The sequence below is a fragment of the Spongiactinospora sp. 9N601 genome, assembly GCF_044326295.1.
GTDB lineage: Bacteria > Actinomycetota > Actinomycetes > Streptosporangiales > Streptosporangiaceae > Spongiactinospora > Spongiactinospora gelatinilytica.
This window is the reverse complement of sequence record NZ_JBIRBB010000006.1, coordinates 336,091-514,502: the sequence shown is the minus strand read 5'-3', so window position 1 is coordinate 514,502 and position 178,412 is coordinate 336,091. Positions and strand designations below refer to the sequence as shown.

Below are 178,412 nucleotides of genomic sequence, written 5' to 3'. Positions count from 1 at the left end.
AGCCTGCGGACCCTGACCGGTTGCGTCACCTGACCTCCCGAGCGCCAATCGAACGTGATCAGCACCATCCAACCGGCAGCAGCGTCCTACGCGCCAACCCGGTGATCGTTTCCGGTCACAGCACTAGCTGCGGGTGAGCGCGGTGGCCCGCCGGCACGCCAACGATGACGTCCCGCTGCCGGCACCACCACTGCAACAGCACCTGCCACGCGGCGAGATACCCCATGAACGTGGAGGCGCGTTCGGCGGTGCAGACGCCCTTGAAGTCGGCGGCCACGGCGGGGTCGATCGCGAGGGCGACACGAGCCCCCTCGATCACGTCGGAGCCGTCGAGCTGCCCATCGGTGGGAAGGTCCAGAACCGGCAGCGGTGCGGCGAGCCGGCGGCGCCAGAAGTCGATCTGGGGCTTGAAGTTGCCCGCGCCGGCCTGCTCGGCCTCCCACACCGCGACGTCGGCGTAGCCGACGCCGGGGGCGGGAAGGGCGGACCGGCTCCTGCTCCCGTAGAGCGCGCTGATCTCGCGGACCATGATCGAGGTCGACCAGCCGTCCCAGACGATGTGGTGCACGGAGACGATCAGGACATGCTCCTCGGGGGCGGCCCGCAGCAGCCGGACACGGAAGTGCGGACCGTTCGGCAGGTCGAAGGGGATGCGCGCCTCTTCGGCGATCACCTGCTCCACCGAGTCGCCGTCCAGGTCGGCGACCTGGAAGTCCAGCGGCTTGCCGCCGCCTGGGACCTGGCGGGGACCCTTCCCGTCCGCCTCGAAGGACAACGACAGCACCTCATGCCGCTCGACGAATGCCTCGAAGGCGCCGCGCAGGGCGGCGACGTCGAGCGGTCCGGAGAGCCGGAACGGCTGCACGAGGTTGTAGGTGGTATTGCCCGGCACGAGCTGGTCGTGAAACCAGAGGCGGGCCTGGGCGGCCGTCAGCGGCACCGGCCCCTCCCGATCCTCCCTGGCGACCGGCCCTGATACCCCGGGAGACTCGCCGTCGTGCCGCAGATCCTCGATCACGGCGGCGATGCCCGCCAACGTCGGGCTGTCGAAGAGCACCCGGATGGGGATCTCCAGGTCGAGTGCCTTGCGCAGGTGCACGACCGTGCGCATGGCCATCAGGGAGTCGCCGCCGAGCTCGAAGAAGTGGTCGTGTCGGCCGACCCGCTCGACCTGCAACATCCCCGCCCACACCGAGGCGATGGTCTCCTCGATCGGGGTCGAGGGCGCTTCGTATGCGACCGTGTCCTCGAACACGCGCTCGGTCACGACGAGCGCCTTGCGGTCGACCTTGCCGTTCGCGGTGAGCGGCAGGGCCTCGATCTCGACGAAGGCACTCGGCACCATGTACTCGGGAAGCCGCTCGCCGAGAAAGGCACGCAGGTCGGCCGGGAGCGGACGCCCGTCCTCCGGGACGACGAAGGCGACGATCCGCTTGGCGCCGCGAGGTTCGCCGTGGACGGTGGCCACGGCGCTGCGGAGGTCCGGATGCCGCATCAGCGACGTCTCGATCTCGCCCAGCTCGATCCGGTACCCCTGCACCTTGACCTGGAAGTCCTCACGGCCGAGAAACTCGATGTCGCCGCTGGGCAGGAACCGGCCCAGGTCGCCCGTGCGGTAGAGGCGTTCGCCGGTCGCGGGGTGGTGGATGAAACCGGCGGCCGTGCGCTCCTCGTCGCGCAGGTACCCTTCGGCCAGGCCGATGCCGCCGATGTAGAGGTCACCGGGCACACCGACCGGGCGGGGCCTGAGCGAATCGTCAAGGACGTGGAACGTCTGGTTACGCATCGGACGGCCGTATGGGATGCTCGGCCAGCCGGCGGGCACGTCGCCGACCGGGTAAAGGATCGACCAGATCGACGCCTCCGTCGCACCGCCGAGGCTGACGATCTCCGGCTCGCCGAGAACCCGCCTGATCCGCTCCGGCAGGGTGACGGGGAACCAGTCACCGCTCAGCATCACCAGGCGGAGCGCTCGGCTACTCTCCTCCTTCACGATCATGTGCTCGACGAGCAGCTCCATCAGCGCGGGCACCGAGTTCCACACGGTGACGCCGGCCCGTTCCGCCAGGCGGAGCCAGGCCGCGGGGTCGCGGTGCGAGCCCGCGTCCGGCACCACCACGGCACCGCCAACGGACAGAGGGCCGAAGATGTCGAAGACCGACAGGTCGAAGCTCAGTGACGACAACGCCAGCGTCCGATCCCCCTCGCCGATGGCGAAGCGGTCGTTGACATCGACGACGGTGTTCAGGGCGCCGCGGTGGCTGATCATCACACCCTTGGGCACACCGGTCGAGCCCGATGTGAAGATCACGTAGGCGAGGTCACCCGGTTCGGTGACGATCGGCCCGTCCGGGGGCGGGGTCGGGCCGGACGGCAGCGCGTCCACGCGGAGCACCATGCCGTCCGCTCCCAGCGCGGCGTCCATGCGCTCGGCCACGTGGGACTGGGTCAGGACCGCCCGCACCCGCCCGTGGTCGAGCAGGAACCGGATCCGTTCCTCGGGGAACTCGGCGTCCACGGGAAGGTAGGCCGCGCCTGAGGCCATGATTCCGAGGACCGCGGCGGACTGCTCCCAGCCTTTGTCCATGACCACGGCGACCAGGTCGTTCGGCCGGACGTCCAGGGCCCTGAGCCGCGCGGCGATCACCTGGGCCCGGCCGGCCAGCTCGCCATAGCTCAGCGTGCGGGTCCGGGTGATGACGGCCGGGCGGTCGGGCGTGCGCTCGGCAATGGCGAAGAACGGCTCGTGCAGCAGGCCCGCGGGCCGGTGGCCCGCGGTCTGGTTGTAGTTCTCCTGTAGGGCCCGGTCCTCGGCAGGCAGCAGGGACGGCAGCGCTTGGTCCCACCGCCTCTCGTCCGCGGCCAGCCAGCGCAACATGTCCAGGGTGGCGCCGTGGATGGCGGCGACCAGCCCTTCCGGGAAGAGGTCGTCCACCGCGTCGATGTCCAGGACCAGGCGGCCCTCGGACTCGAAGACCTGGGCGTCGATCCACACCTGCGGCGTCTGGGAGATGCTGAAGATCTCCTCGCCCATCCCAGTGTCCTGCCCGTGGTCGAGGAAAAGGCTGGTGAACACCGCCGGCATCGCCGTGTCAGGGCGTACCCTCTTCAGCTCGCGCAGCACGCGAACACCGCTGAAGAGCCGGTGGTCGATGTCGGTGAGGAGCTGGTCCCGCACCGCGCGGGCACGCTCGGCGAACGTGCCGCCGCCCGAGGCGATGACTTCGAGCAGCGTCACCGAGGTGAAGTCGCCGACCAAGGCGTCCACGCCGGGGTGCAGCGGGAGCCGGTTCACCATCGGCAGGTTGAGGGTGAACCGACGGCTCTTGGACCAGGTCGCCATCGCCTCGCTGTAGGCCGCGATGCACAGCGCCGTGGGAGTGATCCCGCGCCGCGAGGCGGCCGCTTTGACCGGCTCCCAGTAGCGCTCATCCAGCGTCCCGTTCACCCGGCTGAAGCGGGGGGTGTCGATGTCGCCGGGGTCACGGGCCAGCGGCAGTTCGGGTGCCGGGGCGAAGTCCGGCACGCGTTCGCGCCAGTACGCCTCCGCACGGCGGTACAGCTCGCTCTGCTCCAGGCTCTTCTCGGCCAGGACGTAGTCCCGGAAGGAGAGCTCCGGCTGGGGCGGCTCCCGATCCGGGGCCTGATAGAGGCCGGAAAGCTCGCGAAGCAGGAGATTCGAGCTCCTGGCATCGGTGATCAGGCCGTCGATGCTGTAGTGCAGGCGGGTCCTGCCGCCGTCCATGACCGTGGCGCGCAGCTCGAACAACGGCCACTGCTCGGGCGTGAACACCTGATGGGACATGGACTCGCGGGTGGAGTCGAGTGCCGCGCGTACCGCCTCGTCCGGCAGTCCGCGCACGTCCTGCGCGGCGATGACGTAGTCGGGGACCTCGGGGAGGACTCGCTGTTCGCCGTGCGGCAGCACGATCGCGCGGAGCATGCCGTGGCGGCGGATCAGCCGGCGGAACGCGCGTTCCAGACGGTGCAGGTCGAGGTCGGCGACCTCGAACTCCTCATAGCCGTGCATGCCGACGTTGCCGATGTCGAAGACACCCGTGCGGCCGATCCAGTACGCCTGCTGGACGTCGGTGAGCGGGAAGGGCTCGGCCGCGTTGCCAGGGTCGGGGACGATGGCCGGCAGTGCCGCCAGGTCGGCGCCCTTCTCCGCGCCACGGATCGCACCCGCCAGGCCACGGATCGTCGGGCGCTCGACAAAGGTACGCAGCGGGATCTCCACACCGAGCAGCGCGCGTACACGGGAGACGAGCTGAGTGGCCAGCAGTGAATGCCCGCCCAACTCGAAGAACCCGTCATCCGGGCCGATGTCCTCGGCACCGAGGAGGTCGGAGAAGATCGCCGCGATCTCCTGTTCCGCCGGATCGTCGTACACCGCCGCGCCCGCGTGCGGCTCCTCCGCGACGGGCTCCGCGGCATGCGAGGGTTCCGCGGCGCCGCGCTCAGGCGTCACCGTCCGCCTGGACGGACGCGGCGGGTCGATCCAGCAGCGCTCGCGCTCGAAAGGGTAGACGGGCAGGACGGTGCGGCGGGGCGTGATCCCGCCGGTCAGCGCGTCCCAATCGATCGCGACGCCCCGGCACCACAGCTCGCCCGCCGTTGTCAGCAGATCCGTCCCGCCCGTAGGCAGGCAGGCCACCGCGTCCGCCCCGGCCGCGCGGGCCAGCTTCGTCAGGACCTGGCCGGGACCCAGCTCGACGAGCGCGGCACCGGTGCCGAGCGCGGTGCGCAGGCAGTCGCCGAAGCGCACCGTGGCGTGGATCTGCCGCGCCCAGTACCCGGGGCTCGTGGCATCCTCGTCCGTGATCCAGGCACCGGTGACATTCGACACGAACGGGATGGCCGGCGGCGAGAGCCGGATCCGCTCGACCGCCTCCTCGAAAGCGGCCGCGGCGCCGTCCATCAGCCGCGAATGGAAGGCGTGTGAGGTGCGCAGGCGCTTGGAGACCACACCCCGTTCGGTGAGCCGGGCCTCGAAGTCCGCGATCGCGTCGAAGTGGCCGGCCACCACGCACTCGTGGGGGCCGTTGACGGCGGCGAGGTCCAGGCCGCCGTTCAGCAGTGACACGACCTCGCCCTCCGGCAGCGGGACGGCGGTCATCGCACCGGCCGGCGCGCCCTGCATGAGCCGGCCGCGCGTGGCGACCAGGCCCAGCGCGTCCTCCAGCGACATCACCCCGCCGACGCAGGCCGCCACCAGCTCGCCGAGGCTGTGCCCGACCATGCCCGCGGGCCGCATGCCCCAGGACTCCCCGAGCCGGGCGAGCGCGTACTCCATGACGAACAGGGCCGGCTGCGCGAGAGCGGTCCGGTCGATCGCCCCTTCGTCGGCGGGCGGCGGTGCGCCGAAGCCCAGTACCGCCCGGACGTCGATGCCGGTCAGCGACAGCAGCATGGACGCGGCCCGATCGGCCTCCGCCCGGAACACCGGCTCCTGCTCATAAGCCACCCGGCCCATGCCCATGCTCTGGGTGCCCTGACCGGGGAAGGCGAAGAGCACTTGGCGGTCGCGGTCCGTGGCATGCCGTGCCTGGATGCCCATGCTCAGCGCCTCGGCGGCCTCGCCCACACCGCCGGCGACCACGAAACCGCGATGCGGGAGTGCCCAGCGGCCGCGCTGCAGGGTGTACGCGACCTCTTCGATGCGTTCGTCCGGGTTCGCCATAAGGTGGCCGGCGATATTGGCGGTGCTCTTCTCCAGCGCGGTCGGTGTCGCAGCGGAGATTGGCAGGATATGCCTGGTACGTTTCCCCTCCGCGGCCGCCGCGCGCGGGGGAGCCTCTTCGAGGACGACGTGCGCGTTGGTGCCGCCGATGCCGAACGAGCTGACGCCCGCGCGCAGCCGCTCCCCGCGCCACGGCGTCAGGGCCGTGTTGACGTAGAAGGGGCTGTCCTCCAGGCCGAGCCGCGGGTTCGGCTCGCGGAAGTGCAACGAGGGCGGGAGCTGTCTGGCCTCCAGCGCGAGCACCGTCTTGATCAGCCCGGCCAGGCCAGCCGCCGTGTCAAGGTGCCCGATGTTCGTCTTCACCGAGCCGATCGCGCACCGGCCCGCCGGGCCCTCGCCGAAGACGCTCTTGAGCGCGGCGATCTCGACGGGATCGCCCAGCGGCGTGCCAGTGCCGTGGGCCTCTACATAAGAGACCGTGGACGGGTCCACGCCGGCGACGGCGAGCGCTTCGGCGATCACGTCGGCCTGCCCCTCGACGCTCGGGGCGGTGAAGCCGACCTTCCTGGCTCCGTCGTTGTTGACGGCCGAGCCGCGGATGACCGCGTGGATCACATCACCGTCGACCAGCGCCGCATCGAGACGCTTGAGCACCACGACGGCGGCGCCGCTCCCCGCCACGGTGCCGTCCGCGGCGGCGTCGAACGCGCGGCAGTGGCCGTCGGACGACCTGATGCCGCCCTCCTCATGGAGATGACCCCGCCGCTGCGGGATGACGGTCGCGCCTCCCGCGAGCGCCACATCGCACTCGCCGTTGTTCAGGGCCTGGCAAGCCATGTGCACGGCGACGAGGGACGTCGAACACCCGGTCTGGACACTCATGCTCGGCCCGCGCAGGTCCAGCTTGTAGGAGATGCGCGTCGGCACGAAATCCTTGTCGTTGCCGATGGAGGTCTGGAACGCTCCGACGCGGGCCACCAGATCATCGTTGGGCAGCAGGTTGCGGTGGAGATAGGCGCTCTCCCCCACACCCGCGTACACACCCGTGACCGTGTCCGTCCCCGAGGGGCGGCCGGCGTGTTCCAGTGCCTCCCACGCGCACTCCAGCAGCAGGCGATGCTGGGGGTCGAGGAGCTGGGCCTCGCGGCGGGAGAAATCGAAGAAGGCCGCGTCGAAGCCCGCCATGTCGGCCAGAACGCCGAGCCTGGGCACGTAGTCGGGCCGTGCGGACTCTTCCGGCGGGACGCCGTCGGCCAGCAGTTCCTCATCGGTGAGGGTGGTGATCGACTCGACGCCGTCCCGCAGGTTCCGCCAGAAGCCGTCCAAGGTGTCCGCCCCGGGGAACCGCAGCGCCATCCCCACGATGGCCACCGCGCCCTCCGGCGCTCCGCTGTCGTCCGTGATCTCTTGTGTCATTCCTGTCTCCAAGGTTTCCGGCCTCATCGGGGAGACCTCCGCGGCGCCCCGGTACGCGATCGCGCCTTCCGTGCGTCGGCCCGGCGACGCCCCGCGTCGCCGGCGAAGGAGCGCGCCTCATCGGCGGCGAGATGTCGTGCCAGGCTGCGGACGGTGGTGAACTGGAACAGGTCCGCCACGGGGATCGTCCGTCCGAGCAGTTCGGTCAGCCGGGCCTGCACCCGCAGGATGAGCAGCGAGTGCCCGCCGGCCTCGAAGAAGTTCTCTTCGGCGCCCACTCGATCGACCGCGAGCACCTCGGTCCAGACGGTCGCGACCAGGCGTTCCAGCTCACCGGCCGGCGGGGTCCTGCGCCGGCTCCCGGCGTCCGCCGGGGCGGGGAGCGCACGCCGCTCGATCTTGCCGCGGTCGCCGCGCGGCAGGCCGTCCACCAGGACGATCGCGGCCGGCACCATGTAGCCGGGCAGCCTCGCCTCGAGGTGCTCGCGCAGCTCGGCGGTCGTGATCGACGCGGGCTCCGGCCTCTCGGGCCGGCTTCCGGAGCCGGTGCCGGCGGGCGCGACATAGCCGACCAGCATCGGGCTGCCGGGAACGTCCTCGCGCAGGATCGCCGCAGCCTCGCCGACTTGTGGATGCGCGGCCAGCGCCGCCTCGACCTCGCCGAGCTCGATGCGGAAGCCGCGCAGCTTGATCTGGTCGTCGTCGCGGCCGAGGAAGTGGAGCGTTCGCCCCGCGCCCGCCCGGACACGGTCGCCGGTGGCGTACATGCGCTCGCCCGGGCGCCCCCACGGATCGGGCAGGAAGCTCTCGGCCGTGCGCACGGGGTCTCCGAGATAGCCCTGGGCGACACCGGCGCCGGCGAGGTAGAGGTGGCCGGGGACGCCCTGGGGCACCGGCCTGAGCAGCTCGTCCAGCACATACGCGCGGACGCCGGGCAGCGGCCTGCCGATCGGCACTGTCGGCCCGCCGGACGTGTGCGCTTCGTCCGGCTCATGGACGGTGGCGGTGATGGTCGCCTCGGTCGGCCCGTACGCGTTCAGCCAGCGCACCCCCGGCGGCGAGGCGGCCCGCCATTCGGCCAGCCGGCCCGCGTCCACCCGTTCGCTGCCCACCACCACGAGCCGCAGGTCCGGGCAGTCGGCCGCCGGGTACCGGTCGAGCACCGCCACCCACTCGTGCCAATACGACGCGGGAAGGTTGAGGACGGTGAGCCGCTCCCGGCGGGTCAGTTCGGTCAGCTCGGCGATGCCGGGTACCGGCCCTTCGGGGAGCATGACCACGCATCCTCCCCGGATCAGCGTGGCGAACAGCTCTTCCGCCGCCACGTCGAAGGTGACGGAGGCGAACTGCAGCGCTCGGTCTTCCAGGCGTATCCGGTAGCGATCCGCGACGGCCTGGAGTGTGTGGGCCAGGTTGGCCTGACTGACGCAGACGCCCTTGGGGGTGCCGGTCGTACCCGAGGTGTAGAGCGCGTAGGCCGTCGCCATCTCGGAAACCTCGGGCCAGAGGTCCGCGTCCGGCTCGCCGGCGCCCGGTTCGTCCGTGGCCGATGCGTCCTCGACGGCGACGACGGGCACCTCGCCGGTCGCGAGCCCGGCACTCGCCCGGGAGACCAGCACCAGCGCCGCCCCCGAGTCGGCGAGCACCCGCTCCAGCCTTGCCTGCGGCGTGGCGGCATCGACCGGCACGTAGAAGGCTCCGGCCTTCATGACACCGATCAACGCGACGGGCCACTCAGGGGAACGCTCCATCCGCACCACGACCGCATCCCCTGCCCTGACACCACGGGCGCGCAGGTAAGCGCAGACCCGGTCCGAGCGGGCGGCCAGCTCGGCGTAACTCAGCGACCGGCCTCCCTGGCTGACCGCCGTCCGCTCGCTCCAGCGGGCGACCGCCGAGGCGAGGAGCCGCAGCAGTGTGGCCGGACCCGCGGCGGACGCCGGCGGGCGGCCACCCACAAGGGACTCGGTCTCGGCCTCGCCGAGCATCGAAAGAGCGGCCAGTGGAGCCTGCGGCGCGGCCAGAGCGGACTCCAGCAGGGCCACGAAATGCCCGGCGAGCCGCTCCACGGTCGCCCGCTCGAAGAGATCGACGTCGTACTCGATCGCGCCGCGCAGAGCCCCCGACGCAAGCGACGCCTCATCCCAGACGAGGGTGAGATCGAACTTCGCCACCGGACTGACCAGCTCACGCACCGACAACGACAGGCCGGGTGCGACGGCCGCCCTCTCGGGTATGTCCTGCATCGACATCATCACTTGGAACAGGGGCGTCCGGCCCGGCTCGCGAGGGGGCCGCACGGCTTCCACGACCTGCTCGAACGGGACGTCCTGGTGCGCGAAGGCATCCAGCGTGCCGTCTTTGACGCCCGCGAGGAACTCGGCGAAGGTCAGGTGCTCGTCCCAGCGTGAGCGCAGCACCAGCGTGTTCACGAAGAACCCGACCAGTTCCTCCAGTTCCGGGCGACCCCTGCCCGACACCGGCGTGCCGACGCTGACGTCCCTGACCCCCGCGTAGCGGCCGAGCACCAGCTTGAAGACCGCGAGAAGGACCATGAAACGGGTCGCGCCGAGCCGGCGGCTCGTCTCGCCCAGCCGGGCCGTCAGCTCGGCCGGCAGCCGCACGGGGACGGTGTCCCCCGCATGCCGGGGCGTGGCCGGGCGCGGATGGTCGGCGGGCAGGTCCAGGGCGGGCGGCGCACCGGCCAGGCGGTCCAGCCAGTACGCGAGCTGCTCGTCCCGTACGGGCCCGTCGAGGAGCGTCCGTTGCCATACGGCGTAGTCCGCGTACTGGACCGGTAGCGGTGGCGGCGGTTCGGCCGCATCGCCGATCGCCTCCCGGTAGAGCGCCCCGAGATCACGGACGAGCACCCCGACCGACCACCCGTCGGAGACGGCGTGGTGCATCGTCAGCAGCAGGACGGAGCGCCGCTCACCTAGACGGAGCAGGCGGGTGCGGAAGAGCGGCCCGGCGGACAGGTCGAACGGCAGTGCCGCCTCTTCCCGCGCCCGCCGCGCGGCCGTGCGCGCCCGCTCGGCCTCCGGCAGGCCACAGAGGTCTTCGACCTCCAGCTCGACGACGGCACCCGGCTCGACCACCTGGCGCGGCTCTCCGCCACCGAGATCCACCAGGCGCGTACGCAGCGAGGAGTGTCGCAGCACCAAACCCCGTAGCGCGGTGTGCAGAGCCTTCACATCAAGCTCGCCCTCCAGCGTCAGCGCCAGCGGCACGCTGTACAGCGGACTGCCGGGGATGAGCCGGTCCAGGAACCAGAGGCGCTGCTGGGCGAAGGACAGCGGCTGCGGCCCCGCCCCCGCGGGCACGATCGGCAGCCTGGCCCGCGCGGAGCCGGCCGCCGCGGCCCGGCGCGCGAACGCCGACACCGTGGGCGCCTCGAACAGGTCCCGGACGCCGAGTTCGGCACCGAGCCGCTCCGCTATGCGGGTCACCGCCTGCGCCGCGAGCAGGGAGTTGCCGCCCAGCGCGAAGAAGTCGTCACCCGCGGAGATGTCCGACAGCCGCAGCAGTTCCCTCCAGGCGCCGGCGACCAGCTCCTCGACCGGCCCCCGTGGCGGGAGCTGGGCCTCGGCGCGGACGGCGTCCCGTTCCGACGGGGAGGGAAGCGACCTCAGGTCGGTCTTGCCGTTCGGCGTCACCGGCAGCTCGCGGAGAAACACGTACCAGGTGGGCACCATCGCCGCCAGTAGCCGGTCGGCGAGGAACGAGCGCAGCTCACGCGGCTCGGGGCGCGCTCCGTCCCGCATGACGACGTAGGCGGCCAGGGCCGCCTGGTCACCCTCCCCCTGGACGGTGACGACCGCCTCGTTGACGCCGGGGTAGGAGCCGAGCACACCGGCGACCTCGTCCGGCTCTATGCGGACGCCGCGGATCTTCACCTGGGCGTCGGTACGGCCGAGGCACTCCAGGAGGCCGTCCTCCCGCCAGCGGGCCACATCCCCGGTCCGGTAGAGCCGTTCCCCCGTCCCGAACCTGCTCGGCACGAAACGCTCGGCGGTCAGGCCGGGACGGCCCACGTATCCGCGCGACAGACCGGCGCCGCCCAGGTACAGCTCGCCGGGCACCCCGATGCCGGTCGGCCTGCCGTGGCCGTCGAGCACGTACATGGTGGTGCCGTCGATGGGCCGGCCGATCGGGACCCGGATGGCGTCACCGGGCAGGTCGGCGATGTCGTGACAGCTCGCGAACGTCGTACACTCCGTCGGGCCGTATCCGTTCACCAGCCGGACACCGGGTGCGGCTTTGCGTACGGCGCTCACCCGCCGCGCGTCGGCGGGTTCACCGCCGAAGAAGAGCGTGCGCAGCGGCGCGAACATGGCAGGGTCCGCGTCCGCGCATTTGTGGAAGACGGTCGTGGTGAGCATCATCGCGGTGATGCCGTCGGTCTCGATGCGCCGGCGCAGCGCGGCCGGTGAGAGCACCTCGTGCTTGGGGACGCCGACCAGTTGGGCACCGTTCAGCAGCGCCCCCCAGATCTCGAAGGTGGCCGCGTCGAACGAGGTGTTCGCCGCCTGGCTCACCACGTCCGAGGGGCCCCAGCCGAGATAGCCGGCGTCGCGGACCAGGCGCACGATCCCCCGGTGAGTGATCGCGACCCCCTTCGGCCGGCCGGTCGAACCGGACGTGTAGAGCACACATACCTGCTGCTCCGGATGCGGCGGCGCAAGCCGCGCGGGCTCCGGCGAGGGTGCCGGCGGCCCGCCGACCCGCATGATCGGCACCTCGGTGCGGAACGAGAGCTCGCGGTCGGTGAGGATCAGGCGGGCCCCGCTGTCCTCGACCATGTACGCCAGCCGCGCGTCGGGATGGCCGGAGTCGAGCGGCAGGTAGGCCGCCCCGGCCAGCAGCACCCCGAGCATGGCGACGACCAGCGACGACGACCGTTCCATGGCCAGCCCGACGACGCTCTCCGCCGTCACGCCGCGCGCCTGGAGCAGGCCCGCGAGGTGCCGGGCCCGCGCGTGGAGCTCGCCGTAGGTCAGCGTTCCGTCCTCGAACCTCAGGGCCACGGCATCCGGCGTGGCCCGGACGCGTTCGAGGTAGGCTTCGCCCACGCCGATGGCAGAGGCCTGCTCGGGCTCGGTTCCCCAGGCCCGTAGGAGGTCCAGTTCCTCGGCGGTCGTGTGGACGAGGTCGCGCAGGTGGGCCCTGGGCGCGCCGAGGGCGGACTCCAACAGGGTCAGAAGATGGCCGACGAAACGTTCCACGGTCGCCCGGTCGAAGAGGCCGGCGTCGTACGCGACGGCGCCGCGCAGAGCGCCGTCCTGAGACGGCGGCTCCCAAGTCACGCGCAGGGCGGGGTGCGCGTCCCGCTGCGCCGTCGTCGCCACCTGGAATGCCGGCATGTTCCGAGGCTCGAACGTGCCCGGCGTGGCCCCCTCTACCAGCGCGAGGAGCTCCGCGAAAGTCAGATCATCATCCCAGCGGGTACGCACGACCTGGGAACCGTCCAGCAGGGTGACACTAACGTCGGTGACCCGCGCGTAGCGTCCAAGCAACAACATGAACGCCGCGAGCAAGGTCGTGGACCGGGCCGCCCCATGTGCGGCGGCGACCTCGTCGAGCCGCCGTATGGTCGCGCCGCCGAGTGTGACCGGCACCCCGTCACCAAGGGAGCGGAACGTTCCCGGCCGCATCCGGTCGATGGGAAGCCCGAGGGCCGAAGGTGTGTCCTGGAGCCGATCCCGCCGCTCTGCGAGGTCCGCCAAATCCGTTTCTCCTTCGAGGGAATGGCTCGCCGGCCGACGGATACAGAGAGACTGATCAGCCGGCTCGCCGGGGTGAGATTTCAGTGGGAGCCGACGGGACTCGATTCGGCCGGCCCTTCCGCGTGGTCTGCCAGATGACGCATCCGGCGTACAGGGGACAGCGACAGAAGGACCGCGGGGACGAAGAGGCCGATCGCCGACCACATGATCGTCTCTCCCAGGCCGAGAGCGCCGCCCAGAGCGCCGCCCATCAAGGAGCCGAGGGACAAGGTGCCCCATGAGAGCGAGCGTTGGGTGGCATTCACCCGGCCCTGCAAGTGCTCGGGGGTGATCGACTGGCGGAAGCTGATGACGGTGATGTCGAAGATCGGGATGCCGAGGAACCCGACAAAGGTGGCGGCACCGGCGAGCACGGTCGCGCCGAGGGAGTTGCCGTCCACATAGGAGAGAAGCAAGAAGCCGATGCCTGGCAGAGCCAAGGCGGTGACCAGGGTACGGCCGATACCCAGCCAGGCGTTCATCCGTTCGGCCAGCAGCGCGCCGACGAGCCCGCCGACACTGCCGACCGCGACGATCAGGCCGACCGCCGCCGAGGCCATCCCCGCCTCCCTGATCAAAAAGAGGAAATAGACGGCCATGATCGAACTGAAGAACAGGCTGAGAAAGAAGACCGCGATGGTGCACCAGCGCAGCAACGTGTTGCGGGCGACGACGGCGAATCCCGCACGCAGCGACGCCCAGATCGACGGCTTGGCCTCGTCCTCGGGCCCCTGCGGGGCCGCGTCCCTGGGCAGCTTGAACAGGGCGACGGCAGAGATCAGATAACTCGCGGAATCGATCGCGATCACGATGGGAGCGCCGATCAGGCCGATGAGCCCGCCGGCCAGGCCGGGGCCCGCGACCTCGGCGACCGAGGAGGATGCCTGCAGCTTGCTGTTGGCGTCGATGAGCCGATCACGATCGACCAGGCTCGGCAGATACGACATGTAGGCGATCTCAAAGAAGACCGTCATGACTCCCACCACGAATGTCACAACGAGAAGCTGCTCGATCGTCAGTACGTCCAGGACGAAGGCCACGGGTATCCAGGCGAGCGCGACGAACCTGATGGCGTTCGCCCACACCAGGATCGGCCGCCTGGCCCACCGGTCCACCATGACACCGACGAAGAGACCGAACAACAGAAAGGGAAGCGTTTCGAGTGCATTCAGTAAGCCCGCCTCCATGGGTGTCGCATTCAGCACGGCAACGGCGGTCAAGGGTAACGCCACAAAAGTGAGCTGCGTTCCCATGAACGAGATCGACTGACTGGACCAAAGCAGAGCGAACGCCTTGTTCCGAAAAATCGATCCAGGCTGGCTGTTCGCACCCATAGAAATCTCCGGATTCAACGAGAGGTGATCACGGCGTCCGAAGGCGTGGCGAAACCGTGCTCCAATAGGGCAGTGGTGCCCGAAATTCAGGATATGTTCAACAGGAGGAAAGATTTGCGCGTTGGCCGGCTCATCCTTCGGCGGCCGCCGCCGCCTCGTCGGCGAGCCAAGTCACGAGTCCGAGAGGCCGCATGTCGGTCCAGTGCTCCTCGACGTAGGCCAGGCACTGGGCGCGACCGGCCGGGCCGTACACCGGCGTCCAGCCGGCCGGTGGCGCCGTGACCTGCGGCCATAGCGAGTGCTGGCCTTCCTCGTTCACCACGACGAGGCAGCTCTCACCCGCCTGCCCGAGCAGACTTGACATTCCGCTTTCCTCCGCCTTGCCGTCAGGGTCCCTACACGGCCGCGCCACATCACCGGGCACGCGCGTCCGCCTCCACGCGACAGCAGGCCGCCGGTGGGCGGCGGACTGTGAGCACTAAAGGCAGGCCATGAAACGCGCCGAGTGCATACCGAGCGGTCATTTCGGACTGACTATGACATCCCTTGAAGCGTTCTGGCAACCGTATTGTCATTCCTGCAGGTAGAGCGGTCTGTCTAGCCCTGCCCGCCCCGAGTAAGGGACCGCATCGGGTGGGTTTCGGTGCGAGGTGCGTGCGAGTTCAAATTTAAACAGGCATTTCCTATCGGTCAACAATGTTTAAAATTGAAAGGAGGCCCCGCCATTCCGATGGTAAGCGCCTCTGTTACTACAGTAATGTTTCGTGATCTATAGTCGGATGTGTGTCGGATTGGTGACATCTGAGGATCTCCAGTCATGGGCGGCCGGGCTGGATGAACTGTTCGCGCGAGTCGCCGCTCGTTTCGGCCGGGTGGAACCGCGCCGGCAGGCGCGGGCCTACCTGGTCGGGCTGCTGGCGCCGGTAGAGCGGAAGAACGGCTGGCAACTGGCCGAGGCCGCAGGCGAAGCCAAGCCTCACCGGATGCAGCGGCTGCTGAACGGCGTGCGGTGGGATCCGCGGGATGTCCGCGCCGACCTGCGTGATTACGTGGTCGAACATCTCGGGGACCCGGGCGGGGTCTTGATCGTGGACGAGACCGGGTTCGTCAAGAAGGGCACCGCCTCGGCCGGGGTACAGCGGCAGTACTCGGGAACCGTGGGACGGGTGGAGAACTGCCAGCTCGGGGTGTTCCTCGCCTACGCCACCCCGCGCGGGCGCGCGCTGATCGACGCCGAGTTGTACCTGCCGAAATCCTGGACCGGCGATCGGGCCCGGTGCGCGCAGGCTGGCATCCCCGATGACGTGCCGTTCGCCACCGAACCGGCGCTGGCGGCGGCGATGCTGGGCCGGGCGCTGGACGGCGGAGTACCGGCCTCATGGGTGAGCGCGGACGAGGCGTACGGCCAGGATCACAAGTTCCGGCTCTACCTGGAGAAACGCAAGGTCGGGTATGTGATGGCCGTACCCAGGAGCCAGTCGCTGGGCGCCGGTATCGGCCACGATGACACCGGTTCACGGGCTGATGCGGTGACCGCTGATGCCCCCCGGCAGGCGTGGAAACGTCTGTCGGCGGGTGGTGGGGCCAAAGGCCCGCGGTTGTATGACTGGGCGATGGCGACCCTGCCACCTCATCCTGATGAGGAGTCAGGCCGGCCTGGGGGATTCCAGCGGTGGCTGCTGGTGCGCCGCGGCCTCACACCTGACGACCTGGGTGAGCTGGAAGTGGCCTACTACCTGTGTTTCGGCCCTGCGGGGACCGGTATCGAGCAACTTGTTCGCATCGCCGGTTCCCACTGGGCCATCGAGGAATGCTTCCAGTCCGCCAGGAACGCGGTCGGCCTGGACCAGTACCAGGTCCGCCGCTACGACGGCTGGCACCGGCACATCACCCTGGCGATGCTCGCCCATGCCTACCTCGCCGTCACCGCCGCGCACGCCCCAAAAGCACGTGCGGCTTGGTCCCCCTCACCCCGGCCGAGATCCGCCGTCTCCTGGTACATCTGACCCGCGCCGTCACTCACCCCTTCGGCCAGGACCTCCAATACGCGGGGGCATGGTCACGCCGGCGACGCGCTCACCAGGCCCACAGCAGCCATTACTGGAACCGATGGCTACGCCACAACGAGATCCAGCTCTAGATCACGAAACATGACTGTAGTACCAGGGCCTGTACGGAGTTGAGGCCAGTGGGATTCGCCTGCGCTAGGGTCGGTGCTCCTGGTAAGCCATCGCCGTGTGCAGCCGGTCTCTCACGGCGGTGCCCAACGCCTTGACATCCGGTCGGCCTGTGTCCGTTGCCAACGTCCCTTGAACTTGTGACATCGAGGCTTCAGCGGCTCATGGTGTCCCTTCGTCCCGGGTCTCGCCGTGATCAGCGTCCGATGCCGTGATCTGGGAGCGCGCCTCCGTGATCTGCCTCATGATGCGGTGCGCCCCGCAGGCTTCGGCGGTGGCGTACGCCTCCTCGGCCAGTGCCAGCGCCTCCTCACGCCGGCCTTGTGCAACGGCGATGTAGATCAGTCCGACCTGGTCTGCCGCGACACCGGCCAGGAGCCCGATCTCCCGGCGCAGTCGCGCTGATTCCTCCAGACGCTCCCGGGCTGCATCCAACCGACCCGCAAAGTGGTCGGCGATCCCCAGATGCCGCAGCGCCTCCGACTGGGTGTACCGGTCTCCCGCCAGCCTGGCCAGGTCGTATGACCGCTCAAGAAGAGGTAAGGCGCTATCAACATCATTCCGGACGACCTGGTGAAAACAGCCCAGCCAGAACACCGACTCCGCTTCACCCGCCGAATCACCGAGCATCCGATACAACCGCGCCGCATGCTCGAACAGCCCCAGCTCACGCGAATCCTCATGCCGATCCTCCAGAAACCACGCATGCAGGATCCGTCCACGAGCCAGCGCCAGATCGGCCTCGACCTTGTCCAGACCCTGCTCCGCTTCTGTCAGCCCGCTGAGGTCGCCGGCGAAAACAGCGCGCTCATAGGACAGCTTGGCCCGCTCGATACCGCTCTCCATGCCCATCCCGCCTCCCTGGTTCTCGTCCTCCGCGCTCATGGAGGCCCTTTGTACGGGGTCGACGACACCGTATGCCAGTTGCCTCATGACGGAGAGGAGCGGATGCGGGTGAGATAGCCGGTCCGCAGTCCGCGTCGTGGCCTTGACCTTGTGCCCTGCCGTAGGAGCGCACTCCATACGGTGTTGCCGTTGTATGCGGCGGCGAGCCGGGGTTGTGGCGAAGCGGTGACTTCAGACGATCAGCCGCACCGGCTTCTCGATGCTGTCGCGCAGGGCGGCGAACCACCGGGCGGCCAGTGCGCCGTCCACGGGGCGATGGTCGGCGGAGAGGGTCAGGGTCATCACATCCGCCGCCTCCAGGCCGCCGTCCTCGGTGACGACCGGTGTCCGGGTGGCCGAGCCGACGGCCAGGATGGCGGCCTGTGGCGGATTGATGATCGCGCTGAACTCCTCGACCCCGTACATACCGAGGTTGCTGATGGTGATCGAACCTCCCTCCAGGTCGCCCTGGCGCAAAGCGCCGCTGCGGGCCTGCTCACTGAAGGCACGGACCTGGGCGGAGACGGCTGACACGGACAGCGACTCGACGTTCCGCAGCACAGGTGTGACCAGCCCGGCGCCCGTGGCGATGGCGACCGATACGTCCACGGCGCGGAAACGGCGCACCGCGTCAGCCGTCCAGACCACGTTCATCTCGGGGACCTGGACGTGCGCCACGGCAATGGCCTTGATGAGCAGGTCATTGACAGAGATCTTCACCCCGCCGTCCGCGTTGATCCGCTGCCGGAGAGTGAGAAGCTCGCCTACGCGGACCTGTCCCCTGAGGTAGAAGTGGGGAGCGTTCTGCTTGCTCTGCGTCAGCCTGCCGGCGATGGCCTGCCGGATCCGCGAGTGCGGAATCGCGTCGTATGCGGGAGCGGCAGGACGCGGCGCGGCAGAGAGGTCAGGGGTCGGAGCGGGGCCGGGGCGAGGTATACGGGCGGCGATCGCGGCGTTGACGTCGTCCCGCACGATCCGCCCTCCTGGCCCGGTGCCGGTGATGGCGCCGAGGTCGATACCCGCGTCGCGGGCCAGCCGGCGCGCCAGCGGACTGGAGAAGATCCGCCCGTTGGCAGGCTGGTCGGTGAGGTCCGCTGGTGTGGGGACCTCGGGGGTCCGCTCGGTCCCGGGAATCTCCCGCCGGACGGCCGGACTGGTCTTCGCCGGTTCCGCGACACCGAGATCGGCGAGAAGGGCGTCGAGGTCACCAACCTTCTCTCCCGGCGCGGCGATGACCGCGACCGGGCTGCCCACCTCGACCTCGGTGCCGCTGGGGGCCAGCGCTTTGATCAGGGTGCCGTCCGCGTGGGCCTCGACGTCCACCTCGGCCTTGTCGGTCTCGACGATCATGATCGTGTCACCGGCGTGGAACGCGGTGCCCTCGGGTACGGGCCAGTCGGACAGGACCGCTGTTGTCGAACCCGCCGCGACCTCCGGCATGCGGAGCAGCTCGGCCATGGTCTTCCTCCGTGGTGCGTTGATGTCGGCGGTTCAGCGATCGGTGATTCTCTTCAGCTCTGCGGCGACCTCGTCGGCCTGGGCTATGGCGGCCCGCTCCAGCACCTTGCTGATGCTCGGGGACGCCTCGCCTCCGGTGACCCGCTGGACGGGCTGGTCCAGCCAGTCGAAGAAGCGGCGCTGGATCTCGTCCGCCAGCCAGCCGCCGTAGGAGGTGCCGAGCGCGCCCTGCTCGGCGATCAGGACGTTGCCGGTCTTGCGGATGCTCCCGCCGATGGTGTCCCAGTCGATGCTCGCCCGGTCCAGCCAGCGCAGATCGATGACCTCGACGTCGATGTCGCTGTTCGCCACGGCCTCGAGGACGTGGTTCGTCATGGCGAGGTAGGTCAGCACGGTGAGGTCCGAACCCGTCCGCCTGACGACGGCCTTCCCCACGGGCAGGCAGAAGTCCAGGTCCTGCGCTGGGACTTGTCCGGTGGTCGGGTAGAGGTCCACATGTTCCAGTACGACGACGGGGTCGTTGCAGCGCAGCGCGCTGTTCATCAGGCCGATGTAGTCGAAAGGGGTGGAAGGCGCGGCGATGCGCCAGCCGGGGGCGGTGGCGAGGATTCCGGCGGGATCCATCGAGTGCTGGGAGCCGTAACCGGTGCCCATGGCGACCTTGCTGCGCAGGACGAGCGGAACGTCGCCGCTGCCCCCGAACATGTGCCGGGCCTTGCCGATCTGGTTGAACAACTGGTCGGCGGCGACCCACATGAAGTCCGCGTACATGAACTCCACCACCGGCCGGTAACGCCCCTCGATCGCGATGCCGCCGGCCAGACCTGCGAACGCGTTCTCACTGATGGGCGTGCCGAGTACGCGATCGGGGAACGCCTCGGCGAGACCGCGGGTGGCGCCGTTCGTGCCTCCCTTGAGGCGGTGGACGTCCTCGCCGAGTACGACGATGCGTTCGTCCTCGGCCATGCGCCGGCCCATGACCTCGGCCACCACGTCGATGAACTTGCGCTCCTCCAGCTTGCCCGGGAAGGAGCTGAGTTCGGCGGTCCGTGCCCCGTCGAACTCGCTGAGGTCTCCACGGACACCCACATCCCGGAAATCCGGGTCCGGCCACAGTCGCCGCCTGATCTGCCGCTGGCCGGGCTTTCCGCCGGGCACCGGTTCGAGGAGTTCGCTCGCGACGGCTTCCATCTCGGCCTTGGCGCGTTCGGTACTCCGGGTCACCTCCGTCTCGGTGAGGATGCCGCGCCGCAGCAGGTGGGACGTGACGAGCGCGAGCGGGTCGCGCTTCCGCCACTCCTTTTCTTCTTCCTTGCTGCGATAGCCGAACGCGCTGCCCGGGAAGGGGCCGTTCTGGTGGAAGTAGCGGTAGACGTCGGCCTCGACGACCGTGGGTCCGCTGCCTGCCCGCATGTGGGCGACGGCTTCGCCGGTCGCCAGGTACACGGCGAGGGGATCCATGCCATCGACGCGCCAGCTCGGGATGTTGAAGCCCGGCCCGCGTGCGGACAGCCGCGGTTCGGCGGTGACCTCGTTGACGTGTGTGGAGACCGCGTACTGGTTGTTCTCGATGAAGAAGCACACCGGAAGACGCCACGCACCGGCGAGGTTGAGGGTCTCCAGGACGGAGCCGATGTTGACCGCGCCGTCACCGAAGTAGGAAACGGAGACCGCGTCGGTGCCGGCATGCCGGGCCGACCAGGCGAATCCGGCGGCCTGAGGGACGCCACCGCCCACGATGGCGTTGGTCCCCATGGCGCCGGCCTCGCGCCACCGCAGGTGCATGGATCCACCGCGCCCACGGCAGAACCCGTCGGCGAGGCCGCAGATCTCCGACAGGCTGCGGGAGAGCACCGTGCGAACCGCGTCGGGTAGCGGGGCCCTCGGGTCGAGGCCGTCGGGAGCCACATAGCCGAGTGCCTTGGCGAGGAACTGGTGGTGCCCACGGTGCGAGCCGTTGACGTAGTCGCCGGCGGTGAGTGTGAGCACCGAGCCGACGGCGCCGCCTTCCTGGCCGATGCTGGAGTGGGCGGGGCCGTGCACCAGCCCTTGTGACGCGAGGGCGAGGACGTACTCCTCGAAGGTCCTGATGAGAAGCGTCTGGGTGAACATCGAGACGAGCAGTGCCGGATCGGCGGCGTCCCAGTCCTTCTTCGTCGTGACGACCTCGACCCAGGGCGCACTTGGGCTGAGTCTTCTATGTGTGGGCACGGACGCCTCCAAGACGTGAGCACACGGCTCGGCCGGGCTTTGCACGCCCAGCTCTTGCGGTTGTCCCACAGTCCCCGTAGATGGATCCACACACAAGACTGCGTTATCTATTTGTTACGAAAGTTGTCCGATACCAGGCGTTGACTAGCGGTGTTGATGGCGCGAAGGTCTACATCTAAGAAGCATGGATCCATGGAGGATGGTCATCGTGAAAACGCCGAGCGGCCCCAGTGACCTCAAGGAGTTCGAGCAGGAGTCCTGGTGGAAGGCGGTCCAAGCCGAACTCAACGGAGACTCCGAGTGGGCGGACGCGGCCAGGTACTTCCCCGCCCGCATCGAGTTCCGCAGTGACCACGCCTCCTGGACGATGGACACGCGGGACGGACGGGTCGTCTCCGTGCGGCAGGGACCCCACCCGCAGGGGGCCGACATCACCATCGTCGCCCCCGATGCGGAGTGGCGCCGCGTGATCGACGGTCAGGTCGACTGGTTTCAGGGCACCTCACCGGGGCTGGGCCACATCACGGTGGAGGGCGACGGGATCGCCGCCATGCGCAACGTCAAGGCCATGTGGCGTCTACTCGGCGCGCTGTCCACGGCGGGCGGGCCCGCGGCCCAGCCCGGGCCCTACTCCCCCGGCCCCGAGACGGACCGCCACACCGCCATCACCGGACGCTACGTGATGGTCAACGGCCTGCGGACATACTACGAGGAGGCCGGCGAGGGCATCCCGATCGTCTGTATCCATGCGGCGGGCCAGGACACGCTGATGTACCGCCACGTCGTCGCAGGACTGTCCGACGAATTCCGCGTCATCTCCATCGACGCGCCCGGCCACGGCAAGACCCTCGAACCGGCCGGCGGCGCTTTTCGCGCCATCGCCGACCACGCCGACTTCAACGAGGCGTTCATCGAAGCGCTCGGCCTGGAGAACCCGGTCATCGTGGGGTGCTCGATGGGCGGCAACATGGTTCTCGAACTGGCCTCCCGGCGGCCGGGCTTCTACCGCGCCGTCATCTCGGCCGAAGGCTCCGACTACACCCCGACCGTCAGCGACACGCTGCTGGAGATGCTGCTCCTGAACGGGCCGCAGATCCTGGAAGGCTGGTCCCGCTCCATGACCGGTCACCGCACCCCGCCCGACCGCGCCCGCGAGGTGGTGTGGCAGTTGCGCAGGGTGTGCCCGGAAGTGATCGCCGCGGATCTGACCGGCTACGCCGGCTTCGACCGCCGCGACCAGGTCGGCCGGATCGAGAGCCCGGTGCTGCTGCTGCGCGGCGACGCGGACTGGCTGGTTCCGCAGGAAATGGTCGAGCAGGTCGCAAGCCGCATACCCGGCAGCCGGATCGCGGTCCTTGCGGGAACCGGCCACTATCCGATGATCGAGAACCCGGTCGAGTTCAACCAGACGGTGCGCGCCTTCGTGCGGGAGACCCTGTGATGAACGGCCTCCCGGATCCCGTCGTGCTGCCGCCGCCCCTGGCGGGGCTGCCGGTGGCCCAGGTCGGCATCCTCGTACCCGACCTGGCGGCAGGCATCGCCACCTGGTCGGCCCTGCTGGGCGCGGACGACTGGCTCATCTACACCTATGGGCCCGGCACTGTCCCCCGGCTGACCTACCGGGGCGAGCCGGGGACGTTCCGGATGCGGGTCGCTCTCACCGGGAACGCCCCGCAGATCGAACTGATCGAGTCGCTCGATGGGCCGAGCAGCTACACGGAGTGGATCAACAGGCACGGCTACGGCCTTCACCACCTGGGCTTCCGGGTTCCGTCCGTGGAGCAGGCCATCCGCGAGGTGACCGCGAGCGGTGTCGGCCTGCTGCAGTCCGGCAGCGGATACGGACAGGACGGCGACGGGGGGTTCGCCTACTTCGACACCGAGGACGGCGTTGGTCTGATCGTCGAGGCCATCGAGGTCCCCAAGCGCCGCAGGCCGTCCGAGCCGCTGCCCCGGGGGCGGCGGTGAGTCCGGCCGGCGTCCGCGGCCTGCCGGGACTGGCGGGGGTCGAACACATCGGTTTCACCGTGCCCGACCTGGAGGAGGCCACCCGGTTTCTCACCGAGGTCATCGGCTGCGAACTGGTCTACACCCTGGGTCCCTTCCAGTCCGACGGCACGTGGATGGCCGACAGGCTCAACGTCCACCCGCGAACGGTGATGCGTCGCCTGGCCTTCTTCCGCTGCGCCAACGGTCCCAACTTCGAGGTGTTCCAGTACGAGTCCCCGGACCAGCGCCCGCTCCCGCCCCGCAACAGCGACGTAGGCGGCCATCACCTGGCCTTCTACGTCCAGGACCTGGACGCTGCCGTGGCGCACCTGCGGGCCTGCGATGTGACGGTCCTGGGCGAGCCGACCATCAGCAGGGGCCCGAGCGAGGGGCAGCGCTGGGTGTACTTCCTCGCCCCCTGGGGCATGCAGTTCGAGCTCGTCTCCTTCCCGCGCGGCAAGGCCTACGAAAGGGCGCTTGATCTGGATGGGGGCCGGGGACCGAGGCTGTGGCAACCTGTCATTCCGGATCACCTGCCACGTTAGGGAGACCATGCCGCCAGGTCTGGACGGACAATCCTCTGTCGCCAGTCAGAGGGTCGCCGACACACTGCGCAAGCAGATCCTCTCCGGGGATCTCGCCCCCGGCGCGAGGATCATGCAGGAGGACGTCGCCGCGTCCCTCGGCTCCAGCCGGCTGCCGGTCCGTGAGGCCCTGCGGATTCTGGAGGCCGAAGGCCTGGTCGTGCTCAAGCCGAACAGCGGGGCGTGGGTCTCCAAGCTGGACCTGGTCGAGTGCCAGGCGATCTACAAGCTGAGGGAGCGGGTGGAGCCCCTCGCCCTCAGCGAGTCGATGCCGAACCTCACTTCAGACGACATGGCGCGGCTGGACGAGATCCAGCATGAGATCGAGACCAACCACGACGTCGACCGTTTCCTCAGCCTCGACAGAGAACTCCATCTGATCACTTATTCGGGCTGCCGCATCGATCAGCTCCTGACGATGGTCCGTCGCTTCTGGAACACCACTCAGCATTACCGGCGGGCCTACGCCAACCTCGTTGATCCGACCGGCTATGAACTGGTCAACTTCGAGCACCGGCTGATCATAGAGGCGATCAAACGAGGCGATCCCACCGACGCCGAGCGCTTCCTGGCCGGGCACATCCGCCGGACCCGGCTCGCGCTGTCACGCCACCCCGAAGTGTTCACCGACTGAACGAGCAGACCCTTGGGCAACGATCGCCTATGGATCCATAAAGTGGATCACTTTATCTAATCGCAATCCAGTTCACCGCCCCTATTACATTGACGTGCCGAAATCCGGGATGGAGTATCGGATCCGTCAATGACTCCTCACAGATGGATCCATTGTCAGCGACCTAGGTAGCGAAGGATCTCCTCCGCCGATGTGGTCGCCCCCGCCCCTTCACGAAGACGAAGGAGTGCGCAGTGAAACGCCGCACAACCGTCATCCGTACCCTCGCCGCCCTGAGCGGCCTGACCGCCGTCCTGGCCGGCTGCAGCGCCGGAACGACCGAAGCCGGTGGAGCAGGCGGCAAGACCGTGGGACTGATCCGCTTCTCCGGATCGGACGTCTACGCCAACAGCGCCCTTGACGCCATCGCCGCCTATGGAAAGGGCAAGGGCTGGACGATCACGGAGGTGGACGCCAACGGCAGTGTCGACTCTGCCAACACGGCGTTGACCAACCTGGCCACCAAGGGCGTCGACGCGATCGCCATCTCCGTGTTCCCCACCGCCGCGCTGGCCTCGGGAGTCGCCTCGGCGCAGGCCGCGGGAATTCCGGTGGCCAACTGGGGAGGCGGCCTCGGACCGGGCGTCCCCATCGCGGCGGACGTGTCGATCGGTGCGCCGATGGCCGAGCGGGTGGTGAAGGACCTGGCGGGCACGGGAGCATTGCTGGCCCTCGGCTATCGCCCGGGCCTGCCCTGCCAGCGCCGCGAAAAGGCGCTTGAGGAGGCCGTGGCGAAGACGAACATCCAGATGGACGCCCAGCAGATCACCATCCCCGGGCAGGTGGAATCGGCGGACAAGGCGACGCAGGCGTGGGCGCAGGCCCACCCCAAGGGCGGCAAACTCGCCGTGTGGGCCTGTTTCGACGACCCGGCCACCGGCGCCGTCGCGGCCCTGCAGCAACTCGGCCGCACCGACGTCCAGTCCTATGGCCTGAACGGCACCGCCGAGGCGCTGTCCCTGGTCAAGGCGGGGAAGCTGACCGCGACCCAGTGGATCGACGGGCCGTCCCAGGGACGTGAGATCGCCGGGCTGCTGGAGAAGTACTGGGCGGCCCCCAAGGACTTCGAACCGGTCGAGATCGACGGCGATCACAAGGTCATCGACAAGTCCAACGTCGACGCCTTCCTGGCGGACCATCCCGAGCTGAGGAAGTAGTCATGACGACAGCGGCGACGGCGCCCGGCCAGGCGGCCCCCCTGATCCAGGTACGGGGATTGGCGAAGACCTACGGCGCCATCCGTGCGCTGCGCGGCGTCGATGTCTCCTTCCGGCGCGGCGAGATTCACGGGCTCGTCGGAGCCAACGGCGCCGGCAAGTCCACGCTGATCCGCTGCCTGGCCGGTCTGGAGCGGCCCGACGCGGGCGACATCCTGGTCGATGGCGAGATCACCCAGGTGTCCGGCCCGGCCGGCGCGGCCCGCCTCGGGTTCGCGTTCATCCACCAGGAGCTGAACCTGGTGAACTCCTTCACCGGAGCGCAGAACATCATGCTCAGCAGCCACCGCGGCTCGATGGTGACACCGCGCCGGTTCGGCGGCGTGCCCCGCGCGGTGCTCGATGCCGCCCGTCGAGTCGGGATCGACTTCCCGCTCGACGTCCCCGTCGCCGACCTGACCGTCCATCAGCAATGGCTCATCACCATCGCGCGAGCGCTGGTCGAGGACCGTGCCCTCATCGCCATGGACGAGCCGACCGCGTCCCTGGACGCCCAGGAGGCGGCCACGCTGCTGAACGTGGCGCGCGAGCTGGCCGCCTCCGGCGTGGCCGTGGTGTTCATCAGTCATCGGCTCGACGAGGTGACGGCCGTCTGTGACCGGGTCACCGCCTTCAAGGACGGATCGATATCCCTGGCGCTGCCCCGGGCGGAGATCACCCGGGAAGCCGTGGTGCGTGCCATCGTGGGCCACGACGTCACCCCGGGTGCCGGGGCCACGGCCTTCGAGGCGACCGAGCACACCCGCGTCGTCCTGAACCTGCGGGACGTGGGACGCGGGCGGAGCGTGCGCGAGGTGTCCCTCGCGCTTCACGAGGGCGAGGTGGTCGGCATCGCCGGCCTGGTCGGCTCCGGGCGTACGGAGCTGGCGCGGCTGATCTTCGGCGCCGATCGCCCCGACAGCGGCACGATGGTCCTGGACGGCAAGCCGTACCTGCCCCGTTCCATTCCGCATGCCATCGCCCGGGGCGTCGCCTATGTTCCCGAGGAGCGGCGCTCCGAGGCGTTGTTCCTCCCGCATTCGGTGGAGGACAACCTCCACATCACGGTGTGGGATCGGTGGCGGATCGGCAGGTGGCTGCCGCTCATCCGGTCCCGCTCGTCCCGTGCCGCGGCGAACCGCACCTGCCGCGCTCTCGGGATCAAGACGGCCGATGCCCGCCGGCCGGTCGTGGGTCTCAGCGGCGGAAACCAGCAGAAGGTCGTCATGGGCCGCTGGCTGGCCACCGACCCGAAGATCCTCATCCTGGACGAGCCGACTCGTGGCGTGGACGTGGGCGCGCGCGCCGACATCTACCACCGGATCCGCGAGGCCAACCGGTCCGGATCCGCCATTCTCGTGATCTCCTCGGAGTTCGAGGAACTCCTTGAGTGCAACCGCGTGCTCGTCATGGCCGAAGGCCGCATCGTCGGCGAGCTGACCGGCGACGAGATCACCGTCCCCAACATGCTGCACCTCTGCTACGCGTGATCGACGCCGCGCGGTAAGAAACTGGAGTACCCCGCAATGGAAGGCACCATCGAACAAGCCACGAAGCCGGCGGCCGGGCCTGGGGCCGCACCGGGCAGAGCACAGCGCATGCTGGTTCTCACCGGCAGGTACGGAACGCCCGCCGTCCTCGCCCTGCTCGTGATCGGCTTCACCGCCGCCAGCCCGCAGACGTTCATGACCGGCCAGAACCTGCTGAACATCCTCAACCAGAGCGCCACACTGGCCATCGTCGCCGGCGGCCTGACCCTCCCCCTGGTGGCGGGCAAGTTCGACCTCAGCTTCGCCGCGGTGGTGAGCCTGTCCGGCATCCTCGCGGTCGGCTTCCTGGAGCGCAGCGGTCTTCCGTGGTTCGCCGCCATACTGCTCGCCCTGGCGGCTGCCGCGATCATCGGGCTGGTCAACGGGCTGCTCGTGGCGCATCTGCGCATCAATCCGATCGTCGCCACCCTGGGCACCAGCACCATGCTGCTGGGCGTCAACTACGCCTACTCCAACGGCACGCCCATCACGATTGAGCCCGGCCCCTTCACCGACATCGCGCGTGCGTCGGTGCTGGGCGTCCCCGCCCCCATCATCCTCACGGCGATCGTTCTGGGCGGTCTGTGGGTCGCGCTGAACTTCACGCTGCTGGGACATCACATGCAGGCGGTGGGCACCAACCAGGTGGCCGCCCGGATGGCCGGCGTCCGGGTCGCCCGCATCACCGTGATCGCCTTCGCGGTCTGCGGGGTGTGCGCGGGCCTGGCGGGCATCGTGCTGGCGGCGCGCATCGGCAGCGGGCAGGTCACGGCCGGCGACGGCTACCTGCTGAACGCGTTCGCGGCCGTCTTCCTCGGCGCGTCCGTGCTCCGGGACGGCGATTTCCACATCATGGGCACACTCGTGGGCGTTCTCATCGTCACGGTCACCTTCAACGGACTGTCCCTGCTGGGTGCCCAGTCCTACGTTCAGTTCCTCTTCCAGGGCGGGATCCTGGTGGCCGCCACGGCCTTGAGCAGTACCAGCCGTCGCATGCTGCTCGCCTCGGTACGGCGCTGATGGTTCGCCCCGCCCTAAAGAATCCGCCGTCGCCTTCCTCGACGCCCGCCTGGCCCGGGCATGAGCACCCGTTTGCATCCCACAGTTGTGAAAGGCACCACTATGAGCAGCATCGAAACCGAGAAGCGGATCAAGGTCAACGGAACGGAGCTCTTCGTTCGCGACACCGGAGAGGAGAATCTTCCCGTCGTCCTGGCTCTCCACTCGCTGTTCCTCGACGGCCGCATGTTCGAGGGCTTCAAGGACGCCGCCGCCGGCAAGTACCGGGTCATCCGCCCCGACTTCCGGGGCCAGGGTAAGAGCGCGGCGGCCGAGGGCGACCTCATCCATCTGGACACGGTCACCGCCGACGTCATCGCACTGGCCGAAGCCCTGAATCTGGAGCAGGTGCACCTGCTGGTGCAGTCCATGGGCGGCGACGTGGGCTTCCGGCTGGCGGTGGCCCGGCCCGCACTGGTCAAGTCGATGATCGTCCTCGGCTCGTCCGCCTGCTCCGAGCCCGCCGATCAACTGGTGGTCTTCCGGGAGTGGGTCGACAACGTCGGCCGGCAGGGGTTCGTCGGTGACGTGCTCCAGGAGACCATGGAGATCATGTTCGGTGTAACGACCCGTAACGACCCCGCCAGGCAGGACATCGTCAAGCGGTGGGAGTCACGGATCGCTGAGGTCCCGAAGACCCTGCGCCCCGCCATGGCGGGTGTCATCGAACGCGGCACCGCCGTTCATCTGCTTCCGCAGATCAGCGTCCCCGTCTTCATCGTCTCCGGCGAGGAGGACAAGCCGCGTCCGGTCCCGTGGCAGAACGAAATGGCCGAGCACCTGCCGAACGCCACCTTGTGGCGCCTTGAGAAGATCGGTCACAGCCCCATTCTGGAAGCGCCGGACGTCGTCCTGCCCCGCCTGCTCGACTTCCTCGGCCAGGTGGAGAAGTCCGATGGCAAGTGATCAGGATCACCCGTCTGAAGGGATCACCATGAGCAGGCCGGAGTTCTTCGCCACTCCCGGGTACGGCGAGACACAGCTCGCCAACATGCACTACTACCAGGCGGTTCGCATCGGCGACCGCGCACCCATCTGGACCGAGACCGGTGTTCCCGCCCTCGGCGCCCCGAAGATGCGCGTCGAGATCCGCGTCACCGCCATCATCGGGCGCGACGACTGACGTACACACCGCCTGAGCGGCCGGCCCCGCTCAAAGCCTCCGGTTGACATAGGCGATCCGCCAGCCGCTCGGTGTCGCGGTGAGCCCGGTGATGGACAGCGGAGCGAGGTCGATGCGGGCGGTGCTGAGCGGATCCGCCCCCAGGGCGTGGCCGAGCGCCGCTCTGATGGTGCCGGCGTCACAGATGGCGACCTGTTCCGGCTCCTCTCGTACGGAGTCGAGCCAGCCGGCCACCCGCGACGCGTGCACGGCCAGGGACTCGCCGCCGTGCGGAGCGGCGGCGGGGTCGGTGAGCCAGCTCATCAGCGCCTGCGGCTCCTCCTGCGCGACCTGGTCATAGGCAAGGCCGCGCCATCGGCCGTAGTCGGCCTCCCTGAGGGCGGCAGCGGGGAGCGCCTGCAGTCCCATGGCACGGGCGGTCTGCCGGGCGGCTTTGCCGGGCGCCGACCACACCAGGGAGGTCGTCGTGAAGCGCAGCGAGGCGGCCTTGGCCAGACCGGCCGCGTCCGCGTCCTCATCACCGGGGAAGCGGGCCGCCCGCATCCCCGGCGTCGTGGCGTGCCGGACGAAGAGCACCCCAGGGTTCAGCTCGGTGCCGCGGCGGCCGGAGCGGGCGCGATGGTACGCCTCGCCGCCCGGTCGCTCAGCCAGCCGAACAGCACGCCGAACGCCGTCCAGAAGACGAGCTGGGTGCCGATCGAGGCGAGCCGGAACTCCCACAGCAGCGTGGCCGGGAAGCCCTCGGGCACCTCGTCGACCGTGGGCAGCAACCACCATGCGGCCACCACCGGCACGAGGAACGCGACGAGCGCCGCCACCCGACGAGCCCACGGATCCCCGGTGACCCGGCGGGCGGTGACCACGGCGATCACGGTGGCCGCCAGGCCGACGAGGATCATCACCACATAGAGCAGGGTGCGGCTGTTGATGGTCGCCGGATCACCCACGGCGGGGGGATTTGCGGGATATTTCACGAACGGCACGAGGATGATCGCGGCGAACGCCGTCCCGGCCATGACCAGTGCGAGCCGTCCATCGGACGTCGGCCCGACCGGCCCGCCCCGACCAGCTCGCCCAGCTCGCCCGACTCGTCCGCGAAGACCCGCGAACACCAGCGCGAAGATGCCGCCCACGGCGAGCCCGTAGAGGCCGGTGGCCAGGAAGAGACCGGCCTTCTGCGCGGGCCTGCCGACCACGGCCTCCTCGCCGTGGCCGTGTTCGGCCTCCTCGGCGTGCTCAGGAACCGCGGCCCGCGCGGCGGCCTCCTCCAGGGCGATGGCGTCGTCCACCCGCGGTTCCCCGAATGCGAAGGCGAAGCCGCCCGTGACAAGTCCGGCCAGCAGCCCCACGAGCAGGCCCCTGACCAGCAAAGTGCGTACCACACTCGGCCCCTAGTGGCAGGGCACGCCGAGCAGGTGCCGCCCGTCGTGCATGAGTTCGTGCAGGAACGCGCCGGTCTGGGAGACCGCGCCGTTGTCCATCAGGACCAGGTACGCGACGAGCAGGAGCACAGGTACGGCCGCCAGCCAGGGGCGCAGCCGGGGAAAGGGAATGCTGGACGGGGTGGACAAGCCACTCATTTAGCGCCTCCTCAGGGTCACGCGTCCCATCTCACGAGGTCACGATCGTCAAGCGACCTGGCTCCCGGGATCTGCGTCCCGGATACAGTGGCGCGTCCGCACCGGCATCTCACCGGATTTCCCTTGAACAATCGTGAAGTCAACCGGAACGTATCCCGCCTCCCCGGTCGCGTCAACACGGATCAAGGAAGTGCATGCTGCTCGCCGTCGTGCATTTTCGCTATAACGCTCGGTCACCACCGGTTGGGGCACTTCTACGTGGGGTGCGAAAGGGCGCAACGACGGCTCCGCTGATCGTGTCGTTACCCTGGCCGCCGAGTTGAAGGGCCATTAGCCTGTGCGGTGATGAGTGTTGATGGGCTGCTTCCAGGCGATCCGCGACACATTGGGCGTTATGTGGTTAAGGGGCGGCTGGGCGCGGGCGGCCAGGGTGTCGTCTACCTGGCCGACGCGCCGGACGGCGCCCAGGTGGCCTTGAAGGTCATCAAGGCGGAGGTCGGCTCCGATGCCCGCCGTCTGTTCGAGCGGGAGTTCGCCGTTCTGCGGCGCGTCTCCAGCTTTTGCACTGCGCAGGTGCTCGATGCCGATGTGACGGCCGACCCCCCTTACATCGTCAGCGAGTATGTCGCCGGCCGTTCGCTTTATGCATTCGTCGCCGAAAACGGGCCTCTCGTGGGAGCCGATCTGGACCGTCTCGCGGTGGCGACGGCCACGGCCCTCATCGCGATCCACCGCGCGGGTATCGTCCATCGCGATTTCAAACCGCAGAACGTCCTGTTGGGGCATGACGGCCCACGCGTCATCGACTTCGGCATCGCCCGTGTCCTCAATGACGGTGCCGCCCTGGCCAGCGCGCTCGTGGGCACCCCCCGGTACATGGCCCCCGAGCAGATCAGGGGCGAGGCGTTCGGCCCCGCCGCCGACATCTTCGCCTGGGGGGCGACCATCGTCTACGCCGCCACCGGCCGCTCCCCGTTCGAGGCCGGCACGCTTCCGGCGGTTTTGCACCGTGTGCTGCACGAGCAGCCCGACCTCGGCTCTCTTCCCGATCATCTCCGCTCTCTGGTAGGACGCTGTCTTTCCAAGCAGGCCGCCGATCGTCCCACGGCGTCCGAACTCCCGCTGGCCATCATGGACCTGGGCGCCGGGCCCCGGACCGAGCCGGCGGCGGACGTACCGATGGCCCCGGCGGAGCGGGCGAGACCGCGCAGGAGATGGCGGCGGCGGGCGATGCTCGGGGGAGGCGCGATCGTCACGGCGGTCGCTCTGGCGGCGGGCGCGGTCTGGTGGGCGCGAGTGCCGGAGCGAACGACGAACACGAACGCCGCGACCGCCACCAAGCCGGCCACGGCCAACGAGCCCCCGGGATACTCCCTGGTAGCGCTGGGCGCGGCGCGCACGGCCTTCGAGGCGTGGTACAGCCTCGACCACACCGACTACGACGCAGGAGCGCGGCGTACGCTGACCCTCCTGTCCGGGGTGGCCGCGCAGGACTACTGGCATCTGATCGGCAATTCCAAGAGCGCGGTGGTGGCCGCGAAGGCGAAGCAGACCGCACGGGCGACCGCCGCGGGAATCTTGTGGGCGTCGCCGCAGCGGGTGTCGATCATCGTGATCGGTCTCAGCTACATCACCCAGAACGAAACCGTGGTGAAGTCGGAGGACCCGCTGCTGTTCGCGGAGATGGTCCCCTCCGGCGGAGGCTGGAAGATGGATTACGCGCGGAGCACCCCGTCCGGCACCACGGTCCCGGCCGGCGCCTGGCCGTCCACCGAGATCCGGACCATGGTCGCCGATGCCGCCGGCTGCCAGAGCGAGGCCTTCATCAACGGGCCCCGCCTGGAAGAGCGTCCCACCTTCTTCGGACGCTGCACGACTGGGCGGGCCGAGCAGTGGTGGCGGGAGTTGGCCGCGATCCCCGACGCGCAGGTGCCCGACTGGTGGAGCTGGCAGTACCGGGAGATCGGCACGGCCTTCGAACGGTTCAACGGCCCTGACTCCGCGACCCTCATCCACCTCGGAGACTCGGCCAAGGCCCCCGATCACAAGGTCGTGAGCTATCGGTTGCACCTGCGCCGGGTCGACGGGCGCTGGAAGCTGGAGGACGTGACGTCGCCGAAGGACAACCGCTCCCTGTTCCAGCGACGCCTGAAATGAGCGTTTCCATTGGCTTACGTCCGGGCGATCCGGAAAGGATCGGCCGCTACCGGGTGCTCGGCCGGCTCGGCGCGGGCGGCCAGGGTGTCGTCTTTCTGGCCGTGGGGGGCGAGGGACGGCAGGTCGCCCTGAAAGCGCTGCCCCCGATCGCCGACGAGGCCGCCCGCCACCGCCTGGCGGCCGAGCTGGTCCTGGTGCGCAGGGTCTCCGGATTCTGTACCGCCCAGGTGCTCGACGCCGATCTGACGGCCGACCCGCCGCACATCGTCACCGAGTACGTACCCGGTCCGTCCCTGGCCGAGCTCGTCCGGCGCGAGGGTCCCCATCGCGGCGCGGCGTTGGAACGGCTGGCGGTCGCCACCGCCACCGCGTTGACGGCGATCCACCGCGCGGGCGTCGCCCACCTCGACCTGACCCCCCGCAACGTGATCATCGGCCCGGACGGTCCACGTGTCGTCGACTTCGGCCTTGCGCACGCCGTCGGCGGCCCCGCCGCGAGCGACCTCGTGATCGGCACACCGGCGTTCATGGCCCCCGAGCAGTTGGCCGGACACCCACCGGGTACCGCCGCTGACGTCTTCTCCTGGGCCGCGACGATCGCCTATGCCGCGACCGGCCGGCATCCGTTCGGCGACGACACGGTGCAGGCCGTCGTCTACCGGGTGCTCCATCAGGAACCCGACCTGGGCACGGACGTCGAGCCGCCCGGCTTCCTGCGGGAGATCCTCCAGGCCTGCCTGGCCAAAGACCCGGCGCGGCGCCCATCGGCCCAAGACCTCCTCTACCGGCTGGTCGACCGCACCCCGCTGACATCTCCCGGGACACCGGCGCGTACGCCCGGCCGGAAGCGGAGCCGGATCGCCGCGGTGGTGGCGGCCGTCGTCGTCATCGCGGCCGGGGGCGGCGGCATCGCGCTGTGGCGAGGCTCGGCCGACCCCGGAAGCCGGCAGGCGACCACGGAGACGGGGGCCCTGCTTCCGCCACCCCTGTACGTCCAGGAAGCCGACCGGGCGGCGCGGAACGCCTACCGCGTCGTTAGCAGCTTCGGCCACAGGACGCTTGACCGAGATCTCCAGGCGGTGGACGGCGTGACCACCGGGCGTGCGAACGCGGAATACACCGGTCGGCTCCAGGAGCAGGCGCGACGGATCCGCGAGGGGAAGGTGGTGCAGCAGGCCGTGGCGGCCGAGAGCGGCATCGTCGCCGCCAAGGCCGATCGGGTCGCCGTTCTGGTCTGGGGCCAGACGGTCAGGAGCGAGGATTCCACCCACGGCTATCGTCGCGGCGGTGTGGTGATGGAGATGCGCAAGGTCGGGACCACGTGGAAGCTGGACCACGTCTGGCCGCCGACCCCGCGGCCGGACTCGGCCGAGATGACCGGCGGGGACTGGCCGTCCGGCAGAGCGGCGGCCCTGCTGTCGGCCGCGTCGGGCGATGGTGCCCGCGCCATCGCGTTCGACGCCATCACACCCGCAGGCGCGCGGGTGTTCCGCCTCGGCGCGGACGCGACCGTGCGCAGGCTCGACATGGTCCCCGACGGCAAGTCGTTCAAGGTCGAGAGCAGCCGGGAGCTTGGGGCGTCCTGAGCGGGGATGTCATGAGGTCAGCCAGGTGGTGAGGGCGATGGCCGCCTCGCGCAGGGCGTCGTCGCGGCGTTCTTCGCTCATCTGATCGACGGTCAACCGGAACTGCGGCGCGATGACCACGAACACCTGGTTGTACAGGGCCCGATCGCCGACCCCGATCTCGGTGCCGCCGGACTGTACTTTGACGCCGAGAGCGGCCAGTTCGGGAACCTCGACCTCGGGGAAGTCCTTGTACTTGGGCTGCGCTGACGGCAGGCCGATGGTCACGGCGGCCGTCGGCACGTCCTTCCCCCACGAACAGGTCACCCTGTCGGGGGAATCGTACCGCTTGTTGAACTTCTTGCCCTTGATCAGCACACCCATGGCCGAGACCAGCCGGGGATCGTCACATTCCTCTGGCAGAGCGAAGGAAGGTGTCGGGGTGGGCGACACGGCCGGCGCCTTCGACGCTGCCGACGTAGGGGAATTCGAGGGCGAGGCGGTCGTGGCGGGGGTACCGGCGCCACACCCGGCGAGCAGGCTACCGAGGAGCATCGTGCCTGACGCGGCTAATACGGCCCTGACAGTCATGGACATGGCCACAGTATCCAAGATCGCTGATCGTCCCACCAGGAGGCGTCCACATGTGGATGCCACCCGAGCGCCGCCTCTTCCTTGCCCGTGTAGGCGGCACGGTTGCAGGATCCTGCTGCTGATTCGACACTCGGCTAATTTGACAGCTATCTAACCAGTGGCTCATGATGGCTACTGATTCGACCATCTTCTAAGCAGAAGAGCGGGGAAGCAATGCGTGCCTTCGCCGAACTCACCCGGATCAAGGAGACACCGTCATGAGCGATGGCTGTTGCGGTACCACCACCTCCCTGGAACTCGAGGAGATCGTCTACGGCCCCGGCGCCGGGAAGCCGCCGGTGGTGGTGATCGGTGCTGGGCCGGTCGGGCTGGCCGCCGCCGCCCACCTGGCCGAACGCGGCATCGACTTCCTCGTCCTGGAGGCCGGCGAGCAGGTCGCCGCCTCCGTGGCCCGGTGGGGGCACGTACGGGTGTTCAGCCCGTGGAAGTACGACATCGACGCCGCCGCCCGCCGCCTCCTTGAGGCCGCCGGCTGGGACGCGCCCGATCCCGAGTGGCTGCCCACCGGGGCCGAACTGATCGACGGCTACCTCGCCCCGCTGGCCAGGCTGCTGGGCGACCGGGTCCGGCTCGGCGCCACGGTGGCCGCGATCGGACGCCTCGGCTATGACCGCGTCCGCACCCACGGCCGGGAAGGCGTCCCCTTCCTGATCCGCCTGGCCGACGGCGAAGAGCTGCAGGCCCGCGCCATCATCGACGCCTCCGGCACCTACACCACCCCCAACGTGCTCGGTGCCGGCGGCCTGCCCGCCCACGGTGAGGCCCAGGCCATCGCGGACGGACTGGTCGACCACGCGCTGCCCGACGTGCTCGGCGCCGACCGCGACCGGTATCAGGGCAGGCACGTGCTGGTCGTCGGCGCAGGGCATTCGGCCGCCACCACCCTGCTCGCGCTGGCCGGACTCCCCGCCGACACCCGGATCACCTGGGCGATCCGCGCGAGCGGCGCCGCCCGCACCTACGGCGGCGGCACGGCCGACGCACTGCCCGCGCGCGGTGCGCTCGGCACCCGTCTGCGCGCGCACGTCGATTCCGGCCGCATCCGGTTGCTGACCGGGTTCTTCACCCACACGCTCCGCCGGGACGGCGAACGGATCATCGTGATCAGCCGTGACCCGTCCGGGTTCGAGCAGTCCGTCGTCGTCGACCGGGTCATCGCGGCGACCGGCTACCGCCCCGACCACTCCATCGCCGCCGAACTGCGGCTGGATCTGGACCCGATCCTGGGGTCCACCCGCGCCCTGGCACCGCTGATCGACCCCAACGCCCATTCCTGCGGCACCGTCCCCGCCCACGGCGTCGAGGAGCTCACCCACCCCGAGCCCGGCTACTACGCCGTCGGCGTCAAGTCCTACGGCCGCGCCCCGACGTTCCTCATGGCCACCGGATATGAGCAGGTCCGCTCGGTGGTCGCGGCGCTCGCCGGAGACTGGCAGGCCGCCCGGCAGGTGCGGCTGGATCTACCCGAGACCGGGGTGTGCTCCTCCTCGGCGGCCGAGGCCCAAGAGCAGCGGGTGGGCCTGGCCACCGGCATCAGCGGCGGCCTGTCGGCCACCCCGCTTCCGCTCGCCACCGCGAATGCCACGGGGGCCGAGGGCGGCTGCTGCGGGTGACCGTTCTCGGCGGGAGAAAGATGATCGACATGCTTCTCGCATGGCAGTTCGGCGGGCCCTTGTGAGCACCGCCACTCCGGCCACCGGCTCGTCCGCCGCCCCCCGAGGCACCGGCGGCGGACGCTCCCGGCCGCGGTCCCGGCACGGCCGGCGCATCGTCGCCGCCCTGGCCATCACGCAGACCATCGGCTACGGCGTGCTCTACTACGCCTTCTCGGTGTTCCTGACGCCGATGGCCGCCGACCTCGACGCCTCCCCCACCCAGGTCGCCGCCGCGCTCACCGCGTCCGTGCTGATCGCCGCGCTGTGCGCCCCGGCCGTGGGCCGATGGCTGGACGCGCGCGGCGGTCGCGGGCTGATGAGCACCGGCTCGGTCCTCGGTACGGCGGCGGTGCTGGCCTGGTCGCGAGTGGAAGAGCTGTGGCAGCTGTACGCCGTGTTCGCCGCGGTCGGCATCGCTTGCGCCATGGTGTTGTACGAGGCCGCCTTCGCCGTCATCGTCGGCTGGTACGACGGGGATGCGAAGGGACGCGCGGGCGGCCTGCTGGCGCTGACCATCGTGGCCGGGTTCGCGTCCTCGATCTTCATTCCGCTCACCGGGCTGCTGGTCGACTCCTATGGCTGGCGCCAGGCCCTGCTGGTCCTCGCCGTCCTGTACGGGGCCGCGGCGATCCCGCTGCACGCGCTCGTCATCCGCCGCCGTCCCGCGGCGACCCGCACGACCACGGCGGCCGGGCACAGAACCGAGATCGTCAAGGCCGCGACCCGCCGCCGCCCGTTCTGGCTGCTGGTGCTCGCCTTCACCGCCAGCGGCGGCGCGGTGGCCACCATGGCGGTCCTGCTGGTCACCTACCTCATCCACCTCGGCCACAGCCCGGTCCTGGCGGCCACGCTGGCGGGTCTGCTGGGAGTGCTGTCGGTCACCGGCCGCCTGATCACCACCGGTCTGCAACGACGGCTGCCCACCGCCCTCATCGCCGCCGCGATCTTCGCTCTCCAGGGCGTCGCCGCCCTGCTTCTGCCGCTCGCCGGGCGCAGCGTGGCCGGTGCGATCGGCTGCGTTCTGGGCTTCGGGCTCGGCTTCGGCATCGCCTCCATCGCCCTGCCGCACCTGCTCGTCAGCCGGTACGGCACCGCCGCCTACGCCACGTTGTCCGGCCGGATCGCCGTGTTCTCCGTCACCGACAAGGCCCTGGCCCCGCTCGGCGCCGTCGCTCTGGCCCAGAGCGTCGGCTACGCCTGGGTGATGGCGGCGGTGGCGGTCGCCTCCGGAATCGCCTCGGTGGCCCTGATCGCCTACCACCGCGTATAATTTCGACGAACATCGAAATACGAGGAGGTGGGGGCCGTGGGGGCTGCTGTGGCCGCCGTCACGATCGAGTGCTGCCCGCCGATCGCGCGCCAGCGGCTCAACGAGTCCGAGGCGGCTGAGCTTGCCGTCCTGCTGAAAGCGGTGGCCGACCCGGTCCGGCTGCGGCTGTTGTCGATGATCGGCTCCCACACCGGCGGCGAGATCTGCGTGTGCGACCTGACCGGCGCCTTCGACCTGACCGCCCCCACCATCAGCCATCACCTGAAGGTGCTGCGCACCGCCGGGCTGATCGACGGCGAACGCCGCGGCACCTGGGTGTACTACCGGATCATCCCGCAGCAGGTGGCCAGGCTCGGCGCGCTGTTCACCCCGCTCGCCGAGACCGCCTCCCCGTGAGCGGACGTCTGGGCTCGTCTACTGCGGCAGCAGTTCGCCGATCAGCTTCTCGATCCGCCCGCGGATCTCATCCCGGATGATCCGCACGGCCTCGATGTCCTGCCCGGCGGGATCCGCCAGAGCCCAGTCCTCATAGCGTTTGCCAGGGAAGATCGGGCAGGCGTCGCCGCAACCCATGGTGATCACCACGTCCGAGCCCTCGACGGCGTCAACAGTGAGGATCTTGGGCTGGTGGCCGGTGATGTCGATGCCCACCTCGCGCATGGCCTGCACCGCGACCGGGTTGATCTCCGCCGCGGGCTGCGATCCGGCCGAGCGGACCTCGATGCGATCACCGGCCAGATGTGACAGCCATCCGGCGGCCATCTGGGAGCGTCCGGCGTTGTGGACACAGACGAACAGCACGCTAGGCACGGGCTGCCTCCTTGCCGAACAGGCGCCGACCGGCCAGGCCGACGTAGACCAGGGCGACCAGGACGGGCACCTCGATGAGCGGGCCGACCACCCCGGCCAGCGCCTGGCCGGAGGTGACGCCGAAGACCCCGACCGCGACCGCGATGGCCAGCTCGAAGTTGTTGCCCGCGGCGGTGAAGGCGAGCGTGGTGGTGCGCTCATAGTTCAGGCCGATGACCTTGCCGAGGGCGAAGCCGCCGCCCCACATCAGCGCGAAGTAGGCGAGCAGCGGCAGCGCGATGCGGGCCACGTCCAGCGGGCGCTCGCTGATCGTGTGGCCCTGCAGGGCGAACAGGATGACGATGGTGAACAACAGCCCGTACAGCGCGATCGGGCCGATGCGGGGCAGGAACCGGCTCTCGTACCAGTCCCGGCCGCGGACGCGCTCGCCCAGCCTGCGCGAGGCGTATCCGGCGGCCAGCGGAATGCCGAGGAAGATCAGCACGTAGAAGGCGATGTCCCATGCCGAGACCTGTAGCGCCGCCTGCGGCAGTCCGAGCCATCCGGGGAGCACCTGTAGGTAGAACCAGCCGAGCGCGCCGAAGGCGACCACCTGGAAGATCGAGTTGATCGCGACCAGGACGGCGGCGGCCTCGCGGTCGCCGCAGGCCAGGTCGTTCCAGATGAGGACCATGGCGATGCAGCGCGCCAGGCCGACGATGATCAGCCCGGTGCGGTATTCGGGGAGGTCGGGCAGGAGGATCCAGGCCAGGGCGAACATCAGCGCCGGTCCGGCGATCCAGTTCAGTGCCAGCGAGGAGATCAGCAGGCGGCGGTCGCCGGTCACGGTGGACAGGCGGTCATAGCGGACCTTGGCCAGCACCGGGTACATCATCAGCAGCAGGCCGAGCGCGATGGGCAGCGAGATCTGGCCGATCTTCACCGTGTCCAGCGCGGTGTTCAGGCCGGGCAGCAGGCGGCCCAGCAGCAGCCCGGCGGCCATGGCCAGGCCGATCCACAGGGGCAGCAGCCGGTCCAGGGCCGAAAGGGCGCCGATCACTGCGGCCTGGCGTGCCGGGGCGTGCGCGGAGGTGGAGGTCATGGGGTTCCTGTGGTGGTGGCGGGTAGGTTCAGCAGGCTCGACAGTTCGCCGAGGGTTTCGGGGACCAGGCGGTAGTACACCCACGAGGCCCGGCGTTCGCTGACCAGCAGGCCGACCTCCTTGAGCACCTTGAGGTGGTGGGAGATGGTGGGCTGGGAGACCTCGAAGGCGCCGGTGATGTCGCACACGCAGACCTCGCCGCCCTCGCGACTGGCCACGATGGACAAGATGCGCAGCCGTACCGGGTCACCCAGCGCCTTGAACACGCGGGCGATCGCGGCGGCCTGGCCGGCGTTCAGCGGCTCGCGTGCCAGCGGGGGGCTGCACTCCAGGAGTTGCAGCAGGTCCATCGCATCCTCCAGCTCGGCTCGGATCGAACGCGACTGGCATCGATCGGCGTCGAATCCACTATATGTCCATATTGATACTCGTCTATTCACGGCCGCGGCAAGGGTACCTCCAGCTCGGCCAGCAGCCCCCGGACCCGGCGCTCGATCTCATCGCGGATCGGCCGGACCTCATCGGTCGTGCGGCCGTCGGGGTCGTCCAGCTCCCAGTCCAGGTAGCGCTTGCCGGGGTAGACGGGGCAGGCGTCGCCGCAGCCCATGGTGACCACCACGTCGGCGGCCTGGACGATCTCGGCGGTCCACGGCTTGGGGAACTCGCGGGAGATGTCGATGCCCCGCTCGGCCATCGAGGCCACGGCGGCCGGGTTGATCTCACCGGCGAACTCCGAACCGCCCGACCAGCCGACCGCGTGCTCACCGGCCAGGTGGGTGAAGAACCCCAGCGCCATCTGCGAGCGCCCGGCGTTGTGCACGCACAAGAACAGCACGATCGGCCGTCCGTCGCCCTTGCCCTCGACCCGGGCCAGGGCGTGCAACCGCTGTCGGGCGAACCGTTCGGCCAGCAGCGGCAGGAAGTTCGCCACGGCCGCCTTGGTGGCGAACTGCTCGTAGCTGCTGTGCAGGAAGCGTTCGATCGTCTCGGTGCCGAACACGCCGGTGAACGCCTCGCGTAGCCGCCGTGCCGCGGTGGTCAGGGCGAGCTGCTGGTCGATGGACAGGTCCTCGCGCTTGTAGGTGCTGGTCATGAGCACTCCCGCCACAGCATATCGATGTCCGACTATTTCGGCCCTTATCGATATTGACAGGTATCTATCGGAGGTGGGCGAACGCCAGGTGAACACTCGCACCTCCCCACGCACCGGCCTGCCGGTGTCGCCAAAGGCACGATCTACCTGCACCGGAAGACCCACGACGAGCCGTTCGCCGCGCTGCCCGTGCCGCGAGCGGGTCCATGTGATGTCTCCACGGGCCGCCGCCGTCGTGACCGGCCTTGGCGCGCCACTGTCACACGCCTCGATCGTGGCCCGCGGACTGGGCATTCCGGCCGTGGCCGGCACCGGGTGGACGGCGACCATCATGGAGGATCACGCGCCGGCTGTTTCGTCGTCGCTAGGAGCGATCGTTCGCGGGACCGCCGTTCTGCCCGCGTGTCGAAGTGCCGGTCGCGGCCGGTACGCGCGAGCCGGGCAGTGCGCCGCGCAGCCGGGCGGCGGCGGAGACGGCCGGCCACACCCGGATGGCCAGGTTCCGCATGAGGATGCCGCGCCGGGTCGAGGGTACGAGGAGGCCCGCGGCCAGGCCGACGCCGCGCTGCCTGGAATCGGCCAGACGCCGGTGCCGGCTCTCGTAGCGGCGGAACGCCGACGGCGGGTCGTCCGGGCCGGCGGCCAGTTCCCCGGCCAGCGTGTACGCCCCCGCCATGGCCAGGGTCGAGCCGTCACCGAACAGTGACGCGCAGGACGCCGCATCGCCGAGCAGCGCCACCCGGCCCTGCCACCAGCGGGGCAGGGCCACCCGGCTCACCGCGTCGAAGTACAGGTCCTCGGCGGCGCGGACCCGCTCCAGCAGCTCTGGAGCGCGCCAGGACACCCCGGCGAACGCGCGCGCCAGCATCCGCTTGTGCCGGCCGGTTTCGCGGGGGTCGAAGCCGGGTTCGGCCGGGGCGCGGTAGAGGAAGAACGCCCCCTCGCCACCCGGGACGGGGCAGACGGCGACGGCCTTGCCCGGCACGTTGTGCATGACGATGTCCCTGATGCCTTGGCCGGGACCGGGCTCACCGCCGAGCGGCATCGTGGCGACGTACAGGCCCATGTGGTGGACGAGGCCGGTGCCGAACGTCAGCCGCCGGGTCACCGAGTGCAGCCCGTCGGCCCCGATCACCAGGTCGAAGCGGCGTGCCGTACCGCGCTCGAAGGTGACCTCGACCCCGCGCTCGTCCTGGGCGAGCGAGGCGATGGAGTCGTCGAAGACGTACTCGGCGTGCTCGCGGCCGGCCTGGAACAGGATGGCGGACAGGTCGGCGCGGGGCAGTTCGATCTCGCCCGGCCGGTGGACGGCGCGCATGTCCAGCCGGCCGGTGCGCCTGCCGTTCGCGTCGACGAAGGTGAGCCCGGTGTTGCCGGTGGCGGCCTGACGCAGTTGAGGCAGTATGCCCATCCGCTGGGCGATGCCGACGGCCGGCCCTTTGACGTCCACCGGGTTCCCGCTGGAGCGCGGCTCCCGGGCCCGTTCGACGACGGTGACCCGGAAGCCGTTCCTGGCCAGCCAGTACGCCAGCGTCGGGCCGCCGACGCCCGCTCCGGAGATCAGTACGGTCCGCTCGCTCATGACACACCCCATAACCGGATGAAATTGCTCCGCTTTGTTGACTGTAACCTAAGCGGAGAAGAAACGTCCAGTTCGAGAGGCGGCCGAGAAGTGGCAGGTACGACACCGCGGCTGCGCGCGGACGCCCGCCGCAACCGGGACCTGATCGTCACGGCCGCTCAGCGGCTGTTCCTGGAGCAGGGCATCGACGTTCCGCTGGATGAGGTGGCCCGCCGGGCGGGCGTGGGCATCGGCACGCTGTACCGCCGCTTCCCCGACCGCGACGCCCTGCTGCGCGCCGTGGCGGAGGACACCCTGCGCCGCCTGGCCGACCTCGTCGAGACCGCCCGCCGTGAGGAGCCCGACGCCTGGCACGCGCTGTGCCGCTTCCTGCGCTCCTGCGCGGAGCTACGGCTCGGCGAGCTGGCGGCCAGGCTCGATCCCCGCCTGCAGCGGGAGATGCGCACCGGTCAGGACCTGGACGAGATCCGGCAACGAGTGATCGCCGCGGTCCTGGAGCTGACCGCGCGCGCCCAGGCGGACGGGACGCTGCGCGCGGACGCCGGGCCCTTGGACATCGCCATGGTCATGACCCTGCACGTCTACGCTCCGGCCAACGTGTCCGGCGACCAGGCCGTGCGCCGGATGGTGGAGATCATGCTGGACGGCCTGCGCGCCGGCGGCGGAACCGCCCTGCCCGGGGCCCCGTCCACCGACGCCGACCTGCGTCGCTACACGGCCGTGGAACCCTGACACGTGTCACAGGCCGTAGGCGGTCAGGACGCCCCCGGCGTAGGCGGCGATCGGCGCCGCAACGTGTTCGGCGTCGCGGTGAACGCCGCGCAGGGTGTTGGAGGCGAAGGAACGCTGGAACTCCAGCCCGACGTAGCCGAGCCCGAGGTGGGTGGTGGACAGGCCGCCGGCGTGCAGGGGCAGCCCCGCCTCGTCGAGGGCGCCGAGCGGAGCCAGGTAATCCAGGTGCGGCAGGTAGCCGGTCGCGTAGATCACCGTATCGACGCGCTCGCGCTCGCCGTCGGCCCAGATGAGCCGGTCGCCGTCGAAGGCGGTGAACATCGCACGGCGCCGCAGACGGCCGTCGCCCAGGGCGGCGGCGTAGTCGCCGGTGTCCATGACCAGGGTGCCGCTCGCGACGCGGGCCAGCCAGGCGGGCGGGAGCCGGTCGAAGCCGGTGGTGGTGTGCCAGTAGTGCACGTCCTGGCCGCCGACGATCTGCGGCATGAGCCGCAGCGGCCGACGTGAGGCGATGGTGACGTCGGCCACCGCGGCCAGTTCGTAGGCGACCTGGACGGCGGAGTTGCCGCCGCCGACCACCACGACGCGCCGCCCGGCGTAGTGCTTGGGGTTGCGGTAGGCGGCCACGTGCAGGGCTTGCCCGGTATAGCCGTCCTGGCCGGGCAGGGCGGGGGTGTAGGGGTTGCCGAAGGAGCCGCTGGCCGCGATCACGCCCATGGCGCGCAGGGTCTCCCCGGCGGCGGTGTGGACGAGGAAGCCGCCCGCGCCGTCGGCTTCCACCGCGGTGACACGGGTGCTGGTACGGATCTCGACGTCCAGGCCATCGGCGTAGCGCCGCAGGTAGGCGACGACCTCATCGCGGGTGGGGTAGCGGTCGCCGTCGCCGGGGAAGTCCTGGCCGGGCATGGCGCTGTAGCGGGCGGGCGAGAACAGGGTGAGGCTGTCGTAGTAGCCGCCCCAGGAGCCGGTGGGCGTCGGGCCGGCCTCGACGATGACGGGGGTACGGCCGGCGGCGCGCAGCGCGCGGGCGGCGGCGAGGCCGGACTGGCCGGCGCCGATGACGATGGTGTCCATGCCACAGAATCATATCTTCATATCCGGAAATGACAATACGATAGAATCGTGCCATGCAGACGACAGGCGGCGGCCTCCAGCTCACCGACGCGGCGCGCGGCTTCCTCAAGGCCCTGGCCAGCGACACCCGCCAGGAGATCCTGTTCCTGTTCGAGGGCGGGGTGGAGCTGACCGTGGGCGAGGTGGCCGAGCGCTTGTCGCTGGCCCAGTCGGCCACCTCCACACACCTGGCGACGCTGCGTGAGGGCGGGGTGCTCACCTCCCGGCGCGAGTGGAAGACCGTCTACTACCGCGCCGACCCCGACGGGGTGCGGCGGGCGCTGGCCGATCTGCAGGTGGCCTTGGCCGCGTGCTGCCCGCCGGGCGATGGCGCCTCTGTCGGTGGTTGCGGCTGACCGGGCCGGAGACCGTCGCAGCCCGGCCCGTACCGCGACCGGCACGCCCAGGCTCCTGACGGACATCGGCTCACGCGAGGTCAGCGAACGCGCGTTCCGGCTGCTGCGGTGGATCTCCGGCCGCCAGGAACATGGTCGGCGTCTGGGATGTCACCGCCGGGCGGTTGCCTCGCTTCAGCCACTGTGACCTGGGAAAACTCCCCTAAGCGGGAGGGCGGCCCTCACCCCCGGGGTCTTGGCGGCCGAAGTACGACCCAAGTGACCCGGGGGGTGCGATGAAGCCAGGGACAGCGGGGACTTCCAGATGAAGACGATAAGAGAGTACGTGGAGACGGGGATCCTCTCGGCAGAGGATCTCAAGGGCGCGTTGCAACTGGCGATGCGATTGGAGTTCGCCACGATCCCGCCGTACCTCTGCGCGGAATGGTCGGTCAAGGACTTCTCCCACCATGCCAGGCGCGCCCTGCATCGGATCGTCGTCCAGGAGATGTACCACTTCGCCCTGGCCGGGAACCTGCTCACGGCGGTCGGCGGCACGCCGTCACTGGCCCACTCCGATTTCCTGCCCGTCTACCCGGCCGACGAACTGCCCGGCGGCATCCCGCAGGAGCTGCCGGTCGGCATCAGGCCGCTGGTCAAGGACCAGCTCGCGGTGTTCATGCAGATCGAGCACCCGGACTTTCCGCCGGTAGGCCGCCTGGTGGAGCAGCCCCCGCCAACGATCGGCGCCTTCTACGACTCGATCCAGATGACGTTCCAGACGTCCCCTCCCGAGATCGATCCGGACGCCCACGCGGTGAGAGTCCCCCACGCCCGGCCGATCCGGACCGTCGCCGACGCGATCGAGGCGATCGACCGGATCAAGATCGAGGGAGAGGGTGTGCCCGACTCGCCCACCGCGCCCACCGGCGGGAGCACGAGCCACGCACACTACTACTTGTTCAAGGAGCTGTACGTACAGCGGCGACTGATCAAGGTCGACGGCCAGTGGTCATACAGCGGCGAGTCCATCACCTTGCCCGAAGTGCACCACTTCGAGCCCTCTACGGCTGAGCCGAACCCGTCGCTGGGGTTCCGCCGCGTCTTGACCCGGCTTCTGATGGAGCTGGAGTCCTGCTGGACGACGGGGGCGGATGTGAACGATGCGGCGATGTCCACGATGTTCGAGTTGCAGAGCGCAGGCGAGGCGCTCATCGAGCGCGGCATCCGTCCGGAATTCGTGTGGATGCAACCGCCGGGGTAGGGTGCCGTCGACTGGCCGCGCTGGAGCGCTGGGCTCACGACCGTGGCGGCAGCCTGGGCCTGGGCGGGATGATGGCCACGGTCATCGGCCCCCCAAAGCGCGCTCACCTCAATGCCGATCACTCAGGGTGGACCACGCCCATTGCCGGGCCCGTGGCAATGCAATCGCAATGACTATGCCGTGTACTTCAAAAAGACTTAGAGCTGCCGCCTTAATAAGGACATGTCGTACTATCGGGCGCAATGCATTAAGCGGGCGGTCAAAACACATCAGGCGGTGACCCACTCGGACCCCCCTGTGATGTGCTGGAAATACGGCCGGACATCGAGGCCTTTCCCACAACCCGAGGAGGGAATCCCAAATGACGGCACCACCGTTCCAGGAGGAACTGGAGTACCCGCCGACCATGACGGGCCAAGCGGTCGATCAATGGCAGCGGCAGATGCGGAAACGCGGCTGGCACATCGCCACGGACGGTGAGTTCGGGCACGAGGACAGGCGCCTGTGCGCCAACTTCCAGATGGAGCACGGCCTGGAGGCCACCGGCACAGTCGACAAGAAGACGTGGAAGGCCACCTGGGAGGCCACCAGCACGGACGCTCCGCCACCGCCGAGCGACCTTCCCCTGGAGCAGGGAGACTCCGGTCCCAGCGTCCGTAGGTGGCAGCGGCAAGTGAACAACCGCGGCTGGCCCGACCTGGAGGTCGACAGTCAGTTCGGCCCGAAGACCAAGCAGGCGACCAAGGAACTGCAGAAGTTCAGGGGCCTGGAGGTGACCGGCATAGTCGACCATGAAACGTGGAAGGCCGCATGGGAGGAGAACGCGCCCGTGCATGCGGGCGTGTGAGCGCAACCAGACCAGGCCGACATCCCTCTGGGATGTCGGCCTTGGTCATTTCCCATCGAGCGGAAGGAAGGACGAAAGATGACTCATCGTCCACGGCAACCTATGGGATCATCTTCCTCCGAGCCTGCGGACGACGTGACGAAAGGCAGCAGATGCGTCCCCCGAACATCACGGCGAAGGAATTGGCCGACCACTACGGCCTCGAACCGTTGCCCCTCGAAGGAGGGGTCTTCCTAAGCACCTGGGCCGGGCCCGAGCTTCCCGGCGGGCGTCCAGCGGGAACGGCCATCATCGTGCTGCTCTCCCGCGAGGAGGGCCAGTTCTCCGCGATGCATCGCCTGCCGATTGACGAGGTCTGGCATTTCTACCTCGGCGATCCCCTCGAAATGCTGTTGCTCGATCCGGACGGCGGCGTCCGCACCGTCCTGCTCGGGCAGGATGTACTGGGCGGGCAGCAGGTGCAGGTGACCGTGCCCGGCGGCACCTGGATGGGCGCACGGGTCGTCCCGGACGGTGAGTGGGCGCTGTTCGGCTGCACCATGGCACCCGGTTTCGCCTGGGCGGACTACGAAGGCGGAGACGCCGACGACCTGTGCGCGCGCTACCCGCGGGCGGCGGAGCGAATCCGCGCCTTGTGTCGTCCCGGCGTCCCCCTGCGCCACCCGGCGGAGTCCGAGGAACTGCACGGCGTGCGAGGGGAAGGCGTTGAGCGTTCCTGAGTTGCCCGACCTGAGCGGGCAGAGCGTCCTGGTCACCGGTGCCAGCGGCACCGTGGGCCGGGGCGTCGCCTGGCGGTTCGCCCTTGCCGGTGCGGCCGTGATCGTCCATTACCACAAGGGGGCCGAGCGGGCGGAAGAACTGGTGGAGCGAGTGCGGGGACACGGCGGCAAGGCGGTCGCGCTGGGCGCGGACGTCCGCGACGAGGACGAGTGTCACCGCCTCATCCGCCGGTCGGCCGAATGGGCCGGACGACTGACGGCCCTGGTGAACAACGCCGGCGTGCAGCCCGTACAGCCACTCGACGGCATGACCGCCGCGGAGTGGCGGCAGGTGGTGGACACCAATCTGCTCAGCGTGTTCGCCTGCACGCAGGCCGCGGTGGAGGTGATGCGCTCGACGGACGGCGGGTCGATCACCCACATCGCCTCCATCGAGGGAAGCCACCCCGCCCGGCAGCACGCGCACTACTGCTCGTCCAAGGCGGCCGTCATCATGCACGCCCGTAGCGCGGCCATCGAGTACGCGCCGCTGGGCATCCGCGTCAACGTCGTCTCCCCGGGACTGATCGACAAGCCCGGCCTGGAGGAGGAGTGGCCCGACGGGGTCCGCCGCTGGGAGTCCGCCGCCCCGCTGCGGCGCAGAGGCCGGCCCCAGGACATCGGCGATGCCTGCGTCTTCCTCGCCTCGCCGATGGCCGAATGGGTGACCGGTCACAACCTGGTGGTGGACGGCGGCGTCTCCTCCGCGCCCACCTGGTAGCCACGAATCGCGTCGGCCCGGCCTTCTCATCACAGGCCGCATCACCGTGATGTGACCGCATCGGTCGAGAGACCAGAGGGACGGCACCGAGCCGCGCGGTCCCGGCCCGAGCTGTTCCACGTGAGCGCCATCCGCTTCAACGAGGCAGCGGGCGCGCCACGTCGCTACCGGCAGGCGGACTGATCCTGTTACCTTCTCCCGTTGGTACTCGTCATGGGTGCGACGACCGAGAACGAGCGGTCATCGCACCGACGAGTGAATCGAGAACAGGATGCTGACCAACGTCATGTACGTGACGATCTACGTCACCGACCAGGATCGCGCGCTGGATTTCTACACCGAGGGGCTCGGCCTGGAAAAGCGGATCGACTTCTCGGGGCCCGACGGCCGGTTCCTGACCGTAGGCGTTCCCGACAGCCCGCTGCAGATCCTCCTGTGGTCGCATGCGGGGGCGGCGGGTCAGCCAGGCGATGTGGGCGAGGAGGGCGCGCCCGGCCCGCTGATCATCGAATCCGACGATCTGCGGAGGGATTTCGAGATCCTACGCCGGCGCGGCGTCACCTTCGCAGAGCGGGAACCCGCGGACTATCCGTTCGGAGTACGAATCGAGGCGGTGGACCCGGACGGTAACCGGGTCTCGCTCCGTCAGCAGCGAAAGCCGCCAAAGCCGTGACCGCTGATCCGTCCTGCCTCCTGGCCGAGGCCTTTGAAGCACAGCGCGATCGGCTGCGCGCCCTCGCGTACCGTGTGGTGGGCTCGCACGCCGACGCCGAAGATGTGGTCCAGGAAGCCTGGATGCGTCTCGCCCGCCAGGACGAGGCGACCATCGGCAACCTGGCGGGGTGGCTGACCATCGTGGTCGGCCGGATCAGCCTGGACCTCCTGAGATCCCGGCGAGCCCATCCGGAAAGCGCCTACGGGCACGAGTTCGCGGGCCTCGTCGTGACACCCGCCGACGACCCCGCCCCGGATGAGCAGGTCGCGCTGGCCGATTCGGTGGGCTTCGCGCTGCTCGTCGTACTCGACTCGCTCACTCCGAGCGAGCGCCTGGCGTTCGTCCTGCACGACATCTTCGCGGTCCCGTTCCGCGACATCGGCAAGATCCTTGGCAAGTCCCCCGATGCCACCAAGATGATCGCCAGCCGCGCCCGCCGCAAGGTCCAGGCCGTGGACCGGCCGGCGGGCTCCGGCCGCGAGCACCAAGAGGTCGTCCGGGCATTCCGAACGGCGGCCCTCAGCGGCGACTTCGAAGCGCTCCTGCGTGTCCTCGACCCGAACGTGAAGCTCACCGTCGACACCCCCGCCGGCATGGTCGTCACCATCGGCGCCACCGAGGTCGCCACCGGCGCCCGCATGTTCTCCGGCGAGGTCGCCCGCCAGCGACCCGTGCTGGTCAACGGCATCCCGGGCCACATGTCGTGGCGTCTCGACGGAACCCCTCTGTCCGTCATCGCTTTCACCGTCACCGAAGGCCGGATCACCAGCATCCATGTCCTTGTCGACCCGGCCAGACTCGCCGCGATCGATATGGCCGCTCCGGCCTGAGCCGGTGTGGTAGGGGCGTGTCCGCCGCGCGCTCCCCGGTGCTCGCTTCGGTGCCCGGCCGGTGGAGGGACAGAGGGGCTTCCATGGCATGGCGTTGATGGCCTGGAGTTCCTTGCCGGTGGTCGTCGGGCGCAGGTGGATGGGGCGGACCGAACAGCCGGTCACCTGCGCCTGGAAGACGCGGTCGAGGTCGGCGTCGGTGGAGATCAGGTTTCCTCGGGTGGAAGGGCACTCCTGACCTCGGGGCGGCGACAGGCGGGGATGGCCGGCGGGCAAGCCCCTCTCGGGGACCAAGCGGGCCATCTCTCTCGAACACGATCAGATGCTTCGGGCACGGGCGGCGGCGCGGTACTCGCTGGGGGACAGACCTGTCTCGCGGCGGAACGCACGGCTGAAATCCGCGGGTTGGGCGAAGCCCCAGCGCGCGGCGATGGCCGCGATGGGCACATGCTCCAGGGCGAGGTCGGCCAGGTCGCGCTTGCAGTGGTCCAGACGCCGGGTGCGGAGGTGGGCGCCGACGGACGTGTCGTGGTGCTGCTGGAAGATCCGGTGCAGGTAGCGCACGGAGATGTGGTGGGCGGCGGCGATGGCCGCGGGGTCCAGGTCCGGGCGGTGCAGGTTCTCCTCGATGAACGACAAGATGCGCAACACCAGCAGGTCGGCCCGGGATGCCGGCGATGGGGCGTCGTCGTCGAGGTGGTGGGCCAGCACCGCGGCGGTGAGGTCGACCGCGGTGCGCCCGAGGCGCTGCATGTCGAACGGCGTGTAGTCGACCCGGTCCTCGGTCAGCGTGGTCATGAACTGGGCGAGCAGCCGGCCGATACCGCCGGTGGCGGGGAGCGGGACCGCGAGCAGCCGGGCCACGTGAGCCGCGGGTAACGGTGACAGGCGCTTGGGGAATTGCAGGACGATCGTCGACGCCTTCGCGGGGCCACTGCACGACGCCTCGAACGGCTGTGAGCTGTCATAGAGCACCAGCTCACCTGGGTGTACCAGGGCATGCGCACGGTTCTGCTCGATCCCCTGCCGCCCGGCGCGGATGAAGGCCATCTGGTAGTGCTCCGGGTCTGATCGCCGGATCAATCGAGGCGTCCGAATGGAGAAAAGATTAGTATAGGACATTGCCGTGATATGGGCTACTCCTAAAGGCATCACGTCGAGTCGCGCGGCGAATGCGGAGGGGTTATCGATGTGGAACCTCGTGGCCACCAATGCGGACGAGGTGACGTGCCGCCATCCCTCTACGCGCTCGCTGACAGGCATAACCGAAGTATCGAAGACCGCTTGCATGAGACCTCCAGGCCGCGCATTTCCTTCGGGGAGAAGCGTGCCACCGCCGGACAGGCGGCGCTAGTGCACTCAATGCGCGGAGCACTGCGCTTACTGCTGATGACATGGGTGCCGTTGCCGCGGAGAATCTACTACAGAAAGTAGCCGATCAAGTGAGATCGGACTATTGAGCTGATCGCCTGGTGCGGCCGTTCGCCAAAACTGGGTGCGTCCAGGGAGAGTGCTGCAGGTCAGGCATCCGGGGAAGCGAAGAACACTTAACGGCTCACAAATGCAGGGGGAGATCATTCGGCATGCGGCCAGCGTAACAAGGAAACACTTCCGGCGAGGTCAGCCGCCGAAGGAATGGACATCATCCGCAAAGCCACGGCGCTGATGATCACGCCATCGGCCTCAGTCGCGACAGCAAGAACCGAAAGACAGGTGTCCCGCCGTCACATCCGATCAAAGGAGAAAGCTCACATGTCCATCGCTGGGGCGAAAGACGGCCTTCAAGGCCGCTCCGGCGGCGACCTCCGGCCCCCGCCACTGTCACGGAGCGCGACACCTGGCGTCCCTATGGCAACACGACTTCGATCACCTCCAGTTCCAGCATGTGGCGGCGCGCCGGCACCCGGGCCATCGTCACCAGCGTGTTAGCGCAGGTCTGCGCGATCAGATCGCCGGGCGGGGCCGGACGCGCCCTCAGGCAGGGGGCCAAGGTGAATTCGGTAGGAGTTCTCAACGGCACACTCCTCAGTAAATCTTCGAGCGTCTGAACCCCAGCTCATCGAAACGAAGCGAATCCTGCGGTCGCGACCCACGATGTTCCAGAAAGCCCGCCGACGGTCGGCGCACCGGCTCACGCGGTTCCTGGGCCGCCACCGATTCCTCACCGAGTGGCGACACCTGGCCGACCCGGCGCTCACGAGAACCTCCCTGGAGTCGTCGACGGCAAGCCATTGACGCCCTCAATCAGATAGTGGACGACACGCCGATCATACGGAAACCTAAACAGGAGGAAGCGTTGAAACGAATAACGGCCGGCATCGGCCTGATCATCGGCCTGATCATGTTCACCGCGCTACCCGCCGCCGCAAACGTTCCTGCCAACCGGATCATCGAAACCGGGCAGTACAGCGTCACGTCGGAGGCACGCTACTACAGTGCGGGCGAGCTCATCGCGCTGACGCTGGTTCCATATGGCGACAGCAGAAATACCATCAACGGCGATCTGGTGTTCTGTAAAACGAACAGCGGCTGCAAGGATGCCATCTGGACGGATGTCGTCAAAACGAACCACGACTATGCGCAGGAACGCTACAACGTTGGTCAGACGGGCTACTACTGGTTCCGGCTGAGGTGCACGGGCGGCGGAGAGCCGACCACCACCTGCCACGGACGCGGCACCATGGACGACGTCGGATAACGAAATCGGTGGCCTGGCTCGCCGGCACGTCACTTCGGCATCGCGGCGTCTGAGACCAGCGATGGCAGCGGTGTACCCAACTGATCGACCCCGGCGGCGGCTTCCATCGGCCGCCGGGGTCTCAGCGGATGCCACCGCCGCACCGGTGCTTCGCGACGCGCCGGTCCCCGCTACGTGCCGTATATGCCGTCGTCGTGTCCCATGTCCCGCGACCGCGGTCACGTGGCGGTGAGCTTGCCGGTTCCGGCGCCGAGGTCGAGCACTCGCGGGCCGGGCGCGGGTTCGAGCGCCCAGTGGATTGCGGCGGGCGCGTAGCCCGGGCGGTGCTCGGCGTACGCGTCCGCCGCGGCGCCGAATGACGAGGCATGAAGTAGCCGTTCGTCCTCTTCCATGCGATCACCCCTGTCTCCCGTACGCTCGTCGGCCGAGCATCCGACAGAGCACTACCAGACGCTGAAGCCGGGAAGTGCTAAGGGAGAACACCGGCACGCGATCAGCAGGGTGTCCCGCGCGGGCCGCTGCGAGGACCGAGCGTTCGCTCGACCACCTGACGAAGGGATGGGCAGAATGCGGGCCTGGCTCATTCGGCATGCCGAGAGCGTGGCCAATGTCGGCGAGGCGACGGCGGACCCGGCGGCGATCTCGCTCACCGACCGGGGCAGAGCCCAGGCCGTACACCTCGCAGCGTCGCTCTCCGCACCACCCGCGCTGATCGTGACCTCGGCCTACGCCCGTACCAAGCAGACCGCGCAACCCACCCTCGAACGCTTCCCCGGCACCCCGCACGAGGAGTGGCCGGTCCACGAGTTCACCTATCTGCCCACCCTGCACGGCCGGTTGAGCACCGTCGCCGAGCGGCGCCCCATGGTGGAGGAGTACTGGCGACGGGCCGATCCTCGCCATACCGATGGCGCCGGCGCCGAATCGTTCGCCGGCCTGCTCGCCAGAGCCCACGGCTTTCTTGAACGGATGCAGCGATGCGCGGACGAACCCATCGCGGTGTTCACGCACGGCATTTTCATCCAGGCGGTGCTGTGGGCGCTCATGACCGAACCCGTCCCGCCGACCGGCCCGGAGATGAGGCTGTTCCGGGCGTTCACCCAGGCGTTCAGGCTGCCCAACACGGCCGTGGTCGATTTACGGCTGGACGGCAACGGCAGAGGTTCGATACGGGGTGGCCGGATCGCGCATCTCCCGAGTGGCCTGGTCACCGGCGATTAGTGCGCAGCGGAAGTACTCCCTGCCGGCCTGCGCCTTTTGCCGAGGGCGGCGACGAACGCCTCTGCCCGGTGCCGCACTGCTGTGCTCGGTCGCGTTCCCGATGCCGCCCGGGTGGAGCGGGCCGTTCGCCGAGTCGCCCAGGTCATTTCGGCGAGGACGAGCACCCCGGCGATCAGGACGATGGCCGCGGCGATCTTCAGGGCCGCCGCCGTCCTGGACGCGGTCCTGTCCGCCGAGAACGCCGCGATCTCCCGCGATCAGGCGGTGGCCCTCCTGATCGGACCGATCTTCTTCTCGATCTTGAGCGGCCAGGACCCGGCCACGATCAACGCGGGTGACCTGGCCGGGACGGTCCTCCTCGCGCTGCGGGAGGGGGCGCGCACCCGCTGGATCGGGCCGACGCGTACCGCGCGCGGGGCCACCACTCGGCGACCGCGCCGGAGGTGAACAGCACAATGCCTGTTGTGGGCTCATCATCGCTGATCACCGTCACCGCACTGCTGCCGGCGGTGCTGCTGCTGCTCATCACGCTGGGCGTCGCCGTGGCCTGGCTGGGCAGGCTCGGCCACGCCAAGGCCGTCCTCACCGCCTGCCTGCGCGCGGCTCTCCAGCTCGGCGCGGTCTCCGCGCTGATCACCTGGGCGGTGAACCACGCGGGCGCGGTGGCGGGGTTCATCCTGCTCATGTACGCGGTGGCCGCCTTCACCGCCGGCCGGCGCATCACCCGGGGGCCGCGCGCGTGGTGGGCGGCCGTGCCGGTCGCGGCGGGCCTGCTGCCGGTACTGATCATCCTCGTGGCCGGCGGGGTGGTGGCCGTCAAGGGGATCGTGCTGATCCCCGTCACCGGGATCGTGCTGGGCGGCTGCATGACCGCCACCGCCCTGGCCGGGCGCCGCGCGCTGGACGAACTGCGCGTGCGCCGCGGCGAGGTGGAGGCGGCGCTGGCGCTGGGTCTTCTCCCCCGCGAAGCCGCGCTGGAGATCTGCCGGCCCGCGGCGAGCCAGGCCCTGCTGCCCGCGCTGGACCAGACCAGAACGGTCGGGCTGGTCACCCTTCCCGGTGCCTTCGTGGGGATGCTGCTCGGCGGGGCCGGGCCGATCGAGGCGGGGGTGGTACAACTCGTGGTGCTGGTGTCCTTGCTGGCCGCCGAGGTGGTGGCCACGCTGGTGACCACCGAACTGGTCGCCCGCGGCGTGTTCACCGACGCGGGCGGTCAGATCGAGGGGTGAGCGCGGCGGCGTGGCTCCCCGGAGTGTCAGGGCATGTAGCGCCCGGTGCCGCTGAGCGCGACCGCGAAGAACCGGAACGGGCGCTCGACCTTGTAGAACCCGAGCGGGCAGTGCTTGGTGCCCGCGGGGATGAAGACCGAACTCGTCGTGGTGAGCACGTGCCTTTCTCCCTCGATCGTCATGTACACCTCGCCGCCGAGGTCATCCGGGTTGTTCGGGTCGTTTCCCACGAACATCAGGATCTCGTCGTAGACGTGCTCGTGCTCGCGCACCCACTCGACCTCGTGGTCGATCTCCTTCACCCAGCTCGTCGTGATGTAGGTGGTCGCCTGGGCCACGTCGGCCGAGCGCATCGCGGCCAGCGGCTCGTCCAGGTTCGGCGGCAGCCTCTGCCCGGCGGGCTCGCCTTCGTAGACCATGTCGCCGCCGCACTCCTGGAAGTGGGTGACGAACAGGTTGCCGTACTTACCGCTCATTTTCTGACCCTTTCTGAAACGGCCGCCCCCTTAACGGGACAGGCCAATCGTATGAATGGCCGTATCGCCGATCCCATTCATGCGCCGAGGCAAGCCTGGTACTTTTCACGGGCCTGTCTGCGGTACGCCGACGGCGGCGCCCCAGCCTCGCGCCGGAAGAAGCGGGAGAAGTACGAGGCGTCTTCGAAGCCGAGCCGGTCCGCCACCTGTGCGCAGGTCATGCCCGTGTTCGCGAGGAGTCGCTGCGCCTCGGTCAGCACCGCCGAGCGGATGATCTGCCCAGGAGTCCGCCCGGTCTGCGTGACGACCACCTCACGCAGATATCCCGATGTGACCCCGAGGCGCATGGCGGCCGACCGCACCGTGAGGGTGGCGGACGCCTTTTCCGCGACGAGTTTGCTGAATTCCACGCTCAGTTCCGCCGAAAGCCCGGTGCGCGGCCCTTCGGGCGCGTTGAAACCGTCGAACCGGCGGCACAGCAAAAGCAGCGCGGAAAGCAGGTGCCGCACGATGGGGTCCGACTGGTCATCGCCTTCGGCGTACTCACCGGCCATGGCCGCGAGCAGCCCTTCGATCCTCGGAAGCCGACCGGCGTCGGGGCAGAGCATGTTCGGGTATTGGCCGAGGTTCACCGGATCGGGCGCTCCCGGCCCCGCGAGAAAGGGCTCGTCGAAGAGCACCACGGTCCCGTCCAGGGGTTCGGGGGTCACCCAGGCGTGTACCTGCCCCCGGCGGACCAGGTACAGCCGACCGGCCTCGATCGGGTACTCCGTGCCGTCGATGATGTGCGTTCCGCGTCCTTCGCGGACGTACAGGATCTCCAGGAACTCGTGCCGGTGCGGGATCGCCGCGGCCTCCCGGGGTCCGTGGCTGAGCACCGGCCCGATCTCGAACTGCGGCGCGTCCCGGCCCCGTCCTCCTTCGATCACGTGGACGGGAAACGTTGAGCGTGAGGCTTTTTTCATGGTCCTCGTTCCTTCGTCCGGGCGTGGGAGACACACGGCCGGGGGCAGCGGTCTCCCACGCGTCGTCAACCGGCGGCGGACACCTCCAGGGTGTCGGCGAGCAGGGCCTTGGTGTAGGCGTGCCGTGGTTCGGTGAGCACCGTGTCGGTGCCGCCGTGCTCCACGACGTGCCCCTCGCTCAGCACGATCACACTGTCGGCCAGGCTGCGGACCACGGCGAGGTTGTGGGTGACGAACACCATGCCGAGACCGTCGTGGAGCAGGCCGCGCAGCAGTTCGACGATGGCCGCCTGGACCGACACGTCCAGCGCCGAGGTGACCTCGTCGCAGATCAGCACGGTCGGCGCGCAGCCTAGCGCCCGGGCGATGGCGACCCGCTGGCGTTGCCCGCCGGACAGCTCCGCGGGGTAGCGGGAGGCCAGGTGGCCGGGAAGCTCGACCCGTTCCAGCAGTTCCGCGACCCGCGCCCGGGCCGCCTTGGCACCGAGCCCGAAGAAGTGCCGTAGCGGCTCGGCCACGCAGTCACCGACCGTGGCCCGCGGATTGAGCGAGCCGTAGGGGTTTTGGAAGATGTACTGCATGGACCGGCGCTGGTCCGGGTCCCGCCTGGCGGCGGCCGGGGCGAGGGGCGTCCCGCCCAGTTCGACGGTGCCGCCCCAGCGCTCCTGCAACCCGATCAGGCTGCGCGACATGGTCGTCTTGCCACTGCCGGACTCGCCGACGACCGCCAGGCACTCCCCTTCGACCACGTCGAAGGAGACGTCGAAGAGGACCTGGCGGTCGCGGTAGCCGGCGGCCAGGTCGCGTACGCGCAGCAGCGGGGTGTCGCCCGGCGCGGCCTCCTGCACGGCGGAGGCGGGCGCGGTGGCGCTCAGGCGCGGCCGCTCGGGCATCTCCTCGGCTCGGAGGCAGCGCGCCGAGTGGCCTGGCACCAGCTCGATCAATGACGGCGCACTGGTGGTGCATTCGTCGGCCACGAAGGCGCAGCGCGGGGCGAAGACGCAGCCGGGGTGGGTGTCCTGCACGCCCGGGGCGCGGCCGGGGATCGAGGTGAGCCGCATCCGCTCCCTGGCCGAGGGCACGGCGGCGAGCAGCGCACGGGTGTACGGGTGCGCCGGCCGGGCCACGACCTGCTTGGTGGGGCCCGCTTCCACGATCATGCCGCCGTACATCACGGCGACCCGGTCGGCGACCTCGCCGATCACGGCGAGGTCGTGTGAGACGTAGATGGCCGCCATCTGGTTGTCCGCGCAGAGCCGGGCCACCAGGGCGAGCACCCGCGCCTGAGTGGTGACGTCCAGGCCGGTCGTCGGCTCGTCCAGCACGGTCAGCCGTGGCCTCGGCGCGACGGCCATGGCCAGGGCCACCCGCTGCTGCTGGCCCCCGGACAGCTCGCGCGGACGGCGGTGCAGGAAGGCGTCGTCGGACGGCAGCCCGACTGCGCCGAGCACCTCGCGGATGCGCGCGTCGACCTCCTTGGCGTCCCCTTCCAGGACCTCCGCCAACTGGACGCCGATCCGCAGTGCCGGGTTCAGCGCCGTCGCCGGGTCCTGCGGTACGTAGGCCACCACGTTGCCGCGGTACCGGCGCAGCGCGCGCGGCCCGAGCGAGAGCACGTCGGTGCCGTCGATCAGCACCTGACCGGCGGTGATCCGCGCCCCGTGCCGCGCGTAGCCCAGCATGGCCAGTGACATGGTGCTCTTGCCCGAGCCCGACTCCCCGACGACACCGAGGACCTGACCCGGTTCCAGGTCGAACGTGGCGTCCTTGACGATGGGGCTTCCGTCGCGCAGTGCGATGGTCAGGCCGCGGACCTCGATCGCGCTCATTCAGCCACGCCCCTCGGTACGGGCGATCACCCGGGCGGAGCCCTCGGCGATCAGGTTGCCGCCGATGGTGAACAGCACGATGCAGGCGACCGGGGCCAGCACGGCCCATGGCATGTTCTGCAGCCCGGTACGGTTCTCGCTGATCATCAGGCCCCAGTCCGCGGCCGGCGGCTGGATGCCGTACCCGAGGAAGCTGATCGCGGCGAGGATGCCGATCGACCACATCAGCCGCATCCCCAGCTCGACCAGCAGCGGCGAGGACACATTCGGCAGGAAGCAGCGCGCCAGGATGGTGCGGGCGGGAATCCCGACCGTGCGAGACCACATGACGTACTCCCGATCGTTGAGCGGCCGTGCCGCGCCGCGGATGACCCGCGCGACGCCGGGTGTCATGCCGATCGCGGTCAGCACCACCAGCAGCCATGGCTTGGGGCCGATCACGGACACGAACAGCAGCGTGAACAGCAGGGCCGGGAACGCGAGCAGCACGTCCATGACCCGCATCAGGACGGTGTCGGTGATGCCGCCGTAGAAGGCGGCCGCGATGCCCACCAGCGCGCCCAGCGCCACCGCCGCGATGGCCGCCGCCGGAGCCATCCACGCCAGGTGGAAGCCACCGGCCAGCACGCGGGACAGCACGTCGCGGCCCAGTTGGTCCGCTCCAAGGGGCAGCCCGTCGCCCGGCGTCGCATAGGGCAGCGCGATGCTCTTGGCCGGGTCGTGCGGCGTCAGCAGCGGCCCGGCCAGGGCGAAGCCCATGGTCAGCAGGACCAGCGCGCATCCCAGCCGCACCTGTCCGGAGCGCAGGAGCCGCAGCGCGCCGGGCCGGTTCCGCTGTGGCACGGCGGGGGCATCCGGCCCGCTCGCACTCGGGTCGACCGCATCGACGACCTTCGACACGGTACTCACCTCCGCTCTCCGCTCTTGCCGGTGTGCAGCAGGTCGGCCAGTAGGTTGAAGAAGTAGTACACGGCCGCGATCACCAGCACGACGGCCTGGATGACCGGGAGATCCCGGTTGCTGATCGAGTCGATCAGCAACCCTCCGATCCCCGGATAGCCGAACAGGTACTCGACCACCACCACGCCGCCGACGGTGAAGGCCGCCACGAGGCTCGCCGCGGGCACCGCCGGGGCCAGCGCGTTCGGCAGCGCGTGGGTGAGCAGGATGCGGGCCGAGCCGAGTCCCTTGAGCCGGGCCATCTCCACGTACTCGCTGTTGAGCACGTCGATGAAGGAGACGCGGATCAGCCTGGACAGGTACATCACCCCGCCGATCACCAAGGTGGCGACCGGCAGTACCAGAGCCTGCGGATGCCACCAGGGCATGTGCTCGGCCGGGATCAGCGACACCGGCGGGAACCAGTGGAACACGGTGGTGCCGAACAGCGCGACCAGCAGGGTCCCGACGACGAAGTCGGCCAGGGCGTTGGCCACCATCGACGACCACAGGAACGTGCGGTCGAAGAGGCTGTCCTTGAACTGCGCGGCGAGGATGCCGATCAGCAGTGACAGGGGCAGGATCAGCACGACCGCGAACAGGCTCAGCGTGGCGGAGTTCACCAGCCGCTCACCGAGCAACTGGGACACCGGCCGGCCGCTGGCCAGCGAGGTGCCGAGGTCTCCGCTGAGCACGCCGCTCAGCCAGTGCCAGTACTGGCTGAGAAGCGAACGGTCCAGACCGAGCTGGTGCCGGAGGGCCTCCACCCGCTCCGGCGTCGCGGACATGCCCAGCATGACCTTGGCGACATCGCCCGGCATGGCCTGGGTGGCGAAGAAGACCAGGGTCGTCACCACGAAGAGCATCGCGATGGCCTGGGCGACGATCCACCCGATCCGGCCGGGCACGGTCGCAGGCCGGCGTCGGGTAAGACTGTGGCGGGGGCCCGCCGACCGGGTTGCACCGGTTAGTTCCGCGACCATTCCCGTTCCTTCGCATCGTTCTCGCCTGTGCCCGAAGGCGATGTCGATCCCAGCAGATCGGCGAGACGGCGTCTTGCACCTGCGTGCAGTGCGGTTGTTGCCCAACGCACGCTCACTGGCGCCTTATGGCCGTCCGGGCCGTCCGGGGCGCAGAGTGCTCCCGACGACAAGGTTTCGTGCGCTGGCGCACAAGACGGCCTCCTGTGTCTAGCGGTTGACTCCGTGCAACCGGAAACCGACGTCGTGGCGATTCGGCCAGACACCAACCCTCCGGAGGGAAGACCTAAATGCGCTTGTCAATGTGGCAACGTCGAAGCCGGCGGTGGAAGGTGGGTGTGCCAGGTCTTGCCCTGATGCTCGTCGCAGCCGCAACGGTCTCCTGCTCGCCACCGGCCGAGCCCACGGCGAGTACGCCCGGCGGCGGCTCCGGCACCCTCGCCCTCGGGGTGGTCGGCAGCACGAAGGACATGCTCTACCCCTACGCGCCGCAGCAGACGATCTCCGAGGAGGTGCTCTGGCAGAACACCCTGGACCAGTTGACCACGTACGCCTCGGACGGCTCGATCACGTACGCCCTGGCCGAGTCGATGACGCCGAACAAGTCGCTGGACGTGTGGACCGTCAAGCTACGGCCCGGTGTGAAGCTGCACAGCGGTAAGACCTTCGGCGCCGACGACGTCATCTTCAGCGTCAAGTCGCTGCTGACCGAGGAGGGCTACCCCTTCGCCGCGAACCTCGACTTCGTCAGGCCGGACGGGCAGAAGAAGATCGACGATCTGACCGTCGAGTTCCGGCTGAAGCGCCCGTTCGGCCCGTTCGCCGCGGCGTGGGCCTACAGCGCCTTCAAGATGATCGGCGCGGGTTCCACCAAGGACAAGGTCGACGGCACCGGGCCGTTCACCGTGAAGAGCTTCTCACCGGGGGCTCAGGCCGTGTTGGAACGGTACGACGCCTACTGGGGTACCAAGCCCGGCTTCGGCACGCTCAACGTGCACTTCTTCCAGGACCAGACGGCGATCACCAACGCGCTGCGCGGCGGGCAGATCAACGTCGCGCCGTCCGTCCCCTTCTCCGACGCCAAGGCCCTGGAGTCCGCCGGGGTCAAGGTGCTCAAGAGCGACAGCATGAACGTGCTGTCGCTGGACATGCGCACCGACATCCCGCCGTTCAACGACAACCGGGTCCGTGAGGCGATGAAGCTGATCGCCGACCGGGAGCAGATCGCCAGCAACGCCTTCGGCGGTTTCGCCAAGCCGGCCAACGACTACAACGGCGCGAGCGCCTCCTGTCCCGCACCGGACGTGCCCCAGCGCGCCCAGGACCTCGCCCGGGCCAAGGCGCTGCTGGCCGAGGCGGGAAAGAGCGACCTGAAGGTCGAACTGGTGACCGACGGGGCGTTCCCGGGGATGATGGAACTGGCCCAGTTGTTCGCGCAGCAGGCCGGCGAGGCCGGGGTCACCGTCACGGTACGCAAGATGGACGTCGCGACGCTGCTGAACAAGTGGCTGGAGTGGCCGTTCATCATCAACATCACCAGCTCGCCGATGATCAACGCGATCACCGACCACCTGCTGCCCAACGGCGGGAACAACGCGGCGCACTTCGACGACCCGGAGTTCAAGAAGATCGCCGGCGACCTGTTCGCGAGCGGTGACGTGGGCCGGCAGTGCGGCGACATCCAGAAGTTGCAGAAGATCCAGTGGGAGCGCGGCGGCAATCTCATCGCGGTCACCTCGCAAGACCTGACCCTTCACACCGCCAACGTGCGCGGCCTGCAGCCCGACCTGTTCGGCCGTTCGGCCTTCCGCTACGGCGGCGTCTCGGTCGGGTGACCGGACCCGCCGTTGACGATCGGCCCTGCCCCCGGCCACCCGGCCGGGGGCAGGGCCATTTCGGGTGACGCGAACGGCGGGCGGGCGCGTCGTCCGCGCCCGCCCGCCGTGATGGTGTGCGGGTTACCTATTCGGCCTTGTAGGGGACGTAGTCACGGTTGGCGTAGCTGGGGGCCAGCGACAGGGCGCTGAAGCGGAAGGGCCGGTCCACCCGGTTGAACCCCAGCGGGCAGTGGCGGGTGCCGGCCGGAAGGTAGACCGAACCGCTCTGCGTGACGATGTGGCGCACGCCCTCGATGTCGAAGTAGATCTCGGCGCCCAGGTCGTGCGGGTTCTCCGGGTCGTTGCCCGTCCAGACCAGCAGTTCGTCGTAGTCGTGCACGTGCTCGTTCACCCAGCGGACGGGCTCGCTGCACTCCTTGATCCACGTGTAGGTCATGTGGATCTTGCTCTCCGGCACGTCCTGGGAGCGGATCAAGGCGAGCGCTTCGCCCACGTTGTCCGGTTCGGGGGTGCCCGAGCCCGCGCCCTCGTTCACGAGATCGTCGGCGCAGTTGGGCATCTTGCGGACGAAGAACCGCTCATAGGGACTCGACATGTCGATCTCCTTCGATCAGATGGCCTAGGAACACGCTAGGAAACGGACTGTTCACATTCGATGGACTCATTGCGCCAGAAGTGGGGCTTTTCGCGGCTCAGCTTCCGTAGTGGCACCAGACGCCCTTGACCTCGGTGTAGGCGTCGATCGCGTACGGCCCCATCTCCCGGCCCCAGCCGCTGGCCTTGAATCCTCCCCAGGGGGCGGCCATGTCCGGGATCGACGGCATGTTGATGAAGATCGCACCCGCGCGGATGCCCTCGGCCACCCGGTGGGCCACCGAGAGGTTCCTGGTCCAGACCGTCGCGGCCAGGCCGTACTCGGTCTGGTTGGCCCGGGCGATCACCGCGGCCAGTTCGTCCTCGTCATCGTAGGAGAGGACCGAGAGCACCGGGCCGAAGATCTCCTCGGTGGCGATCGTCATGCCGTCCTGCACGCCGGTGAAGACCGTCGGCTGGAAGTACCATCCCCGGTCGGCCGCGCGCTGCCCGCCGGTGACGAGTTCGGCGCCCTCGGCCGGCCCGGTGGCCACCAGCCGCTCCACCGAGCGCAAGTGCTCGGCGGAGACCAGCGGGCCGAGCTGGGTGGACTCGTCCAGGCCGGGGCCGATGCGCATCCCGCTCACCCCGTCGGCGAGCTTGCCCACGAACTCGTCGGTACGTTTGCGATCGACGTAGAAGCGGGTGTACGCGGCGCAGACCTGGCCGCTGTTGAGGATGCTGCCGGCGATGTTCCCGGCGACCGCGGCGTCGATGTCGGCGTCGGCGGCGATGATCGAGGGGGCCTTGCCACCGAGTTCGAGGGTGACCCGCTTGAGGTTGCCGGCGCTGGCCCGCACGATCGAGCGGCCGGTCTCGGTCGAGCCGGTGAACGACACCTTGTCCACCCCCGGGTGCTCGGCGAGCGCCGCCCCGGTGGAGCCGTCGCCGGTGACCAGGTTGATCACACCGGGCGGGAATCCGGCCCGTTCGGCGAGCTGGACCAGCCGGATCGTGGTGAGCGGGGTCTGCTCGGCCGGCTTGATGACCACGGTGTTGCCCGTGGCGAGCGCGGGGGCGAGCTTCCAGGCCAGGATCATGAGCGGGAAGTTCCATGGCGTGATCAGCGCGCAGACTCCGACCGGCTCGCGGCGGGTGTAGTGCAGCGTGTCCGGATAGGAGACCGGCGCGGTGGCGCCCTCGATCTTGGTGACCCAGCCGGCGTAGTACCGGAAGTGCTCGGCGGCGCCGGTGACGCTCACGGCGCGGGAGACGCCGACCGGCTGGCCCTGGTCCCGGGTCTCCAGCACTGCCAGTTCCTCGGCGTGCGCCTCGATGAGGCCGGCGAGGTCGAACAGCAGCCGGGCGCGCCCGGCCGGGGGCATCGACCGCCACTGCCGATCCTCGAAGGCCCGCCGCGCGGCGGCGACGGCGGCATCGACGTCGGCAGCGTCGGCGAACCCGACCTCCTCCAGCAATTCCTCTGTCGCGGGGTCATAGGTCGGGATGACGCCGCCCGATGCCGGCACCCATGTCCCGTCGATGTAGACGTTGGTCGCCACTGCCGCCTCTTCCTACTTGAGTGCGCTCTCTCGGCCCTCCCGCGTCGGCGGGAGCTTCCGCCAGCATGAGGGCTGGCGACCGTGGTCACCTTGACTATGCGCGTAAGGCGGTTGACCACGCGCGAAAAGCTGCCGCTGCGCCGCGAGCGAGGGTGCGGCGACCGGCGGCAACTCCCCGCGGGGACGGCGTTCAGCGCATCCGCGCTCGCCGCCACCGTCGATCGTCCTGGCGTCAACACCCGGGTCCGGGATACGGTCCGGCGTTCCACCGAAGGCGGGCCGACCGATTCCCCGGCAGGTGACCGGCCCTACCTCGCCGTTCTCGGACGCCGCCGATGGGTCCCTTTTTCGGACGCGATCGTATATGGTGACACGACCTGGCTTCGTGGCCTGCCCTTACAGCGCTGTGGAACCTTCTGGCAAGGAGGAGCAGGGTGACCTCAACCGCCGACGACCTCGCTGTCTCCGTCGCGTCGTCCTTCGAGGAGTGGCAGGACCTCGTCTCCCGATCGTTCGTCTCCCTCGGGGTGACCAGGGACGGTTCGCGGCGATTCCGCGGCGGCATGCGCCGCCGGGTGCTCACCGACGTGTCCCTGTGCGAGATCACCGCGTCGAGCCACACCGTCCGCCGTACCTCGACCATGATCGGCCGGGACACCGCCGCGTTCTTCAAGCTGAGCCTGCAACTGTCCGGCACGGGCCTGCTGATCCAGGACGGCCGGGAGGCGGTGCTCTCCCCCGGCGACTTCGCGATCTACGACACGAGCCGCCCGTACACCCTCACCCACGACGACGACTTCCGCTCGCTCATCGTGATGTTCCCGCGCACGCTGGTCGATCTGCCGGTCGATGCCGTGGGGCGGCTGACCGCCGTCCGGATGCCGGGCGACACCGGACTCGGCCGGGTGATCAGCCCGTTCCTGGTCCACCTGGCCCAAAACCTCGACCAGCTCTCCGGCGCGAGCGGGCTGCGCCTGGCGCACAATGCGCTGGACCTGGTTACGACGATGTTCGCCGACGAACTCGGCACCACCAACCCGAACCACACGCTCGTCGACCGGATCCGCGACTACATCGACGCCAACCTCGGCGACCCGGACCTCTGCCCGGCCAAGGTGGCGGCGGCCCACTTCATCTCGACCCGGCACCTGCACAACCTGTTCCGGGCCGAAAGGACGACGGTCGCCACCTGGATCCGGTCGCGGCGGCTGGAACGCTGCCGCCGCGACCTTCTCGATCCGCTGCACGGTCACCAGTCGGTCGCGGCGCTGGCGGCCCGCTGGGGTTTCCTGGACGCGGCGCACTTCAGCCGCATCTTCAAGGCGGCCTTCGGCTTCTCGCCGAGCGCCTACCGGCAGCGCCGCGCGGCCTGAAGCGCCGGTGGCGGTCAGTCCGCCACGGCGGCGTTGAACGGCGCGTTGTCCACGACCTGCTCGAACCGCACCACCTTGCCGTCCTCCAGCCACCAGAAATGCACCATCCGGGTCCGGAAGGCGCGGCCGGTGCCACGGTGTCTTCCCGAGTAGTGGCCCAGCGCGATCACCTGGTCCCCTGCGTCGAACAGGCTCTCGATCTCCACGGTGAACCCGTCGAACTGCGCACCGATCGGCGCGAAGACGCCGGCCACGATCGCATCAGGTCCAACATAGGTGCCCGCGTAGAGCGAACCCTCCGCTTCGGTCCAGCGGATGTCGCTCGCGAACGGGGCGAGCATGCCGTCGAGATCGCCTCGCGCGGAGGCGGCGTAGTGGCCGGCGACGATATCGGTGTTCTTCACGGTGTCACTCCGATCAGGCTGGCTGGACGCCGCCCGGCATGACCACCGGCGCGGCGGCCCCAACGTATCGGCCCGCCCCGCCGTCCTCCATGTCTGTCTCTGCACGTCTGTTGACGTTCCGCGAAGGAGACTCTCATCGTGAAGCGCGTGGCACCAACTGGCCGTGCCGGTCGGTGCGCCACTCGACCAGCAGCACGGTGGCGTCGTCCTGGAGGTGGCCCTCCTGGTAGTTCAGGATGGTCTGGATCAGGCGGCGCAGGGTCTCCGGCGCCGACAGCCCCGCGGCCTCGTGCCGGATGATGTAGTCGATGAACCGGTCGATGCCGAACTGCTCCCCCGCCGGGCTCTGTGCCTCGATCACGCCGTCGGTGTAGACCAGCAGCCGGTCGCCGGATATCCCGTAGTCGTAGGCGTCGCTGCCCACCTCGTACGCGGGTTCCAGGGCGGCGGCCACGACCACGTACTCGTTGGCGAACGTGCCCGCGGGCAGCAGGTTCCACAGCACCTCGGCCGACAGGCCCATCGGCCGCATCCGCACCAGGTCGGCGTAGGTGTCGCTGGTGTCCCGCTTGCTCACGACCAGGATGGCGACCAGCGACGCGACCCAGAAGGCCCGCCGCAGGTCGGCCACGTCGGCGACGGGCACGGTGAGGCCGACCACGCCGACGCGCTCGGTGCCGTCGAGCATGGGCACCCACAGCCGCCGGCCGCCCGCCATGCCTTCGGGCAGCCCGCGCGGCGGGTCGACCTCGACGATGTCCGCGTCCCGGAAGGCGCGCCCCGGCGGCGTGGTGTCGACGCGGACCGGCACCAGGTCCATGTCCCGTGAGTCGACCTGCCCGGGGATCGGCACGAGGTACTGCTGCTGGAGGTCGGCGACGTAGATCGCCGGATCGAACAGCGCGGCGGTCACGCCGTACACGGTGAGGAGCCGCGGCAGGTCCTCCAGCGTCGCCAGATGGCTCGCGGTGAGCAGGTCGCCCATCGCGGGCCCGGCACGTTCCGGCATCACATCCCCCGAAGGTCGCTCACACTGAGCCGTGGCCATGGTCGGTCTTCGTTATGCCCCCACATGGACCACGAAAGCGCGCCTTTTACCCCCGCTGGACCAGGGCCGCGGCGAGGGGCGTCAGGAAAGGCGGTCGCTGAACAAGTAGTTGCGCCTGTGTCCGGTGACCTCGTTCGTCTTCTGCCAGCGCCCGCGCCACCGGATGTACATCCGGTAGCCCATCCCCAGGAGCGGCTCGGCCACATCGGCCGCGGTCATCCCGTACTTGGCCAGATGACGCTCTTCGATCTCCAGCAGGAGGCCGGGCCGATGACGCTCGATGGTGCGAATCCCGCCCGTCAGAACGGCGGACTCGAACCCCTCCACATCCACCTTCATGAAATTCACGAATGGCAGCCTGCGGGTCTCGCAGATGTGATCGATGCTGTAAACGGGAACTTCCAGGATTTTGCCATCGCCGGGATTCTTCAGTCCCGTTTCCAGGTGGGCCCAGCCATGGTTGGGCAGCCCGAACCGGTACGGCAGGCGGAGCCGCTGCCGCCCGTTGGAAGGGCCGAGGGCGGCATTGGTGGTGATCACATGACCGGCCGCGGCGGCCCGCCGCGCGGATTCCAGAATCTGGTACGGGAAACGCAGCGGCTCGAAGCTGTGCACCTGACCGGCGGGCCCCACGAGACGGGCCAGCGAAAAGGTGTACATACCGTAGGCGGCGCCGATGTCCAGGCATATGTCACCGGGCCTCACCAACTGCGCCAGCCCGCGTAATTCCGATTCCCGGGAAAGGGTGTGGGCGACCATTGCCGCCATCGACAATCTGAGCATGCCGAGGACGATAGGAACGGGATGGGTGCTCGCGAATCCCGCTCAGGAGCGTGATCGCCTGCCTCGCCGTGCCTCCGTGGAGCGATGTCCGGCCACCACCAGGCCGCTCTCGTAGGCCAGTACCACCGCCTGGGCACGGTCGCGCAGGTGCAGTTTGCCGAAGATCCGGCCCACGTGGGACTTGACGGTCTCCTCGGCGATCGTCAGGTCGCGCGCGATGTCGGCGTTGGAGCGGCCACCGGCGATCAGCCGGAGTACGTCGAGTTCGCGTGGGGTGAGCGCGTTCAGCCGCAGCGCCTCGCGTTCGTCGATCGGCTGCCTGCTCGCGAACGTCTCGATCAGCCGCCGGGTCACGGAGGGGGCCAGCAGTGCCTCGCCCGCGGCCACGACACGCACCGCGTTGATCAGGTCGGCCGGTGGTGAGTCCTTCAGCAGGAAGCCGCTGGCCCCGGCGCGCAGGGCCGTGTACACGTAGTCGTCGATGTCGAACGTCGTCAAGATCACCACACTGGTGTCCGGGGCGCCGGCCAGCACGCGGCGGGTGGCCTCAAGCCCGTCGAGGTACGGCATGCGGACGTCCATGAGGACCACGTCGGGCCGCGTCCGTTCGGCGATGGTCACGGCCTCGATGCCGTTGGCGGCCTCCCCCACGACCACGAGATCGGGCTGCGCCGACAGCAGGGCCGCGAATCCGGCCCGGACCATCGCCTGATCGTCGGCGACCAGCACGGTGGTCATCTCTCCCCCTGGGGTAGTACCGCACGCACCGCGTAGCGCCCGTCGGACAGCTCTCCGGCGAACAGTTCGCCGGAGAGCGTGGCCACCCGCTCGCGCATGCCCACCAGCCCGTACCCGGGCCCGGCCCCGGACGCCGGGGCTGGGGCCGGCTCGTTGACCACTTCGAGCACGAGGTCGCCTCCGTCCAGCCTGGCCGTGACCACCGTCGGCGCTCCGCCGGCGTGCTTGACCACATTGCTGAGGGCCTCCTGAACGATCCGGTAGGCCGTGTGCGAGAGGGCGGCGCCCAGCTCCGCCGATCGCTCCGGCAGCTCCAGCCGGACGGGTGTACCGGCCCGGCGCGCGGACTCCACCAGCTCCTCCAGCGCGCCCAGCCCCGCTCGCGGCGAGGCCGCGGGGTCGTCCCGGTCACCCCTCAGGACGCCGAGGAGTTGCCGCAGCTCGGCCAGCGAGGCGCTCGCAGCCGCGTTGATCTCGCGAAACTCCCGCAGCACCTCCGCCGGGGCCGCCTCCTTGACCCGGTGGGGAAACGTGGCCGCCTGCACCGCGATGATGGACATGTGGTGGGCCACCACATCGTGCAGCTCGCGGGCGATTCGCGCGCGCTCCTCCAGTATTCGCCGCTTACCATGCTCTTCGGCGATGCGCAGGGTGCTCAGCCGCCGCGACCGGAACCCGTACCCGATCAGCGTCGCCGCCAGCGGGGACAGCGCCCAGTTCGCCATCCCCTGCGCCACATACGGCCCCTCGGTCCCCGTCCAGAGCGCGGACAGCAGCCCCGCCCCCAGCGTGATCAGGAACGCCGTCGCCGTGACCCGCCGCGCGGATGTCACCGCCACGGTGAAGAGCACCAGCGACTGCACCACCATTTCCGGCAGATACCAGGGCCGCCAGTAATCGATGCCGAATATCGTCATCAAGGCGAGCAGCGCCAGTGTGATCCACCATGCGGTCATCGGCCGGTACCAGCTCACCGCGACCGGCACCGCGTACAACGCGCCGATCGACCATCCGGCAACGCCCATCTCGGTGGCGTAGGCGAACATCCATCCGAAGAACGGGCCGGCCACGCCCGCGGCGATGAAGTACATACGTCGAGGCAGCAGCGGCTTGTCCGGGTCGGCCGGGGAAGCGGGCATCCGAGCGTGATGAGCACTGCGAATGACACTCAGCATTTCTGCAACTCTAGCCCGGCCGGGCGATTCATGGCCGCCGCGGCCGGTGAACCGCCGGCCGCCACCTGCCGCGGTGCGCCGGCCTTACTTGGCCGCGTACTTGCGGGCGTCGCCGAGCAGGCCGTTCTGGTGGCTCCACGGGCCGAGATGCTCGTAGATCATTTTGTCGAAGCCCGGCGCGGTCGCCTCCTCGGTCCAGGAACATTGCAGCTCCGCCCCGATGGCCAGCCACCCGACCGGGATCACCCCGGCCTGGACCAGCCGCAGCACGGCGGTGTCGTGACTTTCCCTGCTGGTGGCGGCCGAGGCGTCCACCACCAGGTACACCTCGTGACCGCGGTCGAGGGCGGTCAGGGCGGTCTGTGCCACGCAGACGTCGGTCTGCAGGCCCGCCATGATCAGCCGCCGCCGTCCGGTCGCCTCGATCGCCGCGCTGAAGTGGTCGTCGTAGAACGCGTCGTACCCCTGGGAACGGGAGATGACGGGATGGTCGCCCAGGATCACGGCGAGCTCCGGATACAAGGGGCCGGACGGCGCGCCGTAGTACCCGTTCGTGACGACCAGCGGCATCTCGAAGATCTTCGCGATCTTCGCCAGGGCGACCGTGCCGTTGATGTGCTCTTCGGGAGTGTGCGACCGGATCAGGTTGGAGAAGCCGATCGCGTGGTCGATCAGGACGATCGCGCTGTTGTCCCGAGACAGCGGTTTGCGTGCCATTATCTTCCTCTTCCATTCCGAAACCGCACATGCGGGCGGTCTCACCGCCCGGCCGATCGATGAGACCCTTACACAAGCTCGTCCACGCAGGCGTGTATTTGACCAGTGTGATGGAGATCGGGAGTGCTTCCGCCGACCATGCCGGACCCCGCACCGGTCGGCAGGCGGCCGTCCGGGCGGAACGCCGCCGATCCTCCTTAACCGCGCGTCCGCGCGTTGAGCCGTGCGGCCTGGCGGGTCAGGTGGTCGCGCTCGGGAAGGCTGGACGCCGAGCGGGCGGCCTCGGCATAGAGCCGTGCCGCGGTCGCCAGGTCACCGTCGCGCTCGTGGAGGTAGGCCGCGACGGCGGTGTGGCGGGGCAGGGCGGGGTCGAGCCCGGCCAGGGCGGCGAGGCCGGCCCGGGGGCCGTCGGCCTCGCCGACCGCCACGGCCCGGTTGAGGCGGGCCACCGGGCTGCCGGTGAGGCGTACCAGTTCGTCGTACCACTCGACGATCTGCACCCAGTCGGTCTCCCCGGCGGTCCGGGCGTCGGCGTGCAGCGCGGCGACGGCGGCCTGGGCCTGGTACTCGCCCAGGCGGTCGCGGGCCAGGGCCGCCTGGAGTATGTCGACGCCCTCGGCGATCAGGCGGGTGTCCCACAGGCCGCGGTCCTGCTCGGCGAGCGGCACGAGGCGGCCGGCCGGGCCGGTCCGCGCCGGGCGTCGTGCGTGGTGCAGCAGCATGAGCGCGAGCAGGCCCGCGACCTCCTCGTGATCGATCTCGGCCGCGAGCCGGCGGGTGAGCCGGATCGCCTCGCCGGCGAGGTCGACATCGCCGGAGTAGCCCTCGTTGAAGACCAGGTAGAGCACGCGCAACACCGTGGCGACGTCACCGGGCCGGTCGAACCGGACGCCCTCGACGGTCCGCTTGGCCCGGCTGATCCGCTGGGCCATGGTCGCCTCGGGCACGAGGTAGGCCCGCGCGATCTGGCGGGTGGTCAGGCCGCCGACCGCCCGCAGCGTGAGCGCCACGGCCGACGCCGGGGTCAGGGACGGGTGCGCGCACAGGAAGTACATCTGGAGCGTGTCGTCCGCCGCCTCGCCCGGGCCGGGCGCGGGCTCGGCCTCGACGAGCACCTCGCGACGCCGCCGGGAGACCTCGCTGCGGGTGGCGTCGAGGAACTTACGCCAGGCGACGGTGACCAGCCAGCCCTTGGGGTCGCGCGGCGGGTCGCCCGGCCAGACGCGCAGCGCCTCGACCAGGGCGTCCTGGACGGCGTCCTCGGCCGCCGCGAAGTCTGCTCCGCGGCGGACGAGGATCCCGATCACCGTGGGGGTAAGGCTCCTCAGCAGGGCCTCGTCCACGTGCGTCACTCCGTGATGGTCGGGGGCTCGGTCAGGAACGGGCGCAGCTCCAGCCACTCGTGGATCGGCTTCCCGCCCGCTCCCGGGGCCGCGGACAACTCACCGGCCAGTTCCAGCGCCCGCTCGTAGCCATCGACGTCGATCACCATCCAGCCGGCGATCAGGTCCTTGGTCTCGGCGAACGGGCCGTCGGTGACCGGCGGCCGGCCTTCGCCGTCGTAGCGGACGAACGTGCCCTCCGGGGAGAGCGCCTGACCGTCGACGAACTCGCCGCTGCGCTCCAGCCGGTCGGCGAAGTCCCGCATGTACTGGATGTGGGCGGCGACCTCCTCCGGCGTCCACTGCTCCATGGGGACGTCGTTGACCGCCGCGGGTGCGCCCCGGTAGTGCTTGAGCAGCAGGTACTTGGCCATCATGTACTCCTCAGTGCGTTACGGCCCATTGTGGCCGTGTTCGCTGCTGGGACGTAGCCGGGCCCGGGTTCTCGACATCGACCCGGAAGATTTTTCGGCTGATTTTTTCCGGTTTTTTCCGGCGCGTGGTCAGGGCGTCCCGGCCGGGATGATCGGCGAGCGATGATGCCGTGGTGAGACAGGGCATTCCCAGACCGCCACCCCGTCGGCCACTCCTGTGGAGAGCGGATGGGTGTGCCCAGGGCATGGGGGGAACGGCCGTCCCCAATGGACCTCGCAGGCGTGGTCTTGCAGGTCCGAGGCGAGCCGGGCCACCGTCTCGGGCCAGGGCCGGTCAGGGTCGCAGTAGGCGCTGACCACTTCGCGGGGGTACGGACCCGCCGTCACCTTCACCGGTGAAGGCGATCCCGGTGTCCAGTCGATATCCAAGATCTTCCACGGCGCCGGGAGGCCCAGGCCGTCCAGAATGGCCTCGGCCGCCAGGCGCACGGACTCGGGAGATGCGGTCGTCATACGGTCTCCTGCTTCTCAGGGGGCGGGGCGTGTCCTGGATCGCATCCTGCCGCGCCGGGACGATCAGCGCGCCACCAGGAGTGATGCGCGGCACCACCGGGGACACAGGGAGCACGGTTACCCCCGGGGCACCACCGTGTGGTTAACTCAAGAAGGCCGATGTGGTCTGTGTCCCCCGGGCCGCAAATTACCGCCTTCACGGAATACCGTTCGGCTGGAGCCGTGTTGTGCCTCTCGCCGAGGAGGCGACCGCCACATCGGCCTTCTAGGCGGAAAGGGCCCCGCGAGCACCGCTCGCGGGGCCCTTCGCCTGTCCGGGGCGGGTCTGTGGTGGCGGACATGAGCCGCCTGGCGGGCGGCGTGGTCCGCCGTCCGCGTAGGGTTGACGGCGTCCGCCGCGCCGCACGAGGAGAATACGTGCTCTACCAGGTGACCAAGATCGTTAGCGCTCCCTTCCTGCATCTGCTCTGGCGCCCCGAGGTCAGCGGGGTGGCGCACGTACCCCTTCGGGGACCGGCGATCCTGGCCTCCAACCACCTGTCCGTGCTCGACTCGACGTTCCTGCCGCTGATGCTGCCGCGGAAGGTCACCTTCCTCGCCAAGTCCGAGTACTTCACCGGCAACCCGATCACCGCCGCCTACATGCGGGCCACCGGGCAGATCAGCGTGGACCGGGAGAGCGCGGCCGACGCCCAGGGCGTCCTGGAGGCGGCCGTGCGGGTGCTGGAGGCGGGCGACCTGTTCGGCATCTACCCCGAGGGCACCCGCTCCCCCGACGGCCGCCTGTACCGCGGGAAGATCGGCGTGGCCTGGCTCGCCCTCAAGACCGGCATCCCGGTCATTCCGGTGGCGATGACGGGCACCGAGAAGGTGCTGCCGCCCGGCACGACGGTGCCCAAGCTCAGCAAGATCGGTATCAGCCTCGGTCCGCCGATGTCGTTCACCGGCGACCATCGGCACGCCCGCACCCGGCGCGAGGTGACCGACGAGGTGATGGCCGCCATCCAGAAGCTGTCCGGGCAGGAGTACGTGCCGTCCTACGCCACCAGCCACAAGACCCGGCTGTCGGACGTGTCCTGAGCGGCCGGGCGCGCCGGCCTCGGCTTGACCTTGACGCGACGTCAACGTCTTAACTGACAGCATGCGGATCGGAGAACTCGCCGCACTGCTCGGGGTGTCCACCCGGACGGTGCGCCATTACCACCATCAGGGCGTCCTGCCCGAACCACCCCGCCGGGCCAACGGCTACCGGGAGTACGGCCTGCGCGACGCGGTCGCGCTGGCCCGCGTCCGCCGCCTCGTGGAGCTGGGCCTGAGCCTGCCCGAGGCGCGTGACGTCATCGCCGACGACCAGGCCAGGGACCTGCCGGAGATCCTGCGGGAGATCGACGCCGACCTGGCCGGGCAGGAGCGCGACATCAGGGAGCGCCGCGCCCGGCTGGCCGTACTGCTGCGGCAGGCGGAGGATGGGCTGGCGCCGGACGGCACCACTTCCCCCGAACTGCTCGCGCTGCTGCGCGAGATCAAGGCCCCGGCGTCGAAGTCGGCGGACTGGGACCGCGACCTGCTGGTACTGGTGGACGCCATGGCCAAGCCGGGCGACCAGGAGGGCGTCGGCGCGATGTTCACCGCCCTGGCCGCCGACCCGCGGCTGGGGGCGCACGGTCATGAGTTCTACCGGCGCCTGGACGAGCTGGCCGAGGCCGGGCCGGACGACCCCAGGGTCGCCCCGCTGGCGGGTGCGCTGGCACGGTACATCGGCGAGCACATGCCGATGGAGGACGCGCGGGCGGCCGGCGAGTGGGACACGGGTGCGGTCGAGCCGTTCCTCGACGACCTCTCCCCCGCGCAGGCGGAGGTCGTGCGCCGCACCGTCGCGCTGCTCGCCACCGGACCGGCCGGTGACACCGAACGACCCGACCCAGGGGACGACACCGGACGACCCGGGCAGGCGCACGACCCCGAACAACCCGGCCCGACCCAAGACACCGAACGACCCGACCCAGGGGACGACACCGAACGACCCGGGCAGGCGCACGACCCCGAACAACCCGGCCCGACCCAAGACACCGAACGACCCGGGGCGGCGGGGGACGCCGGGCGGTCCGGGGCGGCGGGCTGCCCGGTACTGCCGTTCGGGCGGCCGGACCCGCTGCTGCCGCCGCCGGACTACGCGCGGCTGCGCGCGGACGCCCCGGTCACCCGTGTGCTCGCCCCGGACGGCCGCGCGGCCTGGCTGGTCACCTCCTACGACGCCGTGGGGACGGTCCTGGCCGATGACCGTTTCGGGCTCGCGCCGCCCGGCGTGGCCGATACCGGCGGCGACACGCTCTTCCAGGACGGCCCGGCGCACCTGCGGCTGCGCCGCCTGGTGTCCAAGGCGTTCAGCCCTCGCGCGCTGGCCGGGCTGCGGCCCCGGGCCGAGGAGGTGGCCACCGAGCGGGTCGCGGCGCTGGCCGCGGCCGGGCCGCCCGCCGACCTGGCCGCGGACCTGGCCGCCCCGCTGTCCATCACGATGATCGGCGAGGTGCTGGGGATCGCGATCGGCGAGCGCGACCGCTTCCAGGGGCTGGCCGACGCCGCCGCCTCGGTGGACTTCCTGTTCGCCGGCGAGGACGACGACGCACAGCAGGCGATGGCCGCCGCGGCCCGCGCCTGGGAGGCACTCGGCGGGTACGCCGCCGAGCTGATCGCCGCCAAGCGCGAACGGCCGGGCGATGACCTGCTCAGCTCCTTGATCGCGGTACGCGACGGCGATGACGGGCGCCTGTCCGACAGCGAGCTCATCGCCATGGTCACCACTCTGGTCGGGGCCGGGTACATGTCGGCGCGCAATGCCATCACCACGGGCGTCCTGCGGCTGCTGTGCGACGGGGATCGTCCGCTCACCGCCGTGGCCGCCGCCGGGCGGGTGGACGACACGGTCGAGGAACTGCTGCGCCTGCAGTCCGGGCGGACCGGCGAGCCCTTCCCCCGGTACGCCCACGCCGATGTGGACCTGGCCGGCGTCACGATCGGCGCGGGCGATCTCGTCCTGGTACGGCTGGAGGCGGCCAACCGCGACCCGGCGCGCTTCGCCGCACCCGACCGGTTCGAGCCCGGCCGCGGGTCGTCACTGGCGTTCGGGCACGGCCCGCACTACTGCCTGGGCGCGCCGCTGGCCCGCGTGGAGTTCGCCGCCGCGCTGACCGCGCTGGCCGAGGGCCTGCCGGGACTGCGGCTCGCCGTACCGCCGGAGCGGATCGAGTGGGCCGGCAACGCCACCGACACCGGCCCCGCGCGACTGCCCGTCATCTGGTGAATGGCCCGCTCTGTTCGTGAGGAGACCAGTTAGTACGCCTGCTGACTATCTCCTCACGAACTAGAATCGGCGTCATGAGCGAACAGGCGGCCGACGGGCCCACGGACGCGATCGACCTGATTCTCCACTAATGGGCGCGGGAGCGTCCGGACCTGGACCTTTCGCCCATGGCACTGCTCGGCCGCCTGGGGATGCTCACCCGGGCGATGGAACGCGAGCTGGACGAGGTCTTCGGCCGGCACGGCCTCGGACGCGCTGATCCCCTCGGAGCTGTCGGCGGCGCTGATGATGTCACGGGCGGGCATGACCGGCCGGCTGGACCACCTGGAGCGCGCCGGGCTGGTCGAACGCAGCCTCGACCCGGGCGACCGGCGCAGCTTTCGCTTGACGCTGACCTCGACGGGCCTCGGCCACATCGACACCGTGCTCACCGAGCGCGCCGCCGCGCTCCGGCGCCTGGTCAGCGGCCTCTCCCCGGAGGACTCCGCCACACTGACCCGGATCCTGCGGACCATGCTGGCGGCCATCGCCTGACAGCCGCGAGCGGATGCGGCATTTGTTGGGGTTTCTGACACCTTTAGCGACGGAATCGGCGGGCCACGCGGGCCGCCGGAGTCTACACTTTGATCATCCGCGCCAGGGGCCGGCTCGGGTCGTCGGCCTGGCCTCTGGTCACGATCAACGCGTTCAGGCCATCCGGGCCTTCTCGGTATCGCGTCCCGGATCGCCGGGATCGCCGATCTCCTGGGGAGTGCGCCGTGCCGCGTCGCCGTACGATCGTGATCGTCTCCGCTACTGCCGTGCTACTCGCGGGCGCCGTCGCCGGTGGCGGCTACTACCTGCTGCGTACGCAGGGCACACCGGCCGAGACCGCGCAGCGGTTCGCCCAGGCGTGGCAGCGCGGCGACCTGACCGCGATGCGCGCCGAACTCGCCACGCCGGTGCCGGGGTTCAGCCTGGCCTATGACCACCTGGAGAAGTCGCTGGGCGTCCGGTCCACCGCGGTCCGGGTGACCGGGGTGAGCGAGGGCGAGGACGCGGCCACGGCCAGGTACTCCGCCGCGCACACCCTCCAGGCGGGCGGGCGGTGGGCCTACGACGGATCACTGCGGCTGGTGGTCAAGGACCGCCGCTGGAAGGTCCAGTGGACGCACGCGGCCGTGCATCCCGACCTCACGCCCACCACGCGGCCGGCGCTGCGCGCACGCTGGCCGGCCAGGGGCGCGCTGACCGCCGCCGACGGCGAGCGCATCGACGACGGCGACGACGGCGGGTCCATCCGGCAGCTCACCGGCGAACTGGCTCCGGCGGGCGCCAAGGATCTGGCCGGGCTCGGCGAGAGCTACAAGGTCGGCGACCCGATCGGCAGGGGCGGCCTGCAGGCCACGTTCCAGCGGCGGCTGGCCGGGGTACCGGCCACCGAGATCGCGCTGGTGGACGCCGGAGGCCAGGCGGTCAAGACGCTCGGCGTACTCCCCGGCAAGGACGGCGAGTCGGTGCGCACCACACTGGACCTGAAGGTGCAGCGGGCGGCCGTCACCGCAATCCGGGAGGTGGAGAAGCCCGCCGCGATCGTGGCCGTGCGCACGACGACCGGCGAGATCCTCGCGGTGGTCAACAACGGCTCGTTCAACCGCGCGCTGGACGGTGCCTACGCGCCCGGCTCCACCTTCAAGGTGGTCACCGCGATCGGCCTGCTCGCGGCCGGGATCACCCCGGACGAACAGGTCACCTGCCCCAAGAACGTGACGATCGGGGGCCGGGAGTGGCGTAACTCCGAGCACGCCGACTTCGGCGCGCTGTCCTTCTCGGACGCCTTCGCCTACTCCTGCAACACGACCTTCGCGCCGCTCGCGGTCGAGCGCCTGGGGGCGAGCAAGCTGCTGGAGGTGGCCGCGTCGGTGGGGTTCAACCAGCCGCTGAACATCGGGGTTCCAGCGTCGCGGGCGAGCATCCCGCAGCCGGGAGACCAGGCCGAACTGGCCGCGGAGTCGTTCGGCCAAGGCAAGATCATCGCCAGCCCGCTGGTGATGGCCTCGGTGGCCGCGGCCGTGGCCGACGGCACCTGGCGCCCGCCCACCCTGGTCGCCGACATGGAGCGCAAAACCGCCCCGAAACCACTGCCCCAGGGGGTCGCCGGGCCGCTGCGGCAGATGATGCGCGCGGTGGTCACCAAGGGCACGGCCAAGGACGCGGGCCTGCCTGAGGGGACGTACGGCAAGACCGGGACCGCTGAGGTCGGCAACGCACCGGACACGAACGCGTGGTTCATCGGCTTCCGCGGCGATGTGGCCGTGGCGGTGGTCGTCGAGGGCGGCGGCGGAGGCGGCAAGGCCGCGGCCCCGGTCGCCGCCCGCTTCCTCCGCGGCCTCCCCTGACACCGGCCCGCAGAGCGAGCAGACCCCTTTCCCGGCAGCGCGATGCGGCCTTGGCGGCACATGCCTCAGCTCGGCGGCCGGTTGGGCGCACGTCTCCGCGATGCCTTGGCGGCAGGCGGTCAGTACCCCTTTTAGGGGCCTGCCCCGATCGCAGGGTCGCTCGGCGTCCTGTCAGGCACATCTCCCGGTGATGCCCTTGATCGTTGACCGCCAGTACCCCTTTGGGAGGCCCGTCTCAGCGCGCGGCCGATCGCAGGTCGCCAAGCGGCCCTTTGCGGTGCACAACTCAGCGTGGCGCCCCTCAGGGTGTGCGTCCTGAGTTATGGGACCACCGCGCTCTGGGCGGGAGTTTCAGCGGGCGGAGAGGGACTTCTTCGGTAGCGCGGCGGGGAGGGCGGGCAGCGTGGCCGCCGTACGGCCGGCCTTCGCGCCGAAGCCGAGGGCGCTGGCGGCCTCGTTGCGCAGCACCATGATCAGCAGCGTGGCGATGAGCGTCGCGATCAGGACCCAGCTCACCGCGATGATGACCGTCGAGTGCCGCGGCCTGCGCGATCGGCCCTGCTCCCCGCGCCTGCGACCGCCACCCTCCTTGCGGCGCACGCGCTCGTTGAACGACTCCAGACGGGCGGCCAGCCGCGGATCATCGTCGACGAGGTGACGCTCGATCTGGGCCAGCATCCGCTCCTCGTCCTGCGACCAGGCCATGCCGCACCTCCCGCATCGCAAGGCATGTGCCGATTTCTTGCCCATCATGAAGATCATTAGCCATTTCAAGAGCAGGTAATTAACGTGTCTTCGCATTTGCGATCTTGCTCGAACTGCTGTTCTAATCAGCGGGTATGCGCTGGGACAATCTGCGACTGACCGACGTCGGCGAGCCCGACTCGGCCACGCCGCTCTTCGCTCGCAAAGCCGTCACGCGGACCTTCGACACCCCCGGGTTCCGCGGCGTCACCTTCTATGAGATCCACGCCCGCACCATCATCAACCGCGTTCCCGGCGCCTCCCACGTCCCCTTCCAGTGGACGATCAACCCCTATCGCGGATGCACCCACGCGTGCAGCTACTGCTTCGCCCGCAACACCCACACCTACCTGGACCTCGACGCGGGCCGCGACTTCGATTCCAAGATCGTGGTGAAGGTCAACGCACCCGAGCTGGTCCGCAGGGAGCTGGCCGCGCCGCGCTGGCGGGGCGAGCACATCGCGATGGGCACCAACGTCGACTGCTACCAGCGCGCCGAAGGTCGTTATGGGCTGATGCGCGGCATCCTTGCCGCGCTGCGCGACGCCGCCAATCCCTTCTCGATCCTCACCAAGGGGTCGCTGATCCTGCGCGACCTCGATCTCCTGACCGAGGCCGCCGAGGTCACCGACGTGGGCACGGCCGTGTCGGCCGGGTTCGTCGGCGATGACGGCGACGAGGACGGGGCGGCGGCGCTGTGGCGTTCGGTCGAGCCCGGTACGCCGAGTCCCGGCAAACGGCTGGAGGTCTGCGCGACGCTGACCGAACACGGCCTGCCGTGCTCGGTGCTGATGGCGCCGATCCTGCCGTACCTCACCGACTCCCCCAAGGCGCTGGACCGTGCGGTGCGCCGGATCGCCGCGGCGGGGGCGACCGGCATCACGCCGATCGTGCTGCACCTGCGTCCCGGCGCGCGCGAGTGGTTCATGTCCTGGCTGGGCCGCGAGCACCCGCGCCTGGTGCCGCGCTACCTGGAGTTGTACGGCAGCGGCGCCTACGCCCCCAAGTCCTACCAGCGGCGCATCACCGATCAGGTGCGCGAGCTGGCCGAGCGCCACGGCGTCGGCCGTTCCGGCCCGGCCGCGGCGCGCAAGATCCGCACGCGGCCCCAGGCTCCGGCTGTCGAGGCGGGCGAGCAACTCTCCCTTATGTAGCGCTATGTGGTGAATCCCTCACAGAAGGGTAGTAATCGCGGTGATATCCCATGTGGGGATGTCGCAGGACAAGAGGGGGGATCATGGGGGACAGCACCCAGAAGAAGCCGATCAAGTCGTCCGCGAAGGCCAAGAAGGCCGCGCTCAAGGCCAATCGCAGCGCCAAGCAGGCGAAGAAACAGTCCAAACGCCCGGCGGCCGACACCGCCGCCGCCGACCGCACCATCGACCGCGTGACGGACCGCCCGCCCAACCGCACGCCGGACCGCGTGATCGACGGCGCTCCCGAGTAACCCCCGCCCCACCCTGCGGCGGCCGCCCGCCGCAGGGCCCGCCCTCACCCGGCGGGCCCGGACCTCTTCAGGATGGCCGGGGGCGGGAGGTCCTGATCTATGGCCGGTCGACCGGCGGGGCCCGGGTCCGGCTTGCGGCCGGGGCTCATCTGGCCGGGCACGCCCCGCCCCCGGCCGGGGCTCGGCTGCGGGCACGGGTCACCGACAAGACCCCGGCCCTCAGGCCAGGCCCTACCTCCGCCCAGACGCCCGGCCGCATAGGGGACCACGCTCACCCCGATGAAGTCCCAGGTCACCCACAAAGCCCACCCTCACCCGCAAGACGTACCCTGCGGCCAGGTACTACCCCCGCCCGGACATTTCTCAGCAAGCCGGACCTCCCACCCCACAAGGCCCTGCCCCGCGCACAGAGACCACCCTCACCCCACAAACCAAACTCCGCCGCACCCAAACACAACCTCCGCCCAGACACCCCTCCACAAACAGCCCCACCCACCCCCAAAGCCCCGCCCGCGCACGGGGACCACCTTCACTCACGGGCGGAACCCTGAGCCGCCGGCGGACATGGGCCTCCGCGAAGCTCTCGCCGCGGCCGGGGCCTGCGCCCACCTGGATGCCCGGGCCCGCAAGCAGGACCGGCGAGAACCCGCCTCACGAAGGCTTGGGGTGAAGTCAAAGGATCGTCGCAACACTGGTTGATCAACTGGCTGCTGCCAGGAGCTTGGTAAGGCGCTCGGCTGGGGTTTCCCAGCCGAGCGTTTTGCGTGGCCGCTCGTTCACGCCGACCAGCCGCGAGGCTTCCTTGTTGCCATAGCCCTGAGCCATGAGCCGAAAGTATTCCTCCCGCTCAGCCCGGAGCTTCCTGCGCCCCTGCGCCTTACGAACCTTGCGGATCTCGAAGTCCATCGCATCCCCTGGGCTGGGGTGTTGCAACGAACCCTAGAACCCAAGTGGAGGGGGGCGGGGTCATTCTGGGGAGAGGCCGGAGCGGAGTTGGGCGTAGGCCAGTTCGGCCGCTTCGACCGCGGCCGGGTAGGCGGCGTCGGCCGATTCGCCGGCGATCAGGCGGCGCCAGTTGTCGCCTGCCAGGACGCGCTGGATGGCGAGGATCTGGGCGGCGGCGAGCCTGGCGGCCAGCCGGGCCGGGGTGCGTCCGCCGTCGAGTTCGGTGGCCAGGGCGTCCTCGTCGTTGGCCGACTGCCGCATCAGCCGGGCGGCCAGGCTCGGCGTCTGGAACACCATGCCGTGGTAGGCCAGCACCTCCGGCGTGTCGTTGAACCCGGTCACCGGGTCGCGCCGGGCCAGGCCGTCGAGGAAGGCGCGGCGCAGGGCGGCCAGCGGCTCCTCCCCCGGCTCGCGCCCGCGGACGATCCGTGCCGCCTCCCCCATGTGGTCGGCGATCCGGTGCAGGGCCAGATCCTCCTTGGTCGCGAAGTACTTGAACAGCGTCGGCTTGGAGACCTCCGCCGCCGCGGCCACCTCCGCGACCGACACCTCGTCGAAACCGCGCTCCAGGAACAGGGCGATCGCCGCCGCCGAGATGGCGTCGTGGATCCGCCGCTTCTTCAGCTCCCGCAGTCCTGTCATGCGGCCACCCTAGCAAAGGGCAACTCGGTTAAACTCTTAACCGAGTTAAGATAAGGAGGCCACATGAACGAGCTCGACGCCGAACGCGCCTACGTCGAACGATGCCGCGAGGCCGTACGCCGTATGCTCGACGGCGCCCGGCACAACGTCATCGTCGGCGAGACCGTGGCCGGCGACCGCTACAGCGCCGAACAACTGGGGCGTCATCTCAAGAGCCTGGCCAAGGAGCTGAGCGAGGAGCCGGAGGGCCCGCCGTTCTTCGGCCGGCTGGACTACGGCCCGGACGCCGGCGACCACGCCGCCCGCAAGTACTACATCGGCAGGCGCCACCTCAGCGGCGAGACCGGCGAGCCCCCCGTGGTGATCGACTGGCGCGCCCCCGTCGCCCGGGCCTTCTACCGCGCCAGCGCCCGCGAGCCCGGCGGTGTGGCGGTACGCCGCCGCTTCGGCTGGTCCACCGACTCGGCCGAACTCACCGGCTACGAAGACGAACGCCTCGACCTCGGCGAGGAGCGCGACGCCTCGGCCAGCCGCATCGTCACCGCCGAGATCGAGCGCCCCCGCGTTGGCCCGATGCGCGACATCGTCGCCACCATCCAGCCCGAGCAGGACGAGCTGGTCCGCGCCCCGATCTCCGGCTCGATCTGCGTCCAGGGCGCGCCCGGCACCGGCAAGACCGCCGTCGGCCTGCACCGCGCGGCCTACCTGCTGTACGCGCACCGGCAGCGACTGCGCAACGGCGGCGTGCTGGTCCTGGGCCCGAACCAGGCGTTCCTCGGTTACATCTCCCAGGTCCTGCCCGCGCTCGGCGAGGTGGACGTCGAACAGACCACCGTGGGACGGCTGCTGCGGCACCGGGGCGAGATCCGCGCCCACGACGGCGAGGACGCGGCGATCGTCAAGCACGACGCCCGGATGGCCAAGGTGCTGCGCCGGGCGCTGTACGCGAGAGTGCGCAAGCCGTCCGGCACCCTCGCCGTGCCCGACGGTTCCTACCGGTGGCGGATCGACGAGTACGACCTGCGGCGCGTGGTGGACGACACCCGCCGCGAAGCGGTGCCGTACCTGGTGGGGCGCGAAAGGGTGATCTCCCGCCTGGTGTCGCTGTTGCAGCAGCGGGCCGAATCGCGCGGACAGACGCCGAACGCCGCGTGGGTCAAGCGGATGCGCCGCTCGATCACCGGGTTCGCCGACGAGGTCTGGCCCGCCGTGCGCGCCGAGGAGGTGGTCGCCGAAGTGCTCACCGACGCCGGCGCGCTGGCCAGGGCGGCCGGCGGCACGCTGACCCCCGCCGAGCAGAAGGCGATCTTGTGGACCCGCCCGCCGCGCAGCCACAAGAGCGCCCGCTGGTCGGAGGCCGACATCGTACTGCTCGACGAGGTGGCCGGCCTGCTGGAACGCGAGCAGGGCTACGGGCACGTGATCGTGGACGAGGCGCAGGACCTGTCGCAGATGCAGTGCCGGGCCATCGCCAGGCGCAGTGAGCACGGCTCGATCACCGTGCTCGGCGACCTCGCGCAGGCCACCACGCCGTGGGCGGCACGGCGCTGGCCCGACGCGTTGACCCACCTCGGCAAGCCGGACGCCGCCGTGATCGCCCTGACCACCGGGTTCCGCGTGCCCGCCGCCGTGGTGGCGCTGGCCAACCGGCTGCTTTCCACCCTGGACGCCGATGTGCCGCAGACCAGGTCGTTGCGCTCGGACGGCATGTTGCGCGTGCGCCGGGTGCCGGACCTGGCGGGAGCGGTCGTGGCGGCCGTGCGCGACGCGCTGCGCCACGAGGGCTCCATCGGCGTGATCGCCGCCGACATCGGACCGCTGGCGGAGCGGTTGCGGGCCGAGGGCATCGTGGTCGCCGCCCTGGACGGCGCGGACGCCACCGCCGGTACGGCCGGCGCCCAGGTCACCGCCGTCCCCGCGACCCTGGTCAAGGGCTTCGAGTACGACCACGTGATCCTCGCCGAGCCCGCCGCCATCGCCGAGGCCGAGACCCGCGGCGCCAACCGCCTCTACGTCGCCCTCACCCGCGCGGTGTCCCGGCTGGACGTGCTGCACACCCGGCCGCTCCCGGCCGCCCTGGACGGCCACGGCTCGCCGATGTGAAAGCACGGCGGGCGGGTCGCTCGGTGTGGGGGCGAGGCCCCGGATTCCCGTCCATCACCTCTGCTGGAACGCCACATTCGACTGTTCGCAGGAATGCGAGGATAAGTTGGGCGATCACGCGACCGGAGAGGGATGTATGCCAGCCTACGTGCGGTTTCCGACGATTTTTCGTGATGCGGTGGTCTTCGCCGCGGAGGACGATCTGTGGATGGTACCGGCCGAAGGAGGGCGGGCCTTCCGGCTGACCGCCGGGGTCGCCGAGGCCGGTTATCCGAGGTTCTCCCCCGATGGCGGACGGCTGGCGTTCGTCGGCCGTGAGGAGGGCCCGGAGGAGGTCTACGTGATGCCGGCCGAAGGCGGTGACGCCACCCGCATCACGTTCCACGGATCCCGTTCGACGGTCACCGGCTGGCAGGACGACGCGATCGTCTACGCCAGCGACGCGGGGCAGCCGTTCGGGCGGTTGAAGTGGCTGCACGCCGTGGTCCCCGGGGCGGAAGGGCCGCCGCGGCGGCTGCCGTACGGGCCGGCGAACACGATCACGTACGGTCCCGGCGGCGTGACCGTGCTCGGCCGCAACACCGCCGACCCGGCCCGCTGGAAGCGCTACCGCGGCGGCACGGTCGGCGACCTGTGGATCGACCGGGCGGGCGAGGGGGAGTTCGCCAGGCTCATCGCGCTGGCCGGCAACCTCGCCTCGCCCTGCTGGGCGGGCGATCGGATCTATTTCCTGTCCGACCACGAGGGCGTCGGCAACGTCTACTCCTGCACCCCCGCCGGCGACGGCCTGCGCCGCCACACCGACCACGCCGACTATTACGCGCGCAACCTGTCCGGCGACGGCACCCGGCTGGTCTACCACGCGGGCGGGGAGCTGTACCTGCTCGACCCGGCCGAGAGCGAGTCCCAGCGGGTGGAGGTACGGCTGGGCAGCTCGCGTACGCAGCGCAACCGCAGGTTCGTGGCAGCCGAGAGCTACCTGGACAGCGCCACGCTCAGCCCCGACGGCAGCGGCCTTGCCGTCACCACCCGAGGCAAGGCGTTCTCCTTCGCCAACTGGGAGGGCCCGGTCCGCCAGCACGGCGCTCCCGACGGGGTCCGCTATCGGCTGCTGACCTGGCTCAACGACGGCGAGCGGCTGATCGCGGCGGCCAGCGACGACGGCGACCGCGAAGTGCTGGTGCTGCTCACCGCCGACGGCCGTGAGGAGCCGGTACGGCTGGACGCGCTCGACACCGGCCGGGCCATCGAGCTGGAGATCTCTCCCAAGCACGACCGCGTGGCGCTCACCAACCACCGCAACGAGCTGCTGCTGATCGACCTGACCGGCGAGGAGCCCGCGCTGACCACCGTCGAGCGCAACGCCTTCGACCGGATCGAGGACCCGGCCTGGTCGGCCGACGGGCGCTGGCTGGCCTACTCCTGCCCGGCCGGCCCGCAGACCAGCGCCATCAAGCTGTACGACACGCGAAGCGGGCAGTCGTTCGCCGCCACCCGGCCGGTGCTCTACGACACCAGCCCGTCCTTCGACCCGGAGGGACGCTACCTCTACTTCATCGGGTATCGGGTGTTCAACCCGGTACGTGACTCGCTCCACTTCGACCTGGGGTTCCCGCTCGGCCGCCGGCCGTACGCGATCGCGCTGCGCTCCGACGTGGGCTCACCGTTCGTGCCCGAACCGCGCCCACTCGGCAAGGGCGACAGCGGCAAGGACGAAACCAAGGACGAAGCCAAGGAGGAGAGCAAGCCCGAGTCCGAGCCCGCGAAGGACGACGCGAAGGGCGAGACGACGGGCGAGACGAAGGCCGACGCCAAGGACGAGTCCGCCGAGGAGACGCTGAACATCGAGACCGACGGCCTGGACCGCCGGATCGTCGCCTTCCCCGTGCCCGAGGCCCGGTACACCCAGATCGCCGGGATCAACGGCAAAGCGATCTTCGCGTCGTTCCCCGTCGAGGGCCGCCGCGGCGACGAGTTCGCCGAGTCCACCTCCGGCACCCTGCACGTCTACGACTTCGAGAAGCAGACGTGCGAGGTCCTCACCAAGGACCTCAGCGGTTTCCGGCTGGGCCGGGACAACACCACCCTGCTCTACCGGGCGGGCCGCCGGTTGCGCGTGGTCAAGGCCGGCGAGGAGCCCTCCGGCGGAGAGGGCACGACCCGCTCGGCGGGCTGGATCGACATGTCCCGCGTCAAGGTCTCGATCCGCCCGGGGGCCGAATGGCGGCAGATGTTCCGCGAGGCGTGGCGGCTGCAACGCGAGCACTTCTGGACCGAGGACATGGCGGGGGTCGACTGGGACGGCGTCTATGACCGTTATCTGCCGCTGGTGGACCGGATCGGCACCCGCGGGGAGTTCTCCGACCTGCTGTGGGAACTGCTCGGCGAGCTGGGCACCTCGCACGCCTATGAGATGGGCGGCGAGTACCGCAGCCGCCCCCACTACTGGCAGGGCAAGCTCGGCGTGGACTGGACCTACGACGACGGCGTCTACCGCATCGCCGCCATCGTGGACGGCGACCCGTGGGACGCCGAGGCCACCTCGCCGCTCAACCGGCCGGGGATCAACCTGCGCCCGGGCGATGCCGTGCTGGCGGTCAACGGCCAGCCGGTGGGCCGTACGGCCACCCCGGCCGAGCGGCTGGTCAACCAGGCGGGAGAGGAGGTGCAGCTCACCGTCCGCCGCGGCGAGGAGGCTCCGCGCACGGTCACCGTCAAGGCGCTGTCGTACGAGCAGCCCGGCCGCTACCGCGACTGGGTGACCGCCAACCGGGCCCGCACCCACGAGCGCACCGGCGGCCGGATCGGCTACCTGCACATCCCGGACATGAGCGCCGAAGGGTATGCCGAGTTCCACCGCGGGTTCCTGGCCGAGTACGACCGCGAGGGCCTGATCGTGGACGTGCGCTTCAACGGCGGCGGCAACGTCTCGGCGCTGCTGCTGGAGAAGCTGGCCCGCCGCCGGATCGGCTACGACCACCCGCGCTGGGGGGTGCCCGAGCCCTATCCGCGCGAGTCCCCGCGGGGCGTGCTGGTCGCGGTCACCAACGAGTGGGCCGGATCGGACGGCGACATCTTCAGCCACACCTTCAAGCTGCTCGGTCTCGGCCCGCTGATCGGCAAGCGGACCTGGGGCGGGGTCATCGGGATCTGGCCGCGCCACTGGCTGGCCGACGGCACGGTCACCACCCAGCCGGAGTTCTCCTTCGCCTTCGACGACGTGGGCTGGCGGGTGGAGAACTACGGGACCGACCCCGACATCGAGATCGACATCACCCCGCAGGACTACGCCCGGGGCGTGGACACCCAGCTCGACAAGGCGATCGAGGTCGCGCTGGAACGCCTTGCGAGCCATCCCCCGCACACCCCCGACCCGGCCGACCGCCCCCGGCTCACCGTCCCGCCGCTGCCCCCGCGCCGCTGACCCTCCCCCGGCCACCCCCGACCCCCCAGACCGCCCCCGGCTTCCCCAGCCGAGGGCGGCCGCCCGCTTCACACCCGCCTCCGGGCCCCGTCATGCCCGCATGTGATCTCCGTGCGTCCCGGCCCGATCACCTAGCGAGGTTTTGTGACGGCAAAGCAACGTTTTCCCTACTGCAAAGCGTCTAATGGGTCGCAGGACGGTTCGGGGGTTTCTCGTTCTAGTCCGGCATTTCGGGTTTCGGTAGGACGGTGGTGATACGGAAATCACCTCCGGCTGATGTTTCAGCCCGCCGTGTACCGGAAGGGGGACGCGGTGGTCCATGAGAAGAGGGGGTTTCCGGCTGTGCGCAAAGCTATTGCGCGGGGGGCGGTACGTCTGCTGGAGGCGGCCGACAGGCGCCGGGCGCGAAAGGCCCCGCCGCCGCAGATTCGCGACATCCGGATTCTGCTGCTACACGCCAACGGCATGGGCGGGACCATCAGGACGGTCATCAACCTGGCGGGGCAGCTCGCCACCACGCACAACGTCGAGATCGTCAGCGTTCTGCGCGAGGCGGAGGAGCCCTTCTTCGCCATTCCGGAGGGGGTCCGGATCAGCTACCTCGACGATCGCCTGGGCGATGGCCCGGGGGGGCCGCTGCGCCGCCTGCTGTCGAGCAGGCCGAGCAGGCTGATCCCGAAGGAGGAGGCCGCCGCCCACCGCTTCACCTTGTGGACCGACCTGCTCCTGGTCCGTTACCTGCGCAGGCAGACGTCCGGCGTCGTGATCGCCACCCGGCCGGGCCTCAACCTCGTCACCGCCCGCTTCACCCACCCGGGGGCCATCACCATCGGGCAGGAGCACGTCGGCCTCAGCAGCCACGCCGAGCCCGTGCAGGCGCTGCTCAAACGGCGTTACCCCCGGCTGGACGCGCTGGTCGCCCTGACCAAGGCCGACCTTTCCGACTACCGTACGGCGCTGCGCCGCAAGCCGCGGGTGCTGACCCGCATCCCCAACTCGCTGCCGCCGCTGTCCGGCGGGCCGTCCACGCTCACGAGCAAGACCGTCGTGGCGTTGGGCCGGTTGACCAGGGTCAAGGGCTTCCACAAGCTGCTGGCCGCCTGGGAGCAGGTCGCCGCCGCCCATCCGGACTGGACGTTGCGCATCTACGGCGCGGGCAACCAGCAGGACAATCTCGCCGCCGACATCCGTGATCGCGGGTTGAGCGACAGCGCGTTCCTGATGGGTCCGGTCTCCGATGTCGGCCCGGCGTTGCAGGAGGCGTCGATCTTCGCGATGACCTCCCGGCACGAGGGCTTCTCCCTGACGATCCTGGAGGCGATGAGCAAGGGCCTGGCCATCGTCAGCTTCGACTCCCCGCACGGGCCGCGCGAGATGCTGACCGACCGGCACGACGCGCTGATGGTCAAGCCGCGCACCCCCGAGACCCTGGCCGAGCGGCTGTGCGAGGTCATCGAGGACGAGGAGCTGCGCCGCCGCCTCGGCCGGGCCGCCCTGGCGACGGTGCAGAAGTACGACGGCTCGGTGATCGGCGAGCAGTGGGAGGAGCTGCTGGTCAAGCTGCTCGACAAGCGCAGGGCCGCCGCCGCCCCTGACCTCGGTCACGAGCCCGGCGCGGCGGCGGCCGAGCAGCCCCGGCCCGAGCCGCTGTCCGGCGCGGGCCGGCCCCGGCCGCGGCTGCCGGCCGGGCCCGCCGCCTCAGAGCTGTGACAGCGGCCCCAGTTCCACCGGCTCGGCGATCACGTCCACCAGGGCGCCGTTGCGCAGCACGGTGATCGGCAACGGGCGGCCGATGGCCTCGGCGAACATCAGCCGTTGCAGGCTCTGCGCGTCATCGACCGCCCGCCCTCCGGCGTTCAGTACCAGGTCGCCCGCGCGCAGCCCGGCCCGTACGGCCGGGCTGCCCGGCACCACCTCCATCACCCGCAGCGCCGTACTCCGTCCGGTACGGCGGTGCAGGTGGTCGGGCAGCGGCGCGGGCGAGGTGACCAGCCCGAGGTAGGCGCGGCGGACCCGGCCGTCGCGCATCAGGGTGGCGATGATCGAACGCGTGGTGGTGTTCACCGGCACGGCCAGCCCCAGCCCGACGCCGGCCACCGCGGTGTTGATCCCGACCACCTTGCCCTCGGCGTCGGCCAGCGCGCCGCCGGAGTTGCCGGGGTTGAGCGCCGCGTCGGTCTGGATGACGTCCTCGATCAGGCGTACGGCCGAGCCGCTGCGCGCGGGCAGCGACCGGCCGAGCGCCGACACCACGCCGGCGGTCACCGAGCCGGTCAGCCCGAGCGGATTGCCGACCGCCACCACCAACTGCCCGACGACCAGGCCGTCGCTGTCGCCGAGCACCGCGGGCTCGGGCGTGGCGCCTTCGGCCCGCACCACGGCCAGGTCCGACAGCGGGTCGGTCCCGACCACCTCGAAGTCGCCCGAGGTGCCGTCGGCGAATGCGATGGTCCCCGCCCGGGACCTGCCCACCACGTGAGCGTTGGTCAGCATGAACCCGTCGCTGGTGAACACCACCGCCGAGCCGCTGCCCCGCTCGGTGCGCAGACCGGCGACCTTGGGCAGCAACCGGGCGGCGACGGAGGAGACGATCTGGGAGTAGGCGTCCATGTCCGCCCTCCTGGGGGAATCGACACAGGTCTGCTTACATCATTACCCCTCAAGCGATGTATCGCGTCGGACATTCCCGCGTGCGGGACAGAGCCCGACTCGGCGTCCGACTCAACCGAAAACCTAGTTATCAAGTAGGAAATATTGACTTTACTGGGACGGGCTCGTAGCTTCATGGTCATGAGCCAGGCCGCGAACCTGACCAGACGCCCGCGCGTTCACCGCGGCCACGTCGTCCGTGCGTGTCACTGATCACGAGATCCCGGTCGGCACCCTAGTTCTCCGCGCTGAGGAGCGAGTTTCGTGATCCCAACTGGAGGCCCCTCGTGACGCTGTCCGAGGTGAAGACGCCCTCCCTCCAAGAGCCGGAGCGGCCCTTGGCGGTGGTGACGGCCCGGCGCCCGCTGCGGTGGGTGGCCGCGGCCGGTGTGCTCGTGGCGCTGGCGATGGTCGCCAGCGCCCTCATCACCAATCCCGCCTGGGAGTGGGACGTCGTGCGGCTGTACCTGTTCGCGCCTTCGGTGCTGCGGTCGGTACTGGTCACGCTCCAACTGACCGCGCTGGGCATCGGGCTCGGCTTCGCGCTGGGCACGGTCCTGGCGCTGATGCGGCTCTCGGAGAACCGGCTGCTGTCCTGGGTGGCCTGGGGGTACGTGTGGCTGTTCCGGTCGGTGCCGCTCATCTTGCAACTGCTGTTCTGGTACAACCTGGCACTGCTGTATCCCCGGCTGTCGGTCGGCGTGCCGTTCGGGCCGGAGTTCTTCGACTTCGGCACGATGGACCTGATCGCGCCGCTGACCGCGGCGGCGCTCGGGCTGGCCCTGCACCAGGCCGCCTACGCCGCCGAGATCGTCCGCGGCGGCCTGCTGTCGGTCGATCCCGGGCAGCGGGAGGCGGCGGCGGCGCTGGGGCTGCCTCGGGCGCGGCGGTTGTTCCGGATCATCTTGCCGCAGGCCATGCGGACCATCGTGCCGAACGCCGGCAACGAGATCATCGGCCTGGTGAAGGGCACCTCGGTGGTCTACATCATGGCGCTGCCCGAGCTGTTCTACCAGGTGCAGGTGATCTACAACCGCAACGGCCGGGTGATGGCCCTGCTGCTGGTCGCGGCGATCTGGTACCTGGCGCTGACCACCGTCTTGTCGATCGTCCAGTACTACATCGAACGCCACTACGGAAGAGGACGCCGATGAGCCCCGTGGTGGAACTGCGCGGCGTGCACAAGAGCTTCGGCACGCTGCACGTGCTGCGCGGCGTGGACCTGGACGTGAACAAGGGGCAGGTTCTGGTGATCCTCGGCCCCTCCGGATCGGGCAAGTCCACGCTGCTGCGCACGATCAACCACCTGGAGAAGGTGGACAGCGGGTCGGTCCGGGTCGGCGGGCGGCTGCTGGGGTACCGGCAGGTCGGCGATCGGCTGCACGAGCTGCCCGAGCGCGAGGTACTGCGCCAGCGCACCCAGATCGGGTTCGTCTTCCAGGCGTTCAACCTGTTCCCCCACCTCACGGTGCGGCAGAACCTGATGGAGGCGCCGCTTTCGGCCCAGCGCCGGCCGCGCTCGGAGGTCGAGCCGCTGATCGAGCGGCTGCTGGCGCGGGTCGGCCTGGCCGACAAGGCCGACGCCTACCCGGGGACGCTTTCGGGCGGGCAGCAGCAGCGCGTGGCCATCGCCAGGGCGCTGGCGCTGTCCCCCAGGCTGCTGCTGTTCGACGAACCGACCTCCGCGCTCGACCCCGAGCTGGTGGGCGAGGTCCTGGACGTGATCAAGGACCTGGCCCGCGGCGGGACCACGATGATCGTGGTCACCCACGAGATCGGCTTCGCCCGCGAGGTGGCCGACACCGTGGCCTTCATGGACGCCGGGCGGGTCGTCGAGATCGGCCCGCCCGCCCAGGTGCTCGACTCCCCCGTCCACGCCCGTACCCGCGCCTTCATCGGCAAGGTCCTCTGAAGCAGAAGGAACGACACATGCGCACACCGCCCGCCCGGGTCTTCGCCGTGCCCGCGCTCATGCTCCTCGCCGCGGCCGTCGCGTGCGGCGCCGAGCCCACCGTCCAGTCCCTGGCCGGCGCCGCCCCCGAGGTGTCCGGGAAGGCGATCAACCTCGGTCCCGAGCAGAACCGGATCCGCGCCGAGAAGGTCGCCGCCATCGCGGCCAAGGTGCCCAAGGACATCGCCGCCGACGGCAGGCTCACCGTCGGCTTCAACGGCGAGGGCACCCCGCCCCTGGTGTTCCCGGCCACCGACGACACCACGGTGATCGGGGTGGAGACCGACATCGCCCAGCTCGTGGCCGACGTGCTCGGCCTGGAGCTGGCCCCGGAGAACACCTCCTGGGAGAACCTGTTCCTGGCGGCGAAGTCCGGCAAGTACGAGGCGGTGTTCAACAACGTCACCGTCACCGAGGAGCGCAAGGACATCTACGACTTCGCCACCTACCGGATCGACCAGCTCGCCTGGCAGGTCGCCGCGAGCAGCCCGATCAAGAAGATCGCCGAGCCCGCCGACATCGCCGGGCTGCGCGTCTCGGTCGGCGCCGGCACCAACCAGGAGAAGGTGCTGCTGGACTGGGACCGGCAGAACAAGGCGGCCGGCCGCAAGCCCGCGGAGATCCTTTACTACGAGAAGTACGGCGATGTGCTGCTGGCGCTGAAGTCCGGCCGGGTCCAGGCGTACTTCGGGCCGAATCCGACGCTCGCCTACAACATCGCCGTCAGCGGCGACTCCCGGCTGGTGGGCACGTTGTCCGGGGCCGGGCCGGACCTGCAGGGGCTCATCGCGGCCATGACCAAGAAGGACAACGGGCTGGTCGGGCCGCTGCAGGAGGCGCTGGCCACCGTCATCAAGAACGGGAAGTACGCGCAGGTGCTCGACCGCTGGGGGCTGGCCAACGAGGCGATCCCCAAGTCGGAGATCAACCCGCCCGGCCTGCCCCGCCAGACGCCCTGAGCGGCCCGCGCCATCTTCAGCCGGTCAGGCGGTCCCAGACCTCGCGGTCGCGCTGCGGGGTCCAGATGCCCGGACCGCTTCCGTCGAGTTCCTCCCAGGCGCGCCAGGTGTCGAAGACCATGGCGTGCTCGAACACCGGCATGCCGCCGTAGACGGGCAGCAGGGCCTCGCGGGCCGCTACATATGCCTGCTCGACCGTGCCGCCGCGCGTCTTGATCTTCTGCACCGCGCCCATCAAGGTGCTGAGGAATTCCCGGGTCAGCTCGATGGCGCGCTGGGAGGCGGCGCGGTCGTGCGCGATCTCGCCCCGGCCGCCGACGAGGATGTCCACGTCGAGCGCCTTGACCCGGTCGAGCGTGGTGGTCATCCACTCCTGGTGGTAGGCGTCGCCGGTGTAGACGGCCGAGCCGTTCTCCACCAGGTCTCCGGCGAACAGGACCTTGGACTTGGGCACGTAGGCGTAGATGTCGCCGGAGGTGTGCCCGTTGCCGGCCCAGGCCAGTTCGACGGTGCCGCGGTCGCCGCCCAGCTCGATCGACAGGTGGTCGTCGAAGGTGACGGTGGGCCAGGTGAGGCCGGGGATGGTCTCGTGGCCGGTGAACAGCCGCGGCATCCGGCCGAACTCGACGTCCCAGTCCTCCTTGCCGCGCTCGGTGATGAGCCGCCGGGTCTCGGTGTGCGTGATGATCTCCTGCGCGTCGAATCCGGCGGCGCCGAGCACGCGTACCGCGTGGTAGTGCGAAAGGACCAGGTACCTGACCGGCTTGTCGGTGTGCTCGCGCAACTGCTCAAGCCAGCGCCTGGCCATCACCGGGGTGGCGCGGGCCTCGAAGCAGACCAGGAAGTCCTCTCCCTCAATGGCGCCCACGTTGGGGTCGCCGCCCGTGGTCAGGGCGTACACGCCGTCGGCCAGGACCTCCAGGATCTCGGGCTTTTCCGCGGTGTCGGCGGTGGAGGCGAATGGCTTGGACACTGTGTGCTCCTCGTCTTTGTGGTGGTTGCTCAGGCGTGCCGCAGGCGGTCCAGCGCGGCGGTGTCCCACAGCATGCCGTGGCCGGGGCGGTCCGGCGGTGCCGCCACGCCTCCGCTGATCGGCAGCGTCTCGGTGAGCACCTCGTCGATCAGCGGGAAGTGCTCGATGTAGGCGCAGTTGGGGACGGCCGCCGCCAGGTTGACGTGCAGTTCCGGCAGGAAGTGCGGGGTGAGCACGGCGCCGAACACCTCGGCCACCGCGCTGATCCGCAGCCACTCGGTGACGCCGCCGCACAGCGGCACGTCGGGCTGAAGCACGGACGCGGCGCCCTCGCGCAGGTAGTGCGCGAAGTCGTGGCGGCCGTGCAGGTGCTCGCCGACCGCGATGGGGACGCCCTGGCGGGTGGCGAGCTGGGCGTGCCCTGCCAGGTCATCGGCGGGCAGCGGCTCTTCCATCCAGTAGACGCCGAGGTCGTCCAGGCGGCGGCCGAGCCACACGGCGGTGGGCAGGTCCAGGCGCTCGTTGCAGTCCACCATGATCCGCAGGTCGTCGCCCAGGGCCTCGCGCACGGCCCGTACCCGGGCCACGTCCTCCTCCGCGCGCCGGGCGCCCACCCGCAGCTTCACCGCGTCGTAGCCCTCGGCGACGTACGTGCGCGAGCCTTCGATCAGCTCGTCCACAGACATCGCGTGGGTGGAGCGACCGCTGCCGTACACCGGGACGGTGTCGGTGTGCGCGCCGATGAACCGGTAGAGGGGCAGGCCGGCGCGGCGGGCGCGCAGGTCCCATACGGCGATGTCGGCGGCCGACAGCGCGGGCAGCGCCACGCCCTTGCCCAGCCTGCGGGTCGCGGCGGCGATCTCGTGCCAGCGGCGCGGCCAGGCGTCCAGCTCGGTGCCCTCGGCCTTCTCCTTGATCAGGCCGGTGAGCAGGGCGTACAGCGCCTCGGCGCCTCCGGTCAGGGCGTAGGTGAAGCCGGTGCCGGTGGCGCCTTCGTCGTCGGTGAGGGTGACGTGCAGCAGGTCGACCTGGGTGGCGCCGGAGCCGCCGCGCCCCGCGCCGAGCGGGACGCGCACCCAGGACGTGCTCAGGCCGGTGATCGTCGGGCGGCTCACAGGACCTTCCCGATCCAGCCGATCAGGGCGTCGGCCATGACGGCGGTGAGTTCGGGCTGGCCGTTGAGGTAGTGACGGCCGCCCTCCACCGCGGTGAGCAGTTTGTTGTCGTGCGGGACCGCGTCGTGCAACTGGCGGGCGTGGGAGGGGAAGCACGCCTGGTCGGCGGTGCCGTAGATGACGTGGACGGGGACGTCCACGGACGCGAGCCGGGCCGGGCCGTCGCCGTGCGAGGTGCGGATGGACCACTGTGACAGCCAGGAGCGCAGGCTGGTCAGGTGGCCGAGGGTGGTGGGCCGCAGGTTCGCCTCGTACGGCTCGCCCCACAGGGTGCCGGGCGCACGGTCGGACGGGTCGATGGACAGGTCCACGTTGCGCGGGTCGGCGCAGGTGGCGTGGATTCTGATGGGCAGGTCGGTGACCTTGCCGTCGCCACGCTCGGCCAGCTCGTACAGCTTGGCGATCACCGAGTCGGTGATCCGCTCGTTGCGCGCCCGCTGCGCGGCGCGGTAGCGGGCCAGCCATTCCTCCGCGTACGGGGGGCCGTTGTGCGCGGCGAACATGTCCAGCTCGGGGTCGCGATCGAAGGGGTCGTCCTCATCGCGTGCCGCGGGGTCGAGCCATTCGACCAGCAGGTTGGCCCGGCCGGGGTGGGCCATCAGCATGACCAGGGCGTCGGCCGGCGGCAGGTGGGCCTTGGTGAGGTCGGGGCCGCCGCCGTAGGGGGCGGCGGTGATGCTGGGGTGGCGGGCCTGCTCCTGGTAGAGGGCGACCAGGCCGCCGCCGCCGGAGTTGCCGACCAGGACGACCTTCTCGTATCCCTCGGCGCGCAGGTGGGTGATGACGGAGGCGATGTCGAGTACGCAGTTCTCCAGCAGCAGCACCGAGTCGTTGCCGAGGTAGCGGGTCGTCATGGCCACCGCGTCCACGCCACGCTCGGCCCATGCGCCGAGCGCGTAGTGGCCGAGGAAGTTGGAGGAGGGGTGGACCACCACCACGGCGGTGTCGGCGCGCCGTCCGGGGTGCGCGCGTACCCGCGAGCACCACAAGACCCCGGCCATCCGCGCCACCCCGGAGTAGACCTCCGAGGCCGCGGCCGCCGTCCCGATGGGGACGGTGAGCAGCTCCCGCTCAGCCATGTTCCGACCACCTCACCTGCGTTCGATTAACGGTTAAGCTCACCATATATCGGTAACGTTCACCCTAGCGCACCCCCTGGCGTCTTGACAGTGGCCCGGGTGGCTTCCGAGGATGCGCCTAACACAAGCGCTCGAACTACGAATACGGCAACCGGATAACGGTTAAGGAGATGGTGCCGTGCAATCGCTCAACGAGATCCTCGCCGCCAAGGCCGCGTCGGTACAGCGGCCCGAGGAGGCCAAGCAGGCCATCAACGAGGCGTTCGCCGAGATCGAGGCCGCCGGCCTCGTCCCGGGGCTGGAGATCGGAGAGAAGGCCCCCGACTTCGTGCTGCCCAACGCGCTGGGATCCAAAATACGGCTTTCCGACCGGCTCGCGGAGGGGCCGGTCGTCGTGATCTTCTATCGCGGCTCGTGGTGCCCGTACTGCAACCTTGAACTGGCCGCCTACCAGGCGGTTCTGCACGAGTTCCAGGAGGCGGGGGCGCGGCTGATGGCGGTGAGCCCCCAGTTGCCGGATGACGCGCTGTCCATGCAGGAGAAGCACGACCTGGCCTATGACGTGCTGTCCGACGCCGAGCAGGAGGTGATGGCGGCCTACCGGGTGAAGTTCGAGCTGCCCGAGAAGATCAAACCGCATCTGCTGGACGCCACCGCCGCCGCGCTCGCCCGCCAGCAGCCCGACGGCCGGTGGAGCCTGCCGGTGCCCGCGACGTTCGTGCTGGACTCAACGGGCATCGTGCGGGCCCGGCACGTGACGATGAACTACCGGACCCGGATGGAACCCGGCGAAGCCCTGCGAGCCGTGCGCGAGATCCGCGCCGCCGACTGACCTTCCTTCCCCACTCCCCGGGGGGCGGCTAAACGGCCGTTTCGCCGCCCCCGCATCATTCCTGTTGCCATTTGGCCATCCTCTTGACACGCCAGATAGGTCACAGCACGATAGTCGCACAGTGTGACCGAATATCGGTTGCAGGTTGCTCTCTCCCCACGACCACCTCGTGATCTCTACTGCCCCGCGGCCACGCGTCTCCGACGGGACGCCGACCCGTACCGGTACGAAAGGGGACGCATGCCATCCCGCACGCTCCGTATGGCCGCCGCGCTGAGCGCGGCCACTCTCGCAATCACCACCGTGGCCGCCTGCTCCACCAAGGCCGAGACCAGCGCTGAGGGCTCCGGTGGCATGCCCACGGGGCCCGGTGTGGACGGCTCCACCATCAACCTGGGTCTGCTCACCGACATCACCGGGCCGTTCGCCGCGATCGACAAGCAGCAGAACCTGGGAGTGAAACTCTACTGGGACGCCAAGAACGCCGCGGGCGGCGTCTGCGACGGCCGCAAGGTCAACCTGGTGACCCGCGACCACGGCTATGACCCGCAGAAGGCGGTGTCGCTGTACTCGGACATGTCCCAGCAGGTCCTGGCCCTGCAGATCACCGTGGGCTCGCCGACCACCCTGGCCGTGCTGCCCAAGCTGGAGCAGGACAAGGTGCTCGCGGTGTCCATGGGCTGGTCCCCCAGCGTCAAGGACAGCGAGTCCATCATCATCCCCGGCACCACCTACGACATCGAGATGGTGAACGCGGTCGGCTACCTGATCGAGGAGAAGAAGCTGGCCAAGGGCGACAAGATCGGTTACATCTACCTCAAGGGCGACTACGGAGAGCCCGGCCTGGCGGGGGCCACCTTCGCCGCCGAGGCCAACGGCATCTCCGTGGTCGGCCAGCAGATCGACCCGACGGTCAGCGACCTTTCCGGGCAGGTCAAGCGGATGGCCGACGCGGGCGTCAAGGCGCTGTTCGTGAGCGCGTCCGGACGCCAGGTCTCCTCTGCGGCGGCCGTCGCCGACGTGGAGGGCCTGGACGTGCCGATCGTGGCCGCCGCCCCGGGCTTCTCCCCCGAGTCGCTGACCACCGGCGCGGGCACGGCCATGGAGAAGAACATGCTCGTGGTCGGCTCGGCCGCGCCGTTCGCCGGTGAGGGCGCCGGCCCGGAGCAGGTCAGGAACCTGTACGCCAAGTCCGGCGAGAAGTCGATCACCCCCAGCCTGTGGGTGACCCTCGGCTACGCGGCGGCCAGCGTGATGGACCAGGCCATCACCCAGGCGTGCGAGAACAAGGACCTCAGCAGGGAGGGCCTGTCCAAGGCGTTCCGGCAGAAGGGCTCCTACGACACCCAGCAGACCACCGTGCCGCTGGACTTCTCCAAGCCGGGCGTCTCGCCGTCCACCAAAACCTTCATCCTGAAGCCGTCCAAGGGCGCCCAGGGCGGCCTGGAGCTGGTCAAGAGCGGCTACACCGGCCCGGACACGGCGAAGTACCAGGCACGATGACCGGACGGGGTACTGACGAGCCGCTGCTGTCGGTGCGCGGCCTCGGGGTGCGCTACGGGGACGCGGTGACCGCCCTGCGAGACGTCAGCGTGGACGTCCCGCAGGGCGGCATCGTGGCCGTGCTCGGCAGCAACGGCGCCGGCAAGTCCACGCTGCTGCGCGCGATCTCCGGGGTGCTGACCCGCCAGGCCGGGCGGATGACCGGCGGCGAGATCAGGTTCGCCGGGGAGCGCATCGACGGCGTGGGCGCCGAGCGCCGGGTCAAGTCCGGCATCGTGCAGGTCCCCGAGGGACGCCGGGTCTTCGCCCATCTCACCGTCCAGGAGAACCTCCGCGCGGGCCGGTACGGCAACCCGAAGGGCAAACGGCCCGGCGACCTGGAACGGGTGTACGACCTGTTCCCCGTGCTCGGCGAGCGCCGCAGCCAGGCCGCGGGCCTGCTGTCCGGCGGCGAGCAGCAGATGCTGGCCATCGGGCGCGCTCTGATGGCCGAGCCCCGGCTGCTGCTGCTGGACGAGCCGTCGCTGGGCCTCGCCCCCAAGATCATCGACCGGATCGTGGACCTGCTGCGCGAGATCCATGGCCAGGGAACGGCGATGCTGGTCGTCGAGCAGAACGCGGCGGTCGCCCTGGAGCTGGCCGACCACGCCTATGTCCTGGCGGTGGGCGAGGTGGCGATCGAGGGCCCGGCCGAGCGCCTGCGCGGCGATGACCGGGTGCGCCGCCTGTACCTGGGCGGGGAACCCGACGAGGAGATCGCCGCCACCATCCCCGGCGACGTTCGAGGAGGCATGCCATGACCGCGCCCGGCGCCCGCTTGCAGGTCAGCGACGTCACGGTCCGGTTCGCCGGGGTGACGGCGCTTTCCGGGGTCACCTTCACCGCCGAGCCCGGCACGATCCACGCGGTCATCGGCCCCAACGGCGCGGGCAAGTCATCCCTTTTCAACGTGCTGTCCGGGATCTACAAGCCCGCCAAGGGCAGCGTGCGGGTGGACGGCAGCGAGCTGATCGGGCTCGCGCCGCACCGGGTGACGGCTCTGGGCGTCGGCCGGGCGTTCCAGAACGCGTCCATGTTCGCCGGGCTGACCGTGGAGGAGAACCTGCTGCTCGGCCGGCACCGGCTGGGCAGGGGCGGGGTGTTCGCCGCCGGGCTGCGCCTGCCGTACGCCCGCCGCTCCGAGCGGGAGGCCAGGGCCAAGGTGCGCGAGGTCGCCGAGTTCCTCGGCGTGGACCACCTGCTCGCGCTGCCCGCCGCCGAACTCCCCTACGGCGAGGCCAAGCGGGTGGACATCGCGCGCGCCCTGGCAACCGAGCCGCGGCTGCTGCTGCTCGACGAGCCGGCCGCCGGCATGCACACCCACGAGAAGGTCGAGGTCCGCGACACCATCCGCCGGATCGCCGCCGAGCGGCAGATCACCGTCCTTTTGGTCGAACACGACATGGGACTGGTGATGGGCATCTCCGAACAGGTCACCGTGCTGGACTTCGGCCAGGTCGTGACCACCGGACCGCCCGGCCGGGTGACCGCCGACGAAGCGGTCATCGCCGCCTACCTCGGCCGGGCCGGCGCCGCGCAAAAGGCACGTTCCGAGTCCCAGCCGCCATCCTAGGAGCCGGTTTCATGGCACAACTTCTCTCGATGCTGGTGGAGGGCGCGTCACTCGGTGCCGTCTACGCGCTCGTCGCCCTGGGCATCGTCGTCATCTACAAATCGTCCAGCGTGGTCAACTTCGCCCAGCCCAGCCTGCTGATGTTCGGCACGTACGTGACGGCCAGCGCCTACAGCCTGCACGGGCTGTCGTTCTGGGTGGCGCTTCCGCTGGGCGTGGCCGCCGCCGCGGTCCTGGCCGTGCTGGTCGACCGGGTGCTGGTCGCCAGGTTCCGCAGGACGCAGGCGGTGGTCGCGGCGAGCATCATGACCATCGGCGTGGACGTGGTGCTGCTGACCGAGGTCGACCGGCGGATCGGCTCGCAGATCCTCACCACCGGCGACCCGTGGGGCAACGACGTGGTGCGGTTCCTGGGCATCGGCGTGGCCGAGGCGCGGATCGCCGCGCTGGTCGTCAGCGCGCTGCTGCTGGTGCTGTTCCAGTTGTGGCTGCACCGCAGCGACTTCGGCGTGGCGATGCGGGCCACGGCCGAGGACCCGGAGACGGCCTCGCTGATGGGCATCCGGCTCGGCCGGGTGTCGGCGACGGCGTGGGCCGTGGCCGGGGCGCTGGCGGTGTGCGCGGGCCTGTTCATCGTGGCCTATCCGAGCCCGGGGCTGGACACCTCGGTCGAGGCCGTGGCGCTGCGCGCGCTGCCCGCGGCGATCATCGGCGGGCTGGACTCCACCACCGGTGCCATCGCCGGCGGGCTGCTGGTCGGGCTGAGCGAGGTCCTGGTCCGCGGGTACGGCGAGCATCTGGCCTTCCTCGGCCAGGGCTTCGAGGAGGCCGCGCCGTACGTGCTGATGCTGGTGGTACTGCTGGCCAGGCCCGCCGGGCTGTTCGGGATACGGGAGGCCGTCCGTGTTTAAGGCGGCGTTGACCTCTTCCAAGCAGGGGCGTGCGGGCGTCCGCTGGCGGGTGCCCGTGGCGGTCGTGGCGGTCGTGGTCCTGCTGGCGATCCCCCTGTACGCCGACCGGTTCTGGCTCAACCTCGGGTCCTTCGCCTTCGCCGCCGCCATCGGCGCGGTCGGGCTGATGATCCTGGTCGGGCGCGTGGGCCAGCTCTCCCTGGCGCACTCGTTCTTCCTGGCCGTGGGCGCCTACGGGTACATCTGGCTCAGTTCCCCGGCGACGGAGGACTCCTGGGGCCTCGGGTTGCCCAGCCTGCCCGCCGCGGTGGTCGCGGTGGCGCTCGCCGGGCTGGCGGGGCTGGCCTTCAGCCCGCTGGCCGGCCGGTTGAAGGGCATCTATCTGGGTGTCGCCTCGCTGGCGCTGGTGTTCATCGGCCAGCACGTGCTGTTCACCGCCGAGCCGCTGACCGGCGGCTACAACGGGCGCAACGTGCCGGAGCTGAGCATCGGCTCCTTCCAGGTGTTCGGTGTCGAGCCGGAGTTGTCGTTGTTCGGGGTGCCGCTGCGCCAGGCCGAGCGCGGGTGGTACGTCACGCTGCTCATCTTGGCGCTGACCACGGTGTTCGCCGTGCTGGTGCTGCGCAGCCGGGTGGGCAGGGCGTTCGCGGCGATCCGCGACGGCGAGGTGCACGCGGCGGCGCTGGGCGTGCGGGTGGCCCGGTACCGATCGGTCGCCTTCACGCTGTCGAGCGTGTACGCGGGCCTGGCCGGGGTGTTGCTGGCGCTGCTGTTCGAGCGGGTGGTGCCCGAGTACTGGGACCTGTTCCTGTCGCTGGAGTACCTGGCGATGGTGGTGATCGGCGGGCAGGCGTCGGTGGCCGGGGCGATCGCCGGAGCGGCGTTCGTGTCCTCGCTGCCGTTGCTGCTGCAGCGCTACAGCGAGGCGATCCCGGGCATGGGCGGCGCGGTGTCCGACTTCGGGCCCGCCTACGTCGCGCAGATCCTCTACGGCGGGATGATCGTGCTCATCCTGTTCTACGAGCCCAAGGGGCTGGCGGCGCTGGCCACCCGGGCGCGCAAGGCGCTGACGCCGCGCCGTCCCGTGGCCGCCGACCGCACACCGGCCGCCTGAGGCTCCTGGGGCCGCTCGCGCTCCGGACGGCGAAGGGCCCCGCGACCGTGGTCGCGGGGCCCTTGGGCGAGACCGGGCGGGCGGTCACCCGCCGACGTCGACGCCGGCGCCGCGGGCCCATGACCACGCGTAGCCGGGGTCTTCCGCCTCGCTCAGGTCGGGCCCGAGGTCGAGCGGCCGGAAGGTGTCCACCATGACCGCGTACTCCTCGGTCCTGGCCACCTTCAGGCTCTTTTCCGCGCTGCCCGGCTGCGGGCCGTGGATGTAGCCGGCGGGGTGCAGGGAGATGGACCCCATGCCGATGCCCGTGCCCGCGCGGCTCATGAAGTCGCCGCCGCAGTAGAACAGCACCTCATCGGAGTCGACGTTGGCGTGGTTGTAGGGGACCTTCACCGCGTCGGGGTGGTAGTCGAACATGCGCGGCACGAAGGAGCAGATGACGAAGCCCGGTCCTTCGAAGGTGATGTAGGTCGGCGGCGGCAGGTGCAGCGCGCCGGTGGAGGGGGTGAAGTCGCGGATGGACAGCGCGTAGGGGTAGTTGTAGCCGTCCCAGCCGACCACGTCGAAGGGGTGGAAGGCGTAGCTGTAACGGGTGACGCCGCGCCGGTGCCTGACGTAGACCTCTGCCGGTCCCTCAGCGGAGGTCAGCTCCTCCGGGCCGCGGATGTCGCGCTCGTTGAACGGCGAGCCGTCCAGGAACTGCCCGAACGGCGACATGAACCGCTTGGGCGGCCGGATGTGCCCGCCTCCGGACGCGGTCACCACGAACAGCCGCAGCTCATCGCCGAGCAGCCGCCAGCGGTGCGTCGTGGAGGTGGGGATGACCACGTAGTCACCGTCGCCGACCGGCATCCGGCCGTAGGAGGACTCCAGCACCGCCGAGCCGGACTCGACGTAGACCAGCTCGTCGCCGACCGCGTTGCGGTACAGGGGGCTGTCGGTGTCGGCGGCGACGTAGGAGATCGTCACCTCGGAGTTGCCCATCAGGACCCGCCGGTCCAGGATCGGGTCCCCGCCCGGTTTGTACGCGTGGGTGCGCAGGTGCCGCGGCAGCAGCGGGTCGTTGGGGCGCAGCGGCCCGCCGCCGTCGGCGTGGCTTTCGGCCGCGGTGATGGCGGTCGGGATCTTGCGGTGGTACAGGAACGACTGGGTCCAGGTGAACCCTTCCTCGCCCTGCATCTCCTCGTGGTAGAGGGCGCCGTCGGCGCCGCGGAACTGGGAGTGCCGCTTACGCGGCACCTCTCCCAGACGCCTGTAGTAGACCATGCCCACCTCAATCCAAGATCGAGTTTTGTATGTGTTCTATTATCGGTTACAAGGTTCGTATATCGGCGATCCTCGCGCACGGGAAGGATGGTTGTCAATCGCCCGGAGACGCGAAAAGGCCCCGGTGCCCGCTCGGGGCTCCGGGGCCTTGATGCCCGCGCTCGGCGCGGGCGCGGGCTCAGGTCAGGCCGATCGCGATGTTCCTGGCCAGCGCGATCACCTCGCTGGCCAGCACCTTCTCGTCATGCTTGCGCTCTTTGGGGATGACCACGCCGACGCTGGCGTCGCACCAGCCGTTGACCACGATCGGGGCGGCGATGCCGGTGAAGTTGGGGACCAGTTCGCCGGTGGTGACCACGTACCCCTGCTTGCGTCCCTGGGCGACCTTGTCGCGCTCGCCGGCCTCGGCCGGGCGGCCGGCCAGGATGGCGATGCCGGTGGCGGCGGTGCCCAGCGGGTGGCGCGAGCCGGTGCGCAGGCCGATGTGGAAGCTGGCCCGCTTGGGCTCGACCGAGGCCAGCGTGACGGCGCCGTCCCCGTCGGCCACGTGCATGACGGCGGTGGCGTCGAGCCGTTCGGCGATCTCGGTGAGCAACGGCCCCGCCACGACCATGAGATTCTGCGACACCTGGCGCGCCAGCGTGAACAGGCCCATGCCCAGCAGGTACCGTCCCTCACGGGTACGCCGGACGAAGCCGCGGCGCAGCAGGGTCGCCAGCAGCCGGGCGGCGATGGAACGGTGGACACCGAGCCGGGCGGCGGCCTCGGTCGGCGACAGGCCCTGGTCCGGGTCCGCCTCCGCGAGGATCTCCAACAGGCGCAGCCCCCGATCGAGCGTCTGCGCGATCTCGCCAGGTCGGGCTGGTTCCTCGGTCACGGCTCACTCCCAGGAGAAACGACGGGATTACTGTCTGTCGAAAATCGGGGCCTGTGAGCGATTATCGCGCACTGCGCGGTCCTACGCCAACACGAGTCGCGCCGCACCCCTTGAAGTCCGGCCGCGAACAAGGCACGCTATGTGCAATAGCCGGTCACAATAACCGAATATCGGTCAAGTCGGAGGTGGCGATGGTTCTGCCGGACAACTCAGGTTCTTCCCCCCACGTGGTCATCGTGGGCGCGGGCCCCGTTGGCATGGCCACCGCGCTCCTGCTCGCCCGGCAGAACGTGCGCTCGGTACTGCTGGAACGCCGTGAACAGCCGAGCTGCCGCCAATCGCGGGCCGTCACCGTGCAGCGCGACATCCTCGCGCTGTACGACCGCCTCGGCCTGGCGGATGAGATCGTCAATGATGGAGCGAGCTGGTCGCTTGGTCGCACATACTACGGTGACCAGGAGATACTCCAGCTCAGGTTCCCTCCGCACGGCGAGGAGATCTACCCGCCGTTCGTGAACTTCCCGCAGTTCCGCATCGAGGAGATGCTCTACGACGCGGCCCTCGCGACCGGCCTGGTGGACATCAGGCTGGGGCGCGCCGTGGGCGGCCTGGAGCAGGACGACTCCGGCGTGCGGGTCACCGCGGTGGGCCCCGACGGGCCCGAGACCTACACCGGCGCCTACGTCGTCGCGGCCGACGGCATCGGCAGCGGCGTACGGCGCCGCCTGGGCATCACCTTCGACGGCTGGCAGACCAAGGGCCGCTTCCTGGTCGCCGACTTCGAGGCCGACCTGCCCTTCGAGCGGGAGCGGCGGCTGTGGTTCAACCCGCCCTTCCACCCCGAGGGGATCGTGCTCATGCACGGGGTGACCCGCAAGCTGTGGCGGCTGGACTGGCAGATCCCGCTGGACGCCGACGCCGAGACGCTCACCGAGCCCGGACGGGTGGAGACGCGGATCGCCACCGTGATCGGCGACCACCCGGTGCGCGTGGTCCGCAGCAACACCTACACCTTCCAGCAGTGCCGGGCCTCGGCGTTCCGCAGTGGCCGCGTGTTCCTGGTCGGCGACGCCGCCCACGTCGTCTCGCCGTTCGGCGCCCGTGGCATGAACAGCGGCATGGAGGACGCGGAGAACCTGGCCTGGAAGCTCGGGTTCGTGCTCAACGGCAAGGCCGGGCCCGCGCTGCTGGACAGCTACGAGGCCGAGCGGGCCGCCGCGGCCGACCACAACCTGGCGGTGACCGGGGCGTCCATGAAGTTCATGACCCCCGACGACGAGTCCGGCCGCCAGGTGCGCGACGCCGCCCTCGCGGCGGCCCTCGCGGACCCCGGCCAGGCGCACCGGGTGGACTGCGGCAAGCTGTACGAGCCCTTCCCCTACCACGACTCGGCGCTGACCGCCCCGGCCCTGCTGCCCGCTCCCCGGGTGCGGCCCGGTGCGCCGCTGCCCGACCTGCGCTGCGTCGACGGCAGCCGTACCACCACGCTGCGCGCCGCGATGGCGGGTGAGGTGACCCTGCTGGCCGTGCCCGGCCGCAACGGCCTGGTCTCCGGCCTGAGCACCGAACTCGACGCCATCGCGGCCCCCGCCTGGGTCCGCCGCTCCATCCTGGCCCCCGCCACCAGCGGGGCCGGTGTGCTCACCGTGCTGTCGGATGAGATGTGGGACATCTACGCCGGTGAGCACGACGTCGTCTACCTCGTGCGCCCCGACTGCTATGTGGCGGCCGTCGTCCCGCTGGACGGCACCCCCGTCGACTTCGGCGCGCTGACCGCCCAGGCGTCCAACGCCGCCGGCTGACCGCCACCCCCGTCTACGACAAGGAGCAGCATCATGATCGACAGCAGTGCCGTGGCCGAGATCTCCCGGGTGAGCGTGCAGGCCGCGCCCGGGCGTACCAAGCTGGTCACCGTGCCGTTGGACGGGCAGGTGCCGATGGGCATGCACGGCGGGGTGGCCGAGCACTACAAGGTGCCGCTCGACACCATCGAGCCGCACGCCACCACACTGGACTACCTGGTCGGCGCGACCGCCGGATGCCTGACCGGCACGCTGTCGGGCATGCTGGCGCGGCTCGGCCAGCCGACCACCGACGGCGCGCTGACCTCCGACGCCGAGGGGGTCATCGTCAAGGACGGCGGGGTCCTGCGGATCGCCGCCGTCCACGTGCGTTACCGGCTGCGCCTGGCCGAGGGCGTGGACCGCGCCGAAGTGGAACGCGCCCACGACCGGCACACCCGGCACTGCCCCATCGCCCGGACCATCGGCGGCTGTGTGGAGATCACCACCGCCTTGGAGACCGTCTGACCCTCCCCGGCGGCGGGCTGATCAGTTGACGCAGTCCTGGGTGTGCAGGCCCAGCGCCATCTCGTAGACCTTCCCCTTGCCGATCAGGAACGAGTAGTAGGCCTTCGGGTTGCCCGGGACCGTGACGTACGGGAAGCCGCCGGCCGCCCTCTTCACCTTGGGGTAGGCCTTCTTGATCTGCTTGTAGGTGGACCCCAGGCCGATGCCCTCCTTGGTCTTGACGCCCTTGGGCGCGAAGATCACCGCGACGCCGCGCTTCTTGGATATGTACAGGCCGACGGCGTCGCGGCCGGTGGGATAGGCCTTCAGGTCCCAGCCGCTGCACCCCGGCGCGCCGCCCTGCTTGTAGGTGATCTTGCCACCGGCCTTGGCGGCCTTGGCGCTCACCCCGAGTTTCACTCCCGCGAAGCCGGTCGGCCCGAACACCGGGCGCACGGCCTGGGCGTGCGCGGGGCCCGCGGCCAGGGCCGTGGCAAGGCCCGCCGCCACCAGCGTGGCAAGGGCAGGACGGGCGATCATGTGCATGCTCATGCCCCGTTGGACGACCGAAGAGGCGATCTGGTTCGCGGCCCGCCCGCTCAGCCGACGTGGACGATGGGGCGGCAGGTCGCGTCGGGTTCGGCCTGGCGCAGGACCTCGCGGGTCAGCGGCGGGATGTCGCCGCCGCCGAAGACGAGGTAGCGCAGCAGGGAGCCGATCGGGTTGCCTTCGGCGGCCCAGTGGAAGTAGACGTGCGGGGTCTTGCCGGTCAGGTCGCGCAGGTGGAGCAGCAGGGCGGCGATGGAGTTGGCGACCGTGGTGCTGTGCATGCGCAGGATGCGAAAGCCGTGGCGTTCCTCGCCGGTGACCCGCAGCTCGCCCGCGAACTCCGAGGCGTCGGGAACGGTGACCTCCAGGAACAGGAGCCCTTCTGCGGTGCGCAGCCGGTGCAGCTCCCACGCCTCGCGGGCCTTGTCGATGTACTCCTTGGCGTCGCGGCCGTGGGGTTCGTTGGCGATCAGGTAGATCTCGGCCGACTCGTTGATGAAGCGGCGGGCCGCGTCGTCCAGGCTGATGCGGGTGACGCGCAGTTCGGTGGAGCGGGTGGCGCGGGAGATGAGCGAGACCGCCACGATGGCCAGGACGAACAGCAGGGCGATGACCAGCCCGTCGGGGCGTTCGATGATGTTGGCGACGGCGGCGTAGGCGAAGACCAGCGTGATCAGCCCGAACAGGACGGCGGCCCGGGTGCGGCGCCGGACCAGGGCCGACAGGGTGACCGCGACGGCGGCCGACAGGATGAGGGCCAGCACGCCGGTGGCGTAGGCGCCGCCCTGGGTCTCCACCTCCGCGCCGAAGAACACGGTGATGCCGAAGGCGATGGCGGTGAAGACCAGGACCATGGGGCGCGAGGCGCGGGTCCAGTCGGGGGCCATGCCGTACCGGGGCAGGTAGCGCGGCACGATATTGAGCAGGCCGGCCAGCGCCGAGGCGCCGGCGAACCACAAGATGGCGATAGTGGACAGGTCGTAGGCGGTGCCGAACCAGTCGCCCAGGTAGAGGTGGGCGAGGTAGGCCAGCGCGCGGCCGTTGGCCGCCCCGCCCTCGGCGAACTCGGCGGGCGGGATGAGCACGGTGGTGGCGAGGCTGGAGGTGATCAGGAAGACGCTCATGATGAGCGCGGCCGTGGTCAGCAGCTTGCGCGCACCCTTGACCCGCTCGGTGAGGTCGCCTTTGACCAGCGGCATGACCGCCACCCCGGTCTCGAAGCCGGAAAGGCCCAGGGCGAGTTTCGGCATCACGTACAGCGCGACCGCGACCATGGCGATCGGGCTGGCGTAGTCGGTGCTCAGCGTGTTCTGCCAGCCTGCCACCCGCTCCGGCGCGGCCAGCACGTGCGCCACCGCCGTGCCCACCACGATCAGGTTGAACAGCAGGTAGACGGCGACCAGGACGACGGCCACGGAGATCGCCTCGCTGAACCCCGCCAGGAACACCCCGCCGAGGGCCGCGATCAGCACCAGGGTGATCGGTACCTGCCATCCGGCCAGGAAGTGCGGCACGAACGGGTTGTGCAGGATGTGCGCGGTGGCATCGGCCGCCGACAGGGTGATGGTGACGATGAAGGCGGTGGCCACGAACCCGAGCAGGAACAACACCAGCAGCTTGCCGCGCCAGCCGGGCAGCAGCCGCTCCAGCATCGACAGCGATCCGAGCCCGTGCGGGCTCTGCCCGGCCACGGCCCGGTAGGTCGGCAGCGCGCCGAAGAGCGTCAGCGCCACCAGGACCAGCGTGGCGATGGGGCTGAGCGCGCCTGCGGCCAGCGCGGCGATGCCCGGCTGGTAGCCCAGCGTGGAGAAGTAGTCCACGCCCGTCAGGCACATGACCTGCCACCAGGAGTGCTGATGTTCGGGAGCCTCCTCCTCGGGCGGTGCGCTGGTCAGCCCTTCGGGGCGTTTGAGACCCTTCAGCAGCCAGCGCCGCATCCTTCGCTCCGGAAGCGCGTCGGCCACCGAGTCACCTCCGCTACTGGCACAGATAAGACGAATGCACGCTACTGAGCCCGCAGGTGCGTCCCGCGTGATCATGGCGTCAAGAAAACGTCAATATTCGTCAGCGTGGAGCCGGCAGGCGGCCCGGCCGCCTGCGGGTCACTCGGCCCAGCCGGATTGCAGGAGGTCGAAGATGGCGTGCAGCGCGGCCATCGGGTCGGGCTCGGCGCCCGCGATCTCGGGGACCTCCAGGATGTAGCGGGCGAGGGCGCGCACGGTCAGGTCGGCGGGGTCGCGACCGCTCTCGGCGGCGATCGCCTCGGCCAGCGGCCCTTCGGCGGCGATCCACAGCTTGCGCGAGTAGCCCCGTAGGGCGGGCGTGCCGACGATCAGGTCGCGTTTGCGCCGCAGGTCGGGCGGCAGGTCTCCGGCGAAGGGCCCCCGGGCCGCAAGGCAGCGGCGCAGGGCCTCCAGCACCGGCATGCCCGGAGGGCGCTCGCGGACCGCGGCCACCAGCCAGGCACCGCGTTCGTCGCCGTCGTCGAAGATCAGCGCTTCCTTGCCGTCCGGCACGTGCGCGAACAGGGTGGCGATGGAGACATCGGCCTCGTCGGCGATCTGCGCGACGGTGACGCCGTCGTAGCCGCGCTCGCCGAACAGCCGCAGCGCGGCCTCCGACAACGCCCGGCGGGTCTGTGCCTTCTTGCGCTCGCGGCGTCCCGTCGTCGGCATGCCCTCATCGTACCGTAATCTGGAATGCATCTGAATCTATAGTGATTATGATTTCATAGTCGGTCTAGATACGTGTCGAACGGAGATGCACATGTCCTGGGACGTAGGCCGCCCGCCGCGCGCCGACGGCAAGAACTTCCTGGTCACCGGCGGCAACGCGGGCATCGGATACTTCGTCGCCGAACAGCTCGCCGGCGCCGGCGCGACCGTCGTCCTGGCCTGCCGCGACCCCGGCAAAGCCGAGGCCGCGCGGGTCGCGATCCGCGCCCGCCTCCCCGGCGCGGACGTCCGCCAGATCCGCCTGGACCTCGCCGACCCCGCCTCGGTCGAAGCCTGCGCCGGCGCGCTGCGGCTGGACGGGCTGGATCGGCTGGACGCGGTCGTCTGCAACGCCGGAGTGCTGCTGGACCGGCCGCCTCGGCGCGAGACCGCGGCCGGCCACGAGCTGATGTTCGCCACCAACCATCTGGGGCACTTCGCGCTGGTCTCCCACCTCGCCCCGTTGCTGGCGGCCGCGCCCGCGAGCCGCGTGGTGACCACCGGCAGCTTCACCGCGAAGTCCGAAAGCCTGGACCTGGCCGATCCGCAGAGCACGCGCGACTACCGGCCCAAACGCACCTACGTGCGATCCAAGCTCGCCCAGATGCTCTTCGGTTTCGAGCTGGACCGCCGGCTGCGCGCGGTGGGCGCCTCGGCCGTGAGCGTGGTCGCCCACCCCGGCGGCGCGCTCGACTCCCTCACCCCCTCGCGCCCGCCGGTCCGCGTCCGCACCGCCGGGGAGCGGCTGCGCGGCCTGCCCGCCGCCCTCCTCCTGCAGGGCAAGGAGGCCGCGGCCTGGCCCGCCGTCCGGGCCGTCCTGGACCCGGATGTGCACGGCGGCGAGCTGTACGGGCCCCGCGTGTTCGGGTTCCGCGGCCGGCCGGTCCTCGAACCGGTCCGCGGCGACCTGGCCGACACCACGCTCGCGGCGCGTCTGTGGGACCTCACCGCCGGCCTGACCGGCCTGGACCCGATCCCGGGTTTCACGCGTCCCTGACGCCGCTCGCCCATTCGCCTGCGTGTCCAGCACCGCCGTGCTGACCATGTCCGAGGTTGAGTGGCAGCGGTACAGCCGCTGGCGGTGAGATTGATCTTGCTGGTTTGTGCGGGGATGGCCGGCGGCTGACGGCGAGCTGCGCAGCCGATGTGCTCCGCCCCGAAAGGGCATCGGACCGTGGAGGCGCCCAGCAACTTGGTGATCGAGGTGATCGAGGTGATCGAGGTGATCGAGTGCTCCGGGTGGGCAGCATGTCGCGGGCCGCGCGCAGCAGTGCGGAGGTGACGATGGTGGGTCGTCCGCCGGTGCGGCCACGGGCCTTGGCGGCGGCCAGGCCCTCGCGGGTGCCGGCCACGATCAGTTCCCGGATGAACTCCGCCAGTGCCGCGAACACGTGGAGGACCAGGCGGCCACCGGGGGTGGTGGTGTCGAGGTTCTCGTGCAACGAGGTGAACCCGATCTCGCGGCGGCGCAGCTCGCCGACCATGGTGATGAGGTCGGCGAGGGAGCGGCCGTAGCGGTCCAGGGACGGCACGGCCAGGGTGTCGCCTTCGGCCAGGAACGCATGGCAGACCTTGAGCCAGGGCCGTTCGGTGGACTTGCCGGATTTCTTGTCGTGGAAGATGCGCCGTCAGCCGGCGGCGGTGAGCGCGTCGAGCTGGCGTTCCAGGTTCTGCCCGCCGATCGAGACCCGGGCGCAGCCGATGCGGATCTCGCTGCGGCGGGCAGGGAAGGCGGCCAGCGGGCCGGCATGCGGCTCTAGATCGTCGACATGGCCGCATTCTCTATTTGAACGCCGGCCGAACGGTTCACAGGGGCCGGGCCCCGACCTTCGGGTTACCGTCGTCCTCGTGGACGCCTCCCAGCCCCCGCCTCCGATGGCAGGCCGCAAAGCAACCGGGCCAAGGCCGAACCGCGCTACAAGATCGCCGGACACGCCTACGGCCAAATCGGTGATCAGGACAAGACCATGGCTGAGTGGGCCGATCGGACTCCCGGCGAGGGGTATAAGGGTGAGCAATCCCCCCTCTACAAGGGCCCGTAAAGCTGGGCGGGCTGTCGGGCGAGCGAGAGGAAAGCAGCGGTGCAGGAGGAGCGGTCGAAACGCAGGGTTGCGGTGGATCGGTCGGAGGGATTCGGCGAGCGGCTGCTGGGACAGCTGCTGGACCGGGCTCATGAGATGCCGCCGCAGCTCATCGCTCCGCTGGTGGCCGAGGAGGTGCGCCGGATCGGTGGCCGGGATGTGTCGGTCCTGCTGCAGTGCTACGAGCAGCTCGAACTGGTTCCACTGCCGGGCAGGGGGCTCACCGTCGGCGAGGCTTTCCCGATCGACGGTACCCGGGCGGGCGAGGCCTTTCTCACACTGGCCACGGTCGAGGACGTCCAGGACGACGGCGTGCGGATATATCTGCCGCTGCTGGACGGAAGCGACGAGGTCGGGGTGATGGCCCTGACCCTGGACATGGTCGACGACCACGACCGGCGGCTGCTGCGGCGGCTGGCCGGTCTGGTCGCCGACATGCTGGTGACCAAGAACAGCTACACCGACCAGTTCTTCCAGGCCCGGCGGCGCCAGCCGATGAGCCTGGCCGCGGAGATCCAGTGGTCGCTGCTGCCGCCGCTGTCGATGAACACCCCGCAGGTCTCTGTCGCCGGCATCCTGGAGCCGGCCTACAACGTCGCCGGGGACAGCCTGGACTACGCCCTCAACGACGACATCCTGCATCTGGCCATCATCGACGCGATGGGCCACGGCCTGAACGCTTCCGTGCTGGCGACCGTCGCCGTGAGCGCCTACCGGCATGCCCGACGCGCAGATGTCGGCCTCGCCGAGCTGTACTCCTTCATGGACAGAGCTATTGATGAACAGTTCGGCCCCGACCAGTTCGTCACCGCGCAGATGATGCGCCTGGACATCGGAACAGGCCATCTGCAGTGGGTCAACGCCGGTCACCCGGCGGCACTGCTGATCCGTGGCCACCGAGTCGTGCGGGTGCTGGAGCACCCAGGGACGCTACCGGTCGGCTTCGGCGGCGCCGAACCACTGATCTCCTCCATGGATCTTCAGCAGGGCGACCGGTTGATGTTCTATACCGACGGCCTCGTCGAGGAACATCACAAAGGTCACGAACCGTTCGGCGAAGAACGCATGATCGACATCATCGAGCGCGTCGGGCCCACCACACAAGGCGTGCAGCACATGGCCCGAAACCTGTCCCACACACTCAAGCATGAGAGGGGCGGGTTCACCAGCGACGACGCAACCATCTTCCTCATCGAATGGTGCGGCGGCACCGCCGACCATCTCGCCACGCTGGATTGGCTATGACGGTCTGAACGGAACCGTCATAGCCACTGGATATCTAGCTGCAGGAGGGCTGGACAGCGCTTCCAGGCCCCCGCGCGGCACCCGACCGGCCACCCGTGCCCTACTCGCCGTCGGCAGGGTCCTGCTCGCGGGATGCCGGGTCGCGCCGGCGTCCACGGCGGCCAGGGCGGCCAGGGCGGCACCCCGGCGGCCCGGTAGTCGCCCGCAACCGCCTCGGCGTCGACGTCGACCACCCGGATCGGGCGGCCGGTGCGGACGGTGATGATCGCCGCCGCGTCCCGGTAGCTCAACGCCTTCGGGCCGGTGAGCAGGTGGTCACGCGGGTCGCCGGGATCGGCGCCGGGGCCGGTCAGCAGCGCTGTCCCGCGCGTCGATCCAGCCCAGCCGGCCGTCACCGGAGGCGGTGCGGATCTCGCCGGGCCGGCGGATCAGGGCGCCGAGCGGGTGCGGGCGCAGGAAGTTCTGCATGAAACCGGACGGGCGCAGCACGACCCAGCCGGGCCTGGCCCGCACCCGCGCGGCCAGCTCCAGCGCGCCGGGCGCGTCCGGCGGCACGATGGCCGAGCCGAGCAGCACCACCCTGCGCACGCCGAGCCGCTCGGCCTCGTCCAGGAACGGCCCGGCCAGCGGCATCGGATCGACCCGTTCAGCGGGGGCACCAGATAGACCCGGTCCATCCCGCGCTGCTCGGCCTGGTGGGTGGCCGGGTCGTGCCAGTCGAACCGGAGCGCGCCGGGGTCACCGGCGGGCGGAGTACGGGCGGCCACGCGGACCGGCACTCCGTTGCCGCGCAGCGGTTCCACCAGCGGGCCGCCGGTCTTGCCGGTGCCGCCGGTGACCAGTACGCCGCTCATCGGGCCGCCGCCGGGTGCGGCGCGGCGAGCAGGTCGGGCAGCGTCCCGGCCGGCGAGGCGGCGGCCAGCGGGTTCCAGTAGTCCCGGTAGCGGGTGATCAGGCCGTCCTGGACGGTGATCACCGTGATGTAGTCCAGGCGGCAGGGCTCGCCGGTGCGCACCGTTCGCCCGCCGGCGGTGAACTCCACCACGATGGTGTCCGGCTGTCGCGTGTGGTGCACGGTGAGCGCCGCCATCTCGCGTACGTCCATCCGCTCGGGGTATCCGCGAGGCGGTCCGCGGCTACCTGGCCGGCCGCGCCTTGCTCGGCCCCGCCCGGCGCGGAGGGCGGGCTCGGCGAGCTGGTCAACGAGTACGCCGCGCACAGCCCGCAGTTCGCGGCGAGCCGGCGCGAGCACGACGTACGGCCCGTAGCGACGCTGCGCAAACGCCTGTACCACCCCGAGCTGGGCCAACTCGACCTGGACTGCCAGATCCTGCTGGTGCCCGGCACCGGTCTGCTGCTGGTGCTCTACACCGCGCAGCCGGGCGGCCCGAGCGCCGCCGCGCTCGCCCGCCTGGCCACCTGAACCCGGGCGTCGTGGGAGCGCTCCACCCGCGGCCCTTGAGGGGTCCGCGGGTGGAGTCGGACCTTGGTCTTGCCCGTTCAGCAGGGTCGGCTGTGACAGCCGTTGCCGCCGGGCGGCGGGCAGGGCGCCGCGGGGACGGCGCAGATCGTCACCTCGTCGGCCGCGTCGCCGGTCGGACCGGCCTCGTTCGCGGTCGCGGTGGCGGCGTTGCGGATCGGTCCCGGCTCGGTGACCTTGGCCAGCAGCGTGAGTGTGGCGCTCTGGCCCACGCCGAGGGCGCCGACGTTCCAGGTGCCGCCCGCAGCGTCGTAGGCCCCCGCGCCGGGAGCCGCAGAGATCAGGGCCAGCCCATCGGGCAGCGGGTCGGTGACGATGACCCCGGTGGCGTCCGACGGGCCGGTGTTGGTGACGGCCACGTGGAAGGCGACGGCCTCGCCGACGGTGACCTTGACCCGGTCGGCGGCCTTGACCAGCTTGAGCTCGGCCAGGGGCGCGATCTTGGTGGTCGTGGGGTTGGAGGTGGAGGTCAGGTGCTCGGCCTCGTCGCCGAGCGCGTTGTCGTAGGTGGCGGTGGCCTGGTTCTCGATCGTGCGCCCGGCCGCCGCGCGCTCGATCCGTACCCGGAACTCCACCGTGCTGCCCTCGGGTGCCTCCAGGGTGGAGGCGAGGGTGCCGCCCGCGGAGCCGGTGGCCCCCGCGCCGAGGTTGAAGGTGACCCGGCCGGTGGCCTCATCGACGTGCGCCTGGTCATCGCCGGGCCGGTCGGTCTTGCCTCCCTCGTTGGGACCGTCGATGATCCGCAGGCTGCCGGGGACGTAGCGGGTGCCCTCCGGAACGATGTCGGTGAGCACCAGCCGGGCGGCAGGGGAGCCGCCTTCGTTCCTGGCGGTGATCCGGTAGGTGATGGTCTCGCCGACCTCCAGCTCGCCCCCGGGCACGGCGGTCTTGGTGAGGACCACGCACGGGGCCGTCCCGAAGGCGATGCCGTCCAGGAAGTTGCCGATGCTGTTGTTGCCGCCGGCGGCGGAGACCGAGCGGAACGCGAACCGGGTGATGGTCTGCCCCGCCGGGACGGTGTACTTCCCGGAGTAGTGCCCCCAGGCGTCGTTTCCGTCGGTCATCCGGGCCTGTTCCACCGGGTCTTCCGGATGCCCGATGTCCAGGGCCATGGTGTCCGCACCGAGCCGGCCGCGGTGCGACAACCGCCAGTACAGCGTGGTGCCCGGAGTGGTGGGCAGATCCTGGTAGAGCGTGGAGACCTGGTGGGCGTTGAGTTCGGCGAACTGCTTGCCGTCGTCGGCGGGCACCCCGTTGAAGCCGTCCCGCCAGACCTCGATCACGTGGTCGGTGGCGGTCGTGCGCCAGCCGGGCACGGAGTTCGGCTGGTTCTGTGCGGCGTCGGGCAGGAAAGCCATGTCGCTGTCGAGTACGGGCTGCTCGAAGCTGCCGTTGACCAGCGCGATGCGCTGCCCGCAGCCGCCGGGAACGGGGTTTTGGAATAACGCCACGTAAAAGTCCTTTCTGCCGTGCAAGCCGATCGGTACTTTCTGTGGTGCACCTACTACGGCGTGTGGCCGGCGATGCGCGCGCTGCGATGACCTCCACTCGCACTCGGGAAATGCTGGGGGCGGCGCACTCCGGGCCGAAGACCGCCGGAACGAACGACTCCACCATGATCTGTGACGTGAAGTGCTGTCAAGGGCGCATATCGTAGCGAAATGGATCGAGTTCTCGCGTAACGCGTTGTGTTATCCCCTGACGCCGCGCGCCGGGCCGTACCGCGCCCGCCGTGCCTCGACGGGCCCGCGCCCGAGTTCAGGCCTGCGAATAGGTGAGGCAGTTCGCAGCGCTCTCCACGTAACCGACGCTGATCCCCGGAGCATGGCACTCGAACTGGCTGTTGTGCCGGCAGTCGGCCATCTTGCACGCACCGACCTGACCTATGCCCAGGGGATCGCCGCCCTTGGCCGGAGTTCTGAAGAAGGTGTCGCAGTGGGCATGCCGGACGTCGCCCACGGTGATGGCCAGCGCGTGACAGGCGCCCTCGGTGTTGTAGGCGCACTCTTCTACTTCGCATGCGTTGATGACAGGCATTTCCATGGAAATTCCCCGTAGTGAGGCAAAGCCGGTGGGCGGTCCCCCTGGAACCGCTCAGAAAATGCTGCCCTGGCCTGCGGCGGTCCACTCCGAAGCCCATGGAACAAAGGTGAAGTCTTAGCATTCCCCATGGCCGCGCGGCTCCGGGGGCCCGGTGATCTACCATCGGGCGGGCATCGGCGTAGGCCGCTGCGACCCCGGGCGTCGATAGGGCCCTGAGCTGGGCAGATCTGTGATTGGAGGGCTTTGGAGGAGACATCATGATCATCGCCGGAGTGGACGGCTCACACGCCGGACTCGAAGCCGCCGGCTGGGCGGCCAGGGAGGCCGCCCTGCGCGCGGCGCCGCTGAAGATCGTCCACGCCATCCCGCAATGGGCGTGCGACACCACCACCGGCCGCTACGCCGAGGTCGCCGCCTGGATGCGCGAAGGCGGCCACGGCGTGCTGGCCGCCGCCGCCGACCGTGCCCGCCGCGAACGCCCCGCGATCGACCTGAGCACGTCGCTGCTGCCCGGCGATCCCCGCACCGCGCTGACCACCGCATCCGCGGATGCCGCACTGGTGGTCATCGGCAGCCACGGACTCGGCGCGGTCCGTGGGTTCCTGGTCGGTTCGGTCGCCTACGGCGTGGCCGGGCAGGCCGCCTGCGACGTCGTCGTGGTCCGTGAACTTCCCACCCTGCCCAGGGGCGAGGTGGTCGCCGGCGCCGACGGCTCCCCGGCCGCGGAGCCCGTGCTGGACGCCGCCTTCGCCGAGGCGGACCTGCGCGGCGCGACCGTACGGGCCGTCCATGCCCGCAACCCGCCCTGGGCCGGCGATCCCCGCACCCCCGCCGGCCGGGACCCGCTGGCCCTGGACCGCCACCGCGAACGCCACCCGGGCATCACCGTGATCGAAGAGGTCGTCCACGACCACCCGGTGCGCGCCCTGCGCCAGGCCGCCACCGGGGCGGATCTCCTGGTGGTGGGCTCGCGCGGGCACGGTACCTTCGCGGGCATGATCATCGGATCGGTCAGCCAGGCGCTGCTGCACGAGTCGCCCTGCCCGCTGATGGTCGTCCACGGCGGGCCCGGCCGGACTCCGTAGCGCACACTAGTACGCTATTTCATGAACTGATGGACCAGGAGGGCCGGTGGGCAAGGCGAAACTGGACGACACGTTCGCCATCGCGGGCGAGCGGTCGCGCACCGGCGCGCCGGGGGCCGCATGAGCGGCGCACACCCGGCCGTGCCCGGCGATCCGGTGGTGCTGGACGGCGGCGACCGCCGCTGCGTGCTGTTGCTGATCGAGCTGCGCCGCCTGGTGGCCGATCTGGAACCGGGCCGCGTCGTCCACCTGATCGCCAGTGATCCGGCCGCCCCGATCGACCTGCCCGCCTGGTGCCATCTGACCGGTCACACCTACCTCGGGCCCGTGCAGGCCGGCCCCCTGCCGCCCGCGTCCGCCGCCTACGCGGTGCGGGTCGAGGCCGAGAGCCGGCCGACGCGCGCCCAGGCCCCCTGGCAGGTCGCCGACTCCTGAGCCGCCGTGAGACCGCGGCTCAGTCCCAGCCGAGCAGGCGTTCTTCCAGCAGCGCCTGCTGGGCCGGGTTGGCGGTCAGCTCCAGCGCCCGCCGATCGGCCCGGTGCGCCTCTTCGTGGCGCTCCAGGTCGCGCAGCAGTTCGGCCCGGGTGGCATGGAACAGCGGGTAGCGCTCCAGGGCGTCACCGAGGGCGTTCAGCTCGGCCAGCGCCGCCGCCGGGCCTTGCGCGTAGCGTACGGCGACGGCCCGGTGCAGCCGGGTGACGGGTGAGGGCGCCAGGTGCAGCAGCATGTCGTACAGCACCAGGATCTGCGCCCAGTCGGTGTCGGCGAAGGTCGCCGCCTCGGCGTGGCAGGCCACGATCGCCGCCTGGAGCTGGTAGGGCCCCGGCCTGCGGTGGGCGTGGGCGGCACGGGTGAGCAGCGCCGTGGCCTCGGCGATGGCCTGCCGGTCCCACAGGCCGCGGTCCTGGTCGGCCAGCAGCACCAGCCGGCCCCGGGCGTCGAAGCGGGCCGCCCCGCGGGCCCGGTGCAGCCGGATCAGTGCCAGCAGCCCGGCCGCCTCCGGCTCCTTGGGCATGAGGCCGGCCAGCAGCGCGGCCAGCCACTCGGCGTCCTCTACCAGGTCGCGCGCCTGGGCCCGTTCGGCCGTGTTGGACAGGTACCCCTCGTTGAACAGCAGGTAGATGACCGCCAGCACCTCGCCCAGCCGGGAGGGCAGTTCCTCGTCGGCCGGGACGCGGTAGGGGATGCCGGCCTCGCCGATCTTCCGCTTGGCCCGGGTGATGCGCTGGGCGACCGTGGTCTCGGGCACGATGAACGCCGCGGCGATCTGCGCCACCGACAGCCCGCACACCACCCGCAAGGTGAGGGCGATCTGCGCGCCGCGCGACAGCGCGGGGTGGCAGCAGGTGAAGATCAGCCGTAGCCGGTCATCCGGCGGGGCGGGGCCCGGCCAGGTGAGCCGGGCGAGTTTGGCCCGGTAGTTGGACTCGCGGCGCAGTACGTCCAGGCCGCGCCGGCGGGCCACGGTGAACAGCCACGCGTCGGGCCGGTCCGGTACGCCCTCCACCGGCCAGCGCCGTAGCGCGGTCTCCACCGCGTCCTGCACCAGGTCCTCGGCGGCGGAGAAGTCGCCCAGCAGCGACACCAGGGACGCCGCCAGCCGGCCCGCGTGCTCGCGGACCACACCGGCCAGCACCTCCCGGGGCACGGCTTCGCTCATGAGACGGGGCGGATCTCCACGATCGGGCAGGCCGGCCAGGTGCGGGCCAGCCGCAACGCCTCGTCCAGATCCGCCACCTCGACCTCGGCGAACCCGCTGACCACCTCCTTGCCCTCCAGGTAGGGCCCGTCGGTGATCACCGGCTCCGGCTGGTCCAGCCGCATGGTGGTGGCGGTGTGCACGGGGGCCAGATGCGTGTGATGGGTGATCTTGTCGGCGTTGTCGGCGAACCAGCGGCCCACCGCCGCGTAGGCGGCCTGCTGCTCCAGCTCGCCCATCGCCTGGAGTTCCCGGGCGAACCGTTCGGTCTCGACGAACATCAGCACGTACTTCACATCGTTATCCTTTCGCGGGTCAGCGTGCGGGGAGCGCGGCGTACAGGTCCACGCCGCTGCCGTCGGGGTCGGCCACCGTCGCGTAGCGCATCCCCCAGAACGCGTCGAACGGCTCGGCGATCCCGCGATGGCCCGCGGCGACCAGCTCGGCGTACTTGGCGTCCACCCCGGCCGGGGTGTCGAACTCAAAGCACAGCAGCGTACGCGGCCCGCCGCCCGGCGCACTCCAGCCCGGCAGGAACGGCGTGCGAAACTTCTCGGTGTCCAGCATCACATGCGGCCCGCCCGGCAGGTCGCATCCGGCGTGCTCGGGCGAACGCGGGTCGATCGTGAACTCCAGCCCGAGCCGGGCGTAGAAGGCCATTGAGGCATCCATATCGGACACGATCATGGCGATCGTGTTCAGTCGTGGGTTCATTTCCGGCTCCTTGTCCCGGTTGTGCTCTCACCTCCAAGACGATCGGCGGGACCGCCGATACGACATCCCCGGCCGGGAACCTTCAAGGCTTGACGGTGTCCCGGCCACGACCTTGCGCCTCTACAAGGGGACCGGGCTGCTGCCCGCCGGGCGCACTGCGGCCGGGTATCGCGCCTGCGGCCCGGAGGCGGTGGCCCGGCCGGCGTTCATCGGCGAGGCCAAGCACCTGGGACCACCGCTGGAGGAGATCGCCGAGCTGCTCACGGCGTGGGAGGCCGGACCATGCGCCCAGGTCAAGGCCGACCTGCGACCGCGCGTCCAGGCGCGGCAGGCGGCCGCCGAGGCCCGCGCCGGAAAGCCGGCCGCCTTCACCGGCTTCTTGCGTACCGCGCTCGCGGTGGGACGTCATCGGCGCGCTGATCCGCCTGGCCGGGATGGCGGTGATCATGTATGCGCCCCGGGGCGGCGGGTGAACGGTGACGGCGACCCGCGCGGGCTCGCCGGCCATCCCGTGATCACCACTCGACCGGGAGCTTCTGCACACCGAGGATCACCGCGTTCTCCCGCAGCGGCACCTCCTGCGCCGGCACCGCCAGCCGCAGCCGCGGGAAGCGGGTGACCAGCGCGGGGTAGGCGACCTGCATCACCACGCGGGCCAGTTGCTGGCCCAGGCACTGGTGGATGCCGTGGCCGAAGGCGTTGTGCCCGCCGGCCGGGCGGCGAAGGTCCAAGACGTCGGGGTCGGGGAAGTGCCCGGGGTCGCGGTTGGCCGTGGAGATGACGAGCAGGGCGCTCTCCCCCGCCTTGATCACCTGGCCGTCGATCTCCACGTCCTCCAGCGCGGTACGGGTCAGGAAGGGGACCACGCTGAGGTAGCGCAGCAGTTCTTCCACCGCGCCGTCGGCGATGGCGGGGGTCTCGCGCAGCGCGGCGAGCTGGGCGGGGTTCTGCAGCAGCGCGAACGTGCCGAGCGAGAGCATGTTGGCGGTGGTGTCGAGGCCGGCGCCGAGCAGTACCAGCCCCATCATGGTGAGCTCGTCATCGGTGAGGTCGCTCCTGGTCAGGCCGCTGAGCAGGTCGTCGGTGGGGTTCGCCCGCTTGGCGGCCACCAGCTCGCTCAGGTACACGTACAGGGCGGCGCCCGCCGCGTTGGCCGTCTCGGCGTCGGCGTCGCCGCCGGTCAGCAGGATCGCGTCGTCCTCGAACCGCTCCCGCTCGGCGTAGGGGACGCCGAGCAGTTCGCAGATCATCAGCGCGGGGATGGGCCGGGCGAAGACCTCCACCAGGTCGGCCGGTGGGCCGAGGCGTTCCATTTCGGCCAGCCGCTCCCCGGTGACGGCCTCGATGCGGTCGGTGAGCCTGCGCATCCGCCGTACGGTGAACTCGCCGGTCAAAAGCCGCCGGTAGCGGGTGTGCTCGGGCGCGTCCAGGCCGGTCACGTCGCCGGGCCGGGCCGGCGGCATGGTGCCGCCGCCGGGCTGGTGCAGCACGTCGTAGCGGATGCTGAAGCGAGGGTCGGCCAAGATCGCGCGGATCCGCGCGCGGTCGGTCACCACCCACAGGGGATGGCCGTCGCTGAAGGCCGACCGCTCCAGCGGGCGCTCCTTGTGCAGCCGGGCCAGCTCCCCGGACGGATCGAAGGGGCGGTCCGGGTCCCGGGCGAGGACGAGCCGGGCCACGGGGATGTACTCCAGCATTTCGATCACCTTTTTCGGGAGCAGAGGTGTGCTCGACACCATCTTGACGTCATGATGATGTCACATCTGCGTCAGTTTGACACCTCCGTGCGGCGCGGAAGGCGGCCGGAGTGGCGGCCGGTTGACCTCAAGTGAGGTTGAGAAATTAACGTCGCAGTCATCCGGTGCAGACTTCCGCCACGAAAGGGGCAGACAGATGACACAGCTCGGCCGGGGCGACCTGGGGCCCATCGGCGTGACCCTGGACGTGCGCGCCGACGGCGGCCACCTCGGCGACGCCGCCCTGCTGGAGCGGCTCGGCTACGCCACGATCTGGATCGCCGGCGGCCAGCTCGCCACCCTGGACCCGCTGCGGGACGTCATCCGGGCCACCGAGACCGTCCGCGTCGGCAGCGCGATCATCCCCGCCCAGGTGTACGCCGCCGAGGAGGTGGTGGCGTTGCGCCGCGACCTGGAGTCCACCGATCCGGGGCGGCTTATCACCGGGCTGGGCGGGGTGCACGGCCCCCGCCCGCTGCGCGACATGAACGCCTACCTCGACCACCTGGACGCCGCCGACCCGCCGGTCCCGGCCGGCGCCCGCGTGCTGTCGGCGCTGGGCCCGCGGATGCTGGAACTGTCACGCGACCGCGCGGCCGGCGCGCTGCCCCTGCTGGTCACGCCTGAGTACACCGCGCAGGCCCGGCGGATCCTGGGCGATGAGGCGATCTTGGCCGTGATGGAGTACGTCGTCCTCGAAAGCGATCCGCGACGGGCCAGGGACACCGTCCGCGACTCCATCCGCTTCCTGGCCAAGGTCGGCGGCTATCCGCAGAATCTGCGCCGGATGGGCTTCACCGACGCCGACATCGCCGGGCCAAGCGACCGCCTGCTCGACGAGCTGGTCGCCTGGGGCGACATCGAGGCCGTCGCCGCGCGCCTGCGCCGCCACCTGGAGGCGGGCGCCGACCAGGTCGTCCTCGCCGTGCAGCCGACGGACCCGAAGACCGTCCCGTACGCGCAGTGGCACGCCCTGGCCGACGCCCTCATCGGCTGACCTTGTTCAGCGTGGCGCCGCCCGTGCGACGATGGACCGCGGCATCGCGACGCCCGGCCTCCCGTACCGGAATCGACCTCACCGCGGTCCATCGCACGTCTCAGCTACCGGCTCCGGGCAAGGTCTCGAACTTCCAGTGCGCATCGTCGAACTTCTGCACCGCCAACTGGATTGATCCCGACGGCAGCCCCGGGCCCGAGCCGCCGTCCCGGAGGTAGTTCATGCCGGCGATGATGTCGTTGCCGGCGGCCACCAGCCAGGGAACGGGCTGCGGTCCGAGGGCGCCGGCCCCCCGGTCCAACAGCCCGACCTGCTCCACCGTCACCTGGCTCCTGCCCAGCGTCCGCGCGCCGCGTTGGAAGTGGCCCAGCGCCTCTGCGCGAAGCCGGCTCCGGCTCGTGGTGTCGCCGGCCTGCGACGCCGCGTGCAACGCGTGGAACCCCAGGGTCAGATCAGCGACGTACTGGAACTCCTGGCTCTGCGGCAGTACCGGGTAGGTGCGGAAGTCGATCGCCAACTCCCACGGGCAGCTCAGGCACGGCGGCGGCGGGCATGGACCACGGCACCAGCCGTCCACCACGACCGGGATCGGGACGCAGTCCACCATCTTGTTTCCCCAGAAGATCGGGTAGCAGTTCCCGGATCCCTCGGCCGAGGCAGGGGTGCTGTGCCCTGCCTGTGCAGACAGCAGCGACATGAGCAAGGCGAGCAGACAGGCCGCTAATCGGCTGCGTTTCACTGGTCCTCCCTGGGGGGTGCCGGGTGCGCCGTCCGGGCGTACACCGGGCCGAGGCCGTCCGGTATCGAACCGGAGCACCCTCGTTCTACATCGCCCGCCCACGCCGGTCCATCGCCGGTATTCTCACCGTCAGGCCCTTAATGCCAGCGGCCTGTCCGCAACAGAAATCCGGCCCGGCTTTATCCGCGATCGCCAGCGGGCGGCCTCCTGGCGAGCGGAAAAGGGCAGGCCCGAGTTCCACAGGACGGACCCGATCCCCTCGGCGATCATTCGCCGGCCCTCAATATTGGGGTGAAACAATCCCAACGTCCATGGGCGATTCGGCGATGTTGACGGGCGTGGGCCCTCGCCCCCAGGCCGGGGCCTTCACCACGCGGGTCAGGAACGCATCATCGTTCCCGGCACGAACCGCCACAACTCCGCCAGCATCGCCGTACGCCACAGCCAGATCCCGCGCCCGGCCCCCGGCCTGCTCCAGACTCCAGGCTTTCCTAGGGCGGGCTGACAGGTCTCGTTGATGCTCGGGTGTGCGAACCGAATGCGTCAAGGTGCGAGGGCAAGGGGTTCCCTGACGCAGGTGCCACCCGCACTGTGACCGCCTCGCTCGTAGCTTCTTGGTTCGCAAACGGATCAAGCGTCGGGAAGGGCCGACACCACCTGCTCCACTCAGATTCGGCTGATTTGTTCCGAGGGGAATCCCTAGAGCCCTCCTGCTCGGCGCCTGACCCAACGGCACCATTTACCACACCGCCGACGATCACCAGGTCACCACCGCCCCGACCCGCTGGCCGACACCCAGGCATTCCGACATTAGGAGCGAAGAAGCAGCCGCCTACCTGCGGATCTTCAGCCCGCCACCACCGGCAGCAGGTACCCCATGCCGCTCCCCCAGCCCGAACCCGCCGCCGATACCGGCCCCACCTCGTCCGGCTCGCACTGATCGGTCCCCTGGAACTGACCTGGACTCAGCTCAACACCCTCGCCCTGTACCCCAACGGTGTAACCCGCGACCAGTTCGCCACCGCCCTATGGCTCAACGAGGCGGGCAAGGACATCCACAACACTCTGCGCCACCCGCGCAACGCCCCGGTCACTGCCACCGGCCACGTCAACCGGGACCTGCGCTGCGCGCCCTTCGTCAACACCTCCACCACCAAGAACACCGCCGTCTACCGCATCGTCGACACCGGCCTGATCAGCGTCGACCTGTGGGATCACCAAGCCGCCCTCGCCAAGGTGGCCGGGACCTCATCGCGACCATGCGGCACTACGGCCGCGACTTCGAGCACGCGCTGACCGCCAAAGGGGTGCGCTGCATGGTGGATGACTCGATCCCGAGCGTGGGGACCTCAAGAGTCTTGGCATGGTGACATTGCCTTCCACTGGTTCACCCCCGCGTGCATCAGGGAATCATGCAGAGCAGCCCTTCTGACGAGAAGCATTCACGGTCGAGAAACCGTCCGGTGACCCTCCCCATGATGATGAGATAATGCTCCAGTTCTTCCTCCGGCAACATCATGCCGTCGTACGGCAGATCCGCCCAGTGCGCGGCATATTCGTCTGCTTGGAAGATGTCACCGGTGATTTCACCGTCGTGGATGTAGCGCAGTTCATCGAGCTCTTCGACCCCGCTGATATAGGATATTTCGAAGACACGCTGGCGACCGATGCTGAGCGCCTCCGATGGCGGCGGTATCCTACCGCTGAGGAACAGGACAAGGGTCCAGCCTGGGGCATGCGAGGTGATCCAGACCCATTTCTCCTCGTCATGGGGGTCGTATGACTGCACCGCTGTCTCAAAATCACATGGATGTCGCAATCTCTCCGGAACCTGTAGCCGCCGGGCCACCTCGTTGCGGTCCTCAATGCTGACCCATTGAGCGAAGAACCACGGTTTGAGGCCGTGTTCAGCGATAAGGTGTCGTTGGGTTTCGATGGGCAATGAGCTCATGGGCGGCATCCATACTCTACAGGTCGAATATCATCAGGAGATGGGCGGAAAGACTCACTCCATCGCTTCCCGCCCCACGCCTTCATCTCCATTCGGGCCCACCGCCAATCCCCAACAAGGAACCAAGAATCTGTTTTCTTAGCCCGACGCGGAAGTCCGAGAAGAATTTCTCTGGTATCGAGTCCTGGAGCGAGTTCCGCCTTGCATTGACAGCACGAATGGAGAAGTGGCCCTTGACGACCTTTGCCTCCTCCAGCGTCCCGGGCGAATGGGCATTCGTCACAACTATTGGCCCCGCCTAATGGTACTTGTAGTAGTTGATAAAGAACCTATGATTACCCGGTTCTCGGCGTTGATGAGCGCCGGCGGGCGATTCACGGCCTGCTCGACAACAGCACTGGACCCCTGGAAACGGTCCGGCGACTGCAGTTGTCGCCGCTCAACACGGTCAAACGCTACATCGCACGGCTGAGCCCGAGCGAATGAAGCGCGCCCCCGCGTTACCGATCCTGCCTGGTCGATCCCTACTGGGACCACCTGAGCGGCGTCGCGCCACCGCGCCGGGAGTGCCGGTCCTGCGCCTGTTCGAGGAAATCAAGGCACTGGGCTACACCTGCAACCTCAACCTGTTCTACTGCCACCTCCCCCGAGGCCGGGAAGAAGCCGATCGGCCAGCGATCTCCGGCAAGTAGATCAGCCGCCTGCTGCTCACCCGGCCCGATGATCTGTCCGGCGGCCAGAGCGCACTCCTCGCCGAGATGACCGGCACCTGCGGCGAGATGACCGCCCTCCTCGGGGAATGGATCATCGCTGTGCAGGCCGGAGACCTACCCCACCTGCACAGCTTCATCCGGGGCGTGACCCTCAACCCCGCCGCGGTCCGCAACGGCTCACCCTGTCCTACAGCAACGGGCCTGTCGAGGGCGTCATCGAGATCAAGCGGCTCATGTTCGGCCGCGCAGGTTTTCCCCTGCTCCGCAGGATGGTCCTGAAATGGTGATCGGTCACTACAGGGCATCACCGCAAGAATCTCGCAGAGCCGAAACCGTACAGTCCCGGTTACGCCGGGTCTCTCACCGGCAACCACATCTGGTAGCCATCGTAGTTGCAGGTGTTGAGGCGAACTCCCTGGGAAATGCTGCCGTCCAGGCATCGCCCGCTCTGCCCATGCTGGAGTCGGTAGCCGTTGGTCTGCTGATGCCAACTCTGGTAGCCGTTGTTGTTGCAGGTGTTGAGGCGAACTCCCTGAGAGATGCTGCCGTCCAGGCACCGTCCGCTTTGCTGATGCTGAAGCCGATTGCCGGAGATCCATGCCCAGATCTGGTAGCCGTTGTTGTTGCAGGTGTTGAGGCGAACTCCCTGGGAAATGCTCCCGTCCAGGCAGCGAAGGCTCTGCCCATGCTGGAGATAGAAGCCGGCGGCGGGCGCGTGTCGATTCTCAATGATCACCGCCACCGCAGCCATCATGGTGGCGCCGCGGGGCTGACCCGAATTCGAGAACCGCCTTGCCGGTCGTGAAACCGATGACAAGCAGGTTGTACAAACCCAAGAGCTGGAACAGCCGGGGCTATCCCCCGAAGACCCCCGGCAACGTCATCCCGAAAGACATGCTGGACACCACGGCGGCTCCAGCCAGGCCGGCGCGGTCGAGAATGGCTTGGATGCCGAAACCGACCGGGCCGCACAGAGGCCAATTCTCGGGTCCTGCGGTTGGTGCAGGGCCCGGCGTCGGTGGGGTGATGAGATGTTTCCCTTTTGTTGCCAACGGGCCTGTGATCAACGTGCTCGCTCGGCGGGCAGCGGGGCCGGCAGGTCCCATCCACGCAGTACAGAGGCGGTGCGCTCGGCGATTATTCGCTGGCCCTCGGTATTGGGGTGAAAGTAGTCCCATTTGCTGACATGGGAAAGCGTGAAGGGATAAGAAAAGACCGCTCCCCCGTCGTGGCGGCAGGCCGGGCCGTAGGCGTCGCAGGCGCGGGCCAGGGTCTCGTTGAAGGCCATCACGCGGGCGCGGACGCGGTCTCGGCGTTCGCGGTCGGCCTTGGCCATGGAGGTGGGCCGGGCCAGCATCGACTGGCACAGCCTGCCCACCGACCAGAACGTGCGGGCGAACGCGTTGTCCTTGCCGACCCGCCACAGCCGCTGCACGTCGGGGATGCTGGCGATGAACACCCGCGCCTGCGGCAGCCCGTCGCGCAGCACGCCGAGGGCGGTCTCGATGTTGGCGGCGAAGTCGGCCACCGGGGTCATCTGCCGCTCGGTCCGCACACACGCGTCCTGCGCGCCGACCAGGATCGTCACATAGTCGGCGCCGCGCCGGACGGCCTGGCGGGCCTGTGCGGCCAGTTCGGCGCTGACCGTGCCCGGCACCGCCAGATTGACATTGTGCCCGGCGATGCCCGCATGGTCGCGGCGCAGCCGCAGATAGTGGCTGTCCACCGCGGCGTGGTCGCCGGCCGACCAGGACCGTGACACGCACGAGGTGAACCATCCGCAGGCGTTGAAGCCGGCGCTGATGGAATCGCCGAGCGCGACGACCGAACCCGGCCGCCACACACCGGGCCGCCCGGCCTCGGCCCGCGCCGTGCCACCGAACCCGATGGCCGGGCAGAGCAGGACCGCACCGGCCAGCACGGCCACCGGCATGCGCACCATGACACCTCCGCACTACGATCGCATTTTCCCCACTCGGGTGTACCACTGCGAAGCGGATCAGTCACGTAGCGTAACAGGTGAGTTTCCGGCACTCGCCGGCGTCTCCGCGCGACGCTGCGTGGACACGCCCGCGGTCCACGGGAAACAGGGGTGCCGTCGAACACGTTCAAGTTCCCGCCTAAAGTGGGTGGAGTGAGTGTCGCGCTCGGGTTGACCCGTCCTTTAATGGTTCGCACCGTCGCCGTCGCCGATCCGGGCGACCTGCTGGCTCATCTGCGAGGCCCGGCCTCCTACGCCTGGGTCCGGCACGGCGAGGGCATGGTCGCGTGGGGCGAGGCCGCCCGCGTCACCGTTCCGCCCGGTCCAGGCCGGTTCGCCTGGGCCCGCGACTGGCTGGCCCAGACCCTGGGCGAGGCCGACATCGATGACCAGGTGCGGGTGCCCGGCTCGGGGCCCGTCGCCTTCGGGTCCTTCACCTTCGACCCGGCATCGCCCGGCTCGGTGCTGGCCGTACCGGCGGCGGTACTGGCCCGCCGCGGCGGGCGGGCCTGGCTCACCACCATCGGCCGGGTGCCCGCGACACTCGCGCCCGCCGCGCCGCAGCCGGCCCCGGCCCCCACGGGCCCGGTCCGCTACGGCGACGGCAGCCTGAGCGCGCCCCAGTGGCAGCACGCCGTCTCCCTGGCGGTCGAACGCATCCGGCGGGGCGACCTGAAGAAGGTCGTACTCGCCCGTGACCTCGACGCCGTCGCCGAACGCCCGATCGACCTTCGCGCGCTGCTGTCCCGGCTGACCCGCCGCTATCCGGCCTGCTACACCTTCTCCTGCGCCGGACTGGTCGGGGCCACGCCCGAGCTGCTGGTCCGCCGCACGGGGGAGGCCGTCGAGTCGCTGGTACTGGCCGGTACCACGGCCCGCGCCGCCACCCTGGCGGAGGACGCCGCCCGGGGCACGGCCCTGCTGTCCTCCGGCAAGGACCGCCATGAACACGCCTGCGCGGTCGATTCGGTACGCGACGCGCTGGCGCCCCTGTGCAAGGACCTGACCGTGCCCGCCGCGCCGGAACTGCTCAAGCTCTCCAACGTCCAGCACCTGGCCAGCCCGGTCAGCGGCCGGCTGTCCGAGGGCGCCTCGGTGCTCGACGTGGTGGCCGCCATGCACCCCACGGCCGCCGTGGGCGGCACCCCCACCGGCCGCGCCGTGGAGCTGATCGGCCGCCTTGAGGGCATGGACCGCGGCCGCTACTCCGGCCCGGTCGGCTGGATCGACGCCCGCGGCGACGGCGAATGGGGCATCGCGCTGCGCTGCGGCTCGATCGAGGGCTCCCATGTGCGGCTGTTCGCCGGGTGCGGCATCATGGCCGACTCCGACCCCGCGGCCGAACTCGCCGAGGCCCAGAGCAAACTACGCGTCATGCAGGACGCCCTGGAGGGCCGCTGACCCCTCGGGAGCAACCCCGGCCCATGAGCCCGCCATCAGCGCCCGTCGCGGGCTAGCATGCCCGGCATGCCCACCTATGCGCATCCGCTGGCCTGGCTGCTGGCGCTCGAAGGCGTGGCACTGCTGCGGGCACAGGCCGGTGACCTCGGTGACGAGGAGTTCGTGACGCGGCGGATCGCCGAGATCCGCGATCTGCTCGCCGACCCTGACCTGGCGCTGGACGCGGGGACCGTCGTCGGCCACGCCACGACCACGGAGGGGTACGCCCAGTGGGCCGAGCGGTACGACGCCGAGGACAACCCGCTCATCGCGGTGGAGGAACCGCTGGTGCGGCGCATCCTCGCCACGCTGCCGGCGGCGGGGCGCGCCCTGGACGTGGCGTGCGGCACCGGCAGGCACACCGCGTTCCTGGCCGGGCTGGGGCATGAGGTCGTCGGCGTGGACTCCTCGGCGGAAATGCTCGCCCTGGCCCGGGCCAAGCTGCCGGACGTCGTCTTTCACCAGGCCGACCTGCATGCCCTGCCGGCCGAGTCGGCGGGCTTCGACGTGGTGGTGTGCGCGCTGGCGCTGACCCACCAGCCGGCTCTCGGCCCGGCACTACGCGAGCTCGCCCGGGTCACCCGGCCCGGTGGGCACATCGTGCTGTCGGACGTTCATGTGCTGTCGCTGTACCTGGGCGGCGTGGCCAAGGTCGGCGGGCCGGACGGCGGACTTCGGGCGATGCCGGCCGGGCGTTTCCTGGCCGCCGACTACATCGCCGCCGTCCACGAGGCCGGACTTCAGATCGTGGCCTGCCACGAACCCCGCTGGGGCGATGCCCCGGGCGGCCACGGCGGCCCCCTCGCCCGGCAACGCTGCCCCGAGGCGGCCATCGCCGCTTACCACGACACCCCCGCCGTGATCATCTGGCACCTCCGCCGCCCACCCTCCCCGGCCGGCCGCTGAATCACCCCATGCGACGATGGCCGGCGAAGCGCTACCGGGTAGCGGCTCCGCCGGTCCGCGTGCTGCCGGGAGGCCGCTCGATCACCCGCGTGACGCCCATCTCGATCACGCCGGTGATCCCACCGCACGGGGCTCGCGACCTGCTCCACCCGGCGGGGACGGGAGGTCGGCACCGCCGAGGTCGCAGAGCAGCATGACCTGCGGGCCGACGGACGGTGGACCGCGACAAAGGCCCCAGCGATGCCTAAGAAACTCCGTCGAAGCCGAAGTCGAAGCCAGGAACGGGACAGAAGGTCAAGGCCACCGCAGGCTCGGGCCGCCGCCGAGGCGGAGAGCGGCATGACCCGCGGGTCAGCGGACGGTGATCGCCGCGCCAGAGGCCCCGGGGTGCCCGGAGAACTGCGTCGAGGTCAAGGTCAGGATTCGAGGAAGCGCAGGACGGCGAGGACGCGGCGGTTGAAGCCGCTTGAGGGGTGGATGTCCAGTTTGTCGAAGATGGCGTTGACGTGTTTCTCCACCGCGCTCTGTGAGACGTGCAGCCGTTCGGCGACGGCGGGGTTGGCGTAGCCTTCGGCCATCAGGGACAGCACCTCGCGTTCGCGGGCGGTCAGCCTGGCCAGCGGGTCGGTACGGGTGGTGCGGGCCAGTAGCTGGCGGACCACCTCAGGGTCGAAGGCCGCCCCGCCGCCGGCGACGCGTTCCAGCGCCGACAAGAACTCCCCCACCTGCATGACCCGATCCTTCAGCAGGTAACCCACGCCGCCGCCCTCGGCCGACAGCAGCTCCGAGGCGTAGCGCTTTTCGACGTACTGCGACAGCACCAGCACCGACGTCCTGGGCCACCGGCGGCGGATCTCCAGGGCCGCGCGCAGGCCCTCGTCGGTGTGGGTGGGCGGCATCCGCACATCGACGACCACGATGTCGGCGGGGTCGCGTTCGACGGCGGCCAGCAGCGCCACGGCGTCGCCGACGGCGGCCGTGACGTCGTGGCCCTCCTCGGCCAGCAGCCGCACCAGCCCCTCGCGCAGCAGCGTGGAATCTTCGGCCAGGATCACTCGCATGGCAGCCCCGCGGTGATCACGGTGGGGCCGCCGAGCGGGCTGCGCACGGCGAACGTGCCGTCCAGCGCGGCCACCCGGCGCGACAGGCCGGAAAGCCCGCCGCCGTAGGGGTCGGCCCCGCCCACGCCGTCGTCGTGGACGGTGACCTCGACGGCCGGCCCTCGGGCGGCGACCCGCACGGCGATGCGCCGGGCCCGCGCGTGCTTGGCCGCGTTGGTCACCGCCTCGCACACCACGAAGTAGACCGCGGTCTCCACCGCCGCGGGCAGCGCGGCCGGCGGGGCGTAGTCGATGGACACCGGCACGGCCGAGCGCTCGGCGACGGCGGCCAGCGCGTCGCGCAACCCCACCGCGTCCAGCCCGGCCGGGTAGACCCGCCAGGCGACCTCCCGCAGGTCGCGCAGCGCCTCCTGGGACTCCTCGTGCGCCTGGGTCAGCAGCTCGCTGTCGCCCTGGCGGCGCGCCCGGCCCAGCAGCATGCCGAGCGCGACCAGCCGTTGCTGCACGCCGTCGTGCAGGTCGCGCTCGATGCGGCGGCGCTCCTGGTCGACCGCCTGCACGATGCCCGCCCTGCTGGTGGCCAGCTCGGTGATGCGCTGGCGCAGCAGCTCGGTGGTGGAGGGCCCCAGGTAGCGGGCGGCCACCCGGCGCTCCAGGGCGGCGATGCCGGCGATACCGGTCAGGTTGAGGTAGAACAACAGCACCCCCGGTACGGCGGCGAACAAGATGGTCGCCGAGGTCACCCTCCCCCCGTCTTCGATCAGGGCCCACGGAAACCCCGTCGCCCAGGCGAGCAGCATGGTGATGACCGAGGTCAGCCCCAGCGCCAGCAACAGCAGCACGCCATGCCCCAAGATCCCCAGCACGCCGCGGGCCCCCAGGTAACGCAGTGCCCGCGCGCCGGAGTAGTCGCCGGCCAGGTCGGCGTCGAAGAACCGCATCACCCGCCGCCGCTCGGTTTCGGCCAGCCGCCGCGCCCCGGCGTGGACGCGGGCCAGCACGGCGGCGCGGCCCCGCGGCCAGGGCGAGACCACCGCCAGGGCGAGCCCGGCCCCCGTCAGGAAGCCGAACCCCACCCAGGCGGTCACCCCGCCCACGACCAGCCCCGCCAGCGTGCGCAGCCAGCCGCCCACCACGCTCGCCACCCGTCAGACCCTTTCGCGGTCTCGCTCCCGGTGCCGCCCGCCGCCGCCCTGCCGCTCACGCCTGCCGCGGATGATCCTGGCCACCACGAACCAGACCACCGCCAGCGCGCACAGGCCCAAGACGCCCTTGGACACCACACCCATGTACCGCTCGATGATGCTCCAGTTCTCGCCCAGGGCGTAGCCGGCCAGCACGAACGCGGTGTTCCAGATCAGGCTGCCCAGCGCGGTGAGCGCCAGGAACGTGGTGAGCTTCATCCGCTCCACCCCGGCCGGAACCGAGATGAGGCTGCGGAAGATCGGGATCATCCGCCCGAAGAACACCGCCTTGGTGCCGTGGCGGGCGAACCACGCCTCGGTCTTTTCGATGTCGGCGACCTTCACCAGCGGCAGCCGGGCGGCGATCCCCACGATCCGGTCGCGGCCGAACAGCGCACCGACGCCGTACAGCGCCAGCGCGCCCACCACCGACCCGATCGTCGTCCACACCACCGCCCCGATCAGGCTGAGGTCGCCCCTGCTGGCGGCGAAGCCGGCCAATGGCAGGATCACCTCGCTGGGCAGCGGCGGGAACAGGTTTTCCAGGGCGATGGCGATGCCCGCCCCCGGCTCCCCCAGGCGTTCCATCAGACCGATCGCCCAACCGGCGATCCCATCCATCTCAACGGCATTCATAAATCAAGACGCTATTCATCTCGGCGTGACAGGAGAATGAGGCCCACCCCCCGCCGCCGTGGCGGCTACCCCAGGACGGGGGTGTGGAAAACCTCAGTTCCCGATCAACGCACGGCGCGGCGGCAAAGTGCCCGGTCTGCACGGGCATCTCACGGCATTCCCAAACAAAGACCCTGGCGCAGGCACACAAATCTCCCATACGCGGCGGGACGCCGGTCGCCCGCCCCCGCCGCAGCGCGGCGGGGGCGGGCGGGCACGGCCCGCTCAGCCAGGGTTGCGTATCGGCATGTCGCGGATAAAGGTCCAGGTCAGCGCGAACACCAGGACGCAGCCGCCGATGGCCGCGGTGATCGCCATGCCCGTCGTACCCGGCAGGTCCGGCATCGGCAGCCGGCCGATGATCGGCAGCGCCTGGATCAGGTCGGTGGCCGAGTGGACCAAGATCACCGGCACGGCCGCCACCGGGATCAGCAGCACCCCGCCGACGGAAAGCCGGTAGAAGGCGGCGCCGAGCAGCACCCCGGCGCTCACCCACACCAGGTACTGCGCCCAGTACTCCGCCAAGACCAGCGGAACCTGCCCCGGCCCGCCGAACAGGTGCCGGTCGGCGATCTGGTGCGGCCAGCCGCCCAGCCGGTACACCAGGCCCTCCAGCAGGTACCCCAGCGCGGTCAGCGCCGAGACCGCGGGCGCGAACAGCAGCGTGAACACCGCCGCCTGCCCGGCGAACTCGCGCCGGGTGCGCCCGTGGGCGACGTACACCGGCAGGTAGAGCCGCACCACGGTGATGCCGATCACCAGCACGTACCAGCGGGCGGCCTGCACGGCCCGCTCCCACACGCTGCTCTCCAGGTCGCCGAGCACGCCGATGGCCACGGCCACGCCCATCACCACCACCACGAAGATCGCATAGACGATCAGCGTGAAGTACAGGTTGGCGGCCAGCAGCCGCCGGGGGAAGATCGCCGCAAGGCCGCTCATGAGCGCTCTCCCGGCCCGGCGTCCGGCGTCTTTCGGGCGGTCAGGTGGACGAACAGGTCCTGGATGGCGATCGGCCCCAGTTCCAGCCCGGCCGCCAGGGCCTTGCCGCGGCGTTCCTCGCCGAGTTCGCCGTACACCATCGCCGAGCGGGTGCGGCCCAGCCGCTTGTCGCCCAGCACCGTCAGTCCCGCGACGAAACGCCCGACCTCCTCCTCGGGGCCGGTCACCGAGACGCCGCGGCCGCGCAGCGCCTCGCTCTGCTCGTGCAGCACCAGCCGCCCCCGGTCGATGATCAGAATCTCCTCGAACAGCGAGCTCACCTCCTCGATCAGGTGCGTGGACATGATCACCGTGCGCGGGTGGGCCATGAAGTCGGCCAGCAGTTCCTCATAGAAGGCGTACCGCGAGGGGGCGTCCATCCCCAGGTAGGACTCGTCGAACATGGTCACCGGCGCGCGCGAGGCCAGCCCGAGCACCACCCCGAGCGCCGAGCGCTTGCCCAGCGACAACGCGGCGACGTTCTTGCGGCGGGGGATCTGGAAGGTGTCCAGCAGCCGCTCGGCGTAGGCCGCGTCCCAGGTCGAGCGCAGCACCTCGGCGAAGTACAGGGCGTCGTTGACGGTGCCGATCGCCGACGCCTCCCCCGCCTCCCTGATCAGGCACGTCTGCCGGGTGACGGCGGCGTTCTCGAACACCGGCCGCCCGCCGATGCGCACCGAGCCCGCGGTCGCCCTGCGAAAGGCCGCGAGCACCGACAGCAGGCTCGTCTTGCCCGAGCCGTTGCGGCCGAGCAGTCCGTAGATCTTGCCGCCGGTGAGGGTGAAGCCGACCCCGTCGAGGGCGACCGTCTCACCGTAGGTCAGGCGCAGGTCGCTGACCTCGATCTCCAGGCTCATGCGCGCTCCTCGCGCGCCTGGCCGCCGATCCGCTCGATGATCTCCGTCACCGGGATGCCGATGGCGTGCGCCTCGGCCACCATCGGATCGACGACGTCGGTGAAGAACCGCTTGCGCCGCTGCTCGCGCAGCAGGTCACGGGCGGCCGGACTGACGAACATGCCGATACCTCGCTTCTTGTACAGGACGCCCTCATCCACAAGCTGCTGGAACGCCTTGGCGGCCGTGGCCGGGTTGATCCGGTAGAAGGCGGCGTACTGATTGGTCGACATGACCTGCTCATCGCCCGCCAGCACCCCGTTCAGGACGTCGGTCTTGATCTTGTCGGCGATCTGCCGGTAGATCGGGCTCCGGTCGTCGAACACTGGCACGCCCCTACCTCATTGGTTCATTACTCCACTAATGAACCATAGCGCCTGTGGTGCCTGCGGGCAATCGCCGCCCCCGGCGGCCGGGGAGGACCACAGGGCGCACCACCGAGGTAGGTTCACCGCATGAACGTCCACCAGCCCGCCGCCCTCCAGGCCCCCGCGGCGTGACGGCGGTACACGGCGACGCCCGGCTCGCCACACGAATCGAACAAGCGCTCGGTCCACGTCACCCTGTCGCCGCCGCCGCACTCATCACCCCCGGCGGCACGACCCTGGCCGCGCGCGGCGCCCCCCTGGAGGCGGACTACGAGATCGGCTCGATCTCCAAGGCCGTCACCGGCCTGCTGTACGCCGACGCCCTGGAACGCGGCGAGATCAACCGCGACACCACCCTGGGCGAGCTACTGCCGCTCGGCGACGTCCCCGCCGCAAAAGTGACCCTGGCCGCGCTCAGCACACACCGCTCAGGGCTGCCCCGCCTGCCCAGATCGGCGCACCCGCTACGGCGCGCCATCGCCCTGTGGCGGCACGGCACCAACCCCTACCACGACGACCTGCCGCAACTGCTGACCCAGGCCCGCGGCACGGCGGTCGGCAGTCCCCGGGTGCGCTACTCCAACTTCGGCTTCGAACTGCTCGGCCACGCCATCGCCGCCGCGACCGGCCTGCCCTACGCCGAACTCCTCGCCCGCCGCATCGCCCGCCCGCTCGGGCTCGAACGCTTCTACCTGCCTACCGCGCCCGGCCACCTCGGACCGGACGCGCTCACCGGAACAACCCGCCGCGGCAGGCCACGGCAACCATGGGCCGGGGAGGCCCTGGGACCGGCCGGCGGCATCCGGGCCTCCATCGCAGACATGGCCCGCCTGCTGGCCGCGCTGCTGGACGGCTCCGCCCCCGGGATGAGCGCCCTGGACCCGGTCGCCCGGTTCGGCAAGAAGGTCGGCATCGGCGCCGGCTGGCTCACCCTCACCTTCAACGGGCGGCCGATCACCTGGCACAACGGCGGCACCGGCGGCTTTCGGTCCTGGGCCGGCCTCGATCGCGACGCCGCCGCCGGCGCCGTCATCCTCACCGCCACCGCCGCCCCCGTCGACCGGCCGGGATTCACCCTGCTGACCGACCACGGCCCACTGTAGGCGCCGGTGAGCCGCCGCGCGGCGGCCCGCCTCCTGCACTACGGTGAACCACCGTGACAGGCGAACCGATCAGAGTGCACCGCGGCCACATGCGCGACCCGCACGCCCTCTACCAGGCCCTTCGCACACAAGGACCGGTACGGCCGGCGATGTTCCACTCGCGGCTCAAGGGCTGGCTGGTCACCGGGCACGCCGAGGCGAAACGACTGCTCGGCGACCCCCGCCTGAGCAAGGACAGCGCCCGCGCCTTGGAACTCTTCCCACCCGGCGCGGCCGGCGCCTACGCCTCGGCGCTGTCGGCGCACATGCTCAACTCCGACCCGCCCGACCACACCCGGCTGCGCAGACTCGTCAACAAGGTGTTCACCGCCGGGGCGGTGGCCCGGCTGCGCCCCAGAATCGAGCAGATCGCCGCCGACCTGCTCGACGCCATGCCCCCACGCGGCACGGCCGACCTGATCGAGGTCTACGCGTTCCCGTTACCGATCACCGTCATCTGCGAGGTGCTCGGCGTACCCGACGGCGACCGCGGCAGGTTCCGCGAGTGGAGCAAACCGTTCGTCGGCGCCACCGACCCCGGGCAGCTCAGCCGCGCGCAAGAGGAACTGACCGCCTATTTCAGCACGCTCGTCGCCGCCAAACGCGCCACGCACGGAGATGACCTGCTGTCGGACCTGACCCGCGTCTCGGAGGCCGGCGATCGCCTCTCCCACGCCGAACTGGTGTCCATGGCCTTCCTGCTGCTGGTGGCCGGCCACGAGACGACGGTCAACCTGATCGGCAACAGCGTGCTCGCGCTGCTGAGCGACCCCGGGCAGATGGCGGCGCTGCGCGCCGACCCGTCGCTGCTGCCCGGCGCGGTGGAGGAGTTCCTGCGCTACGACGGCCCGATCAACATCGCCACCGTACGGTTCACCACCGCCCCGGTGCCCGTCGGCGATGTCGAGATCCCCGCCGGAGAGTTCGTCATGATCTCCCTCCTGGCGGCCAACCGCGACGCCGACCGCTTCCCCGACCCGGACCTGCTGGACCTCACCCGGCCCGCCGCCGGTCACCTCGCCTTCGGGCACGGCATCCACCACTGCCTCGGGGCCCCGCTGGCCCGGCTGGAGGCCGAGATCGCGCTCGGGCGGCTGCTCGACCGGTTCCCGGCGATGACCCTGAACGCCGACCCGGCCACCCTGCAATGGCGCGACAGCACCCTGATCCACGGCCTGCACAGTCTGCCCGTCCGCCTCGCCTGACGGCAGGCCCGCCGCCGGCTACCTGCCGGGCCGCGCGCGAGGAAAACCGCCCCGCGCCGAGCAACAGGCCCGCCATGACCATGCCCACGACCCGCCCGCGCTGCCCGGGTGCGGCGAGCGTGGCCGCGTACGGCACCACCACCTGCGCGGCCACCGACGTCAGCGCCGTCAGCGCGGTACCGGCCGCCAGCACCGGGCCGCTCGGCGCGAGCGCCGACACCAGCAGGAACACCGCCGTGGCGGCCAGCAGCACCACCGCCAGGCGGCGGCGTTCCACCAGGTCGCCCAGCGGCACCAGCAAGATCAGCCCCAGCGCGTACCCGCCCTGCGCGGCGGTCACCACCAGCATGGCCGTCCCGGCGCCCAGCCCCAGATCCCGCCCGATCATATCGAGCAACGGCTGGGCGAAATAGTTGCCCGCGACCGACAGCCCGGTGGCCACCGACATCAACAACAACAGCCCGCGAGGCACCCCTGCGGGTGCGGCGGGGATGAAGGGCGCGCGCCTCAATGTTCCGGTCACGTCGTCAAGAGTGCGCGACCACCGATCAATGAGTCCAACACATCCTTTTCATCGTGATCGATCGTGATAGATAATGAATGGATGGAACTGCAGCAACTGAGGTACGTCATCGCGGTCGCGCAGACCCTCAACTTCACCCGTGCGGCCGAACGCTGCCGGGTGGTGCAGTCGGCGCTCAGCCACCAGATCGCCGCCCTGGAACGCGAACTCGGCGCGCGGCTGTTCGAGCGCACCAGCCGCCGCGTACGGCTCACCCCCGCCGGGGAGGCGTTCCTGCCCGCGGCCCGGGAGTGCCTGGAGGCCGCCGATCGCGCGCGAGCCGAGGTCGCGGCCACCGGCGGGCAGATCGTCGGGCGCCTGGCCGTCGGCGCCATCCCCACCGTGACCGCCATCGACCTGCCGGTCGCCCTGCGTGACTACCGCCACCGCCACCCGCGGGTGCACATCACGCTCACCTCCGCGGGCAGCGAGATCCTGATCGAGCGGGTCCGGCGCGGCGAGATCGATGTGGCGTTCCTCGGCCTGCCGCCCCGCATGGAGCCCAAAGGCGTCCAAAGCCGCCGCCTCGCCGGAGGCGAACTCGTCGCCGTGGTCGCCCCGGACCACCACCGGACAGAGCGCGAGACCGACCTGCAAAGCCTGGCCGATGAGCCGTTCATCGACTTCCGCGTCGGCGCGGCCGGGCGGGCGCAGTCCGATGAGGCGTTCGCAGCCGCGGGAGTACGGCGCGAGGTGCCCTTCGAGGTGTCCTCCGCCGACTTCATGGTCGATCTGGTACGGCAGGGCCTGGGCGTGGGCATGCTGCCGGCCGCGTACGCGCCGCGCTCACCCGACCTGCGCGTCATCCGCCTCCGCGACGCCCCCACCCGCGTCGAGCACCTGATCTGGGACGACCGGCCCTCCCCTGCGGCCACGGCCTTCATCGAGCTGGTCCACGCCGGGCGCGACGACTCCGGCGCCGGCGAAGGGCGAGGGTGAGCCGGTGACACGGCGCTCACCGCACCCGAAGCCCGCCACGGTCCGCTCCAAAACGGCGCTGTGAGGGTGCACGTCCCAACGGAGGGGGATCAGATACCGCCCGGTCAGGTCCACCACCCGCACCCCGGCCGCCGCCACACGCCCCGGCCGCGACGACCGCCGCATCCCCCGGCGGCCGGCCGGCCCGGTAGTTCCCGGCGATGGAGGGCGCCCACGACCGCCTCACTGGTCACTTCGAGAGCCGAAACCCCACGACCGGCCCCCGCAGGTGCTCTGTCAAAGATCAGCGATCAACCCGGCCACCCGGCCCTTCAGAACATCTCATCCAGCAGCCGGAAGTAACCCAGCTTCCCCTCATCCAGGACATCCAGCCCATAGGCCGCGAGAAAATCATCGACGGCCCGCGGGCCGAAATCGGCGCGCAGATCCCGCTCCGCGATGGCCAGATCAAGGTAACGGTCGGCCACCCCGAGCCCCCCGACATCGATCAGCACCGGATCGCCCACGTGCGGCACCAGCACATTGCCCGGCGTGTAGTCACCGTGCGCGACGACCAGATCCTCCTCGGCGGGGCGCTCGGCGATCAGCCGATCAAGGATCTCCTGCGGCGAAAGACCGGCATGATCTTCGTCGAAGTCATCGGCATCGACCAGCCCGCCGCGCACCCGCGTGCCCGCCCGGGCCAGACGGACGTCGAGCCGTTCGTCGAACGGACACTCCCCGACCTCGATGGCGTGCAGGCCCCGCAGAACCCGCCCCATCACCGTGCCGATCTCCGGCGGCGCGGCACTTTCCAGGCTGGGCGCGCCCACATCGGCCAGCACCAGGCTCTGCCCGTCGAAGGCGGCGATGTCGGGCACGGCCGCCCACCGCTTGAGCCAGCGCAGCCGCTCATGCTCGGCGACGGCGATCGGGCCCTGCTTGACGTAGAACGCCCCCGCCGCGCCCGTCACCCGCATCACCTGGCCGCTCATCCCCTCATGCTCATCCGACCACACAGGGTCCGGGCCGAGCACGGCCGTGATCTGCTCACTCACCCGCATGCGGGTGATCGTAACAACGCCCACACAGATTCCGGACATCCTTTTTCGCCACCCGCCCCGCCCTGACCTGGCCTGCGCTGAGCGCGGCTCACCCATCCGACGGGGTGAACACCACCCGGCCCCGGCTCACCCGCGCCCGGCCCGCGCTGGCCGTGGCCACCCACTCCTCGAACCCGGCCAGCCCCGCGCCCTCCACAGCCGTCTCGATCACCACGTCCTCGCCGTAACCGACGGCCCTGACCTCATACGGCGAAGCCCGCAGATCGCTTTCCAGACGGCCCGCATGAGCGTGACCGATCCGCACCGCCATCACCACCGCCGGGACCATCCGCACCGGCGCCACCACGTCCAAGGTCTGACCGACCGCCCTGCCGTACGCCCGCACCAGGCCACCCGCCCCCAAAAGGACGCCACCGAAATAGCGGGTCACCACCGCCACGGTGTCACTGAACCCCCGCCGCAGCAGCGTGTCCAGCATCGGCGCACCCGCCGTACCGCCCGGCTCACCGTCATCATCGCCCCGCGCCGGGGAACGATCCCCGCCGATCGCGAACGCCGTACACGTATGAGCGGCCCCGGGATGCGCCCGCCGGCGCCCGGCCGCGAACGCCCGCGCCTCCTCCTCCGCGCCCACCCGCGCCACCGCGCAGATGAACCGGGACCTGCGCACCTCGATCTCACGCTCGACCGTCTCCCCGACGGTCAGGTACGGCTCGGCCACCGGCCCAGGCTACCGGCCCACGGCGCCGGTCCCCGGCTCACCGGGCACGCGCCACCACCTCGCCCAGCACCGACCCGGCCAGATCGAACCCGCCGACATGAGCCAGATACCCGCCGACCTCCAGCACCGACCCGTCCAGCGCGATGTAAACCCCACCCGCCTGCCGCACCAGCAGCGACCCCGCCGCCACATCCCACGGACTGGCCCGCAACCCGAACGCCGCATCCGACCACCCCGCCGCCACATGCGCCAGCTTCAGCGCCGCACTGCCCGGCCGGCGCACCGCCGCGAACGAGGTCACCATCCGCCCGAACCGATCCAGCGCCTCGGCCCCTCCGCCTCCAGATCCCGCGGACTGGGGTAGCTGGTCAGCAACATCGCCTCCCGGTCGCGCACCGCCCCCGCACTGGCCAGCCGCCGCCCCGCCAGGAACGTCCCCGCCAGGCTCGCGGTGAACACCTCCTCACGCACCGGGTCGTACACCACACCGGCCACCACCTCACCATCGACCGCCGCGGCCACCGACACGCAGAAGAACGGCACCCCCGCCGCGAAGTTCGCCGTCCCGTCGATCGGGTCCACGAACCACCGCACCCCATCACCGGCACCACCGGGCGCGCCCGCACCTGCCGGCGACGTGCCGCCCTCCTCCCCGACGATCACACTGCCCGGGCACTCACGGGCGATCACCTCACGGATGACCTCCTCCGCCGCCCGGTCATGCTCGGTCACCGGATCATGAAAGTCACGCTTCGTCCGCACCTGCGGCCGGGAGCGGAACGCCTCCCGCAACAACCCGCCCACCGACCTGGCGGCCAACGCCGCGATCTCGGCCAGCTCCCGCGAGGCGTTCACATCCATGCTTCACCCTCCAGCGCCATACCCCCGTGGCAGGCCCGCCCTGCCACCGAACAACTCCCCCCATCCTCGCCGAACCCCCACAACACCCCGCACATCCCCCCACCCGCCCCGAAAACCCCCAGGTCAGAGAAACGGACGCCCACACCAGGTCATCCGGAACAGGGCCGGACGGTCACGGCTCGTCGGTGAGGCCATGGCGGAAGGCGTAGGTGACCGCCTGGGCGCGATCACGCAGGCCCGCCTTGGCGAACAGGTTGTTGATGTGCGACTTCACCGTCGCCGCGGAGATCACCAGCTCCCCCGCGATCTCCGCGTTGGACCGCCCCGCCGCGATCAGCCGCAGCACCTCCGCCTCCCGCGGAGTCAGCCCGTCCGGCAGATCCCGCGGACGCGGGGCGCGCCGCGTGACCGCCTCGGCCAGCCGGCGCTGCACCTGCGGATCGAAATGCGCCTGCCCCGCCGACACCGCCGTGATGGCACGCGCCAGCGACTCCGCGTCGGTGTCCTTCGTCAGGTAACCACGCGCCCCCGCCCGCAACGCCGCGAACACCGACTCATCATCGGCATAGGTCGTCAACACCACGACCTCCACACCGGGATGCTCCGCACGGATGCGGCGCGTCGCCGTCACACCGTCCATCCGCGGCATCCGCAGATCCATCAGCACCACATCGGGACCATGCTCCGCCACCAGCCGCAACGCCTCCTCCCCGTCACCCGCCGCGCCCGCCACCTCCACCCCCGGCAACAACCCGAGCAGCAGCACCAGCCCCTCCCGGACCACCGTCTGGTCATCGGCGACCACCACGCGCACGTTCACCGCACCGCCCCGGCCCGCTCGGCGGCCGGGACGCGCAACAGCACCCGAAACCCGCCCTCCCCCGGCCCGGTGACCAGCGAACCGCCCAGCAACTCCGCCCGCTCGCGCATCCCCACCAGCCCATGGCCACCACCCGGCCGCCGATCGCCGCGCGCCCGCCCGCCATGGTCGCGGACCTCCAGCTCACACCAGTCCGCCACGCGCCGCAGCGACACCTCCGCAGCCGCCCCAGGCGCATGCTTGCGCACGTTGGTCAGCGCCTCCTGCGCGGTACGCGCCACCGCCAGCCGCGCACCCGCCGACAACCCCTCCAGATCACCGCTCACCCGCACCGCGCACCCGGCCCCGCCCGCCGAACGATGCTCCACCGCCAGCCGCTCCAGCCGCTCCGCCAGCCGAAGATCCTCCCCACGCAACGTGTCGACCGCCCGCTTGGTCTCCTCCAGCCCCTCACGCGCCAGCTTCAACGCCACATCCACCCGCCCCAGCGCCGCCCGCACGTCCTCACCACGCGAAAGCAGCAGCCGCGCCCCCTCCAGATGAACGATCTGCGCCGACTGCGCGTGCGCCAGAATGTCATGGATCTCCCTGGCCAGATGGGCCCGCTCGGCCTGCCCGGCCTCCCGCGCCCGCGACTCCGCCAGCTCCCGCATCAACGCGAGCTGCCGCACCAAGAACGCCACGATCACGCAATAGCCCAGCCCCAGCGAGATACCGAAGATCGCCCAGAGCGTCACCCCCATCGCCGCCGACACCCCCGCCGTCGCGCCGGTCGCCGCCGACACGAAGGCCAGCCCCCACCGCAACGGCAGCCGGCACGGCGCCATGCACACCGAAACGAAGATCATCGGCAGGCCGCTGTACATCGCCACCCCATGCAGCACCAGCCCCCCAGCCAGCGCCACCACCAACAACGCAGCCGGCCCCCGGCCGAGCAACGGCAACGCACACCCCGCCGCCGCGACCACGCCGACCACGGCGATGCCCGCACCGGCCGGCCACCCATCCCGCGGCCAGACCTCCACCACCGCGAGCACCGCACCCACGACCAGATAGGCCACGAGCAGCGCACGCCACACCACCCGCACCACCGGATGACCGAGCAACCTCACCCCGCAACGCTAGCCCCCACCGCCGCCCGCCGACATCAACCCATGGGTGGACGAAACTCATCCACCACCTGGATCCACCCCGGATCAACCCCCAGGACCATGACCCCACCGCCCCCGATCCGCCACGATCAACTGCCATGTCAGCAGCCATCACCGTGACCCGGCTCACCAAGACCTTCGGCAAGGTCACCGCCGTAGACGACATCACCTTCACCGCACCCCCCGCCACCGTCACCGCCTTCCTCGGCCCCAACGGCGCAGGCAAGACCACCACACTGCGAATGATCCTCGGCCTGGTCACCCCCACCTCCGGCACCGCCACCATCGCCGAGACCCCCTACACCCGCCTGCCCCACCCGATCGAAACCGCCGGGGCCGTCCTGGAGGCCACCGCCTTCCACCCCGGCCTCACCGCCGAAGACCACCTCCACGTCCACCGCACCGCCGCCGGACTGCCCCCCGAACGCGTCGCCCACGTCCTGGACCAGACCGGCCTCACCGAAGCCGCCCGCCGCCGCATCTCCGGCTACTCCCTGGGCATGCGCCAGCGCCTGGCCATCGCCACCGCCCTGCTCGGCGACCCCGCCGCACTCATCCTCGACGAACCCACCAACGGCCTGGACCCCGACGGCATCCACTGGCTGCGCGGCTTCCTGCGCGCCTGCGCCCACGACGGCCGCACCATCCTCGTCTCCAGCCACGCCCTGGCCGAGACCCAGCGCTACGCCGACCACGCCCTGTTCATCGCCCGCGGCCGGCTGGTCCACCAGACGCCCGTCACCCCCAACACCGACCTCGAAAAGCTCTACCTGGAGGCCACCAAATGACCGGCACCACGACCACCGCCGCCGCCACCCGCCCGGCCCCGGCCGCCGCCACAGGCCCGCTCATCCGCGCCGAACTCCGCAAGGCCCGCGCCACCCGCGCCACCCTCGCCCTGGCGATCATCGCCCCGCTGTTCTGCGTCCTGTGGGCGGCCGTCCAGATCTACCTGTTCGACGGCCTCGCCCCCAGCCTCATCGACCGGCGCGTCGAAGCCGCCCACGCCATGGCCCAGCAAGGCTACGTCTTCACCCTCATCCTCGGCATCCTCGCCATGACCGGCGAACACCGCCACAAGACCATCGCCTGGACCTTCCTCATCACCCCGAGAAGAAGCCGCGTCCTGACCGCCAAACTCATCGCCTGGGGCCTCACCGGCCTGGCCGTCGCCGCAGCCTCCACCCTGGCCACCCTCATCGCCGCCACCGCCATGCTCGCCGCCCGCGGCATGCCCGTCATGACCGACGACGTCCCCCTGATCCTGATCGGCTCCACACTGACCACCGCCGCGTACGCCGTACTCGGCGTCGCCCTCGGCGCACTCGTCCGAAACCAGAGCGCCGCCATCGCCATCGCCGTGATCTGGTTCGCCTACGCCGACTACGCCCTGTCCAGCGCACTGCCCGACATCGGCCGCTGGCTGCCCACCGGAGCCGCCCGCGCCGCCGGCGGCCTCACCATGCCCGGCGGAACCCAACTCCCCGCCTGGGCCGGCGCCCTGCTGTTCGCCGCCTACATCGCCGCCCTGGTCGCCGCCGCCCGCCGTACCACCCTGCGCCGCGACATCACCTGATCACCGGCCCGGCCTCAGCCGAAAGCCCGGATCGCCGCCCGCGCCGCCTCCCGCATCTCCGCGTGCAACACCGCGTTGCGCTCCCGGTCGGTACGCACCTCCACCACCCGCACACCCTCCCCCAGCAACGCCTTCGACAACTGCCCCGCATCGGTCACCTGCACATACGGAGTCCCCGTCGCCGCCGCCACATACGCCAGATCCACCCCATGCGGCGTACCGAACACCCGCTCGAACGGATCACGCAACCCCGCCTGCGGCAACAACGAGAAGATCCCGCCCCCATCGTTGTTCACCACCACCACACACAGATCCGGCCGCGGCTCCCGAGGACCCACCACCAACCCGTTCTGATCATGCAAGAACGACAGATCCCCCAAAAGCGCAAACGAAGGACCGTTATGCGCCAACGCCGCCCCCATCGCCGCCGACACCGCCCCATCGATCCCCGACGCCCCACGATTGGCCAGCACCCGCAACCCCCGCCGCGGCCGCATCGCCTGATCCAAATCCCGGATCGGCATCGACGACCCACAGAACAACAACGCCCCGTTCGGCATCAGATCCACCAGATCACGCGCCACCCGCGGCTCACTCAACCCCGACGCGTCCAGCACCTCGTCCAACGCCGCCCGCACCGCCAGATCCGCCCGCCGCCACGCATGCAACCACGCGTCATCCCCCGCCGCCACCGGAATCTCCACCGCCTGCGCCACCTGCGTCGCCGAACGCGTCGGATCCGGCCAGCGAGACAGATCCGGAGCCACCACGATGTGCTCCTCCACCCGCTTCAACCACGACAACAACGGCCGAGACACACCCGGCCGCCCCAGCGTCACCACCACATCCGGCACATGCTCATCAGCGAACTCCGCAGTGCCCAGCAAAAAGTGATACGCAGAAACCGCGTGATCCCCATACCGGCCGCCACCACTCGGCTCCGACACCACCGGCCAGCCTGCCATACCCGCCGCCGCCACATAACGCCGCACGTTCACCGCGCCATCACCGATCACCAGCACCCCACGCCGGGTCGGCGGCAAATGCAACGCCACCGCGGGCGGCGCCACCCGAGGCCGCACCCAGGTCCCCCCGCCCGCGGCCCCCGACAACGGCTCACACCACGACACGTCCCCATCGGGAATCAACGGCTCACGAAACGCCAGATTCAGATGCACCGGCCCCGGGTCACCCGTGCCCGCCGCCCGCTGATAGGCCCGGCACGCCAGCGAACGCCAGTACGCGACCTGCCCAGGACGCTCCTCCGGCACCCCCACCTCGGTGAACATCCGAACCGTGTCGCCGTACAACTTCACCTGATCGATCGTCTGATTGGCGCCCGTACCGCGCAGCTCCGGCGGCCGATCCGCGGTCAGCACCAGCAACGGCACCCCCGACTCATGCGCCTCGATCACCGCCGGATGGAAGTTCGCCGCCGCAGTGCCCGACGTGCACACCAACGCCACCGGCCGCCCCGACCGCCGCGCCAGCCCCAGCCCCAAGAACGCCGCCGAACGCTCATCCACCCGCACATGCAGCCGCAACCGCGACTCCGCGTGCACCGCGATGGCCAGCGGCGCCGACCGCGACCCCGGCGCGAGCACCACATCGGTCAGCCCGCACCGCACCAGCTCGTCCACGAGCACCGTGGCCAGCGCGGTCGCCGGGTTCACGGCGCGGCCCCGTCGGCAAGCATCGAGGCGAACTCCTCTATCAGACGATCGGACAACGGTCAGGGGCGACGGGGGAACCTGGCGAAGTCGGGCTTGCGCTTCTCCTTGAACGCGTCCCGCCCCTCCTGCGCCTCCTCGCTCATGTAGTAGAGCAGTGTGGCGTCACCGGCGAACTGCTGCATCCCCGCCGCGCCGTCCGTGACCGCGTTCAGCGCCCCCTTGAGCATCCGCAGCGCCAGCGGCGACTTCTCCAGCAGCTCCCGGCACCACTGCACCGTCTCCTCCTCCAGACGCGCCAGCGGCACCACCTTGTTGACCAGGCCCATCGCCTCGGCCTCGTGCGCGTCATAGAACCGGCACAAGTACCAGATCTCCCGCGCCTTCTTCAGCCCCACCGTCTCGGCGAGCAGCCACGCGCCGTACCCGCCGTCGAACGACCCCACCTTCGGCCCGGTCTGCCCGAACTGCGCGTTGTCAGCGGCGATCGTCAGGTCACAGCACACATGCAGAACATGCCCGCCACCGACCGCGTAACCCGCCACCATCGCCACCACCGGCTTGGGCAGCCGCCGGATCTGCACCTGCAGATCCAGCACGTTCAGCCGGCCGATCCCGTCAGGACCGACATACCCGTCATCGCCACGGATCTTCTGATCCCCACCCGAGCAGAACGCCTCGTCCCCGGCACCGGTGAGGATGACCACCCCCACATCGCCGTCGTCCCGCGCCTTGTTGAACGCATCCTGCAACTCGAACAACGTCGTCGGGCGAAACGCGTTACGCCGCTCCGGCCGATTAATGGTGATCTTCGCGATGCCCTCGGCCGTCTCATAGACGATGTCCTCGTACTCACCGGCACGCTTCCAGCCGATCCCGCTCACGACAGCCACCCTCCCTCACTGACCCCGCCGATCCGGAGTACGCGGGGACTCGGGGCCGCCCCCGCCGCAACGTCGCAACCTATCGCCGGACACCCAAGGCCCCAGCGCCGGGGAGCCCCGCACCTTGTCCGGCTTGTCGGCACTAACCTTACGACCGTGCGAGACGGACCCGAACACGCGGAGCGGCCTTACCCGCCCCCGCCCACCCCACCGGACGCGGCGGACAGGCCCCTGCACGCCGTACTGCTGCCCCCCGGCCCCGCACTCGCCGAAACCGTCCACACCGCACTGCGCGGCGACGGCCCCGCCCTGCTGCCGCTGTCGCCCGCGCTCCCCGCCGCCGCCCTCCGGGCCACCCTCGACACCCTGCGCCCCACCCACATCGTCACCGAGGACGGCACCCACCCCAACGAACACGGCGTCCCCGTCGCCCCCGACGTCTCCGTCGTCATCGCCACCAGCGGCACCACCGGCACCCCCAAAGGCGTCGAACTGCCCGCCGCCGCCCTGCGCGCCTCCGCCGCCGCCTCCCTCGACGCGCTCGACGCCCGCGACGGCCGGCCATGGCTGTGCTGCCTGCCCATCGCCCACATCTCCGGCCTGCAGATCCTCACCCGCGCCCTGGAAGGCGGCACGACACCGATCATCCACCACGGCTTCTCCCCCGAAGCCGTCCTCGCCAGCGGCGCCGCCCACGTCTCCATGGTCCCCACCCAGCTACGCAGGCTCCTCGCCACCGGCGCAGACCTCTCCCGCTTCCACACCATCCTGCTGGGCGGCGCCGCGGCCTCCCCGGCTCTGCTCACCGCCGCCCGTGAGGCGGGGGCTCGCGTCGTCGAGTCGTACGGCAGCAGCGAGACCAGCGGCGGCTGCATTTATAACGGCCGGCCCCTTTACAATGTAGATCTCAAAATCGGGGACGACGGACTCATCCGGATCGCCGGCGCCGTCCTGTTCTCCGGCTACCGCCTGCGGCCCGACCTCACCGCGGCGGTCCGCGAAGGCCCCTGGTTCGTCACCTCCGACCTCGGCGAGCTCCCCGGCGGACGGCTGCGCGTGACAGGGCGCGCGGACGACGTCATCAACACCGGCGGCGAGAAGGTCGTGGCCGCCGCCTGCGCCGCCGTACTCGCCGGACACCCCGCCGTCGCCGACGTCGCCGTCGTCGGACGCCCCGACCCCGAATGGGGCCAGCGCGTGGTCGCCGCCGTGGTACCGGCCGACCCCGCCAGTCCCCCGGACCTCCCGACGCTGCGCGACTTCGCCAAGCGGGCCCTCCCCGCCTACGCCGCGCCGCGAGAGCTGGTACTGCTCGCCGAACTGCCCCTGCTGCCCAACGGGAAGCCGAACCTGGAGGCGCTGCGACACGTAGTCAGATATGACCAGAACTCATGCGGGACGGAACCATGACCGTCCTCCGCCGCGTCATTAAGGAAGACAGACCGAGGAAGGAACCTGAATGAACCCCAACCGCAAGATGTGGATCTCCGCCGGAGTCGTTGGCGTGGTCCTCGTCGGCGGCTTCTCCGTCGCCGCCGCCGCGGCGAGCAGGGCCGGAACGGCCGGTCAGGAGACCGGGGTCATGGTCGAGCCCAATCCCGCGGGCACTCCCGCCCAGCCGCAGCCCTCGCCCTCGGAGACCTACATCGTCTCGGAGGACATCAACCCCGACCCTCGCGACGTCGGCCTCTACTGGACCGAAGACCGCCTGGAACAGGCGGAGCCACTGCCCATCCCGGTGGCGACCCCGCACATCGACGACCCCGAGCCCGGCCGTCATTAGGGTCCGGCGGCACCGATCCGGCCCCACAGGGCCGTGACCGCCGGGTCGGGTGACACCCCGCCACCAGGTTTCAGCGGGAATTGACGGGCAGAGGACCACAGTCGGTGGGACCGCGCGGACGGGCGGGCGGCATGGCCCCCGGCCGGGGTGATGTGGCCGTTTCCCCCGCAGGAGACGGGGTTTTCGTTGTGCTGTTGACCACTTGGATGCTTGAGACGGGAATTAACTGCGCCCTCGGGCGTTATTGATACTGGTGCGCAGAGCGGCACGCGTCGTCCGCCCCACCCACACCAGCCATTCCCACGCCTGCGGGCCGTTGACGCCTTGGAGGAGGTGCCCTCACATGCCCAGGACCGCCGTGGCCGCCGCACAAGTGGCCGCCCCGCCGACCCTCGATGTACTGCTCTCCCGGGGGCGAGCACAGGGTCGGCTCTCCCTCGCCGAACTGCGCGACGCCTTTGCGCATGCCGGACTGACCCCGGCCGAGGGCAGGTCAGTCCTGCGCGAACTGACCGAGGCCGGCGTGAGCCTCGGCGCTGACGACGAGCCCGCCGCCGCGACCGGCAAGACCGCCCGGACCTCCCGCAAGCGGGCCACCACCACCCGCAGGCGTACGACCAGGACCGCCCAGGGCCCCGGCGCCGCCGAGAGCGAGACCGGGACGACCGCCACACTGCCCGGCCAGCGCCGCAAGCCGGCGAAGCCCGCCAAGGACGCCCAGCAGCCCGGCGAGGACCGGCCGGAGCCCATCGCGGCCGACGACGCCGAGACCGCGGAGATCACCGCCGAGGCCGCCTCCGAGGCCGAGGCCGAGTCCACCGACCTCGACGACCAGTCGTCCGTCATCGGCGACTCGGTCCACACCTACCTCAAGTCCATCGGTCGGCGCACCCTGCTCACCGCCGCCGAAGAGGTCGAACTCGCCAAGCGCATCGAGGCCGGCCTGTACGCCGAGTACAAGCTGGAGAGCGACGCGTCCCTGAACGACGAGCAGCGCGTCGAGCTGGAGTGGGTCTACCGCGACGGCAAGCGGGCCAAGGACCACATGCTGGAGGCCAACCTCCGGCTCGTGGTGTCCGTGGCCAAGAAGTACACCGATCGCGGCATGGCCCTGCTCGACGTCGTCCAGGAGGGCAACCTCGGCCTGATCCGGGCCGTGGAGAAGTTCGACTACACCAAGGGCTACAAGTTCTCCACCTACGCCATGTGGTGGATCCGCCAGGCCATCCAGCGCGGCTTCGCCGACTCGGCCCGTACGATCCGCCTGCCCGTCCACGTGCTGGAGTTGCTGTCCAAGCTCTCCCGGATCGAACGCGACATGCACCAGCGCCTCGGCCGCGAGCCCACGCCGGAGGAGCTGGCGGGGGAGATGGACAAGACCCCCGACCAGATCGAGGAACTGCTGCGCACCAGCCGCCAGCCGATCAGCCTCAACGCCACCATCGGCGAGGACGGCGAGACGACGATCGGCGACCTCATCGAGGACACCGACTCCCCGGAGGCCTCGGAGGTCATCGACCGGCAACTGCTGGCCGACCAGTTGCGCGGGGTGCTCGGCAACCTGTCGCCGCGCGAGGCCAGGATCATGGCACTGCGGTTCGGCCTCGTGGACGGCAAGCCGCACACCCTTGACGAGATCGGCAAGCACCTCGGCCTGACCCGCGAGCGCATCCGCCAGCTCGAAAAGGAGTCGCTGTCCAAGCTGCGGCACCCGAGCAACGCACGGCCGCTGCTGGACTGGGCGAGCTGACCGCCGCATCACCGTGACAGACCGAAGGGCCGGGTGGGCAAATGCCCACCCGGCCCTTCCACGTCATCTCACGACCGAACGGTGTCGGGCCACCCTTGCAGATCGCCCCAAGGCCCGTACGGCAGAGGGCGATACCCGGCCGCCGGGCCGGATCACATCTCACGACCGAAATGATGCCGGGCCACCCCGGGCCGTACGGCAGGGCGAGCGGCGCCCGGCCGGGACCGGCCGCCGTACGCACCTGACGCCGGCGACCGCCGATCACGCCGCTCGGGAGATCACCCGATCAGGACGCGACCGCGGCCGGCACCCGGCGGGGAAGCTGCACGATGCCGGTGAGGCGGTGCTCCTCGCGGAGCGTGCGCAGGCTCTCGACCTCGGTCGTCCACCGCACGCCCTGCGGCGTCGCCCGCCGCTTGCGCCGGGCGATCCGGTCGTCGTAGGCCTTGACCCCCAGGGTCGCCCGCAGCGCGGCCTCGGCCGCCCGCAGCGCCTCCGTCAGGGCCTCGTCGAGGGTCACCCCGGCGGCGCGCAGGCGCTCCTGCGAGGCGTGGGCGGCCTGCAGCCGCCGAAGCTCGTGCTCGGCCTCACGGGCCTTTTCAAGGAGCCGGGGAAAGCTCTCGCCGACCTCCTGGTCGGCGTGGAACCGGACCTCCGCCTCCCGGCTCACACGCGGCCGGAAGAACGCCATCGCTGCTCCTCCCCCTTTCGCCGGACGAACCGGATCCTGTGGTCGCTGTCGTGAAAACCATATCGCCCCCACCGGAACTCGGGGACGACCGTCCCGCGCGTCGCCCTTTACATAGTAAGGCATCCGTTGGCAGGATGATCGCCATGCCCGCCAAACGACCGCCCGTCCCGCTCTCCCGGGAGCGCATCATCGACGCCGCCCTCCACCTTGCCGACGCCCAGGGCCTGCGCCGCCTGACCATGCGCAGGCTCGGCGACGCCCTCGAAGTGGAGGCGATGGCCATTTACCACCACCTGCCAGGAGGCAAGGAGGCGCTGCTGGACGCCCTCGCCCAGCACGTGACGACCGTGAGCGTCGAGGCCGGCGAGCGCGCCGCCTGGCAGGACATCGCCGCGGTCTGGTGTCGCGCGGCGCGCGCGGCCCTGCTGGCCCATCCCGGCGTGCTGGCCCTGGCCATGACCAAGCCGCCGCGCGGCAGCGCCGCGGCCGCGATCAGGGAGCAGACCGAACAGCTCAGGGAGGCCGGCCTGGCCGCGCCCGCCGAGGCGGTACGGGCGATGCGGGCCTACGTGTTCGGCAGTGTCGCGGTGGAGTTGCAGCACACCGGCTGGGCCGATCCCAAGGCCCCCGAACCGGGCCCCGACCCCGACGGCGAGGCCGCCTTCGAACGCGGCCTCTCGGCCCTGCTGAACGGCCTGGGGGCGGCGGACGCCACCGGCGCGGCCTGAGATAGGGGGCCGGGCTGCGCACCCGGTTCCGGACGTGTTATACAACGTTTACGTGCCCGGCGGCGTGTCGATCCACGCCCGTTATCTGGCATAAGGCACGCTGTGTCGCAGGTCACCCAATAGGCGCTAACCACCCACCCGTGGACCGGAACCGTCCAAACGGGCTATGTCGCCGGAACAGAACCAGAGCGCACACTGTTTCTGCCAATGTGTGGTAGACCACAGTGTGTGGTTCACCACACGTCAACCCCAATCGCTCGCCCATCGTCGGAGGGGAGAGGAACCATCCGGTTCCGGCGAGCCGACCGATGAGATCCGGAGGCACCTCCGATGTGCCCGCACGAACCGTGTTGTCCCACTGCCGAGGCAGCGGACCGAGAGGCCGCGCGCACCATTGCCGCCCACCCCGAGCAGGGGTGGAGCCTGCTGTGCAATGGCGTGGTGCTGTTCGAGGACACCGGTGAGCTGCTGCCCAGCGGGGCCGCCATCGACCCGCATCGTCCCACCCCGCTGATGGGCGCCGCCTGAGGGCCGCCGCTCCTCCCCCACCGCACCACCGTCCTCGGGGGAAGGGACGGCGGGCGCTCAGCCCAGCCGGTCGCTCCGTCGACCATGCAGCCGGTCCCGCAGCCACTCCGCCACGATCTCGCCGACCCTTCCCGGATCCTTGCGAAGGTCGTGCGACTCGCCGGCCAGTACCACCAGCCGGGCGGCGTCCGCCTGGTCCGGCACCCCGAAGGGGTCGCGGTCGCCGTTCACCACCAGCACGTCCACTCCCGCGCCGCGCAGCTCTTCCGCGCGGGAGCGTTCCGGCCTGCCCGGGGGATGCAGCGGGAAGGCCAGCGCGACCACCGAGTCCGCGCCCAGCGCGCCCGCCGTACGGCAGGCGACCCGCGCGCCGTTGCTGCGCCCGCCCTGCACCAGCGGCAGCCCCGGATAGCGGTCACGCCGCAGCCCGGCCACGATCTGCGTCCATGCCTCGTCCTGACGCGCCGCCGAGCCCGGGGCACGGCGGCCGGCCAGCCGGAACGGCTGCGTCACCCGCGCGACCACCGCGCCGAGCCCCAGCGCCGCCTCCCGCACGGCCAGCAGGTCGGGTGCCTCCACTCCCCCGGCCGACCCGTGCGTGAGCACCAGCAGCAGCGCAGGCGGCCCGGCCGGCTCCGTCAGGTCCACCCGCGCCGCGCCCTGACCGGTCTCGACCTGTATCTCCTCCATGACCTGCAACGTTAGCCCCATGCCGGGCCGCGGGTGACCGCGCCCGCGATCATCGGGTCATCCTGCGGCACGACGGCTTTCCACCCATTCGGCCGATGAACCGGCCGCACCGGCGTGGCTAGATTGGGAATGTGCCGGAGAACACGCTGCCGCGCGACGAGATGCGCGCCACCATCGAAGCCCGCAGGGACCTCGGTCCCGACTATGACTCCGCGCTGGTCGAATCGTTCCTCGACAAGGTGGACGACGCGATCGCGGCGCGGATCCACGCCGAACTCAACGCCCGCATGGGGCCGCCACCCGCCCCCATGCCACCGCCGCACGTCCCCTACACGCCCTATCCGGAGCCGCCCAGGGGGCGTAACAGCCAGATGTGGCTGGCGCTCGGCACGCTGGCCCTGGGCATCCCGCTCGGCGCCATCGGGGCCGGCACGGCGGGGTTCTTCGGGTTCGCGCTCGTGCTGATGGCGATCGTCCTCGTCAACGTCATGGCGAACCTGCCCAGGCGCTGACCCTCAGGCGCGCCCACCGCCTCCGTGCGGGGTCCTCACATGTCGCGGTCCAGGCGCTCGCGCACCAGCGCGGCGAGCGCCTCGTCGGCGTGCTGGAGGCCGTAGGACCACACCTGCTCGGCGTCCTCACGCCGGTCGCGCAGCGGTAGGGTCCGGGCCAGCAGCTCGATGGCCAGCGCGCCGGTCTCGGCGTCGGCCCCGAGCTCCACCGCGCCGGCGAACTCGGCGCAGGCGAGGTCCAGGTGGGCGATGCCGAGCAGCACCCGCAGCCGCGCATCACCGTCGTGCGGCGCGTCGAGCGCGGCCAGCAGCACCTCGGCGGCCTCCCCCGGCTCGCCGCGTTCCAGCAGCAGCTCGGCCAGCCACTGCGCGGCCCGCGCGCCGATCTCGGGGTCTTCGCCCACGATCGCCGCGCGCAGCTCGTCCTCCGCCTCCACCGCGTCGCCCCGCCGGGAGGCCAGCCTGGCCAGCGCCAGGTGCGCGATCGGCAGGTAGCCGGCGGTGCCCAGGCCGAGCACCGCCTGCCAGGCGGCCCTGGCCTGCTCCACACGCCCCTCGCGCTCGAAACTGCCCGCCAGGTGACAGGCGGCCTGCGCGGCGAACTCCGGATGGCCGGTGGCCAGCGCCGTACGGGCCGCCGCCCGGGACTCCTCGACCTCCCCGCGCTCGGCGAGGACCACGGCCAGGCCGACGGCCGCCTGCGCGCGGTCGGGGCCGTCGGGGTCGGCGGCCAGCTCCGCGAAGATCCGTGCCGAACCGTCGAGATCGCCGCTCTCGGCCAGTTGCCGCGCGGTCTCCAGGGCGGGGGCGTCGAGCTCCGGGGGGGTCATCACGCTCCTTCACCGATGATCGAACAGCCTAACGGCCCCCGCCCCTCCCGTCCCGCGACATGCCGAGAGCGGTGGTGTCCGGTATGCGACTATGCCTCGTAGGCGCTCAGCGGCGGGCAGGAGCAGACCAGGTTGCGGTCACCGTGGGCCTGGTCGATGCGACGCACCGGCGGCCAGTACTTCCCCTCCCGCAGCCAGGCCAGCGGGTAGGCGGCCACCGAGCGCGGGTAGGGGTGCGCCCAGTCGTCCTCGATCAGGCAGTCGGCGGTGTGCGGGGCGTTGCGCAGCGGGTTGTCGGCCCGGTCGTACTCCCCGGAGGCGACCTTGGCGATCTCCTCCCGGATCGCGATCATGGCCTCGCAGAAGCGGTCCAGCTCCGCGAGGTTCTCGCTCTCGGTGGGCTCGATCATCAGCGTGCCCGCCACCGGGAAGGACATGGTCGGCGCGTGGAAGCCGTAGTCCATGAGCCGCTTGGCCACGTCCTCCACGGTGATGCCGGTCTCCTTGGTGATCTGCCGCAGGTCGATGATGCACTCGTGGGCGACCAGCCCGCCGCGGCCGGTGTAGAGCACCGGGTAGTGCGGGGCGAGCCTGCGGGCCAGATAGTTGGCCGACAGGATGGCCTGCTCGGTGGCGGCCTTGAGGCCGTCACCGCCCATCATCCGGATGTAGGCCCAGGAGATCGGCAGAATCCCGGCCGAGCCGTAGGGCGCGGCGGCCACCGGCCCGACGCCCGAACCGTCGCGCAGCGGGTGTCCGGGCAGGTAGCCGGCCAGGTGGGCGCGGACCGCGATGGGGCCGACGCCCGGCCCGCCGCCGCCGTGCGGGACGCAGAACGTCTTGTGCAGGTTGAGGTGGGAGACGTCGGCGCCGAGCTCGCCCAGCTTGGCCAGCCCGACCAGGGCGTTGAGGTTGGCGCCGTCGACGTAGACCTGCCCGCCCGCCTCGTGCACCTTGGCGCAGACCTCGGTGATGGACTCCTCATAGACGCCGTGCGTGGACGGGTAGGTCACCATGATCGCCGACAGCCGGTCGCGGTGCTCGGCGATCTTGGCGTCGAGGTCGGCCACGTCGATGTTGCCGTCGGAGTCGCAGGCCACCACGACGACCCGCATGCCCGCCATGACGGCGCTGGCGGCGTTGGTGCCGTGCGCCGAGGAGGGGATCAGGCAGACGTCACGGTGGTCGTCTCCGGCCGCGCGGTGGTAGCCGCGGATGGCCAGCAGCCCGGCGTACTCGCCCTGGGAACCCGCGTTGGGCTGCAGCGACACCGCGTGGTAGCCGGTCACCTCGGCCAGCCAGCCCTCAAGGGAGCGGATCAGCGCCAGGTAGCCCTCCACCTGGTCCTCGGGGACGTAGGGGTGCACGCCGCCGAACTCGGGCCAGGTGATGGGCTCCATCTCGGTGGCCGCGTTGAGCTTCATCGTGCAGGAGCCGAGCGGGATCATCGACCGGTCCAGGGCGATGTCCTTGTCCTGGAGCCTGCGCAGGTAGCGCAGCATGGCGGTCTCGGAGCGGTGGGTGTGGAACACCGGGTGCGTCAGGAACGGCGAGGTGCGCGCCAGGTCGGCGGGCAGGGCGTCGCCGCCGGCCGGGACCGGGCTCTCGGCGGCCAGGCCGAACGCGCCGAGGACGGCGGCCAGATCGGCCCCGGTGGTGGTCTCGTCGCAGGCGATGCCCACATGGTCGGGCCCGGCCTGGCGGAGGTTGACCCCGCGCTCCACGGCGGCGGCCACGACGCGGGCGGCCCCGCCGGGCACCCTGGCCAGCACCGTGTCGAAGAAGCTCTCGTGGACCACCTCGACGCCGCCGGCGCGCAGGGCCTCGGCGAGGGCGCGGGCGTGCCGGTGCGTGTGCCGCGCGATCCTGGTCAGCCCCTCGGGGCCGTGGTAGACGGCGTACATCGCGGCGATCACCGCGAGCAGCGCCTGCGCGGTGCAGATGTTGCTGGTCGCCTTCTCCCTGCGGATGTGCTGCTCACGGGTCTGCAGGGCGAGGCGATAGGCGGTCCGGCCACCGGCGTCCAGGGAAACGCCCACGAGCCGGCCGGGAAGCTGGCGGGCAAGGCGCTCGCGCACCGCCATGTAGGCCGCGTGCGGGCCGCCGAATCCGAGCGGCACGCCGAACCGCTGGGTGGAGCCGATCGCGATGTCCGCGCCCTGCTCGCCGGGCGAGGCCAGCAGGGTCAGGGCCAGCAGGTCGGCCGCGGCCACCACCAGGGCGCCCTGGGCGTGGGCGCGCTCGGCCAGCCCGGCGAAGCCCGCGACCCTGCCGCTCGCCCCCGGGTACTGGACCAGCACGCCGTAACACTCGGGCAGCTCACCGCTCAGATCGGCCTCCACCAGCTCGATGCCGAGCGGTTCGGCGCGGGTGCGCAGCACCGCCTTGGTCTGCGGCAGCGCGTCGGCGTCGACCACGAAGACGGCGCTCTTGGCGCGCCCGGCACGGCGGGCCAGCGTCATGGCCTCGGCGGCGGCGGTGGCCTCGTCCAGCAGCGACGCGCCCGCCACGTCGAGCCCGGTGAGGTCGGAGACCATCGTCTGGAAGTTGAGCAGCGCCTCCAGCCGGCCCTGGGAGATCTCCGGCTGGTAGGGGGTGTAGGAGGTGTACCAGCCGGGGTTTTCCAGCAGGTTGCGGCGGATCACCGCGGGCGTCTCGGTGCCGTGGTAGCCCAGCCCGATCATCGGGGTGAGCACCCGGTTGCGGCCGGCCAGCGCGCGAAGCTCGGCGATGGCCTCGCGCTCGCTCGCCGCGGCCGGGAGATCCAGCCGGTCCTTGGCCCGGATCGACTCGGGGACGGCCGTCGCGACCAGGTCGTCGATGCCGGCGAAGCCGATCGCCTTGAGCATGTGCGCCCGCTCGGCCGGGGACGGCCCGATATGGCGGGTCTCGAACGGCGGTGCGGCCAGGCCGGCGTGGGTGTCGAGCGGGGAACGATCGGTCATGGAGAGCCTCCCGATGCGGTGGAGACCGGCGCAGAGCGCGGGCGTATGCCGGACTCCCCCTCTGTCATCGCGACGCGCCGGCCGCGACCTGAGAGCTTCACCCCTGGCTCGGACAGGGGCTTGCACCGTCGGTGAGGCGCGTCTGGCGAACGCGCCCGCTTTCCAGAGTTGCCTCGCCCGTGCGGTACGGGTGCCTGAGAGATTCCGGGGAGGTTGCTCCTTCGGCGCCCCGGACCCGCGCCCGCAGGCGCCGGCTCGGGGACTCTCCCGCACAGGGTCATCGGCCTTCGAAGTAAAGGCTACCCCGTATCGCCGCGGCGATCCCACCTGCCGCTCCCGCTAGGCCCCGTCACGGCCTTGCCGTGTCACCCCGGAGGGCCTTCGCCGCGGTCAGGCCGCTCAGCCGGTCTTGCGGGCCTTGCGGCGCCGCGCCAGCTCGTCGTTCGGATGCTCATCGAGGCCCGGGGCGGCCTCGGCGCGTTCCCCCGGCAGCTCCGCCAGGGACCCCTCGACCTCTCGCCAGACCCGCCCGAGGGCGATCCCGAAGACGCCCTGCCCGCCCTGCAGCAGGTCGATCACCTCGTCGGCGGAGGTGCACTCGTAAACGCTGACCCCGTCGCTCATCAGCGTGATCTGCGCCAGGTCGGGGACACCCCGGTCGCGCAGGTGTTGTACGGCGGTGCGGATCTGCTGGAGCGACACCCCGGTGTCAAGGAGCCGCTTCACCACCTTGAGCACCAGAATGTCACGGAAACTGTAGAGCCGCTGTGAGCCCGAGCCGTGCGCGGCTCTTATTCCGGGCTCCACCAGCCCCGTACGCGCCCAGTAGTCGAGCTGCCGGTAGGTTATTCCGGCTGCCGCGCAGGCGGTGGGACCGCGATACCCGATGTCGGCGGGCAACGCCGTGGGCCGCTCATCGAAGAGCAGGCCCTGTTCACCGGCACGTTGACGCGCGCTCTCGCGCCGTCCCGGATCATCCTGGCCGGCTGTCTTGCCCTCGCCGCTGCTGACCGCCACTGCGGACCTCCGGCTTTCTCTCATCCCGCGGTCTGATCTGGGGGTTCGTGAATTACAACCGCAGGGTTCACTTGCACCGTAGGACCGTGGTCATCCACAGTCAACGATCCCGCTCGGCGCGTCGTGAAGCGCTACAAACCATCTCACCCGGCCTCACCCTGCACGGCCGAAATCCTCGGGGCTGATCGTGTCGAGGAACTCCCGGAACTTCTCCACCTCGTCCTCCTGGTCATCAGGGATGGTCACCCCGGCCTCCTGCACCACCTCCTCGCTGGCGAAGATCCGCGCACCGGTGCGCAGGGCGAGCGCGATGGAGTCGGAGGGCCGCGCGCTGACCTCGACGCCATTGGAGAAGACCAGGTCGGCGAAGAAGATGCCATCACGCAGCGACACGATGTTCACCGTGCGCAACGCCACCCCGAGCGCGTCGAGCACATCCCTGAACAGGTCATGCGTCAACGGCCGCGGAGGGGGCTCCTCGGCCTGGGCCATGGCGATCGCCGTGGCCTCCGTCATACCTATCCAAATCGGTAGATATCGCTCCCCGTGCGCCTCCTTGAGCAAGACGATCGGCTGGTTGGTGGGCATCTCGACCCGGACGCCCACGACCTCCATCTGCAACACGGGCTGCTCCGTATCCTTGTCGCGGGCCCCGCGCCGGCCGGACCGCCGCCGACGCCCGCTCACTGGTCAACCACTGGTGGTAGGTCACCGAAATTCAACGTAACACTCACCGGAGCCCGAATGGCGCGCCGGGAGGTCAACGTCCGAGAACCCCCCGAACCTGGGCCCGTACCAGCGCCGCGTGGATGTCCAGCAGCAGGCCGGACATCTCCCTGGCGGCCTCGTCGGCCCGGTCGATCGCGCCGGGGGCGCGGCGGCGCAGCAGCGGGGCCACGGCCTGTTCCACCAGGGCCACCTCGCGCTCGGCCGCGGCCCGGACCGCCCGCAGGTGACGGGCGTGCATGCCGAACGCCGCCAGCCGGCCCACGCTGCGCGCCACGGCGAGCGCGTCGGCGTCGTAGCGGCGGGCGACGGCGGCCAGCAGCCCGAAGTCCTCCAGCTCGGCCAGCGTCTCCTCGTCGATGCCGGCGGCCTCCAGCAGCTCCTCCCGGCTGAGCCGGACCTCCTGGGTCCGCTGCGGCTCCTGGACCGCCCTCGGGCGCGTCTGGAGCCGGTCGTCGCGGTCGGCGGCCTCCAGGTGGTCCTTGATGACGCGCAGCGGCAGATAGCGGTCGCGCTGCTCGGTCAGGATGTAGCGGAGGCGCTCGACGTCGGCGTGGGTGAACTTGCGATAGCCGGAGGGGCTGCGCTGCGGCTCGATCAGCCCCTCACCCTCCAGAAAGCGGATCTTGGAGACCGTGATGTCGGGGAACTCGCCCCGCAGCAGGGCGATGACGTCCCCGATGCTCATGTGCGACCGGGCGGCCTGCGCGCTCATGGCCCTCCAGCGCCCCTGGTGAGGAACACCAGGCGGAACTTACCGATCTGCACCTCGTCTCCCCCGTGGAGCGGCACCTCTTCGATGCGCTCGCGGTTGACGTAGGTGCCGTTCAGGCTGCCGACGTCGCGCACCGTGAAATTGCCGGTCGCGTGCAGGTAGAACTCCGCATGTCTGCGTGACACCGTCACATCGTCCAGGAAGATGTCGCTTTCCGGGTGACGACCCGCCGTGGTCAGCTCGTTGCCGAGCATGAAGCGGCTGCCCTGGTTGGGGCCGCGCATCACCACGAGCAACGCCTGCCCAGGGGGCAACTGCTCCACGGCCGCCCGCTCGGCGAGGAGCGTCTCCCCCGTCTCGGCCTCATATGCCTCGATGCCCGCGAGTGAGATCGTCGACGTGGTGTCGCCGGCCGTTTCCGCTCGGGTCAGCGGCGACCCGCACCGCGAGCAGAATCGGGCATCCTCGGGGTTGGCATGACCGCACTGCGTGCAGTAGACGCTCGGCATCGATCGGCTCGGCCTCCTACCGCGAAGACGCGGTCACGGTGCTGACGGTGCGCGCCTCGCTCTTCGTTTCTCAAACGTTCCTCAGACTGCGAATGCCGCAACTTACGCTGATGAGACTCAAAGGTCAAGGCGGGCCGGACGGTGGGTTCGGACGGGACAAAGCTACCGCCGCGCACGCCTCCCGGTCCATGCCGCCGCGCCGTTCGGCATGATCGGCCCGCAATCGTGACAAGACCCCCACCGCCCGCCGCGTCATGCGCCGGCGGCCCGCTCGACCACCCGCGCCCAGTGTTCGAGCAGGCTCTGCGCGGTGTCCATGTCGTGCGCCTCGGCCCACAGGTGGGTGACCGGCTCGCTGGGATCGGGCAGCATGAGCGCCCAGCCGCCGTCGTCGTCCACGACCCGTACGCCGTCGGTGGTGTCGATCTGGTGGCCCTCGGCCGCCTCGATGACCGACCGCATCACCGCGCCCTTGGCCGCCCACGGCGTCGGCACGGTGCGGCGGAGCAGCCTGGCCTCGGGGATGCGCGCGTCGATCCTGCTCAGCGACAGCCGGGTGCGCGCCACCAGCCCGAGCAGCCGCATGAAGACCGCGATGCCGTCCACCGTCGGGCCGAACTCCGGCACCACGAACCCGCCCCGGCCGTCGGCCGCGAAGACCATGCCCTGCCCCGCCGCGGCGCTGGTCAGCTCCTCCACGGCGGTCGCCGTCCACTGCACCTGCACTCCGTGGAACCGGCAGACCTGCTCGGCCACGCGGGTGGTGGTGACCGGCAGGGCGACCCTGCCGCCGCGGCGCTCGGCGGCCACCAGGTCCAGTACCACCAGCAGGGCCCGTTCCTCGCTGATGAGCTGGCCCTTCTCGTCCACCAGGGCGACCCGCTCGCCCACCGGATCGAACCGGACCCCGAACGCGGCCCGCGAGGAGGACACCAGCTCGGCCAGCCGCTGAAGGTCGCGGCGGCGCTCGGCCAGCGTCTCGGTCGGGGAGGCGTCGTCGAGCCGGGCGTTGACCGTCAGCACATCGACGCCGACCCGGCCCAGCAGGGTCGGCATGACCAGCGAGGAGGTGCCGCCCGCGCAGTCGATCACCACCTTCATGTCCGCGCCCCGCACGCCGCTCATGTCCACGCAGCGCAGCAGCTCGTGGGCGTAGTCCTCCACCGCCCTGGCCGGGAAGCTCAGCTCGGCGATCTCGCCGGGGAAGGCCCGGCGGAACTCCTGGCGGGAGAAGACCCGCTCCAGCTTGCGCTGGGCGCCCAGCGACAGGTCCGCGCCCTGGTCGTCGGTGAAGACGATGTCCACGCTCTGCGGGTCGCCCGCGGTGGTCCGCACGGCGATGCCGCCGACCGCGCCGGTCCGTGAGGTGTGGAAGCGCGCCACCGGCAGCGGGGCGGCCTCCAGGTCCAGCACGTCGATGGCCCCGGCGTTCAGCGCGCTAACCACGGCCCGCTTCAGCGCCCTGGCGGCCCGCGAGGAGTCTCGTGAGGTGACCACCGAGGTGCCCTTCTTCAGGGTGGTGGCGTAGGCGCTGGCCAGCCGTACGCACAGCTCGGGGGTGATCTCGACGTTGACCAGGCCGCTGACGCCGCGCGGGCCGAACAGGCTGCGCTGGCCGCGCGACTCCCAGATGACGCTGGTGTTGACCACCGCGCCGGCCTCGATGGTCTTGAACGGGTAGATCTTCACTCCGGAGGAGACGTACGCCTCCGCCTCGATGATGCACTCGTCGCCGATGACCGCGCTCTCCTCGATCCGCGCGCCGGTCATCACGTCGGTGTTCTTGCCGATGACGCAGCCGCGCAGGTTGGCGCCCGGCCCGATGTAGACGTTGTCGTGGACGACCGCGCGGTGCAGGAAGGCGCCCTCGCGGACCACCACGTTGCTGCCGAGCACGGAGTACTCCCGCAGCTCGGCGCCCGCCTCGACCTTGGCGTAGTCGCCGATGTAGAGCGGGCCCTTGAGCACGGCGTCGGCGTCGACCGAGGCGCCTTCCGCGACCCAGACCCCCGGCGACATCTCGAAGGCGCCGATGTCCAGTTTGACCCAGCCCGACAGGGCGTCGCACTGGGCCTTGAGGTAGCTCTCGTGGGTGCCGACGTCCTCCCAGTAGCCGTCGGCGACGTAGCCGTACAGGGGCGCGCCGCGGTCGAGCAGGCGCGGGAAGACGTCGGCCGACCAGTCCACCGCCTGGCCGGTGACCACCTCGTCCAGGACCTCTGGCTCCATCACGTAGATGCCGGTGTTGACGGTGTCCGAGAAGACCTGCCCCCAGGTGGGCTTCTCCAGGAAGCGCTGCACCTTGCCCTGCTCGTCCACGATGACGATGCCGAACTCCAGCGGGTTGGGCACCCGTTTGAGGCCGATCGTCACCAGCGCCCCGTTGTCGCGGTGGAAGCGGATCATGTCGGTGAGGTCGATGTCGGTGAGGGCGTCGCCGGAGATCACCATGAAGCGGTCGTCGCGCAGCTTGTCCGCGGCGTTCTTCACGCTCCCCGCGGTGCCGAGGGGCATCTCCTCGGTCGCGTAGTACAGGCTCATCCCCAGCTCCTCGCCGTCGCCGAAGTAGTTGCGGACGAGCGCGGCGAGGAACTGCACGGTGACGACCGTCTCGGTGAGCCCGTGCCTGCGCAGCAGGCGGAGCACATGCTCCATGATCGGCCGGTTGACCACGGGGAGCAGGGGCTTGGGCTGGTTGGCGGTCATCGGCCGCAGCCGCGTACCCTCCCCGCCTGCCATCACGACTGCCTTCACGGATCACCCCTTTTGTGCGGTCTTTGCTCCTTTTACGAGCTGGCGCACCTGTACGACATACAACGCTCCCGCCCACCAGTACAGACCTGTTCCCCAGATGGCGAACGCCCAGCCGAGCACACCGGCGGGCATCGCGTACCAGCCGGTGTGGGAGGCCAGGAACAGCAGCGGGAACGCGTACAGCAGATTGGCCGTGGCCGCCTTGCCCAGGAAGTGGACGGGCAGCGCGGGGCCGTACCCCAGCCGGCGCAGGATCGGCGGCACGATCGCCAAGAGCAGCAGGTCGCGCAGCGGGATGCCCAGCGCCAGCCACCACGGGATGATCTCCCGCATGGCCAGCCCGAACAGCGTGGCCAGGATGTAGAGGCGGTCGGCGAGCGGGTCGAGCATCCGGCCGAGCCGACTGGTCTGGTTCCAGGCGCGGGCGAGCTTGCCGTCCAGCCAGTCGGAGAACCCGGCGAGCGCGAGCAGCCCGATCGCCCAGGCGTCGGCCTTGGGGCCGAGCACCAGCCACAGGAAGACCGGCACGCCGAGCAGGCGGGCCAGGCTCAGGGCGTTGGGGACCGTCCAGATGCGATCCTCGGCTGAATTCGCGCTCACGGTGCCGACCCTACTGTTCGGCCTGCTGACGCGCGTGCGTGGCCCGCCGCCCGCCGTCCGGCGGGGAGCGTGCGGCCCGGTCCGGTCCCCGGAGTCGATACGCTCAAGCCATGCGCCGCGACGCCGCCCTCTTCCTGACACAGTTCATGCGCTCCCCCGCTCTGGTGGGCGCGGTCGCACCCAGTTCCCGGGCGCTGGCCCGCAGTGTCACCGCGCCCGTCCCCGAGACCGGCGACCCCGTGGTGGTCGAGCTGGGCCCCGGCACGGGCCCCTTCACCGCCGAGATCCAGCAGCGGCTGGGCGGGCGCGGCCACCACCTGGCCGTGGAGATCAACGAGCCGATGGCCCGGCGGCTGATCGGCCGCTACCCCGGCGTGGACGTCGCCATCGCCGACGCCGCGACGCTGCCCGCGCTGCTGGCCGAGCGCGGCCTCGGCCAGGCCGACGCGATCGTCAGCGGGCTGCCCTGGGCGGCGTTCTCCCGGGGGCTGCAACTCCGGCTGTTGTCGGCGGTGCTCAAGTCGATGACGCCGGAGGCGGCGTTCACCACCTTCGCCTACGTCCACGCCCTGCCGCTGTCCACGGCGCGCAGGTTCCGCAGGCTGCTGTGCGACACCTTCGAGGAGGTCGTGCCGGGCCGCACGGTGTGGGGCAACCTGCCGCCCGCCTTCGTCTACACCGCCCGCCGTCCCCGCTCAGCGGGCTGACCCGGGGTCAGCCGCGCCGGAAGTCCGGCGGGCGCTTCTCGCGCAGGGCCCGCACGCCCTCGCCGACGTCGGGCCCGGTGAACCCGAGGAACTCCAGGGCGAGCGAGGCGTCGAAGGCCGGGCCCGCCTGGCGGAGCCAGTTGTTCAGCGCGTACTTCGTCAGGCGGATGGCCTCGGCCGGGCCCTCCGCCAGGCGGACCGCCACCGCCAGCGCCCGCTCGTGCACCTCGTCGTCGTCGGCGCACAGGCTCACCAGCCCCATCCGCTCGGCCTGCTCGCCGGTGACCGGCTCGCACAGCAGCAGGTGGTACTTCGCCTTGGCCATGCCGCACAGCAGCGGCCAGATGATCGCCGCGTGGTCGCCGGCGGCCACGCCCAGCCGGGTGTGCCCGTCGATGATGCGCGCCCCGCGCGCGGCGACCGAGACGTCGGCGAGTAGCGCCACGGCCAGTCCGGCGCCCACCGCCGGCCCCTGGATGGCCGAGACGATCGGCTTGGAGCAGTTGATCATGTTGTAGACGATGTCGCGGGCCTCGCCAAGGATGCGCATCCTGGTGGCGTGGTCGCGGGTCATCTCCTCGATCATGGAAAGGTCGCCGCCGGCGGAGAACGCCTCGCCCTCGCCCCGGATCAGCACGGCCCGCACGGAGTCGTCGGCGTCCACGTCCCGCCAGATTCCGGCCAGCTCCCGGTGGCCGGTCATGTCCACGGCGTTGCGCCTGCGCGGCTCGCTGATCACGATCCGCAGCACGCCGTCGGCCGCCCAGTCGATCTTCAGACGCTCATACCCGCCGAAGCCCGTCACGCTCGAACCCTAGCAACCGCCCCCGCCCTCAGGGCCGGGCCGCGTCCACCAGGGCCTCGACGAGGCGGTTGTCCTCACCGCGCTCGGGGTGCCACTGCACGCCCACACCGAACCGGTGCCCCTGCAACTCCACACCCTCGATGATCTGGTCGTCCGCCCAGGCCACGGCGAGCAGCCCGCTGCCGAGCCGCTTGACCGCCTGCCGGTGCGGCGCGCTGACCTCGATCCGGTCGCCGATCGCCTTGCCGAGCCTGCTGGTCACGCTGACCTGGATGACGTGCGGGGTCTGGGCCTCGTGCCGCTCGTGCCCGACCGCCTCGGGCAGCCGGCCGATCAGGCTGCCGCCCTGGGCGACGTTGAGCACGTGCATGCCCCGGGCGATCGCCAGCACCGGCACGTCGGCCTCCACGGCGGCGCGGGCCAGGGCCAGCTCGAACCGGTCGCGGTGCGGCTGAAGGTCCTCGGCGTCTTCGGTGTCCTCGCCGGCGGCCTCGCCGTACAGGGTGGGGTCGATGGCGGTCCCGCCGGCGAGTACCAGGCCGTCCAGGCCCCGGATGTAGTCCTCGGCCACGTCAGGGCGCAAGGGGGGCAGCACGACCGGCGCCCCGCCCGCCTTCGTCACCGCCTTCGCGTAGGAGGGTGGCGACAACACCGCCTCACGAACCCAGATCCCCCAACGGGCGGCTTCGAGGTAGGCGGTGATACCGATCAGCGGTCGGGACATACGTTCTCCAGGGGAATGCGCGAGGTCGTACCCGCCCGGCGCCGGGCGAACCCACCCCATTGCAGCGACTATCTCATCATTGCGCACACCAATTCGGGCATGTCACAGATCTCCGATATCAGTCCCGTCACTTCCGGCACACCCGTCACGCGCGGCCACGATGCGCCCGCACTTTGTGGCGATTGCCGCAGTGTTCCATCGCGCACCAGCGGCGACGCCCCGGCCGCGAGGTGTCGACGAAGATCAGGCGGCAGTTGTGCGCGGCGCACTCGCGCACCCGGTCGGCGGCAGGACCGGTGAACAGCTCCACCGCGTCGCGCGCCACACTGGCCAGCACCCGCGTCCCGGTGATCGGCCCGCCCCAGCCGAACCCGCCGCCGGGCTCGATGCGCGGCGCCAGCGACGGCATGGCCGCCAGCGCGTTGACGATCTCCACATCCGCCCCGGCCCCACCGCCGGCGCTCATCTCCGACCGGGCACTCGGCCCTGAGGCCGGCTGCGGGGCGGGGACGTCGGTCGCCGGGCGGGCGTGGGCCGACGCGATGCGCCACAGGGCGTCCCGGAGGGCTCTGGCGCGCTCCACATCGCCCGGCCCGACCTCCACCAGCGCGGGATCCACCCGCAGCCGCGAGCGGCCCGCCCAGGCCGCGAGATCGGCCGGTGTACGCATCACCTCGTACCCTCCCGGCGCCTCCGGCCCACCGGTGGGCAGCAGCTCCAGGCACAGCGCCCCCGGATCGAACCGATAGGCGACGCCTTCCCTGGTATGCAGGATCAGTCCCGCCGCGGTCTCCGTCACGTAACCACGATAAATGGTTACACGGTGGGCCACCTGTACCGGGCGAGCAGGCCCCAGCCTCCCGGACATCACCAGGAGGCAGGAACAGAGGCGATGGCGAGCGCCGGCGCCTGAGGGCGCCGCCTCTCCTTCCGAGGGCGGGTGCGGGACCGTGCAGGCCGGCCGGCGAATGCAATTGTGAATATTATTCTCGCAATATATCCGCTCGCCGATTATGCCGGATATTTCGGTGCAACCCTTGTCTCGATCCACCCGGAGTGTCACACTCGAAAATCGAGCGCTCGGGGCCGGGACCACCGTGCGCTCATCACCCGGACCACACCGCGGGTGCGGCGCCGATCCGGCCGTACCCACTTCCGACCAGGCAGGATATGGCCGAGCGGCCCTGCCGGGCACCCGCGGCCGAAAAAGGGTTCATCCAGGGTGGGGGTTTTCCGGAAATGCAATTCGATCCGCGTCCGGTCAAGGAGAGTTTCGCGCTCATCGAGCCCGCGGCGGCGCGGGCCACCGCCTATTTCTATGGACGGCTGTTCGCCGCGCACCCGCACCTGCGCGCGCTGTTCCCGCCCGCCATGAACGTGCAGCGGGAGCGCCTGTTCCGGGCGCTGACCCGGATCGTGTGGAGCCTGGACTGCCCGCAGGGCCTGGCGACGGACCTGGCCCGGCTCGGGCGCGACCACCGCAAGTACGGCGTCGCCCCCGCCCACTACGCCGCGGTGGGGGACGCGCTGCTGGCGACGGTCCGGCGGTTCGCGGCGGAGGCGTGGTCGCCGGAGATGGAGCGGGCGTGGGCCACCGCGTACGCCACCGCCGCCGAGATCATGACCGAGGCGGCGGCGGCCGACACCTCGCCCCCCTGGTGGCCGGCCGAGGTGATCGGCCATGAGCGGCGCACCGGCGACATCGCCGTCCTGACGCTGCGGCCCGCGCTGCCGTTCCCCTTCCTGCCCGGCCAGTACGCCACGGTGCAGACGGCCAGGTGGCCCCGCGTGTGGCGGGCGTTCTCCATCGCCAACGCCCCGCGCGAGGACAACACGCTGCGGCTGCACGTGCGCGCGGTCCCCGGCGGCTGGGTCTCCACCGCGCTGACCCGCGGAACCCGTGTCGGCGACACGCTGATGCTGGGCCCGGCACGGGGCTCCATGATCGCCCCGGCCGCCTCCGGCCGCGACATCCTGGCCGTGGCCGGAGGCACCGGGCTCGCGCCGCTCAAGGCGATCATCGAGTCCGTCCTCACCGAGGAGGCCACCGGCCCGGAAGACCGCCGCCCGCACATCCACCTGCTGTACGGCGCACGCAACGGCGGCGAACTGTACGACCTGCCGGACCTGATCCGCATGCGGGCGCACCATGCCCGGCTACGGGTGCTCCCGGTGGTCTCGGGCGACCACGCCTATGAGGGCCTGCGCGGCACCCTCCCCGAGGTGATAGGCGACTTCCCCTCCTGGCGCGACCACGACGCCTTCCTGTGCGGCCCACCCGCCATGGTCGGCAAGGCCGCCCAGCGGTTACGCCAGGACGGCCTGCCGCCCGTCCGCATCCACCACGACCACCACCCCACCGACCCCTGACTCCCGCCCGCCCCCGACTGCCAGGGCCGGGTCCGTCGCGGTGGATCGGCTGGTCGGCTGCGGTTTCGGGGGGTGGGGTGGCACGATGGGCAGGTCGTGGGTGGGGCGGGGGGTTAGCGTTCCGGCTTGGCGATGTGGGGTAGGGAGGTCCGGCCGGAACCGGCTTCGGTAGCAGGATGACCACCCCGGAAGGAGATATGGCAGATGGGCGACGCACTCCTGGCCATCGGCACCCGTAAGGGGCTGTTCCTCGCCCGCTCTCGTGACGGCGGGGCGTTCGAGGTCGATCCGGTCCGGTTTTCCACGATCGGCGTGCATGCCGTCGCGGTGGACACCCGCGGGCGGCCGGTGCCCCGGTTGCTCGCCGCGATCGAGTACGGGCACTTCGGCCCGTCCGTGATGTGGTCCGACGACCTGGGCGAGAGCTGGCAGGAGGCCCCCCGTCCGCCGGTCGCCTTCCCCGAGGACACGGGCGCCACGCTGACCAGGGTGTGGCAGCTCCAGCCGTCCCCGTCGGAGCCCGGCGTGGTGTGGGCGGGCGCCGAGCCGGGGGCGTTGTTCCGCAGTGAGGACGGCGGGCGGACGTTCACCCTTTGCACCGCGCTGTGGAACCACCCGCACCGGCCCGAGTGGCAGCCGGGCGGCGGCGGGCTGTGCCTGCACACGGTGCTGCCGCACCCGGCCGATCCCGGCTCGATCGCCGTGGCGGTGTCGGCGGCCGGCTTTTACCGCAGCACCGACGGCGGGGCCCGCTGGGAGGCGGCGAACCGGGGCATCCGTGTGGCGTTCCGGCCGGAGGGCGACCAGTATCCGGAGTTCGGGCAGTGCGTGCACAAGGTGGCGGCGCATCCCGGGCGGCCCGACCGGCTGTTCCTGCAGCACCATTTCGGCGTCTACCGCAGCGACGACTTCGGCGCGAACTGGACCGCCATCGGCGGCGGCCTGCCCTCCGACTTCGGTTTCCCCATCGTGGTGCATCCCGACCGGCCCGACACGGTGTACGTGGTGCCGCTGGAATCGGACATGGACCGGGTCCCGGTGGGCCATCGCCATCAGGTCTACCGCTCCGACGACGCCGGGGAGTCCTGGAACGCGTTCGGTGAGGGGCTGCCGCCCGGGCCGGTGCACGCCTCGGTGCTGCGCGACGCCATGTGCGCCTCCCCCGCCGGGATCTTCTTCGGGACCCGCGACGGCGAGGTGTACGGCTCCCGCGACGACGGCGAGACCTGGACGGTGATCGCCCGCCACCTGCCCGACGTGCTCACCGTGCGCGCGGCCGTGTTGTGACGCGGCATAGCCCAGGCCGTCGCCCGCCGGTAGGCGTCAGGGGGCGACGCGGCCGTTGGCGACGAAGGCGGCGTGGGTGAGCGGCATCAGCTCCGCCCAGATCGCCTCCATCTTCTCGGCCACCATCTCGATCTCCCGTTGCGGGAACGACGGCACGGTGGCCGCCTCGCTCTTGGTGCGCAGCGACAGGAAGTGCATCAGCGCCCTGGCGTTGCACGTGGCGTACATCGTGGAGAACAGGCCGACCGGCAGCACCGACCTGGCCACCTCCCTGGCGATGCCGGCCTCCAGCATCTCCTGGTAGGCGGCGTAGGACCGGCGGTAGGACGCCTCCATCACCTCGGTGACCAGCTTGTGCTGCGCGTCGGTGCCGTCGAGGAAGACGTAGCGCCCCGGCTTGCCCTCCTGCACCAGCTTGCGCGACCGGCCAGGTACGTAGAACACCGGCCGCAACTCGCGATATCGGCCGCTCTCCTCGTTGTAGGACCACACCCGGTGCCGGTGGAACTCGCGGAAGACGAAGATCGGCGCGCTGATGAAGAAGGTCATCGAGTTGTGCTCGAACGGACTCCCGTGCCGGTCGCGCATCAGGTAGTTGAGCAGCCCCTTGGACCGCTCGGGGTCCTTGCGCACCTCGTCGAGGGACTGCTCGCCGAGCGTGGACACCCGGGCGGCGAACAGCACGTCGGTGTCGGCGGCGCTGTGTTTGACCAGCTCGACCGTCACATCGTCGCGGAAGCTCGGCGCGCTTTCCTCTGGCACGTGGGGACCTTTCCTCACCGGGTCATGGGGCCTCGCCCAGCCTATCCACCGCCTCCCGCGATTCCCGCTGAACCCACGGCTCACAGCCGGTAGACCCGCTGCGCGTTGCCCGCGCCGATCATGTGCGCGACCCGGGCCGCGTCGGCCGCGCTCCACTCCCCTTCCCCGATCCGTGCGGCCAGTGCCCGCGCCAGCCCCCGCCGGTAGTACAGCGCCCCCAGGTGACACGTCTCGGCCACCCCGTAACAGTCACTGCTGAACATCTGCTTGTGGAAGGGGACCAGCTCCAGCAGTTCGTCCACGATCGCCGCCGACCCGGCCGCCGTGTGCGTCAGCGCCAGCCCGAGGTCCACGTAGACGTGCGGATACACGCTGGCCAGATAGGCCGCCTGCCGGTGGAAGGGGTAGCAGTGCAGCAGGATCAGCGGCACCCCGCCGGGTTGCAGGGCCCTGATGAACCCGGTCAGCAGCGCCGGGTCGGCCCGGTGCAGGTCGATGTCGGGGTCGCCGTAGCCGCAGTGGAACTGCACCGGCAGCGACCGCTGCCTGGCCACGTCCACACCGCTCCACAGCAGGTGGCGCAGCAGTATCGGGTCGCTCAGCCGCGCCTTCGGGCCGGCCAGCCGCCGCCCGGCCGCCGCGACCACCGCGCCCCTGCCCGGACGTCCGATGTCGAAGTCCAGGCCGTACCGGTAGGCGATGACGGTCTTCAGGCCGACGGCCCGCGCCGCGGCGGCGGAAAGGGCCTCGGCGAGGGCGTCGGGGTACTCGGCCGCTCCGGCGACCGACCGGGCGACGGTCTCCTCCACCCGCTCCAGCCGTACGATCTCGTCGGCGGCGGCGCCGCCCAGCCTGCCCATCTCGGCGGCCGACAGCAGCCCGGCGCCGTTCAGCCCGGTGTCGACCAGGAAGGCGACGATCCCGGCCTGGCGCAGCAGCCGCCGGTTGACCTCGGCGGCGCCCAGTTCGGCGCGCCGCGCCAGGTACACCGCGGGCGGCGTGTGCGGCGGCAGGTCCAGCACGGGCGCGCACCAGCGGCGGATGGCCGCGCCGATCGGCGTGTCGAAGTGCGTCGTGCCGGGTGGCGCGGGCGTGGCGGCCTCGGTGATCAGCAGCTCGAACGCGGCCCTGCCCAGGTCGTCGCGGCGTACGCCGTGGCAGTGGTGATCGACCAGCGGGGCGAGCAGCGCCTCGCGCACCGCGTCGGGCAGCGGCGGGCCGGGGGGCAGGTCGTCGGCGGGAGGCATGCGGCAACTCCAGGGGCGCGGCGGCACCGGGGCGGGTGTGTGGGACCAGGACGCGCAAGGAGCCTAGTGCCGGTGGCCCGGCCGGGGGGCGCGGACGCGCGGGCTCGCCGCCGGCGCCCCCTTCCTGTGAGATCAGCGGCGGGTCAGCCGCAGCACGTTGGCGATGATCTTGGCTCCCGCGCCGCCCTCGGTGGTGAGGATCGACTCCGGATGGAACTGCACGGCGAACCGGCGGTTGGGCGCGTCCTCGATGGCCATCACCGCGCCGTCCGGCGTGCGGGCCGTCGTGGTGAAGCCCTTCACCCCCTCCTGTGTGGCGTGCAGCGAGTGGTAGCGGGCCGCGGTGAACTCCGCCGGCAACCCCTCCAGCAGCAGGCTCTCGCCGATCCGGCCCACCCGGCCGCGCTTGCCGTGCTCAGGGGTGGCCAGCAGGGACAGCTCGCCCCCCGCGTGCTCCACCATGGCCTGCAGCCCGAGGCAGACGCCGAACACCGGCAGCTTCCTGGCGTACAGCTCGCCGACCAGCGCCGAGCAGCCGAAGTCGGACGGCCAGCCCGGACCCGGGGACAGCACGACCAGGTCGGGGGCCACCTCGTCGAGCATCTTGGTGGGGAAGCCGTGCCGCAGGGTCACCACGTCGGCGCCCTGCTGGCGGAAGTAGTCGGCCAGGGTGTTGACGAAGGAGTCCTCGTGGTCGACGAGCAGCACCCGCATGCCCGCGCCGGGGGCCTCGGCCGCCTGCTCGGGTACGGCGGCCCGCTCGGCGGCGGACCCCACCGCGGCGAGCGCGGCCAGCAGGGCGCTGGCCTTGAGCTCGGTCTCGCGCTCCTCGGCGGCCGGGTCGGAGTCGAACAGCAGGGTCGCCCCGGCGCGCACCGCGGCGACGCCGTTCCTGATCTGCGCGGTGCGCAGGGTCAGGCCGGTGTTCATCGAGCCGTCGAAGTACAGGACGCCGACCGCGCCGCCGTACCAGCGGCGGGTGGTGGCCTCGTGGTCCTCGATGAACTGCATGGCCCAGCTCTTCGGCGCGCCGGTGACGGTCACCGCCCACATGTGGGTGAGGAAGGCGTCCAGGGCGTCGAAGCCGGGGCGCAGCCGGCCCTCGATGTGGTCCACGGTGTGGATGAGGCGGGAGTACATCTCGATCTGGCGGCGGCCGATGACCTGGACGCTGCCCGGGACGCAGATCCGCGACTTGTCGTTGCGGTCGACGTCGGTGCACATGGTCAGCTCCGACTCCTCCTTGACGCTGGAAAGGAGGGTCCGGATGGCCTCGGCGTCCTCGACCGGGTTGCTGCCGCGGGCGATCGTGCCGGAGATGGGGCAGGTCTCGACACGGTCGCCGCCGACGCGGACGAACATCTCCGGCGAGGCGCCCACCAGGTGCTCGCCGTCGCCCAGGTTGAACAGGAACTCGTAGGGCGCCGGGTTGATCTTGCGCAGCACGCGGTAGAAGCCCGCCGGGTCGGCGCAGGGGGCGTGGAAGACCTGGCCGGGGACGACCTCGAACAGGTCGCCGCGGACGAACCGCTCCTTGGCCGCCGCGACGACCTCCGCGTACGTCCCCCGCTCGGGGTCTTCGGGCACCACGGGCGGCACGGCGGGCAGCGGGATGGTCTCCCCCGTCCGCGCGAGGCCGTGCGTGGACATGCCGTCCACGGTGAACTCGTAGCGGTACTCCTTGCTGGTCTCCCGCTTGCGGTCGATGACCGTGACCCGGTCGGGCAGGTGCAGCACCAGGTCGCGCTGGTCGGCGGGGCGGGACAGCACCTGCCGGATGGGCTCGAACTGGAAGGCCAGGTCATAGCCGAAGGCACCGTACAGGCCCAGGTGCCCGTCACTGCCGTGGAACGCCGAGATCACCTCACGGATGGCGGTGAAGACGGTCGGGCGGCGGCTGCGCATCTCCTCGGGGAGCAGGTCCTCGGACTCGGCGACGTGCACCTCGACGTGGTCGGCCGAGGGCTCACCGGTCGGCTTGCCGGCCGCCAGCAGGCAGGTGGCCACGACCGGGAGCACCACCCGCCCGCGGTCGTTCAGCGCGCGTGCCGAGACCCTGCGCCCCCTGGCCACGATCTCCAGGCACGGGTCGACATAGGCCAGGTGCCAGCGGCTGTAGCGGCCCGGGTACTCCATGCCCGAAGACAGCACTCCGCCGCGGCGCTCGCCGAGGGCGTTCACGATCTCATCGAGCACCGTCTCCGGCACATCGGCCGTTGTGACCTCGACACCGACGCCGCCGTCGGTGGTATATCGGCTGACTTGCACGTTCGCGCCCCTTCGCTGGTCAAGACCTGATCCCACGGTGAGGAACCGGCCGAGCAGATGCCCCGGGGGCGGACATGTGGACGGCCGCCGACTCGGGGCGGCCGTTCTCACTCGCGAATGCGAAACCTGCGCCGCCTATGAGCGGCGCCACCACAGCCTGGATGGACAGGTTCGCATGGCGTACAGGGTAGCGGCGGCAGCCGTGATCTTGCAACGCGCCGCGCCGCCGCCGTCCTGGCGGGCATCATCGTGTCAGAGCGACTTGACACAGTGACAAGGAGGCGGTCACCGCTCACCGCGCCAACGACACCGCTCACCGATTGCCGCAGACGTATTCACCGCCCGTAACCTACGCTCCGGTCAGCCCCCTGTCTCCGTCTCCGTCGGCAAGGAGATCGAGTTGAGCACATCGCACCACGATCGGCGTTCCGGGCGGCCCCCCGCGAGGAGCGACGCGAGCCCCTGGAACTGGCTGCTCGTCATTCCCGTCGTCCTCCCGCTGCTGCCGTTCCTGTACAACGCGGAGGAGCCCCGGCTGCTCGGCTTCCCGCTCTTCTACTGGCTCCAGCTGGCGTTCATCGTCGCCGGAGTGACCGCCACCACGATCGTCTACCGGGTGACGCGGAAGAGGAACGGCCGATGAGCGAGCACCTCACCGAGATCATCGTCTTCACCGTGCTGTTCCTGCTGGTCAGCGGTATGGGATTCGTCGCCGCCCGCTGGCGGCGGCCGCAGGACCTGGCCAGCCTCAACGAGTGGGGGCTCGGCGGGCGCAACTTCGGGGCCTGGATCACCTGGTTCCTGGTCGGCGGCGACCTCTACACCGCCTACACCTTCGTCGCGGTGCCGGCGCTGGTCTTCGGGGCGGGCGCGATGGGGTTCTTCGCGGTGCCCTACACCGTGATCGTCTACCCGATGGTGTTCCTGGTGCTGATCCGGCTGTGGTCGGTCTCGCACGTCCACGGGTTCGTCACGCCCGCCGACTTCGTGCGGGCCCGGTTCGGCTCCCCGACGCTCGCGCTGCTGGTGGCGCTGACCGGGATCGCGGCGACCATGCCGTACATCGCCCTGCAACTCGTCGGGATCGAGGCGGTGCTGAAGGCGATGGGCGTCAGCGGCCACCTGCCCATCGTGATCGCCTTCGCGATCCTGGCCGCCTACACCTACCGCTCAGGGCTGCGGGCCCCCGCGCTCATCGCGTTCGTCAAGGACACGCTGATCTACCTGGTCATCCTGGTGGCCATCATCTATATCCCGGCGCGGCTCGGCGGCTGGGGCGCGATCTTCGGCGCGGCCCAGGAGAAGTTCGCCACCACGCCCGCCAAGGGCGACGGCGTACTGCTCGGCGCGGGCAACCAGTGGCAGTACGTCACGCTGGCCCTCGGCTCGGCGCTGGCGCTGTTCCTGTACCCGCACAGCCTCACCGGCGTGCTCGCCTCGCGCAACCGCGACGTGATCAAACGGAACATGTCCGCGCTGCCCGCCTACAGCCTGCTGCTCGGCCTGATCGCGCTGCTCGGCTACATGGCGATCGCGGCCGGGGTGCGGCCGGTCGGCGGCGACTCCAACACCGTGGTCCCGCGGTTGTTCGACATGATGTTCCCCGACTGGTTCACCGGGGTGGCCTACGCCGCGGTGGGCATCGGCGCGCTGGTGCCCGCGGCCATCATGTCGATCGCCGCGGCCAACCTGTTCACCCGCAACATCTACCGCGAGTACCTGCGCCCGGACGCCACCGACGCCCAGGAGGCCCAGGTCTCCAAGCTGGTCTCGCTGGCCGTCAAGGTCGGCGCGGTGCTGTGCATCCTCCTGCTGGACCTGCAGTTCGCCATCGACCTGCAGCTCATCGGCGGGGTGGTGATCCTGCAGACGCTGCCCGCGGTGGCGCTCGGCCTCTACACCCGGTGGCTGCACCCCCGCGCCCTCATCGCGGGCTGGGCCGCCGGCATGGGGACGGGCCTTTGGATGCTCTACACCATCGGCAACCCCGCCACCGGCAAGGCGCACTTCGCCGGGTCCGCGTTCCCGCTGTCCAACCTCGGCCTGGAGACCTCGACGACCGTCTACGCGGGGCTGCTGGCACTGGCCGTCAACCTGGCGGTGGCCGTGGCCGGCACGCTGATCTGCCGGGCCGCCGGGGTGGCCAGGGGCGCCGACACCACCCGCCCCGACCACTACCACGCGGACGAGGGCGACCCCCGGGTCAAGGACCTCGACCTCGCCGGTTCCACCTGATCCGACGCGCCGCCGGCCGTGCCCCGCAGCGGGCGCGGCCGGCCGCGTCTGCAAAACCCTAAATCCCTACCGTTTTAGTTGACAATCTGTGAAGGCCCTGCCTACCGTGCTCGCATGACGACCACCACAGGAACACTCAGGCACCCGCTCGCCGACCCCGCCACCTCCCGCCTCACCGTCACGCCCATCGGCGGGCGGATCGGGGCGGAGATCGGCGGCGTCCGTCTCTCCGGCGACCTGCCGCCCGCGCTCGTGGACGAGATCCGCGTCGCGCTGCTACGGCACAAGGTGATCTTCTTCCGCGGCCAGGAGCACCTGGGCGAGGCGGGCCAGGTCGCCTTCGCCAGGCTGCTGGGCGACCTGACCACGGCCCACCCGACCGTGCCCGCGCTGGACGGCAACACCCACATCCTGGACCTGGACTACCGGGGCGGGCACAAGGTGGACCGCTGGCACACCGACGTCACCTTCGTCGAACGCCCGCCGCTGGCATCCGTGCTGCGGGCCCTGGACGTGCCCTCCGTCGGGGGCGACACGCTATGGGCCAACACCGTCGCGGCCTACCAGTACCTGCCGAAGGAGC

At 70.5% G+C, this 178,412-nt stretch carries 169 protein-coding genes, 2 pseudogenes and 2 riboswitches (1 of these 173 running past the window's edge); of the genes and pseudogenes, 78 read left to right on the top strand and 93 right to left on the bottom strand.

The annotated features are described in order from the left end of the window. Nucleotides 1–115: 115 nt before the first annotated feature. The 4 genes from ACH34R_RS17370 to ACH34R_RS17355 form a co-directional block, all read right to left on the bottom strand. The gene (locus ACH34R_RS17370) at nucleotides 116–7,099 is read right to left on the bottom strand and encodes an amino acid adenylation domain-containing protein (RefSeq protein WP_397562451.1); all 6,984 of its coding nucleotides are present in this window, start codon (nucleotides 7,097–7,099) and stop codon (nucleotides 116–118) included. 23 nt (nucleotides 7,100–7,122) lie between these two features. Continuing rightward, the gene (locus ACH34R_RS17365) at nucleotides 7,123–12,825 is read right to left on the bottom strand and encodes an amino acid adenylation domain-containing protein (protein WP_397562450.1); all 5,703 of its coding nucleotides are present in this window, start codon (nucleotides 12,823–12,825) and stop codon (nucleotides 7,123–7,125) included. Nucleotides 12,826–12,905: 80 nt separating this feature from the next. After that, on the bottom strand, nucleotides 12,906–14,198 hold the full coding sequence (locus ACH34R_RS17360; protein ID WP_397562449.1) for an MFS transporter: 1,293 nt from the start codon (nucleotides 14,196–14,198) through the stop codon (nucleotides 12,906–12,908). Nucleotides 14,199–14,328: 130 nt separating this feature from the next. Beyond that, nucleotides 14,329–14,562, bottom strand: coding sequence for an MbtH family protein (locus tag ACH34R_RS17355; RefSeq protein ID WP_397562448.1), 234 nt, complete (start codon nucleotides 14,560–14,562; stop codon nucleotides 14,329–14,331). 415 nt (nucleotides 14,563–14,977) lie between these two features. Between ACH34R_RS17355 and ACH34R_RS17350 the strand changes: the two genes are divergently transcribed. Further along, nucleotides 14,978–16,204, top strand: coding sequence for an IS701 family transposase (locus tag ACH34R_RS17350; protein WP_397562447.1), 1,227 nt, complete (start codon nucleotides 14,978–14,980; stop codon nucleotides 16,202–16,204). A 333-nt stretch (nucleotides 16,205–16,537) separates the two neighbouring features. Here ACH34R_RS17350 and ACH34R_RS17345 read toward each other — a convergent pair whose 3' ends face one another. The 3 genes from ACH34R_RS17345 to ACH34R_RS17335 form a co-directional block, all read right to left on the bottom strand. Further along, nucleotides 16,538–17,260 (bottom strand): tetratricopeptide repeat protein, encoded by a 723-nt coding sequence (locus tag ACH34R_RS17345; RefSeq protein WP_397562446.1) that lies wholly within the window; start codon nucleotides 17,258–17,260, stop codon nucleotides 16,538–16,540. A gap of 192 nt (nucleotides 17,261–17,452) precedes the next feature. Further along, the gene (locus tag ACH34R_RS17340) at nucleotides 17,453–18,718 is read right to left on the bottom strand and encodes a 2-oxo acid dehydrogenase subunit E2 (RefSeq protein WP_397562445.1); all 1,266 of its coding nucleotides are present in this window, start codon (nucleotides 18,716–18,718) and stop codon (nucleotides 17,453–17,455) included. A gap of 33 nt (nucleotides 18,719–18,751) precedes the next feature. Next, the gene (locus ACH34R_RS17335; protein ID WP_397562444.1) at nucleotides 18,752–20,929 is read right to left on the bottom strand and encodes a thiamine pyrophosphate-dependent enzyme; all 2,178 of its coding nucleotides are present in this window, start codon (nucleotides 20,927–20,929) and stop codon (nucleotides 18,752–18,754) included. Nucleotides 20,930–21,128: 199 nt separating this feature from the next. Here ACH34R_RS17335 and ACH34R_RS17330 point away from each other — a divergent pair, with 199 nt between their 5' ends. The 9 genes from ACH34R_RS17330 to ACH34R_RS17290 all read left to right on the top strand — a co-directional run bounded on the left by ACH34R_RS17330 (nucleotide 21,129) and on the right by ACH34R_RS17290 (nucleotide 29,082). Continuing rightward, a complete protein-coding gene (locus tag ACH34R_RS17330; RefSeq protein WP_397562443.1) occupies nucleotides 21,129–22,370 on the top strand; it encodes an alpha/beta fold hydrolase in 1,242 nt (413 codons plus the stop codon). Continuing rightward, complete coding sequence (locus ACH34R_RS17325) at nucleotides 22,370–22,897, top strand: VOC family protein (protein ID WP_397562442.1); 528 nt, start codon at nucleotides 22,370–22,372, stop codon at nucleotides 22,895–22,897. Before ACH34R_RS17330 ends, ACH34R_RS17325 begins: the two co-directional genes overlap by 1 nt. Then, nucleotides 22,894–23,463, top strand: coding sequence for a VOC family protein (locus ACH34R_RS17320; protein WP_397562441.1), 570 nt, complete (start codon nucleotides 22,894–22,896; stop codon nucleotides 23,461–23,463). The genes ACH34R_RS17325 and ACH34R_RS17320 overlap by 4 nt, the downstream gene beginning before the upstream one ends. Nucleotides 23,464–23,470: 7 nt before the next feature. Further along, complete coding sequence (locus ACH34R_RS17315; protein ID WP_397562440.1) at nucleotides 23,471–24,136, top strand: GntR family transcriptional regulator; 666 nt, start codon at nucleotides 23,471–23,473, stop codon at nucleotides 24,134–24,136. 233 nt (nucleotides 24,137–24,369) lie between these two features. Continuing rightward, entirely contained in the window at nucleotides 24,370–25,332 is a 963-nt protein-coding gene (locus ACH34R_RS17310; protein WP_397562439.1) for a sugar ABC transporter substrate-binding protein, read from the top strand. A 2-nt stretch (nucleotides 25,333–25,334) separates the two neighbouring features. Beyond that, nucleotides 25,335–26,861 carry a sugar ABC transporter ATP-binding protein gene (locus ACH34R_RS17305; protein ID WP_397562438.1) on the top strand — a complete coding sequence of 509 codons (1,527 nt, stop codon included), beginning with the start codon at nucleotides 25,335–25,337 and terminating at the stop codon, nucleotides 26,859–26,861. Between the two features lie 108 nt (nucleotides 26,862–26,969). Next, a complete protein-coding gene (locus ACH34R_RS17300; protein ID WP_397562437.1) occupies nucleotides 26,970–27,920 on the top strand; it encodes an ABC transporter permease in 951 nt (316 codons plus the stop codon). A 102-nt stretch (nucleotides 27,921–28,022) separates the two neighbouring features. Next, nucleotides 28,023–28,865 (top strand): alpha/beta fold hydrolase, encoded by an 843-nt coding sequence (locus ACH34R_RS17295; RefSeq protein WP_397562436.1) that lies wholly within the window; start codon nucleotides 28,023–28,025, stop codon nucleotides 28,863–28,865. 28 nt (nucleotides 28,866–28,893) lie between these two features. Continuing rightward, nucleotides 28,894–29,082, top strand: coding sequence for a hypothetical protein (locus ACH34R_RS17290; protein ID WP_397562435.1), 189 nt, complete (start codon nucleotides 28,894–28,896; stop codon nucleotides 29,080–29,082). 30 nt (nucleotides 29,083–29,112) lie between these two features. Here the strand turns inward: ACH34R_RS17290 and ACH34R_RS17285 are convergent, their stop codons facing one another. From ACH34R_RS17285 to ACH34R_RS17275, 3 genes are read right to left on the bottom strand one after another with little or no spacing between them, the layout of a single operon-like run. Beyond that, nucleotides 29,113–29,658 carry a histidine phosphatase family protein gene (locus tag ACH34R_RS17285; RefSeq protein WP_397562434.1) on the bottom strand — a complete coding sequence of 182 codons (546 nt, stop codon included), beginning with the start codon at nucleotides 29,656–29,658 and terminating at the stop codon, nucleotides 29,113–29,115. A gap of 8 nt (nucleotides 29,659–29,666) precedes the next feature. Continuing rightward, nucleotides 29,667–30,464, bottom strand: coding sequence for a CbtA family protein (locus ACH34R_RS17280; protein ID WP_397562433.1), 798 nt, complete (start codon nucleotides 30,462–30,464; stop codon nucleotides 29,667–29,669). Between the two features lie 9 nt (nucleotides 30,465–30,473). Further along, nucleotides 30,474–30,662 (bottom strand): CbtB-domain containing protein, encoded by a 189-nt coding sequence (locus ACH34R_RS17275; protein ID WP_111165351.1) that lies wholly within the window; start codon nucleotides 30,660–30,662, stop codon nucleotides 30,474–30,476. Between the two features lie 33 nt (nucleotides 30,663–30,695). Then, nucleotides 30,696–30,825: riboswitch (cobalamin riboswitch) on the bottom strand. Nucleotides 30,826–31,058: 233 nt separating this feature from the next. Between ACH34R_RS17275 and ACH34R_RS17270 the strand changes: the two genes are divergently transcribed. After that, nucleotides 31,059–32,819, top strand: coding sequence for a serine/threonine-protein kinase (locus tag ACH34R_RS17270; protein WP_397562432.1), 1,761 nt, complete (start codon nucleotides 31,059–31,061; stop codon nucleotides 32,817–32,819). Next, complete coding sequence (locus ACH34R_RS17265; protein ID WP_397562431.1) at nucleotides 32,816–34,405, top strand: serine/threonine-protein kinase; 1,590 nt, start codon at nucleotides 32,816–32,818, stop codon at nucleotides 34,403–34,405. The genes ACH34R_RS17270 and ACH34R_RS17265 overlap by 4 nt, the downstream gene beginning before the upstream one ends. A gap of 9 nt (nucleotides 34,406–34,414) precedes the next feature. Here the strand turns inward: ACH34R_RS17265 and ACH34R_RS17260 are convergent, their stop codons facing one another. Continuing rightward, nucleotides 34,415–34,768 carry a hypothetical protein gene (locus tag ACH34R_RS17260; protein WP_397562430.1) on the bottom strand — a complete coding sequence of 118 codons (354 nt, stop codon included), beginning with the start codon at nucleotides 34,766–34,768 and terminating at the stop codon, nucleotides 34,415–34,417. 467 nt (nucleotides 34,769–35,235) lie between these two features. Here ACH34R_RS17260 and ACH34R_RS17255 point away from each other — a divergent pair, with 467 nt between their 5' ends. From ACH34R_RS17255 to ACH34R_RS17245, 3 genes are read left to right on the top strand one after another with little or no spacing between them, the layout of a single operon-like run. Then, entirely contained in the window at nucleotides 35,236–36,651 is a 1,416-nt protein-coding gene (locus tag ACH34R_RS17255; protein WP_397562429.1) for an FAD-dependent oxidoreductase, read from the top strand. 40 nt (nucleotides 36,652–36,691) lie between these two features. Continuing rightward, complete coding sequence (locus tag ACH34R_RS17250) at nucleotides 36,692–37,963, top strand: MFS transporter (protein WP_397562428.1); 1,272 nt, start codon at nucleotides 36,692–36,694, stop codon at nucleotides 37,961–37,963. Between the two features lie 36 nt (nucleotides 37,964–37,999). Further along, a complete protein-coding gene (locus ACH34R_RS17245) occupies nucleotides 38,000–38,359 on the top strand; it encodes a metalloregulator ArsR/SmtB family transcription factor (protein ID WP_397562427.1) in 360 nt (119 codons plus the stop codon). Between the two features lie 18 nt (nucleotides 38,360–38,377). On the opposite strand, the gene ACH34R_RS17240 is transcribed toward ACH34R_RS17245, so the two are convergent. The 4 genes from ACH34R_RS17240 to ACH34R_RS17225 all read right to left on the bottom strand — a co-directional run bounded on the left by ACH34R_RS17240 (nucleotide 38,378) and on the right by ACH34R_RS17225 (nucleotide 40,947). Further along, nucleotides 38,378–38,773 (bottom strand): arsenate reductase ArsC, encoded by a 396-nt coding sequence (locus ACH34R_RS17240; RefSeq protein WP_397562426.1) that lies wholly within the window; start codon nucleotides 38,771–38,773, stop codon nucleotides 38,378–38,380. Beyond that, nucleotides 38,766–39,854 carry an ACR3 family arsenite efflux transporter gene (arsB, locus tag ACH34R_RS17235; RefSeq protein WP_397562425.1) on the bottom strand — a complete coding sequence of 363 codons (1,089 nt, stop codon included), beginning with the start codon at nucleotides 39,852–39,854 and terminating at the stop codon, nucleotides 38,766–38,768. The genes ACH34R_RS17240 and arsB overlap by 8 nt, the downstream gene beginning before the upstream one ends. Beyond that, nucleotides 39,851–40,204, bottom strand: coding sequence for a helix-turn-helix transcriptional regulator (locus tag ACH34R_RS17230; RefSeq protein WP_111165356.1), 354 nt, complete (start codon nucleotides 40,202–40,204; stop codon nucleotides 39,851–39,853). The genes arsB and ACH34R_RS17230 overlap by 4 nt, the downstream gene beginning before the upstream one ends. Nucleotides 40,205–40,290: 86 nt before the next feature. Beyond that, nucleotides 40,291–40,947, bottom strand: coding sequence for an arsenate reductase ArsC (locus ACH34R_RS17225; protein WP_397562424.1), 657 nt, complete (start codon nucleotides 40,945–40,947; stop codon nucleotides 40,291–40,293). Here ACH34R_RS17225 and ACH34R_RS17220 point away from each other — a divergent pair. Then, nucleotides 40,946–41,215: pseudogene (locus tag ACH34R_RS17220) on the top strand (hypothetical protein); the annotation flags it as partial. The gene ACH34R_RS17225 and the pseudogene ACH34R_RS17220 overlap by 2 nt on opposite strands. A 96-nt stretch (nucleotides 41,216–41,311) precedes the next feature. Here ACH34R_RS17220 and ACH34R_RS17215 read toward each other — a convergent pair. After that, the gene (locus ACH34R_RS17215; RefSeq protein WP_397562423.1) at nucleotides 41,312–42,529 is read right to left on the bottom strand and encodes an FAD-dependent monooxygenase; all 1,218 of its coding nucleotides are present in this window, start codon (nucleotides 42,527–42,529) and stop codon (nucleotides 41,312–41,314) included. Nucleotides 42,530–42,619: 90 nt separating this feature from the next. On the opposite strand from ACH34R_RS17215, the gene ACH34R_RS17210 reads away from it, so the two are divergent. Continuing rightward, nucleotides 42,620–43,261, top strand: coding sequence for a TetR/AcrR family transcriptional regulator (locus ACH34R_RS17210; protein WP_397562422.1), 642 nt, complete (start codon nucleotides 42,620–42,622; stop codon nucleotides 43,259–43,261). A gap of 6 nt (nucleotides 43,262–43,267) precedes the next feature. Here ACH34R_RS17210 and ACH34R_RS17205 read toward each other — a convergent pair whose 3' ends face one another. After that, nucleotides 43,268–44,335, bottom strand: a complete 1,068-nt coding sequence (locus ACH34R_RS17205) for a flavin-containing monooxygenase (protein ID WP_397562421.1) — start codon at nucleotides 44,333–44,335, stop codon at nucleotides 43,268–43,270. Nucleotides 44,336–44,388: 53 nt separating this feature from the next. Between ACH34R_RS17205 and ACH34R_RS17200 the strand changes: the two genes are divergently transcribed. The 7 genes from ACH34R_RS17200 (at nucleotide 44,389) to ACH34R_RS17170 (ending at nucleotide 49,844) form a co-directional block, all read left to right on the top strand. Then, nucleotides 44,389–44,730, top strand: a complete 342-nt coding sequence (locus tag ACH34R_RS17200; RefSeq protein ID WP_397562420.1) for an ArsR/SmtB family transcription factor — start codon at nucleotides 44,389–44,391, stop codon at nucleotides 44,728–44,730. Between the two features lie 304 nt (nucleotides 44,731–45,034). Then, nucleotides 45,035–45,973: a ferritin-like protein gene (locus ACH34R_RS17195; protein WP_397562419.1), complete on the top strand. Its 939-nt coding sequence runs from the start codon at nucleotides 45,035–45,037 to the stop codon at nucleotides 45,971–45,973. 361 nt (nucleotides 45,974–46,334) lie between these two features. After that, nucleotides 46,335–46,820 carry a peptidoglycan-binding protein gene (locus ACH34R_RS17190; RefSeq protein WP_397562418.1) on the top strand — a complete coding sequence of 162 codons (486 nt, stop codon included), beginning with the start codon at nucleotides 46,335–46,337 and terminating at the stop codon, nucleotides 46,818–46,820. A 152-nt stretch (nucleotides 46,821–46,972) separates the two neighbouring features. Beyond that, on the top strand, nucleotides 46,973–47,539 hold the full coding sequence (locus ACH34R_RS17185) for a cupin domain-containing protein (protein ID WP_397562417.1): 567 nt from the start codon (nucleotides 46,973–46,975) through the stop codon (nucleotides 47,537–47,539). Then, complete coding sequence (locus ACH34R_RS17180) at nucleotides 47,526–48,299, top strand: SDR family NAD(P)-dependent oxidoreductase (protein ID WP_397562416.1); 774 nt, start codon at nucleotides 47,526–47,528, stop codon at nucleotides 48,297–48,299. The genes ACH34R_RS17185 and ACH34R_RS17180 overlap by 14 nt, the downstream gene beginning before the upstream one ends. A 271-nt stretch (nucleotides 48,300–48,570) precedes the next feature. After that, nucleotides 48,571–48,972 carry a VOC family protein gene (locus ACH34R_RS17175; protein WP_397562415.1) on the top strand — a complete coding sequence of 134 codons (402 nt, stop codon included), beginning with the start codon at nucleotides 48,571–48,573 and terminating at the stop codon, nucleotides 48,970–48,972. After that, complete coding sequence (locus tag ACH34R_RS17170) at nucleotides 48,969–49,844, top strand: sigma-70 family RNA polymerase sigma factor (protein ID WP_397562414.1); 876 nt, start codon at nucleotides 48,969–48,971, stop codon at nucleotides 49,842–49,844. Before ACH34R_RS17175 ends, ACH34R_RS17170 begins: the two co-directional genes overlap by 4 nt. 318 nt (nucleotides 49,845–50,162) lie before the next feature. Here the strand turns inward: ACH34R_RS17170 and ACH34R_RS17165 are convergent, their stop codons facing one another. After that, on the bottom strand, nucleotides 50,163–51,107 hold the full coding sequence (locus ACH34R_RS17165) for a helix-turn-helix domain-containing protein (protein WP_397562413.1): 945 nt from the start codon (nucleotides 51,105–51,107) through the stop codon (nucleotides 50,163–50,165). 583 nt (nucleotides 51,108–51,690) lie between these two features. Beyond that, on the bottom strand, nucleotides 51,691–51,858 hold the full coding sequence (locus tag ACH34R_RS17160) for a hypothetical protein (RefSeq protein ID WP_397562412.1): 168 nt from the start codon (nucleotides 51,856–51,858) through the stop codon (nucleotides 51,691–51,693). 237 nt (nucleotides 51,859–52,095) lie between these two features. Between ACH34R_RS17160 and ACH34R_RS17155 the strand changes: the two genes are divergently transcribed. Then, a complete protein-coding gene (locus ACH34R_RS17155) occupies nucleotides 52,096–52,542 on the top strand; it encodes a hypothetical protein (protein WP_397562411.1) in 447 nt (148 codons plus the stop codon). A 218-nt stretch (nucleotides 52,543–52,760) separates the two neighbouring features. Here ACH34R_RS17155 and ACH34R_RS17150 read toward each other — a convergent pair whose 3' ends face one another. Further along, nucleotides 52,761–52,934: a hypothetical protein gene (locus ACH34R_RS17150; RefSeq protein WP_397562410.1), complete on the bottom strand. Its 174-nt coding sequence runs from the start codon at nucleotides 52,932–52,934 to the stop codon at nucleotides 52,761–52,763. 175 nt (nucleotides 52,935–53,109) lie between these two features. Between ACH34R_RS17150 and ACH34R_RS17145 the strand changes: the two genes are divergently transcribed. From ACH34R_RS17145 to ACH34R_RS17135, 3 genes are all read left to right on the top strand, one after another. After that, nucleotides 53,110–53,763: a histidine phosphatase family protein gene (locus tag ACH34R_RS17145; RefSeq protein ID WP_397562409.1), complete on the top strand. Its 654-nt coding sequence runs from the start codon at nucleotides 53,110–53,112 to the stop codon at nucleotides 53,761–53,763. Nucleotides 53,764–53,943: 180 nt separating this feature from the next. Further along, on the top strand, nucleotides 53,944–54,210 hold the full coding sequence (locus tag ACH34R_RS17140; RefSeq protein ID WP_397562408.1) for a hypothetical protein: 267 nt from the start codon (nucleotides 53,944–53,946) through the stop codon (nucleotides 54,208–54,210). A gap of 17 nt (nucleotides 54,211–54,227) precedes the next feature. Further along, nucleotides 54,228–54,992, top strand: a complete 765-nt coding sequence (locus ACH34R_RS17135; RefSeq protein WP_397562407.1) for an ABC transporter permease — start codon at nucleotides 54,228–54,230, stop codon at nucleotides 54,990–54,992. A 26-nt stretch (nucleotides 54,993–55,018) separates the two neighbouring features. Here ACH34R_RS17135 and ACH34R_RS17130 read toward each other — a convergent pair whose 3' ends face one another. The 5 genes from ACH34R_RS17130 to ACH34R_RS17110 all read right to left on the bottom strand — a co-directional run bounded on the left by ACH34R_RS17130 (nucleotide 55,019) and on the right by ACH34R_RS17110 (nucleotide 60,109). Beyond that, nucleotides 55,019–55,468, bottom strand: coding sequence for a hypothetical protein (locus ACH34R_RS17130; protein WP_397562406.1), 450 nt, complete (start codon nucleotides 55,466–55,468; stop codon nucleotides 55,019–55,021). Nucleotides 55,469–55,545: 77 nt separating this feature from the next. Beyond that, the gene (locus ACH34R_RS17125) at nucleotides 55,546–56,397 is read right to left on the bottom strand and encodes a helix-turn-helix domain-containing protein (RefSeq protein ID WP_397562405.1); all 852 of its coding nucleotides are present in this window, start codon (nucleotides 56,395–56,397) and stop codon (nucleotides 55,546–55,548) included. A 101-nt stretch (nucleotides 56,398–56,498) separates the two neighbouring features. After that, nucleotides 56,499–58,262, bottom strand: coding sequence for a dipeptide ABC transporter ATP-binding protein (locus tag ACH34R_RS17120; RefSeq protein WP_397562404.1), 1,764 nt, complete (start codon nucleotides 58,260–58,262; stop codon nucleotides 56,499–56,501). Next, entirely contained in the window at nucleotides 58,263–59,171 is a 909-nt protein-coding gene (locus ACH34R_RS17115; protein WP_397562403.1) for an ABC transporter permease, read from the bottom strand. Then, nucleotides 59,168–60,109 carry an ABC transporter permease gene (locus tag ACH34R_RS17110; protein ID WP_233507051.1) on the bottom strand — a complete coding sequence of 314 codons (942 nt, stop codon included), beginning with the start codon at nucleotides 60,107–60,109 and terminating at the stop codon, nucleotides 59,168–59,170. The genes ACH34R_RS17115 and ACH34R_RS17110 overlap by 4 nt, the downstream gene beginning before the upstream one ends. A 410-nt stretch (nucleotides 60,110–60,519) precedes the next feature. Between ACH34R_RS17110 and ACH34R_RS17105 the strand changes: the two genes are divergently transcribed. Further along, entirely contained in the window at nucleotides 60,520–62,016 is a 1,497-nt protein-coding gene (locus ACH34R_RS17105) for an ABC transporter substrate-binding protein (RefSeq protein ID WP_397562402.1), read from the top strand. Nucleotides 62,017–62,143: 127 nt separating this feature from the next. On the opposite strand, the gene ACH34R_RS17100 is transcribed toward ACH34R_RS17105, so the two are convergent. After that, entirely contained in the window at nucleotides 62,144–62,614 is a 471-nt protein-coding gene (locus ACH34R_RS17100) for a hypothetical protein (protein ID WP_111165372.1), read from the bottom strand. A 97-nt stretch (nucleotides 62,615–62,711) separates the two neighbouring features. Further along, nucleotides 62,712–64,154: an aldehyde dehydrogenase family protein gene (locus ACH34R_RS17095; RefSeq protein ID WP_397562401.1), complete on the bottom strand. Its 1,443-nt coding sequence runs from the start codon at nucleotides 64,152–64,154 to the stop codon at nucleotides 62,712–62,714. A gap of 434 nt (nucleotides 64,155–64,588) precedes the next feature. On the opposite strand from ACH34R_RS17095, the gene ACH34R_RS17090 reads away from it, so the two are divergent. Further along, entirely contained in the window at nucleotides 64,589–65,527 is a 939-nt protein-coding gene (locus tag ACH34R_RS17090; protein ID WP_397562400.1) for a helix-turn-helix domain-containing protein, read from the top strand. Between the two features lie 14 nt (nucleotides 65,528–65,541). Here the strand turns inward: ACH34R_RS17090 and ACH34R_RS17085 are convergent, their stop codons facing one another. The 9 genes from ACH34R_RS17085 to ACH34R_RS17045 form a co-directional block, all read right to left on the bottom strand. Further along, the gene (locus tag ACH34R_RS17085) at nucleotides 65,542–65,931 is read right to left on the bottom strand and encodes a nuclear transport factor 2 family protein (protein WP_397562399.1); all 390 of its coding nucleotides are present in this window, start codon (nucleotides 65,929–65,931) and stop codon (nucleotides 65,542–65,544) included. 133 nt (nucleotides 65,932–66,064) lie between these two features. Continuing rightward, on the bottom strand, nucleotides 66,065–66,940 hold the full coding sequence (locus ACH34R_RS17080; protein WP_397562398.1) for a SpoIIE family protein phosphatase: 876 nt from the start codon (nucleotides 66,938–66,940) through the stop codon (nucleotides 66,065–66,067). Between the two features lie 120 nt (nucleotides 66,941–67,060). After that, nucleotides 67,061–67,762 carry an FkbM family methyltransferase gene (locus ACH34R_RS17075; protein WP_397562397.1) on the bottom strand — a complete coding sequence of 234 codons (702 nt, stop codon included), beginning with the start codon at nucleotides 67,760–67,762 and terminating at the stop codon, nucleotides 67,061–67,063. A gap of 42 nt (nucleotides 67,763–67,804) precedes the next feature. Then, complete coding sequence (locus tag ACH34R_RS17070; protein WP_111165378.1) at nucleotides 67,805–68,500, bottom strand: response regulator transcription factor; 696 nt, start codon at nucleotides 68,498–68,500, stop codon at nucleotides 67,805–67,807. Beyond that, entirely contained in the window at nucleotides 68,497–69,639 is a 1,143-nt protein-coding gene (locus ACH34R_RS17065; protein WP_397562396.1) for a sensor histidine kinase, read from the bottom strand. Before ACH34R_RS17065 ends, ACH34R_RS17070 begins: the two co-directional genes overlap by 4 nt. A 120-nt stretch (nucleotides 69,640–69,759) precedes the next feature. After that, entirely contained in the window at nucleotides 69,760–70,392 is a 633-nt protein-coding gene (locus ACH34R_RS17060) for an isochorismatase family protein (RefSeq protein WP_397562395.1), read from the bottom strand. Between the two features lie 197 nt (nucleotides 70,393–70,589). Further along, the gene (locus ACH34R_RS17055) at nucleotides 70,590–71,735 is read right to left on the bottom strand and encodes an RNA polymerase sigma factor (protein ID WP_397562462.1); all 1,146 of its coding nucleotides are present in this window, start codon (nucleotides 71,733–71,735) and stop codon (nucleotides 70,590–70,592) included. 5 nt (nucleotides 71,736–71,740) lie between these two features. After that, nucleotides 71,741–72,148 (bottom strand): YciI family protein, encoded by a 408-nt coding sequence (locus ACH34R_RS17050; protein ID WP_397562461.1) that lies wholly within the window; start codon nucleotides 72,146–72,148, stop codon nucleotides 71,741–71,743. A 129-nt stretch (nucleotides 72,149–72,277) separates the two neighbouring features. Then, nucleotides 72,278–72,661, bottom strand: coding sequence for a hypothetical protein (locus tag ACH34R_RS17045; RefSeq protein WP_397562394.1), 384 nt, complete (start codon nucleotides 72,659–72,661; stop codon nucleotides 72,278–72,280). Nucleotides 72,662–73,078: 417 nt separating this feature from the next. Between ACH34R_RS17045 and ACH34R_RS17040 the strand changes: the two genes are divergently transcribed. Beyond that, the gene (locus ACH34R_RS17040) at nucleotides 73,079–73,741 is read left to right on the top strand and encodes a lysophospholipid acyltransferase family protein (protein ID WP_397562393.1); all 663 of its coding nucleotides are present in this window, start codon (nucleotides 73,079–73,081) and stop codon (nucleotides 73,739–73,741) included. A gap of 61 nt (nucleotides 73,742–73,802) precedes the next feature. Continuing rightward, on the top strand, nucleotides 73,803–75,962 hold the full coding sequence (locus tag ACH34R_RS17035) for a cytochrome P450 (protein ID WP_397562392.1): 2,160 nt from the start codon (nucleotides 73,803–73,805) through the stop codon (nucleotides 75,960–75,962). Nucleotides 75,963–76,015: 53 nt separating this feature from the next. Here ACH34R_RS17035 and ACH34R_RS17030 read toward each other — a convergent pair whose 3' ends face one another. After that, nucleotides 76,016–76,267: a hypothetical protein gene (locus ACH34R_RS17030; RefSeq protein ID WP_397562391.1), complete on the bottom strand. Its 252-nt coding sequence runs from the start codon at nucleotides 76,265–76,267 to the stop codon at nucleotides 76,016–76,018. Here ACH34R_RS17030 and ACH34R_RS17025 point away from each other — a divergent pair. Both ACH34R_RS17025 and ACH34R_RS17020 read left to right on the top strand, forming a co-directional pair. Then, nucleotides 76,266–76,496: a MarR family winged helix-turn-helix transcriptional regulator gene (locus ACH34R_RS17025; protein WP_397562390.1), complete on the top strand. Its 231-nt coding sequence runs from the start codon at nucleotides 76,266–76,268 to the stop codon at nucleotides 76,494–76,496. The two genes, ACH34R_RS17030 and ACH34R_RS17025, sit on opposite strands and share 2 nt — an antisense overlap. 224 nt (nucleotides 76,497–76,720) lie before the next feature. Then, nucleotides 76,721–78,340, top strand: coding sequence for a penicillin-binding transpeptidase domain-containing protein (locus ACH34R_RS17020; protein ID WP_397562389.1), 1,620 nt, complete (start codon nucleotides 76,721–76,723; stop codon nucleotides 78,338–78,340). Between the two features lie 351 nt (nucleotides 78,341–78,691). Here the strand turns inward: ACH34R_RS17020 and ACH34R_RS17015 are convergent, their stop codons facing one another. Then, the gene (locus ACH34R_RS17015; protein WP_397562388.1) at nucleotides 78,692–79,045 is read right to left on the bottom strand and encodes a DUF3040 domain-containing protein; all 354 of its coding nucleotides are present in this window, start codon (nucleotides 79,043–79,045) and stop codon (nucleotides 78,692–78,694) included. 134 nt (nucleotides 79,046–79,179) lie between these two features. Here ACH34R_RS17015 and ACH34R_RS17010 point away from each other — a divergent pair, with 134 nt between their 5' ends. Together ACH34R_RS17010 and ACH34R_RS17005 are read left to right on the top strand one after the other, a co-directional pair. After that, a complete protein-coding gene (locus ACH34R_RS17010) occupies nucleotides 79,180–80,238 on the top strand; it encodes an Rv2578c family radical SAM protein (RefSeq protein WP_397562387.1) in 1,059 nt (352 codons plus the stop codon). 83 nt (nucleotides 80,239–80,321) lie between these two features. After that, the gene (locus tag ACH34R_RS17005; RefSeq protein ID WP_397562386.1) at nucleotides 80,322–80,531 is read left to right on the top strand and encodes a hypothetical protein; all 210 of its coding nucleotides are present in this window, start codon (nucleotides 80,322–80,324) and stop codon (nucleotides 80,529–80,531) included. A gap of 699 nt (nucleotides 80,532–81,230) precedes the next feature. Here the strand turns inward: ACH34R_RS17005 and ACH34R_RS17000 are convergent. After that, nucleotides 81,231–81,437, bottom strand: coding sequence for a hypothetical protein (locus ACH34R_RS17000; RefSeq protein ID WP_397562465.1), 207 nt, complete (start codon nucleotides 81,435–81,437; stop codon nucleotides 81,231–81,233). A 60-nt stretch (nucleotides 81,438–81,497) separates the two neighbouring features. Continuing rightward, a complete protein-coding gene (locus tag ACH34R_RS16995; protein ID WP_397562385.1) occupies nucleotides 81,498–82,118 on the bottom strand; it encodes a TetR/AcrR family transcriptional regulator in 621 nt (206 codons plus the stop codon). Nucleotides 82,119–82,181: 63 nt separating this feature from the next. On the opposite strand from ACH34R_RS16995, the gene ACH34R_RS16990 reads away from it, so the two are divergent. The 3 genes from ACH34R_RS16990 to ACH34R_RS16980 all read left to right on the top strand — a co-directional run bounded on the left by ACH34R_RS16990 (nucleotide 82,182) and on the right by ACH34R_RS16980 (nucleotide 89,355). After that, complete coding sequence (locus ACH34R_RS16990; RefSeq protein WP_397562384.1) at nucleotides 82,182–84,221, top strand: HelD family protein; 2,040 nt, start codon at nucleotides 82,182–82,184, stop codon at nucleotides 84,219–84,221. Nucleotides 84,222–84,399: 178 nt separating this feature from the next. After that, complete coding sequence (locus ACH34R_RS16985; RefSeq protein ID WP_397562383.1) at nucleotides 84,400–87,645, top strand: PDZ domain-containing protein; 3,246 nt, start codon at nucleotides 84,400–84,402, stop codon at nucleotides 87,643–87,645. Between the two features lie 342 nt (nucleotides 87,646–87,987). Continuing rightward, nucleotides 87,988–89,355 (top strand): glycosyltransferase family 4 protein, encoded by a 1,368-nt coding sequence (locus ACH34R_RS16980; RefSeq protein ID WP_397562382.1) that lies wholly within the window; start codon nucleotides 87,988–87,990, stop codon nucleotides 89,353–89,355. Here ACH34R_RS16980 and ACH34R_RS16975 read toward each other — a convergent pair. Beyond that, nucleotides 89,344–90,255, bottom strand: coding sequence for a S1C family serine protease (locus ACH34R_RS16975; protein ID WP_397562381.1), 912 nt, complete (start codon nucleotides 90,253–90,255; stop codon nucleotides 89,344–89,346). The two genes, ACH34R_RS16980 and ACH34R_RS16975, sit on opposite strands and share 12 nt — an antisense overlap. Before the next feature lie 326 nt (nucleotides 90,256–90,581). On the opposite strand from ACH34R_RS16975, the gene ACH34R_RS16970 reads away from it, so the two are divergent. The 3 genes from ACH34R_RS16970 to ACH34R_RS16960 are packed head-to-tail and all read left to right on the top strand — an operon-like array spanning nucleotide 90,582 to nucleotide 93,204. After that, on the top strand, nucleotides 90,582–91,448 hold the full coding sequence (locus ACH34R_RS16970; RefSeq protein ID WP_397562380.1) for an amino acid ABC transporter permease: 867 nt from the start codon (nucleotides 90,582–90,584) through the stop codon (nucleotides 91,446–91,448). Next, nucleotides 91,445–92,206 carry an amino acid ABC transporter ATP-binding protein gene (locus ACH34R_RS16965; RefSeq protein WP_397562379.1) on the top strand — a complete coding sequence of 254 codons (762 nt, stop codon included), beginning with the start codon at nucleotides 91,445–91,447 and terminating at the stop codon, nucleotides 92,204–92,206. Before ACH34R_RS16970 ends, ACH34R_RS16965 begins: the two co-directional genes overlap by 4 nt. A gap of 17 nt (nucleotides 92,207–92,223) precedes the next feature. Continuing rightward, complete coding sequence (locus ACH34R_RS16960; protein WP_397562378.1) at nucleotides 92,224–93,204, top strand: ABC transporter substrate-binding protein; 981 nt, start codon at nucleotides 92,224–92,226, stop codon at nucleotides 93,202–93,204. Nucleotides 93,205–93,220: 16 nt separating this feature from the next. Here ACH34R_RS16960 and ACH34R_RS16955 read toward each other — a convergent pair whose 3' ends face one another. The 3 genes from ACH34R_RS16955 to ACH34R_RS16945 are packed head-to-tail and all read right to left on the bottom strand — an operon-like array spanning nucleotide 93,221 to nucleotide 96,431. Continuing rightward, the gene (locus tag ACH34R_RS16955; RefSeq protein ID WP_397562377.1) at nucleotides 93,221–94,177 is read right to left on the bottom strand and encodes an MBL fold metallo-hydrolase; all 957 of its coding nucleotides are present in this window, start codon (nucleotides 94,175–94,177) and stop codon (nucleotides 93,221–93,223) included. A 29-nt stretch (nucleotides 94,178–94,206) separates the two neighbouring features. Beyond that, nucleotides 94,207–95,292, bottom strand: a complete 1,086-nt coding sequence (locus ACH34R_RS16950) for a mandelate racemase/muconate lactonizing enzyme family protein (protein WP_397562376.1) — start codon at nucleotides 95,290–95,292, stop codon at nucleotides 94,207–94,209. Then, nucleotides 95,289–96,431, bottom strand: a complete 1,143-nt coding sequence (locus ACH34R_RS16945; RefSeq protein ID WP_397562375.1) for an alpha/beta hydrolase — start codon at nucleotides 96,429–96,431, stop codon at nucleotides 95,289–95,291. The genes ACH34R_RS16950 and ACH34R_RS16945 overlap by 4 nt, the downstream gene beginning before the upstream one ends. A 178-nt stretch (nucleotides 96,432–96,609) precedes the next feature. On the opposite strand from ACH34R_RS16945, the gene ACH34R_RS16940 reads away from it, so the two are divergent. From ACH34R_RS16940 to ACH34R_RS16915, 6 genes are all read left to right on the top strand, one after another. Continuing rightward, nucleotides 96,610–97,263: a peroxiredoxin-like family protein gene (locus ACH34R_RS16940; RefSeq protein WP_397562374.1), complete on the top strand. Its 654-nt coding sequence runs from the start codon at nucleotides 96,610–96,612 to the stop codon at nucleotides 97,261–97,263. Nucleotides 97,264–97,503: 240 nt separating this feature from the next. Continuing rightward, nucleotides 97,504–98,766 carry an ABC transporter substrate-binding protein gene (locus tag ACH34R_RS16935; RefSeq protein WP_397562373.1) on the top strand — a complete coding sequence of 421 codons (1,263 nt, stop codon included), beginning with the start codon at nucleotides 97,504–97,506 and terminating at the stop codon, nucleotides 98,764–98,766. Further along, nucleotides 98,763–99,566 (top strand): ABC transporter ATP-binding protein, encoded by an 804-nt coding sequence (locus ACH34R_RS16930; protein ID WP_397562372.1) that lies wholly within the window; start codon nucleotides 98,763–98,765, stop codon nucleotides 99,564–99,566. Before ACH34R_RS16935 ends, ACH34R_RS16930 begins: the two co-directional genes overlap by 4 nt. Then, a complete protein-coding gene (locus ACH34R_RS16925; RefSeq protein ID WP_397562371.1) occupies nucleotides 99,563–100,378 on the top strand; it encodes an ABC transporter ATP-binding protein in 816 nt (271 codons plus the stop codon). The genes ACH34R_RS16930 and ACH34R_RS16925 overlap by 4 nt, the downstream gene beginning before the upstream one ends. An 11-nt stretch (nucleotides 100,379–100,389) precedes the next feature. Beyond that, entirely contained in the window at nucleotides 100,390–101,289 is a 900-nt protein-coding gene (locus ACH34R_RS16920; protein WP_397562370.1) for a branched-chain amino acid ABC transporter permease, read from the top strand. A 7-nt stretch (nucleotides 101,290–101,296) separates the two neighbouring features. Continuing rightward, nucleotides 101,297–102,403, top strand: coding sequence for a branched-chain amino acid ABC transporter permease (locus tag ACH34R_RS16915; protein WP_397562369.1), 1,107 nt, complete (start codon nucleotides 101,297–101,299; stop codon nucleotides 102,401–102,403). A gap of 84 nt (nucleotides 102,404–102,487) precedes the next feature. Here the strand turns inward: ACH34R_RS16915 and ACH34R_RS16910 are convergent, their stop codons facing one another. Beyond that, the gene (locus ACH34R_RS16910; protein ID WP_397562368.1) at nucleotides 102,488–103,669 is read right to left on the bottom strand and encodes a homogentisate 1,2-dioxygenase; all 1,182 of its coding nucleotides are present in this window, start codon (nucleotides 103,667–103,669) and stop codon (nucleotides 102,488–102,490) included. A 178-nt stretch (nucleotides 103,670–103,847) separates the two neighbouring features. Further along, nucleotides 103,848–104,546 carry an IclR family transcriptional regulator gene (locus tag ACH34R_RS16905; RefSeq protein ID WP_397562367.1) on the bottom strand — a complete coding sequence of 233 codons (699 nt, stop codon included), beginning with the start codon at nucleotides 104,544–104,546 and terminating at the stop codon, nucleotides 103,848–103,850. 191 nt (nucleotides 104,547–104,737) lie between these two features. Between ACH34R_RS16905 and ACH34R_RS16900 the strand changes: the two genes are divergently transcribed. Then, a complete protein-coding gene (locus ACH34R_RS16900) occupies nucleotides 104,738–106,348 on the top strand; it encodes an FAD-dependent monooxygenase (RefSeq protein ID WP_397562366.1) in 1,611 nt (536 codons plus the stop codon). Nucleotides 106,349–106,381: 33 nt separating this feature from the next. Beyond that, nucleotides 106,382–106,855 (top strand): OsmC family protein, encoded by a 474-nt coding sequence (locus ACH34R_RS16895; RefSeq protein ID WP_111165515.1) that lies wholly within the window; start codon nucleotides 106,382–106,384, stop codon nucleotides 106,853–106,855. Nucleotides 106,856–106,876: 21 nt separating this feature from the next. Here ACH34R_RS16895 and ACH34R_RS16890 read toward each other — a convergent pair whose 3' ends face one another. From ACH34R_RS16890 to ACH34R_RS16880, 3 genes are all read right to left on the bottom strand, one after another. Further along, the gene (locus tag ACH34R_RS16890; RefSeq protein ID WP_397562365.1) at nucleotides 106,877–107,374 is read right to left on the bottom strand and encodes a hypothetical protein; all 498 of its coding nucleotides are present in this window, start codon (nucleotides 107,372–107,374) and stop codon (nucleotides 106,877–106,879) included. Between the two features lie 59 nt (nucleotides 107,375–107,433). Beyond that, a complete protein-coding gene (locus ACH34R_RS16885; protein ID WP_397562364.1) occupies nucleotides 107,434–109,347 on the bottom strand; it encodes an amino acid transporter in 1,914 nt (637 codons plus the stop codon). A gap of 138 nt (nucleotides 109,348–109,485) precedes the next feature. Then, on the bottom strand, nucleotides 109,486–110,058 hold the full coding sequence (locus tag ACH34R_RS16880; RefSeq protein ID WP_397562363.1) for a TetR/AcrR family transcriptional regulator: 573 nt from the start codon (nucleotides 110,056–110,058) through the stop codon (nucleotides 109,486–109,488). 91 nt (nucleotides 110,059–110,149) lie between these two features. Here ACH34R_RS16880 and ACH34R_RS16875 point away from each other — a divergent pair, with 91 nt between their 5' ends. Continuing rightward, nucleotides 110,150–111,094, top strand: coding sequence for an SDR family NAD(P)-dependent oxidoreductase (locus ACH34R_RS16875; protein WP_397562362.1), 945 nt, complete (start codon nucleotides 110,150–110,152; stop codon nucleotides 111,092–111,094). Here ACH34R_RS16875 and ACH34R_RS16870 read toward each other — a convergent pair. Continuing rightward, a complete protein-coding gene (locus ACH34R_RS16870; RefSeq protein ID WP_397562460.1) occupies nucleotides 111,081–111,719 on the bottom strand; it encodes a recombinase family protein in 639 nt (212 codons plus the stop codon). The two genes, ACH34R_RS16875 and ACH34R_RS16870, sit on opposite strands and share 14 nt — an antisense overlap. On the opposite strand from ACH34R_RS16870, the gene ACH34R_RS16865 reads away from it, so the two are divergent. Beyond that, nucleotides 111,660–111,857, top strand: coding sequence for a hypothetical protein (locus tag ACH34R_RS16865; protein WP_397562361.1), 198 nt, complete (start codon nucleotides 111,660–111,662; stop codon nucleotides 111,855–111,857). The genes ACH34R_RS16870 and ACH34R_RS16865 overlap by 60 nt on opposite strands. 321 nt (nucleotides 111,858–112,178) lie before the next feature. After that, a complete protein-coding gene (locus ACH34R_RS16860; protein ID WP_397562360.1) occupies nucleotides 112,179–113,423 on the top strand; it encodes a PP2C family protein-serine/threonine phosphatase in 1,245 nt (414 codons plus the stop codon). 315 nt (nucleotides 113,424–113,738) lie between these two features. Here the strand turns inward: ACH34R_RS16860 and ACH34R_RS16855 are convergent, their stop codons facing one another. Together ACH34R_RS16855 and ACH34R_RS16850 are read right to left on the bottom strand one after the other, a co-directional pair. Continuing rightward, nucleotides 113,739–114,056: a hypothetical protein gene (locus ACH34R_RS16855; protein ID WP_397562359.1), complete on the bottom strand. Its 318-nt coding sequence runs from the start codon at nucleotides 114,054–114,056 to the stop codon at nucleotides 113,739–113,741. Nucleotides 114,057–114,273: 217 nt separating this feature from the next. Next, nucleotides 114,274–114,498 (bottom strand): nuclear transport factor 2 family protein, encoded by a 225-nt coding sequence (locus ACH34R_RS16850; protein WP_397562358.1) that lies wholly within the window; start codon nucleotides 114,496–114,498, stop codon nucleotides 114,274–114,276. Here ACH34R_RS16850 and ACH34R_RS16845 point away from each other — a divergent pair. Then, nucleotides 114,490–114,846: a hypothetical protein gene (locus ACH34R_RS16845; protein ID WP_397562357.1), complete on the top strand. Its 357-nt coding sequence runs from the start codon at nucleotides 114,490–114,492 to the stop codon at nucleotides 114,844–114,846. The two genes, ACH34R_RS16850 and ACH34R_RS16845, sit on opposite strands and share 9 nt — an antisense overlap. A 77-nt stretch (nucleotides 114,847–114,923) precedes the next feature. On the opposite strand, the gene ACH34R_RS16840 is transcribed toward ACH34R_RS16845, so the two are convergent. Then, nucleotides 114,924–116,354, bottom strand: coding sequence for a hypothetical protein (locus tag ACH34R_RS16840; RefSeq protein WP_397562356.1), 1,431 nt, complete (start codon nucleotides 116,352–116,354; stop codon nucleotides 114,924–114,926). A 307-nt stretch (nucleotides 116,355–116,661) separates the two neighbouring features. After that, nucleotides 116,662–116,946, bottom strand: a complete 285-nt coding sequence (locus tag ACH34R_RS16835) for a DUF1540 domain-containing protein (RefSeq protein WP_397562355.1) — start codon at nucleotides 116,944–116,946, stop codon at nucleotides 116,662–116,664. A 257-nt stretch (nucleotides 116,947–117,203) separates the two neighbouring features. On the opposite strand from ACH34R_RS16835, the gene ACH34R_RS16830 reads away from it, so the two are divergent. Further along, nucleotides 117,204–118,031 (top strand): universal stress protein, encoded by an 828-nt coding sequence (locus ACH34R_RS16830; RefSeq protein WP_397562354.1) that lies wholly within the window; start codon nucleotides 117,204–117,206, stop codon nucleotides 118,029–118,031. A gap of 120 nt (nucleotides 118,032–118,151) precedes the next feature. After that, nucleotides 118,152–118,466, top strand: a complete 315-nt coding sequence (locus ACH34R_RS16825; RefSeq protein ID WP_397562353.1) for a sulfurtransferase TusA family protein — start codon at nucleotides 118,152–118,154, stop codon at nucleotides 118,464–118,466. Nucleotides 118,467–118,485: 19 nt separating this feature from the next. Here the strand turns inward: ACH34R_RS16825 and ACH34R_RS16820 are convergent, their stop codons facing one another. The 3 genes from ACH34R_RS16820 to ACH34R_RS16810 are packed head-to-tail and all read right to left on the bottom strand — an operon-like array spanning nucleotide 118,486 to nucleotide 120,444. Further along, nucleotides 118,486–119,691 (bottom strand): RNA polymerase sigma factor, encoded by a 1,206-nt coding sequence (locus tag ACH34R_RS16820; protein ID WP_397562352.1) that lies wholly within the window; start codon nucleotides 119,689–119,691, stop codon nucleotides 118,486–118,488. Next, complete coding sequence (locus ACH34R_RS16815; protein WP_397562351.1) at nucleotides 119,688–120,026, bottom strand: YciI family protein; 339 nt, start codon at nucleotides 120,024–120,026, stop codon at nucleotides 119,688–119,690. Before ACH34R_RS16815 ends, ACH34R_RS16820 begins: the two co-directional genes overlap by 4 nt. 19 nt (nucleotides 120,027–120,045) lie before the next feature. Next, complete coding sequence (locus ACH34R_RS16810; RefSeq protein ID WP_397562350.1) at nucleotides 120,046–120,444, bottom strand: VOC family protein; 399 nt, start codon at nucleotides 120,442–120,444, stop codon at nucleotides 120,046–120,048. On the opposite strand from ACH34R_RS16810, the gene ACH34R_RS16805 reads away from it, so the two are divergent. Continuing rightward, nucleotides 120,416–121,063: a MerR family transcriptional regulator gene (locus tag ACH34R_RS16805; protein WP_397562349.1), complete on the top strand. Its 648-nt coding sequence runs from the start codon at nucleotides 120,416–120,418 to the stop codon at nucleotides 121,061–121,063. The genes ACH34R_RS16810 and ACH34R_RS16805 overlap by 29 nt on opposite strands. Here ACH34R_RS16805 and ACH34R_RS16800 read toward each other — a convergent pair. After that, nucleotides 120,960–122,141 (bottom strand): cytochrome P450, encoded by a 1,182-nt coding sequence (locus ACH34R_RS16800; RefSeq protein WP_397562348.1) that lies wholly within the window; start codon nucleotides 122,139–122,141, stop codon nucleotides 120,960–120,962. The two genes, ACH34R_RS16805 and ACH34R_RS16800, sit on opposite strands and share 104 nt — an antisense overlap. A 196-nt stretch (nucleotides 122,142–122,337) precedes the next feature. Here ACH34R_RS16800 and ACH34R_RS16795 point away from each other — a divergent pair, with 196 nt between their 5' ends. Further along, a complete protein-coding gene (locus tag ACH34R_RS16795; RefSeq protein ID WP_397562347.1) occupies nucleotides 122,338–123,177 on the top strand; it encodes a TIGR03620 family F420-dependent LLM class oxidoreductase in 840 nt (279 codons plus the stop codon). Between the two features lie 100 nt (nucleotides 123,178–123,277). Here the strand turns inward: ACH34R_RS16795 and ACH34R_RS16790 are convergent, their stop codons facing one another. Together ACH34R_RS16790 and ACH34R_RS16785 are read right to left on the bottom strand one after the other, a co-directional pair. Continuing rightward, a complete protein-coding gene (locus ACH34R_RS16790) occupies nucleotides 123,278–123,916 on the bottom strand; it encodes a hypothetical protein (protein WP_397562346.1) in 639 nt (212 codons plus the stop codon). Between the two features lie 1,402 nt (nucleotides 123,917–125,318). After that, nucleotides 125,319–125,867, bottom strand: coding sequence for a hypothetical protein (locus ACH34R_RS16785; protein WP_397562345.1), 549 nt, complete (start codon nucleotides 125,865–125,867; stop codon nucleotides 125,319–125,321). 566 nt (nucleotides 125,868–126,433) lie between these two features. Here ACH34R_RS16785 and ACH34R_RS16780 point away from each other — a divergent pair. Further along, nucleotides 126,434–126,559 carry a hypothetical protein gene (locus ACH34R_RS16780; protein WP_397562344.1) on the top strand — a complete coding sequence of 42 codons (126 nt, stop codon included), beginning with the start codon at nucleotides 126,434–126,436 and terminating at the stop codon, nucleotides 126,557–126,559. Between the two features lie 367 nt (nucleotides 126,560–126,926). On the opposite strand, the gene ACH34R_RS16775 is transcribed toward ACH34R_RS16780, so the two are convergent. Both ACH34R_RS16775 and ACH34R_RS16770 read right to left on the bottom strand, forming a co-directional pair. Then, entirely contained in the window at nucleotides 126,927–127,322 is a 396-nt protein-coding gene (locus tag ACH34R_RS16775) for an RICIN domain-containing protein (protein WP_397562343.1), read from the bottom strand. A 321-nt stretch (nucleotides 127,323–127,643) separates the two neighbouring features. Further along, nucleotides 127,644–128,522 carry an SGNH/GDSL hydrolase family protein gene (locus ACH34R_RS16770; RefSeq protein ID WP_397562342.1) on the bottom strand — a complete coding sequence of 293 codons (879 nt, stop codon included), beginning with the start codon at nucleotides 128,520–128,522 and terminating at the stop codon, nucleotides 127,644–127,646. A gap of 225 nt (nucleotides 128,523–128,747) precedes the next feature. On the opposite strand from ACH34R_RS16770, the gene ACH34R_RS16765 reads away from it, so the two are divergent. Together ACH34R_RS16765 and ACH34R_RS16760 are read left to right on the top strand one after the other, a co-directional pair. Further along, nucleotides 128,748–129,962: an isochorismate synthase MenF gene (locus ACH34R_RS16765; RefSeq protein WP_397562341.1), complete on the top strand. Its 1,215-nt coding sequence runs from the start codon at nucleotides 128,748–128,750 to the stop codon at nucleotides 129,960–129,962. Nucleotides 129,963–130,028: 66 nt separating this feature from the next. After that, nucleotides 130,029–130,907, top strand: coding sequence for a class I SAM-dependent DNA methyltransferase (locus tag ACH34R_RS16760; protein WP_397562340.1), 879 nt, complete (start codon nucleotides 130,029–130,031; stop codon nucleotides 130,905–130,907). 416 nt (nucleotides 130,908–131,323) lie between these two features. Here ACH34R_RS16760 and ACH34R_RS16755 read toward each other — a convergent pair whose 3' ends face one another. The 6 genes from ACH34R_RS16755 to ACH34R_RS16730 all read right to left on the bottom strand — a co-directional run bounded on the left by ACH34R_RS16755 (nucleotide 131,324) and on the right by ACH34R_RS16730 (nucleotide 136,036). Beyond that, complete coding sequence (locus tag ACH34R_RS16755; RefSeq protein WP_397562339.1) at nucleotides 131,324–131,968, bottom strand: response regulator; 645 nt, start codon at nucleotides 131,966–131,968, stop codon at nucleotides 131,324–131,326. Continuing rightward, complete coding sequence (locus ACH34R_RS16750) at nucleotides 131,959–133,113, bottom strand: sensor histidine kinase (RefSeq protein WP_397562338.1); 1,155 nt, start codon at nucleotides 133,111–133,113, stop codon at nucleotides 131,959–131,961. Before ACH34R_RS16750 ends, ACH34R_RS16755 begins: the two co-directional genes overlap by 10 nt. Before the next feature lie 3 nt (nucleotides 133,114–133,116). Then, a complete protein-coding gene (locus tag ACH34R_RS16745; RefSeq protein WP_397562337.1) occupies nucleotides 133,117–133,788 on the bottom strand; it encodes a DedA family protein in 672 nt (223 codons plus the stop codon). Nucleotides 133,789–134,052: 264 nt separating this feature from the next. Beyond that, nucleotides 134,053–134,769 (bottom strand): hypothetical protein, encoded by a 717-nt coding sequence (locus tag ACH34R_RS16740; RefSeq protein ID WP_397562336.1) that lies wholly within the window; start codon nucleotides 134,767–134,769, stop codon nucleotides 134,053–134,055. Beyond that, on the bottom strand, nucleotides 134,766–135,665 hold the full coding sequence (locus tag ACH34R_RS16735) for an ATP-binding cassette domain-containing protein (protein ID WP_397562335.1): 900 nt from the start codon (nucleotides 135,663–135,665) through the stop codon (nucleotides 134,766–134,768). The genes ACH34R_RS16740 and ACH34R_RS16735 overlap by 4 nt, the downstream gene beginning before the upstream one ends. Continuing rightward, nucleotides 135,662–136,036, bottom strand: coding sequence for a GntR family transcriptional regulator (locus tag ACH34R_RS16730; RefSeq protein ID WP_397562334.1), 375 nt, complete (start codon nucleotides 136,034–136,036; stop codon nucleotides 135,662–135,664). The genes ACH34R_RS16735 and ACH34R_RS16730 overlap by 4 nt, the downstream gene beginning before the upstream one ends. A 164-nt stretch (nucleotides 136,037–136,200) precedes the next feature. On the opposite strand from ACH34R_RS16730, the gene ACH34R_RS16725 reads away from it, so the two are divergent. Both ACH34R_RS16725 and ACH34R_RS16720 read left to right on the top strand, forming a co-directional pair. After that, on the top strand, nucleotides 136,201–137,175 hold the full coding sequence (locus ACH34R_RS16725; RefSeq protein ID WP_397562333.1) for a serine hydrolase domain-containing protein: 975 nt from the start codon (nucleotides 136,201–136,203) through the stop codon (nucleotides 137,173–137,175). A gap of 53 nt (nucleotides 137,176–137,228) precedes the next feature. After that, on the top strand, nucleotides 137,229–138,419 hold the full coding sequence (locus tag ACH34R_RS16720; protein ID WP_397562332.1) for a cytochrome P450: 1,191 nt from the start codon (nucleotides 137,229–137,231) through the stop codon (nucleotides 138,417–138,419). 112 nt (nucleotides 138,420–138,531) lie between these two features. On the opposite strand, the pseudogene ACH34R_RS16715 reads toward ACH34R_RS16720, so the two are convergent. Next, nucleotides 138,532–138,807 (bottom strand): annotated as a pseudogene (locus ACH34R_RS16715) (MFS transporter); the annotation flags it as partial. A 216-nt stretch (nucleotides 138,808–139,023) separates the two neighbouring features. On the opposite strand from ACH34R_RS16715, the gene ACH34R_RS16710 reads away from it, so the two are divergent. After that, nucleotides 139,024–139,920, top strand: coding sequence for a LysR family transcriptional regulator (locus tag ACH34R_RS16710; RefSeq protein ID WP_397562331.1), 897 nt, complete (start codon nucleotides 139,024–139,026; stop codon nucleotides 139,918–139,920). Between the two features lie 311 nt (nucleotides 139,921–140,231). Here ACH34R_RS16710 and ACH34R_RS16705 read toward each other — a convergent pair whose 3' ends face one another. The 6 genes from ACH34R_RS16705 to ACH34R_RS16680 all read right to left on the bottom strand — a co-directional run bounded on the left by ACH34R_RS16705 (nucleotide 140,232) and on the right by ACH34R_RS16680 (nucleotide 144,477). Next, nucleotides 140,232–140,936 carry an aminoglycoside 3'-phosphotransferase gene (locus ACH34R_RS16705; protein WP_397562330.1) on the bottom strand — a complete coding sequence of 235 codons (705 nt, stop codon included), beginning with the start codon at nucleotides 140,934–140,936 and terminating at the stop codon, nucleotides 140,232–140,234. Between the two features lie 115 nt (nucleotides 140,937–141,051). Beyond that, a complete protein-coding gene (locus ACH34R_RS16700) occupies nucleotides 141,052–141,684 on the bottom strand; it encodes an IMPACT family protein (protein WP_397562329.1) in 633 nt (210 codons plus the stop codon). A gap of 37 nt (nucleotides 141,685–141,721) precedes the next feature. Beyond that, on the bottom strand, nucleotides 141,722–141,988 hold the full coding sequence (locus tag ACH34R_RS16695; RefSeq protein WP_397562328.1) for an inositol monophosphatase family protein: 267 nt from the start codon (nucleotides 141,986–141,988) through the stop codon (nucleotides 141,722–141,724). Then, nucleotides 141,982–142,545, bottom strand: a complete 564-nt coding sequence (locus tag ACH34R_RS16690; protein WP_397562327.1) for an inositol monophosphatase family protein — start codon at nucleotides 142,543–142,545, stop codon at nucleotides 141,982–141,984. Before ACH34R_RS16690 ends, ACH34R_RS16695 begins: the two co-directional genes overlap by 7 nt. Before the next feature lie 172 nt (nucleotides 142,546–142,717). Beyond that, on the bottom strand, nucleotides 142,718–143,365 hold the full coding sequence (locus tag ACH34R_RS16685; protein WP_397562326.1) for a response regulator: 648 nt from the start codon (nucleotides 143,363–143,365) through the stop codon (nucleotides 142,718–142,720). Next, entirely contained in the window at nucleotides 143,362–144,477 is a 1,116-nt protein-coding gene (locus ACH34R_RS16680) for a sensor histidine kinase (RefSeq protein ID WP_397562325.1), read from the bottom strand. The genes ACH34R_RS16685 and ACH34R_RS16680 overlap by 4 nt, the downstream gene beginning before the upstream one ends. A 137-nt stretch (nucleotides 144,478–144,614) precedes the next feature. Here ACH34R_RS16680 and ACH34R_RS16675 point away from each other — a divergent pair, with 137 nt between their 5' ends. Together ACH34R_RS16675 and ACH34R_RS16670 are read left to right on the top strand one after the other, a co-directional pair. Next, nucleotides 144,615–145,304 carry an ABC transporter ATP-binding protein gene (locus ACH34R_RS16675; protein ID WP_397562324.1) on the top strand — a complete coding sequence of 230 codons (690 nt, stop codon included), beginning with the start codon at nucleotides 144,615–144,617 and terminating at the stop codon, nucleotides 145,302–145,304. Next, a complete protein-coding gene (locus ACH34R_RS16670) occupies nucleotides 145,301–146,092 on the top strand; it encodes an ABC transporter permease subunit (protein ID WP_397562323.1) in 792 nt (263 codons plus the stop codon). Before ACH34R_RS16675 ends, ACH34R_RS16670 begins: the two co-directional genes overlap by 4 nt. A 14-nt stretch (nucleotides 146,093–146,106) precedes the next feature. Here the strand turns inward: ACH34R_RS16670 and menD are convergent, their stop codons facing one another. After that, nucleotides 146,107–147,765 carry a 2-succinyl-5-enolpyruvyl-6-hydroxy-3-cyclohexene-1-carboxylic-acid synthase gene (gene menD, locus ACH34R_RS16665; RefSeq protein WP_397562322.1) on the bottom strand — a complete coding sequence of 553 codons (1,659 nt, stop codon included), beginning with the start codon at nucleotides 147,763–147,765 and terminating at the stop codon, nucleotides 146,107–146,109. Nucleotides 147,766–147,824: 59 nt separating this feature from the next. Further along, the gene (gene menB, locus ACH34R_RS16660; RefSeq protein ID WP_397562459.1) at nucleotides 147,825–148,637 is read right to left on the bottom strand and encodes a 1,4-dihydroxy-2-naphthoyl-CoA synthase; all 813 of its coding nucleotides are present in this window, start codon (nucleotides 148,635–148,637) and stop codon (nucleotides 147,825–147,827) included. Between the two features lie 240 nt (nucleotides 148,638–148,877). Here menB and ACH34R_RS16655 point away from each other — a divergent pair, with 240 nt between their 5' ends. From ACH34R_RS16655 to ACH34R_RS16645, 3 genes are all read left to right on the top strand, one after another. After that, the gene (locus tag ACH34R_RS16655) at nucleotides 148,878–150,056 is read left to right on the top strand and encodes an AMP-binding protein (RefSeq protein ID WP_397562458.1); all 1,179 of its coding nucleotides are present in this window, start codon (nucleotides 148,878–148,880) and stop codon (nucleotides 150,054–150,056) included. A 49-nt stretch (nucleotides 150,057–150,105) separates the two neighbouring features. After that, nucleotides 150,106–150,429, top strand: a complete 324-nt coding sequence (locus ACH34R_RS16650; protein ID WP_397562321.1) for a hypothetical protein — start codon at nucleotides 150,106–150,108, stop codon at nucleotides 150,427–150,429. 343 nt (nucleotides 150,430–150,772) lie between these two features. Then, nucleotides 150,773–152,179, top strand: a complete 1,407-nt coding sequence (locus ACH34R_RS16645) for an RNA polymerase sigma factor (protein WP_397562320.1) — start codon at nucleotides 150,773–150,775, stop codon at nucleotides 152,177–152,179. Nucleotides 152,180–152,465: 286 nt separating this feature from the next. On the opposite strand, the gene ACH34R_RS16640 is transcribed toward ACH34R_RS16645, so the two are convergent. Further along, nucleotides 152,466–152,870 carry a hypothetical protein gene (locus ACH34R_RS16640; RefSeq protein ID WP_397562319.1) on the bottom strand — a complete coding sequence of 135 codons (405 nt, stop codon included), beginning with the start codon at nucleotides 152,868–152,870 and terminating at the stop codon, nucleotides 152,466–152,468. A 143-nt stretch (nucleotides 152,871–153,013) separates the two neighbouring features. On the opposite strand from ACH34R_RS16640, the gene ACH34R_RS16635 reads away from it, so the two are divergent. Next, nucleotides 153,014–153,598: a TetR family transcriptional regulator gene (locus ACH34R_RS16635; protein WP_397562318.1), complete on the top strand. Its 585-nt coding sequence runs from the start codon at nucleotides 153,014–153,016 to the stop codon at nucleotides 153,596–153,598. Between the two features lie 330 nt (nucleotides 153,599–153,928). After that, entirely contained in the window at nucleotides 153,929–154,126 is a 198-nt protein-coding gene (locus ACH34R_RS16630) for a DUF5999 family protein (protein ID WP_111168365.1), read from the top strand. Between the two features lie 57 nt (nucleotides 154,127–154,183). Here ACH34R_RS16630 and ACH34R_RS16625 read toward each other — a convergent pair whose 3' ends face one another. After that, nucleotides 154,184–154,816 carry an alpha/beta family hydrolase gene (locus ACH34R_RS16625; protein ID WP_397562317.1) on the bottom strand — a complete coding sequence of 211 codons (633 nt, stop codon included), beginning with the start codon at nucleotides 154,814–154,816 and terminating at the stop codon, nucleotides 154,184–154,186. Nucleotides 154,817–154,947: 131 nt separating this feature from the next. On the opposite strand from ACH34R_RS16625, the gene ACH34R_RS16620 reads away from it, so the two are divergent. Continuing rightward, nucleotides 154,948–155,328 carry a hypothetical protein gene (locus ACH34R_RS16620; protein WP_397562316.1) on the top strand — a complete coding sequence of 127 codons (381 nt, stop codon included), beginning with the start codon at nucleotides 154,948–154,950 and terminating at the stop codon, nucleotides 155,326–155,328. 35 nt (nucleotides 155,329–155,363) lie between these two features. On the opposite strand, the gene ACH34R_RS16615 is transcribed toward ACH34R_RS16620, so the two are convergent. The 8 genes from ACH34R_RS16615 to ACH34R_RS16580 form a co-directional block, all read right to left on the bottom strand. Beyond that, complete coding sequence (locus ACH34R_RS16615) at nucleotides 155,364–156,158, bottom strand: tetratricopeptide repeat protein (protein WP_397562315.1); 795 nt, start codon at nucleotides 156,156–156,158, stop codon at nucleotides 155,364–155,366. A gap of 89 nt (nucleotides 156,159–156,247) precedes the next feature. Further along, the gene (gene gcvP / locus ACH34R_RS16610; RefSeq protein ID WP_397562314.1) at nucleotides 156,248–159,103 is read right to left on the bottom strand and encodes an aminomethyl-transferring glycine dehydrogenase; all 2,856 of its coding nucleotides are present in this window, start codon (nucleotides 159,101–159,103) and stop codon (nucleotides 156,248–156,250) included. 172 nt (nucleotides 159,104–159,275) lie between these two features. Next, a riboswitch (glycine riboswitch) is annotated at nucleotides 159,276–159,383 on the bottom strand. Between the two features lie 119 nt (nucleotides 159,384–159,502). Continuing rightward, nucleotides 159,503–160,120: a MerR family transcriptional regulator gene (locus ACH34R_RS16605; protein ID WP_397562313.1), complete on the bottom strand. Its 618-nt coding sequence runs from the start codon at nucleotides 160,118–160,120 to the stop codon at nucleotides 159,503–159,505. A 153-nt stretch (nucleotides 160,121–160,273) separates the two neighbouring features. Further along, nucleotides 160,274–160,744 carry a bifunctional nuclease family protein gene (locus ACH34R_RS16600; protein WP_111168378.1) on the bottom strand — a complete coding sequence of 157 codons (471 nt, stop codon included), beginning with the start codon at nucleotides 160,742–160,744 and terminating at the stop codon, nucleotides 160,274–160,276. A gap of 136 nt (nucleotides 160,745–160,880) precedes the next feature. Beyond that, the gene (locus ACH34R_RS16595) at nucleotides 160,881–161,561 is read right to left on the bottom strand and encodes a MerR family transcriptional regulator (protein WP_397562312.1); all 681 of its coding nucleotides are present in this window, start codon (nucleotides 161,559–161,561) and stop codon (nucleotides 160,881–160,883) included. Next, nucleotides 161,558–162,070, bottom strand: a complete 513-nt coding sequence (locus ACH34R_RS16590) for an FHA domain-containing protein (RefSeq protein WP_111168372.1) — start codon at nucleotides 162,068–162,070, stop codon at nucleotides 161,558–161,560. The genes ACH34R_RS16595 and ACH34R_RS16590 overlap by 4 nt, the downstream gene beginning before the upstream one ends. 252 nt (nucleotides 162,071–162,322) lie before the next feature. After that, nucleotides 162,323–164,824 (bottom strand): sugar phosphate nucleotidyltransferase, encoded by a 2,502-nt coding sequence (locus ACH34R_RS16585; protein WP_397562311.1) that lies wholly within the window; start codon nucleotides 164,822–164,824, stop codon nucleotides 162,323–162,325. Nucleotides 164,825–164,827: 3 nt separating this feature from the next. Next, nucleotides 164,828–165,424, bottom strand: coding sequence for a CDP-alcohol phosphatidyltransferase family protein (locus tag ACH34R_RS16580; protein WP_397562310.1), 597 nt, complete (start codon nucleotides 165,422–165,424; stop codon nucleotides 164,828–164,830). A gap of 110 nt (nucleotides 165,425–165,534) precedes the next feature. On the opposite strand from ACH34R_RS16580, the gene ACH34R_RS16575 reads away from it, so the two are divergent. Then, on the top strand, nucleotides 165,535–166,131 hold the full coding sequence (locus ACH34R_RS16575) for a class I SAM-dependent methyltransferase (protein WP_397562309.1): 597 nt from the start codon (nucleotides 165,535–165,537) through the stop codon (nucleotides 166,129–166,131). Nucleotides 166,132–166,138: 7 nt separating this feature from the next. On the opposite strand, the gene ACH34R_RS16570 is transcribed toward ACH34R_RS16575, so the two are convergent. The 3 genes from ACH34R_RS16570 to ACH34R_RS16560 form a co-directional block, all read right to left on the bottom strand. Next, on the bottom strand, nucleotides 166,139–166,936 hold the full coding sequence (locus ACH34R_RS16570) for an enoyl-CoA hydratase/isomerase family protein (RefSeq protein ID WP_397562308.1): 798 nt from the start codon (nucleotides 166,934–166,936) through the stop codon (nucleotides 166,139–166,141). 28 nt (nucleotides 166,937–166,964) lie between these two features. Next, nucleotides 166,965–167,660: a gamma-glutamyl-gamma-aminobutyrate hydrolase family protein gene (locus tag ACH34R_RS16565; protein ID WP_397562307.1), complete on the bottom strand. Its 696-nt coding sequence runs from the start codon at nucleotides 167,658–167,660 to the stop codon at nucleotides 166,965–166,967. Nucleotides 167,661–167,805: 145 nt separating this feature from the next. Then, complete coding sequence (locus tag ACH34R_RS16560; RefSeq protein WP_397562306.1) at nucleotides 167,806–168,459, bottom strand: CGNR zinc finger domain-containing protein; 654 nt, start codon at nucleotides 168,457–168,459, stop codon at nucleotides 167,806–167,808. A gap of 440 nt (nucleotides 168,460–168,899) precedes the next feature. On the opposite strand from ACH34R_RS16560, the gene ACH34R_RS16555 reads away from it, so the two are divergent. Continuing rightward, nucleotides 168,900–170,030, top strand: a complete 1,131-nt coding sequence (locus ACH34R_RS16555; protein ID WP_397562305.1) for a globin domain-containing protein — start codon at nucleotides 168,900–168,902, stop codon at nucleotides 170,028–170,030. 204 nt (nucleotides 170,031–170,234) lie between these two features. Then, nucleotides 170,235–171,317 (top strand): WD40/YVTN/BNR-like repeat-containing protein, encoded by a 1,083-nt coding sequence (locus ACH34R_RS16550; RefSeq protein ID WP_397562304.1) that lies wholly within the window; start codon nucleotides 170,235–170,237, stop codon nucleotides 171,315–171,317. Nucleotides 171,318–171,353: 36 nt separating this feature from the next. On the opposite strand, the gene thyX is transcribed toward ACH34R_RS16550, so the two are convergent. The 3 genes from thyX to ACH34R_RS16535 form a co-directional block, all read right to left on the bottom strand. Next, nucleotides 171,354–172,079, bottom strand: a complete 726-nt coding sequence (gene thyX / locus ACH34R_RS16545) for an FAD-dependent thymidylate synthase (protein WP_111171955.1) — start codon at nucleotides 172,077–172,079, stop codon at nucleotides 171,354–171,356. Between the two features lie 80 nt (nucleotides 172,080–172,159). Next, nucleotides 172,160–173,326 carry an amidohydrolase family protein gene (locus tag ACH34R_RS16540; RefSeq protein WP_397562303.1) on the bottom strand — a complete coding sequence of 389 codons (1,167 nt, stop codon included), beginning with the start codon at nucleotides 173,324–173,326 and terminating at the stop codon, nucleotides 172,160–172,162. 132 nt (nucleotides 173,327–173,458) lie between these two features. Beyond that, entirely contained in the window at nucleotides 173,459–175,594 is a 2,136-nt protein-coding gene (locus tag ACH34R_RS16535; RefSeq protein WP_397562302.1) for an anthranilate synthase component I, read from the bottom strand. Nucleotides 175,595–175,994: 400 nt separating this feature from the next. Between ACH34R_RS16535 and ACH34R_RS16530 the strand changes: the two genes are divergently transcribed. From ACH34R_RS16530 to ACH34R_RS16520, 3 genes are all read left to right on the top strand, one after another. Next, nucleotides 175,995–176,237 carry a DUF3311 domain-containing protein gene (locus ACH34R_RS16530; protein WP_397562301.1) on the top strand — a complete coding sequence of 81 codons (243 nt, stop codon included), beginning with the start codon at nucleotides 175,995–175,997 and terminating at the stop codon, nucleotides 176,235–176,237. After that, complete coding sequence (mctP, locus tag ACH34R_RS16525) at nucleotides 176,234–177,829, top strand: monocarboxylate uptake permease MctP (protein ID WP_397562300.1); 1,596 nt, start codon at nucleotides 176,234–176,236, stop codon at nucleotides 177,827–177,829. The genes ACH34R_RS16530 and mctP overlap by 4 nt, the downstream gene beginning before the upstream one ends. A gap of 114 nt (nucleotides 177,830–177,943) precedes the next feature. Next, a protein-coding gene (locus ACH34R_RS16520; protein WP_397562299.1) for a TauD/TfdA dioxygenase family protein crosses the window boundary here: on the top strand, nucleotides 177,944–178,412 show its start. 482 nt of this gene lie beyond the right edge of the window; 469 of the gene's 951 nt are visible here — the first part of the coding sequence; it begins with the start codon at nucleotides 177,944–177,946; its stop codon lies off the right edge, out of view.

What these genes read in the sequence shown, in the direction of transcription:
- ACH34R_RS17370 (WP_397562451.1), bottom strand. Translation starts at nt 7,099, where the DNA reads ATGACACAAGAGATCACGGACGACAGCGGAGCGCCGGAGGGCGCGGTG.
- ACH34R_RS17360 (WP_397562449.1), bottom strand. Translation starts at nt 14,198, where the DNA reads ATGGGTGCGAACAGCCAGCCTGGATCGATTTTTCGGAACAAGGCGTTC.
- ACH34R_RS17355 (WP_397562448.1), bottom strand. Translation starts at nt 14,562, where the DNA reads ATGTCAAGTCTGCTCGGGCAGGCGGGTGAGAGCTGCCTCGTCGTGGTG.
- ACH34R_RS17350 (WP_397562447.1), top strand. Translation starts at nt 14,978, where the DNA reads ATGTGTGTCGGATTGGTGACATCTGAGGATCTCCAGTCATGGGCGGCC.
- ACH34R_RS17345 (WP_397562446.1), bottom strand. Translation starts at nt 17,260, where the DNA reads ATGAGCGCGGAGGACGAGAACCAGGGAGGCGGGATGGGCATGGAGAGC.
- ACH34R_RS17340 (WP_397562445.1), bottom strand. Translation starts at nt 18,718, where the DNA reads ATGGCCGAGCTGCTCCGCATGCCGGAGGTCGCGGCGGGTTCGACAACA.
- ACH34R_RS17330 (WP_397562443.1), top strand. Translation starts at nt 21,129, where the DNA reads ATGGTCATCGTGAAAACGCCGAGCGGCCCCAGTGACCTCAAGGAGTTC.
- ACH34R_RS17325 (WP_397562442.1), top strand. Translation starts at nt 22,370, where the DNA reads ATGAACGGCCTCCCGGATCCCGTCGTGCTGCCGCCGCCCCTGGCGGGG.
- ACH34R_RS17315 (WP_397562440.1), top strand. Translation starts at nt 23,471, where the DNA reads ATGCCGCCAGGTCTGGACGGACAATCCTCTGTCGCCAGTCAGAGGGTC.
- ACH34R_RS17305 (WP_397562438.1), top strand. Translation starts at nt 25,335, where the DNA reads ATGACGACAGCGGCGACGGCGCCCGGCCAGGCGGCCCCCCTGATCCAG.
- ACH34R_RS17300 (WP_397562437.1), top strand. Translation starts at nt 26,970, where the DNA reads ATGCTGGTTCTCACCGGCAGGTACGGAACGCCCGCCGTCCTCGCCCTG.
- ACH34R_RS17295 (WP_397562436.1), top strand. Translation starts at nt 28,023, where the DNA reads ATGAGCAGCATCGAAACCGAGAAGCGGATCAAGGTCAACGGAACGGAG.
- ACH34R_RS17290 (WP_397562435.1), top strand. Translation starts at nt 28,894, where the DNA reads ATGAGCAGGCCGGAGTTCTTCGCCACTCCCGGGTACGGCGAGACACAG.
- ACH34R_RS17275 (WP_111165351.1), bottom strand. Translation starts at nt 30,662, where the DNA reads ATGAGTGGCTTGTCCACCCCGTCCAGCATTCCCTTTCCCCGGCTGCGC.
- ACH34R_RS17265 (WP_397562431.1), top strand. Translation starts at nt 32,816, where the DNA reads ATGAGCGTTTCCATTGGCTTACGTCCGGGCGATCCGGAAAGGATCGGC.
- ACH34R_RS17260 (WP_397562430.1), bottom strand. Translation starts at nt 34,768, where the DNA reads ATGGGTGTGCTGATCAAGGGCAAGAAGTTCAACAAGCGGTACGATTCC.
- ACH34R_RS17255 (WP_397562429.1), top strand. Translation starts at nt 35,236, where the DNA reads ATGAGCGATGGCTGTTGCGGTACCACCACCTCCCTGGAACTCGAGGAG.
- ACH34R_RS17250 (WP_397562428.1), top strand. Translation starts at nt 36,692, where the DNA reads ATGGCAGTTCGGCGGGCCCTTGTGAGCACCGCCACTCCGGCCACCGGC.
- arsB (WP_397562425.1), bottom strand. Translation starts at nt 39,854, where the DNA reads ATGACCTCCACCTCCGCGCACGCCCCGGCACGCCAGGCCGCAGTGATC.
- ACH34R_RS17230 (WP_111165356.1), bottom strand. Translation starts at nt 40,204, where the DNA reads ATGGACCTGCTGCAACTCCTGGAGTGCAGCCCCCCGCTGGCACGCGAG.
- ACH34R_RS17225 (WP_397562424.1), bottom strand. Translation starts at nt 40,947, where the DNA reads ATGACCAGCACCTACAAGCGCGAGGACCTGTCCATCGACCAGCAGCTC.
- ACH34R_RS17215 (WP_397562423.1), bottom strand. Translation starts at nt 42,529, where the DNA reads ATGAGCGAGCGGACCGTACTGATCTCCGGAGCGGGCGTCGGCGGCCCG.
- ACH34R_RS17205 (WP_397562421.1), bottom strand. Translation starts at nt 44,335, where the DNA reads ATGGACACCATCGTCATCGGCGCCGGCCAGTCCGGCCTCGCCGCCGCC.
- ACH34R_RS17200 (WP_397562420.1), top strand. Translation starts at nt 44,389, where the DNA reads ATGCAGACGACAGGCGGCGGCCTCCAGCTCACCGACGCGGCGCGCGGC.
- ACH34R_RS17195 (WP_397562419.1), top strand. Translation starts at nt 45,035, where the DNA reads ATGAAGACGATAAGAGAGTACGTGGAGACGGGGATCCTCTCGGCAGAG.
- ACH34R_RS17190 (WP_397562418.1), top strand. Translation starts at nt 46,335, where the DNA reads ATGACGGCACCACCGTTCCAGGAGGAACTGGAGTACCCGCCGACCATG.
- ACH34R_RS17185 (WP_397562417.1), top strand. Translation starts at nt 46,973, where the DNA reads ATGCGTCCCCCGAACATCACGGCGAAGGAATTGGCCGACCACTACGGC.
- ACH34R_RS17175 (WP_397562415.1), top strand. Translation starts at nt 48,571, where the DNA reads ATGCTGACCAACGTCATGTACGTGACGATCTACGTCACCGACCAGGAT.
- ACH34R_RS17165 (WP_397562413.1), bottom strand. Translation starts at nt 51,107, where the DNA reads ATGCCTGTCAGCGAGCGCGTAGAGGGATGGCGGCACGTCACCTCGTCC.
- ACH34R_RS17150 (WP_397562410.1), bottom strand. Translation starts at nt 52,934, where the DNA reads ATGGAAGAGGACGAACGGCTACTTCATGCCTCGTCATTCGGCGCCGCG.
- ACH34R_RS17145 (WP_397562409.1), top strand. Translation starts at nt 53,110, where the DNA reads ATGCGGGCCTGGCTCATTCGGCATGCCGAGAGCGTGGCCAATGTCGGC.
- ACH34R_RS17140 (WP_397562408.1), top strand. Translation starts at nt 53,944, where the DNA reads ATGGCCGCGGCGATCTTCAGGGCCGCCGCCGTCCTGGACGCGGTCCTG.
- ACH34R_RS17130 (WP_397562406.1), bottom strand. Translation starts at nt 55,468, where the DNA reads ATGAGCGGTAAGTACGGCAACCTGTTCGTCACCCACTTCCAGGAGTGC.
- ACH34R_RS17120 (WP_397562404.1), bottom strand. Translation starts at nt 58,262, where the DNA reads ATGAGCGCGATCGAGGTCCGCGGCCTGACCATCGCACTGCGCGACGGA.
- ACH34R_RS17100 (WP_111165372.1), bottom strand. Translation starts at nt 62,614, where the DNA reads ATGTCGAGTCCCTATGAGCGGTTCTTCGTCCGCAAGATGCCCAACTGC.
- ACH34R_RS17080 (WP_397562398.1), bottom strand. Translation starts at nt 66,940, where the DNA reads ATGCCGGAACGTGCCGGGCCCGCGATGGGCGACCTGCTCACCGCGAGC.
- ACH34R_RS17075 (WP_397562397.1), bottom strand. Translation starts at nt 67,762, where the DNA reads ATGCTCAGATTGTCGATGGCGGCAATGGTCGCCCACACCCTTTCCCGG.
- ACH34R_RS17070 (WP_111165378.1), bottom strand. Translation starts at nt 68,500, where the DNA reads ATGACCACCGTGCTGGTCGCCGACGATCAGGCGATGGTCCGGGCCGGA.
- ACH34R_RS17065 (WP_397562396.1), bottom strand. Translation starts at nt 69,639, where the DNA reads ATGCCCGCTTCCCCGGCCGACCCGGACAAGCCGCTGCTGCCTCGACGT.
- ACH34R_RS17060 (WP_397562395.1), bottom strand. Translation starts at nt 70,392, where the DNA reads ATGGCACGCAAACCGCTGTCTCGGGACAACAGCGCGATCGTCCTGATC.
- ACH34R_RS17050 (WP_397562461.1), bottom strand. Translation starts at nt 72,148, where the DNA reads ATGGCCAAGTACCTGCTGCTCAAGCACTACCGGGGCGCACCCGCGGCG.
- ACH34R_RS17045 (WP_397562394.1), bottom strand. Translation starts at nt 72,661, where the DNA reads ATGACGACCGCATCTCCCGAGTCCGTGCGCCTGGCGGCCGAGGCCATT.
- ACH34R_RS17035 (WP_397562392.1), top strand. Translation starts at nt 73,803, where the DNA reads ATGCGGATCGGAGAACTCGCCGCACTGCTCGGGGTGTCCACCCGGACG.
- ACH34R_RS17025 (WP_397562390.1), top strand. Translation starts at nt 76,266, where the DNA reads ATGACCGGCCGGCTGGACCACCTGGAGCGCGCCGGGCTGGTCGAACGC.
- ACH34R_RS17030 (WP_397562391.1), bottom strand. Translation starts at nt 76,267, where the DNA reads ATGCCCGCCCGTGACATCATCAGCGCCGCCGACAGCTCCGAGGGGATC.
- ACH34R_RS17015 (WP_397562388.1), bottom strand. Translation starts at nt 79,045, where the DNA reads ATGGCCTGGTCGCAGGACGAGGAGCGGATGCTGGCCCAGATCGAGCGT.
- ACH34R_RS17010 (WP_397562387.1), top strand. Translation starts at nt 79,180, where the DNA reads ATGCGCTGGGACAATCTGCGACTGACCGACGTCGGCGAGCCCGACTCG.
- ACH34R_RS17005 (WP_397562386.1), top strand. Translation starts at nt 80,322, where the DNA reads ATGGGGGACAGCACCCAGAAGAAGCCGATCAAGTCGTCCGCGAAGGCC.
- ACH34R_RS17000 (WP_397562465.1), bottom strand. Translation starts at nt 81,437, where the DNA reads ATGGACTTCGAGATCCGCAAGGTTCGTAAGGCGCAGGGGCGCAGGAAG.
- ACH34R_RS16995 (WP_397562385.1), bottom strand. Translation starts at nt 82,118, where the DNA reads ATGACAGGACTGCGGGAGCTGAAGAAGCGGCGGATCCACGACGCCATC.
- ACH34R_RS16990 (WP_397562384.1), top strand. Translation starts at nt 82,182, where the DNA reads ATGAACGAGCTCGACGCCGAACGCGCCTACGTCGAACGATGCCGCGAG.
- ACH34R_RS16975 (WP_397562381.1), bottom strand. Translation starts at nt 90,255, where the DNA reads ATGGACGCCTACTCCCAGATCGTCTCCTCCGTCGCCGCCCGGTTGCTG.
- ACH34R_RS16965 (WP_397562379.1), top strand. Translation starts at nt 91,445, where the DNA reads ATGAGCCCCGTGGTGGAACTGCGCGGCGTGCACAAGAGCTTCGGCACG.
- ACH34R_RS16960 (WP_397562378.1), top strand. Translation starts at nt 92,224, where the DNA reads ATGCGCACACCGCCCGCCCGGGTCTTCGCCGTGCCCGCGCTCATGCTC.
- ACH34R_RS16945 (WP_397562375.1), bottom strand. Translation starts at nt 96,431, where the DNA reads ATGGCTGAGCGGGAGCTGCTCACCGTCCCCATCGGGACGGCGGCCGCG.
- ACH34R_RS16935 (WP_397562373.1), top strand. Translation starts at nt 97,504, where the DNA reads ATGCCATCCCGCACGCTCCGTATGGCCGCCGCGCTGAGCGCGGCCACT.
- ACH34R_RS16930 (WP_397562372.1), top strand. Translation starts at nt 98,763, where the DNA reads ATGACCGGACGGGGTACTGACGAGCCGCTGCTGTCGGTGCGCGGCCTC.
- ACH34R_RS16925 (WP_397562371.1), top strand. Translation starts at nt 99,563, where the DNA reads ATGACCGCGCCCGGCGCCCGCTTGCAGGTCAGCGACGTCACGGTCCGG.
- ACH34R_RS16920 (WP_397562370.1), top strand. Translation starts at nt 100,390, where the DNA reads ATGGCACAACTTCTCTCGATGCTGGTGGAGGGCGCGTCACTCGGTGCC.
- ACH34R_RS16910 (WP_397562368.1), bottom strand. Translation starts at nt 103,669, where the DNA reads ATGGTCTACTACAGGCGTCTGGGAGAGGTGCCGCGTAAGCGGCACTCC.
- ACH34R_RS16900 (WP_397562366.1), top strand. Translation starts at nt 104,738, where the DNA reads ATGGTTCTGCCGGACAACTCAGGTTCTTCCCCCCACGTGGTCATCGTG.
- ACH34R_RS16895 (WP_111165515.1), top strand. Translation starts at nt 106,382, where the DNA reads ATGATCGACAGCAGTGCCGTGGCCGAGATCTCCCGGGTGAGCGTGCAG.
- ACH34R_RS16890 (WP_397562365.1), bottom strand. Translation starts at nt 107,374, where the DNA reads ATGATCGCCCGTCCTGCCCTTGCCACGCTGGTGGCGGCGGGCCTTGCC.
- ACH34R_RS16880 (WP_397562363.1), bottom strand. Translation starts at nt 110,058, where the DNA reads ATGCCGACGACGGGACGCCGCGAGCGCAAGAAGGCACAGACCCGCCGG.
- ACH34R_RS16875 (WP_397562362.1), top strand. Translation starts at nt 110,150, where the DNA reads ATGTCCTGGGACGTAGGCCGCCCGCCGCGCGCCGACGGCAAGAACTTC.
- ACH34R_RS16865 (WP_397562361.1), top strand. Translation starts at nt 111,660, where the DNA reads ATGGCAGACCTTGAGCCAGGGCCGTTCGGTGGACTTGCCGGATTTCTT.
- ACH34R_RS16855 (WP_397562359.1), bottom strand. Translation starts at nt 114,056, where the DNA reads ATGCCGCTGGCCGGGCCGTTCCTGGACGAGGCCGAGCGGCTCGGCGTG.
- ACH34R_RS16835 (WP_397562355.1), bottom strand. Translation starts at nt 116,946, where the DNA reads ATGGAAATGCCTGTCATCAACGCATGCGAAGTAGAAGAGTGCGCCTAC.
- ACH34R_RS16830 (WP_397562354.1), top strand. Translation starts at nt 117,204, where the DNA reads ATGATCATCGCCGGAGTGGACGGCTCACACGCCGGACTCGAAGCCGCC.
- ACH34R_RS16825 (WP_397562353.1), top strand. Translation starts at nt 118,152, where the DNA reads ATGAGCGGCGCACACCCGGCCGTGCCCGGCGATCCGGTGGTGCTGGAC.
- ACH34R_RS16820 (WP_397562352.1), bottom strand. Translation starts at nt 119,691, where the DNA reads ATGAGCGAAGCCGTGCCCCGGGAGGTGCTGGCCGGTGTGGTCCGCGAG.
- ACH34R_RS16805 (WP_397562349.1), top strand. Translation starts at nt 120,416, where the DNA reads ATGGCGATCGTGTTCAGTCGTGGGTTCATTTCCGGCTCCTTGTCCCGG.
- ACH34R_RS16810 (WP_397562350.1), bottom strand. Translation starts at nt 120,444, where the DNA reads ATGAACCCACGACTGAACACGATCGCCATGATCGTGTCCGATATGGAT.
- ACH34R_RS16800 (WP_397562348.1), bottom strand. Translation starts at nt 122,141, where the DNA reads ATGCTGGAGTACATCCCCGTGGCCCGGCTCGTCCTCGCCCGGGACCCG.
- ACH34R_RS16795 (WP_397562347.1), top strand. Translation starts at nt 122,338, where the DNA reads ATGACACAGCTCGGCCGGGGCGACCTGGGGCCCATCGGCGTGACCCTG.
- ACH34R_RS16785 (WP_397562345.1), bottom strand. Translation starts at nt 125,867, where the DNA reads ATGAGCTCATTGCCCATCGAAACCCAACGACACCTTATCGCTGAACAC.
- ACH34R_RS16770 (WP_397562342.1), bottom strand. Translation starts at nt 128,522, where the DNA reads ATGGTGCGCATGCCGGTGGCCGTGCTGGCCGGTGCGGTCCTGCTCTGC.
- ACH34R_RS16765 (WP_397562341.1), top strand. Translation starts at nt 128,748, where the DNA reads ATGGTTCGCACCGTCGCCGTCGCCGATCCGGGCGACCTGCTGGCTCAT.
- ACH34R_RS16760 (WP_397562340.1), top strand. Translation starts at nt 130,029, where the DNA reads ATGCCCACCTATGCGCATCCGCTGGCCTGGCTGCTGGCGCTCGAAGGC.
- ACH34R_RS16755 (WP_397562339.1), bottom strand. Translation starts at nt 131,968, where the DNA reads ATGCGAGTGATCCTGGCCGAAGATTCCACGCTGCTGCGCGAGGGGCTG.
- ACH34R_RS16745 (WP_397562337.1), bottom strand. Translation starts at nt 133,788, where the DNA reads ATGAATGCCGTTGAGATGGATGGGATCGCCGGTTGGGCGATCGGTCTG.
- ACH34R_RS16740 (WP_397562336.1), bottom strand. Translation starts at nt 134,769, where the DNA reads ATGAGCGGCCTTGCGGCGATCTTCCCCCGGCGGCTGCTGGCCGCCAAC.
- ACH34R_RS16735 (WP_397562335.1), bottom strand. Translation starts at nt 135,665, where the DNA reads ATGAGCCTGGAGATCGAGGTCAGCGACCTGCGCCTGACCTACGGTGAG.
- ACH34R_RS16710 (WP_397562331.1), top strand. Translation starts at nt 139,024, where the DNA reads ATGGAACTGCAGCAACTGAGGTACGTCATCGCGGTCGCGCAGACCCTC.
- ACH34R_RS16695 (WP_397562328.1), bottom strand. Translation starts at nt 141,988, where the DNA reads ATGGTGACCTCGTTCGCGGCGGTGCGCCGGCCGGGCAGTGCGGCGCTG.
- ACH34R_RS16690 (WP_397562327.1), bottom strand. Translation starts at nt 142,545, where the DNA reads ATGGATGTGAACGCCTCGCGGGAGCTGGCCGAGATCGCGGCGTTGGCC.
- ACH34R_RS16675 (WP_397562324.1), top strand. Translation starts at nt 144,615, where the DNA reads ATGTCAGCAGCCATCACCGTGACCCGGCTCACCAAGACCTTCGGCAAG.
- ACH34R_RS16670 (WP_397562323.1), top strand. Translation starts at nt 145,301, where the DNA reads ATGACCGGCACCACGACCACCGCCGCCGCCACCCGCCCGGCCCCGGCC.
- ACH34R_RS16650 (WP_397562321.1), top strand. Translation starts at nt 150,106, where the DNA reads ATGAACCCCAACCGCAAGATGTGGATCTCCGCCGGAGTCGTTGGCGTG.
- ACH34R_RS16645 (WP_397562320.1), top strand. Translation starts at nt 150,773, where the DNA reads ATGCCCAGGACCGCCGTGGCCGCCGCACAAGTGGCCGCCCCGCCGACC.
- ACH34R_RS16640 (WP_397562319.1), bottom strand. Translation starts at nt 152,870, where the DNA reads ATGGCGTTCTTCCGGCCGCGTGTGAGCCGGGAGGCGGAGGTCCGGTTC.
- ACH34R_RS16635 (WP_397562318.1), top strand. Translation starts at nt 153,014, where the DNA reads ATGCCCGCCAAACGACCGCCCGTCCCGCTCTCCCGGGAGCGCATCATC.
- ACH34R_RS16630 (WP_111168365.1), top strand. Translation starts at nt 153,929, where the DNA reads ATGTGCCCGCACGAACCGTGTTGTCCCACTGCCGAGGCAGCGGACCGA.
- ACH34R_RS16625 (WP_397562317.1), bottom strand. Translation starts at nt 154,816, where the DNA reads ATGGAGGAGATACAGGTCGAGACCGGTCAGGGCGCGGCGCGGGTGGAC.
- ACH34R_RS16615 (WP_397562315.1), bottom strand. Translation starts at nt 156,158, where the DNA reads ATGACCCCCCCGGAGCTCGACGCCCCCGCCCTGGAGACCGCGCGGCAA.
- gcvP (WP_397562314.1), bottom strand. Translation starts at nt 159,103, where the DNA reads ATGACCGATCGTTCCCCGCTCGACACCCACGCCGGCCTGGCCGCACCG.
- ACH34R_RS16595 (WP_397562312.1), bottom strand. Translation starts at nt 161,561, where the DNA reads ATGAGCGCGCAGGCCGCCCGGTCGCACATGAGCATCGGGGACGTCATC.
- ACH34R_RS16590 (WP_111168372.1), bottom strand. Translation starts at nt 162,070, where the DNA reads ATGCCGAGCGTCTACTGCACGCAGTGCGGTCATGCCAACCCCGAGGAT.
- ACH34R_RS16575 (WP_397562309.1), top strand. Translation starts at nt 165,535, where the DNA reads ATGCGCCGCGACGCCGCCCTCTTCCTGACACAGTTCATGCGCTCCCCC.
- ACH34R_RS16565 (WP_397562307.1), bottom strand. Translation starts at nt 167,660, where the DNA reads ATGTCCCGACCGCTGATCGGTATCACCGCCTACCTCGAAGCCGCCCGT.
- ACH34R_RS16555 (WP_397562305.1), top strand. Translation starts at nt 168,900, where the DNA reads ATGCAATTCGATCCGCGTCCGGTCAAGGAGAGTTTCGCGCTCATCGAG.
- ACH34R_RS16550 (WP_397562304.1), top strand. Translation starts at nt 170,235, where the DNA reads ATGGGCGACGCACTCCTGGCCATCGGCACCCGTAAGGGGCTGTTCCTC.
- ACH34R_RS16540 (WP_397562303.1), bottom strand. Translation starts at nt 173,326, where the DNA reads ATGCCTCCCGCCGACGACCTGCCCCCCGGCCCGCCGCTGCCCGACGCG.
- mctP (WP_397562300.1), top strand. Translation starts at nt 176,234, where the DNA reads ATGAGCGAGCACCTCACCGAGATCATCGTCTTCACCGTGCTGTTCCTG.